The organism is Pseudomonas sp. PAMC 26793, assembly GCF_000313235.1.
Classification (GTDB): Bacteria; Pseudomonadota; Gammaproteobacteria; order Pseudomonadales; family Pseudomonadaceae; genus Aquipseudomonas; species Aquipseudomonas yamanorum.
The window spans coordinates 57,672-262,823 of record NZ_AMXG01000026.1 but is presented as its reverse complement, the minus strand read 5'-3'; the positions used below and the strand labels follow the sequence as shown (position 1 = coordinate 262,823).

Here is a 205,152-nt window from a genome sequence, read left to right as displayed (position 1 = left end):
GCTTAGGCTCGGTGTGCCCTCACTCCGGCTTTGGACCGTGGGCCGCCGCGATGGGCCATCCTTGGCCCAGCGCGGCTAACCTGGCGTCCTGCCAGGTTACCCACGCTCCAAAGCCTGCGTTCGGCCAGCGTGGTTTAACGGGGCGCCTAAGATCAAGATCAAAAGCAGATCAAGAGCACAGCGGCCTCCCGGCCGGCTTGAGTGTTGAAGAGCAAAATCAAAAGCTAAAGCGGGCACGGTCAAAAATGTGGGAGCGGGCTTGCTCGCGAAGGTCGTTAACGATGACGTGGGCATTCTGGATGAACGCGGCGCTCTCAGGTTTTTCGCGAGCAAGCCCGCTCCCACAGGAAAGCAGCTCTGTTTTCGCTGTGGTCTTTGCTTTTGCGTTTAACACTCAAGCCGGCCGGGAGGCCGCTGTGCTCTTGCTTTTGATTTTGATCTGCGGGCCCCGTCAACCACGATGGCCGCAAGTAGGCACGGTGGAGCGGGTAAATCGGCAAGGATGCCGATTTAGCCGCGCCGGGCCAAGGATGGCCCGTCGCGGCGGCCCGCGGAACCGGGCCGGAGTGCGGGCATGCCGAGCCTAAGCGAGGCACCGAGTGGTGGGGCAAAGACCTTTTGGTTACTTTTGGGGCGTTTGCCAAAAGTGACTCGCTGTAAGAGCGAAACCATAAGTGGCCGTTACCTAAATAACGGATATGTACTCCGTAAAAACCCTCAGAGCACCAAGCTCAAATCCACCCGCCCATCACACACCGGCGGACACCAGTAATACCCCCCAGTCAACGGCTTACTAATGCGATACAACCCATCAACAATCCCATCCTCAAGCCCACTCATCCGCCGCAGTTGCGCTTCAAACGCATCAAACGAATGCCCAAACGCCAGGAACATCAACCCCGCCTGACCATTCTCGGCCCATGGCATCGACCGACGCACCACAAACGCCTCCGGGGTAAAACTCTCCTGGGCCGTACGCTTGGTGTGCGCCGACTCCGGCGCGTCCTCCAGCTCCTCGTTATCACCATGGCGCCGACCAATAATGTGATCCCGCTCCAGAGCCGGCAACGCCGCAAACCCATCCAGATCATGCTGCCACTGCTGGATCGCCGCAAAGCTCGCACCACCCTGCGCCACCGCCGCATCCACCGCCGCATCATCATGCGGATTCTCAGTGCCATCCTCATAGTCGGTCAGGTCAAACCCGGTCTTGTAGCGAAACCCCTCGGTCATCTGCACCAGACCAAACCCCGGCGCCAGGGCCTTCTCGAACGCCCGGCTGCGCAACAGCAGCTCACCACGATCCACACCGTGCAACCAGACCCACAGCGCCTGCTGGGTCGACGGATTCTCCGCCCCCGGCCCGCTCACATGAGGGAACGCCCGCAACCCGTCAATCCGGGCACCAAGGGCATTGACCAGCGGCTCACCAAAACCGACCACCGCATTGGCGTCCACCAACTGCACCAGCGCATCCAGTGCGCCAGGCACGGCATCCAGGGACTCAATGGCAAAAAACAGATGGCGTGCCTGCAACGGCACCGGTGCGGCAAGAATGCCCGGCTGGTACTGACTCATGTGAACTCCTTCAAGAAAGCCGCGCAGTTTACCCGGCGAGCGCCCGATTGTGCTCAAGGTTTTCCAGGGTTCGCGGGTTAATGCGTCTAGCCCTTGCCACACGGGCCGTTGATGGGTGAATCTCTAGTCACGTTTTGCAACCATTCCAGGGGTAGCGACATGACCACCGACAACCTGCTCGCCCAGCTGTTTCCCACTGCCGCCGAGATTCCCGAGCAATTCCGGCTCGCGGCGCCCATTGAACAACGCGATTACCTGGTCGGCGGCCAGTTGCATGTGTGGAACGGCCCCTTGGCCGAAGTGCGCAGCCCGGTGCAGTTGCGCGGCGCCGACGGTGACACGCCGGTGATCATCGGCAGTACCCCGCTGCTGGACGCCGACACCGCCTTGACCGCCCTCGACGCCGCCGTAGCCGCTTACGACCGTGGCCAGGGCGCGTGGCCGACCATGCGCGTGGTGGACCGCATCCAGCATGTCGAAGCGTTTTTGCGGCGCATGCGTGAACAGCGCGAGGCGGTGGTCAAGCTGCTGATGTGGGAGATTGGCAAGAACCTCAAGGACTCGCAGAAAGAGTTCGACCGCACCTGCGACTACATCACCGACACCATCAATGCCCTCAAGGAACTCGACCGCCGCTCCAGCCGCTTCGAGCTGGAACAGGACACCCTCGGGCAAATCCGCCGCGTACCGCTGGGCGTGGCCCTGTGCATGGGCCCCTACAACTACCCGCTGAACGAGACCTTCACCACGCTGATCCCGGCGCTGATCATGGGCAACACCGTGGTGTTCAAGCCCGCCAAGCTCGGCGTGCTGCTGATTCGCCCGTTGCTGGAGGCGTTCCGCGACAGCTTCCCGGCCGGCGTGATCAACGTGATCTACGGCAGCGGCCGCGAGACCGTCAGCGCGCTGATGGCCAGCGGCAAGATCGATATCTTTGCGTTTATCGGCACCAACAAGGCCGCCAGCGATTTGAAGAAGCTGCACCCAAAACCCCACCGCCTACGCGCGGCGCTGGGCCTGGATGCGAAGAACCCCGGGATCGTGCTGCCGCAGGTCGACCTGGACAATGCGGTCAACGAAGCCGTCACCGGTTCGCTCTCGTTCAACGGCCAGCGTTGCACCGCGTTGAAGATCCTGTTTGTGCATGAAGACGTGGTCGACAGCTTTATCGAGAAATTCAACCACAAACTGGCGACCCTCAAGCCTGGCATGCCGTGGGAAGACGGCGTGTCGCTGACACCGCTGCCCGAGCAGGGCAAGGTCGATTACCTCGGCGGCCTGGTGACCGACGCACTGGCCCATGGCGCCAAGGTGGTGAACGAAAATGGCGGCACCCGCCGTGGTTCGTTTTTCTACCCGGCGGTGCTGTACCCGGTGAGCCCGCAGATGCGTGTGTACCACGAGGAGCAGTTTGGCCCGGTGGTGCCGATCGTGCCTTACCGCGACCTGGAGACGGTGATCGACTACGTGCTGGAATCGGACTTCGGCCAGCAACTGAGTATCTTCGGCACCAGCCCGAGGGAAGTCGGGCGCTTGGTGGACGCGTTCGCCAACCAGGTGGGACGGATCAATATCAATGCCCAGTGCCAGCGCGGGCCGGACAGTTTTCCGTTCAACGGGCGCAAGAACTCGGCCGAGGGCACGCTGTCGGTGCATGATGCGCTGCGGGTGTTTTCGATCCGTACCCTGGTGGCGACCAAGTTCCAGGCGAGCAACAAGGAACTGGTCAGCGATATCCTGCAGGAGCGCACGTCGAGCTTTCTGACCACTGATTATATTTTCTGAGCCCGACACCGATCTAAAAATGTGGGAGCGGGCTTGCTCGCGAAAGCGGTGGTTCAGTCGCCGGATGTATTGACTGGCACGCCGTCTTCGCGAGCAAGCCCGCTCCCACATTGGAACTGAGTGAAGCCTGAACAACGAGGTTACCCTGATACCAATGAATCTCCCCCTCTTCGCCCGCCGCTTGCTGCGTCCGTTGCTGGACCCGTATCGGCGCTACCGTCACGCCAAATTGATCCACGCGGTACGGGTTTCCATTGGGTTGCTGGCCACGATCCTGCTGACCACCGGCATCAACCTGCCCCACGGTGAGTGGGCCTCGGTGACGATGTTGATCGTGATCGGCGGTTTGCAGCATCACGGCAATATCGGCAAGAAAGCCGTCGAGCGCGCCTACGGCACGTTGATCGGCGCCAGCGTCGGTTTGTTGCTGGTGCTGCAACAGGCGTATCTGGGGCAGCCGTTGTTGACCTACTTGCTGATGTCGGTGGTGTGCGGGTTCTTTTCCTATCACGCCATCGGCAAGGGCGGATACATCGCGTTGCTGTCGGCCATTACCGTATTTATCGTCGCGGGCCATGGCGATAATCCGATATCGGACGGGCTGTGGCGCACGGTCGACATCCTGATCGGTATCGTCCTGGCCCTGGCGTTTTCCTTCGCCCTCCCGCTGTATGCGGTGTATTCCTGGCGCTACAACCTGGCTAGTGCCTTGCGCGATTGCGCGGCGATTTATAGCCGGATCATCAGCGGCCAGTCGGTCACTGACGATGAGCACCTGAAACTGCTCAACCGCTTGAATGCGGCAATGCTGCAACTGCGCTCATTGATGCCATCGGTGTCCAAGGAAGTGCGGATTTCCATGACCGAGCTGGACACCCTGCAGCGGCATTTGCGGATGTGCATCAGCACCCTGGAGATCCTCGGCAACACTCGTCCCGATCCACGGGACGAGGAAGCGTTGGCGCGTATGCAAGTGGCGTTGAAGGCCGAGCATCGTCAGATCCGGGTGCAGTTGATCGGGATGGCGCGGGCGTTGCAATCCGGGGCTACCGACCGGCTGGAACGGCCGAGCAACACGCCGACCCACGAGCAGACATTTGAAGTGCCGGTGGTCAACGCCCTGGACGGTTACCGGTTATTGACCCTGCAATTGGCGGCGAACATTGATGGCATGCGCCAGCGCCTGGCCAAGAGCGCCAGCCACTGGAAAATCTGATCAGCCCCGGTGCAGCGCCTGTACCAGCAGTTGCTGCAACGCCTGTAACCGGGGCTCGGGGTTGTCCTCGGCAAAGCGCAACACATTCGCCACTTCGGGCAGCGGCATCTGCTGCTCGAAAGGGCGATGCAGTTCCACGCGTTTGTCGAGGTGGTCACTGCTGAGCAGGCCGATGCCCAAGCCGGCGGCGATGGCCGATACCACACCCTCCACCGACCCACACTCCACCACCACCTGCCAGCGAATGCCCAAGGCGCTCAGGCGTTCCTGGGCCAGTTGCCGGTAAAAACAGCCGGGGCCGAAGGTGATCAACCGCACGCATTCGTCAGGCGCTGGCTGCCAGCCGGGCCGGGCGCACCAGTGCACCTGTTCGGTCCACAGCACCTGGTCCCGCGCTTCGATACGCGAAATGAAATCCTGGTGCAGCGCCAGGTCCAGCTCGCGGTCCACCAGGGCCTGGCGAAGCACGTGGCTCTGTTCCACCACGATCCGTACATCCAACTGGCGGTGTTGCCGGGAAAACTGGCCGAGCAAGTTCGACAACTCGGCCATCGGCACCTGTTCGGTGGCGCCCAGGCGGATGGAGCCTTGCAACTGCACCGGATTGAAATGCGCCAACGCCGCGTCGTGGGCCTCGATGATGCGCCGGGCGTGGACCAGCAGCTGCGCGCCGTCATCGCTGGCCACCAGGCGCTGGCCTTCGCGCTGGATCAATGGCCGTTCAAGTTGTTTCTCCAGGCGCTTGATCTTCCAGCTGACCGCCGACTGGCTGAGGTTCAGGCGCTCGGCCGCACGGGTAACACTGCCGGTTTCGACCACGGTTTGCAGGGCACGCAGCACATCGATGGGCAGTCGCTGATTCATGATCAACACCTATGACAAAAACAGGATAGGTAGAGAGTAAGTTGTCATTGGTGTCATGACCAGCCGAGCTTTAGGGTAAAGCCTTCATTCACTGCGAGGATCTGTCATGACTGCCCTGCTTAACGAAACCGCACTGATCAACGGTTGGCGCATTGCCACTGGCCGCCATGGTGAGGGGCTACCGGTGTTGTTGCTGCACGGCACGCCCGCCCATTCCATCATCTGGCGCAAAGTGGTGCCGCGCCTGACTGCCGCCGGCATGCAGGTCCACTTGTTCGACCTGTTGGGTTTTGGCGCTTCGGAGCGTCCACTCCAGGGGGATACGTCGGTGGCCGCACAAAGCCGCTTGATCGGCGATTTGCTGGACCACTGGGGGCTTGAGCGGGTGCACCTGGTGGGCCATGACATCGGCGGCGTCAACGCGCTGCTGTTTGCCCTTGACCATCCGCAGCGGGTGCACTCACTGACGGTCGCCGACGCCCCCAGCTATGACTCGTGGCCATCGCCCACCTGGCGCGGGATTCATCAGCGATTTGCCGAACATGCGCGCATGACGCCGGATGAACACCGGGCGTTGATGATCCGACAGCTGGCCATGGCCGTGTTCGACAAGAGCGTGATGCAGGGCGCGCTGCTGGAGGAATACCTGGCGCCGATCAGTGGCGTGATCGGCCAGCCGGCGTTCTACCAGCATCAGGTGGCGCATTACGACGCGCGGTATACCGCCGATTTTGCGGAGCGCCTGCCGGGCATGGATTTGCCGGTGCAGATTTTGTGGGGCGCTGAAGATGAATGGCAGCCGCTGGCGTATGCACATCGCCTGCAAAACGACATTCGTGGGGCAGTGCTGCAGGTGGTGGAAAACGCCGGGCATTTTCTGATGGAGGATGCGCCGGAAAGGGTGAGTGAGTACCTTTTGGACTTTATTGCCCGGGTTCACAGTCAACGCTGACAGCCATTTGTCGGGTTTACACAAGCCACTAGACTTCACACTTTCTCTTACATATTTTTCACGTTTTATTCACATCCGGAGACGTAGGGTAAAGCCTCATCCGTTACAAACGTTGTAGTTAAAAACCCGCCGCCCCAGCGGGTTTTTTTTGCCCGGGATTTGAGTGTTCACACGGTTTCTTGAGAGAGGCGTCGAAGCAAACCGGCTCATTGCGAGCCGGTCTTGACGGGTCAGCGAGCAACCTTGTTGACAGGCGACGCCGCTTGCTCACGTATCGCGCGCTGGGTATCGAGCACCCGCGCCAGGGCCGTTTCGGCTTCAGGGCTTTGCTGCGGCACACGAATCGCTGCCGACACCAGGGTAATCAGCTTGGCCATGACCTCGGCATCCGTGGCCGGGCGTCCCAGGCTCATGGAGTTCATCAGCAAGCGCAGCTCGGTACCGGCCATCACCCCGGAGATTGCCTTGAGGGCAAATTGCAAACGCACCCCCAGTTCGTTGCGCGGCAGGTCCGGCAATGCCAGGGCGAACGCTTCAAAAAAGCGTTGGAACACCGGCTGGTAATGCACCTTGAGGTATTCCTGGATAAACGGCGAGGTGTCGCTGTACACCCGCCCCAGGAAACGGATGAATGAACGCCCTTCCCCACTGGCCGGATCGCTGCGCTCCAGGCCCATGGCCGGGGCAAACAGCACGCCAAGCAGGGTGTCGCAATCCAGCGGGCCATCGGATTCGGCCTCGCACCTGGCCAGCAACTCCAGGCGCTGCTCGTTGAGCGGCTCCAGACGTTGCATCAGCAGGGTTTTCATCAGGGAATCCTTGTCCCCGAAGTGGTAATTCACCGCAGCGAGATTGACCTGGGCCCTCTCGGTAATCTGCCGCAACAAAACAGCGTCATAGCCGTATTTGATGAAAAGAGCCTCTGTCGCATCCAGCAATCGAGTCTTGGTAACGTTTGGAGCGCTGAGTTTCTTCGCGACCATAGGGGGTGGGGTTCCACTGCGGAAATATTGTTTTAAAAATTAATTTGATTTTTTATACCGGGGCCGCAGCCTGAAAGCAAGTAGTGACACTGCGCCATACTATTCAAACCCAACAGAGCCGGGCTTGTTGAGGGTAGCTGATGGACTTTTCAGACGCCTGAAATGCCCTGTAGAAGAATCGTTTCAAGGGGTAAAACCGCTCTATATCCATGGCTGGCGGAACGGCTGGAACGCGGTTAGTATTCAAACAATATTTTAAAAACAAGAAATAAAACCAGTCCGTGACGTGTACCAGGCAGCTCCTGAACTTGTTACAAGGATTTTCGGGGGAAGCACGGCGCTGTCGAGGCTGCAGGCGTAGTCATGATGACAGATATCCCCGCGCACTCAGGCTTCATTTCCCTGCAAGGCATCGGCAAAAGCTATCAGCTGGCCGGCCAGCACCTGTCGATTCTCAATGATGTATGCCTGGCCATCGAAACCGGTGACAGCTGCGGCATCCTCGGCGCATCCGGCTCCGGCAAAAGTACTCTGCTCAATATCCTCGGCCTGCTTGATCTGCCTGACTGCGGCCAGTACCGCTTTGCCGGCCATGACATTTTCAGCGCCAGCCCCGATCAACTGGCGGCGATCCGCAATCAGCAGATCGGTTTCGTCTTTCAAAGCTTCAACCTGCTGCCGCGCCTCAGTGCCCTGGACAATGTTGCCCTGCCCCTCAGCTATCGCGGCGTGTCGCGCCATGACTCGGTGGAACAGGCAATGCGCATGCTCGACCAGGTGGGCCTGGCCGAACGCGCCCACCACCGCCCGGCCGACCTTTCCGGCGGCCAGCGCCAACGGGTGGCCATCGCCCGCGCATTGGTGGGCAACCCGTCGGTGATCCTCGCCGACGAACCCACCGGCAACCTCGACAGCACCACCGCCCAGGAGATCATGGACCTGTTGCTGGCGCTCAATCGCGAGCAGCAGGTGACGCTGATCATCGTCACCCATGACCCGCACATTGCCGAACGCCTGAACCGCAAGATCCTGGTGCGCAATGGCGTGGTGCAAGAGGCCGAGCGCCTATGAGCCTGCGGGTCGAACAAAGCCTGAGCCAATTGCTGCATGAGGCATTTGTCAGCCTGCGCACCCTGGGCAAGCGCTCGATCCTGGCCTTGCTGGGCATCGTCATCGGCAGTTCGTCGGTGGTGGCGCTGATCAATATCGGGCACAACGCCGCCGAAGACGCGGCGATGATTTTCAAGGACATGGGCACCGACACCCTGGTGGCGCAATTTCCGCCCAAGGGCGCCAGCATTGCCCCTATGCCGGCCAGCCTGGACCTGGAGGCGGTGCGCCGCAGCGTGTCCGGCATCGCCCATATTGGCGCGATTTCGATGTTCAGCGGTCCGGTGGTGTTCCATGGCCGCACCTTCAATGGCAGCTTTGTCGGCAGTACGCCAGACCTCAAGGACGCCATGCGCCTGTCGGTGCGCGAGGGGCGTTTCCTGTCGACCTTCGACGCGGGAGAAACCTACGCGGTCGTCGGCGAACAGGTCGTCCAGGCCCTGAGTGCTCCCGGCGACCCGCTGCAACTGGGGGACCGGGTGCGCATCAATGACTACCTGTACCTGGTGGTGGGCATTCTTCAAAACCAGCCCCGGGCCATGCTGATCCCTGTACAGGCCAACGAATCGCTTTTCGTCCCCGCCCCGGGCATGCGTCGGATCTACTTCAGCCCACAAATCGGCAATGTGGTGATCCGCGCCACTCCCGGCCAGGACATGGAGCGTGTAGCCCGGGATGCAGCCGTGGCGTTGCGAACCCAGCTCACCGACCACGATGTCGACATCCAGGTGCCCCAGCAAATGATCGACGGCATGACCCGCCAAAGCCGTACCTTCGCTTATCTGCTGCTGGCCCTGGGCGCGATTTCCCTGGTGGGCGGCGGCGTGGGGGTGATGAACGTGATGCTGATGAACGTCTCAGAGCGGCGTCGGGAAATCGGGATCCGCATGGCACTCGGTGCGCGCCGGCGGGACATTCGCAACCTGTTCCTGCTGGAAGCCGTCACCCTGACCGCCGTCGGCGCGTTATGCGGCGCGGTCGTGGGCATGACCGCCGCCTATCTGTATGCCTGGCTGTCCGGCTGGCAGTTTTCCCTGGCGGTTGCCGCGCTGCCGCTCGGCGTCGGTAGCACCTTGCTGGTGGGGCTGTTTTTCGGGATCTATCCGGCCGTGTCGGCCTCGCGGCTGCAGCCGGTGGAGGCCCTGCGCGATGAATAAACGGCTGCTGTTGTTGACCGCCCTGGTGAGCCTGCACAGCGTGGCCGCCGACGTGGTGATTCGCCCGTCGGCGCCCAGCACCACCCGCAGCGGCTATGACCGCGGCGTGTCGTTGAATGCCCAGTCCACCACCCTGACCCTGGGCGACGCGGTCTACCTGGGCCTGCGCAACAACCCGGCGATTCGCAGCGCGTACCTGCAACGGGTCGCGCAGAAATTCGACCTGCGGGTGGCCGAAGACACGTTCAACCCCAAGCTGACCCTGAACAGCTACTACCGCGCCACCAAGGGCACCGACGACAGCGCCCGCAACGCCAACCTGGCGCCCAATGCCACCTTGCTCGGTGAGTACGGCACGCGCCTGAGCATGAACTGGACCCAGCAACTGAACAACGCCGATCGCGCCGGGCGCTACCGCAGCGACGGCCTCGACCTGTCAGTGATCCAGCCCCTGATGCGCGGTGCCGGCTGGGACGCCACCACCGCCCCGCTGCGCCTGTCACGCCTGTCGGAGCAGGCCAACCGCCTGAACCTCAAGGCCAACGTGGCGCAGACCATCAGCAACATCATCGCCACCTACCGCGAATTGCTGCGGGCCCAGGAGCAGTTGACTATCGTGCAGGACGCCCTCAAGCGCTCCGGTACCTTGCTGGAAGTGAACAAGGCACTGATCAGTGCCGGGCGCATGGCCGAGTTCGAGATTGTGCAGACCGAAGCCGATATCGCCACCCAGCAACTGGGGGTGGAAGAAGCCCAGAACCAACTGGACACCAGCCGCCTGGCCCTGCTGCGCCTGCTGGCCCTTGACCTGTCGACGCCGATCCGCGCCACCGAGGCCCTGGAAGCCAAGCGCATGGACATCGACAAGCGCCAGGCCTTCATCCTGGCGCAGAACCAGCAGCCGGAATACCTCGCCACCCTGCTCGGCAGCCAGCAGGCCGACCTCAACCTGGTGATCGCCAAGGACTCCGGCCGCTGGCAAGTGGACCTGGTGGCCGGCGCCAACCAGATTCGGGCCGCCACCGACAACGACAACGGCTCTTCGAATAACCGACGCTGGGACAGCTACGCCGGCGTGCAGGTGCAGATTCCCATCGGCGACATCAGCACCCGCCAGGCCGAGGTGCACGCGCGGGTTGATGTGGAAAACCAGGAGATCATCATCGCCGACGCCCGCCAGCAACTGGAGCGCGACGTCAACGATGTGGTGCGCGACCTGGGCACCCGCTGGCGCCAGTATGAGATCTCTCTGCGAGCGGTGGACCTGTCCAAGCGCAAGATCGAAATCGAACGGGAAAAACTCAGCGCCGGGCGCTCCACGAACTTCCAGGTATTGAGCTTCGAAACCGACCTGCGCAACGCCGAGAACTCACGGCTCAATGCGCTGATTGCCTATTTGAACGCCCAGACTCAGCTCGACTTGACCCTGGGCATGACGCTGGAAAGCTGGGAAATCGCCCTCAATGACTACTAATAAAAAGCGCCTGCTGGGTGCCGTGTTGATTGTGCTGGTGGCCGGTGTCGGCATCACGCTGCTCAGCCGCCAGAGCCCGGCCGCTAATCAACCCGGCAACGCCGAACAATGGCTGGCGGTGAAGGTCGACCCGTTGGTGCATCAGATCGGCCTGGTGGGCAAGATCGAGCCTGACACCACCATCACCCTCACTGCGCCGTTCGACGGCAACGTGCAGGCCAACCTGGTGGAGCAAGGCCAGCGGGTGGAAGCCGGCCAGGTGTTGCTGCGCATGGACCCGGCCACCCTTGAAGTGCAATTGCGTGACGCCCTCTCCGCGCAGCTCAAGGCCCGGCGCACCGTGCAGGAAATGCAGGACTGGGACAGCGGCCAGCAAGTCGGCCGCGCCCGCCGCAGCCTGCGCACCGCCGAAATGACCGCCAGCAACACCCAGCGCAAACTCACCGAAAGCGAAAACCTGTTCAAGCGCGGCATCATTCCGCGTAACGAACTCGACGACCTCAAGCAACAGGCCACCCAGCAACAGCTGGACCTGGTGGCTGCCCGCAGCGAACTGCAACAGGCGATTGAACAAGGCAAAGGCGAATACCGACAGATCGCCGATATGGAACTGACCAACGCCACGGTGAAATACGACGCCCTGCATACCCTGCTCGACGGCAGGGAGGTCAAGGCACCGTTCTCCGGCATCGTGGTGCCGGCGCCGGGCAGTAACTCATCGGCCCAGGGCGGCGGGAACAATAACGCGCCGGTGCAGGCCGGGAGCAAGGTCAGCCAGGGCCAGGTGCTGTTTGGACTGGCGAATATCGAGAAGCTGAAAATCGTCGCCAAGGTCTCGGAGCTGGACATCAACCAGTTGCACCAAGGGCAGGCGGTGGAGGTGATGGGCGACGGGTTTGACGGGGAACGGTTGACGGGCTCGGTCAGTGTGGTCAGTGGCTTGGCGATTGCCAGCGACAGCCAGGGCAGCGCGCAGTTTCCGGTGACCCTGTCGATCCCCAAGCTGACCCCGCAGCAGCTGCAACGGGTAAGGTTGGGGATGAGTGCGCGGTTGACCATCGTGACCTACAACAATGACCAGGCGATTGTCGTACCGGCCCAGGCGATCCGTCGCGGGGACGGTGTGATGACGGTGGAATATCGGGCCGCGATGGACAAGCCGGTGGAGCGGGTGACCGTGACAACCGGGCAGTCGACGGCGCAGGGGGTGGAGGTGTTTGGGTTGAAGCCAGGGTTTGTGAAGGTCGGTCCCTGAACCCGACCTGTAGGAGCTGGCTTGCCTGCGATAGCAATCTCTCAGTTGATAAAGATGCAACTGACCCACTGCTATCGCAGGCAAGCCACACATTAGACTTAGAGGTGTGCCAACCTTGCGGCCAGCGCCTTGGCCTGAATCGCCACATCCGTCACCGCGGTACTTTCCCACCACATCCCGCGCAACGGTGGGCCCATGGCAAATAGTCGCTGGCTGACTTGGCCGTTGGCATCCAGCACCGCCCCCGACACATCCGCCGCAATCCCCAACGCCAGCGGCCCGGGCTGAATCAACCCACGCTTGAGCAACTGCCGAGGCAACGGCCGGGCCACGCGCCGCCAGTCATATTCAATCCCGCTGGAGTTGATCAGCGCAGCCCCCGACACCTGAACGATGGTCTGTTCGCCACGAGGACGCAGGCGAATCGTGACATCACCCTGCGAAGGCACCAGCCCCTTGTACGAAGCTGCGCGGATCCGCAACCGCCCTTCCCCCTGCAACCGCGCCACCAACTCGGCACTCAAGGGCGGCGAGCGGTGGTGATGGCTTTCCCACCAGGGCCGAATATGCCGCACGAACTGGCGTTTCTCGGCCTCGCTGGCCTGGCTCCACAAACGTCCGATATGGGCGCGCACGGTGTCCAGTGGCGCTTGCCAGTCGATCCCCTGCTCGAGCGCGATCTTGCAGTGGCGGCGTACTTCCCGCAGCAATTGCCGGGGACTGCGCAGGCTATGGTCTTCCCCCAGAAAGTCGACCCAGGCCGGCGGCTGCCGGCGCACGTGGGGCAGCAGGCCGTGGCGCGAAAAAATCTCAATGGGCCCGCGATGACCGGCCTGTTCCAGGGACACCACGGCGTCCACCATGGTCAGCCCGGAACCGATGATCAGCACCGTGGCTTGCGGGTCCAGTTGGGTCATGGCCTGCACATCCCACGGGTCGACTGCTGCGGCATTCAAGCCGCTGGATTCGGTCTGTGGCGTGCGCGCTGCGGGGAACATGCCGGTGGCCAATACGGCAAAGGCACCGCGCAGTTGCTGGCCGTCGCTCAAGGTCAACAGCGTGGCGTGTTCGTCCACCTCAAGGTCTACCACTTCGGCGCGGACATGCTCGACGGTCGACGCCGACAGCGCCTTGGCCTCCGCCAGCCGTTGTTGCGCGTACAAGCCAAAAATCCCACGGGGCGGGAACAGTTCACTGATGGGCACGTGTTGTTGATCCGACTCGGGCCAACCGCCATCGGCGATATAGGCGGTCAGCCACTGGGTCAGGTCATCGGCATTGTCCGGGTCGACGCTCATGCGTGCGGCGTTGCCGTTCAAGGTGTGGCCAAGCTCTACCGCACTGTAGGCCTCGCCACGCCCCAGCTCCTGGCGCGGTTCGATCACCAGGATCTGCCGCTTGCCCGGCAGGCGCAGCAACTGCACCGCCAGCATCGTCCCGCTCAGGCCGCCGCCGACAATCAGCACATCAGCGTTGCGAATGGCGCTCGTTGCCTGTCCGCGTTCGGTTTCACTCATGAAATTGCGCCCTTACTGTCTGCCTGAATGGTTGTGGTAAAAATCGCCCCGTGCAGTATCCAGCACATCGACATGGGACGCCTAGTTCAGCTCGACTGTGGGAAGCCCAGGCTTTGGCCGCTCTTGAGCCATTGCTCAAGCACCGCCGCCAGGCCACCTTGCCAATGGGTGCTCTCCTCGCTCCACAATTCGGTCTTGGCGCAAGGCTGCCACCAGCGGCAGAGCCGTTGGGAGGTGTCTACGGGGTCGATTCGTTGCACGACCGCCAACGGCTGGAACCCAGGGACATACGCATGGGTAGGCCGGATGCGCCACACCTGTTGCTGCAAGGCCGCGGGCTCGAGGTCATCCGCCAGGGTCAGGATCTGGCCACCGATCACCTGGGCGGCCAGGGCCAGCAGTAACAGACCGGGCTCGAAGGCACCGCTGAGGGCCAGCCGTGACTGTTCGGTAAAGCCCTGCTGACGCAAGCCATCAGCCAGGCGTTCGACATCCCGCAACGCATCAATCCAGCGCCAGGCGTACCACTGGCCGTCACGCTTGTGGCGCAGGGCGCTGTGCAACGGGGTCACTTGTGCCCAATGGCGCAATTGCGCCAACGCCTCGGGCAGCACCGTGACCCGTTCGGCGGGCCATTCCACATCCAGCGGAAGTTCGAGTTCATGCACGCTCATAGGGTAATGCTCCTATTGGTGAAACAAGCATGCGGTGGTCCGCTGGCCGGATTTATGTGGGCGGCGGTGGGACGGCTCGACTCGCTCGCGAAAGCGGTGCGTCAGGCAACATCAATGCTGAATATCAGTCCGCATTCGCGAGCAAGCCCGCTCCCACATTTGTTTTATGTACACCCGACAAATCGCGATAGCTGGCGCCCGGATGGTTGCCCGGCAGGCGCGCGCCTTCCCCGAACAATTTCTCCCGCAAGGTGCCCTGGGCATACTCAGTCTTGTACACGCCACGCTTCTGCAGCTCCGGCACCAGCAGCTCGACCGCGTCGATAAAGGTCTCGTGGGTCAGTGCATAGGCCAGGTTGAAGCCGTCCACATCGGTCTCTTCAACCCATTCCTGCAACAGATCGGCCACGGTTTCCGGGCCGCCGACGAACAACGGGCCGAAACCACCAATGCCGACCCAGTCTGCCAGTTCATTCGGGGTCCAGACCTTGTTCGGGTCGGCGGTGGAGAACGCTTCCACCGCCGATTGAATGGCGTTGGTGTGCACATGCTTGAGGGGTTCATCGGGCTTGAACTGGCTGAAATCGATACCGGTCCAGCCAGAGATCAGCGCCATCGCGCCTTCGTAGCTGACGTAGGATTTGTATTCGTCGAACTTGGCCTTGGCCTTGGCGTCGGTCTCGCCAACGATCACCGTCTGCAGGTTGAAGATCAGGATTTTCTTCGGATCACGGCCTGCCTCCGCCGCACGCCGGCGGATGTCAGCGACGGTTTTCTTCAGCAACACTTTCGACGGCACGGCGACGAACACGCACTCGGCCTGCTCGGCGGCGAACTGTTTGCCCCGGCTGGAGGCTCCCGCCTGATACAGCACCGGGGTGCGTTGTGGCGAAGGCTCGCAGAGGTGAATGCCGGGCACCTGGAAGTGTTTGCCGACGTGGCGGATCTCGTGGATTTTGCTCGGGTCACTGAAGATCCGCCGCTCGCGGTCGCGCAACACGGCGCCCTCCTCCCAGCTGCCTTCCCAGAGTTTGTAGCAAACCTCCAGGTATTCCTCGGCGTAGTCGTAGCGTGCGTCGTGTTCGGTCTGGGCTTTCTGACCGAGGTTCTTGGCGCCGCTTTCCAGGTACGAGGTGACAATGTTCCAGCCGACGCGGCCCTTGGTCAGGTGATCGAGGGTGGAAAGGCGCCGGGCGAACGGGTATGGGTGTTCGAAGGACAGCGACGCCGTCAGGCCAAAGCCCAGGTGTTCGGTGACCAGCGCCATGGGGGCGATCAGCGACAGTGGGTCGTTGACCGGCACTTGGGTGGCCTGGCGAATCGCCGCGTCACCGTTGCCGTTGTAGACGTCGTAGATGCCCAGCACGTCGGCAATGAACAAGCCGTCGAACTTGCCGCGTTCGAGGATTTTCGCCAGGTCGGTCCAGTACTCCAGGTCCTTGTACTGCCACGAGCGGTCACGCGGGTGGGCCCACAGGCCCGGCGACTGGTGGCCGACACAGTTCATGTCGAAGGCATTCAAGCGGATTTCACGAGGCATTAAACAGTACTCCGGGGGGCGACACCGTTGAGGTGGTAGTTGCCGACAATCTGGTATTTCCAGCGCAAGGGATCATCAAGGGTGGGGGGCAGTGCGGTGCGCTGGCCGGTGAGTTCGAATTCAGCGTTGCTGGCAGCGATAAGGGCTTCGGCAGCCGCGATCTGGGCTTCGGTGAGGGCAACCGGGCTCGGGTGGGTTTCGGCACGCTCAAACAAAGCGGCCGCGACCTCCACGCGAATCTGCAAATCGCCGAAGCGGCTGATCACGTAGGGGTCATCACTTTTCTCGACAAAGCGCCGGGTACTTTCCAGCAGTTGGCGCGCCTGATTCAGTGCGGTCATGGATGAAGCTCCTCAGTTCCAGGCGTGGCGTGCGGGCTTGACGCCGTTGAGCACAAAGTTGCCGATCAAGTGGTATTTCCAGCGGGCCGGGTCATGCAAGGTGTGGGTGCGCGCGTTGCGCCAGAAACGGTCGAGGTTGTGCTTGCCGGACACCGAACGGGTGCCGGCCAGTTCGAAGAGTTTGCTGCTGGCCAGCAACGCGGTTTCGGCTGACAGCACCTTGGCCTGGGCAACCACCAGCGAAGCGTTGGCCACGGTGTCTTCGTTGGGGTTGGCCAGGGCCTGGTCGACGGCAACGCCGGCCTTGGCGAGGATCGCTTCGGTGCCGTGGACCCGCCATTCCAGGTCGCCGATGGTGGCGATGGTGAACGGGTCTTGCCAGCCGTGATCCTGCTGGCTGTCGATCCAGGGCCGGGCCTGGCGTGCATGGATTTTTGCTTGTTCCAGGGCACCGAGGGCGATACCGGTGTCGACGGCCGCCTGGATAATTTGCGAAATCGGCCCATTGGCGGTGGGTTGGTCGAAGGCCTGGTGAGCGGGAATCACCGCACTCAGCGGCACCTTCACACCGTCGAGGGTCACGCCGCCACTGGCGGTGGTGCGCTGGCCGAAGCCGTCCCAACTGTCGACCACTTGCAGCCCCGGCGCATCTCGCTCGACAAAGGCGATGAAGGCCTGGTCTTTTTCATTCACGCCCACCGTGGGCACGATATGGGCGAACAAGGCGCCGGTGCAGTAGAACTTCTCACCGTTGATGTACGCACTGTCGCCGTCAAAGCGCACTTGCGTATCAAAGGTGCCGGCGTTTTTGCTCTTGGCTTCGGAAAAGGCGTTGCCGAAACGGTAGCCCTGCAAGACCTTGGCGAAGTAGTGCTGCTTTTGTTCCTCGCTGGCGGTTTGCAGGAGGATGTCGACAACGCCCAAGTGGTTCTGCGGAATTTGCCCCAGGGACGGATCGGCGGCGGAGATCAGCTTGATCACCTCGGCCACCGTCACATAGGAAACCCCGGCGCCGCCGTAAGCCTTGGGAATGGTGATGCCCCACAGGCCGCTGGCGGAGAATTCGTCCAGCTCGGCCACCGGCAGGCGTCGCTCGCGGTCACGCACACCGGCCTCGACGGCGAAACGCTTGGCCAACTCGGTGGCGACGGCGATGGCTTCGGCGTCCGAACGGATGAGGTGGGCAGGTTGTAGGGGTTGGGCTGACATGGGCCGACTCCAGGCTCCAGAGAGATACTGGGGCAATTGCAGGAGTCGTGCCTGAATCTAATGCTCAATAAAATCAGGGGGTTGCTTGTAAAACGGGGAAGTCGTCAGCGGTTCAAACCAGCAAAGTGTCCAACCACTGTTGCGCTGCCAACAGTTAGATCACCACGTTGCGCACAAACCGCACCGCCACGTCGCCGTCATTGCGATAGGCGTGAAGCTGGCGGCTGGCGAACATCAGAAACTCACCGGTGGCGACGTGTTTTTCCTCGTCACCCAGCACCAGCGTCAGCGTGCCTTCGAACACAAACAACTGCACGCTCCAGCCCTCGGGGTCCGGCTCGGGCATGTAGCGATCACCGGGCTCCAGGCGCATCTCCCATAGTTCCACCTCGCGGCGAGCAGTGGCTTTGGCCAGCAGCACGGCTTTACTGCCGGGGATCTCGCCGGCCCAGGCCAGTTCGTTGATGCGGCTGTGATCGCCAGCATCCGGGGCCTGGATCAGGTCGCTGAAGGCCACGTCCAGGGCTTCGGCCACCCGGTCGAGGGTCGACAGGCTGACGTTCTTCTCCCCCGCCTCGATCGCCACCAGCATGCGCCGGCTGACGCCGGACTTTTCGGACAACGCCGTCTGGCTCAACTCTGCTGCATGGCGCAGGCGTCGAACGTTCTGGCTGACGTGTTGCAGGACCGAGGCCCGTTGCGGATTTTCTTTGTGCACTATATTGCTCACAGGGTGGGGTTGCGCAGTATACTGCCCAGCTTGCGGCGCATTGTGCGGTCCGCGCCCTTCCTGTGCAAGACCGAGCCGTCATGACCACCTCCCCGTTGTTTTCCCGTTTCAGCAAAGCCGAATGTGTATTGGTAGTGATCACCATGTTTTGGGGCGGCACCTTTTTGCTGGTGCAGCACGCCATGGCCGTGAGCGGCCCGATGTTTTTTGTCGGCCTGCGGTTTGCGGCGGCGGCTGTGATCGTCGGGGCGTTTTCATTGCGCAGCCTGCGAGGCCTGACGCTGTTTGAGTTGAAGGCCGGGTGCTTTATTGGTGTGGCGATCATGTTTGGCTACGGTTTGCAGACCATTGGCTTGCAGACAATCCTGAGCAGCCAGTCGGCATTTATTACTGCGCTGTATGTGCCGTTTGTGCCGCTGCTGCAATGGCTGGTGCTGGGACGGCGACCGGGGTTGATGCCGAGCATCGGCATCATGCTGGCGTTTACCGGGTTGATGCTGTTGACCGGCCCGGCGGGCGCGTCGCTGAATTTCAGTCCCGGTGAAATCGCCACGTTGATCGGTGCGGTGGCGATTGCTGCCGAGATCATCCTGATCAGCGCCTTTGCCGGGCAGGTGGATGTGCGCCGGGTGACGGTGGTGCAACTGGCCACGGCCTCAGTGCTGTCGTTCCTGATGGTGGTGCCGATGGGCGAGGCGCTGCCGGAGTTTTCCTGGTTGCTGCTGTTCAGCGCGGTGGGCCTGGGGCTGACCAGCGCGGTGATCCAGGTGGCGATGAACTGGGCGCAGAAAAGCGTCTCGCCGACTCGCGCCACGCTGATTTATGCCGGGGAGCCGGTGTGGGCCGGCGTGGTCGGGCGGATTGCCGGGGAGCGCTTCCCGCCGATTGCCATGGTGGGCGCGGCGTTGATTGTGGCGGCGGTGATTGTCAGCGAAATGAAAACCCGGGGGCAAAAGGCACTTGAGGCACAGGATGAGTTGGAACAGGAAACTCAAGGCTAGGGTTTGCGGCTGACCCACTGAAACAATGCCAAACAGCCTTTTTCAGCCTACCTTGTAGGATCCTGCCACATCTTGCCGTTTGGTGATCAAGATTCCGGCACGTATGATGCATCCCAAACTCCCGCAGATTAGAAGCCTATGTCCCTGATAGTTCTACTGCTTCTGCCCTTTATCGGCAGCTGTCTCGCGGCCTTGCTGCCGCACAACGCACGTAATACAGAGTCCCTGCTGGCCGGCCTCGTCGCCCTGGTGGGGACGGTTCAAGTCGCCCTGCTCTACCCCCAGATCGCCCACGGTGGCGTGATCCGTGAAGAATTCATGTGGTTGCCCAGCCTCGGGCTGAACTTCGTATTGCGCATGGACGGTTTTGCCTGGTTGTTCTCGATGCTGGTGCTGGGCATCGGGACCCTGGTGTCGCTGTACGCCCGTTATTACATGTCGCCGGAAGACCCGGTGCCGCGCTTCTTCGCGTTTTTCCTGGCCTTTATGGGCGCCATGCTTGGCCTGGTGATTTCCGGCAACCTGATCCAGATCGTGTTCTTCTGGGAACTCACCAGCCTGTTCTCGTTCCTGCTGATCGGCTACTGGCACCACCGCGCCGATGCCCGGCGTGGCGCCTATATGGCGCTGATGGTCACCGGCGCAGGCGGCTTGTGCCTACTGGCGGGGGTGATGTTGCTCGGGCATATCGTCGGCAGCTACGACCTGGACCAGGTCCTGGCTGCCGGTGATCAGATCCGTGCCCATTCGCTGTACCCGATCATGCTCGCCCTGGTGCTGATCGGCGCCCTGAGCAAAAGCGCGCAGTTCCCCTTCCACTTCTGGCTGCCCCACGCCATGGCTGCACCGACGCCGGTGTCGGCCTACCTGCACTCGGCAACGATGGTGAAGGCCGGCGTGTTCCTGCTGGCCCGCCTGTGGCCGTCGCTGTCCGGCAGCGAAGAATGGTTCTGGATTGTCGGCGGTGCCGGCGCCATTACCCTGCTGCTCGGCGCTTATTGCGCCATGTTCCAGAACGATCTCAAGGGCCTTTTGGCCTACTCCACCATCAGCCACCTCGGGCTGATCACCTTGCTGCTGGGCCTCAACAGCCCGCTGGCCGCCGTCGCCGCGGTGTTCCATATCCTCAACCACGCCACCTTCAAGGCGTCGCTGTTCATGGCGGCGGGGATCATCGACCACGAAAGCGGCACCCGTGACATCCGCAAGCTCAGCGGCCTGTTCAAGCTGATTCCGTTTACCGCCACCCTGGCGATGGTCGCCAGTGCGTCCATGGCCGGCGTGCCGCTGCTCAACGGCTTCCTGTCCAAGGAAATGTTCTTCGCCGAGACGGTGTTCATCTCCGCCACCGCCTGGGTGGAAATTGCCCTGCCGGTCATCGCGACCATCGCCGGTACCTTCAGCGTGGCCTATGCCCTGCGGTTTACGGTGGATGTGTTCTTCGGCCCCAAGGCCACCAACCTGCCCCACACTCCGCACGAGCCACCACGCTGGATGCGCGCGCCGGTGGAGTTGCTGGTGTTTACCTGCCTGCTGGTGGGGATTTTCCCGGCCCAGGTGGTGGGATCGATCCTCGCGGCAGCCGCCCTGCCGGTGGTCGGCGGCGAGTTGCCGGAATACAGCCTCGCCATCTGGCACGGCTGGAACGCACCGATGATCATGAGCCTGGTGGCCATGTCCGGCGGCGTGGTGCTCTACCTGCTGCTGCGCAAACAACTCAAGCTGGGGCGCTTCAAATACCCGCCGATCATCAGCTACTTCAATGGCAAGCGCGGCTTCGAGCGCTGCCTGGTGGTGATGATGCGCGGGGTGCGCAAGATCGAAAAACGCATCAGCACCAAACGCCTGCAAACCCAGCTGTTCCTGCTGGTGCTGGCGGCGGTGATCGCCGGGTTGATCCCGATGCTCTACAGCGGCATCAGTTGGGGCGACCGGCCGAAGATCCCGGGTTCCATCGTGTTCGTCACCCTCTGGTTGCTGGCGATCGCCTGTGCCCTGGGCGCCGCCTGGCAAGCCAAGTATCACCGGCTGGCGGCCCTGACCATGGTCAGCGTGTGCGGGATGGTCACCTGCGTGACCTTCGTCTGGTTCTCGGCGCCAGACCTGGCGCTGACCCAACTGGTGGTGGAAGTGGTCACCACGGTGCTGATCCTGCTGGGCCTGCGCTGGCTGCCACGGCGGATCGAAGAAGTCTCACCACTGCCGAGTTCGTTGCGCAAGGCACGCATCCGCCGCCTGCGGGACTTCCTCCTGTCTACCGTGGTCGGTGGCGGCATGGCGCTGCTCTCCTACGCGATGCTGACCCGCCAGACCCCCAACGATATCTCGTCGTTCTACCTCAGCCGCGCCCTGCCTGAAGGCGGTGGCAGCAATGTGGTGAACGTGATGCTGGTGGATTTCCGGGGCTTCGACACCCTGGGCGAAATCACCGTGCTCGGCGCCGTGGCGCTGACTGTCTACGCCCTGTTGCGTCGCTTCCGGCCTTCGAAAGAAAGCATGGAATTGCCCGCGCAACAGCGCCAACTGGCACCCGACGTGGCCACCGACCTGATCAACCCGCGCCAGGCCAGCGACACCGCCCTGGGCTTCATGATGGTGCCGGCCGTGCTGGTGCGGCTGCTGCTGCCGATTGCCCTGATTGTCTCGTTCTACCTGTTCATGCGTGGCCACAACCAACCGGGCGGCGGATTTGTCGCCGGGCTGGTGATGTCCGTCGCGTTCATCCTGCAATACATGGTCGCCGGTACCCAGTGGGTCGAAGCGCAGATGAGCCTGCGGCCGATGCGCTGGATGGGCTTTGGCTTGTTGTCGGCGACCCTCACCGGGCTTGGCGCACTGCTCGCCGGTTATCCGTTCCTCACCACCCATACCTGGCACTTCAGCCTGCCCCTGCTGGGGGATATCCACGTCGCCAGCGCACTGTTCTTCGACGTCGGCGTGTACGCCATGGTGGTCGGCTCGACCTTGCTGATGCTCACCGCCCTGGGCCACCAATCGGTGCGTGCCCATAAACCCAGCAACCAGGCGAAAGCCGTTGCCAGCCAAGGAGGAGCCGCCTGATGGAAGAAGTCATCGCAATTGCCATTGGGGTCCTGGCGGCCTCCGGCGTCTGGCTGATCCTGCGACCACGGACGTTCCAGGTGGTGATGGGCCTGTGTCTGCTGTCCTACGGGGTCAACCTGTTCATCTTCAGCATGGGCAGCCTGTTTATCGGCAAGGAGCCGATCATCAAGGACGGCGTGCCGCAAGACTTGCTCAACTACACCGACCCGCTGCCCCAGGCCCTGGTGCTGACGGCGATCGTGATCAGCTTCGCCATGACTGCGCTGTTCCTGGTGGTGCTGCTGGCGTCCCGGGGCCTGACCGGCACTGACCATGTAGACGGCCGGGAGCCCAAGGAATGACCTGGATGAATCAACTGATCATCGCGCCGATCCTGCTGCCGTTGCTGACCGCCGCGCTGATGCTGATGCTCGGCGAGAAGCACCGTCCGCTCAAGGCGCGGATCAATCTGTTCTCCAGCATGGTCGGCCTCGGCATCGCCGTGCTGTTGCTGTACTGGACCCAAAAAGGCGGCCCCGGCTCCATCGGCGTGTACCTGCCGGGCAACTGGCAAGTGCCATTCGGCATCGTGCTGGTGGTGGACCAACTGTCGGCCATGATGCTGGTGCTCACCGGGATCATCGGCGTCAGCGCCCTGCTGTTCGCCATGGCCCGTTGGGACCGGGCCGGCACCAGTTTCCATGCGTTGTTCCAGATTCAGTTGATGGGCCTGTATGGCGCCTTCCTGACCGCCGACCTGTTCAACCTGTTCGTGTTTTTCGAGGTGCTGCTGGCGGCCTCCTACGGCCTGATGCTTCACGGCTCCGGCCGGGCGCGGGTGTCGGCGGGGCTACATTACATCTCCATCAACCTGCTGGCCTCGACCTTGTTCCTGATTGGCGCGGCGCTGATCTATGGCGTCACCGGCACCCTGAACTTTGCCGACCTGGCACTGAAAATCCCCCTGGTGCCGGAGGCCGATCGCGGCCTGCTGCACGCCGGTGCGGGCATCCTCGCCGTCGCCTTCCTGGCCAAGGCCGGCATGTGGCCGCTGAACTTCTGGCTGGCGCCCGCCTACTCCTCGGCCAGTGCGCCGGTGGCGGCGATGTTTGCGATCATGACCAAGGTCGGCGTGTACACCGTACTGCGCCTGTGGAACCTGCTGTTCTCCGGCCAGGCAGGGGCTTCGGCGCTGTTTGGCGGCGACTGGCTGATCTACGGCGGCATGGCGACCATCGTCTGCGCGGCACTGGCGATGATTGCCGCGCAACGCCTGGAACGCATGGCCAGCCTGAGCATTCTGGTGTCCGCCGGGATCCTGCTGTCGGCAGTGGGTTTTGCCCAGCCAAGCCTGACCGCCGGGGCGCTGTTTTACCTGGTCAGTTCCACCCTGGCGCTGAGCGCGCTGTTCCTGCTGGCCGAATTGATCGAGCGTTCGCGCTCCGCCAACGACATGCCCCTGGACGACGAAATCGAAGCCCTGCCCAAGGCCATGGAATCCCTGCATCCACCGCCCGGCACCAACCTCGACGATGAACAGAAAGCCGTCGTCGGCCAAGTGATTCCCTGGACCGTAGCGTTCCTCGGCCTGAGCTTTATCGCCTGTGCCCTGCTGATCATCGGCATGCCGCCGCTGTCCGGGTTTATCGGCAAACTCAGCTTGCTCAGCGCGTTGATCAACCCGATGGGCCTGGGTCATGCCATCGACCAACCCGTGCGTCCGGCGGCGTGGGGCCTGGTGGCACTGTTGATCTTCTCCGGCCTGGCCTCGCTGATCGCCTTCGCCCGCCTCGGCATCCAGCGCTTCTGGACCCCGGAAGAGCGTCCGTCGCCACTGCTGCGCCGCTTCGAGTGCGTGCCGATTTTCTTCCTGCTGGGCCTGAGTATCGCCCTGGCGTTCAAGGCCGAGCCGCTGATGCGCTACACCCAGGCCGCTGCCGAAAGCCTGAACAACCCGGAACATTATGTGATGGCGGTCATGGCGACGCGCCCGGTGCCGAGCCCTGAAGCCAAGGCCGCCGCCCTGGAGGTGCAGCCATGAAGCGCCTGTTCCCTGCCCCGTGGCTATCGTTGGCGCTGTGGTTGTTGTGGCTGGTGTTGAACCTGTCCGTCAGCCCCGGCAACCTGCTGCTGGGGGCGATCCTCGGCTTTGCGGCACCATGGATGATGGCGCCGTTGCGCCCGCTGCCGATCCGCATCCGCCGCCCAGGGGTGATCATCCGCCTGTTTTTCCTGGTGGGGCGTGACGTGATCATCTCCAACCTCGCCGTGGCCTGGGGCATCCTGACCTGCGGCTCGCGCCCACCACGTTCGCGCTTTATTAAAATCCCTCTGGACCTGCGGGATGCCAACGGCCTGGCCGTGCTGGCGATGATCACCAGCGTGACGCCGGGCACCGTGTGGTCGGAACTGGCCCTGGACCGCAGCATCCTGCTGATCCACGTGTTCGACCTGGATGACGAAGCGCAGTTTATCGAGCACTTCAAACACGCCTACGAACGGCCCCTGATGGAGATCTTCGAATGAGCGCCCTGCTCTCCAATGCGATCCTGTTCAGCCTGTTCCTGTTTTCCCTGGCCATGGTGCTGACGTTGATTCGCCTGTTCAAAGGCCCATCGGCCCAGGACCGGGTCCTGGCGCTGGATTACCTGTACATCCTGGCCATGCTGATGATGCTGGTGCTGGGCATTCGGTATGCCAGTGACACCTATTTTGAAGCGGCGCTGTTGATTGCGCTGTTTGGGTTTGTGGGGTCGTTTGCCCTGGCGAAATTCCTGCTGCGTGGGGAGGTGATCGAATGATCAATGTGGGTGTGTTGCCGCTGTGGGTTGAAGTGATCGTCGCGGTTTTATTGGTGCTTAGCAGCCTGTTTGCGCTGATTGGGGCGATTGGGTTGTTGCGGATGAAGGACTTCTTCCAGCGCATGCACCCACCCGCACTGGCCTCGACGCTGGGGGCGTGGTGTGTGGCGTTGGCCTCGATCATCTACTTTTCGGTGCTCAAGTCCGGGCCGGTGTTGCACGGTTGGTTGATCCCGATTCTGCTATCGATCACGGTGCCGGTGACCACGTTGTTGCTGGCACGCACCGCGTTGTTCCGCAAGCGCATGGCCGGGGATGATGTGCCGGCTGAAGTCAGTAGCCGTCGCACTGACAGCGGCAGTTGATCCCCGCAGGCGCCTCAGTAACGCAGGTGCTCTCCGGTGTCAGCTTCTTTGACGGCGATTCTGCCCGAAGGAATGCAGGCGCTGGAGAATGCCGCGCGGTTTCTTGAGCAGGCAATGGCCATTAAAGATTAATTAATCCAAAAATAGCTTGGCGCGCTTTCCTGGGCCTGATACGGTTTAGTGGATTATTTAATCCACTAAACTCAGGCGCTCTTCCATGACTACTCCCATCCCTCGTTTCAGCAACAAGGTCGCCCTGGTCACCGGCGGTTCCCGCGGTATTGGCGAAGCCGTCGTGCGTCGTCTGGCCGCCGAAGGCGCAGCGGTTGCGTTCACCTATGCGTCGTCCTCAGACAAGGCGCTGGCACTGGTCAGCCAGATCGAAAGCGATGGCGGCAAAGCGCTGACGATCCAGGCCGACAGCGCTGATGTCGTCGCGATCGAGCGGGCGGTTTCCACCACCGTTGAACGGTTTGGCGCGTTGAATATTCTGGTCAACAACGCTGGCATCCTGCAGCTGGGCAGCGTCGACGCGTTCAGCCTGGAAGACTTTGACAGGATGTTTGCGGTCAACGTCCGCGCCACGTTCGCCGCCGCCAAGGCGTGTTCGCCGGTGATGCAGGCCGGTGACCGGATCATCAGCGTTGGCAGCGTAGTCGCCCAGCGTTCGGGCTTCCCGGGCTCCAGCGTCTACAGCATGACGAAGTCGGCGATCGCCGGTATGATCCGCGGCCTGGCCATTGATTTCGCCCCGCGCGGCATCACCGTCAACAACGTGCAGCCAGGCCCGACCAGCACCGATATGAATCCGGCGGACGCCCCCCACGCGGGCATGATCAAAAGCTTGATCCCCTTGGGCCGTGTAGGCACCGCCGACGAAGTTGCCGGTATGGTGGCTTACCTCGCGTCCGAAGAAGCCGCTTTTGTCACCGGCGCCAGCCTGACCATCGACGGTGGTTACCTGGCCTGACCCATCACCCGCAACCGAGGTACCCCATGGCAAGACCCAGAGCATTCGACCGCGACCAGGTGCTGCGCGAGGCCATCAGAGTTTTCTGCGACAAGGGTTTTGCCGCGGCCTCAACGGAAGAATTGATGCAGGCCATGGGGCTGAGTCGCCAGAGCATGTACAACACCTTTGGCGACAAACGTCAGTTGTACCTGCTGGCGATGGCCGAGTATCAGCGCACCGGCGTCGACGACTTGATCGAACGCCTGAACCAGGGCCCGACACCGCTGCAGGCACTGCAGGACACCCTGCAATCCTTCGCCACCCGCGCCCTGCGGGAAGGAACGGCGGGTTGCATGGGGGTCAATGCCATCTGCGAGTTCGGCGTGGGTGATGAAGAAATCAATCAACTCACCGCCCACAGCGCCGACCGCTTGCGCAATGCGTTCGAACAGACGCTGGAGCGTGCGCAGGAACAAGGCGAATTGGCCGTCGGCACCGATCTATCCGGCGCGTGTGATTTTCTGATGGCCACCCTCAGCGGTATGAAAGTCGCCAGCAAGGGCGGCGCAACGGTTGAGCAACTGGAGCGCATTGCGGGGTTTGCACTGCGGGCGCTCAGCGCAAAAGCGTGATCAGCCCACTAGAGTATCGGCGCGCCAAATCGATCCAATCGTGGCATCCAATGGTCCAGAATCTGCGCTGACGCCAGGATATGGTGCGCATGACCGATCAACAGCCGACGCGGCACGAACCCGATATAGCGGGAGTCATCGCTGTTGTCGCGATTGTCGCCCAACATGAAGTAATTGTCGGCCGGCACCACCACCGGACCGAAATCGCGTAACGCCCGTACCGTCGGCATGAACTGAATCGTGCGCTGGCTGTTGTTCGCACGCTCGGTCAGCTTGATCCCCGGGACCGTGTGGCCCGGAGCGATGGGCTCGCTGATGTCCTGCCCATTACTGTAGGTGGCCGGCGTACCGTTGACCCACAGCACTTCGTCGCGCATTTCCAGGGTATCGCCGGGGATGCCGACGATGCGTTTGATCAAACGAATGCCGTCCTTGGGTGATGAGAACGTGACGACATCGCCGCGCTGGGGGTTATCCAGCTTGGCCAGGGAAATATCGGTGAGGGGCAATTTGAGGTCATACGCCACCCGATTGACCAGCACCACATCACCTTCAAGCAACGTCGGGCGCATGGAGCCGGATGGAATGGGGTTCCAATCGGCCAGGGACGTACGGAAAACGCCGAAGCACAGCCAGAAAATGATCGCGTAACGGTAGCGGATTAACCAACGGCGCATAGATCCTCACAATACGAAAAGGGCCACCGGTCTGCGCCGGGCACCCCACGGTGATTTTTGGCAATGCTCGCTTATTGCACCGGAAGATTAAATTAACATTAGCGTTGCCGGCCCAAGACAGTCGGTATTTTCAAGCGCACAGAAAAAGGAGTTTCACGCCCCATGGATATCAAATGTTCGGTGTTTATCGCAGCCAGCGTCGACGGTTTTATTGCCCGGCCAGACGGTGATATCGAGTGGCTTCATCGGCCTGAGTACGAAGGGGCCGAATTGAACGGCGTGACCTATGAACACTTCATCGCCACCGTAGACGCGCTGGTGATGGGCCGCAAGACCCTGGAAAAAGTGTTGTCCTTTCCGGAGTGGCCCTATGAGGGTTTGCCGGTCATAGCACTCTCTCATCAATCGGTTGAGCTACCTGCGGAGTTGAAGGGCAAGGTTGAGGTGGTGAGCCAGGATGTCACCCGCCTCGTGGCAGCGTTGGCCGAGCGCGGGATGAAACACCTTTATATCGACGGAGGCCAGACTATTCAGCAGTTTCTTGAGGCGGGTTTGATCGACGAGATGATCATCACGCGTATTCCGGTTGTGCTGGGTCAGGGGATCCCCTTGTTCAGCCAGTTGGGTGGCGAGCATGGGCTTCGGCATATCGGCACGTATGCGTCGGATAATGGGTTTGTTCAAAGCCGGTATGAGGTCAGTGGCAAGCGCTGATGCTCGCGGGCCAACACCCGGAAATTTCTGAAAGCTTTTTCGGGTTGTCGCTCAGAAGATGGCTCCCTGCTCTTCGGTGGTCGCTGCAAATTCAGCGACCGGGTTTCGCAGCCCGGTTAAACTCTAGACGCACAGCGTCCATCACAAGATAGCGGGCGCTTTTTTATGCCTGATGTTATGGCGGCTGTGCGCGGGATACCTTCGGGTATGCCGGGTGACTAGAGTCCCGGTCTGCGAACCTGCGTACAGGTGCCACCCGATTGTCGTTTCGCAGCGTTAGATTTCAACTAGACCTGCCCCGCCACAAAAGAAAAATCCTATATATTGCTCACACACTTCAAAGAGAATCCTCCGATATTTCCTATTTGCCTTTTTTTGTATTCTGAAAATCAATAGATCAGGATGCTTCTTTATGGCTAACCACGGTTACATGACGATCAACGGAAAAACCCAGGGTCTTATTTCCGCAGGCTGTTCGACACAAGACTCTATCGGTAACAAATGCCAGGAAGGGCATCGCGACGAAATAATGGTGATGTCCTATAACCACAACATGCTCAATGAAGGGAATGTCAGAGCTGCCACTCACGGGCCAGTGGTCATTACAAAAAACGTCGATAAAGCTTCACCTCTGTTGGCGATGGCACTTTCCAGAAGAGAAGAGCTTAACTGCATCATCCATTTCTACCGTATTTCTCAGTTTGGCCAACACCAGAAGTACTACACCGTCGACCTACGGGGTTGCATCATCGCGGACCTTTCCCTTGATGTGCCCCACGCAGTACTGATGCACGATATAGATGCACAAGAGCATCTCTCCATCCGATATCGGGAAATCATCTGGACTCACCACCTGGCCGGTACCAGTGGCTACAGTTCATGGCCCGAGACCGATCTATGAAACTGGATAAAGAACCATCAACCCCAACGTTTCATGATCTGTGGGAAGTCAATCAAGCCGCAGCGAAGCTGACGAATCACGATTGATTATTTTAGCTTTCTTGATTTTTTCGGTATTGGGCGTTCTATTTGCCTACAGTCTCAAAGTGATCCTTTCCAGCAAAAATATTGGTTATACCAAGCTCCTGCTAGGCCTTGGGGTGAACATGCTTTTTATCAGCGTGCACATGGACATCGTTAAATTTGATAATTTCTTGTACTTCGGGCATCACCCGGAAATCATTAATAATTACGAGTCAATTGGTTGGCTCGCATTTATCTGTCTTTTCCTGCATGCGTTAGCACTTCCCGTCAAACGTGACTTGAAGTGGTGGTGGCAGCGCTTACCCAGAGGTTCCCAAAGATGATCACCTGGACGTTTGATTGCCCCCACGCTCTACGTAGGAATGCATACCGTGAGGCCCCGCATCAACTCGTGCAGAACCTCAACCTCGCACAGACGGCGGGACGCAGAGCGTCCGGGGCGACATTCCCACGCGGAGCGTGGGAACAATAGATCAACAGCACAGCGGCCTACCGCCCGGCTTGAGTGTGGTGAAGCAACAGCAAAATCAGAAGCGGGCACGGTTTAAATGTGGGAGCGGGCTTGCTCGCGAAGGTCGTTAACGATGACGTGGGCGTCCTGATTCAACGCGGCGCACTCATGTTCTTCGCGAGCAAGCCCGCTCCCACATTAAGCAGCTCTGCGTTTGATCTTGAGATGGCTTGCTCGCCCCTTGATGTGTCAACCATGTCCCCGCACAGGTGCCCCGTCCAAGACATGCTGTAAGAATCGCCACCCGAATGACGGATAGATAGGCCAAAAAAACGCCCCGAACCAGTCGGGGCGTTTTTCATTCAGCATTCACTCATCAAGCCTGATCAGCCAACCGCCACGTCGTCCCGCCCTTCCCGTCTTCCAACACCACACCCATCGCGGTCAGTTGGTCACGGATCCGGTCAGACTCCGCCCAGTCCTTGTTGGCCCGGGCAGTCAAACGTGCCTGGATCAGCGCATCAACTTCAGCGGCATCCACACGCCCTTCAGCGCCCGCCTGCAGGAAGTCATCGGCTTCCATCTGCAATACGCCCAGCACGCTCGCCAGCTCTTTCAAACGTGCGGCAAGCCCAGCCGCTGCGTCGAGATCGCTCTCGCGCAGGCGGTTGATCTCGCGCACCATTTCAAACAGCACCGCGCAGGCTTCAGGCGTACCGAAGTCGTCGTTCATCACTTCGGTAAACCGTGCCACGAACGCTTCGCCGCCGGCAGGCGCCACAGAGGGGAGGCCTTTCAACGCGTGGTAGAAACGCTCCAGGGCGCCCTTGGCGTCCTTGAGGTTGTCTTCCGAGTAGTTGATCGCGCTGCGGTAGTGGCTCGACACCAACAGGTAGCGCACCACTTCCGGGTGGTACTTCTCCAGCACGTCGCGGATGGTGAAGAAGTTGTTCAAGGACTTGGACATCTTCTCGCCATTGATGCGAATCATGCCGCAGTGCATCCACGCGTTGGCGTAGGTCTTGCCGGTGGCCGCTTCGCTTTGGGCGATTTCGTTTTCGTGGTGCGGGAACTCAAGGTCGCTGCCGCCACCATGAATATCGAAGGTCTCGCCCAGGCAGCAGGTGGACATCACCGAGCATTCGATGTGCCAGCCCGGACGCCCGGCGCCCCATGGCGACTCCCAGCTCGGCTCGCCGGGCTTGGTGCCTTTCCACAGCACGAAGTCCAGCGGGTCTTGCTTGGCTTCGTCGACTTCGATCCGCGCACCGATGCGCAGGTCTTCGATTTTCTTGCGCGACAGCTTGCCGTAGCCCATGAACTTGGCGACGCGGTAGTACACGTCGCCATTGCCCGGGGCGTAGGCGTAACCCTTGTCGATCAGGGTCTGGATCATCGCGTGCATGCCCGGGATATGGTCCGTGGCGCGCGGCTCCATGTCCGGCTTAAGGATGTTGAGGCGCGCCTCGTCCTCGTGCATCGCCGCAATCATGCGCTCGGTCAGCGCGTCGAACGACTCGCCGTTTTCGTTGGCGCGGTTGATGATCTTGTCGTCGATGTCGGTGATGTTGCGCACATACGTCAGGTCATAACCGCTGAAACGCAACCAGCGGGTCACCAGGTCGAAGGCAACCATGCTGCGGCCGTGGCCGATGTGGCAGTAGTCGTACACGGTCATGCCGCACACGTACATGCGCACCTTGTTGCCATCCAGCGGCTTGAAGACTTCTTTGGTCTTGCTGAGTGTGTTGTAGATCGTTAGCACGACAGTTCCTTAAAACAGAATCACTGGCCCCACGAATCACGCAAGGTCACGGTACGGTTGAATACCGGAGCACCGGGTTTCGAGTCCTTGATATCCGCGCAGAAGTAACCTTCGCGCTCGAACTGGAAACGGTCTTCCGGCTGTGCGTCGCCAAGCGATGGCTCGGCACGACAACCTGTGAGCACTTGCAGCGAGTCAGGGTTGATGTTGTCCAGGAAACTGGCGCTGTCTTCGGCCTTCTCGGGGTTAGGCGAGCGGAACAGGCGATCGTACAGGCGCACTTCGCATTCGATGCTGGCCGCGGCCGGTACCCAGTGCACCACACCTTTGACCTTGCGGCCTTCCGGGTTCTTGCCCAGGGTTTCCGGGTCGTAGGAGCAACGCAGTTCGACGATGTTGCCATCGGCGTCCTTGATCGCTTCGTCGGCACGGATCACGTAGCTGCCGCGCAGGCGCACTTCGCCATTCGGCTCCAGGCGCTTGTAGCCTTTTGGCGGCTCTTCCATGAAGTCATCGCGGTCGATGTAGATTTCACGGGCGAACGGCAGCTTGCGCACGCCGAGTTCTTCTTTCTGCGGATGACGCGGCAGTTCGAGGTTTTCGACCTGGTCTTCCGGGTAGTTGGTGATCACGACTTTCAACGGACGCAGCACGCACATGGCGCGCGGGGCGTTCGCGTCGAGGTCCTGACGGATGCTGAACTCGAGCATGCCGTAGTCGACCACACCGTCGGAGCGGTTGGTGCCGACCATCTCGCAGAAATTGCGGATCGACGCCGGGGTGTAGCCACGACGGCGGAAGCCCGACAACGTCGACATGCGCGGGTCGTCCCAGCCGAACACGTGCTTTTCATCAACCAGTTGCTTGAGCTTGCGCTTGCTGGTGATGGTGTAGTTCAGGTTCAGGCGGCTGAACTCGTACTGACGCGGGTGCGCCGGTACCGGCAGGCTGTCGAGGAACCATTCGTACAGAGGACGGTGGCTTTCGAACTCCAGGGTGCAGATGGAGTGGGTGATGCCTTCGATGGCGTCCGACTGACCGTGGGTGAAGTCGTAGTTCGGGTAGATGCACCACTTGTCACCGGTCTGGTGGTGATGGGCGTGACGGATGCGGTACATGATCGGGTCGCGCAGGTTCATATTCGGCGAGGCCATGTCGATCTTGGCACGCAGTACACGGGCGCCGTCCGGGAACTCGCCGGCGCGCATGCGGTTGAACCAGTCCAGGTTCTCTTCCACCGAACGGTCGCGGAACGGGCTGTTCTTGCCCGGCTCGGTCAGGGTGCCACGGTATTCCTTGGCTTGCTCCGGGGTCAGGTCGTCAACGTAGGCCTTGCCGGCCTTGATCAGCTCGACGGCCCAGTCGAACAACTGGTCGAAATACTTGGAGGCATAGCGCACTTCACCGGACCATTCGAAGCCCAGCCACTTGATGTCGCTTTCGATGGCGTCGATGTATTCCTGGTCTTCCTTGGCCGGGTTGGTGTCGTCGAAACGCAGGTGCGTGACGCCACCGAACTCCTGGGCCAGGCCGAAGTTCACACAGATCGACTTGGCGTGGCCGATGTGCAGGTAACCGTTGGGCTCAGGCGGGAAGCGGGTGACGATCTGCGTGTGCTTGCCCGAATCCAGGTCCGCCTGGATGATCGGGCGCAGGAAATTGACCGGGACGGCAGGTCCGGCCTTGGAATTCGAGGTAGGGTCGACAGTGGGCTTGCTCATAGGATCCTTGAACAGACGAAGTACTTGGCCGGGTGAGGCCGACAAACAAAGGGCTTATCATAGCCGATGCCGTCAAGGCCCTGACAGAGCGTGGCCAAAAACTGCTGCATTTATTGCATGGGCGGTAAAAAACCACCTCGAAATTCCCGCAGGTCACGCTAAACTGCGCGCCTTGGCTGCCGTTTTTGCCAAGCAGGTAAGGCGCAAAACGCCCAAACCCACGAATTCCTTGAAAGAGTAGTGAACATGACTCAAGTCAAACTGACCACCAACCACGGTGACATCGTCATCGAGCTGAACGCCGAGAAAGCGCCGATCACCGTCGCCAACTTCATCGAGTACGTTAAAGCCGGCCACTACGAAAACACTGTTTTTCACCGTGTCATCGGCAACTTCATGGTCCAGGGCGGCGGTTTCGAGCCTGGCATGAAAGAAAAGAAAGACAAGCGTCCAAGCATCCAGAACGAAGCGGACAACGGCCTTTCCAACGACAAGTACACCGTCGCCATGGCCCGTACCATGGAGCCGCATTCGGCCTCCGCGCAGTTCTTCATCAACGTCGCCGACAACACCTTCCTGAACCACAGCGGCAAGAACGTGCAGGGCTGGGGCTACGCGGTATTCGGTAAAGTCACCGCAGGCACCGACGTTGTCGACAAGATCAAGGGTGTGCAAACCACCGGCAAGGCAGGTCACCAGGACGTTCCGGTAGAAGACGTTATCGTCGAGAAAGCCGAGATCGTTGAGTGATATTGCTGATTTCAGATTTGCATCTGGAAGAGGAGCGCCCGGACATAACCCGGGCGTTTCTGGATTTACTGAACGGCCGCGCCCGTTCCGCCCAGGCGTTGTACATTCTGGGGGACTTCTTCGAAGCCTGGATTGGCGACGACGGGATGACGCCCTTCCAGCGTTCGATTTGCAAGGCTCTGCGCGAGCTGAGCGACAGCGGCACCCAGATTTTCATCATGCACGGCAACCGGGATTTCCTGATCGGCAAGGCGTTCTGCAAAGCCGCAGGCGCAACCTTGCTCAAGGACCCGAGTGTGGTGCAGCTCGCAGGCGAGCCCGTGCTGTTGATGCACGGCGACAGCCTGTGTACCCGCGACCTTGGCTATATGAAGCTGCGGCGCATCCTGCGCAACCCCATCACCCTGTTCATCCTGCGCCACCTGCCCTTGGGCGCGCGGCACAAGCTGGCGCGCAAGCTGCGCAGCGAAAGCAGCGCCCAGGTGCGGATGAAGGCCAACGATATTGTCGATGTGACACCTGAGGAAGTGCCGAGGGTGATGCAGCAGTTCGGCGTGCGTACCTTGGTGCATGGCCACACCCACCGCCCGGCGATTCACAAATTGCAGATTGGCGAGCAAGCGGCCAAGCGCATTGTGCTGGGGGATTGGGACAAGCAAGGGTGGGCGTTGCAGGTGGATGAGCAAGGGTTTCAACTGGCGGCGTTTGACTTCGTCAACCCGCAGTTGGCACTGCCCGGCGCTTGACCCAGATCGTTCCCACGTTCTGTGTGGGAATGCATCCTGTGACGCTCTGCGTCACGACTTTCAAAAGCGGACGCAGAGCGTCCAAAGCGGCGTTCCCACGCAGAGCGTGGGAACGATCATCAAAGCGGCGTTCCCACGCGGAGCGTGGGAACGATCAGGGATTGAGGCTTAGTGGCCAGAAGCCTCCGGCCCGGCCTTCGCCGCAAACGGCGGTTTCGCCAGCCATACAATCACGATCAACGCCATGAACATCCACCCCAGCAACGTGAAGTAATCCACGGTGGACATCATGTACGCCTGGCTCGTCAGTATCTGATCAAGCTGCGCATACGCCTTTTGCCCTGCCCCGCCGAGCGCCTGCAAGGCATCCCGGGTGGCCGAGTCGTAGGTGGTCATGTTTTCGCTCATGTAGGCATGGTGCTGGTCCGCCCGGCGAATCCAGATCCAGGTGGTCAACGAGGCCGCAAAGCTGCCGCCCAGGGTCCGCAGGAAGGTCGCCAGGCCCGCGCCGTCGGCGATTTGCGCCGGTGGCAGGTCGGACATCAGGATGCTCAAGGTCGGCATGAAGAACAGCGCCACGCCGATACCCATGAACAACTGCACCAGGGCGATGTGGGTGAAGTCCACTTCATTGGTAAACCCGGCGCGCATGAAGCAACTCAAGCCAATCGCCAGGAACGCCAGCCCGGCCAGCAAACGCAGGTCGAACTTGTGCGCGTACTTGCCCACGAACGGCGACATCAACACCGGCAGAATCCCGATCGGCGCCACCGCCAGGCCCGCCCAGGTGGCGGTATAGCCCATCTGGGTTTGCAGCCATTGCGGCAGGATCAGGTTGATGCCGAAGAACCCGGCATACCCCAACACCAACACAATCGTGCCGATGCGGAAGTTGCGGTAGGCGAACAGCCGCAGGTTGACCACCGGGTGCTCGTCGGTCATTTCCCAGATCACGAACACCGCCAGGGCGATGGCCGAGATTACCGCGCCGATGATGATGAAGTTCGACTCAAACCAGTCCAGGTCGTTGCCCTTGTCGAGGATGATCTGCAAGGCGCCGACGCCGACGATCAGGCTGAGCAAGCCGACGTAGTCCATCGGTTGGTAGCTGGTGACCACCGGGCGTTTCTTCAGTTGCGAGCGCACCACCATCACCGCAAAGATGCCGATGGGGACGTTGATAAAGAAGATCCACGGCCAGCTGTAGCTGTCGGTAATCCAGCCGCCGAGGATCGGCCCGGCAATCGGCGCCACCACCGTGACCATCGCCAGCAACGCCAGGGCCATGCCGCGCCTGGCGGGGGGATAGACCGCGATGAGCAGCGTCTGGGTCATCGGGTACAGCGGGCCGGCAACCAGGCCTTGCAGCACCCGAAAGCCGATCAGCTCAGGCATCGAGGTGGAAATACCGCAGAGAAACGAGGCCAGCACAAACAGGATGGTGGCCCACAGAAACAGCTTCACCTCGCCGAAGCGACGGCTCAGCCAGCCGGTGAGCGGCAGCGCGATGGCGTTGCTCACGGCAAACGAGGTGATGACCCAGGTGCCCTGCTCCGAACTCACGCCGAGGTTGCCGGAAATCGTCGGCAACGCCACGTTGGCGATGGTGGTGTCGAGCACCTGCATAAAGGTCGCCAGGGACAAGCCGATGGTGGCCATCAGCAAGCTGGGCGGCGTGAACGAGGCGTTATTGCTCATTAGCGTTGCGCAGCCTTTGGAGCGGCGACGCTGTTGTCATGAATCAACTGGGTGATCATGGCGTCAGCTTCTGCCAGTTGGCGATCGTAGACGTTGGTGGTGAACGAAGCCTTTTGCGGCGCCTGCTGGGCCAGTACCGGGCCGCTCTGGTCGTGCAGGTCGACATTGACCACGGTGGACAAGCCCACCCGCAGTGGGTGCTTGGCCAACTCATCGGCGTTCACATGGATACGCACCGGTACCCGTTGCACGATCTTGATCCAGTTACCGGTGGCGTTCTGCGCCGGCAGCAAGGCAAACGCACTGCCGGTGCCTGCGCCGAGGCTGTCCACGGTGCCGCTGAACTTCACGTCGCTGCCGTAGATATCGGATTCGATATCCACCGGCTGGCCGATACGCATATTGCGCAGCTGGGTTTCCTTGAAGTTGGCATCGATCCACAGCTGATCCAGCGGGATCACGGCCATCAACGCGGTGCCCGGCTGGACCCGCTGGCCCAGTTGCACGGTACGTTTGGCCACATAACCGGTCACTGGTGCAATCAGGGTGCTGCGGGCGTTGGCCAGGTAAGCCTGGCGCAACTGTGCGGCGGCAGCCTGCACGTCCGGGTGGGACGAAATCACGGTGTCATCCACCAGGGCGCTGCTGGTCTTGAACTGTTGCTGCACGTTGGCCAAAGCGTTTTGCGCCGAGGTCAGGTCGTCACGGGCGTGGGACAGTTCTTCCTGGGAAATCGCCCCGCCAGCGGCGAGGTTCTTGCGTCGGTTGTAGTTGTCCTGGGCCTTTTGCACGTTGGCTTGTTGCGCCAGCACCTGGGCCTTCATGCCATCGACGTTGCTGTACAAGCCACGCACCTGGCGCACGGTGCGGGCCAGGTTGGCCTGGGCACTTTGCAGGCCGACGGCCGCGTCGTTGGGGTCGAAGTTGATCAGCACCTGGCCTTCATGGACCAGGTCACCGTCGTCGGCACCGATGCTCACCACAGTGCCGGTGACCAGCGGGGTAATTTCCACCACGTTGCCGTTGACGTAGGCGTCGTCGGTGCTTTCGCTGAAGCGGCCATACAGTTCGTACCAACCCCACACGCCCAGGACGCCGAGGATAACGATCAGCGCCAGCACAAACAGCATGACTTTGCGTTTGCGCGGGTTGCTGGTGTTGGGTTGTTCAGCCTTGTTTGTTTCGGGAGCGTTGTTGCTGGTTTCGGCAGTGGCCATGACAAGTACCTTGAATTATTCAGTGCGCGTGGCTGGGGTGGTCGAGGCCACGTTATCGGCGTGGAAACCGCCGCCCAGGGCCTGCATCAGTTGAATCGAAAGATCGATTTGCTCGGCATTCAGGGTGGCCAACTGACGTTGGGCCTGGAGTAATTGCTGTTCGATGCTGAGCACGTCCAGGTAATTACCGATGCCTGAGCTGTAACGCTGGACGCCGGTGTCGTAGGACTGCTGCGCAATGTCAGCAGCATGTTGCTGGGCCTGGATCTGCCGGCCGGTCTCGCGCAATTGCGAGAGGGTGTTGCCGATATCGCCCAAGGCTTGCACCAGGGTTTTGTTGTACTGGGCCACGGCCAGGTCGTAGTCGGCGTCGCGGGCATCGAGGTCGGCGCGCAAGCGCCCACCGTCGAAGATCGGCAGTGAAATGGTCGGTGCAATGCTGAAGAAACGGCTGGCCGAACCAAACATCGCATCCCCCAGCAACGACTCGGCCCCGGCGCTCGCGCTCAGGTTGAGGTTGGGATAGAAACGGGTCTTGCTGGCCGCGATGTTCTTGCTCGCCGCCTCCACTCGCCAGCGTGCGGCGATCAGGTCTGGACGACGGCCCACCAGCTCGGCTGGCAATACCGAAGGCACGGCAACCGCGCTGGGCTTGAGCACGTTGGGGCGTGCCAGTTCGCTGCCACGGTCCGGGCCTTTGCCGAGCAACACGGCGAGGGCGATCTTGGCGCTCTGCAGTTGTTTTTCCGCATCGATCAGTTGCGACTGGGAGCTGGCTTCCAGGCTCTCGGTTTGCTGGTACTGGTACTGGCTGTCGATCCCGGAGTTCAGGCGACGCTTGCCCAGGTCGAGCATTTGCCGGGTGCGCTTGAGGTCATCGTTAGCCAGGTCGCGCACGATATGGGCCTGGCCCAGGTCGCTGTAGGCCTTGGCGACGTTGGCCGCCAGGGTCAGCCGTGCGGCCTGTTGGTCGACTTCGGCGGCACGGGCCTGGCCCAGTGCGGCTTCCCAGGCGGCACGCTGACCACCCCACAGGTCGAAGTTGTAATTGAAGCTGGCGCCGATGTTGCGCACGGTGGCGTAAGTGCCGCCGATCCCTTGTGGGTCCTGGTCCTTGGCCAAGCGTGAGCGGCTGACCCCGGCGCTGGCATCCAGGGTTGGCATGCGGTCGGCGTCAGCGGCATAGGCTGCGGCTTCGGCCTGGTGGGCGCGGGCGCTGGCCACCTGCATGTCGGGGCTGTTCTGCAGGGCTTCCTGGATCAGGCCGTCGAGCTGTGGGTCGCCAAGGCCCTTCCACCAGTCGGCGGTGGGCCAGGCAGCGGTGGACAGGGTCACGCCGCTGAGGGATTTGCCGGTTTGCAGGTTATTGGCTTCGAGGCGTTTGCCTTCTGTGTCCAAGCCGCTGAAATTGGCACAACCGGCCATAGTCATGGCCACCAGCACAAGGCTGAGGCCGGCACGCAAGGAGCGATTGTTCATGCACTACCTACCCGCTGAATGGTGATGGGATCACCCGCAGCTATCAGAATTTTCTTCAGGATTTTTTCCAGGGTTTGCAATTCACCCGGCTCCAGCGCGCCTGCCAACTGGTTCAAGGCCTGGGCACCAATGTGCGGCAGCATGTCGGCCACGCGCTGGCCTTCCGCGGTCAGCACCAACTGCACCTGGCGCCGGTCCTGCTCGGAACGCTTGCGCGCCAGCAGGTCCTTTTGTTCCAGGCGGTCGAGCATGCGGGTCATGGAGCCGCTGTCCAACGACAGGTTGCGGCACAGCTCGGCCGGTGTGTCGACGCCGTACTGGGCCATGATGATCAACACCTTGAACTGCGCGGCGGTGATGCCGTGAGGTTCCATATGGGTGTCGATGATCTTGTCTTTAAGCAGCGCAGCCCGGCCCAGCAGCAAGCCGAGGTGGCAGTTATGAAAGTTTTCGGGGGTGAAGTGCTTCATCGAGACCAACCTATTAACTGCCTAAGCAGTGAATGTATGTCACGATGTTACTGCCTAGGCAGCGAATGTCAAACGAATAGTTAGGTTGCTTGCTAATTAGCCGATAAAGGGTGGGAGCCGGGCTCCCACCCTGAACCTGTACGGATCAGAAATCGCGCTTGTAGAAAATATCCAGGGAGCTGGCCACACCGCTGGCCACTTCCAGATACACCTTCTTGCTCAGCAGGTAGCGCAAGGCAATGGTGTTGGCCGGTTCGAAAACCCCGACGCCATAACGCAGGCTGAGCTTCTCCGAAATCTTGCCGCTGGCTACCACAGCGGTATTGGTGCCGCTGCCCTGAGTGTCCAGTTCAAAGTCCTGGATGCCCAGGTTCTTGGCGATGTCCGAGGTGACACCGGCACTGCCCATCAACCCGAGACCCAACGCCGCTTCAGCCAGCATGTTGTTGTCCTCACCGTTGGTGGTGCGTGATCGTCCCAACACCAGGTACGACAAGGCATCCTCCTGGGCCATCGCCGGCTCCGAGAAGATTTGCGTCGTCGGCTGCTCGGCACTGCCGCTCAGACGAATACCGGCGGTGACGGTCCGGGACGGCTCGGTGGTGATTCGCACCGCTTCGATATCCAGGAACGGCTGGTCAAGCGGCCCGGCGAACAGCAATCGCGCGCGGCGCACCGTGAGGCGCTGGCCGTAGGCGCGGTAGCGGCCATCGTTGAGCCACAGTTCGCCACGGGTGTCCATGTTGTCGCCGATGTGCACGTGGCCTTGCAGGTTGGCGGTGAGGCCAAACCCAGCGAAGCTCAGCTTGTCCTTGCCGACCTCCACGTCGATGTCCATCGCCATGGCCATGGGCGGCTTGCCCTCTTCGGTCTGGCTGCCGACGATCACGGTGTCATCCGAGACCTTGACCGTCGACGGCGGCAGTTCGCGCACAGTGATCTCGCCCCTGGGAATCTGCACCTTGCCGGAGATCGCCAGCTTGTCGTTCTTCATGCTGATTTTCAGGTCGGGTTCCACTTCCAGGGCCGCGTACGGCTCCACAGTGACCGGCAGTTGCGTGCCTTGCAGGGCGATATCCACCGCCAGGGCCTGGCCCCAATCGATCTGGCCCTTGATAGTGCCCTGCCCGGCCTTGCCGCTGCGCCATCCGCCGTTAAGTTGCACGCTTTCGCCGGCAATCACCGCCTGGATATTCAGGCCTTCGAAACTGGTGGGCAGTTCCGGGCCAGAGATTTCGCCGCCGACCAGGTTGACGCTGCCGTTGACCTGAGGCGCCAGCAGGCTGCCGGCGATTCGCCCGTTACCGTTGAGCTTGCCGTTGAGTTTCTCGACCATGGGTACAAAGGGTCGGGCCACCGCGAGGTCGAGGCCGGTCAGGGTGAAGTTACCGCTGATCGGCTTGTTCTTCGCCAGTGGATTGAGCTGCGCCTGCAACAGCAACTCGCCGAGCTTGCCGCCACGGAAATTGAGCTGGGTGTCGATGCGCGTGGGGTTGAGGGTGGTTTCCAGCTTCAGCGTGTCGTAGGGGAAATCCAGCCACTGATCCTTGTCCTTGACCCGCAGGGTGCCGCCGCTGGCGTCCACCGAGACCACGCCTTTGGGGCCGCTGGCCGGCAAATCGAGTTGCACGTCGGCATTGAGCTTTCCCTGCCAGGCGAAATCCTTGGGCAACCACTGGGCCAGGCTGTCGATGGGGAACTGCTTGAGGTGGTAACGCAGCTTGGGCTCTGGCATCAGGCGCTGGTCTTCACCGCACAGGCTCGCCGGGCCGGAGACCCAGCAATGGGCAGCAAAGGTCAGCTTGCCGTCGGCCAGGCGCTCGATTTTCGCCGGGGCTTGCAGCTTCCAGTCCTGGCCACCGGCTTGCACATCGCCGCTGGCCAGGCGCCCGCGCCAGTTGCCTTTATCGAGGTTGCCGTCCAGGGCCAGGGCCAGCTTGAGCAACGGGCCGGCCAGGTCGAGCTGGACTTTCTGGCTCTTGATATCGCCCTGGGCGCTGGCAGTGAAGGTGCCGAGCTGGGTTTCACCGGCCTGGATGCCACTGCCCTTCAGGTCGATTTTGGCGCGTTGGGCGTTATCCAGGTTCGCGTCCAGGGTCAGGTTTTGCAGGCGGTTATCTTCAAACGCCAGTTGCTGGCCAACCAGGTTGAGCTTGCCTTGCGGCGCTTTCAGGGTGCCGGCGACGTCGAGGCGACCATTCATCTGCCCGCGCAGTTGCGGCCAGAGCTGGGCGAGGCGTGTCAGCTTGATGTCGATCTGCCCGGCGAGGCGCTGTTGCAGGCTGCCGCTGCCGTAGATGCGGTTGTCACCGAGGCGGATGTCCAGGGCGCCGAGGGTCCACTGCTCGCCTGCGCCTTCGGCCTTGGCCTGGAGCACGGCGGGTTGGCCGCGCAAGCGGCCCTTGAGGTCGAGGTCGGCATTGAGCTTGAGTTGCTCGTTCTTCAATTCACCCTTGCTGCGCAGCGGGCCCGCGAGGGTGCCGGGCAGTTCCGCGACCCAGTACGCCGGGTTGATGGCCGACAGGTCCAGCGCGGTATCCCAGGCGATGCCATCGGCAAATTGCAGGTTCAGGTGGCCTTCGGCCTTGCCCTGGCCGGCGGCGAGTTTCAACTCGGGGAGGAACACTTGCTTGAGGTCGCCGCTGAACGGGCTGGCCAGGCTGAACTTGCCCGCCGGGCCGTCGAGATCGGCCTTGAAGTTGCCCAGGTAGTTGCCGTCCTTGTAGGAGACTTCACCATTGAAGGTCCGCAAGGCGACTTGGGGTTCGTCGATCACCGGATACAGGCGATGCCAGGGGAAATCCAGCCAGTCGATTTTCGCGTCGGCGCTGAAGCCTTGCTGCCAGTCCAGGTTGGCACTGAGCTTGAGGCTTTGTTTATCGCCCGCATTCAAATCCAGCCCGGCGATCTGCGCGCCCTTGGCGTCGACCTTGCCTTGCAGCAGCAGGTCCACCGGGCCTTTTTCCGCCGGCAGAACGGCTTTGCCGAGCAGTTGGTAACCGTTGCTCAGGTCGCCCTTGGCGGTCAGGTCCAGCTGATTGAGTTGCAGGGTATCGGGCAAATCGGCACTGGGTTTGAAGCCGTCGGCGGTGATGCGCAGCTGCGCCGGCAGGTTTTCCACCAGGGGCTGCAACTCGCCGCTGAGCTTGGCCGGGAGGTAGCCGATGCTGTGGGCGTCGAGCTTGAGGGTTTTGAGCAAGTCGCCATCGACCTTGAGCGCCAGGGTCCAGGGCGCGCCGCCCGGCGCGTAAGGCAGGCTCAGGTTACCGCTGGCGGCCAACGGCCAGTTGCCGGTGGGTTGCAGCAGGCCGGACAGGTCAAGGACCAAACCGTCCCGTTGCAGGTGCACCGAATCGATCTGCATCCCGGCGGCAGTCCAGTGCGCCGCCAGTTGCAGGCCCTGGAGCTCTTCGCTGCCATTGAACAGCAGGCTGCCGACGCGGATGTCGCCCAACTGAAGGGCGACCGGCAGTTTCAAGTTCGGCAGGGAAATCGGGCCGCTGCTGTCTTCGGTGCCGGGCGGAAATTGCAGGCTCACCTGCTCCACATCCAGCTGGTTGATGCACAAGGTCATGCGCATCAAACAGGCCGGCGACCAGTCGAACTTCGGCGCCTGCAGCTCCACGCGGCTGCTATCTTGCTGCCATAACAGATGGTCGGCACTCCACTGCCCGCCCAGGCGACCCTGGAAGTTCTCCAGGGTCAAACCCGGCACCTGGCCCAGCACCCAACGGCTGCCGGATTGGGTGCCCAGCACCGTGCACAGTGCCAGCACTATCAGCGCGAGGACCGCCAGAACGGCCAGCCCCGCTATTTTCAAACCACGCATCACAGCTCAGGCCCCATGGAAAAGTGCAAACGAATGCCGCCCGGATCTTCGAGGGCATGGGCCAGGTCGAGGCGGATCGGGCCGACCGGCGACACCCAGCGCACGCCCACACCTACACCGGTTTTCAGGCTCGGCATTTCCAGGGTGTTGAACGAGTTGCCTTGGTCGATAAAGGTCGCGATCCGCCATTTTTCGGCGATGGAATATTGATACTCGGCGCTCAGGGCCACCATATAGCGGCCACCGATGCGGTCACCAAGGTCGTTTTCCGGGGACAGCGTCTGGTACTCGTAACCCCGTACGCTCTGGTCGCCACCGGCAAAAAACCGCAACGACGGCGGCACCGATTTGTAGCCGTTGGTGGCACTGCCGCCAAACTGCGCCCGTGCCAGGAAACGGTGGTTGTCCCACAGGGTGGTCAAGCCCTTGATCGTCGCCGTGCCGTACAGCAGGTTGGTGTCGGAACCCAGGCCTTCCTTGGCGACCTTCGCGTCGAACAGCAGGCGATAGCCATTGTGCGGGTCGATGCGGTTGTCGCTGCGCAGGTAGGAATAACTGATGCCCGGCATCAGTAGCGTACTCAGGCCCGAGTCGTTGCCCAGGCGATACTCTTCGCGCTGCCATTTGAGCGAGATCACCCGCGTCCAGCCGCTGGGTAACTTGCTGTGCCACTCGGGGCCGAGGGTCAGCAATTTACTCAGGGTGTCAGTGTTGGCGATTTCTTCATTCTGGTAGCCACCGGCGAAACGCAGTTTGTCGGTGAGTGGCGGGTCCATGGGGATGTCGTACCACAGCCCGACGTTCTGCCGAGGCGCGGAAAGCTCGGCTTCCCAGCCATAACTGTGGCCCTGGGGGTTGACCCAGTGGCGCGTCCAGTTGGCCTTGCCCCGCGGGCCGACATCGGTCGAGTAACCGAGGCCCAGGCCCATGGTGCGGGGCTTGCGGGTTTCGAGTTGCACGGCCACCGGAATCACGTCATTGGTCGAGGCGGCCGGGGCGGCGTCCACCCGTACGCCTTCGAAAAAGCCGCTGGATTGCAGATTCTGGTTGAGTTCGGCGATCAGTTCGGAGTCGTAAGGCGCGCCGCTCTTGAACGGCACCATGCGTTGCAGCAGGTCTTCATCAAACGGCGTGTCGCCGGCAAAGCTGACCTTGCCCAAGGTGTAGCGTGGGCCACTGTCGTAAATGAGTTCGATATCGGCGACGCCCGCCTTGGGGTCGACCGAGAGTTTCTGGCTGGTAAAGCGCCCGCTGAAAAAGCCGTAGCGTGACGCCTGGTTCTGGATGACGCGCTTGGCGTCTTCGTAGTTGCCATGGTTGAGCACGGCGCCGGATTTGAGTTGGTCGCTGGCGGGCACGCGAAAGGCTTTGAGGTCGGCGGCCTGGCCATCGACCCGAATCGTCACATTGCGCAAATGCACCGGTTCGCCGGGGTCGATGGTGAGGATCAGGCGCGGGTTCTTGCCGCCCTTCACATCGCTGGCAATCTGCGGCTGGTAGTAGCCCAGCGCCTGGGCGGCCTTGCGGGCCTGCTCCTCGGCGCCACGGCTGAACCGCAGCAAGGCTTCTTCGTCACGATCGCCGACCCCGCCGATATAGCCTTCGATGTTGGCTTTCAACGCGTCGTTTGAAGGTTTGATGCGCACATCCAATTCGCTTTGCGCCAAGGCGCCGCAGCTCGTGAACAGCAGAATCAAGCCGCTGGTAAATCTTCCTGGAAACTTCATAGGCGGGGATGCTACACGAGCTTGGGAGCGTCTTAGAACCCTGATTTGTCTGAACAATTCTGTCTTAAAGCGTTGCAGCTTGTAACACCTGCGGATTTGCGTGAAAGAACACGTGCTCCAGAACAGGTCCTACAGCCACCTCGCCAATCTCTTCATACCCCTGGCGCTTATAGAACTCCAGATAGCGAGAATTCCCCGTGTCCAACACTACGCCGGAGGAATGCGGGTCTTCGGCGCACCAGTTATGCACCGCTTCCAGCAGTTGCTCACCGTAGTGCTTGCCCTGGAATTGCGGGTGAATCCCCAGCAGTGGCAGCACATGCACCGAATCCGAGGGCAGGCATGCCAGCACCGCCTGATGGTATTCCAGGTACCGCCGGGTGCCGCGCACACCGGTGCTCAACCACATCCGTAACTGCCAGGCCCAGCTTTCAGTGATGCCCAGGCGGCGAGTCGGTGGCGCGATCAGGGCGATGCCGATCAGTCGGTCGTTGACCAGCAGGCCAATGGCCGGCAATTTCTGGAAAAAGTGCTGCTTGACCAGTTCACGCACCGTGGCGCGCACCCGCTGTTCGTAACCGGGACGTTCGGCTTCGAAGATGTAGGCGAACGTGGGCTCATGGCGATAGGCCTGGTACAACAGGGAACGGGCTTCGCGGGAATAGCCGCTGTCGAGCATGTGGATCTGGGTGATGGCAGTCGAGGTGTCAGGCATAACAGTGAATCTCCCCTGGTCGCTGACTCAAAAGGTCGCGCTCTTGTTATTACGAACGTCTGCGGCACTGATTCGTTCAGTGTAGCCACCGGGGGCCGCTTCGCAGCCCAACGCAGCCTCGAGCCTCGGCAGCTGCTACAAGGCTGGCTCCCGTCCGACTTGTCGGCTAGCATCGCCCTTTTGCCAGACTGGACTGCCGACCATGAAAATCGTGTCTTTCAATATCAACGGGCTGCGCGCCCGTCCTCATCAGCTGGCGGCACTGATCGAGAAACACCAGCCGGACGTGATCGGCCTGCAGGAAACCAAGGTCCACGACGACCAGTTCCCGCTGGATGAGATCAAGGCCCTGGGCTATCACGTGTATTACCACGGGCAGAAAGGCCACTACGGTGTTGCCCTGCTCTCGCGCCAGGAACCGCTGGCGCTGCATAAAGGTTTTGCCAGTGACGAAGAAGACGCCCAGCGCCGCTTCATCTGGGGCACCTTCGCCGACGCCAACGGCAACCCGATTACCATCATGAACGGCTATTTCCCACAGGGCGAAAGCCGCGACCACCCCACCAAGTTCCCGGCCAAGCAGCGCTTCTACGAGGACCTGCAAACCTTGCTGGAGTCACAGTTCAGCAATGACCAGGCGGTGGTTGTGATGGGCGATGTGAATATCTCCCCGGAAGATTGCGACATCGGCATCGGCGCCGACAACGCCAAGCGCTGGCTGAAAACCGGCAAGTGCAGCTTCCTGCCGGAAGAACGCGAGTGGATGGCGCGCCTGAAGAACTGGGGCCTGGTGGACAGCTTCCGCCACCTCAACCCGGACGTGGCGGACCGCTTCAGCTGGTTCGATTATCGCAGCCGTGGTTTTGAAGACGAGCCAAAGCGCGGGCTGCGGATCGACGTGATCATGGCCTCCCAAGGGCTGCTGCCCCGGGTGAAGGATGCCGGGGTGGACTACGACCTGCGCGGCATGGAAAAACCCTCCGATCATGCGCCGATCTGGCTGGAATTGAGCTGATTCAGCACAGAGGGTCGGGAAACAGGCCCTCGTCACATTTATGCAACCTGCCTGACTTAATCTCGCGGCACTCCCTTTGGCTTGAGAAGGTGCCGGCATGATGCTGCGCGTTCTATCCCTGCTGGCCCTGCTCAGCGCATTTCCCTTCGCCGCTTTTTCCACCCCACTGCCCTTCCCCGAACATGGCCCGGCCTTGCGCATCCAGGGTTCCAACACCATCGGCGCGGCGCTTGGTCCGGCGCTGGTCAAGGGGCTGATGGAGCAACAAGGGCTGCAAGCCGTGCACAGTGAGCCATCTGACCAGGCCAACGAGCAGCACATCGTTGGCAAGACTCGCCAGGGCCTGCGAGTGACGGTGGAAGTAGCCGCCCATGGCTCCAGTACCGGATTTGCCGCGCTGAAAAAAGCCAGTGCCGACCTCGCCGCCTCGTCCCGGCCCATCAAGGACAGTGAACTGGTGGACCTGGAATCCCTCGGCGACCTGAAGAGCCCGGATGCCGAACAAGTCATCGCCATTGATGGCCTGGCGATCATCCTCAACCCGCGCAACCCGTTGGGTACGTTGAATACCGAGCAACTGGCGCAGATTTTCAGCGGCGAGGTTTCGACCTGGGAGCAAATTGGCGGCATCGGCGGCCAGATTCACCTGTACGCGCGGGATGATCAGTCCGGCACCTACGATACTTTCAAGGAGCTGGTGCTCAGCCGTCGCGGCAAAGCACTGGATGGCAGCGCCAAGCGGTTCGAGTCCAGCGAGGAATTGTCGGATGCCGTCAGCCGTGACCCGCAGGGTATCGGTTTTATTGGTTTGCCTTACGTGCGCCAAGCCAAGGCAGTTGCCATCGTCGATGGCGACTCGCAACCCATGCTGCCGTTGAACAGCCTGATTGCCACCGAGGATTACCCGCTGTCACGCCGGCTGTTCTTCTATTTACCGCCGGTTGAGCACAATCCGTGGGCCAGGGCGCTGGTGGACTTTGCGCAAAGCAGCAAGGGCCAGGCGATCGTGGCCGCCAATGGCTTTATCGCGCAGCAGGTGCAAGCCATGGCAGTGGAGCCGCGGGCACCGATGCCCGAGGATTACCAGGCGATCGCCCGGCAGGCGCAGCGGCTGACCGTGAATTTCCGGTTTGAGGAAGGCAGCGCCAGCCTCGACAACAAGGCGCGCCAGGACTTGATGCGGGTGGTGGCTTATATAAAGAGCCACGGCAAGCTGGACAAGCAGGTGACGCTGGTGGGGTTTGGGGATGCCAAGAGTGATGCTCAGCGGGCGGCGCTGTTGTCGAAGTTGCGGGCGATGGCGGTACGGCGGGAACTGGTTAAAAGCGGCGTGGTGCTGAGGGACATTCAGGGGTTCGGTGCCGAGATGCCCGTGGCGGCAAATACGGCGGATGAGGGAAGGATCAAGAATCGGCGGGTGGAGGTTTGGGTGTATTGAGGACGCGGAGCGTCCGGGGCAGCATTCCCACGCAGAGCGTGGGAACGATCAACTGGCCTCATCGCGGGCAAGCCCGGCTCCCACAGCTGACTGCATTCCCCTGTGGGGGCTGGCTTGCCTGCGATGAAGACACCTCGGTGTTACTGGCCGCTGCGCATCATTTCCCGCGGTACATACTTGCCGATCTCGAACTTGCCGATCGCCGCGCGGTGCACTTCGTCGGGGCCGTCGGCCAGGCGCAGGGTGCGCTGCATGGCGTACATGTAGGCCAGCGGGAAGTCATTGGAGACACCGGCGCCACCGTGGATCTGGATGGCGCGGTCGATCACCTTCAACGCCACGTTCGGCGCCACCACCTTGATCTGAGCGATTTCGCTTTTCGCGACTTTGTTGCCCACGGTGTCCATCATGTAGGCGGCTTTCAATGTCAGCAGGCGCGCCATGTCGATTTCCATCCGCGAGTCGGCGATCTTGTCGATATTGCCCCCCAGACGAGCCAGCGGTTTGCCGAAGGCGGTACGGCTGACGGAACGCTTGCACATCAATTCCAGCGCGCGCTCGGCCATGCCGATGGAGCGCATGCAGTGGTGGATACGGCCCGGGCCAAGGCGACCTTGGGCAATTTCAAAACCCCGGCCTTCGCCCAGCAGGACGTTTTCGTAAGGCACCCGGACGTTTTCAAACAGCACTTCGGCGTGGCCATGGGGCGCGTCGTCGTAGCCGAACACCGGCAGCGGACGTACGATTTTCACACCCGGCGCATCCACCGGCACCAGGATCATTGAGTGCTGCTGATGACGCGGCGCATCCGGGTTGCTCAGGCCCATGAAGATCAGGATTTTGCAGCGCGGGTCGCAGGCGCCGGAGGTCCACCATTTTTTACCGTTGATCACCCACTCGTCGCCGTCGCGAACCGCACGGGCCGCCATGTTGGTGGCATCGGAGGACGCCACGTCCGGCTCGGTCATGGCAAATGCCGAGCGGATCTCGCCACGCAGCAACGGCTCCAGCCAGCGCCGTTTTTGCTCTTCGTTGGCGTAGCGCACCAGCACTTCCATGTTGCCGGTATCCGGTGCCGAGCAGTTGAACGGCTCCGGCCCCAACAAGGAGCGGCCCATGATTTCTGCCAAGGGTGCGTATTCCAGGTTGGTCAGCCCAGCGCCCAGTTCGGATTCCGGCAGGAACAGGTTCCACAGGCCTTCGGCTTTAGCCTTGGCTTTCAACTCCTCCATGATCGCAGTGGGCTGCCAGCGATCACCTTCGGCAACCTGGCGTTCAAACACAGGCTCGGCCGGGTAGACGTAAGCGTCCATGAACGCGGTAACGCGTTCACGCAGTTCCTGAACCTTGGGCGAATAGGCGAAATCCATGGGCAGCACCTTCTCAATGGAGGTTGTTGAGGTCATGAATCGATGCTAGAACAGCGTTGATAATTTACCTAGCCTATTCTCGGCGTGTATTAACATTCATCACCGATATATGATCGGCGTATGGACACCTAACAATAAGAGCGCAGCGAAATGAATCTGAGCAAGGTCGACCTCAACCTCTTCATCGTCTTTGACGCGATCTACACCGAAGCCAACCTGACCCGCGCCGGGCAGATTGTCGGGATCACCCAGCCGGCGGTGTCGAACGCTCTGGCCCGCCTGCGGGAGACGTTCAACGACCCGTTGTTCGTGCGCACCGCCCAAGGCATGGTGCCCACGCCCATGGCCCAGAACATCATCGGCCCGGTGCGTAATGCCCTGTCGTTGCTGCGGGTATCGGTGCAGGAAAGCCGGATCTTCAACCCGCAACAGGCCGCCAAGACCTACCGCATCAGCATGACCGACCTCACCGAAGCGGTGATTTTGCCCGCACTGTTCCAGCGCCTGCGCCGCCTGGCGCCGACGGTGGTGATCGAGAGTTTCCTGTCCAAGCGCCGGGAAACCACCAAGGAACTGGCGGCCGGTCGCCTGGACTTTGCGGTGGATGCGCCGCTCAACACCGACCCGCAAGTGCGCCACGTCAAGCTGATGGAAGACCGCTATGTATGCGCCATGCGCAAGGGCCATCCGATGGCGGGCAAGGACAAGCTCACTCTGGATGACTACCTCTCGCTGACCCACATTCATATCTCCAGCCGGCGCAACGGCCTGGGCCACGTCGACCTGGCGCTGGGCAAGATGGGCCTGCAGCGCAAGATCGCCCTGCGCTCCCAGCACTACCTGATGGCCTCGCAAGTGTTGCAGCAGACCGACATGGTGATGACCGTGCCTGAACGCTTTGCCCGGCGCCATGAACTGCACTGGTTCAACCTGCCGGTAAATGATGTGCCCATGGTGGAAACCCATCTGTACTGGCATGAAAGCACCGACCAGGACCCGGCCAACCGCTGGATGCGCGAGCAAATGATCGAGCTGTGCCAGCAGGTGACAGCCCATGAGAAGAAGCTGGATAAGCAGCAGGCTTGAGCTGCTGCTTGACGTTAACGTCAAGCACCCATTAGCTTAACGCTCAAGACACTCCTTGAGCGCCACCATGAGCACGACCTACAGCATCTCCGACCTCGCCCGCGAGCTCGACATCACCACCCGCGCCATTCGCTTCTATGAAGAACAAGGCCTGCTGTCCCCGGAACGCCGGGGCCAGGAGCGCATTTACTCACCCCGGGACAAGGTCAGCCTGAAGTTGATCCTGCGGGGCAAGCGCATCGGTTTTTCCCTGGCCGAGTGCCGGGAGCTGATTGAACTCTACGACCCCACCAGCGGCAACCAGAAACAGTTGCACAGCATGCTGGCGAAAATCGCCGAGCGTCGCGAGCAACTGGAGCAACAGTTACTGGACATCGAACAGATGAAGCTGGAGTTGGACACCGCCGAAGAGCGGTGCACCCAGGCGCTGGAACAGACCATTCAGGGCCAGGTTGGCCATTCATAAAAGGTAGCTGCCATGTCCCTTCCCTCTCATGTGCGCCTGGTGGAAGTCGGTCCGCGCGACGGCCTGCAGAATGAAGCGCAACCCATCAGCGTCGCCGACAAGGTGCAATTGGTGGACGCCCTGAGCGCCGCCGGCCTGGGTTACATCGAAGTCGGCAGTTTTGTCTCGCCCAAGTGGGTGCCGCAGATGGCCGGGTCGGCCGAGGTGTTTGCGCAGATCCAGCGCAAGCCGGGCGTGACCTATGGTGCACTGGCGCCGAACCTGCGGGGTTTTGAAGATGCGCTGGCGGCGGGCGTGAAGGAAGTCGCGGTGTTTGCGGCGGCGTCCGAGGCGTTTTCCCAGCGCAACATCAACTGCTCCATCAGCGAAAGCCTGGAGCGCTTCGTGCCGATCATGGACGCGGCGAGGCAGCATGGTGTGAGCGTGCGGGGTTATGTGTCGTGTGTGTTGGGTTGCCCCTATGAAGGTCAGGTCGCCCCGGAACAAGTCGCGGTAGTCGCTCGCGAGCTGTTTGCCATGGGCTGCTATGAGGTGTCCTTGGGCGACACCATTGGCACCGGCACCGCAGGCGCCACGCGGCGGATGTTCGAGGTGGTCGGCGCGCAGGTGCCACGGGACAAGCTGGCCGGGCACTTCCATGACACCTATGGGCAGGCCATTGCCAATATCTACGCCAGCCTTGAGGAAGGTATCCAGGTGTTTGACAGCTCTATTGCGGGCCTCGGCGGCTGCCCTTATGCCAAGGGTGCCAGCGGTAACGTCGCCACGGAAGATGTGCTGTACCTGCTCAATGGCCTGGGCATCGAGACGGGTATCGACATGGACAAGCTGATTCTGGCGGGTCAGCAGATTTGTACGGTACTCGGCCGCCCCACGGGCTCGCGTGTGGCGAAGGCTCGCAGCGTCGGTTGAGTAGCGCGCCTGTGACGATGTGTTACCTCGTGGCTACACATCGGGTAACACGGGAACATATTTTGTCGCATTTCCTGAAAGAAATTTCCCACTAAAAAACCAAGCCATTGATTTTAAAGAACTTTAAAAAGTTGGCACGGCTTCTGCTATCTCTATTGCATAACAAGAATAAAAAGCACCAAACCTAATAAAAATAAGACGTAACGACTCTGACATAACAAAAACAACACGGCAGAGACGCAGCTAACAGATTTTTTTGGAGAAGATGTGCTTCGCAGGGTACGGCAGATGCCGAAACCCGCAACCGGATAGAGAAGAACAAAAAACTACCTCAAGGTAGCTACCCACTGGTTGGATCGCTTGCGAAGAAGCAGATCAGCGCTCAAAAAAATACGTTTGCTCTTGACCCCGAATGGGGGTCGCCAAAAACAGCGGTAAAGGGCCACGGTTGCCAAAAACAACAACAGACCGCCCCTCAATAATAAAAAAGAGCACGCAACGACAAATTAAAGGGGACCTTCGGGTCCCCTTTGTGCTTTCTCGGGGAAGGTGATTTGCGTGTATATACGTTTTTTGGATGATGGCTTCGATTGGTTCCGCTGTTACAACGGCCTGAGGGCCGGCTTGAGTGTGGTGAAGCAAATCAAAAGCTAAAGCGGGCACGGTTCAAATGTGGGAGCGGGCTTGCTCGCGAAGGTCGTTAACGATGACGTTGGCGTCCTGAATGAACGCGGCGCCCTCACGTTTTTCGCGAGCAAGCTCGCTCCTACAGAAAAGCGGCTTATGATCTTGATCTGACTGCCCCATTCAGCCCGACGCCGAACACAGGTGGCCCGGCCCCCTCACCCCCTCTTCAACTCCTCAATCATAATTTCCCGCATCCGAAACTTCTGAATCTTCCCCGTCACCGTCATCGGAAACTCATCCACAAATTTGAAATGCTTGGGCATCTTGAAGTGCGCAATCCGCCCCTTGCACCACGTCTGCAGCTCAAGCTCATCAGCCACATGCCCCGGATGAAACTTGATCCACGCCACAATCGCCTCACCATAGCGCTCATCCGGAATCCCGATCACCTGCACATCCGCCACCGCCGGATGAGTGAAGAAAAACTCCTCCAACTCCCGCGGGTACACGTTCTCGCCACCGCGAATGATCATGTCCTTGTTACGCCCGGCGATGCTCACATACCCATGTTCATCCATGGTCGCCAGGTCGCCGGTGTGCATCCAGCCCGCCTCGTCGATAGCCTCACGAGTGCTGTCAGGGTTGTTCCAGTAACCCAGCATCACACTGTAGCCACGGGTACACAGCTCACCAATCTGGCCCCGGGCAACCGTGTTGCCGGCCTCGTCGATGATCTTGCTTTCCAACTGTGGCTGCGTCCGGCCAACCGTCGTCACGCGCCGCTCGAGGTCGTCATCCGGCCCGGTCTGCAACGACACCGGGCTGGTTTCAGTCATGCCATAGGCAATCTGCACCTCACTCATGTGCATCTCGCTGATGACCCGGCGCATCACCTCGATCGGGCAGGTGGCGCCGGCCATGATCCCGGTGCGCAGGTGCGAGAGGTCGAATTCAGCGCGGCGTGGGTGATCAAGCATGGCGATAAACATGGTGGGCACGCCGTAGAGCCCGGTGGCCTGTTCTTCGGCGACGGCGGCCAGGGTCAGCAGCGGGTCGAAGCCGTCGTTCGGGTAGATCATTGTGGTGCCATGGGTGATGCAGCCCAGGTTGCCCATCACCATGCCAAAGCAGTGATATAGCGGCACCGGGATCACCAGGCGGTCTTGCGCGGTCAGGCCCAGGCTTTCGCCGACCATGTAGCCGTTATTGAGGATGTTGTGGTGACTGAGGGTGGCGCCTTTGGGAAAGCCGGTGGTGCCGGAGGTGTACTGGATGTTGACGGGTTGATCGAAGTGCAGGCTGGCCTGGCGGGTTTGCAACTGCTCGGGCGGAATGCCCGCGCCGAGGGCAGCCAATCGCGACCAGGGCGTGAACCCCGGGGGTGGGCTGGGATCGAGACTGATGATACCTCGCAGGTCGGGCTTCAACTCCTGCAGCATGCCGTGGTAATCGGAGGCCTTGAACGACCCCGCGCACACCAGCCACTGGCAGCCGGACTGCTTGAGTACGTACTCCAGCTCACTGCTGCGATACGCCGGGTTGATATTGACCAGAATCACGCCGAGCTTGGCGCTGGCGATCTGGCTGATGCACCACTCGGCGCAATTCGGGGCCCAGATGCCCAGGCGGTCGCCGGTTTGCATCCCCATGGCCAGGAACGCACGTGCATGCAAATCAACCGTATCTGCCAGTTGCCGCCAGGTGTAGCGACGCGGTTGATGGCGCACGACCAGCGCTTCGCCGTCGGGGTAGCGCGAAACCGTTTGATCAAAGGCCTGGCCGATAGTCATGGCCAGCAAGGCCTTGTCCTGAGAGCCACGGCTGTAGCTCTGATTCGATTGATCCATAACGACCCCTGTTGTCTTTTTTGTAGGTTGACGTAAACGTAAACTACGATTGACAGCCCTGCAACGCAAGTTTACGTTAACGTAAAGGTGATCGCCCTTCCCCGGCGCATTGGCCACACAAAAACAACGTTAGAAGGTGCCCGTCCATGAGTTACCCCTCCCTGAACTTCGCCCTCGGTGAAACCATCGACATGCTGCGCGACCAGGTGCAGTCCTTCGTGGCCAAGGAGCTGGCGCCACGGGCTGCGCAGATCGACATCGACAACCTGTTCCCCGCCGACATGTGGCGCAAATTCGGCGACATGGGCCTGCTGGGCATCACCGTGCCGGAAGAATACGGCGGCGCCGGCCTGGGCTACCTGGCCCACGTGGTGGCCATGGAAGAGATCAGCCGGGGTTCGGCTTCGGTGGCGTTGTCCTACGGCGCGCACTCCAACCTCTGCGTCAACCAGATCAACCGCAACGGCACCCACGAGCAAAAACTCAAGTACCTGCCCAAGCTGATCAGCGGCGAACACATCGGCGCCCTGGCCATGAGCGAGCCGAATGCCGGTTCCGACGTGGTCTCCATGAAGCTGCGCGCCGACAAACGCGGCGACGTGTATGTGCTCAACGGCAGCAAGACCTGGATCACCAACGGCCCCGACGCCAACACCTACGTGATCTACGCCAAGACCGACCTCGAAAAAGGTGCCCACGGCATCACCGCGTTTATCGTCGAGCGCGACTCGAAAGGTTTCAGCCGCAGCAAGAAGTTCGACAAGCTGGGCATGCGCGGCTCCAACACCTGCGAGCTGTTTTTCGATGACGTCGAAGTGCCGGAAGAAAACATCCTCGGCGCGCTGAATGGCGGCGTGAAGGTTCTGATGAGCGGCCTCGATTACGAACGCGTGGTGCTCTCCGGCGGCCCGACCGGAATCATGCAGGCCTGCATGGACCTGATCGTGCCTTACATCCACGACCGCAAGCAGTTCGGCCAGAGCATCGGCGAATTCCAGCTGATCCAAGGCAAGGTCGCCGACATGTACACCCAACTCAACGCCAGCCGCGCCTACCTGTACGCGGTGGCCCAGGCCTGCGAGCGCGGCGAGACCACGCGCAAGGACGCCGCCGGGGTGATCCTGTACAGCGCCGAACGTGCTACCCAGATGGCTCTCGACGCGATCCAGATTCTCGGTGGCAATGGCTATATCAATGAATTCCCGGCGGGCCGTCTGCTGCGTGACGCCAAGCTGTATGAAATCGGTGCCGGCACCAGTGAGATCCGGCGCATGTTGATCGGTCGCGAACTGTTTAACGAAACCCGCTGAACGGAGCGCGCACCATGGCTACCCTGCACACCCAGCTCAACCCGCGCTCGGCGGAATTCGCCGCCAACAGCGCGGCGATGCTCAAACAGGTCGACGCCCTGCATACCCTGCTCGCCCAAGTGCAGCAAGGCGGCGGCGCCAAGGCTCAGGAGCGGCATACATCGCGAGGCAAACTGTTGCCCCGCGAGCGGATCAATCGTCTGCTCGACCCGGGCTCGCCGTTCCTTGAGCTAAGCCAACTGGCGGCTTATCAGGTGTATGGCGAAGACGTACCCGCTGCCGGCGTGATTGCCGGGATTGGTCGGGTGGAAGGCGTCGAGTGCATGATCGTCGCCAACGACGCCACGGTGAAAGGCGGTTCGTACTACCCGCTGACGGTTAAAAAACACCTGCGCGCCCAGACCATCGCCGAGCAGAACCGCCTCCCGTGCATCTACCTGGTGGACTCCGGCGGCGCCAACCTGCCGCGCCAGGATGAAGTGTTCCCGGACCGCGAGCACTTCGGGCGGATCTTCTTCAACCAGGCGAACATGAGTGCCCAGGGCATCCCGCAGATCGCCGTGGTGATGGGCTCCTGCACCGCCGGTGGCGCCTATGTGCCGGCGATGGCGGACGAAGCAATCATGGTTCGCCAGCAAGCCACCATCTTCCTCGCCGGCCCGCCGCTGGTGAAGGCGGCGACGGGTGAAGTGGTCAGCGCCGAAGACCTGGGCGGTGCCGATGTGCACTGCAAGATTTCCGGGGTGGCCGACCACTATGCCGACAGCGACGAACATGCGCTGGCCCTGGCCCGGCGTAGCGTGGCCAACCTCAACTGGCGCAAGCTGGGGCACTTGCAACAACGCACGCCGCTGGCGCCGCTTTATAGCAGCGAAGAGCTGTACGGCGTGATCCCGGCCGATGCCAAGCAACCGTTCGACGTGCGCGAAGTAATCGCGCGATTGGTGGACGGCTCGGTGTTCGATGAATTCAAGGCACTGTTCGGCACCACCCTGGTGTGCGGCTTTGCGCACCTGCACGGCTATCCGATTGCGATCCTGGCCAACAACGGCATCCTCTTCGCCGAGGCTGCGCAAAAAGGCGCGCACTTTATCGAGCTGGCCTGTCAACGCGAGATTCCGCTGCTGTTCCTGCAAAACATCACCGGCTTTATGGTCGGCCAGAAATACGAAGCCGGCGGCATTGCCAAGCACGGCGCCAAACTGGTCACGGCGGTGGCCTGCGCCAAGGTGCCGAAGTTCACCGTGATCATCGGCGGCAGCTTTGGTGCCGGTAACTACGGCATGTGTGGCCGCGCCTATGACCCGCGCTTCTTGTGGATGTGGCCCAACGCACGCATCGGCGTGATGGGCGCCGAACAGGCCGCAGGTGTGCTGGTGCAGGTCAAACGCGAGCAGGCCGAACGTGCCGGCCAGGCTTTCAGTGACGATGAGGAAACGGCGATCAAGCAGCCGATCCTCGACCAGTACGAAACCCAGGGCCACCCCTACTACTCCAGCGCACGACTGTGGGACGACGGCGTCATCGATCCGTTGCAGACCCGCGACGTGCTGGCCCTGGCCTTGTCCGCTTCGCTGAACGCCCCCATCGAGCCGAGCCGCTTCGGCGTGTTCCGCATGTAAATGGAGCTGCACCCCATGACCGATTTCAACACCCTCGAACTGATCACCGACCCCCGTGGTTTTGCCACCCTGTGGCTCAGTCGTGAAGCCAAGAACAACGCGTTCAACGCCGAAATGATCCGCGAATTGATCATTGCCCTGGACCAGGTGCAAGGCGACCCGGCCCTGCGTTTCCTGGTACTGCGCGGGCGCGGCAAACACTTCAGCGCCGGTGCCGACCTGGCCTGGATGCAGCAGTCGGCCGAGCTGGATTACCACACCAACCTGGACGATGCCCGTGAACTGGCGGAGCTGATGTACAACCTCGCCAAGCTGAAGATCCCGACGCTGGCGGTGGTTCAGGGCGCGGCCTACGGCGGGGCCCTCGGGTTGATCAGTTGCTGCGACATGGCAATTGGTGCCGATGATGCGCAGTTCTGCCTCTCGGAAGTACGCATTGGCCTGGCGCCGGCGGTGATCAGCCCGTTCGTGGTGCAGGCGATCGGTGAGCGGGCTGCCCGCCGCTATGCCCTCACGGCGGAGCGCTTTGGCGGTCAGCGGGCGCGGGAAATCGGGCTGCTGGCGGAAAGTTATCCCGCTGATGATTTGGACGTACACGTCGAATTGTGGATTACCAATCTGCTGCTCAACAGCCCGGCGGCCATGCGCGCCAGCAAGGACCTGCTACGGGAAGTCGGCCATGGCGCCCTGACGCCGGCGTTGCGTCGCTATTGCGAAAACTCCATCGCCCGGATCCGCGTCAGCGCCGAAGGCCAGGAAGGCCTGCGCGCCTTTCTGCAAAAACGCGCGCCCAACTGGCAGCCTCAGGAGCCGCGTTCATGAAGACGCTTACCACTGTATTGGTGGCCAATCGCGGTGAAATCGCTTGCCGTGTCATGCGCACCGCCAAGGCCATGGGCTTGACCACCGTGGCCGTGCACAGCGCCACGGACCGCGACGCGCGACATGCCCGCGAGGCGGATATTCGTGTGGACCTGGGCGGCAGCAAGGCCGCCGACAGTTACCTGCAAATTGACAAATTGATCGCCGCGGCCCAAGCCAGTGGCGCCCAGGCGATTCACCCGGGTTATGGGTTTCTGTCGGAGAACGCAGGGTTTGCCCGTGCCATTGAAGCGGCCGGGCTGATCTTCCTCGGCCCGCCCGCCTCGGCCATTGATGCCATGGGCAGCAAATCTGCGGCCAAGGCGTTGATGGAGACCGCCGGCGTGCCGCTGGTACCCGGTTACCACGGCGACGCCCAGGACCTGGAGACCTTTCGCCAGGCGGCCGAGCGTATCGGTTACCCGGTGTTGCTCAAGGCCACGGCAGGCGGTGGCGGCAAGGGTATGAAAGTGGTCGAGGATGTCAGCCAGTTGGCCGAAGCGTTGGCCTCGGCACAGCGTGAAGCACTTTCATCCTTTGGCAACGCGCAGATGCTGGTGGAGAAGTATCTGCTCAAGCCGCGCCACGTGGAAATTCAGGTGTTCGCCGACCAGCACGGTCATTGCCTGTACCTGAATGAGCGCGATTGCTCGATCCAGCGCCGCCACCAAAAAGTCGTCGAAGAAGCCCCCGCGCCTGGCCTGAGTGCCGAGCAACGCAAGGCTATGGGCGAAGCAGCGGTGCGTGCCGCACAGGCCATCGGTTACGTGGGCGCGGGCACCGTGGAGTTTCTGCTGGACGCACGGGGCGAGTTTTTCTTCATGGAAATGAATACCCGGCTGCAGGTGGAACACCCGGTGACCGAAGCCATCACCGGCCTGGACCTGGTGGCCTGGCAGATCCGCGTGGCCCAGGGCGAGCCGCTGCCAATGACCCAGAAGCAAGTGCCGCTGCTGGGGCATGCGATTGAAGTGCGCCTGTACGCCGAAGACCCGGCCAATGATTTCCTGCCGGCCACCGGGCACCTGGCGCTGTACCGCGAATCCACGCCAGGGCCGGGGCGCCGGGTGGACAGCGGCGTCGAACAAGGCGACAACGTCTCACCGTTCTACGACCCGATGCTGGGCAAGCTGATTGCCTGGGGCGAGGACCGCGAGCAGGCACGCCTGCGGCTGCTGGGCATGCTCGATGAGTTTGCCGTAGGCGGGCTGAAGACCAACCTGGGCTTCTTGCGACGCATCATCGGCCATCCGGCGTTTGCCGCTGCCGAGCTGGATACCGGGTTTATCCCGCGTTATCAGGATGAGCTGCTACCTGTGCCAGGGGAGTTGAGCGATGAGTTCTGGCAGGCCGCCGGCCAGGCGTTCATGCAGACCCAACCGAACAGTGATTCCAGTTCGCCTTGGGCAGACACGCGCGGCTTTCGCGCCGGCTTGCCGGCCGAGGTTTCCCTGCATTTGAGCTGCAACGGCCAGGATCGCCTGGTAACGCTGCAAGCCGGCATCAACCCGCCACAGGTGCGTGGCGAACAATTGCTGATCGACCAGCAAGGCGTACGCCGCTCCCATCTGGCGGTACGCGAGGGTGGCACTGTGTTTTTGCGCTGGGATGGGGAGGTGCACAGCATCAGCCTGTTCGACCCGATTGCCGCCGTCGACGCCAGCCAGTCCCATCAGGGCGGCCTGACCGCGCCGATGAACGGCAGCATCGTGCGGGTGCTGGTGGAGGTTGGGCAAACGGTTGAAGCCGGTACGCAACTGGTGGTGCTGGAAGCCATGAAGATGGAACACAGCATCCGTGCGCCCCATGCCGGGGTGGTCAAGGCACTATACTGCCAGGAAGGGGAAATGGTCGGTGAAGGCAGCGCATTGGTGGAGCTGGAAGCCGCGAGCTAAAACCTCGTGACCGCCTGCACCACCACGCCGATGATCCGGCATTCTTCGCTGAAGAGCATTTTCGGGTAGGTCGGGTTGAGCGGAACCAGGTAAAGCTGGCCGCTTTGCTTCACCAGCTTGCGCAAGGTCGCCTGGGGATTAAATGCCCATTGGGCCACCACCAGTTTGCCGGGCTCGGGCCTGATGCCCGGGTCCACCAGAACCATCATGCCCTCGGTGATGCTCAAGCCGCTGGGGGCGGCCATGGCATCGCCAGTCACCCGCATCCAGAATGCCTTGCCACGGGCGTGGTAGTCGCTCACCTGGAAACGGCTAGCGCTGTATGACCGAGGTTCTTCCTGCAATAGGTACCCTCCCTTCCCTTCGCTCACCGGGTAACGGTAATTCGGGTTGTAGTGCGGCGCCGGCTCCAGCTCCTGCGCAACTGGCGCAACCGCTTTTTCGCGGACCACCAGCGCCACCTCGAGGTCATCCAGGCCCAGCTCCTGCATCACCCGGTTCATGTCGGCCAGGCTCGGCACCCGACGCTTGTTCAGCCAATGGCCGACCCCGCCCTGGGACATGCCCAGGCGCGACGCCAGTTGATCCTGAGTGACCTTGCGGTCTTTCATGCTGGCCTTGACCAACGCTATCCACTTATCCATGGGGCCTGACAATACGTTGTGTACTCCCAACGACAATAAACAGTTTGTAGTAATCAATAAAACGCCATAAATACGATTAGTACTAATATCGGTTGCAGGCTTTCGACATCCACCCAGAGCACCGACCTTTATGACGACAACCCCATATTCCCTGCCCGAAATCTGCGATGAAGACGAGCTGCTGTTCATGCGCAGCAGTGGCGCCGCCCAACGCGCGCTGGACTATTACCTGAAAGAGGAGGGTACGCCGCCTTCCGTTGACGACACCTTGTTCGAGGCCAAGCCCGGCATCAGCGACGAGGAAGCCCTGGTCCACGCTTCCGACCTGCTGCGCAGCGCAGCGGCCACCGCGTACGAATCGGCGAACAGCGCCCACGGCAATAGCCGGGACCTGGCATTTTCAGTGGTCTATTTGATTGATATGGCGAAGGTGATGGTGGAGCGGTCGCTGCGGTTTTCGGCAAAGGACACCGAACACCCGGCCAGGATGTAGCAGACACAAAGGAAAAATATTTCTATCAGGCGGATAAAAACACTTGACTTGCAAATGATAATGATTATTATTGGACCCAGCTGATCGCGAGATCAGTCGATAGACCAAGATACCTTAGGTCGGACTCTTGGAATATCTCCTCATCAGGCTAATCACGGTTTTTGACCCGGCTCTTTGGCCGGGTCTTTTTTTTGCCAGTTTTTCCTGGCATGGCTTCAGGCTAATGAAGACTGTGTGTTACTTGATGGCGCGCATGGTAGCAAAAGACTATCGCCCAATGAAAGTCGATCGAGCGCTCTAGGCCGGTTCTTTCAAAAATAGCACTTGAGAATCAATCTCATAGATTCTAAGCTGCTGCGGCGTCAAGGAGGACGCCCCCACTTTCCCCTGCAAAAATTGCATCCAGGCTTTACCCCGCTCCGGTGTAAAATGCCCGCCACAACACTCATATTCAGGCAACCAGACTATGACCGTGGCCTTGACCTCTATCAAGATCAGCACCGACTTCGACAGCGGCAATATCCAGGTACTCGATGCCAGTGATGCCCACCAGTTGCTGCTGGCCATCAAACCCGATACGCGCAGCCAGCATTTCCAGTGGTTCCACTTCAAGGCCGAAGGCATGCATGTGGGGCACACCCACACTTTCCGCCTGAGCAACGCGGGCCATTCTTCCTACAAACACGCCTGGAGCGGCTACAACGCCGTGGCGTCCTACGACCATATCAACTGGTTCCGAGTGCCCACCCGCTTTGATGGAGAGACGCTGCACATCACCCTCGAAACCCGCGAAAAACAAGCCTGGTTCGCCTACTTCGAACCCTACAGCCGCGAACGCCACGACCGGCTGATCGACCAGGCGCTGAACCGCGCTGGCACGCAATTGCTGGCCACCGGCAAAAGTGCCGAAGGCCGGGATATCCAATTGCTGCGCCGTGGCAAAGGCGAGGCCAATAAGCGCAAGGTCTGGATCATCGCCCAGCAGCATCCCGGCGAGCATATGGCCGAATGGTTTATGGAAGGCATCATCGAGCGCCTGCAGCAGGACGGTGACACCGAGCTGAAAAAGCTCCTGGCCGCCGCCGACCTGTACCTGGTGCCGAACATGAACCCCGATGGCGCCTTCCATGGCCATCTGCGCACCAACGCCATGGGCCAGGACCTCAACCGCGCCTGGCAGAACGCTAGCCAGGAGATCAGTCCCGAAGTGCTGTTCGTCCAGCAGCAAATGGAAAAATACGGCGTTGACCTGTTCCTGGATATCCACGGCGACGAGGAAATCCCCTACGTGTTCACCGCCGGTTGTGAAGGCAACCCCGGCTACACGCCGCGCATCGAGCAGTTGGAGAAACACTTCCGCAGCCACTTGAGCGGCCTCACCCGGGACTTCCAGACCGAGCACGGCTACACCCGCGACCTGCCGGGCGAAGCCAACATGACCTTGGCGTGCAACAGCGTCGGCGAGAAGTTCGATTGCCTGTCCCTGACCCTGGAAATGCCCTTCAAGGACAACGACGACGCGCCCAACCCGCACACTGGCTGGTCGGGTAAACGCTCGATGCAGTTGGGTAAGGATGTGTTGAGCAGCGTGGCGGATATCGTCGACGTACTGCGTTAGGCATCCACCCTCCCCGGCGACGGCTGCACCCCGGCAGCCGTCGCCGGGCAAGGTTTCAGTCCTTGGTCCCGGTCATGCTTTGCAGCACGCCGTCACGCCGGATCAAACCGTGAAACAGCGCCGCCGCCAGGTGCAACAGCACCGTCAGAAACAGCAAATACGCCAGATAACCGTGAGCCTTGCGCAACACCGCAAACAGTGGCGCATTCGCCCCCACCAGCGCCGGCAATTGCACCGAACTGCTGAGCATCACCGGATCACCGGCCGCCGAAATCATTGCCCAACCCAACAGCGGCAATACCAGCATCAATGCATACAGCACCACGTGGGAGGCCTTGGCCGCCAACGCTTGCCACAGGGGCAAGTCCGCCGGAAGCGGTGGCTGACGGGTTGAAAACCGTACCACCAAGCGCGCGATCACCAGTGCCAGGATCGCAATCCCCAACGGCTTGTGCAGGTGGATCAGCCACTCATGGCGTTCCGATACCGAGGCCACCATGCCCGCGCCGATAAACAGCATGGCGATGATCATCAACGCCATCAGCCAGTGCAGCAGGCGCGCCAGCGGGGCGAAAAAACGGGGTTGGGCATTCATGGCTTCGACTCCTGAGGGGCGCTGTGCAACTGGCTGACTTCGCCGGTGCGACGCAAGTAAGAACTGGCGTACGCCGCCGAACGGGCGGCCAGCAGTGGGTCATTCGAGGCTTCGATACCGCTCGGCAGGATCAGTGGATCAAAGTTGATGTCGCGGCAATCACCGTCCATTTGCGGCTGGCTGCTTTCCAGCACCAGGGTCCCGGCATTCAGCACCTTGTGCTCGCCGGCCCAGGTCTTGCTGGCGTCATCCACCGGGTCTCCCGGGTTGGCCAGGGTCAGGTTCAACTGCCAACGCAGCGGCCCGGCCACCAGGCGCTGGGCCAGGTCTTTTTCGAGGAAATCGCTGCCGGCGGGCGTCGTGGCCCCCGCAGTATCCTGGCTTTGGGGCACGACGCCCCAACGCACGGCCTGGCGTTGGCCGCTGGCGTTTACCAGGTAAAACGCGTTGATGCCGTTATAGGTCTCGGTGGCGTAGCTGGCAGACGGCTTGGCAGTCTTGACCCAGGCCAGGAACGGCGCGGTCTCGGGGTGCGAAGCGAAGAACGCCGGCATACCCGCCGGGTTCGGCTTGCCGGTGGCCGGGTCAGGTGCGCCGGCCTTGAGCATCTCAAAGAAGGCCTCGGGCGTGCCCACCGGGAACACCGGCATGCTGTTCATCCCGGTGCGCCATTGCTGGCCGTTGGCCAAGCTGAATTGCAAGGCAAAGCTGCGGATCGGCACGCTGCTGTCCGGCGCATACGGGTTGCCGCTGGGCAGCGCAAAACGCCCGATGATCGGTGTACGCGCCTCGCTGAATACCTGGGCACTGGAGTACTGGCGCGCCTCGGCGCTGCTCTCGAAATAACCGGCCACGCACACGCCCTTGGCATGGTTGCGACGGTAGCCAGGGTGCAAACCATTGTTGGTTTCCAGGGCGTTGACCAAGGTTTTGGGGCGCAACCGCTGCGGGTCGAGGCTACCGTTGACGTAGGCAAACGCCCCGGCCACAACCGCAACCACCACGCCGATGCTGGCCAACCGAATTATCAGGCTTGCGGTGCTCAGCGGCGGACGGGGCGGTGATGAGTGATCTACCATGAAATAACTCCAGGGCCAGGGGCCTTGAGTGGGTGAAACATAAGGTCGGAACACTTGGGACGAACGCCAGCGCACTCTATTCCCTGGCCTGCTGTTTATTTTTATTGGCCTGGAATAACCTTCAACGCCGGACGTCTTCCTAGTCCCAGCGTAGTGACTAGCCAGAACCCCATGCACGAACTCGACGAACAGTTACGTGAACTCATACCCAGGTTGCGGCGTTTTGCCGTGTCCCTGACGCGTAACACCAGCAGCGCCGACGACCTGGTGCAGGCAAGCCTTGAGCGCGCGATCATCAGTTGGGCCGACAAACGCCTCGAAGGCGACTTGCGCGCCTGGCTGTTCTCGATCCTCTACCGGCAGTTCCTCGACGCCCATCGACGTTCCCGGCGGTACACGCGCATGTTGGAATTCTTCAGCGGCCGCGATGACTCGCAGCCGTCGGTCGAGCGCACCGTCATCGCGCAATCGACCCTGCAAGCCTTCGACCAATTGAACACCGAACAGCGCGCCCTGCTGCTATGGGTCTCGGTGGAAGGCTTGAGCTACAAAGAAGTCGCCGACATCCTTGAGGTGCCCGTGGGCACCGTGATGTCTCGTCTGTCACGTGCGCGCCAGGCCCTGCGCCAGCTCAGCGACGGCGAAATCACCAGCCCTGCCCTGCGGATACTCAAATGATCAGCCTGCCTCCCAGCGAACGCGATTTGCATGCCTACGTCGATCACCAATTGCTGGACGCCGACCGCCGCCAGCTTGAAACCTGGCTGGCGGCCCACCCGGACGTCGCCGCCCAGGTGCACGCCTGGCAACAGGACGCACAGCACCTGCGGGCGTCCTTGAGCGGCATGCTGCAACAGCCGGCCAACCCCGAACTGGACCCGGCCCTGATTCGCCAGCGGGTCAAACGCCAGTCACGCCGCCATCTCGCGACGGCCGCCATGCTGTTGATTGCCGTCAGTGTCGGCGGCCTCGGCGGCTGGCAGGCCCGCCAGGCAACCCTGGCCGACAACCTCTTGCCCATGACCGATGCGATGCAGGCCTACCGCCTGTTCGCCCAGGACGGCATCCTGCCCGCCGACTACCACGTGCAAAGCGGCGGCGACATGCAAGGCTGGCTCGACCGTTATTTCAACCAGGCCTACCGCCTGCCTGACCTGAGTCAGGCCGGGTTCAAGGCGGTCAGCGGGCGCCTGCTCAGCACCGAACAGGGTGCAGCGGCCATGGTGCTGTATGAAGACCCCCAAGGGCGGCGCATCAGCTTCTATATCCGTCCACCAGGTCCGGAAAACAAATTCCTGCCCCGTGGCAGCCGCAGTGCCGACGGGCTGCAGGCCGAATACTGGTCAGGCGCAGGCTACAACTATGCGATGGTCAGCCCGCAAGACCCGTCGACCACGCAGATGCTCAAGCAGACGATGCGGTTCTAGAAGGCCACATCCAGCACCACGTTATCGACGTAGGTGCCGGCCGGCGGTGTGGTCTGGTTGGTATAGATCGCGGCGTTGTAGTTGAACACCTGGCTACCGGTACCCAGACCATTTCCGGGATTCACCTCAGCCGTGGAACTGGCGCGCCGGGCGGTACTCACGCTGCCCCAACGGGTGGTGGTGGCGCTTTTGAAAATGTCGTAACTCAGGAAATTGCTGCCAGAAACCATCCGCCGCTGCCCACCCACACTCACCGGGTTCTGGCCATCGCTGATGCCCACGGTGTAGGCGCTGCCCTTGGTGCACGCAATGGTGGCCTGCCCGCTCACGCTGGAAAAACCACTGACCACCGGCGCACTGCCGAAGGCGATGTTGGGCGCAGAGATTGTGCAGTCGTTGGCCACGGTCATGCTGACGGTCAGGGAAGCCGTGCCACTGCCGATATCTCGTACCACACAGAGGCTGCCAACCCCTAGGGCCGAGCAATAGTTCCAGCTCCAGGCGATGCTCAATGTCTCGGTATAAAGGCCAGCCGCCACATTGCTGCCGATGATCGAACTCAGATAAAGCGGCACGGTTTTCGTGCCCGGCCCGGATACCAGCCCCAGGCTTTGGGCGATGCCGGTGGCACCGAAATCAAATTGGGTACCGCGAGTGATCGGGTAGCTGGTGCTGTTATTGCCGTAGATCGTATAGCTGATGATATCCCCGGTGGGGCCGACCATGCCGCTGGTGGCCGACGTGATGGTTGCATAGAAGTGATCATTGGCGGCCAGCAAAGAGATCAGCGTGGCCCCACAGCTCAAGCCGGCATTGGTAGTGGAACTGGTCTGGGGGGCGGTACGCACCGTCATCGAACTGATCGAGCCAAAGCCGGCCGGCGAGGTGGTTCCCGGCACCGAACACGCGGCCATCACCTGTGTCGAAAAGCCCAGCCCCGCCAGCACCAGCAGCCCCACTATGCATTCCTTGCCCCGCACACCCACACTCCTTATCTCATTGGCACACCAGCGGCCCGATCAGCGGCACCTGTGCTTCGTTGATATCCAGATCAAACGTTGCCTGGCAGGTACGGCCCTCACCCACAGTGACTTGCAAGGTGTTGTGGGCCGCCAGGTTCTCCAGGTACACCAGGCCATCCCAGCCCACCACCGCCCGCGCCCCGCTTTGCTCGTGGCGCACCTGGCTGCCCAGGGGCAGCTCCTGATGCAGGGCATCCACCAGGGTGATACTGGCCGCGATCACCCGGCGCACCGGGAATTCCAGCAAGTAGCCGCTGCCGCGACGCACCGCCACCCGCTGCTCGACATTCGGGGTCTGCACGGTGACCGGCAGGTTCAGCGGGTCGATTTCATACTTGCCGCGGTAATAAGCGCTGCTCCATGGCACCAGCAGATGCCCGTTGCGATCGGTTTCACCCACCAACTGGTTTTCATAAAGCACCGGCACCCCGGCATAACCGTCGGTGCTCACCACCACAAAGGCATCATTCACCCGGTTGGCCGTGAATACTTGCTTGTCCATCCACACCAGCGAGCCGCTGGCATCCGCCCAGCGGGTCTCGGCGTCGCTGCTGCCATAGACACCCGCCTGCAATTGCACCGACTGCATGCGCCAGGTCAGGTCGGCCTGGCGATAAGCCGGCCCGTCGCCGCTGGCATACCCAAGGTTGTAGCCCACACCGCCCTCGGACGGCACCGCCCGGCTGTAGTTGACCCGCTGGCGACTCTCGCCCGCCTGGCTGCGCTCGTTGCTCAGGGCCAGGCTGCCGTAGACGTCGAACGGAATCACCAACTGCGCCTGCATGGCCCAGTTGCTGTCACCGACCTCACGGTTGGCCGACAGGTAGAAACTGGTGTTGCGCCACAACTGCTTGCTCCACGTCAGGTTCAACAGCCGGGTGCGGGAGTCATCGGCCGCCTGCACATCGAAATAGCCGGCACCGATGCTGCCGAAGTCGTTGAGGTTCAGGCTCAGGGTCACCTGCTCGCTGCGTTTGCTGAGGCTCGCATAAGGCGTGTCGACCAGGGTCAGGTCGGCGTACTGGTCGCGGCGCTCTACCCGTTGGTAAGACAGGCTGTAGCGCTGGTTGCTGTATTGATAACCGACGCTCAGTTGCTGGCCGGTCTCGCCGTCAAACTGGCTTTGGCTGAGGGCCGTGTTGAGCACTCCGAAGTTGCCCAGCCGCACGTTGCCGCCGAGCCCGCCCAGGGTCAGGTCGCCTGCGGCTTCGGCATGGCTTTCCAGGGTGACGTAGTCCGATACCCCGTAACGAAACGTGCCGCTGGCCACTCCGGCGCCGTAGCCAAAATCCCGAAGGGTGTAGTCACGGCGCAAATGACCGGCCGCTACCGAAAAGTCCGACAGGCCTTTTTGCAATAACGTACTGGTGACGTAGAACGGCACCGTGGTTGAAACCTGCCGACCCAACGCATCGGTGGTGACTACCACGGCTTCGCCGGCACCGTTGATAAACGGCACGTTGGTCAGGGTATAAGGGCCCGGCTGCAGGTCGGCACTGCTGGACTTGTAGCCGTTGATAAACAGGTCCACCGACGACGGCACCGCCGCCTCCCCGGCAAACTGCGGCAAGGGGTAAGTCACCAGGTCCGGGCGTACGCCGAAGTCTCGCGACACCTGCACCCCGCCCAGGCGCACAGAGCTGCTCCACGGCAACGCGCCGCTGATCACGTCGCCCGCCTCGTAGGTCAGCAGGCGTTCATCGTCGGAAAAGCGCCAGGTGGTGTCATAGCGCCGGTAGCCATTGTCCAGGGTGCTGCCGTTGGTCTGGCCGCCAAAGGTGGTGCGGTACTGGCCGGTATTGGACAACGTGCCCCACGTGTCGAACAGCCGCACTTCGTTGAAGATACCCAGGTAAGTGCCGGCATCATCGGTGTCATTCAAGTAGGCATCGTAGTTGAGCAACGCACCAAAACTGGTGAGCGCCTGGGTGCGCGGGTAGTTATCGCGGTTGCCGATGAACTGCGCCGGCAACCATGCCGGCGGTACCGTCAGCATCAGGCGCTGGCCCTGGCTGTCGTAATCGGTGTGCAAGCCAGGCACGTGGTCCAGAGCGACCTCGGTGGTGATGTCAGCCGGCAGTTTCATACCAACGTCCCGCAAGGTCGCCGCCGGCACAAACAGGCCGCCGGCACGCTGATCCACGGCGACCACCCGGCCGGTGTCCATCTGGTTGACCACCAATTCAAGGAACAACTGTGCATCGGCCACAGCCTCCATGTTGCTGGGGGGCGGCGGCAACGGAGCGGCCACGCCAAGCGGCGCAAGCGCCAGGCCAGACAGGCCGCCCACCACCCACACCGATTGCCATCGACTACGAGCCCGCTCAAGGCTCACCAAGGCATTGTGTCCATCAATGGACATCTCCATCCGTTAAGACCCAGGGCTACTCCATGCCCTATTCCATTGCGTTACCGTCCCGGGGCAAGGTTCTCCAGTTGCGTTGCCCCGTTGACTCGCACCTGTAGCGGCTGATCGCCAGCTACCCCTTCCGGCACCGGCCAGCGCATGGTTGCGCCCGGCAGTACATAGCCGAGCAGGCCGTCCACCAGCGGCCGGGTCTGCCCGCCCTGCTTGAACGCGACATCCGTGAGCCGCGCGTGCACCGCGCCCTGGTTGCGCATCTCCACATAGGTGCGCCCGCCCACCGTGACTTTCTTCCAGCTCAGGTCAGGCTTGCCCGCGCCCTTTGGGTCGCGCTGGCGGGTCGCATCTTCCTTGCTCCACAGCCCCGCGCCATAAGCAAACAAGGGCACCGAATAACGCATTTGAAAGCGGATGGCAGCGGCCGTCTTGCCATCGGCGGCGGGAGTGTCAGGGGTAGCGGCAGGAATTTCATCGATGATGATTCGATACGCCAGCTCCTGGCCCGGCGGTACTTCTCGGGTGCGGGTCAGGCGCACCAGTTGCTTCTGCCCCGGTTCGATCTTCGCCACCGGCGGGCTGCCGATCACGTCGCGCTGGTTCTGGTACTGCTCGTCAAACCCACCCTGACTCCAGGCAAATACCCGAATCTGCAAATTGGCAGTCTCTGTACCACGGTTCTCCAACCACAAGGCGCTGGCCTGTTGATCGGCTTCCAGCACCGGGTCAATGGGCCAGATCAGCACAGAACTGGCGGCCTGGACCTGTCCGGCGCCCAACGCCGCCAAGCCCATAAAACCCGCAACCCAATACCACCGGGACGCTGCAAACATAGATTCCACTCCTCATGCCAATCGCCTTACCAGGACAGCTGCACCTGCAGCACGTCGCTGTACGTCCCCCCAGGCTGATTACCCGGTAACACCACCCGGCCGTAAATCGGCAGAGTGATAGTGTTTGCGTTGCTGTAGGCCACGCTGACGCTTTGGCTGATCCCCAGGCTCTGGCTCAGCGCTGCGTCCTGAAACAGTTGATACGCCACTTGGGCACTGCCGCTATTGAGCTGCATGTGCCGCCCACTGACGTTGTGCAAACCGCCATCCACGGTCATGTTCAAGCTGACTCCCGGCGTGCATTGCAGTGTCACCCCGCTGCTCAGCGCCACCGACACCGTGCTGGTGGACAACGACGAGTAGCTGCCAAACGCCAGGCTGCCGTAGTTCGTGCCGCCGCCCACCACCAGGCAGCCTGCGGCAATCGTCGCGCTGACCTGGAGGGTCTGGCTGGTCACCGCCAGCAACGACAACGGCATCCCCCACCCCGTGATGACCGCCAGCGTCGCCCAGCAGGCCCGCTTCACGGCACTAGAACGTCAGTTGCACCGACACCGTGTCGGTGTAGGTACCCGCCGGCAGCCCTGCCTTGCCCACGGCCTGGCCGTAGATGTTCACGGTTTGTGCAACACCCGTGCTCGCGCCCACGTTGATGGTGCCGTTGATCGCCAGGAGCGTTGAATGCCCGGAGTCGGTGTAAAAGTCATACGGCACATAATTGGCCACGCCGTCATACAGCGCCCGGGTGCCGCCGGTGGACTGGCCGTCATGGGAGCCCGCGCCCACGGTGATCACCGGCGAGGTGCCCGACGAACACTGGATCGACAGTGCGCCCCCGCCGCCGCCCAGCACTTGGCCGGACTGGGTGGTGAACTGGCTGTTGGTGGTGCCGAAATTGATCGTACCGAAGTTCAAACCGGTGGTACCGCCCACGCCGTTGACCAGGCAGCTGTTGGTCAGGATCAGCGTGGAGCTGATCTGCCCGGTGACGGTGGTGGCCGCCTGGGCACCCGACACCCACACCAGTGCGACTAATGGAAAAACTGCTTTCGATACACGTGCATGCATGATGTCCATCCTCATGGTTTACCAATCCAGAGTCACCGTCAGGGTGTCTGTGTAGATGCCGGCCGGTAGGGCCCTGGTATTCGCCACCACCGAGCCGAATACCGGGATCGGTACCTGTGCGCCCTTGGTCACGACGAAATTGCGTTGCTGGCCGATGCTGTAGGTGCTCCGGCCCGCCGGGTCGGCCGACAGCCGATACGGTATGGTTTGCCGGCCATTGCTCAAGCGCCGGGTGACGCCGTCGCCATGGGCGCCGCCGTCGATGGTCACGGTGAAACTGCTCACCACCGACGGGTTGCAGGACACCGCCAGTGCCGCCTTGTCGCCATCGCTGATGCCAGCCCCCAGGCCTTTGTCCCAGGTGGGTCCGTGACTGCCGAAATCCAGCAAGGCCGAGCCGCCATCCGGGCTCACCGGCGCGCTGTCGGTGCCCTTGCTCACCTGGCAACTGGCGGTGATCACCAGCCGTGCATGAATCTGCCCGGCCACCGCCGCCTGGGCGTCCTCGGCCAGGAGCAACAGGCCGCCCAGCGCGATGCAGGCCAGGGCTCGGCTTACCATGTCACCGTCACTTTGAGCAGGTCGGTATAACGCCCCACCGCCGGGACTTCCTTGAGCGGCTCGATGCGTGCGTAAAGTGGCAAGTCCACCGTGCCGGAATCCGGCACGCGGCCGCTCACCGGCACGTCCACGGCCAAGGGGATGCGGCGCGCGGCGTCGGCATAAATTCGGTAGGGAATGGGTTTGATCGAAGGGGCGGCGGCGCCCAGGTAACGCACTTCGCCGACGCCGCCATGCAGGCCGCCGTCGACGCGCATCTGATACGGCGTGTCCGGGTTGCACTCCAGGCGTGGCTGGCGCTGGCTGATCAAGGCTGCACTCAACGGGCCAGCCGGGTCATCCAGGCGGGCGCCGCTGCCAAAATCCAGCACGCCGAGCTGCTCGATGCCGGCCTCACGCGTGGTGCCGACCAACTGGCAACCGCGCTGCACGTCGATACGCACCTCAACCTGGAGCTGTGCACCATAAACCGTGTTGCAGAGCATCGCGCCCATGATTGCCAAGACTGCCTGTCCCTTCACTGCCCCAAATCCTTATACAGGGGTGACTGCTGTGTATGAGGTTAGTCACTTGAGGGGAATCCGCCAGTCAAGACGTTGTTTTGGATCCATTCAGCCATGCCGTTTCCAGATAGCTGGCGGTGTGCTTCTCTATTGGTCAAACCGCAACCGGCGCTCTAAAGTGAGCGACCACCGAAATACAGAGTGACTGACATTGGCTGCTTTACCGCCCCTGCTCAAACGCTTGCTGGGTAAACCTGCGGCGACCGACACCGACCCCGGCATCGCGGCTTTTTTTCAAGGCAAGGCCCGGCAACAGGGCTATACCCTCAGCCCCAGCCAGTTGCAGGTCATCGAGACCATGGCCCGACAAACCGCCCACCTGCTGGCCGGGCGTCCCACCCGCAGCCTGTACCTGCACGGCGCCGTGGGCCGGGGCAAAAGCTGGTTGCTGGACGGTTTTTTCCAGGCACTGCCGATTGCCGAGAAACAGCGCGTGCACTTCCACGACTTTTTCGCCCGTCTGCACCAGGGGATGTTTACCCACCGCCAGCAGCGTGATGCCCTGGGCGTGACCCTGGACGAGCTGCTCGATGGCTGCCGCGTGCTGTGCTTCGACGAGTTTCACGTACACGATATCGGCGATGCGATGCTGATCAGCCGCCTGTTCAAGGCCCTGTTCCGGCGCGGGGTTTGGGTGCTGGTAACCTCCAATTACCCGCCTGCTGGGTTGCTGCCGAACCCCTTGTACCACCAGCGTTTCAAGCCGGTGATCGAGCTGATCAGCGCGCGCATGGACGTCATGGAAGTCAGCGCGCCCCAGGATTACCGGGGCCTGGCCCAGGCCCATGGCGATCAGCGTTTCAGCGCTGGGCAGTTTGTCTGGCCGGGCACTTGCGCGCAACGCGAGGCCTTGGGATTGCCCTCAGCGGATCACGCCCCCATCAGCCTGACCGTCGGAGCCCGGCAGTTGACTGCCCGCTGGCATCAGGGTCGCAACATCGCCTTCACCTTCAGCGACCTGTGCGAAAAACCGACCGCCGTCATGGACTATCTGCAATTGTGCCGCGACTACGACCGCTGGATCATCGACGGCCTGCCGCATCTGGCGGACTGCCCGATCGCCACCCAGCAACGGTTCATCAACCTGGTGGACGTGCTCTACGACCAGGACAAACACCTGGTGCTGATCGGTGAGCAGCCGCTGGAACAATCCCTCAGCGGCCAGGCCATCGACTTGGCCCGCACCGCCAGCCGCCTCGGGCAGTTGCAGAAGATCGGGCCACAACCCGCTATCATGAGCGCCATTCACGCCCCTATTACCGAGTGACGCGCTGTTCATGGATACCCTTGCCCAACTCAAGGCCGGCCAATTGGCCGGTATCAAACGCCTGGACCTGCGCTGCGGGCTGACGGAGTTCCCACGGGAAATCTTCGACCTGGCCGACTCCCTGGAAATCCTCAACCTCACCGGCAATGCCCTCAGCAGCCTGCCGGACGACCTGCACCGCCTGCCCCATTTGCGCGTGTTGTTCTGTTCGGAAAACGCTTTTACCGAACTGCCGGAATGCCTGGGCCAGTGTGCGCAGTTGAGTATGATCGGCTTCAAGTCGAACCAGATCAGCAGCGTCCCGGCGGCATCGCTGCCGCCCCTGCTGCGCTGGCTGATCCTCACCGATAACCGCATCAGCCAGTTGCCGAGCGAGCTGGGTGAACGGCCCTTGCTGCAAAAGCTGATGCTGGCCGGCAACCACCTGGAGCAGTTACCGCAAAGCCTGGCCCAGTGCAAAAACCTCGAACTGATCCGCATCGCCTCCAACCGCCTGACCCGGCTGCCGGACTGGCTGCTGACCTTGCCGAGCCTGACTTGGCTGGCCTACGCCGGCAACCCGGTAGAGATGGCCGTGGAAGAGGCCCGCCATGACGCGACGCCAAACATTCCCTGGCCCGAGCTGGAGTTGGGCGAAGTGCTGGGGGAAGGCGCTTCCGGGATCATCCGCAAAGCGTCCTGGACTCCGGCAAACGCGCCGGCCAAGGCGGTGGCGGTGAAACTCTATAAAGGCAGCATTACCAGTGACGGCTCGCCCCTGCACGAAATGCACGCCTGCATCGCCGCCGGGTTGCACGCCAACCTGATCAAGGTCGAAGGCCGAGTGGTCGAGCATCCCCAAGGCCAGGCGGCGCTGGTGATGCAATTGATCGAACCGAGCTACCGCAACCTCGCGGCCCTGCCGAGCCTGGCGTCGTGCACCCGGGATATCTACGAGCCCACCACCCGTTTCAGGGCGGACGTGGCACTGCGCATGGCCCGGGGCATCGCTTCGGTGGCGGCGCACCTGCACGAGCAAGGCATCACCCACGGCGATCTGTACGGCCATAACATTCTGTGGAATGAAGCCGGTGAGTGTTTGCTGGGGGACTTTGGTGCCGCGTCGTTTCACGCCACGGTCGACAGCCAGGAAACCCGCGCGTTGCAGCGTATAGAAGTGCGCGCGTTCGGCGTGTTGCTGGGGGAGCTGCTGGAAAGGATTGATACGGGGTTGAGCGAGGAAAAGCGCGTGGCGCTGGAAGCCTTGCGGGATAACTGCTGCCAGCCGGAGGTGCTGGCCCGGCCTGGGTTCGAGGCAATCACAACCCTGTTGCAGTCTTCCACACTCCGCTAAACCCAATGTGGGAGCGGGCTTGCTCGCGAATGCGGTGTGTCAGTCAATACATACTTGGCTGGTACACCGTATTCGCGAGCAAGCCCGCTCCCACATTTGGACCGAGTTCACATCAAATTAGAATTAACCCGCCAACCCGACGAACATATCCTGCACGTCATCATGGTTGTCCAAGCCTTCCAGGAAGGCTTCGACTTCAGCCATCTGCTCATCACTCAAACCGCTCACCGGGTTCTTCGCGATGTAGCCCAGCTTGGCCGACAACACGGTGAAACCCTGCTCCGGCAAGGCTTTCTGCACGGCGTCCAGGTCTGTGGTCTCGGTGATGAACAGGGTGGTGCCCTCTTCTTCGCCTTCTTCGAAATCCTGGGCACCGGCTTCAATCGCGGCCATTTCCGGATCGGCGTCCGGGCTGTCCGGCGACGCTTCGATCAGGCCCACATGGTTGAAGTCCCAGGCCACAGAGCCCGAAGCACCCAGTTGCCCCTTGCGAAACGCCACACGGATTTCCGCCACGGTGCGGTTGATGTTGTCGGTCACGCATTCAACGATCAGCGGCACCTGGTGCGGGGCAAAACCTTCGTAGGTCACGCGGTGGTATTGCACGGTCTCACCGAGCAGACCGGCGCCTTTCTTGATCGCGCGTTCCAGGGTTTCCTTGGGCATCGAGGCCTTTTTGGCCTGCTCCACCACCAGGCGCAAATGTGCGTTGGTGGCAGTGTCGGCACCGTTGCGGGCGGCAATGGTGATTTCTTTCACCAGCTTGCCGAAGATCTTGCCCTTGGCATTGGATGCCGCTTCTTTATGTTTGACTTTCCACTGTGCGCCCATGACTCACTCTCTTCTGTCCATCGCGCCGAGACGTCTACTGGCCGGCGCTTTGGGGGCAGAGTTTATAGCGCTGAAACACTCTAATCCACCAAAAAACCGGCCATGCCCCTCAGGTACGCAAGGGATTGATAGCGCGCTCACGGTCGGGCACAAAGTCCCCCACCTGTGCCAATACCGCCGGCCTGGCATTCCAGTAGGGCATCAACACCAGCGAGGAAAACAGCGCGGCGCCGGCAAACACGATAAACACCGTGACGGTATCGAAGTAGCCCGGCAACAAGCCGCCGAGTACTGCCCCCACCGAACCGCAGCCGTTGACGAACCCCGCCGCCGTCGCGCCGGCCTTGGCGGTGCCGAAGTCGATGGCGGCGGTGCTGCTGATCATCGAGTCCGGCCCGTACAGGGTCAGGCCCATCACAAACAGCAACGCCATCACCAACACCACGCTGCCGGTGTGCAAGGCGCCCATGAACAACGCCAGGGCCACCGTCAGCGCCAACAGGCTGAGTACACAGGCCGGCATGCGCCGGGCGCCGAACAGTTTGTCGGACGCCATGCCGATCATGATCGGCCCCAGCAACCCCGCCAGCTCGAAGGCCGTGGGCACAATCGCTGCGCCGACCTTGCCCACCGACGGCATCTGCTCATACACAATCACCGGCCCCCACAACAGGATGGCGTAGCGTGCCGGCTTCAACAGGAAGTACGCCAGTCCCAGGGTCAACACCGTGCGGTTGCGCAAGATGGCCCGCAACGGCTCCAGCACACTCGCGTTCTTTTCGGCGACAGTCTGCTCCGGCTCGGGCTCCACCGCCGGCAACCCCACATCCTGTGGCGTGTTGCGCTGGAAAATGAAGAACAGCACCGCGACCACGGCGACGACGGCCGCACTGGAGATAAACGCCGCATGCCAGGTGCCGATCAGCGTATACGCCCACCAGCCGGCAAACGGTGACGCCACCAGGCCGCCAAAGGCGTAGCACGAACTCCATAACCCCAGCACCCGCCCACGCTGCTGCGCCGGGAAGAAACTGCCAAGGTTCTTGCACAGCCCCGACCAGCCGGTGGACTGGGCCAGGCCCTGGATCAACATGCAGGTGACAAAGATCGGCAAGGTGGCAAACGTGCCCATCACCAGGGCGGCGGCGGCGGAAATCAGCAACCCGCCGAGTACCACCACACGGGGCCCGAAACGGTCGGCAAGCATGCCCCAGGTGAACTGGCCAACGGCGTAGGCCGCCAGGTAGATGCCATCCAGGTTGGCCATCATCATCTTGTCCAACGGGAAACTCGGGTCGTCGACGATCCCCAGTTTGGCCACCGAAAAAGCTTTGCGGGTGAAATAGAAGGCCGCGTACGCCAGCCAGGTGATGGCGAAAATCTGCACGCGCCAACGCTTGATGTTACTCAAGGGAGTATTCATGGTGGTTCTGACCTCGGGTGTGAGTGTGCCGGCAGAATGAAAAGCAAACGCCTGTATTTTTATTGTTGAGCACTGCAGTACCGGCGCTTGGAAGGGCGCGGTATTGGTCAGATGAGTCTCGCTGGTAAGCACGCAGAAGACCCATGGCCGCCGAGGGTGTAGGACTCGACCTACGGCGACTGGGGCTATCAAAGCAATGGCTGACTAATAGGTAAAATCGATTTATCGTATTTCAAATATAAGCTGAGCTTGTAAGAGGATTCGCGATGTCGGTGTCCCACGCCCAACTCAAAGCCTTCCATGCAGTGGCCGTCCACGGCAGCTTCACCCACGCCGCCGAACGCTTGTTCCTCAGCCAGCCGGCCATTTCCGACCAGGTGCGCAAACTCGAAGAACGCTTCGGCGTGCTGCTGTTTCATCGCAACAAACGCTCGGTGCGGTTGACCGACCTTGGCGAGCGCCTGCTGAGTATCACCCAGCGCTTGTTTGCGGTCGCGGCGGAGGCCGAAGAACTGTTGCAGGATTCCCGGGCCTTGCAAACCGGCACCCTGACACTCGCGGTCGATGCGCCCGTGCATGTGCTGCCGCAGATCGCGCGCTTTTGCCAGCTGTACCCGGGCATCAGCGTGAAGATCGAAACCGGCAACACCGATGAATCGCTGTTTCGCCTCTACAACTACCAGGCCGACCTGGCGCTGCTGGGCCGTGACGTGGACGACGAGCGGCTGCTGTCATTGCCATTGCCGGATGATCAATTGCTCGCGTTTGTCGCCCGCAACCATCCCTGGGCGGGCCGTGAGTCGATCTGCCTGGCGGACCTGGACGATACGCCGCTGGTGTTGCGGGAAATCGGCTCGGTGACCCGCCAGACCCTGGAGCAGGAAATGCATCAGGCCGGGCTGCGGATTCGCCCGGCGATCCAGGTGGAAGGCCGCGAAGCCGCGCGGGAGGCGGTGGTAGTGGGGATTGGCGTGGGGGTGGTGTCTGCCGCGGAGTTTGGCGCAGATTCGCGGGTGTATGCGATGCCGATCCGCGACTGTACCCAGCGGATGAAGGAAACACTGGTGTGCTTGAAGGAGCAGAGTTCGCGGCGGGTGGTGGCGACTTTTCTGGAGATTGTGCGGGAAAGTTTGCGGTGAATTTGAGAGCCCCTTCGCGAGCAAGCCCGCTCCCACAGTTGACCGAGTTCTACCGATGGAATGTGGTCGAATGTGGGAGCGGGCTTGCTCGCGAACGGGCCAACTAGACCTTAAGCCAACACCCTCTAAGGCGCCAACTCGAAAAACGCCTGAATCAACCGCAACTCCCGCCGCCGCTCCATGCACCCGATCACATGCCGGTTCACCAGCCCGTCGCCCTGGATCGGAATCGCATGCACCCGCGGATCCCGGCTGACTTCCATCGACGACACCACCCCAACCCCCAACTCCGCCGCCACTGCTTCCGTCACCGCCTCACGGCTGTCCAGCTCCAGCAACACCTTGGGCTGCACCCCGGCCTGGGCGCAGGCATCGTCAAAGGTGCGCCGGGTGATCGAGCTGGGCTCACGCAGCACCATGATTACCTGATCCAACTGCTCCAACCGAATCCCCTCAGGCTCCGCCAACCACGGATGACCGGCAGGCACCAACGCGCAAATCCGCGACTCGATCAACGGCTGCAAGTGCAGGCCCCTGCGCGGCTCCACCTCCGTCAACACCGCCACGTCGGCACGCTCCGACAGCAGCGCCGCGAGGGTTTCCTGAGCGTTGCCCAAGCGCAAATTGACCGTAATCCCCGGATACCGCTGCCGCAGGCTGGCCAGCATCGGCATGACCATGTGCGGCCCGTCCGCCGCCACTTCCAGGCGCCCGGTAAGCAGTTGCCGGTTGGCCTCCAGCAGGGTCTGCGCCTCCTCCACCAGGCCGAAGATCGCCCGGGTGATCGCCGCGAGCTTGGTGCCCTCCTCGGTCAACTCCACCCGCCGCGCGGTACGCCGCAGCAACGCGATCTGGTAGTGCTCCTCCAGCGCCTTGATATGCCCGGTCACCGCCGGCTGGCTGATAAACAGCCGCTCGGCCGCCCGGGTAAAACTGCCCTCGCGGGCTACGGCATCAAACGCACGCAGTTGAAACAGGTTCATAGCTATCGGCCTCACTGATAGCTCGCATAACAACAAACAATTTGATTGATGACAAGCCAAACTGCAATTTAGGCGCCGTAACTTCATCCCATTGTTTTGCGAGGACACACGAATGAGCACTGCCGCGCCGATCTTGCTGACCCCCGGGCCCTTGACCACCTCGGCCCGCACCCGCGAGGCCATGATGGTCGACTGGGGTTCGTGGGATGACCGCTTCAACCAACTGACCGCCAGCCTCTGCGAGCAACTGCTGGTGATCGTCAACGGCACCGCCAGCCACCATTGCGTGCCGTTGCAAGGCAGCGGCACCTTTGCCGTGGAAGCGGCCATCGGCACCCTGGTGCCACGGGACGGCAAGGTGCTGGTGCTGATCAACGGCGCTTACGGCAAGCGCCTGGCGAAGATCTGCGAAGTGCTCGGCCGCTCGTTCAGCACCTTTGAAACCGCCGAAGACGAACCCACCACCGCCGCCGACGTCGACCGCCTGCTGCACGCCGACAAGGGCATCACCCACGTTGCACTGATCCATTGCGAAACCAGCACCGGGATTCTCAACCCGCTGCCCGAGATCGCCCAGGTCATCGCACGCCACGGCAAGCGCCTGATCATCGACGCCATGAGTTCCTTCGGCGCGCTGCCGATCGACGCCCGTGAAGTGCCGTTCGACGCGCTGATCGCCGCCTCCGGCAAGTGCCTGGAAGGCGTACCGGGGATGGGTTTTGTGTTCGCTGAAAAGCAGGCGCTGGCCGCTGCCCAAGGCAACAGCCATTCCCTGGCGATGGATCTGTTTGACCAGCACAGCTACATGGCCAAGACCGGCCAGTGGCGCTTCACCCCGCCAACCCACGTGGTGGCTGCGCTGCACGAAGCGCTGCTGCAATACAACGAAGAAGGCGGCCTGCCCGCCCGGCATCAGCGCTACGCCAACAACTGCCAGGCGCTGCTGGACGGCATGGCCGAACTGGGCCTGCGCAGTTTCCTGCCTGCGGCGATCCAGGCGCCGATCATCGTCACCTTCCATGCGCCAAAAGACCCACGCTACCAGTTCAAGGCGTTCTACGAGCGGGTCAAGGCCAAGGGTTTCATCCTCTATCCCGGCAAATTGACCCAGGTGGAAACCTTCCGCGTGGGCTGCATCGGCCATGTAAACCAGGCCGAGATGCAAGCCGCCGTCGCGGCGGTGGCCGAGGTGCTGCAAGAAATGAACGTGCTCGACATCTGACTGCCCACTACTCACAGGATCTGAACCATGAACTACGCAAACCCAACCCAGCTTCAAGCCGCGATCCTCGACTGGGCCGGCACTGTGGTCGATTTCGGCTCGTTCGCCCCCACGCAGATTTTTGTCGAAGCCTTCGCTGAATTCGACGTGCAGGTCTCCATCGAAGAAGCCCGTGGCCCGATGGGCATGGGCAAGTGGGACCACATCCGCACCCTGTGTGACCAGCCGCAAGTGGCCGAGCGCTATCGCAAGGCTTTTGGCCGCACACCGACTGACGATGACGTGACCGCCATCTACCAGCGTTTCATGCCGCTGCAGATCGAGAAAATCGCCGAGCACTCGGCGTTGATCCCCGGCGCCCTGGACACCATCGCCAACCTGCGCAAGCAGGGGATCAAGATCGGCTCGTGCTCCGGCTACCCCAAGCAGGTGATGGACAAAGTGGTCGAACTGGCCGCCACCAACGGCTACATCGCCGACCACGTGGTCGCCACCGACGAAGTACCCAACGGCCGCCCATGGCCGGCTCAGGCCTTGGCCAACGTGATCGCCCTCGGGATTGATGATGTCGCGGCCTGCGTGAAGATCGACGACACCGTGCCGGGCATCCTCGAAGGCCGTCGCGCCGGAATGTGGACCGTGGCGCTGACCTGCTCAGGCAACGCCCTGGGCCTGACCTACGCGCAGTTCCGCGCCCTGGACGCCGGCACACTCGCCAGCGAACGCACGCGCATCGAGGCCATGTTCGAAGGCTCGCGCCCGCACTACATGATCGACACCATCATCGACCTGCCTGCGGTGATCGCCGACATCAACCAGCGTCTGGCACGGGGTGAAATGCCACAGGGCTACTGATCGAGATCAAAAGATCGCCTATACACCCTTCTCTCACGGGCAAACCTCGTAAAACAGGCTTACATTGAAAGGACTCCGTCGCGAAAGAACGGAGGTTTGCCCTGATGAGTGAGGAAGAAAGCGATGCCCTGGAAGAATTCCGATACGCGTTACAGCACCATGTCGATTGCGTTGCACTGGCTGATGGTGGTGCTGCTGGCGGTGGTTTACGCCTGCATTGAATTACGCGGGCAGTTTCCCAAAGGCAGCGGCGGCCGTACGTTGATTGTGGAAATGCACTTCATGTTCGGCCTGACCGTATTTGTACTGGTGTGGCTACGGTTGTTCGCCCGCAGCCTGGGCGTGGCGCCGAAGATCGTGCCGGCCCCGCCGCAATGGCAATCCTTCCTGGCCACCCTGATGCACATGGCGCTGTATGCCTTGATGATCGGCATGCCCATCGCCGGCTGGCTGATCGTCAGCGCGGAGGGGCATTCGGTGATGTTCTACGGCATTGAGTTGCCGCCGCTGATTGCCGAAAACAAGGCGTTGGCCAAGGAGATTGAAAGCTGGCATGTGCTGTTCGGCAAGGTCGGTTACTGGCTGATCGGCCTGCATGCATTGGCGGGGTTGGGCCATCACTATGTGCTGCGGGACAATACTGCATTACGGATGATGCCCGGCAAGAGAGGGAACCTTCAGTAACTTTGGAATCCCCGGCGGCCTTGCAGGCCACCGGTGTGGACAAAGATCAGACGGGTGCCGGGGGAAAATCTCCCGGCTTCAATCTGCTGCTTCAACGCCAATAACGCCTTGCCGGTGTACAGCGGCTCCAGGGGTAGGCCACAGGCTTGCTCGGTGGCGTCGATAAAGGCCAGCAACTCCGGATCAACCTTGGCAAAGCCGCCCCGGCTGGCCTCCAGCAATTCATAACCCTCTTGCACAAGCGCCCGTACCTGCTGCGCCACGCCGTGGTCGTCGGGCACTGCCAGCGCGCCATATACCGGATGCGCGCCCGCCTCGGCCAATACCAATCCCGCCAGCGTGGTGCCGGTCCCCGCGGCCAGCCACCAACCGTGATAGTCCGCCCAGCCCAGGCCGCTTAACTGCGCCTGCGCCTGACTGACCAGCACCCCGCAGCCCAAGGCACCGGCCAAGCCACCACCGCCCTCAGGTACCAGGTGCAGGTGCGGATACTGCTCGCGCCAAGGCAGCCAGAAGTCCGGCTCGTTACGCGCGCGATAGCCGCCATACCCCAGCCAATGCAGTTGCATGCCAAAGGCGTTGAGATCGAGCACCGTGGGAGTGTCTTGCGGATGACCACGCAGCAAGCCAACGGTAGGAAAGCCGAAGCGTTTCCCGGCCGCCGCCAGAGCATGCAGATGATTGGAGTAAGCCCCGCCCAGGCTGATGATCCCGCTGGCACCCGCCGCCCGGCCTTGCGCCAGGTGTTCGGTGAGCTTGAACCACTTGTTGCCGCTGATCAGCGGGTCGATGCGATCCAGGCGCAGCACGGCGACGTCCACCGGCCCCATCCAGTCCAGCTTCAGGGGCTCAAGGGGCGCGTGGGGAAGCCAGTCGAAAGGACCCATAAAGGCAGGTCTGCACAAGAAAAGGGGCGGTAGTCTACCACCGCCCCTTTTGAGTGTTTACAGCTCGGCCGCCAGGCGCGAACCCTGGTTGATGGCACGCTTGGCATCCAGCTCGGCCGCTACGTCCGCACCGCCGATCAAGTGCACGTTCTGCCCGGCTGCGACCAGGCCGTCCTGCAGTTCCCGCAGCGGGTCCTGGCCGGCACAGATGACGATATTGTCCACCGCCAGCACCTGCGGCTCACCCTCGGCGCCAATGCGGATATGCAGGCCGTCGTCGTCGATCTTCAGGTACTCGACGCTGTTGAGCATCTGCACCTGCTTGTTCTTCAAACCGGTGCGATGGATCCAGCCGGTGGTCTTGCCCAGGCCGTCGCCGACCTTGGACGTCTTGCGCTGCAGCAGGAACACTTCACGCGCCGGCGCATGGCGCTCGGGCTTGATCCCGGCCACACCGCCGCAGGCTTCAAGGTGGGTATCGATGCCCCACTCTTTCCAGAACGCCTCGCGGTCCAGGCTGGTGGACACGCCCTGGTGCACGAGGAATTCCGACACGTCAAAACCGATACCGCCGGCACCGATCACCGCCACGCGATGGCCCACTGGCTTGCGCTCCAGGATCACGTCCAGGTAGCTCAGCACCTTGGCATTTTCCACGCCCGGGATGGCCGGTGTGCGCGGCGCGATGCCGGTGGCGAGGATGATCTCGTCGTAACCGCCCGCAACAAGCTGCTCAACGTCGACCCGAGTGTTCAGGCACAGCTCGACGTGGGTGGTCTGCAACTTGCGCTTGAAGTAGCGCAGGGTTTCAAAGAACTCTTCCTTGCCCGGCACGCGCTTGGCGATGTTGAACTGGCCGCCGATCTCGCTGGCCGAATCAAACAGGGTCACCTGATGCCCGCGCTCGGCGGCAACGGTGGCGGCCGCCAGGCCCGCAGGACCAGCACCGACCACGGCGATTTTCTTGATCTGCTTGACCGGCAGGTAGTTGAGTTCGGTTTCGTAGCAGGCGCGCGGGTTGACCAGGCAGGTGGTCAGCTTGCCGCCGAAGGTGTGGTCCAGGCACGCCTGGTTGCAGCCGATGCAGGTGTTGATCTCATCGGCGCGGCCTTCGGCGGCCTTGTTGACGAAGTCCGGGTCGGCGAGGAATGGGCGGGCCATCGAGACCATGTCGGCGTCGCCTTCGGCCAGGATCTGCTCAGCGACTTCCGGGGTGTTGATCCGGTTGGTGGTGATCAACGGAATCTGCACCGCACCGCGCAACTTGGCGGTGACCTTGCTGAACGCACCGCGTGGCACTTTGGTAGCGATGGTCGGGATCCGCGCTTCGTGCCAGCCGATGCCGGTGTTGATGATCGTTGCACCGGCCTGCTCGATGGCCTTGGCCAACTGCACGATTTCTTCCCAGGTGCTGCCGCCTTCCACCAGGTCGAGCATCGACAGGCGGAAGATGATAATGAAATTCGGGCCTACGGCTTCGCGCACCCGGCGCACGATTTCCACCGGCAGGCGCATGCGATTTTCATAGCTGCCACCCCAGCGGTCGGTGCGATGGTTGGTGTGAGCGGCGAGGAACTGGTTAATGAAGTAGCCTTCGGAGCCCATGATCTCCACGCCGTCGTACTCGGCGACCTGGGCCAGCAGCGAGCAGGTGACGAAATCGCTGATCTGCTTTTCGATGCCTTCTTCGTCCAGCTCTTTGGGCTTGAACGGGTTGATCGGCGCCTGGATTGCGCTTGGCGCCACCTGTTTCGGGCTATAGGCATAACGCCCGGCGTGGAGGATCTGCATGCAGATCTTGCCGCCGGCCTCGTGCACGGCTTTCGTGACGATCTTGTGCTTTTGCGCCTCTTCGTCGGTGGTCAGCTTGGCTGCACCGCCATACACCCCGCCTTCATCGTTCGGGCCAATGCCGCCGGTGACCATCAGGCCCACGCCGCCACGGGCGCGCTCGGCAAAATAGGCCGCCATGCGCTCGAAGCCGCCGGGTTTCTCTTCAAGGCCGGTGTGCATCGAGCCCATCAGGGTGCGGTTACGCAGGGTGGTAAAACCCAGGTCCAACGGGGCCAGCAGGTGCGGGTAAGCAGCAGCGGTCATGGTACAGCTCCACAACGGATCATCACGGGACGTGGAGCGCTCGAACGGCACTCCATCGGTTTATGTCCCACAGACTAAGAGGCTGCCGGTTGCCGCTCAATGACTGTAACTGACAAGTTATTGATCCAAATGCGCAGCGCCCCTTGGCAACTGCGTACATGAGCCCTACCCTAGGTACCGAACCCTGCACCCGGTCCGTTGTCTTTTTCCCATGCGTAAACTTCTTGGCTTCACCCTCATCATGGCCTTGGTCGCCGCCGTTTCCGCCTATCTGGTCTGGACCCAGGAGCGTCCCGTGGGCCATTACCTGTCCGACCTGCGGATCAGCCTGGCCGTCGACCAGGGCGTGCCCGCCGACCGCGGTAACCTGCTGGGCATCCAGCCGGAACTGTTCCCCGCCGATTACCAGAGCCTGGAACGCCTGCACCTGAAGCTGGCGGCCTATCTGCAAAAGGCCCGCGACCAGGGCTTGATCAACGACAAGACCATCGTGGTGCTGCCGGAACATATCGGCACCTGGCTGATGGTCAGCGGCGAAAAGAACGAGCTGTATCAGGCCACCAACCTCAAGGACGCGATGAACTGGCTGTCGGCGAGCAACCCCTTGTTGTTCCTGCGGGCACTGATCAGCGCCAAGGGTGATGACCGCATCGACGACGCCTACCTGCGCATGAAGGCTCCGGCCATGGCCCGCGACTATCAAGTACTGTTCGGCGGCCTGGCCAAGGAATTCGGCGTGACCCTGGTGGCCGGCTCCATTGCCCTGCCTAACCCGAGCGTCAGCCAGGGCCAGCTGCAGATCGGCCATGGCGCGCTGTACAACACCAGCGTGGTATTCGACCGTGATGGCTTGGCGGTGGGCCAGCCGCAACGCCAGCTGTATCCGATTTTCGATGAGCGCGGTTTTATCGAACCCGGCGACGAAAACACCGTCAGCGTGGTCGACACCCCGGCCGGGCGCCTGGGCATCCTGATCGGCAGCGACAGCTGGTACCCGGACAATTACCGCAAGCTCAACGAGCAAGGCGCCCAGTTGGTGGCCGTCCCGGCCTTCGTGATTGGCCGCGAGACCTGGGACAAGCCGTGGCGCGGCTTCAAAAGCGTGTCGACGCCGCCGGAGATCAGCCTCAAGCCCGAAGAACTCAGCGAAGGCGAAGCCTGGCACCGCCTGACCCTGATCAGCCAACAACCCATCAGCCAGGCCACCGCCGGCATGAGCGTGTTCCTGCGCGGGCAGTTCTTTGACATGAGCAGCGCCGGGCAAAGCTTCCTCAGCAGCAACGGCCAAGTGTTCGCCGACGGCAATGCCCGTGGCGCGCGCCTGCTGAACGTGTGGCTGTAGCACGATGAAACCGGTGCGGCTTGGGGATTTGTCGGTGGGCTTCGTCCACACCTTGGCCGATGCGATCCACAGCCATGGCCTGGACCCGCAACCGTTGCTGCTGCAATACGGCCTTGACCCGGCCCGCCTGGCCGAGGCCGGCGCACGCTTGTCGATCCCGCGCTATATGCGCCTGGGCCACGCCGCCATCCAGCTGACCGGCGACGCCAGTCTGGGGCTGCGCATGGGCCAGCTCAGCCGCTTGAGCCAGGCTGGCCTCGCCGGTGTCACCGCCGCCCAGGCCCCCACCGTGCGCGAAGCCGCCCGCACCCTGACACGCTTCGAAGCCTTGTACGGCTCCAACTATCGCGGCCAGTCGAGCTTTCACGAGGATACGGATGGGGCCTGGCTACGCTTCTATTCCATCAGCCCGTACAACGCCTATAACCGCTTTGTGGTGGACTCGATCATCGCCGGGTGGCTGCATCAGTTGTCGAGCCTGAGCCTGCAACCGGTGCAGGCGCAGCGCATCGAAATCGAATTCGAAGCACCGGACTACAGCGAGCGCTACAGCGTGCTGGGGGACTGCCCGATCCAGTTTGGCGCCGAGCATAATCAACTGCGCTTGAGCCAGCAAACCTTAGCCATGCGCAACCCGGAACATTGCCCGAGTACCTGGCAATTACTGGTGCAATTGTGTGAACGGGAACTGGAGCAGTTGACGCGCACCCGCAGCCTGCGCGAGCGCATTACCCGGTTGCTCGGGCCGATGCTCAATGGTGGTCGGGAACCCGACCTGGAAGAAGTGGCGTCACGCTTGAAACTGCCGACCTGGACCTTGCGGCGCAAGCTGGCGGAAGAAGGGACTCAGTTCCGGGCGATTCTCAATGACACTCGCCGCGACCTGGCCATGACCTACATTCGCGATACCGAACTGGCGTTCGGTGAAATTGCCTATTTGCTCGGCTTTGCTTCAGCGGAAGCCTTTCAACGCGCCTTCAAGCGCTGGAACAGCCAGACCCCAGGGGAATTTCGCCGCAGTCAGCGGCATTCCGCCTGACGTCTGTCTTACAGCTCGGTGGCATCATCGGCCGGATCCAGCGGATCCAGTTCAAAAGCCTGGTACTCCAACAGTTCTTCCTGGTATTCGTCCATGGTTGACTCCTTGTTTTATGAAAAGGGGTTGCTTAATGACCTGCACAACCAGCCTAAAGTGCCGCCATGACGAAAAAATGTCCGTGGCATGACGTTCCTGCACTTCAAGATAAAACGTAGCAGTGTTGCGCTGATTTAGCCGAATGAATTTTAGATGCAACTGCAATCATTGCAATTGCAATCACAAGCAGAATTCCATTAGGGTATGGGCACCCGTTGCCAAGCGACCCTGCTCATGACTGCCAGCACCGAACGCTCTGCCCTGATCTGTATCGACGCCTTGAATGCAATGCAGCAGCCCCGCTGCTCGCCCCTGTATAGCGTGATGACCATGGCCAATACCCTGGAGTCCAGCCGGCAGGCGTGGGTGATCCGCGGCCAGTCGCGCTCGCGCCGGGTGATGAGCTGGCCCACCTGGTTTGCGCGCAACACCGGGGAAAAGCCCATGTTGTACCTGCACACGGCCGCGTCATCGGCGCAGTTGCGCGCATTGTCCAGCGAGACCCGCCAGCGGGGCATCTTGTGCAACGACAATGAAACCCGGCCCTCCCCGTCACTGCCCTTGTGGTTGGCCAGCAACCCCCACTGCACGCCTTATGACCCGGCCTCCGGCGAGGAAGCGCGGGCGATTGTGCTGGCGGCTTTGCAGGCGCTGTATGTCGACGGCGAGCCGGGGTTTTATTACCTGGCACTGCACGATCAACACGACGGGCCAGGGCTGAGCCCGCAGGACCGTGACCATGCGCTCAGGGGCATGTACCGGGTCCAGCGGTCATATACGAGCGAATTGAGGGTGCGGTTGCTGGGCGCGGGTCGAGCGTTTGAAGAAGTCGTGCACGCCGCGCAGTTACTCGAAACGGATTGGAACGTCGAGGCGCAACTGTGGAGTTGCCCCAGCTACACACGGCTGGCCCGCGAGGCGGAGGCGGCGCAACGCTGGAACCGCCTGCACCCGCTGGCACCGAAGCGCAGTTGTCATCTAAGGGATTGCCTGGCTGGGGATGGCGCGCCGGTGGTCGCGGTTACCGGCTATCCGCAGCCCATCGTTGACCCGTTGGCGGGGCATGTCGACGCGCGGTTTGTAGCCTTGGGCGCGGGCTCGGTGGAAACGTCACCACCCAGTCGATATTGGATCGCGGTGCTGGCATTGAAGGCGCTGGCGGATGACGGCCGTATCGACGCAGAACAGGTGGAAACCGCCCTGCGTCGGTATCACCTGAAATGACGATCTGTCATCCATCACAGATCAAATGTGGGAGCGGGCTTGCTCGCGAAGGCGGTGTGTCTGCTGATATTTCTTTTGCTGACACACCGCTTTCGCGAGCAAGCCCGCTCCCACACTGGATCTTCGTCGCCTGGCGTCTTTGCTTCAGGTCTTACGCCGCCCACGGGTCTGCACGCCCGCCTCCATCGCCAGCCCCGCCGTGCGTTCCAGCGCCTCGGCAAAGCCCCGGCGTTGCTCGCTGTCGAGCTGCGACAGAAACAACTCATCCACGCTGCTTTCGTAGATTTTCCACATTTTTTTGCGCAACACCCGGCCCGCGTCGGTGATTGAGACAAAGGCAGCACGCCCGTCACCGTCGGAGCGCGAACGCACCACCAGGCCGTCCTTTTCCAGACGGTCCACCAGGCGCGTCAAGTTGTAGCGCTCGATGGCCAGCACATCGGCCAGTTCGTGCATGCGCCGGGTGCCCTCGGGGCCACTTTCCAGGCCCCACAAAGCGTCGTACCAGGCATACGGTGGCAGACCGGCATCGGCCAGGCGCCGTTCGATTTCACGGATAACCGTCCTGTGGGCCCGAACAAAACGAAACCAGACATCAGGCTCTTTCGACGACATGCAACACCAATCCGGGGAATTTCAAGAAGGTTGCAATAGTAGCTCATCCCGCGCTAGATTCAGTCATGTAGTTGCAATTGCAACTACATTCGCAAAGCTCCCACAAGGAGCCCACACGCTGAAACCCGTCCACCCTGGAGCCTGACATGACCCCGAACACTGCAGTACGCCTCGACGACGATCCACAGGAAACCCGCGAATGGCTGGAGTCCATCGAATCGGTGCTGACCACCGAAGGCCGCCCGCGTGCGCATTACCTGATCGACCAGTTGCTGGATTTCGATGTGGCGCGGCATGGCGACTTCTACGGGCGGGTGACCACGCCTTACGTCAACACCATCCCGGTGGACCGTCAGTTGCCCTACCCCGGCAACCTGGCCACCGAGCGCCGACTGAATGCGTTTATCCGCTGGAACGCGATGGCCATGGTGCTGCGCGCCGGCAAACATTCCGGCGTGGGTGGGCATATCGCGACCTACGCGTCGGCTGCCGTGCTGTATGACGTAGGCTTTGACCACTTCTTCCGTGGCCGAACCGACAGTTTCGATGGCGACCTGGTGTACATCCAGGGCCACTCGGCACCGGGCATTTACGGGCGGGCGTACCTCGAAGGCCGAATCAGCGAAGCACAACTGGACAACTTCCGCCGGGAGGCCGGTGGCGACGGTTTATCGTCCTATCCACACCCTCGCCTCATGCCGGACTTCTGGCAATTTCCTACGGTGTCCATGGGACTCGGACCGATTACCGCCGCCTACCAGGCGCGCTTCATGCGCTACCTGGAGTTCCGCGACCTCAAGCAACACCAGGGCCGCAAGGTGTGGGCGTTCCTCGGTGATGGCGAGATGGATCAACCGGAATCCCTGGCGGCCATCTCACTTGCAGGGCGCGAGAAACTCGACAACCTGATCTTCGTGGTCAACTGCAACCTGCAACGCCTGGATGGCCCGGTGCGCGGCAATGCCAAGGTGATCCAGGAATTCGAAAGCCTGTACCGCGCCGCCGGCTGGAACGTGATCAAGGTGATTTGGGGTGGCGGTTGGGATGCGCTGCTGGAAAAGGACAAAAGCGGCTTGCTGCGCCAGCGCATGATGGAATGTGTGGACGGCGACTATCAGAACTACAAATCGCAAAACGGCGCCTACGTGCGGGAACACTTCTTCGGCAAATACCCCGAGTTGCTGGCGCTGGTGGCGGACATGTCCGACGACGATATCTGGAAACTCTCACGGGGCGGCCATGACCCGGACAAGGTCTACAACGCCTATGCCGCTGCCGTCCGCCACAGCGGCCAGCCGACGGTGATCCTGGCGAAAACCGTCAAGGGCTTCGGCATGGGCGAGGCCGGCGAAGGCCAGAACATCAACCACCAGTTGAAAAAGATGGGTGCTGAAGCCGTCAAAGCCTTCCGCGATCGCTTCGGACTGGAAGTGGCCGACGATCAACTGGCCGAAATCCCGTATCTCAAACCGGCCGCCGACAGCGAAGAAGCACGGTACTTCGCGGCTCGCCGCCAGTCGCTGGGAGGTTACGTACCGGCTCGCCACAGCGCGGTCGAGTCGTTGAAGATCCCCGAACTGGAAGCCTTTGCCACCCAACTCAAGGACACTGGCGAGCGCGCGATTTCCACCACCATGGCCTTCGTGCGCATCCTCGGCACGCTGCTCAAGGACCCGAACCTGGGCAAGTTGATCGTGCCCATTGTGCCGGACGAGTCCCGCACTTTCGGCATGGAAAGCCTGTTCCGCCAGATCGGCATTCACTCTGCGGTCGGCCAGCTCTACACCCCACAGGATGCCGGCCAGCTGTCCTACTACAAGGAAAGCAAGGACGGACAGATCATGCAGGAAGGCCTGAATGAATCCGGCGCCATTTCCTCGTGGATCGCCGCGAGTACGTCCTACGCCAACCACGGGTTGATGACCGTGCCGTTCTATATCTTCTATTCGATGTTCGGTTTCCAGCGAGTCGGCGACCTGGCCTGGGCCGCAGGCGATGCGCGGGCGCGGGGCTTCCTGCTGGGGGCGACCGCCGGACGCACCACACTGATGGGCGAAGGCCTGCAGCATGACGATGGCCACAGCCATGTGCTGTCCTCGGTGATCCCGTGCTGCATTTCCTATGACCCGACCTTTGCCTTCGAACTGGCAGTGATCATTCGCGAAGGCATGCGCCGGATGTACGTCGAGCAAGAGGACATTTACTACTACATTACCCTGCTCAACGAAAACTACCCGCACCCGGCGATGCCCGACGGTGTCGAGGATGGGATTCTCAAGGGCATGTATCGGTTGAAGGCGGCTGAAGACACCGCGCAACCCCGGGTACAGCTGATGGGCAGCGGTTCGATCCTGCGGGAAGTCATCGCCGCTGCTGATCTGCTGCGGGATGACTTCGCCGTGGCCAGCGACGTGTGGAGCGTCACCAGCCTCACCGAGCTGCGCCGGGAAGGCCATGCCGTGGAGCGCTGGAACCTGCTGCACCCGGAAAGCCAACCGCGTGCCAGCTATGTCGAGCAATGCCTTGAGGACCAGGCCGGGCCCGTGGTGGTTGCCACCGACTACATGAAAATCTTTGCCGACCAGATCCGCCCGTTCGTGCCGGGCCGGCGCTTTGTAGCGCTGGGCACTGATGGCTTCGGGCAATCGGATACCCGCGAAACCTTGCGCGAGTTCTTTGAGGTGGACCGTTACTTCATTGCACTGGCGGCCTTGAAGGCGCTGGCGGATGACGGCCTGATCAGCCGCGCCAAGGTGGCGGAGGCGATCAGCCGCTACGGGATCAACGTCGACAAGGCCAACCCCGTAGCGGTGTAGTTACTGCGCAGGCGTCGGCAGGGGCGGAATCGCTTCGGTCGGCGCCGGCAGCGTCGGGGTGGTTGCCTCTGGCGCTGTTGCCGGGGTTTCCTTGGGAGCAATCGGCGCAGGTTCTGCCGGCGGTACAACCGGCTCCGATGCCGCAGGCACCACCGCCGGCGTCACCGGGGCTGCCGGTGTGGCTGGCGCTTCTTTGGGCACTTCTTTCGGGGTTTCCTTAGGCGCCTCAACCTTATCGGCCGCCGGAGCTGCCTTCGGTTCCGGAATGCCGAGGTCCGCCTTGGGCTTCTCTGGAATATGCGCAGCCTTTTTCACTTCCTGGGGCAGGAAAACATCCACCAGCGCGAAATAACGCTCATAGAACTTTGGCGCAGACACCGTCTCGCTGGCCACCTTGACCATCGAATCATCGGTGGAGCCAATCGGCATCGACACCGAACCCAACACCCCCACACCGAGGCTCGCGGAGTTATTGACCTTCTTCAGCGCGTAGCGGTCCTGCAAGGCGTTGGCGAACATGGTCGAGTGATGATTGCCACTGCCATCGTCGGCACATACCACGTTGAAGCTGATCTGCAGGTGAGTTTCGCCGGTCTGCTGGAAGCTCTTGTTACCCGCCACCAGCTTTGGATCGCTGCTGGTAATGATGTAACCCTGGCTCAACAGCGCACGCCGCGCCGCTTCACAGGCCGCAGTGTCACTGACCGGGTAATCACGGGAAAACGTACCGGAGTCGTCGAAATTCTCATGTTCATAAATAGCGGTCTTGGGTGACGAGCAGCCCGCAGCGCCCGCCAGCACCAGCGCCAACCCGAGGCTACGCAAGTGAAATGATGTCGACATCGAAAATCCTGAAGAAAACAGTCAGGGCGGTATTGTGCAACAGAACGTGGCCTTGGCGCGCGAATTCCTGTCGGTAAAACGTCACAGCCTTACGGGACGGTGTCTGCGGGAAAAAGGCGCTCGCCCATATGGTCGATAAACACGCGCAATTTGGCCGAGGCATGGCGACTTGATGGCCAGAGCATCCAGAAGCTGCCGCTGTGGTCCAGGTAATAGTCCAGTACCCGTTGCAACCGGCCCTGCTCCACCGATTCGCGGACCATGAAGTCCGGCAGGCAGGCGATCCCCAGGCCTGCATGGGCCACATGCATCAGAGATTCGATGGTGGTGGAGACCAGCGGCGCTCGCAGGACCGGCTCCGGCAGGCCCGGTTCCGGGCGCAGTGGCCAGGCTTCCAGCTTGCCGGTGGCGCAGAACTTGTGGCGCAGGCAGGCGTGGTCGTTCAAGTCCCGGGGCTGGCGCGGCGTGCCATGCAAGCGCAGGTATTCCGGGGAGGCCACCAGCACCAGGCGGTAATACCCGAGATGGCGTGCCATCAAGCGTGAATCCTCGGGTTTGCCGGTGCGGATCACCGCGTCGAAGCCTTCCTCGATCACGTCCACCATGCGGTCGGAGAAGTCCACGTCCAGCTCGATCTCGGGATAGGCCCGCATGAAATCCGTCAGCACTGGCATCAACAGGCCGCGCACTTGGGGCAGGCTCACACGCAGCTTGCCTTTGGGTGTGGCGGATGCCTGACTCAGTTCCTGTTCTGCGGCCTCGACTTCCGCCAGGATCCGTCGGGAGCGTTCGAGAAACAGCGCGCCCTCGCTGGTCAACGTGATGCTGCGGGTGCTGCGATGGAACAGCCGCACACCCAGGCGCTCTTCGATGCGCGCGATGCTTTTGCCAATCGCCGAGGACGACACCCCCAGCAGGCGCCCGGCCTCGGTAAAACTGCGGGTTTCCGCCACCTGCACAAACACTGAAATACTGCCGAGGCTGTCCATCCTCTCGCTCCTGAGCGATTGCGGACGTTGGCGTCCGATAAGTTCGGAACCTTAGCCTGTTTTTCTCCAGCGTGCAGCACCCTACTCTGGCTCCCTGCCCTTTCGTTTGCGACCCGGAGCCAATAAACATGAGTGACAGCGCCTTACCCTCCTCGCCCCTTGCGGCGAGCCCCGAACGCCTGCCCCTGGGCGGTCTGCTGGCATTGGCTACCGCCGGCTTCATCACCATCCTCACCGAAGCCATGCCAGCGGGCCTGCTCCCGCAAATGGGCGCTGGCCTTGGGGTGTCCGATGCCTTGGTCGGCCAGTTGGTGACCCTTTACGCCCTTGGTTCGCTGCTGGCCGCGATTCCCCTGACCATCGCCACCCGGGGCTGGCGCAGGCGGCCGTTGCTGATGATTGCCATCGGCGGGTTTGCCTTGGTCAACAGTGTGACGGCGTTTTCCAGCGATTACCTGCTGACCCTGGTGGCGAGGTTCTTCGCCGGGGTGTTCGCGGGATTGCTTTGGGCGCTGCTCGCCGGTTACGCCAGCCGAATGGTCGCACCGCACTTGCAAGGCCGGGCGATTGCCGTGGCCATGCTCGGCGCGCCATTGGCGCTGTCGCTCGGCGTGCCAGCCGGGACATTCCTGGGCACCACGGTAGGCTGGCGCCTGAGCTTTGCGATCATGACCGGCCTGACGGTTGTGCTGCTTGCCTGGGTGCGCTGGCAGGTTGCGGACTTTGCCGGGCAACGAGCGGAAAAACGCCTGGGACTGCGTCAGGTGCTGGCATTGCCGGGGATTCGTCCGGTGCTGTTTGTGACCTTCACCTACGTGCTGGCCCATAACATTCTCTACACCTATATCGCGCCGTTCCTGGAACCCGCCGGGATGGCAGCGGACATTGATCAGGTGCTGCTGGTATTTGGCCTGGCAGCACTGCTGGGCATCTGGATGGTCGGCGCGCTGATTGATCAACGGCTGCGGGCCTTATTGGTGATCAGTTGCGGGATGTTCGCACTCTCAGCATTGGCGCTGGCGTTCTGGATGACCTCGCCGGCCGTGATCTACACCACGGTGGCGTTATGGGGGCTGGCGTTTGGCGGCCTCCCGGCATTGCTGCAAACGGCGCTGGCCAAGTCAGCCGGGGATTCAGCCGATGCCGCGCAGTCGATGCTGGTGACGGTATGGAACCTGGGCATCGCCGGTGGTGGGCTGCTCGGCGGCATGTTGCTGCAAGGTTGGGGAGTGACATCGTTTCCAGGGGCAGTCGCCGCGTTGGTCGTGCTGGCCCTGATGGCAACGTTGCGTTTAGCCGATGTTTAAACGAAACGTGACGTAATGTTTCTTAACTCTTATGATCGCACCGGGTGCGCTGCTGCATACGGCACAGCGCAGGTTAAAGGATAAGCATTGGTCGGGCCGCCAATGGAGACTTGTCGTGCCTGATAAACACCCTGCTATTCCTCGCCCCCAGGTTTTGGTCGAAGGCGCCCTGTCTGCATTGGAGCGGTTTTCACGCATCGAGGCCGTCAGCGGCATCGTGTTGTTGCTGGCGGCGATTGTCGCGCTGATCTGGGCCAACAGCCCGGTCGCCGATTCCTACGAACACTTCTGGAACACCCCACTCACCATCGGGCTGGGAGACTTCACCGTCTCGCGCTCGTTGCACTTCCTGGTGAACGACGGGTTGATGACCATCTTCTTCCTGGTGGTGGGCGCCGAGATTCGCCAGGAGATCCGGGACGGCGCACTCGCCAACCTGAAACTGGCTACCCTGCCCTTGGGCGCTGCGCTGGGTGGCGTGCTAATGCCGGCGCTGATCTACACCCTGCTCAATCATGGCACCGAAGCGGCCAGCGGCTGGGCCGTGCCCACCGCCACCGACATCGCGTTTGCCGTAGGCGTGCTGGCGCTGTTGGGTAAATCGATTCCGGCCGGCGTGCGCATCTTGCTGCTGGCGCTGGCGATCATTGATGACATCGTCGCCATCCTGATCATCGCGATCTTCTACACCGCAAGCCTTGACTACATGGGCCTGGTGATCGCGGCCTGTGGGTTGGCGCTGGTGCTGATTTTCCAGCGGATGGGCATCGGCAAGGCCGTTGTGTACCTGTTGCCAGGGGCGATTGTCTGGTTTGGCCTGCTCAAGACCGGCGTCCATCCGACGCTCGCGGGCGTAATGCTTGGCCTGATAACGCCCGTCACTTCCAGACCCACTCGGGAACGCCCTCTGGACACCATCGGGCGCACATTTAACGAACTGATGGACCGGCTTTCGCATCCGGCTGAAAGTGCCCATCAGGTCGCCAAACCATTGAAGCAATTGAGACAGGCCCAACGGGAAATGTTACCGCCGGTGCAACGCATTCAGGCCGGTCTACACCCCTGGGTGGCCTTCGGCGTCATGCCTCTGTTTGCCCTGGCCAACGCGGGGGTGAGCCTGCAAGGGTTCAACCTGGACGACCCACTGCCCCACGGTGTGTTCATGGGGGTCATCCTGGCGTTGGTACTCGGCAAGCCGCTGGGGGTGATGCTGGCGAGTGTCGTGCTGGTCAAACTGAACATCTGCACGCTGCCGGAGGGCGTGACCTGGAACGGCGTCGCCCTGGTGGGCCTGCTGGCGGGGATTGGTTTCACCATGTCGATTTTCATCTCGTCGCTGGCCTTCTCCGATCCGACGCTGCTGTCGGCTGCCAAGCTGAGTGTGCTGAGCGCTTCGACCCTGGCGGCTGTGATTGGCCTGAGTTGGGGCAAGCTCAAGTTTGCGCGTTGAATCAAGACTGGTTGAGTCCGCTGATTAGAGGATAAAAAAAGACCCCGGTCTCTTCAGGCCGGGGTCTTTTTATTCAGGCAGTAACGCGATCAGAACTTCTTGATCTCAGCCTTGGTTTCCAGCTGCTTGCGATAGGCAGCGAAGTCTTGCTGACCGATACGCGAAGCGAGGAAGCGGCGGTACTGAGCTTTCTCGTCATCGGTCGGGGCAGCGGCTTCGTTGACCGCGTTCAAGCGCACGATCACCAGGCTACCGTCTGGCAGGGTCACACTGGTGAAGGTCGGCTTGTCCTTGGCCGCAGGCTTTGGCATGCGGAACAGGGCTTGCAGCACGGCAGGCTCGACGCCTTCCTGGCCACGGGTGGCCCCTTCGGTGACTTTCCAGGCCTGGCCATCCACCGGCTGGCTCAGCGGTGTCTTGCCATCACGCAGGTTGGCAATCAGCTCGTCCGCGTGAGTCTTCGCCGCAGCGCTTGCGCGCTCCTTGGTCAACTGGGCACGGATGGCAGTGGCAACGCTTTCCAGCGGCAGCTGGGTAGGCTTCAAGTGCTCTTTGGCACGCAGCACCACGATGGTTTCCGGATCCAGCTCGATGGCGGTGCTGTTGGCACCTTCATCCAGTACTTCAGGGCTGAATGCAGCGGTCACCACGGCACGGTTGGCAGCAATGCCTTCGCCACCCTCACGGCCAAACGGCGCGGAGGTGTGCACGGTCAACTTCAGGTCCGACGCCGGCTGGGCCAGGTCGGAAGCTTCGAATGCAGCGTCTTCCAGTTGCTTGGTCGCGTCGACGAAACGCTGTTCAACCTGCTGGGTCTTGAGCTCGCGGGTCAGCTTGTCTTTCAGGCTGGCGAACGATGGCACTTCTGGTGCTTCAACGCCCAACAACTTGATCAGGTGCCAGCCGAAGCTCGAACGCACCGGTGCCGAGACCTGGTCCTTGTTCAACGCGTACAGCGCTGTTTCAAAGGCAGGGTCGTAGACGCCTGGGCCGGCGAAACCGAGGTCACCGCCATTGCTCGCAGAACCTGGATCCTGGGAGAACTCCTTGGCCAGGGCTTCGAATTTCTCGCCTTTGGCCAGGCGTGCCTGGATCTCTTCGATCTTGGCCTTGGCCTGCTCGTCAGTGGTCTTGTCGTTGACTTCAATCAGGATGTGCGCCGCGCGACGCTGTTCAGCGAGGTTGGCGGTTTCTTTCTGATAGAGGGCTTGCAGCTCATCGTCCTTGACCGCGACCTGGTCGAAGAAGGAGGCCTTCTTCAGCTCCAGATAGTCGATGACCACCTGGTCCGGGGTCATGAACTCTTTGGCGTGCTGGTCGTAGTAAGCCTTGACCTCGTCGTCGGTGATCTTCACCGCCGCAGGGTTGGCCTTGACGCTGACGGTGGCGAAATCGCGGGTCTGTTTTTCCAGACGGGCGAAAGCGAGCACCTCGGCATCCGTCACAAAACCGCTGCCGGCAATACCAGCACGCACCTGGCCGATCAGCATTTCCTGGCTCAGCATCTGACGGAATTGCATACGGCTGTAGCCCAACTGACGGATCACCTGGTCGAAACGCTCAGCGTTGAACTGGCCATCCACCTGGAATTCCGGCGTCTGCAGGATCACTTGATCCAGCGCAGCTTCGGAGAAAGCGAATTTCGAATCGGCAGCGCCTTGCAGCAGCAGCTTGCGATCGATCAGGCTTTTAAGAGCGGCGTCGCGCAGCAGCTTTTCGTCCAGCAAAGAAGCATCGAAGTCCTTGCCCAGCTGTTGCATCAGCTGACGACGTTGCATGTCGACGGCCTGGCCCAGTTCGCTTTGGGTGATTTCTTCACCGTTGACCTTGGCCACGTCCTGCTTGTTGTTGGTCGAAGCCTGAAAGATGGCCTCGATACCGGTGAACGCCATCAATGCGACGATGATCCCGATAATAGTTTTGGCAATCCAGCCTTGTGAATTGTCCCTGATATTCTGCAGCATGCGTCCCCCAGAAACGGTTGAACTTCAAAATTAGGCAACCGTGGAGCGTGGGTAGAGTCCGGATAGAAGAAAGGCGCATCCGAGGATGCGCCTTCTCGTAACTGGCGGAGCGGACGGGGGTTTGAACCCACACCCCCGGCGTGGCGACCCGATGGATACGTGGGTCAGCTGCCGCTCCGCTGCCAGGTCAGACCTTCGTCAGACCCGGATGGGTAAGGCTTGAGCGAAGCTTAGTTAACGGCTTCTTTCAGGGCTTTACCGGCTTTGAAACCTGGTTTTTTTGCAGCGGCGATTTGCAGAGCCTTGCCAGTCTGTGGGTTACGGCCAGTGCGAGCTGGACGATCGGTCACAGAGAAAGTACCGAAACCAACCAGTACCACAGAGTCGCCGGCCTTGAGAGCGCCAGTGACGGATTCGATTACTGCGTCCAGCGCACGGCCAGCAGCGGCTTTCGGGATATCAGCAGATGCAGCGATAGCATCAATCAGTTCCGACTTGTTCACTCTAAGTCCCCTTTTATCTATTGAGTATGATTCTAAGTTTTTTGGTGAAAGCAAAAACCAGTGCTGAATGGCCTACAGACACTTAAGAGCCGCTTTATAACAAGGGCTCTAAAAAGCTGTCAAGGAAGCCCCCAGGCTTAAACGTATTAATGCGTGCTAATTCTTTCCTTAGAGTCAGACTCGCGTTTTTCATCCTTTGCAACTATCTCCGGAGCCACATCCGGCAAGGGCTCCGGCGCGTATTGCAGCGCAATTTGCAGGACCTCGTCAATCCATTTAACCGGTTTAATCTGCAGATCCTGCTTGATATTGTCAGGAATCTCCTTCAAGTCGCGAACATTCTCTTCAGGAATGATCACGGTCTTGATACCACCACGGTGTGCAGCCAGCAATTTCTCTTTGAGGCCACCAATGGCCAGTACCTGACCACGCAGGGTGATTTCCCCGGTCATGGCGACATCGGCGCGCACCGGAATGCCGGTCAGGGCTGATACCAGTGCCGTGCACATGCCTACGCCTGCGCTAGGGCCGTCTTTCGGGGTCGCCCCTTCCGGCATGTGGATGTGGGTGTCGTGCTTCTCGTGGAAGTCCAGGGGAATCCCCAGGCTCTTGGCGCGGCTGCGCACCACGGTCTGCGCGGCAGTGATGGATTCGACCATCACGTCACCCAGGGAACCGGTCTTGATCAGTTGCCCTTTGCCCGGGATAACGGCGGCCTCGATGGTCAGCAATTCGCCGCCCACTTGAGTCCACGCCAGGCCAGTGACCTGACCCACCTGGTCCTGCTGCTCAGCCAGGCCGTAGCGGAATTTACGCACGCCCAGGAAGTGTTCCAGCAGCTCAGCGGTGACCTTCACCGAGAAGCGTTTTTCCAGGGCATGTTCCTTCACCGCCTTGCGGCAGATCTTCGCCAGTTGACGCTCAAGGCCCCGTACACCGGCCTCGCGGGTGTAGAAGCGAATGATGTCGCGGATCGCGTCGGCATCAAATTCGATCTCGCCTTTTTTCAGGCCGTTGGCCGCAATCTGCTTGGGCGAGAGGTATTTGACTGCGATGTTGATCTTCTCGTCTTCGGTGTAACCCGGCAGACGAATCACCTCCATCCGGTCCAGCAAGGCTGGCGGAATATTCATCGAGTTGGAGGTGCACAGGAACATTACGTCGGACAGGTCGTAGTCGACTTCCAGGTAATGGTCGTTGAAATTGTGGTTCTGCTCAGGGTCGAGCACTTCCAGCAAAGCCGATGCCGGATCGCCACGCATGTCGCTGCCCATTTTGTCGATTTCATCGAGCAGGAACAGCGGGTTGCGCACACCCACCTTTGTCATCTTTTGAATCAATCTTCCTGGCATCGAACCGATATAAGTCCGGCGATGACCACGGATTTCCGCTTCATCACGCACGCCACCCAAGGCCATGCGTACGAATTTACGGTTTGTTGCGTGAGCAATCGACTCGGCCAGCGAGGTTTTACCCACGCCAGGAGGACCGACCAGGCACAACACCGGGCCGCGAATCTTCTTCACGCGCTTTTGCACGGCGAGGTATTCGAGGATGCGTTCTTTGACTTCTTCGAGACCGTAGTGATCGGCGTCCAGAATATCTTCGGCGCGAGCCAGGTCCAGGCGCACCTTGGTCTGGGCCTTCCACGGCACCTGCACCAGCCAGTCGATGTAAGAGCGAACCACGGTGGCTTCGGCCGACATCGGCGACATCTGCTTGAGCTTGTTCAGCTCGGCGGTGGCCTTGGTCAAGGCGTCTTTTGGCAGGCCGGCGGCATCGATGCGCTTTTTCAGCTCTTCGATTTCGTTATGGCCTTCCTCGCTGTCGCCGAGCTCTTTCTGAATGGCCTTCATCTGCTCATTCAGGTAGTACTCGCGCTGGCTGCGCTCCATTTGCTTTTTGACACGCCCGCGAATGCGCTTCTCAACCTGCAGCAGGTCAATTTCGGCATCCAGCAGCGCCAGGACGTGCTCGACCCGGGCCGACAAATCGATGATTTCGAGAATGTCCTGCTTCTGCTCAATTTTCAGCGCCATGTGCGCGGCCATGGTGTCGACCAGGCGGCTTGGCTCATCAATGCTGTTGAGGGAAGAGAGGACTTCTGCGGGGACTTTCTTGCCCAACTGCACGTATTGCTCGAACTGGGACAGCAGGCTGCGCACGAACACTTCAGATTCGCGCTCAGGGGCGTCGACTTCGTCGATCAGCGCCACTTCGGCGCGCAGGTGGCCGTCCACTTCCATGAAGCGCTCGACCGCACCGCGCTGCTCACCTTCCACCAGCACCTTGACGGTACCATCAGGCAGCTTGAGCAGTTGCAGGACAGTTGCAACAGTGCCGACGCGATACAGGGCGTCTTCGCCCGGATCATCGTCAGCAGGATTTCTCTGGGCCAGCAGCAGGATCTGCTTGTCGCCCGTCATCGCGGCCTCGAGGGCTTCGATAGACTTCTCGCGCCCCACGAACAGCGGGATAACCATGTGCGGATAGACGACGACATCACGCAACGGCAGGAGAGGCAATTCGATGGTTGTCTTCATGATTTCGCCTCTATGACAGATGAAAGTAAGCTTGAAACCAAGATGGGGGCTGCCTGCAAAAAAAACAAGCGTAATGGCATCAGTTAAACGCAGTAAAAACAAAGGGGCCCGTCAAGGCCCCTTCATTTTGTACAGCTCGGCGGCGCAACGCTTACGCGTCTGGCGCAGCCTTGGCAGCCGGCTCACTGTTTTCGTAGATATACAGTGGCTTGGACTTGCCTTCTATAACGCTTTCGTCGATCACCACTTTACTCACCTCGGACTGCGAGGGGATTTCGTACATGGTGTCGAGCAGTACGCCTTCGAGGATCGAGCGCAAACCACGGGCGCCGGTCTTGCGCTCCAGTGCCCGCTTGGCCACCGATTTGAGCGCGTCAGCACGGAACTCGAGGTCCACACCTTCCATCTCGAACAGCTTGGCGTATTGCTTGGTCAGGGCGTTTTTCGGCTCGGTGAGGATCTGCATCAACGCAGCCTCATCCAACTCGTCCAACGTCGCCAGCACTGGCAGACGGCCAACGAATTCCGGGATCAGACCGAACTTGACCAAATCGTCAGGCTCGACTTCACGCAGGGATTCACCGACTTTCTTGCCTTCTTCCTTGCTGCGTACTTCTGCACTGAAGCCAATGCCACCGCGGGTGGAACGGTTTTGAATAACCTTTTCCAGACCGGAGAACGCACCGCCACAGATGAACAGGATGTTGCGCGTATCAACCTGAAGGAATTCCTGCTGTGGATGCTTGCGGCCGCCCTGTGGCGGTACGGAAGCAACAGTACCTTCGATCAGCTTCAACAGCGCTTGCTGCACACCTTCACCGGAAACGTCCCGAGTGATCGACGGGTTGTCGGACTTACGCGAAATCTTGTCGATTTCATCGATGTAGACAATGCCCATCTGGGCCTTTTCCACGTCGTAGTCGCATTTCTGCAGCAACTTCTGAATGATGTTCTCGACGTCTTCACCCACGTAACCGGCCTCGGTAAGAGTGGTTGCGTCGGCGATGGTGAAGGGAACGTTCAGCAGGCGAGCCAGGGTTTCTGCAAGCAGGGTTTTACCCGAGCCTGTAGGACCGATTAGCAAGATGTTGCTTTTGCCGAGCTCGACATCGTCACTTTTCTTGTCACGCTGGTTCAGACGCTTGTAGTGGTTGTACACCGCTACGGCCAGAACCTTCTTTGCACGCTCTTGACCAATCACATACTGATCAAGGATGCCGCTGATTTCTTTAGGCGAAGGCAATTTATGCGCGCTGCTTTCGGCCTGGGCTTCCTGCACCTCCTCACGGATGATGTCATTGCACAGGTCGACGCACTCGTCGCAGATAAAGACCGAGGGGCCGGCAATCAACTTGCGTACTTCATGCTGGCTTTTGCCACAGAAGGAGCAATAGAGCAGCTTGCCGTTGTCCTCGCCGTTGCGGGTGTCAGTCATTCGTTCGATCCAAATCCGATAGGCTTGCAACACAAGATGAAGGCTATTGAGGGCTTTTTCAAGTCCACTGGTGGTCGGACCTGCCGACCAGCCCTATTTTGAGGTGCTTATATTAAGCGGGGCGCTTTTCGATCACTGCATCGATCAACCCGTATTCACGCGCGGCTTCGGCGCTCATGAAATTGTCACGGTTGGTGTCGCGCTCGATCTCTTCCAGGGTATGCCCGCTATGTTTGGCCATCAGCGTGTTGAGACGCTCACGAATAAAGAGGATTTCCTTGGCATGGATTTCGATGTCCGATGCCTGGCCCTGGAAACCGCCCAGTGGCTGGTGAATCATCACGCGCGAGTTCGGCAGGCAGTAACGCTTGCCCTCAGCACCAGCGGTCAGCAGGAAAGCACCCATGCTGCACGCCTGACCGATACAGGTGGTCGATACGTTCGGCTTGATGAACTGCATGGTGTCGTAGATCGACATGCCAGCTGTTACCGAACCGCCCGGGGAGTTGATGTAGAGATGGATGTCCTTGTCCGGGTTTTCCGCTTCAAGGAACAGCAGCTGCGCACAGATCAGGTTGGCCATGTAGTCCTCTACCGGACCAACCAGAAAGATCACTCGCTCCTTGAGCAGGCGCGAGTAGATGTCATAGGCGCGTTCGCCACGAGCAGATTGCTCGACAACCATCGGGACCAGGCCGCCAGCGGCCTGGATATCAGAGTTCTGCTGAATATACGAATTACGGAACATGCTCTGCAGTTACTCCCAAATAGTCATGTCTTGAATACGCATAAGCCAGCGCGAGGCTGGCTTATGGGTGTATTTTCAAACGAGTTGAGCGATCAGTCGGCTTGTGCTGCTTCAGCCGGCTTGACTGCTTCTTCGTAAGAGACCGCTTTATCGGTCACCTTAGCCTTCTGCAGAACAGTATCCACAACTTGCTCTTCCAGCACAACCGAACGCACTTCGTTCAGTTGCTGGTCGTTCTTGTAGTACCAAGACACAACAGCCTCAGGCTCCTGGTAGGCCGAAGCCATTTCCTGGATCATTTCGCGAACGCGGGCTTCGTCTGGCTTGAGGTCGAATTGCTTGACCACTTCAGCCACGATCAGACCCAGTACAACGCGGCGCTTGGCTTGTTCTTCGAACAGCTCGGCAGGCAGTTGGTCAGGCTTGATGTTGCCACCGAACTGCTGAACAGCCTGCACACGCAGACGATCAACTTCGTTGGACAGCAGGGCCTTCGGCACTTCGATCGGGTTGGCGGCCAGCAGACCATCCATCACCTGGTTCTTGACCTTGGATTTGATGGCCTGACGCAGCTCACGCTCCATGTTCTTGCGAACTTCGGTGCGGAAACCTTCGATGCCGGTTTCCTTGATACCGAACTGGTTGAAGAATTCTTCGTTCAGTTCTGGCAGCTTAGGCTCGGAAACGGTGTTGACGGTCACGGTGAACTCGGCGGCTTTGCCAGCCAAGTCCAGGTTCTGATAGTCAGCCGGGAAAGTCAGGTTCAGAACGCGCTCTTCGCCGGCTTTGGCGCCAACCAGGCCGTCTTCGAAACCAGGGATCATGCGGTTGGAACCCAGTACCAACTGGGTGCCCTTGGCGGAGCCGCCAGCGAATGCTTCGCCGTCAACCTTGCCAACGAAATCGATGTTCAGCTGGTCTTCGTTCTGGGCAGCACGATCGGCCAATTCAAAACGGGTGTTCTGCTTGCGCAGGATTTCCAGCATGTTGTCCAGATCGGAGTCAGCAACATCAGCGCTCAGGCGCTCGATGGCGATCGAATCGAAACCGGCAACTTCGAACTCAGGGAACACTTCGAAGATTGCAACGTATTCCAGATCCTTGCCGGCTTCCAGGGACTTAGGCTCGATGGAAGGCGAGCCAGCCGGGTTCAGCTTTTGCTCGACTACGGCTTCGTAGAAGGAAGCCTGGATCACGTCACCTACAGCTTCCTGACGGGCATCAGCACCGAAGCGGCGCTTGATTTCGCTCATTGGCACTTTGCCTGGACGGAAACCAGCGATCTTGGCCTTTTGGGCAGTCTGCTGCAGACGCTTGTTGACCTGGGTCTCGATGCGCTCAGCCGGCACGGTGATGCTCATGCGGCGCTCAAGAGCAGAAGTATTTTCAACAGAAACTTGCATGGATATTCCTCGTTGCACAGACGTTAGCTGGCCGTTTCCGACCCCAGAATCAAGGGCATGCATTCTAGTGGGTCAAACTCAAGAAGTCACCCTACTGAAAACGGGTAAAAAAACAGCAGGCAATTTATAGGTACGAATGCACGAGTGCAGCTCGCCCCGGTAGCAAATACATCCCATCACGCCAGGGCTCTGCGCCAACCCTTCTATATATAGAAGCAGCTGCCAATCATCTCCCTGACAACCGGCCCTGCGGACAAGGCCAGCGAGCAGTGCGGCATCATCGCGAAACATAAATACGACGAAACGCCCTACCCCTGCAGCCCAGCACCTGCGACTGCGTTGAAACTCAAACCGCTGAAACAAAAAAGGCGCCAGACTATTAATCTGGCGCCTTTCGAAATATGGGGTGGACGAAGGGGATCGAACCCTCGACAACGGGAGTCACAATCCCGTGCTCTACCAACTGAGCTACGCCCACCATATTGCGTGACCAAAAAGCCCGTCAAAATGGCTATTTGTTGAACCTCGCGACGACCATCCGGCCTTCACAAAGCTTTATTTGGTGCGGATGAAGAGACTCGAACTCTTACGCCTCGCGGCGCTGGAACCTAAATCCAGTGTGTCTACCAATTCCACCACATCCGCATGAAGCTCTTAAAGCAAAGGCGCCAGACTGTTAATCTGGCGCCCTTTAAATATGGGGTGGACGAAGGGGATCGAACCCTCGACAACGGGAGTCACAATCCCGTGCTCTACCAACTGAGCTACGCCCACCATATTGCGCTACTTGTGCCAAAGCTGCCTAATGGCGCACCCGGCAGGACTCGAACCTGCGACCATCCGCTTAGAAGGCGGATGCTCTATCCAGCTGAGCTACGGGCGCCTTATTAATCTGTACTCTTGGAGGATTACAAACTAACCAGTGCTAGGCTGTGCCCGACAAGTGCGACGAATAGTATAGATGCACCCGAAACCCGTCAAATCCTTTTTATAAAAAATTCATTTTATTTAAGGGGTTAGGGGAATTTGCAGACCAAGCGCCTTTGCCCTCGCGCCACGGCATGCGAGAATGCGCGCACTTTTCTTCCCCCTCTCGATGGTTAATCACGCGTAATGACTGCACAACTTATCGACGGCAAATCAATCGCCGCCAGCCTGCGCCAGCAGATCGCCAAACGAGTCGCCGAGCGCAGCCAACAAGGCCTGCGCACGCCGGGCCTCGCGGTGATCCTGGTCGGCAGCGATCCTGCCTCTCAGGTTTATGTCTCGCACAAGCGTAAAGACTGTGAAGAGGTCGGCTTTATTTCAAAAGCCTACGACTTGGATTCCGACACCACCCAGCAGGCCCTCACCGACCTGATCGACAGCCTCAATGACGATCCGGCCATCGACGGCATCCTGCTGCAACTGCCATTGCCCGAGCACCTCGACGCGTCGAAACTGCTCGAACGCATCCGCCCGGACAAAGACGTCGACGGCTTCCACCCTTATAACGTCGGCCGCCTGGCCCAGCGTATCCCGCTGCTGCGCCCGTGCACCCCGAAGGGCATCATGACCCTGCTGGAAAGCACTGGCGTCGATCTGTATGGCCTGGACGCCGTCGTCGTCGGCGCCTCGAACATCGTCGGTCGCCCGATGGCCATGGAACTGCTGCTGGCCGGCTGCACCGTGACCGTCACCCACCGCTTCACCAAGGACCTGGCGGGCCACGTTGGCCGTGCCGACCTGGTGGTGGTCGCCGCCGGCAAGCCGGGCCTGGTCAAGGGTGAGTGGATCAAGGAAGGCGCCATCGTCATCGACGTAGGCATCAACCGCCAGGACGACGGCAAGCTGGTGGGCGACGTGGTGTACGAAACCGCCCTGCCCCGCGCTGGCTGGATAACCCCGGTCCCGGGTGGCGTTGGCCCGATGACCCGTGCCTGCCTGCTGGAAAATACCCTGTATGCAGCCGAAACTCTGCACGACTAATAACCAGCCGCTCTGAAAAAGCCCTGCCTTATCGCAGGGCTTTTTATTGGCCGGATAAAAAGTACTTTTTTCTTTGTTTTTAAGGGCTTTCATCTGTTTTCAGAAGAACATTCGACAGTTTCTGATCCATACTCCTAAAATGTAACGGCATTTATCAGAAAGTCCGTGCAGAACGGTATATCCCTACTTTTTTAGCGAGTTCATCCGCGTGAAAATTCATCTTTCCATCATCAGCCTATTTTTTGCATTTACAGGCACCTTCGCGAACGCCAGCGAAACCACCATGGCCCCCCGCGACATGTCCACCCTGCACATCGCTTCCGGCAGTGCGATGGTGGTAGACCTGCAGACCAACAAAGTCATCTATGCCAGCAACCCGGATGTCATCGTGCCGATCGCCTCAGTGAGCAAACTGATGACCGGTCTGATCGTGCTGGAAGCCAAGCAAAACATGGACGAGTACATCGACATCAACATCAAGGACACGCCAGAGATGAAAGGCGTGTTCTCCCGGGTCAAGATCGGCAGCGAGATGCCGCGCAAAGAGATGTTGCTGATTGCCCTGATGTCCTCGGAAAACCGCGCCGCCGCCAGCCTGGCCCACCACTACCCGGGCGGCTACCCGGCCTTTATCGCGGCGATGAACGCCAAGGCCAAGGCGCTGGGCATGACCAGCACCCACTATGTAGAGCCCACCGGCTTGTCGATCCACAACGTGTCCACCGCCCGTGACTTGAGCAAACTGCTGGCCGCTGCACGCAAGTACCCGATGCTCAGCCAGTTGAGTACCACCAAGGAAAAGACCGTCTCGTTCCGCAAACCCAACTACACCCTGGGTTTCTCCAACACTGACCACCTGATCAACCGCGCCAACTGGGACATCAAGCTGACCAAGACCGGCTTCACCAACCAGGCCGGCCACTGCCTGGTGCTGGTGACCAGCATGGGCAATCGCCCGGTGTCGCTGGTGATCCTCGACGCCTTTGGCAAATTCACCCACTTTGCTGATGCTGGACGCATCCGCAGCTGGGTCGAAACCGGGAAGAGCGGCTCGGTGCCAGACGTCGCCTTGCGCTACAAGGCTGACAAAAACCTGAAGAACCGCCCACGGGCGAATGTTCAGGTCACCGAATCCCGCTGATTCGTAAACAGACACATAAAAAACGGCGCCCTTGAGCGCCGTTTTTTTATTTGGCCTGACTGGCCAATGTCTTGACTGCCTGGGCCGCCGCCTGTTCCTGGCCCGCCTGGGCCGTGGCGCTGGCAGCCTGCTGCCAACGCTGGGCGTCGACCTTGACAGGCAACTGGGTGGGCCGCTGAACCAGCACCGCCCACTTGCCCGCGTCTTTCCACGCTGACTCAAACGTACTGAAATCCATCGGCATGCGCCGCGCCAACCCCGAACGCAGCAGCACCATGCTCTTCTGCTTGTTGTACCCCACCACCACGACATACCGCGGCCCGGCCCAGAAGGTCGAGCCCTGGGTGATGCGCGCCATCACCGGGTACCCGGCCGCGACCTGTGCCAGCAGCGCCGGCAGCTGATCTTCCAGCGGGTACACCAACATCCCGTATTCACGGGCCAGCACCTGCATGTTGCGCTCAAGGTCCGCTTCAGCACCCGGCAAATGCAGTGGTTTATCCAATAGCCCCGGTGTAATCACAATGCCTTGTTGGGACAGCATGCTGGCCAGAGCGGCCGGGCCACCGAGGTAAGTCTCGCCGCGAAACGCCGGCACGCCCTTGAGCTCGACACTCTCCGGCAGGCCCGGGATGCTCGTGGGTTTTGGATGCGAGGTGCAGGCCGCCAGCCCCATGAAACAGGCTGCGACCCACCAGGAGGTTTTAATGTTCGAGGGAAACCGCAACTTCTTCACTCACTTGATCAACTGCCGACGTGGGCCCTGATCATAGGACGCTCCGGGGCGCGGGTATAGCCTTGTGCCGCAGTAAAAGGCCCGCCATAGAGCAAACAAGTTGGACGCACACGACCATTGGTCAATAGCAGGCAACCTGCGCATAGCTAGACTGTCCATTGAGAAGACAGTGTGTGCCCGGTACCGGGCGAAAGGAGGCACTTATGAGCCTGACAACAACGATTCTGCTTTTGATCTGTGGCTGGTTGGCCGTCGCCGCCGCCATGCTTTGGGGCGTGATGCGCGTGACCCGCCGGCACCATCACCCACAGGTAAAACCCGCAGCACCCGGCAAGCTGCACAAACCCGCCGGGCACCACGCCTGACGCCTTAGCCAGGCATGCAACTGAAGTCATCGGTCTGCGCCAATTCCTTGCCGTGGCTATCCTTCAACTCGGCACGCACCGTCGTACCCAGGCTGGATTCCACCAGGGTGTAATGCTCGCCGGCCTTGAAGTTGCCGTAGGTCACATGCCCGCGACAATCCTGCTGGTTATCATCCCCCGCCTCTTCTTCAAACAAGGTGACATCCAGGCGATGCGCGCCGGGTTTCACTTCGAAGTAGCGGCCATCATTAATGTTTTTACCGTCTACCCGCTCGGCCATCAGGTCGTTGGGTGCCTCCTCTTGCAGGCCGATCCAGGCTTCGCTCGGGTCCGCCTTAGGCATCGGGCCGGCACACGCCGACAACAGCAGGACCGCACTCAAGGCCGGGATCAACAACAAGGGTTTAAGAGACATGGCAGAACTCCAAATGGATAAAGAGTGAACAGGCGAAACAGCTCCCGTTCGATCGGTATCCAGCTTGGTACCGTCACCATTGTTGAACAAATGAATACATATGAAAGGATCTTCAGCCGTTAACTAAATCTTCCTTCACCTGGCTGAAAGGTGCGTGTTAGGTGGGTCGGGCAAGACTGCCGGGGTTTGCAATCCCACTCCTTTGGAGGTTACGGCATGCTCGGGCTGGTAAAGACCGCACTGCTCAAGCCCTACACGTTTATCGTGCTGGCAATATTCATCTGCATCATTGGGCCCATGGCGGCCTTGCGTACCCCCACTGACGTATTTCCCGATATTGGCATCCCCGTCGTCGCGGTGGTGTGGCAGTACAACGGCCTGTCTCCGGACGCCATGGCCGGTCGCGTGATCTACACCTACGAACGCTCCCTGAGTACCACCGTCAACGACATCGAACACATTGAATCGCAGTCGTTACCCGGCATGGGCATCGTGAAGATTTTCTTCCAGCCCGGCGTGGATATCCGCACCGCCAACGCCCAGGTAACCGCGGTGTCACAAACCGTGCTCAAGCAGATGCCACCGGGCATCACCCCACCACTGATCCTCAACTACAGCGCCTCCACGGTGCCGATCCTGCAGATGGCGTTCTCCAGCCCCAGCCTGTCGGAAGCGAAAATCCGCGACCTGGTGCAGAACAATATCCGCCTGCCCCTGAGTGCCCTGCCCGGCCTGGCCATGCCCACGCCAATGGGCGGCAAGCAACGCCAGATCACCCTCGACCTCGACCCACAGGCGCTGGCCGCCAAAGGCCTCTCGGCACAGGACGTGGGCAACGCCCTGGCCCTGCAAAACCAGATCATCCCGGTGGGTACCGCCAAACTCGGCCCCAACGAATACACGATCCTGCTCAACAACAGCCCCAAGGCGATTGATGAGCTCAACGACCTGCCGATCAAGACCGTCGACGGCGCGATCATCACCATCGGCCAGGTGGCCCACGTGCGTGACGGCTCGCCGCCGCAGACCAACATCGTGCGCGTCGACGGCCACCGTGCGGTGCTGATGCCGGCCCTGAAAAACGGCAGCATCTCCACCCTGTCGATCATCGACGGCATCCGCCAGATGCTGCCGCGCATCAATGAAACGTTGCCGCCTTCACTGAAGACCTCACTGCTGGGCGACGCCTCGGTGTTCGTCAAACAGTCAGTAGGCAGCGTCGCCCAGGAAGGCATCATCGCGGCCTTGCTGACCAGTGCGATGATCCTGCTGTTCCTCGGCAGCTGGCGCTCGACCCTCATCATCGCCGCGTCGATTCCCTTGGCGGTGCTCTCGGCCATCGCACTGCTGGCCGCCACCGGGCAAACCCTCAACGTCATGACCCTCGGCGGGCTGGCGTTGGCGGTGGGGATCCTGGTGGATGACGCCACGGTGACCATCGAGAACATCAACTGGCACCTGGAGCAAGGCAAGGCGGTGAAGGACGCGATCCTCGACGGCGCCAAGCAAATCGTCGGCCCGGCGTTCGTGTCCCTGCTGTGTATCTGCATCGTGTTCGTGCCGATGTTCATGCTCCAAGGCATCGCCGGTTATCTGTTCCGTCCGATGGCGTTGGCGGTGATTTTCGCCATGGCCAGCTCGTTCATTCTGTCGCGAACGTTGGTGCCGACCCTGGCGATGTTCCTGCTCAAGCCTCACGTGCCGGAGCAAGGCCAGGGCCATCACCCGGAAGACGAATTCATCAACCATCACGAGGGCGACCAGCACAAACCCCAGCGCAACGCCGTGCTGCAATCGGTGCTGAATTTCCAGCAGGGTTTCGAGCGTCACTTCTCCAACGTGCGGGACGTTTACCACAGCCTGCTGACCCTTGCCCTGGGTGCACGCAAGCGATTCATCGTGGGTTTTCTGGCGTGCATCCTCGCCTCGTTCCTGCTGCTGCCAAGCCTGGGCCAGGACTTCTTCCCGGCCACCGACGCCGGGGCCATGGCCCTGCACGTGCGCTTGCCGTTGGGCACGCGGATCGAAGAAAGCGCCGCCGCGTTTGACCGGATCGAAGCGCGGATTCGCGAGATCGTTCCGGCCGATGAACTCGACACCATCGTCGACAACATTGGCATCCCGCTGAGTGGCATCGACATGGCCTACAGCAGCAGCGGCACCATCGGCCCGCAAGACGGTGACATCCAGGTCACCCTGAAAAAAGACCACGCGCCGACCGCCGACTACGTGAAAAAACTGCGTGAAGCCCTGCCCGAAAGTTTCCCCGGCAGCCAGTTCGCCTTCCTGCCGGCGGACATCAGCAGCCAGATCCTCAACTTCGGTTCACCGGCCCCGCTGGATGTGAAAATCTCCGGGCGCAGCGATGAAGAAAACCGCGCCTACGCCGTGGAACTGGAGCGTCGCCTGAAACACGTACCGGGCATTGCCGACCTGCGTATCCAGCAGTCCACCGGCTACCCGTCTCTGCAAGTCAACGTGGATCGGATGCGCGCCAACGGCCTGGGCATCACCGAGCGTGACGTGACCAACAGCATGGTTGCGTCCCTGGCCGGCAGTTCGCAAACCGCACCGACGTTCTGGCTGAACCCGGCCAACGGCGTGTCGTATTCAATCGTGGCGGCAACCCCGCAGTACCGCCTCGACAGCCTGCCCTCCCTGGAAGCGCTGCCGGTGACCGGTGCCGATGGCCAGTCGCAAATCCTCGGCGGCGTAGCGACCATCTCTCGCGTGCAAAGCCCGGCGGTGGTGACCCACTACAACATCGAACCGACCCTGGACCTGTACGCCAACGTGCAAGGCCGCGACCTCGGCGGCGTCGCCAGCGATGTGCAAAAGGTGCTGAATGACATGGCCCCGATGCGTCCCAAAGGCGCGACCATCAGCCTGCACGGGCAGATCGATGCGCTGCATGAAGCGTTCAACGGCTTGAGCTTCGGCCTGCTCGGCGCGGTGGTGCTGATCTACCTGCTGATCGTGGTCAACTTCCAGTCCTGGACCGACCCGTTCGTGATCATCACCGCGCTGCCGGCGGCCCTGGCGGGCATCGTGTGGATGCTGTTCCTCAGCGGCACCTCGTTGTCGGTGCCTGCACTCACGGGGGCCATCCTCTGTATGGGCGTGGCCACCGCCAACTCGATCCTGGTGGTGAGCTTCTGCCGAGAACGCCTGGCGGAACATGGCGACGCCCTCAAGGCCGCACTGGAAGCCGGCTACACCCGTTTCCGCCCGGTCTGCATGACCGCCCTGGCGATGATCATCGGCATGTTGCCGCTGGCCTTGTCCGAAGAACAAAACGCGCCGCTGGGGCGTGCCGTGATCGGCGGCCTGATCCTCGCCACCACTGCCACTTTGCTGTTTGTACCCGTGGTCTTCAGTTTGGTCCACGGTCGTCACCCTACTCGCGCTGCTGCTGGAGAAACCCCACATGTCGTCTGATCACAAACCCTCGCGCAAGCGTCTGATGCTCATGGGTATCGGCGGCCTGACACTGGCTGCCCTGTTGGTCGCCAACGGCCTGCACGCCCGTACGATGCATGAAAAATCCGTCACCGCCTGGACCGAAACCGCCGCCGTGCCGCAGGTGCTGGTGTTCCAGCCGAAGCAGAACGCGGCCGGCGACACCCTGCGCCTGCCCGCGCACCTGGAAGCCTGGAGCAAGGCACCGATTCATGCGCGGGTCAGCGGCTACCTGAAAGACTGGAAAGTCGACATCGGCAGCCAGGTCAAGGCCGGGCAAATCCTGGCCGAGATCGACAGCCCCGACCTCGACCAGCAGGTAGCACAAACCCACGCGCGCATGGTGCAGGAACAGGCCAACGCACGGCTGGCGGAAACCACCGCCACCCGCTGGAAAAACCTGCTGGACAGCCATTCGGTATCGCGCCAGGAGGCCGATGAAAAAACCTCCAACGCACTGGCTGCCAAGGCTAACGCCCAGGCCGCCGAGGCAGACTATGCGCGGCTCTCGGCGCTGGAAGACTACAAGACCATTCGCGCGCCATTCGCCGGTGTGATCACCGCGCGCAACACCGACATCGGCCAGTTGATCAAGGCCGACAGCGACAGCGATCCCGAGCTGTTCGACATCGCCGACACCCACCAACTGCGCCTCTACGTGCCGGTGCCGCAGAACTATGCGGCGGTGATTCATCCCGGGTTGACCGCCCAACTGACGGTACCCGAGCATCCTGGCGAACACTTCAGCGCGAAGCTGATGGGCGACTCCACCGCCATCGACCGCCGCTCCGGCACGCTGCTCGCGCAGTTCGTGGCCGACAATCCGGACGGCAAGCTGCTGCCCGGCGACTATGCCGAGGCCACCCTGGCGATTCCGGCGGACACCCATGGCGTGAGCATCCCGGCCAGCGCCCTGATCTTCCGCGCCCAAGGCACCCAGGTCGCGGTTCTAGACGCCAAGAACCATGTGCACCTGCAAGACATCCACATCGGCCTCGACCTCGGCGAACGCCTGGTGATCGATCAAGGCCTGAAACCCGCCGATCGCGTAGTCGACAACCCACCCGACGCCCTGCGCGAAGGCGACGCCGTGCAACTGGCCGATGCCGGAGGTGTCCATGCGCCCAAGGCTTAAACCCCTCGCGGCCTTGGTGTTGCTGGCGCTGCACGGTTGCTCGCTGGCGCCCACCTACAAGGCACCGACCCTTGACCTGCCGGCCAAATACCGCGAACAGACCAGCGATGGCCCGTGGCACAGCGCACAACCCTCCGACCAACTGGCGCCGAAGTGGTGGCAGCTGTATCAGGACCAGCGCCTGAACGACCTGCAGGAACAACTGCTCAAGGCCAACCCGGACCTGGCAGCGGCGCTGGCGCATTTCGATGCGTCCCAGGCGTATGCCAGCCAACTGCATGCCGGGTTGTTCCCACAAATCACCGCCAGCGCACAGCCGTTGCGCCAGCGGCAATCGGACAGTCGGCCACTGCGGGGCGATACCCAACCTTCGGTGTACAACAGCAACACGGCGGGGTTTGCGCTGAGCTTTGATCTGGATCTGTGGGGCAAAATCCGCAACCAGGTGGCGGCTGGCGATGCGCAGGCCCAAGCCTCCGGGGATGATTTGGCGGTGGCACGCCTGAGCCTGCAGCATCAGTTGGCGACGCTGTACGTGCAGCTCAACGGGCTGGATGCCCAGAGCCGGATTCTCAGCAGTTCGCTGGATGATTTTAGCCAGGCACTGAAACTGACCCGCAGCCGGTATGAAGGCCAGATCGCTTCGGAGCTGGACCTGACCCGGGCGCAGAATCAGCTGGCTGAAGCCGAGGCGCAGCTTGACGATGTACGCGGTCAACGCAATCTCACCGAGCATGCGATTGGGGAATTGGTGGGTGTGTCGGCCAGTGAGTTCCAGCTGCCGCCGAGCCAGCAATTGATCGCCTTGCCGGGAATTCCACAGCAGTTGCCGAGCCAGTTGCTGCAACGTCGGCCGGATATTGCGGCGGCGGAACGGCGGGTGTTCGCGGCCAACGCGAATATCGGCGTGGCCAAGGCCGCGTGGTACCCGGATTTCAGTTTGACCGGCTTGATTGGCGGGCAGACCCAAGGTGTAGGCAACTTGTTCTCGGCAGCCAATCGGTACTGGGCGCTGGGGCCGCTGGTGAATCTGCCGATCTTTGATGGCGGGCGGTTGAGCGCCAATGAGCGCCAGGCCAAGGCGGAGTTTGAAGAGGCTTCGGCGCACTATCGCAGCCAGGTGTTAAGAGCCGTACGTGAGGTGGAAGACAACCTTGGCCAACTGCGTGATTTGCAGCAGGAAGCAATGGATGAACAAGCCGCCGCAAATGCCGCCGAGCATACGCAGGCGCTGGCGATGAACAGTTACCAGGCGGGGGCAGTGAGTTACCTGGATGTGGTGACGGCGCAGACCGCAGCGTTGCAGGCGCAGCGAACGTTGCAAGCGGTGCATACGCGGCAGTTGCAGGCAAGTGTAGGGTTGGTGACGGCGCTGGGCGGAGGCTGGAAGCCCGACGCCTGATACCTGTCTCAAGAACAACAGTGATCAACTGTGGGAGCGGGCTTGCTCGCGAAGGCGGTGGGTCAGCCAACAAGTCTGGTGCTGACACACCGCCTTCGCGAGCAAGCCCGCTCCCACATTTTATCGCAGTGACTGGACGTACTCAGGCAGCCAGTTTGCCGCTGGCAATCGCCACCGAAGCCGCCACCATCGCCCGCAACAACACCGCACAGCCCGCCGCCAGATCATCCGGCGCGGCATTCTCGATTTCGTTATGGCTGATGCCGCCTTCGCACGGCACAAAGATCATCCCCGCCGGCCCCAGCTCCGCGACGAAAATCGCGTCATGCCCTGCCCCGCTCACAATGTCCATGTTCGACAGTCCCAGGCCGTTGGCCGCGTCACGCACGGCATCCACGCAGCCCTTGTCGAAATACAGCGGCGGGAAGTCAGCAGTGGGGGTCATCTCGAACGTCAGGCCGTGCTTGGCGCAGGTCTCGTCGATCACCTTGCGCACCAGGGCAATCATTGAGTCCAGTCGCGCCGGTTCCAGATGACGGAAGTCCAGGGTCATGCGCACTTCGCCAGGAATGACGTTGCGCGAACCCGGATACGCTTGCAGGCAACCGACGGTGCCACAGGCGTGAGGCTGATGACCCAACGCCGCCGCGTTAACTGCAGCCACCACGGCCGCGGCACCGACCAGGGCATCCTTGCGCAGGTGCATCGGGGTCGGCCCGGCATGCGCCTCGACACCCCGCAGTTTCAGGTCGAACCATTTCTGGCCAAGGGCACCCAGCACCACGCCGATGGTTTTCTTCTCATCCTCAAGAATCGGGCCTTGCTCGATATGCGCTTCGAAATATGCGCCGACCTTGTGCCCGCTCACTGGCCGCGTACCGGCATAACCAATGGCATTCAGCGCGTCGCCCACGGTCACGCCGTCCGCATCCGTCTTCGCCAGCGTATCGGCCAGGGTGAATTTTTCGGCAAACACCCCGGAGCCCATCATGCAGGGCGGAAAGCGTGAGCCTTCTTCGTTGGTCCATACCACCACTTCCAGCGGTGCTTCGGTTTCCACTCTCAGGTCATTGAGGGTGCGCAACACCTCAACGCCTGCCAGCACACCAAAACAGCCATCAAACTTGCCACCGGTGGGCTGGGTGTCGATATGGCTGCCGGTCATCACCGGCGGCAACTGGGGATTGCGCCCTGGCCGGCGGGCGAAGATATTGCCGACGCCATCGATGGTCACGGTACAGCCCGCTTCCTCGCACCACTTCACAAACAGGTCGCGGGCCTGGCGATCGAGGTCGGTCAGGGCCAGGCGGCAGACGCCGCCCTTGGGCGTGGCGCCGAGCTTGGCAAGTTCCATCAGGGACAGCCACAGACGATCGCGGTTGATGTGCTGATGGGTGGATTGCAGAACGTCTACGGCAGCGTTCATGGGGATCTCCTCAGGCAGTAGTTCTTATGAATTTGACCAGACTCTCACTGGCAGACTGCGATCAAAAATGTGGGAGCGGGCTTGCTCGCGAATACGGTGTGCCAGTCGCCCGATGTGTTAGCTGAATCACCGCCTTCGCGAGCAAGCCCGCTCCCACATTGGATTGCATTCCACATCGATTAAAGCGGTGTTTTTACGGCGACGACGCGGGCGCCGCGCTTCATGCACAGGGCGTAATACAGCAACCCGCCGAGCGCCGAACCGGTGAACCAGCCATAGCTGTAGAACCAGCTGAAGGCATCGCTGCCCAGGGACAACAGCGTCAGCACCACCGGCACGCCGAAGGCGAGGAAGCCATGCCAGTTCCACGCCGGGTACACGTCATCGCGGTACAAGCCGGCAAGGTCCAGTTGCTGTTTCTTGATGATGAAATAGTCCACCACCATGATCCCGGCAATCGGCCCCAGCAGGCTTGAGTAACCCAGCAGCCAGTTGGAGTAGACGGTTTCCAGGCTCACGTCGGAGATGATCAGCCCAAGCTTTTTCAGCAGTTCGTGGGCCATCAGCGCCAGGCCCACCAGGCCGGTGAGGACCACCGCCGTGGTGCGGTTGATCAGCTTGGGCGCGATGTTCTGGAAGTCGTTGGTGGGCGAGACGATGTTCGCCGCGGTGTTGGTGGACAAGGTGGCGATGATGATCAGCGCCATGGCCACGGCCACCCATATCGGGCTCTGGATATGGCCGATCAGGGTGACCGGGTCGGAGACGCTGACACCCACCAGTTTCACCGAGGCGGCAGTCATGATTACGCCGAGGGCGGCGAACAGGAACATGGTCAGCGGCAGGCCAAAAATCTGCCCGAGGATCTGGTCTTTCTGGCTCTTGGCGTAGCGGCTGAAGTCGGGAATGTTCAATGACAAGGTGGCCCAGAAACCTACCATCGCCGTCAGGCCCGCCATGAAGTAGCCGGTGAGGCTCGCGCCTTCGGGACGCTTGGGTGGGATCGCCATCAGCTCGGTCAGCGAGACATTCGGCAGCGCCCACACCAGCAGCCCGATTCCCACCGCCACCAGCAGCGGTGCCGACAGGGTTTCCAGCCATTTGATCGACTCGGCGCCACGCAATACCACCCACAGGTTCAGGGTCCAGAAGATCATGAAACCGATCACTTCACCGGTGCCGCCAAGGGATTTCCAGCCCTCAAACACTGAGCCGAGAAACAGGTGAATCGCCAGGCCGCCAAACATCGTCTGGATGCCGAACCAGCCACACGCCACCAGGGCGCGAATCAGGCACGGCACGTTGGAACCGAGCACGCCGAAGGACGAGCGCAGCAACACCGGAAACGGGATGCCGTACTTGGTACCGGGGAAGGCGTTGAGGGTCAGCGGGATCAACACCACGATATTGGCCAGCAGGATCGCCATCAGCGCCTCGCCCACCGACAACCCGAAGTACGCGGTGAGCACGCCGCCCAGGGTGTAGGTCGGCACACACACCGACATGCCGATCCACAGCGCGGTGATGTGCCACTTGTTCCAGGTGCGTTCGCGCACCTTGGTTGGTGCCATGTCGTGGTTGTAGCGGGGGCTGTCGAGGACGTCGGGGCCGGCGTCGAGTTCGTACAGGCCGTTGCGTTCAATGACTTGCGATCTGTTCTGTTGCATGGCCGCTCCACGGTTTTTTCGAATTATTTTTGCTCACCCCGTGACGTGCACGGGATGGCCGGAGTACCGCGTTGACAACATGACATCCGGGACCCGGCCAACCGCCACCGCACTCAATAACCGTGCCGTAAACCGTTGCCCTTCCCGCACCGCTTATATAACTCGCTGATGTTTATCAGCTTTATTGTCTCGACCGAAGAGGCCCCTCGTTACTTTCAGCGTTACTCAGGCCAAATAACGCAGAAGTTGTCCGAACCCTCAGGACTCAATCTGGTGCAACACAATTATTTTTATTTACCGGCCCCGTCAAGAGGCATGTCTCAAGCGTCTGATTTGCAATAGGAAATGTTGCTCATATTGGGAACCTGTCAAGTGCGTCAAAATGGTGAGAGGCCGCTACATTTTGGTGACTTTTATTTTTTATCCTTACAATTCAATAACTTAATATCGATACAAGCTTATAAAAAATATTCTTGCTCATTCGAAAAACTCGGGCTAGTTTCTATTCCTGTCACCGCTGACAGGAATTAATTCTCCAGCGGCGCGATGCATGACAACACTTAGAACTGGCACAAGCCGGTCAAGCCTGTGAGGAACTCGACATGTCGCTGTTGATCCGTGGCGCTACCGTTATTACCCATGATGAAAGTTACCGAGCCGATGTTTTATGCGCAGACGGTCTAATTCGCGCCATTGGCACTGATCTGGATATTCCCGCCGGCACCGAGATACTCGATGGCAGCGGTCAATACCTGATGCCCGGCGGCATCGATCCGCATACCCATATGCAATTGCCCTTCATGGGCACCGTGGCCAGTGAAGACTTTTTCAGTGGCACGGCCGCCGGGTTGGCGGGCGGCACCACGTCGATCATCGACTTCGTGATTCCCAACCCGCAGCAATCCCTGTTGGAAGCCTTCCACCAGTGGCGCGGCTGGGCCGAGAAGTCGGCGTCCGACTATGGCTTTCACGTCGCGATTACCTGGTGGAGCGAGCAGGTCCGCGAGGAAATGGCCGAGCTGGTAAGCCAACACGGCATCAACAGCTTCAAGCACTTCATGGCGTACAAGAACGCAATCATGGCCGCCGACGACACCTTGGTGGCGAGCTTCGAACGCTGCCTGGAACTGGGTGCGGTGCCGACGGTGCATGCCGAAAACGGCGAGCTGGTGTATCACCTGCAACGCAAGCTGATGGCCCAGGGCATTACCGGGCCTGAAGCGCATCCGCTGTCGCGGCCTTCGCAGGTGGAAGGCGAAGCCGCCAGCCGGGCGATCCGGATTGCCGAAACCATCGGCACGCCGCTGTACCTGGTGCACGTTTCCACCCAGGAAGCGCTGGATGAAATCACCTACGCCCGCAGCAAGGGCCAGCCGGTGTACGGCGAAGTCTTGGCCGGGCATCTGCTGCTGGACGACAGCGTGTATCAACACCCCGACTGGCAGACTGCCGCCGGCTACGTGATGAGCCCGCCCTTCCGTCCACGCGGGCATCAGGAGGCGCTGTGGCATGGCCTGCAATCGGGCAACCTGCACACCACCGCCACCGACCATTGCTGCTTCTGCGCCGAGCAAAAAGCCGCCGGGCGGGATGACTTCAGCAAGATCCCCAATGGCACTGCTGGTATCGAAGACCGCATGGCGCTGTTGTGGGATGAGGGCGTGAACACCGGGCGCTTGTCGATGCAGGAGTTTGTTGCACTGACGTCTACCAACACCGCGAAGATCTTCAACCTGTACCCGCGCAAGGGTGCAATCCGCGTGGGGGCCGATGCTGATCTGGTGCTGTGGGACCCGCAAGGCACACGGACCATTTCTGCAAAGACTCACCACCAGAAAGTCGACTTCAACATCTTCGAAGGCAAGACCGTGCGCGGCGTGCCGAGCCACACCGTCAGCCAGGGCAAGCTGGTCTGGGCGGATGGGGATTTGCGCGCCGAGCGAGGTGCGGGACGGTATATCGAACGGCCGACGTATCCGCCGGTGTTTGAGCAGTTGAGCAAGCGGGCGGAGCGTTCCAGGCCGGTTGCTGTGAAACGCTGAGGCCGCCATTCGCGAGCAAGTCGAGTCGTCGCACCGCCGCTCCCACATTCGACTGCATTTATCCTGTTGGAATGGGGGCGAATGTGGGAGCGGGCTTGCTCGCGAAGAGGCCGGTACAGGCAAAAAAAAACCACTGCCCACCAGAGGCAGCACCTCAAAAACCGTGAGGCCAATACCGTGATCCAGACCCTGAACCATCTTCCCCACCCCCATGAAGATGCGGCAGCCCTCGCCGCGCATTTCACCGACCTGGCGCCGCCGCTCAACGCCCGGCAAGCCCGACTGGAAGCGTCGCGCTGCCTCTACTGCTACGACGCGCCGTGCGTTAACGCGTGCCCCAGCGAGATCGATATCCCCTCGTTCATCCGCAATATCCACACGGAAAACGTCCAGGGCGCCGCGCAGAAGATTCTCTCGGCGAATATCCTCGGCGGCAGTTGCGCCCGGGTCTGCCCGACAGAAATTCTTTGCCAGCAAGCCTGCGTGCGCAACAACGCCGAGGAATGTGCCCCGGTGCTTATCGGCCTGTTGCAGCGTTACGCGGTGGACAACGCGCACTTCAGCGAACACCCGTTCCAGCGCGCCGCGCCCACCGGCAAACGCATCGCGGTGGTCGGCGCCGGGCCTGCGGGCTTGTCCTGCGCCCATCGCAGCGCCCTGCACGGTCATGACGTGGTGATTTTCGAAGCCCGGGAAAAAGCCGGCGGCCTGAATGAATACGGGATCGCCAAGTACAAACTGGTGGATGACTTCGCGCAGAAGGAACTGGATTTCCTCCTGCAAATTGGCGGCATCGAGATCCGTCACGGCCAGCGTCTGGGCGACAACCTGACCTTGAGCGAGTTGCACCAGCAATTCGATGCGGTGTTCCTCGGCCTCGGCCTGGCCGCCAGCAAACAGCTCGGCCTGCCTCACGAGGATGCCCCCGGCCTGCTCGCCGCCACCGACTATATCCGTGAACTGCGCCAGGCCGATGACCTCAGCCAACTACCCCTGGCCGACCGCTGCATTGTCCTCGGCGCTGGCAACACGGCCATCGACATGGCCGTGCAAATGGCCCGCCTCGGCGCCCGTGACGTCAACCTGGTGTACCGCCGGGGCCTGAGTGAAATGGGCGCCACCGGCCACGAGCAGGACATCGCCAAGGCCAACCAGGTACGCCTGCTGACCTGGGCCCAACCGGAGGAAGTGTTGCTCGATGATCAGGGCCATGTGCGCGGTATGCGTTTCGCCCGCACGCGCATGGTCGATGGCCGCCTGCAAGCCACCGGCGAAACCTTCGAACTGGCCGCCGACGCGATCTTCAAGGCCATCGGCCAAGGGTTCGACGACGCCGCGCTGCACGACCCGCTGGCCCACCAGCTGCAACGCCAGGGCGATCGCATCTTCGTCAACGAACAGCTGCGCACCAGCATCCCCGGTGTGTATGCCGGTGGCGATTGCGTCAGCCTCGGCCAGGACCTCACCGTCCAGGCCGTGCAACACGGCAAGCTGGCCGCGCAAGCCATGCACGCTCAACTCATGCTGAATGTGGAGGCTGCGTAATGGCCGATCTCTCGATTGTGTTCGCCGGCATCAAAGCCCCCAATCCCTTCTGGCTGGCCTCCGCGCCGCCTACCGACAAGGCCTACAACGTGGTCCGCGCCTTTGAAGCCGGCTGGGGCGGCGTCGTCTGGAAAACCCTCGGCGAAGACCCGGCCGCGGTCAACGTCTCATCGCGCTACTCGGCGCACTTTGGTGCCAACCGTGAAGTGCTCGGCATCAACAATATCGAGCTGATTACCGACCGTTCCCTGGAGATCAACCTGCGAGAAATCACCCAGGTGAAAAAAGACTGGCCCGACCGCGCACTGATCGTGTCGCTGATGGTGCCGTGTGTAGAAGCGTCGTGGAAAAACATCCTGCCGCTGGTGGAAGCCACCGGCTGCGACGGCATCGAGCTGAACTTCGGCTGCCCCCACGGCATGCCGGAACGCGGCATGGGCGCGGCGGTGGGCCAGGTGCCGGAGTACGTGGAACAGGTGACGCGCTGGTGCAAGACCTATTGTTCGCTGCCGGTGATCGTCAAGCTCACGCCAAACATCACCGACATTCGCGTGGCGGCGCGGGCGGCCTATCGCGGTGGCGCGGATGCGGTGTCGCTGATCAACACCATCAACTCCATCACCAGTGTCGACCTGGAGCGCATGGTCGCCCTGCCGATGGTAGGTACCCAAAGCACTCACGGTGGTTACTGCGGCTCGGCGGTAAAGCCAATTGCGTTGAACATGGTGGCGGAGATTGCCCGGGACCCTCAGACACAAGGCTTGCCGATCTGCGGGATTGGCGGGATTGGCAACTGGCGCGATGCGGCGGAATTCGTGGCGCTGGGCTGCGGCGCGGTGCAGGTGTGCACGGCGGCGATGCTGCATGGGTTTCGGATTGTCGAAGAGATGAAGGACGGGCTGTCGCGGTGGATGGACAGCCAGGGCTACAGCAGCCTGCAGGCGTTTTCCGGGCGGGCGGTGGGCAATACGACGGATTGGAAGTACCTGGATATCAATTACCAGGTGATCGCCAAGATTGATCAGCAGGCGTGTATTGGCTGTGGGCGTTGCCATATTGCCTGCGAAGATACATCGCACCAGGCGATTGCCAGCTTGAAGCAGGCGGACGGGACGCATAAGTACGAGGTGATTGATGACGAGTGCGTGGGGTGCAACCTGTGCCAGATCACCTGCCCGGTGGCGGACTGTATCGAGATGGTGCCGGTGGAGACCAGGAAGCCGTTTTTGAACTGGACGCAGGATCCGCGCAATCCCTACCGGGAAGCGGTGTAGCTAGATGATCGTGAATGATCGTTCCCACGCTCCGCGTGGGAATGCATCCGTTGACGCTCCGCGTCACGACCTTAAGAGCGAACGCAAAGCGTCCAGAGCGGCATTCCCACGCGGGGCGTGGGAACGATCTACGGCTCCAACCCAATCCCCCGCAAGATCACACTCGTCACCGTCTGCACCGCCCGTTCAAACTGCATGTCCGACAACGGCTGGTGGTCATTCAGGATCTTCACCTGGTGATCAAAGTCGGCATAGTGCTGGGTCGATGCCCAGATCATATACAGCAGGCTCGACGGCTCCACCGGCAAGATCCGCTTGTCTTCCACCCACTGGCGAATCTTCGCTTCCTTCATCTTGGCCCAGTCATACAGGCTCACATCCAGCGCCTCCCCCAGGGTCGGCGCGCCATGGATGATTTCATTCGCCCAGACTTTCGAACCATAGGGCCGGCTGCGGGAATGTTGCATCTTGGCGCGGATGTAGCTGCTGAGCACCACCCGCGGGTCGTCGAACATCTCGAAGCACAAGGCGTCCTGTTTCCACACTTCCAGCAGGTCGAACAACACCGCGCTGTACAGTTCGCTCTTGGTGCTGAAGTAGTAATGCAGGTTGGAGCGCGGCAGTTGCACCTCTTCGGCGATGTCGGCCATGGCGGTGCTGCCATAGCCCTTCTCGGCGAAAACCTTTTCCGCCGCCAGCAGAATCTTTTCGACGTTGACCCGACGAATACCGATCTTGTGATTGCCCATAAGGGCTCCCTGACAACAACATGTCTTCAAGACTACCATCCGCTCTAGGTCGCGGCGACACGCCACTGTGAAACTTCGTACAAGCACCTTCCCCGTGGAAAGCGGATTGGTTAGCATCGCCATCCCCTCGAAGGATCATCTCCATGACTATTCGACTGCGAGACGCGTGCGACGACCCGGTGCTTGGCGCACTGTGGGAACGCTCGGTGCGCGCCACCCATGACTTTCTCAGCGAAGACGACATCCAGCGCCTGCTGCCCCTGGTGCGCGACTGCTACCTGCCCCTGGTGCGCGACTGCTACCTGCCCATGCCCGCCCTTGAGGTATGGGTGTACGAAGACGCCCAAGGCATTGCCGGCTTCGTCGGCACCGGCGGCAACACTGTCGAGATGCTGTTTATCGACCCGAGCCGGCGAGGCCAGGGCATCGGCCGCCAGTTGCTGGACTTCGTGCGCGCCCGCCACGACACCCTGCGGGTCGACGTGAACGAGCAGAATCCACAGGCCGTGGGTTTCTATCTGCACTATGGTTTTATCCAGACTGGCCGCTCGCCGGTCGATGGCGAAGGCAAGCCCTTTCCCTTGTTGCACATGGCACTGCCGAACGACTGACTCTCACCTGAAGGTATTGAACAATGTTGATCAAGAAAACCCTCACCACCGTCGCCCTGCTGGCTTCCCTGCTGGGCGCCTCGGCCGCGTTTGCCCACGCCCACCTGAAAAGCTCGGAGCCTGCCGCCGACAGCAGCGTCGCCGCCCCCAAGGACCTGCGCCTGACGTTCAGCGAAGGCGTTGAAGCGACCTTCACCAAGGTGTCCCTGAGCAAGGACGGTACCGAAGTCGCGATCAAAGGCCTGGAAACCCCGGACGCCGACAAGAAAGTATTGGTGGTGACACCGGCCGCACCGTTGGCCGCCGGCACCTACAAAGTGGTGTGGAACGCGGTCTCGGTGGATACCCACAAGAGCAACGGTGAATACAGCTTCAAGGTCGGCCAATAATCCATGGCCACCCTGCTGGTGCTGTGCCGCTTCCTGCATTTCATCGTGGTGCTGTTAATGTTCGGGGCCTGTGTGTTCAGGCCCTGGCTGCTGGGCGCGGGACCGCAACCGGTGCTGGACCGCCAACTGGCGCGCATCACCCAAGGGTTGGCGTGGCTGGCATTGGTGTCGGGGGTGGCGTGGTTGCTGTTGATCAGCGCGAGCATGGCCGGAGTCGGGCTGGGCGCGCTGGAGCTGTCGACGGTGCAGTTGGTGCTGGGTAAAACCTTCTTCGGCCAGGTCTGGACCTGGCACCTGGTGCTGAACGTGCTGCTGGTGCTCGGTTTGATGACGCCGTGGAAGGCCGTGCGCCTGCCGCTCTGTGCATTGCTGCTGGCGACGCTGGCACCGGTAGGCCATGGCGCCATGCTCAATGGCGTGGCGGGGCAACTGCTGATCCTCAATCAGGTGGTGCACCTGGTGTGTGTCGGTGCCTGGCTGGGTGGCTTGCTCCTGCTGGTGCTGATCCTCAGGCAATCGCCCCACTATCCACTGGAACCGATCCTCAAGCGTTTCAGCGGCATCGGTTATGGGCTGGTGACGGGATTGCTGGTGACCGGCCTGATCAACGTGCGGGTGCTCACCGGGCAGTTCTGGCCGACCCCCTTGTTCACTGGGTTCGCCCTGATCCTGCTGATCAAGATGCTGCTGGTGTTCGGCATGCTCGCACTGGCGCTGTTGAACCGCCTGCGGATTCACAACTGTGAGCAGCGACTGCCTGCGTTGAAGGCCAGCGTGATGATTGAATGGTTACTAGGTGTTTCAGCGGTAGCCGCCGTTTCGCTGCTTGGTACCTTGCCGCCCATGGTTGCAGCAGGATAACCCTCCTCCACTGGCTTCCTTCACACAGGGGGTCATCGTATAACTTTCGATTGACAACCCCGTAAAACCTCGCAAATATCGCCACCAATGTTGTACGACAACGTATAACAAAAAATAAAAACAACAAAAAGACAACGGAGCGTCACTGTGAGCCAACACGTCCGCCATTTCTCCTGCACCACCCGTTTCGCCGCCATCGGTTTGAGCAGCCTGACCCTCACCCTCCCCGTCACCGCCTCGGCAGAAGGCTTCATCGATGACGCCACCGCCACGCTCAACCTGCGCAACGCCTACTTCAACCGCAACTTCACCAACCCCGCCTACCCCCAGGGCAAGGCCGAGGAGTGGACGCAAAACTTCATTCTCGACGCCAGGTCCGGCTTCACCCAAGGCACCGTCGGTTTCGGCCTGGACGTGCTGGGCCTGTACTCGCAGAAACTCGACGGCGGCAAAGGCACCGCCGGCACCCAGTTGCTGCCGATCGGCAGCGATGGCCGCCCCGCGGACAATTTCGGCCGCCTGGGCGTGGCGCTGAAAACCCGGTTGTCGAAGACTGAATTGAAAGTCGGCGAATGGATGCCGGTGCTGCCGATCCTGCGTTCGGATGACGGTCGCTCACTGCCGCAAACCTTCCGAGGCGGCCAGGTCACCTCCAGCGAAATCACTGGCCTGACCCTGTACGGCGGCCAGTTCCGCGGCAATAGCCCGCGCAACGACGCGAGCATGGATGACCTGTTCCTCAACGGCAAAGCTGCGTTCACCTCGGACCGCTTCAACTTCGGCGGCGGCGAATACACCTTCAACGACAAGCGCACCCAAGTGGGCGTGTGGTACGCCGAGCTGAGCGACATCTATCAGCAACAGTATTTCAACTTCACCCACAGCCAACCCGTGGGCGACTGGACCCTGGGCGCCAACCTCGGGTACTTCACCGGCAAGGAGGACGGAAAGGCCCTGGCCGGCGACCTCGACAACAAAACCGCGTTCGCCCTGCTCTCGGCCAAATACAAAGGCAACAGCTTCTATATCGGCCTGCAGAAACTCACCGGCGACAGCGCCTGGATGCGGGTCAACGGCACCAGCGGCGGCACCCTGGCCAACGACAGCTACAACGCCAGCTACGACAACGCCAAGGAAAAGTCCTGGCAGGTGCGGCACGACTTCAACTTCGTGGTACTGGGCATTCCCGGGCTGACCATGATGAACCGCTACATCAGCGGCGATAACGTGCACATCGGGGCGATCACCAACGGCAAGGAATGGGGCCGCGAGTCGGAACTGGCCTACACCGTGCAGAGCGGCGCGCTGAAGGACCTGAATGTGCGGTGGCGCAACGCGACAATGCGCCGGGATTTCAGTACCAACGAGTTTGATGAGAACCGGATATTCATCAGTTACCCGCTGTCGTTGTTATAGCGGTTTACAAACAACCGGAAAGGCTTTTGTGGCGGGGGAGATTGCTGTGGCGAGGGAGATTTCTGTGGCGAGGGAGCTTGCTCCCGCTGGGCTGCGCAGCGGCCCCAAAATCTTGGGAGCGCTTCGCACTCCAGCGGGAGCAAGCTCCCTCGCCACAGCAAGCTCCCTCTCCACAGGGAGCTCCCTCACCACAGGACAGCGATGACCCTCTATCAACTTCGACCAATAGCGCGTTGACAAGTGTAGGAAAGCCTAACGATACTTCGGACTAGTCATACGACAACCTACAACAATAACGGGACCACCATGACCACCACCACAGCCCCTACCCCGTTCAACCGTTTGCTGCTCACCGGCGCCGCCGGTGGCCTGGGTAAAGTCTTGCGCGAACGCCTGCGCCCTTACGCCAAGGTACTGCGGCTGTCGGACATCGCCGACATGGCCCCGGCCGCTGACGACGGCGAAGAAGTGCTGCCTTGCGATCTTTCCGACAAACAGGCCGTGCACCACCTGGTGGAAGGCGTCGACGCGATCCTGCATTTCGGCGGCGTGTCGGTGGAGCGCTCGTTCGAGGAAGTACTGGGCGCGAACATCTGCGGGGTCTTCCACATCTATGAAGCCGCCCGCCGCCATGGGGTCAAGCGCGTCATCTTCGCCAGCTCCAACCACGTCATCGGTTTCTACAAGCAGGGCGAAGCCCTCGACGCCCACTCCCCGCGCCGTCCGGACAGTTACTACGGCCTGTCCAAATCCTACGGCGAGGACATGGCCAGTTTCTACTTCGACCGCTACGGCATCGAGACCGTCAGCATCCGCATCGGCTCCTCGTTCCCGGAACCGCAGAACCGCCGGATGATGCACACCTGGCTGAGCTTCGACGACCTCACCCAACTGCTCGAACGCGCGCTGTACACACCCAACGTCGGCCACACCGTGGTCTACGGCATGTCGGATAACCTCGACGTCTGGTGGGACAACCGCTTTGCCGCCCACCTGGGCTTCACCCCGCAGGACACCTCCGAGGTGTTCCGCAAACAGGTGGAAGCCCAGCCGCTGCCCGCCATCGACGACCCGGCGCGGGTGTACCAGGGCGGTGCGTTTTGTGCCGCCGGCCCGTTCGGTGACTGACCACAGACCAACCCAAGGGAATGAGTGGCCATGCAAGCAGAACTGATTGTCGACGCCCGCAACGCCGTAGGTGAATGCCCGGTGTGGGTGCCCGAGGAAAACGCCCTGTACTGGGTGGACATTCCCAACGCCGAGCTGCAGCGCTGGAGTGCCACCAGCGGCCAGGTGCAAGCCTGGAAAACCCCGCAGATGCTCGCCTGCATCGCCCGCATCACGACGGGCAACTGGATCGCGGGCATGGAAACCGGGTTTTTCCAGCTGACGCCCCACGATGACGGCAGGCTCGACACCGCGCCGTTGGCAAGCGTCGAGCACGCCCGACCGGACATGCGCCTGAACGATGGCCGCTGTGATCGCCAGGGCCGGTTCTGGGCTGGCAGCATGGTGCTGAACATGGGCGCCAATGCCGCCGAAGGCGCCCTGTACCGCGTTGAGCACGGCCAGCCCGTACACACCGCACTCAACGGTTTCATCACCCCCAACGGCCTGGCCTTCAGCCCCGACGGGCGCACGATGTACCTCTCGGACTCGCACCCACTGGTGCAGCAAATCTGGGCCTTCGACTACGACATCGACAGCGGCACGCCGTCCAATCGTCGGCTGTTTGTGGACATGCACCAGTTCCTCGGCCGCCCCGACGGGGCCGCCGTCGACGCTGAAGGCTGCTACTGGATCTGTGCCAACGACGCCGGGCTGGTGCACCGTTTTACCCCCGACGGTCGCCTCGACCGTTCACTGGCCGTGCCGGTCAAAAAACCCACCATGTGCGCCTTCGGCGGCAGCCGCCTGGACACTTTGTTCGTCACCTCGATCCGCGACGACCACAGCCCGCACTCCCTGGCCGGAGGCGTCTTCGCCCTCAACCCTGGCGTACAGGGAATGGCCGAACCGCACTTCATCCTCTAGCTGCATCGCTGTGCCTTGAACAAAACAATAACAAGACTGGAGAGACACCCCATGGACTTCAAACGCACCTTGCTCGCCGCTGCACTCCCGTTCGTTTTCACCCTCGGCAGCACCGCCCACGCACTGGAAATCAAGTTCGCCGACATTCACCCCGCCGGCTACCCCACCGTCGTCGCCGAAGAACAGCTGGGTAAAACCCTGGTGGCCGAAAGCAACGGCGGCCTGACCTTCAAGATGTTCCCCGGCGGCGTGCTGGGCTCGGAAAAGGAAGTGGTCGAACAAGCCCAGGTCGGGGCGATCCAGATGGCCCGGGTCAGCCTCGGCATCGTCGGCCCGGTGGTGCCGGACGTAAACGTGTTCAACATGCCGTTCGTGTTCCGTGACCAGGTGCACATGCGCAAGGTCATCGACGGTGAGATTGGCGATGAAATCCTCGCCAAGATCACCAACTCCGAATTCAACCTGGTGGCCCTCGCCTGGATGGACGGCGGCACGCGCAACCTCTACACCAAGAAACCGGTGCGCAAGATCGAAGACCTCAAGGGCATGAAGATCCGCGTGCAGGGCAACCCGATCTTCATCGAAACCATCAACGCCATGGGCGGCAACGGCATTGCCATGGACACCGGCGAGATCTTCAGCGCCCTGCAGACCGGGGTGATCGACGGCGCGGAAAACAACCCGCCCACCCTGCTGGAACACAACCACTACCAGAACGCCAAGTTCTACAGCCTCACCGGCCACCTGATCCTGCCCGAGCCCATCGTGATGTCGAAAATCACCTGGAACAAGCTCACCCCCGAGCAACAGGTGCTGGTGAAAAACACCGCCAAGGCCGCGCAGATCCAGGAGCGCGAGCTGTGGGACGCCAAGTCCGCCAGCAGTGAAGCCAAGCTCAAGGCCGCCGGTGTGGAGTTCATCGACATCGACAAAAAACCGTTCTATGAGGCCACCGCTTCGATTCGCGACAAGTACGGCGCCCCTTACGCCGACCTGATCAAGCGCATCGAAGCCGTCGAGTAACCCGCCCTCCTCTCATAGAAAAGGCCCGGCGCGGTCGGCATCGACGCGCCCGGTCACGGTGAACGCCATGAAGAATTTACTGCTGCGCATCAACGACCGCATTTACATGAGCTGCATCTGGGTCGCCGGCCTTGCCGTTCTCGGCGTCGCGCTGATCATCCCCTGGGGCATCTTCGCCCGCTACGTCCTCGGCACCGGCTCCAGCTGGCCGGAGCCCACCGCCATCCTGCTGATGCTGGTGTTCACCTTTGTCGGCGCCGCCGCCAGTTACCGCGCCGGGGCGCATATGTCGGTGGCCATGGTCACTGACCGCCTGCCGCCTGGCCAGCGCCACATCGTCGGCATCGTCTCGCAATTACTGATGGGCACCATCTGCCTGTTCATGACGATCTGGGGCACCAAGTTGTGCCTGTCCACCTGGAACCAGTTCATGAGCGCCATGCCGACCTTGCGGGTGGGCATCACCTATATGCCGATCCCGATTGGCGGCTTGCTGACGCTGATTTTTGTGCTGGAAAAACTCCTGCTCGGTGACCAGAGCAACCGTCGGGTCGTGCGCTTCGACCTGGTTGAAGAAAGTGAAGGGGCTGCCTGAATGGACGCGTTGATTCTGTTGGGCAGCTTTATCGCCTTGATCCTGATTGGCATGCCGGTGGCCTACGCCCTGGGGCTTTCTGCGCTGATCGGCGCGTGGTGGATCGACATTCCGTTCCAGGCCCTGATGATTCAGGTGGCTGGCGGGGTGAACAAGTTTTCGCTGATGGCGATTCCGTTCTTCGTGCTGGCCGGGGCGATCATGGCCGAAGGCGGCATGTCCCGGCGCCTGGTGGCGTTTGCCGGGGTGCTGGTGGGGTTTGTGCGTGGCGGTTTGTCCCTGGTGAACATCATGGCCTCGACGTTTTTTGGCGCGATCTCGGGTTCGTCGGTGGCCGATACGGCGTCCGTCGGTTCGGTGCTGATTCCGGAAATGGAGCGCCGTGGTTATCCCCGTGAATTCGCCACCGCTGTCACCGTGAGCGGCTCGGTGCAAGCCTTGCTGACGCCCCCCAGCCACAACTCGGTGCTCTACTCCCTGGCGGCCGGCGGCACCGTGTCCATTGCCTCGCTGTTCATGGCTGGGGTGGTCCCGGGCCTGCTGATGAGCGCTTGCCTGATGGTGCTGTGCCTGATCTTCGCGAAAAAGCGCAACTACCCCAAAGGCGAAGTGATTCCCCTGAAACAGGCACTGAAAATCTGCGCCGACGCCCTGTGGGGCTTGATGGCCATGGTGATCATTCTTGGCGGGATTCTGTCGGGCATCTTCACCGCCACCGAGTCCGCAGCGATTGCGGTGCTGTGGGCGTTCTTCGTGACCATGTTCATCTACCGCGACTACAAATGGAGCGAGCTGCCCAAGCTGATGCACCGCACGGTGCGCACCATTTCCATCGTGATGATCCTGATCGCGTTCGCCGCCAGCTTCGGCTACATCATGACCCTGATGCAGATCCCGGCGAAGATCACCACGATGTTCCTGACCCTGTCGGACAACCGCTATGTGATCCTGATGTGCATCAACGCCATGCTGCTGTTGCTGGGCACGGTGATGGACATGGCGCCGCTGATTTTGATCCTGACGCCAATCCTGATGCCGGTGATTCTCGGTATCGGCGTCGACCCGGTGCAGTTCGGCATGATCATGCTGGTGAACCTCGGCATCGGCCTGATCACTCCGCCAGTGGGCGCAGTGCTGTTTGTGGGGGCGGCGGTGGGCAAGGTCAGCATCGAGAAGACCGTGAAGGCACTGCTGCCGTTTTATGGCGTACTGTTCCTGGTGCTGCTGGCCGTGACCTACATTCCGGCGTTGTCGTTGTGGTTGCCTGGGCTGGTGTTATGAACTGATCGCTCCCACGCTCTGCGTGGGAACGCCGCCATGGACGCTCTGCGTCCGCTCTTAAAACCGTGACGCAGAGCGTCACAGGATGAATTCCCACGCAGAGCGTGGGAACGATCAAGGGTGCGCTGATGCTTGAACTCGAAGACAACCTCACCCACCTGACGCTGGCGCCAGCGCTGGGTGGCAGCCTCGTCAACTGGACCGTACGCAGCAGCGGCCAACCCTTGCTGCGCCCTACTGATCAACACGCACTGGCCACCGGTTTGCCGGGCAAGCTGGGGTGTTTCCCACTGGCGCCCTGGTCGAACCGGGTGGCCGAAGGTGGCTTTGATAACCCGTCTGGGTGGTTGGGACTTGAACCCAACAGCCCGCTGGACCCGCTGCCGATTCATGGCAGCGCCTGGCAGCAGGCGTGGCACGTGGTCAGCCAGACGGCAGACGAAGTGGTGTTGCAACTGGACAGCAGCACACCCTTTGCGTATCGCGCCGAGCAGCGGGTTCAGTTGAAGGACGGCAAGTTGAGCATCACCTTGCGCGTCACGCACCTGGCAGAAAACGCAGCGTGGCATGGCCTGGGATTGCATCCGTATCTGCCCCGCAGGCCTGGCACACAATTGCAGGCCAAGGCTGGGCAGGTGTGGATGAGTGATGCGGCGAAATTGCCGACGGGCCTGGCTGCCGTGCCCGCCGAGTGGGATTTTCAACGGCTCAAGTCGTTGCCCGAGGCGGTGGTGGATAACGGTTTTGGCCAATGGGACGGGCGCTGCGTCATCCAGCAGCCAGAGTTGGGTTACATCCTGGAATGCCAGGCCACCGGCAGCGACTACTACCTGCTGTACTGCCCGCCGGGGCTGGATTTTTTCTGTTTCGAGCCGGTGAGCCATCCAGTGAATGCCCATCACCTGCCGGGTAGGCCGGGGTTGAAGCTGTTGGAACAAGGCCAGTCGGCAGAACTGAGTTTCAGCTTGCAATACAAAACCCTCTAACAACACAAAACCAATGTGGGAGCGGGCTTGCTCGCGAATGCGGTGGATCAGTCAACACATCTGCGACTGACACTCCGCATTCGCGAGCAAGCCCGCTCCCACATTTTTGATCTCGATTGTGTCTTAGGGCGGGGTGTTTTTGAGGCGCCCCGCCGTGTCGATACTCACCACCACCGACAACCCCGGCCGCAGCCGTTCACTCTGCTCCTGCCCCGGGTCGACGGTGATCCGCACCGGCACCCGCTGGGCGATCTTGACGAAGTTGCCAGTGGCGTTGTCCGCCTGCAACAGGCTGAACTCCGAGCCGGTCGCCGGGGAAATACGCTGCACCGTGCCGTGAAACTTGCGATGGTCCAGGGCATCCACGGTGAAAGTCACCGGCTGGCCGACCTGCACGTTTTCCATCTGGGTTTCCTTCATGTTGGCGATCACCCACAACTGGTTGGGCACCAGCGCCATCAACTGCGCGCCGCTGTTGACGTAGGCACCGAGGCGCACGCCAATCTGCCCCAGTTGCCCGTCACGCGGGGCGATGATTCGGGTGTTCGACAGGTCGATACGCGCCAGCTCCACCGCCGCATCGGCATTGGCCACCGCCGCCTCCAGCGAACCGCGATTGACGATCACTGTCTGCAAATCCTGCCGGGCGATTTCCAGGCTGGCCTGGGCCTGGGCCACGGCTGCGATGGTTTGCGCATTGGCGGCGCGGGTCACGTCCAGCTCGCGCTTGGACACCGAACCGTCGCTGATCAACTCTTCGTTGCGGCGCAAGTCAGCGGTGCTCTTGCGCGCCTGGGCCTGACTGTCGGCCAAGGCGGCCTGACGCAGCTTGATGGTCGCCTCGGCACTGTTGCGTTGCTGCACCACATTGGCCAGCGACGCCTGCTGCACCGCCAGTTGCGCCAGGGCCTGATCCAACCGCTGCTTGTAGATGCGGTCATCGAGGCGCACCAGCAAATCCCCGGCCTTGACGTACTGGAAGTCCGTCACCGGCACTTCATACACGTAGCCGCTAAGCTGCGGCCCGATGATCGTCACCTGGCCACGCACCAGGGCGTTCTCGGTGGTTTCCACGGCGCTGCTGAAGGGCGGCAACTGCCAGGCGTAGAGCACGATCAGCACGCCGATAATCGCAATCGCGGCAAAGCCCATGGAAGAGATGATGCGCACCCGCAAGGAGCGTGGTTCGGTGGCCGGCATGCTCGGTGGCGCGGTGCCTTCCGGCGTGGAAGCGATGGCGTTGGTGGTGGTCGTCGTCGGTTCGGTCATGAAGAAAGTGCGCCGCTGGGTTGAACGGGAGGCGCTGCACTGGCGGCAGCTTTAGTGGTACTCATCAGCCAGAGGCTGCGGATAAAAATCCAGATCATAGTGAGTATGGCGATGATCGCGATCAGCATGAACACATCGTTATAGGCCATCACATTCGCCTCGCGAGTGGCTGCGGTGGCCAGGCTGCGAATGCCCATCAGGTTACGCAACTCGGGGTCGGCAATCACCCCGCCATAAGCCGAACCGCCACTGGCCACCCGCGCCGCCACACGCGGATCGAGCAAGGTCAGGTGTTCGACGATCATGCTGGAATGGAATTTTTCCCGCACGATCTGGAACGTGCCCAGCAATGCCGCGCCGATCAGGCCGCCGAGGTTCTGGCAGATCCCGAACAGCACCGAGAAACTCACCAGGTTCCTGGGGTTGGTCAGCACGTTTTTCGTGCCCAATACCATGGTCGGCCCGAGGAAGAACGTGCCGCCAAAGCCTAGCAGGAACTGGCTGATGTACATGTTTTGCGGGCGCGTGAGGTTGCTGGAGAAGCTGTCCATCACCGACCCTGTGGCCATGAAAGCCAGGGAGATGATCAACGGCATCAACAGGTGCGCCGGGTTGATGGTCAACGCGCTGACGGCCAGGCCGGCAATCGCCCCCGCCAGCATCACCCAGTACAGCGTGCGCATTTGCTCGTTGCTCATGTTCAGCATCTGCATGAACCCCACGGCGCCAGTGGACTGTTCCGAAAGCACCATGCGAATCAGCACCACCGCCAACGCCAGGCGAATCATCGCCCCGCTGCCCAGCCAGCGGGTCATCAGCAACGGGTTGGAGCGATTATGTTCGATGGCCAGGCCGGCCATGATCAGCACCAGCGAGCAGGCAGAGGCGATACCGATCCACGGCGCTTCCAGCCACCAGTCGATACGGCCCAGGGAAAGCACCGCGCAGAGCAAGGCAACGCCGGTGGCGAGGATGGCGAAGGTGAGGAAGTCGAGTTTTTCGAAGGTCTTGAAGCGGTCGCCCGGGGGCAACTTGAGCAGGAATACGCAGCCCAGGCAGGTCAGGGCCATGCCCAGTTCGAACAGGTACAGGCCGCGCCATTCGGCGATTTGCAGCAGGTCTTCGGAGAACAGCCGAGCCAGGGGCAGTGCCAGTTGCGCGGTGCCCAGGCCGAGGACCAGGGCCTTCATCCGCCATTTCGCAGGGAAGGCCTGGATCATGTAGTACAGGCCCAGGGAACTGAGGGCGGCGCCGACCATGCCGTGGGCCGCCCGTACGGCGATGGCCGAGCTGAGGTCGTTGACGAACAGATGGCCGAAGGTGACCAGGGCGTAGAGCACCAGGAACACTTCGGTGAAAGTGCGCAGGCCAAATTGCTGGCGGAACTTGACCAGCAGCAGGTTCATGGAGACGTTGGTCATGACGTAGGCGGCGGGGAGCCAGGCCATCTCGGCCGTCGTGGCACCCAGGGCGCCCTGGAGGTACACCAGGTTGGCGATCACCAGCGAGTTGCCGAGGCCACCGGTGATTGCCACGAGTACGCCGACGAGGGCGTAGGCCCAGCGTTTGCGGGTGGAATGCAGCGGCGTCGACGGCGAGCCCGGCAGGCTCGGGCGCTCGTGGGGCTGCCAGGTGTGGGGGGTGTATTTGTCCATTCGGTGGCCTTGATGAACCGACGTGCAAGGTCGGCAAAACGCTTACTCAGGGACTAGTAAACCTGAGCAACGTTCATCTTGCCATGTCGGGATGGCAAAACGGCGCTGAATGATGCGCCGTTAGAACATAGGCCTAAGGTTTCAGGAAGTACCACAGGCCTGCACACACTACCAATTGAAGGCCCAAATAACCTGGCCATGTGGCCCAGCGTTTGAGGCTACGCGGGATGGAGTTATATTCTTCCTCTGTTATTTCGCCGTCTCTTATGTATCTCCTCGGCATCGTCAACAGGTTTGAAATCAAGACCATCCGCATCATTTTGTCGTAGGGCATTTTTCCAGGCCAATAGCGCTTATTCTGCTGAACGGCTTCGTTTTTAATGAAGTAACGTTCCAACTCATCGAGCTTCATGTAATTCGCATAAGTCATCAGGCTCGCGACGGCGACAGACTCAAGAACCAACGTGGAGGTAATAAGTTTATACATCGCTATATCCATGGATCATCACCTACATACAGAGCCTCGCCCCACTCAGCACCATACCCGCCCAAGACAGTTCCGCCCGCGTATCCACCTGCCGCCCCACCAATCACCGAGCAAATGAGTTTTTCTTTCCCCTTTGTAGCAAAACCCAACACAACGTTGCAGGCGACACTCGCGGCACGTGCCCCGACCGCACCAAAAGACGCCGCTCCTGAGACGCCCCCAATCAACTTCCCGGCCTCAACAAACTGCGCCTTGCGACACTCATCCTCCCTTCCCGAAGTGCACGCCTCTTTCACCTGCAAACCCGCGGCACTCACATCCAACATCAATCCGATATACGTTCCCTTGCGCAAATGCCGGGAAATAGCGGTAATCCGTTCGATGCGCTGCGCGTACCCCTTGATTTCCCTCTTGTGCAAAAAGCTCTTGGTGGATATGCCTAGAATCCGTCTCAACGAACCGTGACTGCGCAATCCCGTGCCAAACCTTGCCGCCCCGTGAAGTTGAACGTTAAGTTTTTTCAGCAGTACTCCACGCTGTTTGAAAAACCCCTCTCTGTCCACGATGCCCTTCTTCAAACGGCCATACGCCTGCTCGATTTCATCCAGGGTCCGTGTGACCTCATTCAAGTGCGTACTCCAGGCAGAGGTTGCGCTGCCAATTCCCAAGGAGCTGTAGCCCAGCACGCTCTGCAACAAATCATAGTCATTGACCACCACCTCTCCCGCCTCCGGATCGCGGTCCAGCACCCGACTGATGGCTTCGGCCTGGCTCATTAGCCAGGCCTCGTCGGCGGTGCTTTCATTGAGGGTGTTACCGGGCACAATAACCATATACCCCGGCCTCACAAACGGACCGGGTAGATGGGCATTGAGGGCATCGAATTTGCTCTGCGCAATCGGCGAAGCGCCGTTTAGAACCCTTCGTTTCAAGCTGTCGTAGTCAATCAGCCGTTGGTTGATGTAAGCCGTCGCCATTCCCTGATTCCTGCTCCAAAAGAAGAGCTCGAAATATAAAATCGGGAATGACTTAACCGGCAGAAAATCAGGTGATGGAAATTGATTTTCAGAAAAGGGCTACAAGCGAGTTAATCAGCACCTACAGCAATCACTTCAAACCCACCCCAACCAACTCCAATACGTAGCCGCAAACACCAACATCAACCCATACCCAATCAGCGTCACCAAAATCCCGACCTTGGCAAACTGCCGCGCGGTAAACGTGCCGGTCCCCAAACACACCATATTCTGTGGCGCATTGATGGGCAGGATAAACCCGTAGCTCATCACAAACCCCAGGAGCATCGTCATCCCCAGCCGACTGAACTCCCCGGGCAATGTCTGCAACACCGCAATCAAAATCGGTAACAACGCCGAGGTCAACGCCGTGGCACTGGCAAACCCCAAATGAATCACGATCAAAAACGCCCCCAGAATCGCAAACACCCCCAGCGGCCCCACCTGATCCAACCCGGTATGCGCCACCACCTGCGACCCCAACCACTGCCCCGCCTGGGTCGTCAGCAACGCCGTACCCAGGCTGATACCCACCCCGAACACAATCACCGTGCCCCACGGAATCCGCGACTGCACATCCTTCCAGGTCATCACCCCAATCCCCGGCATCAGCAAAAATACCAACCCGGCATACGTCGTCGAAGTCGTGTCAAAGCTGTGCAGTCGTCCCTCGGTGGCCCACGCCAGCAACAGCAATACCGACACCGTCAGCAAGCGCTTCTGCGGCCCCGTCATCGGCCCGATATCCACCAGCGATTGCGCCACTGCCTCCTTGCCCCCGGGAATGCTGTCACTCTCCGGCGGCAGCAACTTCAACACCAAAAACAACAACACCGCCGACATGATCACCGCCCACGGTGCCCCGGCGATCAACCAGTCGATCCACGACACCCGCTGCCCCAGCATCTTGTCCATAAAGCCAACCGTCAGCAGGTTCTGCGCCGCCGCCGTCTGAATGCCAACGTTCCAGATGCTCGTGCCCTGGGCCACGACGATCATGATTCCAACTGCGATATTCGAACGCTTATCCACCCCAAACGCCGCAATCACTCCCATCATGATGGGCACCACACACGCGCTGCGAGCCGTCGCGCTGGGCACCACCAGGCTCAGGAGGATGGTCACGGCAATTGCCCCGACGAGAATCCCCCGGGTGCTGGTACCCACGCGGGTCAGGGTGACCAACGCAATGCGCCGGTCCAGTCCGGTATGGGTCATGGCTGCCGCGATAAACAGTGCACCCGCCACCAACGCCAATGCCGGGTTGGAAAACCCCGTCAACGCCATGCTGATGGCCGGGCTGGAACCGATCAGGTGCGTCGGGTCTTGCAGCGACGGCGCAGTGCCGAGCAAAAAAGCCATCAATGAGGTGATCATGATCGCGCTGGCCTCATAAGAGACCGCTTCGGTGATCCACACCACCACCGCAAACGCGAGGATCGCCAGCATCCGGTGCCCGGCCACCGGCAAGTCGGCCGGCAACGGCAACAGCAGCACGCTGACCATCACCAGCACGCCGACCACCAGGCCCAAGGGCAACTTGAATGAAGCAACAGTTGTTGCGGGGGCACTCATGGGGTTCTCCGTCGGCCTTTAAATCAGGCCGACAGCATGAGGCAAAGCGTCACGCCCGGTGTTGACGGGTATCAAGTGGCTAGGCCAATAACTGGGTCAACACCGCCCGCAACTTGCCGGGCTTGACCGGTTTGTTGAGCAATGGCGCGTCCAGCCGCTGCAAGGCACGGCGGCATTGGTCGGTGCGGTCGGCGGTGATAATCACTGCCGGGATCCTGCGGCCAAAATGCTCGCGCAACTGGTGCACAACCTCACTGCCCACCACGCCATGGTCCAGGTGATAGTCGGCGAGAATCAGCTCCGGTGCCCTGCCCTGCAACGCAAGCAGTGCGCCGGCCTGATCGGTCGCAGTGACCACCTCGCAACCCCACTGCCCAAGCAGCGCGCTCATGCTGTCGAGGATGCTGACTTCGTTATCCAGCACCAGCAGGCGGCACCCCGGCAGCGGGTTGCCGGTGCTCGGTTGCGCGGCCACCACGCCGATGGGCAGCGGCATGTCCTCGCTGATGGGGACTTCGATGCTGAACATCGAACCGCGCCCCGGCCACGAACGCACCGCCACCGGATAACCGAGGACCTCGGCGATACGCTCGACAATCGCCAACCCCAGTCCCACTCCCTTGCGGTCGGCGGCGCGACCCACGTCCAGTTGATTGAACTCCAGGAAGATGGCGTCCAGACGGTCCGCCGCAATTCCGCGCCCGGTGTCCCACACCTCCAGGCGCAACCGCTCACCCCGGCGGCGGGCGCCCAGCAGGATGGTGCCCGCGCTGGTGTAACGGCAGGCGTTGCTGAGGAAGTTGCGCAGAATCCGCGTCACCAGCCGCAGGTCGGTGTTGATTGCGTAACGACCTGTATGCGCCCGCAGGTTCAGCCCGGACGCCGCGGCCACCGACTGGAACTCCGAGACCAAGGGTGCGAACAGTTCGTCGAGACGGTACAGGGCTATGTCCGGCTTGACCGCCGCTTGATCGAGCCGGGAAATGTCCAGCAGGTCGGTGAGCAAATCCTCGGCGCCCTCCAAGGCCTGGTGGGTGCGCTCCACCAACACGTGTTCGACGCTGGGCAAGTGGCGCTCGCGCAGGGTTGAAATCAGCAACCGCGCGGCGTTGAGGGGTTGCAGCAGGTCATGACTGGCGGCGGCAAGGTATTTGTCCTTGCTGCGGTTGGCGGCCTGGGCGGCATCCCGGGCATCGCGCAGGTCCTGTTCGATCTTCTCGCGCTGGGCGATTTGCTGTTGCAGGTTGCGGTTGGCTTCCAGCAACTCGTCAGTACGCGCCGCGACCCGCTGCTCCAATTCGTCGTTGAGGCGGATGTAGCGTTTGCGCTCGGCTTCCAGCTCGTCGAGGCGCGCGGTCAGTTCGGGGTAATGGCTCTTGCGCGCCGAGTGGTTGCCCAGCCCCAGCAGCCCGGCGAGTGCCCGTTGCTGATCGTCAGAGAGCTTCGCCATAGACGACCTCGACATCACGCTGGCTGGATTCACGCGGGTTGGTGAGGATGCACGGGTCGTGCATGGCGTGCTGCGACAGAAAGGGAATATCCGCCACTCGAATCCCATGCAGGCCGAGGGTTTCGTGGAAGCCGATCGCATGCTTCAAAGCGATCAAATGGTCCACCAGCCGGCCGCAGATTTGCCGGTGGTTGAGGCCCCGGCAATCAATGCCGAAGGTCTCGGCAATCACCTTGAAACGCTCCGGCGCCGCGCTGTAGTTGAACGCCACCACATGTTCCACCAGCACCGCGTTGCACAGGCCATGGGGCAGGTCGAGAAAGCCGCCAAGGCTGTGGGACATGGCATGCACCGCGCCGAGGATCGCGTTGGAAAACGCCAGCCCGGCCTGCATGCTGCCCAGCATGATTTTCTCCCGCAGGGCGATGTCGCCGGGGTTGGCGATCATCTGCACCAGGTTGCCATTGATCAGACGCATGGCCTCCAGCGCGTGGGGATCGGTCAACGGGCCGTGGCCGGTGGACACGAAGGCCTCGATGGCATGCACCAACGCATCGATGCCGGTACAGGCCGAGAGAAACGGGTCCATGCTCGCCGTGGTTTCCGGGTCGATCAGTGAGACATCGGGCACCACCGCCTTGCTGACGATGGAGAACTTCATGCGCTCCTGCTGGTTGGAAATGATCACGAACTGTGAGACATCCGCCGAGGAGCCAGCCGTGGTCGGGATCAGGATCAGCGGCGGGCTCGGCACGCGGATGGTGTCGACGCCTTCGAAGTCGAGGATGCTGCAGCCATGGGCGACCACGATGCCGATGGCCTTGCCGCAGTCCATCGGGCTGCCGCCGCCGACGGCGACGATCACGTCGCAATGGTTTTCACGGTAGACCTCGGCGCCGAGCATCACCTCTTCAACCCGAGGGTTGGGCGAAACGGCGGTGTACAGGCAGTAGTCGATGCCGATGGCTTGCAGGCTGGCCTCGACATCGGCCACCCAGCCCACAGCAACCACGCCGGGATCGCTGACCACCAGCACCTTGCGCGCGCCAAAGGTCTTGGCGTAGTTGCCTACGTTGTGCCGGCAGCCGGCGCCAAAGATGATTTCAGGGGAAACGAATTTACGCAGGAGACTCAGGTTCGGGCTCATTGGTAAGCCTGTTTTTATTATTCTGGAAGATGCGCTCCACACTAACCCATCCGGCACTGAATGCAATCAGACCAATGGGTAGCCCTGGAACCGCGACGCACGGCACGATCTACTACTTTGGTACTGATTCCCCTCTCTATCGTCGCATTCCCAAGGGATCGAGACTGGCATGTAATGGGCCCATGCGCGTATGGATTGGACCTGCTTGAATACGCAAAAATAATAAGGTGAACGTCCATGTACAAAATTCTGATTGCCGACGACCACCCACTGTTTCGCGAAGCGATCCACAGCGTCATCAGCGACGGGTTCCCGGGCAGCGAAGTGATGGAAACCGGCGACCTGGACAGCGCCCTGGCCCTGAGCCAGGAGCACGACGACCTGGATCTGATCCTGCTGGACCTGAACATGCCGGGCATGCACGGCCTCAATGGCCTGATCAACCTGCGCAACGAGTCGCCGACGATTCCGGTGGTGATCGTGTCTGCCGAGCAGGACAAGCAGGTCGTGCTGCAAGCCATCACCTATGGCGCGGTGGGGTTTATCACCAAGTCCTCGCCCAGGCTGCAGATGACCGAGGCGATCCAACAGATTCTCAACGGCAATGTGTATTTACCGCCGGACATTATTCGCAGCCAGAAAATCGGCGGACAACGGCGCATGAATGAGTGCCTGGGGCTTGCGCCGGAGCTGCTGCAAGCCCTGACCCGCAAGCAATTGCTGGTGCTGGAGCGGATGACCAAGGGCGACTCGAACAAGCAAATTGCCTATAGCCTGGAGATTGCCGAGACCACGGTGAAGGCCCATGTCTCGGCGATCCTGCGCAAATTGAATGTGCACAATCGGGTGCAGGCGATTCTCAGTGCCGGGGACATCGACTTCGGCGCCTACCTGCGGCGCTGATACCGCAATACCCGCAGGAGCGGGAGGTAGCCCGCATTTCAAGGCACCTGAATGAGGGCCCGAAACAGCATGCCCGCCGCCACCAGCACACACAGGGTGGCAAAACCCACCTGCAAGGTGCGCGCCTTGATCACCGAGCACAGGCGCCGCCCCGCCAGCATGCCGACAATGCTCGAACCGATAAACACCCAGCCCATCGGCTCGATACTGACCCCGGCATGAAACGCACCGACCACGCCGATCAACGAGATCAGGCTGATCACCATCAGCGAGGTGGCGACGATGCCGCGCATCTGTACATCGGTCAGTTGCTTGAACGCCGGCACGATCAGAAAGCCACCGCCCACCCCGAGCAAGCCCGAGACCGCACCGGTCACTGCCCCCAGGGCCGCCAGGGTGGCGGTGCATTTGGCGGTCCAGGAAAAGCGTCCGGTCTGTTGATCGAGCATGCAGTTCTTCTGGCCCCACGACGCGGTGCCGTGGTCGCTCGGCCCGGTCTCAAGCTTCTCCCGTTGCAGCATGCGCCAAGCCACCAGCACCATCAGCGCGCTGAACAGGCCCATCAGGACGTTCTCCGACATCTGGTGGGCGAAGAATACCCCCAGCGGCGAAAACAGCGCGCCAAGCAGCGCAATCAGCAGCGCCGCGCGGTAACGCACCAGGCCATGGCGCAAGCCATCGATAGCCCCCACGGCGGCGGCGGCACCCACCGCGAACAACGACACGGGTGCGGCCTGGGTCATGGTCAAACCCAATCCCAATACCAACGCCGGGACGCCCAGAATGCCGCCCCCGGCGCCGGTCAGGCCCATGACCAACCCCATCAACACGCCCAGAAAACTTGCCAGCAGCATAGGGTTGCCTCAATCCACCTTGGCCAGACGGGTCAGCCACTCGCGGCCCTTGAGCATGCCGTTCCAGTAGAACCACGGCAGGAAGCTCGCCTTGAGGAACCACGCCGAACGCCGCGCCACGGTCGGGTCGAGGGGAAAGGTCGGCAGCAGCTTGCCGCCATAGCCGAACTCGGCCAGTACCACCTTGCCCTTCTCCACGGTCAGCGGGCAGGAGCCATAGCCGTCGTACTTGAGGGGCAATGGCGCCTGTTTGCGCAGGGCCAGCAGGTTTTCCGCCACCACCACGATCTGCTTGCGCACGGCCGCTGCGGTCTTGGCGTTGGTGGTGGAGCACACATCGCCCAGGCCGAAGATGTGCGGGTAGCGCAGGTGTTGCAGGCTCTGGGGATTGACTTCGCACCAGCCGGCGGCGTCGGCCAAAGAGCTTTGGCGGATGAAGTCCGGGGAGACCTGCGGCGGGACGACGTGCAGCAGGTCGAAGGTTTTCTCTTCGACGCGCACATTGCCTTCGGCGTCCTTGATCTCGAACCAGGCCTTGCGCGCGGGGCCGTCGACCTTGATCAGGTTGGAGTTGAACGCCAGTTGCGCGGCGTACTTTTCAACGTACTTCATCAGTGGCGGGACGAAGGTCGCCACGCCAAACAAGGCGGCACCGGCCAGGTTGAATTCGACCTTGATGTTTTTCAGGTCACCCTGCTTGAGCCAGTGATCGCACGACAGGTACATGGCCTTTTGCGGGGCGCCGGCGCATTTGATCGGCATGGCCGGCTGGGTAAAGATCGCCTTGCCATGCTTGAGTTGCTGCACCAGCTGCCAGGTGTAGGCGGCGTGCTCGTAGCTGTAGTTGGACGTAACGCCATGCTGGCCAAGGGTCTCTGGCAAGCCTTCGATTTTTTCCCAGGCCAGGCGCAGGCCCGGGCATACGATCAGGTTTTTCCAGGTAACGCGCTGGCCGCTGTCGAGCACCAGGGTTTGCTCGTCAGGCAGTAATTCGCTGACGGCCGCCTGGATCCAGGTGACGCCGTTGGGCAGCACGTCGGCCATGGGGCGTACGGTCTTCTTGATGTCATAGGCGCCGCCGCCCACCAGGGTCCAGGCCGGTTGGTAGTAGTGGTGGTCGCGGGGTTCGATCAGGATGATATTCAGGTGCGGGTCGCGCTTGAGCAGGCTGGCCAGCAGGCCGATGCCTGCCGAGCCGCCACCGATGACAACGATATCGCCACTGATGGTAGGTCCCCAGTGTTGGTCGTTCATGGTCTATGGCCTTTCTTTTAAAAGTGCACACAAGGGTCGTTGCCGTACGGCGTCACGCCCAGCTTTTTATCACGGCGCCGCAATACAGCCCGGACAGCGTCTTCATCACTTGAATCACTTCATGGCTGGCCAGCCCGTAGAAAATGTATTTGCCTTCCCGACGGGTGGCCACCAGCCCTTCGTCCCGCAGGATGCCCAGCTGTTGCGACAGGGTTGGCTGGCGCACGCCGGTCATGGTTTCCAGCTCGCCGACGTTGCGTTCACCCTGGGTCAACTGGCAGAGAATCAACAGCCGGTCTTCATTGGCCAGGGCCTTGAGCAAGGCGCAGGCCTTGGACGCGGAAGCACGCAATTGCGCGACTTCGCCTTCACTCAGGTTCGATTCCATTTGCGTGGGGCTCTCTCTGTCACTTAAGCTCAAAACATTATGTGTAAACGTAAAGTGATTGTAACTACTTATTTGGGACAACCGTCATGCCAGCGTTGATTCAATCCTTTCTGGACGAGGCGTCGTCGACCTACACCTACGTCGTCTATGAAACGGACGGTGGCCCGTGCGCCATCGTTGATTCGGTGCTCAATTACGACCCGGCCTCCGGACGCACCGGCACTGGCCAGGCGGACAAGGTGGTCGCGTTTGTGCGCGAGCATGGCTTGCAGGTGCAGTGGTTGCTGGAAACCCATGCCCATGCGGATCACTTGTCGGCGGCGCCGTATTTGCGTCGGCAGCTGGGGGGCAAGATCGCGATTGGCGAGTCCATCAGCAAGGTACAGGGGGTGTTCAAGAACCTGTTCAACCTGGAGCCGGAGTTTCGGGTGGACGGGTCGCAGTTCGACCACCTGTTTGCGCCGGATGAGGTATTTCACATCGGCAACCTGAAGGCCCAGGCGCTGCACGTGCCGGGGCATACACCGGCGGACATGGCGTACCTGATCGATGACCAGTTGATTCTGGTGGGTGACACGCTGTTCATGCCGGATGTGGGCACGGCGCGCTGCGATTTTCCCGGTGGCGATGCGCGCCAGCTGTATGCGTCGATGCGCACGTTGTTGGCGTTCCCGCCGCAGACCCGGTTGTACGTGTGCCATGACTACCCGCCTGAGGGACGCGCCGCCAAGTGCCTGACCACAGTGGCTGAGCAACGGGCGGGGAATATTCATGTGCATGACGGGGTGGATGAGGCGGCGTTTGTCGAAATGCGCACCACTCGGGATGCCGGGTTGGGCATGCCGACGCTGTTGCTGCCGGCGATCCAGGTGAATGTGCGGGCCGGGGTGATGCCGCCGGCGGAGGACAATGGCGTGGTGTATCTGAAGATCCCGTTGAACCAGCTCTGACGGCGACCTAGTCGAAATGAGACGCCTTGGAGTGCGCCAGGCCTGACCAGAACGCGTCGATATCCTTGAATCCCCACTCTTCAGCAGTCTCGCGGCCGACAATCTTGTCGTGCTGTTCGGCCAGGTTCACCACGGCCTGAATGATCGGCAGCCGCGAGCGCGCCGAAAAGAACACTTTGACGACCGGCGCCAGCAAGGACTTGGGGTTTTGATCGATCACCACCCCGATCCGCCCACTTTCCAGGCGAACCAATGCGCCTACCGGGTAAATCCCCACGCACCGGACAAACGCCTGGAAGACTCGCCCATCAAAATGGCCTTTCCATTCCGCCATTTTCTGAATCGCCTCAGCCGGCCCCCAAGCCTGCTTGTAGGAGCGCTGCGACGTTATCGCATCGTAGACATCACACACCGCCCCCATCTGCGCGAACAGGCTGATCTGGCCCTGGACCAGCCCATGAGGATAGCCGTTGCCGTCACATTTTTCGTGGTGATGCAAACACACATCCAACACCAACGCGCTGATGTGCTCGCTGTTGCGTAACAGGTTCGCGCCATCGACGGGATGGTTGCGAACGATACTGAACTCAGCGTCGGTCAACGCTGAGGGCTTGTTCAAGATCGATTCGGGAATCACCATTTTTCCGACATCGTGGAACAGTCCGGCCATCCCCGCCTCCTGCACAAGGGCCGGCGACAAATCCAACTGGCGCGCCAATGAGATCATTAACCCGCACACGGCAACCGAGTGCATGTAGGTGTATTCATCGGCTTTTTTCAAGCGTGCCAGGCTGACCAACGCCTGGGGATGACGCAGCACCGAGAGGGAAATATCCTCCACCAGCCGGGTGACCTGGGCAGGGTCAATCGCCAGACCCATACGCAAATCGCTGAACATCTCGATGATCGCGCGCTTGGCAAAGGCGCAAACCTTTACCGCGCGAGCCACTTCACTTTTCATGTCCACCTGCGGCTCAACCGCGGGGCGTCGTAACTTCGCTGGCGTTTGCGTCGTCGACAGCGTTGGCGCCGGGTCGGCAGGTTTCACATCGCAACCCTTGTCGAGGTCTATCCACACCGCCTCGACCGACGAGGCCTGCAGCCGCTGCAAGTCGTCCGTGCTTAGCAGCAGAAAGTTACTCTTCCAAAAGTCATGGTCGATCCAGGAGCCTTCAAGCTTGTGGATGTACATGCCCAGGGTCGCTTGCCGCGCAGCAATACATTTCAACACACGCCCTCCCCCCTTGCGGACTCATGCGGTGATCAGTTAACGGCAAACTTTGAAACGATCTGCTTGAGGTCCACCGCCAATTTGGAAAGCTCGTGACTGGCAATGGAAGTCTGGCCTGCGGCCGACGAACTCTGGATGGACAAGTCACGAATGCTGATCAGGTTCTGGTCCACGGAGCGCGCCACGTGTGCCTGTTCCTCCGACGCCGTCGCAATCAGCAGGTTTTTTTCATTGATATCGGAGATGGCCTCGGTGATCTGGGTAATGGCCAGGCCTGCTTCATGGGCGATTTTCAAGGAGTCCACCGCTTCGCTGCGGTTCAGCGCCATGGACGACACCGCCTCGCTGGAGCAGGTCTGGATTTTCGCAATCATCTGCTCGATTTCCTGCGTGGACGTTTGCGTGCGATGGGCCAGTGCTCTCACTTCGTCAGCCACTACCGCAAAGCCGCGCCCTTGCTCACCGGCCCTTGCCGCTTCGATGGCCGCGTTCAGTGCGAGCAGATTGGTTTGCTCGGCAATGGAGCGGATGACCTCCACTACCTTCGCAATATCCTGCGCCTGCCTGGCCAAGCCTTCGACCTCCAGCCCGGTCTGCTGCACCGTGGCGCTCAACTTTTCAATCGAGGCAATGGTTTGAGTGACACGCTCCTGGCCGACTTTCGCGGAGCGTTGGGAATCCTGAGTGGACTGAGAGGCTGAAACAGCGTTCCGGGCGACCTCCTCAACGGCGGCAGTCATCTCATTGACCGCCGTCGCCGCCTGATCAGTCTCCATACTCTGGCGTTCAATACCCGCTGTAGACTCACGGGTGATCGAGCTCATTTCTTCCGCCGCCGAGGCCAACTGCCCGGAGGCTTCGGAAATATGCTGCAAGGTAGTTTTCAGGTTCACTTGCATGGCAGCGGTGGATTGCTGCAGCGCCGTCAGTTCATCCTTGCCATTAACGGCAATCGCCACGCGCAGGTCGCCCTTGGCGATCATGGCGGTCGACACGAGAAGCTCACGGACCGGTGTAAGGATGCTGCGGGTAAACAGGCTGGCCACTACGATCGTCAACAGCACTGAAATGATCATCAACCCCCAGGTAAACAGGCGAGTCGCCTTGTACTCGTTGTCGGCGGTTTTCACAACGTCCTGGGCCCCACGCTCGTTTAACGTAATCAGTTCATTGACCGAGTCCTGCACCTTGACGGCTAACGGACCTTGGACATCACGCAGATAATTTCCGAGCTGCTCGGTCGACGCCGTGGCAGAGAGCGCCAGAAACTCGTCGACCTTCTGGTTGTAACTTCGAATACCGCTGAGCACCTGGTCATACAGGATCCGCTCCTCAGGGCTGGACACCAGGGGTGCATAGCGCTCGGCAATCTGGTTCAGTTCTGATCGAACGCTTTGGACTTTATCCCGTGAGCTTTGATCATGCCGGGCGCTGTCTACGGAAAAACGCCGCAACTCCAGGCGCAGCTTATACAGGGCGGAATCGATCCTCCCACCCATCCGGATGCTCGGAAGCCAATTGGCTTCAATCTCGACCGTGGAAGAATAGACCGTATCGACTTTTACCAGCGTCATCCCCCCTTGTATGAGCAGCAGAATGCAAACTACTGCAAAACAAAGAGTGGTACGAAGATTTAATCCCAAGGATCTCATCGACATAGGGATTCACCTTTTTTAGAAAATTAGTTAGGAGGCTTAAGGCTACTAATGTGTTTAGTCGGCTGTGAAAAATATGTGATCGCCATTTATTATTGGCCAGCAAAATAAAATCCGAAGTTTTACGTTAGTTGGCTAACAAACCAAACTCACCCGCCCGAACACCGCGGGATACCTGGAATCAATCGGCCTGGGCCTTTTCATTCATCAGCGAATACATCGCATCACAGGACCGATCACAATTCCTCCCCACGGTTTCCAGATGGCGCATTAACGAAGCTCTGATCTCAGGCGACAAGTCAGTTACTTTTCCGATCAACGCAGCCATATCCTCCAGTGCAGCGACTATGGAGAGCTGAGTTAGATTAAAGTCGTAGAGCGCGCGGCACATTAATTGCTGACTGTCCATGACGTGTCCCGCTATTTAAAAAGAAAGCTTAGCAGGTACTTTGGAGCCCCCCGATAAAACACCAATTTATATTGTCAGGCTTCAATCTTAAAAGACGGCGCGGGCAGCCGCCGTAGACCTCGCGTCAGACCATCAAGCCACCCGGCGGGAGCGGCAGCGCCGTCTTGTAGCGCACTTGCTTGAGCGCGAAGCTCGACCGGATATTCGCCACACCCGGCACCTTGGTCAAAAAATCCATCATGAAGCGCTCCAAAGACTGGATGGTCGGCACCAGCACCCGAATCAAATAGTCGGGATCGCCAGCCATCAGGTAGCACTCCATCACTTCGGGACGATCCGAAATCGCCCCTTCAAATTGCTGCAACGCCAGCTCGTTCTGCTTTTCCAGGCTGACGTGGATGAACACGTTGACGTGCAACCCCAGCAGGTCGGCGTCCAGCAGTGTCACCTGGTCGCGAATCAGCCCTAGTTCCTCCATCGCCTTCACTCGGTTGAAACACGGCGTGGGCGACAGGTTGACCGAGCGGGCCAGGTCGGCGTTGGTGATGCGGGCGTTCTCCTGAAGGGCGTTCAGAATGCCGATATCGATACGGTCCAGTTTGCGCATGAGACAAAACCACCTGTTTATTATGTTTATGCAGTTTTTTTATCCCCAAATGATCTGCAACGCAACGAAACAGAGATAAATATTCTCCTGCCGCGAGCCTATGATTGTTGTAGGACAAGATTTCTTCTACCCGAAGACGGACTGTCAGCTACCGCGCCCACTACAAGAAATTCACAAGATAGAGCGTAGAAAGCCATGACTCAGCAGTATGAACCACTGCGCCTGCACGTCCCTGAACCCTCAGGCCGCCCAGGCTGCAAGACCGACTTTACCTACCTGCGCCTGACTGACGCAGGCACGGTGCGCAAACCCCCAATTGACGTAGAACCCGCCGACACCGCCGACCTGGCCAAGGGCCTGATTCGCGTGCTCGACGATCAGGGCCAGGCCCTCGGCCCGTGGGCCGAAGGCGTGCCGGTGGAGATTCTGCGCAAGGGCATGCGTGCCATGCTCAAGACGCGGATCTTCGACAACCGCATGGTGGTCGCCCAGCGTCAGAAAAAAATGTCGTTCTACATGCAAAGCCTCGGCGAAGAAGCCATCGGCAGCGCCCAAGCCCTGGCCTTGAACATCGACGACATGTGCTTCCCGACCTACCGCCAGCAAAGCATCCTGATGGCCCGCGAAGTGCCGCTGGTGGACCTGATCTGCCAACTGTTGTCCAACGAGCGCGACCCGCTCAAGGGCCGCCAGTTGCCGATCATGTACTCGGTAAAAGACTTCGGCTTCTTCACGATTTCCGGCAACCTCGCCACCCAATTCGTACAGGGCGTGGGCTGGGGCATGGCCTCGGCGATCAAGGGCGATACCAAGATTGCCTCGGCCTGGATCGGCGACGGCGCCACCGCTGAATCCGACTTCCACACCGCCCTCACCTTCGCCCACGTGTACCGGGCGCCCGTCATCCTTAACGTAGTGAACAACCAGTGGGCGATCTCCACCTTCCAGGCCATCGCCGGCGGTGAAGCCACGACCTTTGCCGGACGCGGCGTAGGTTGCGGCATCGCCTCCCTGCGGGTGGACGGCAACGACTTTGTCGCGGTGTACGCCGCCTCCGCCTGGGCCGCCGAACGTGCCCGCCGCAACCTGGGGCCAACCCTGATCGAGTGGGTGACCTACCGTGCCGGCCCGCACTCCACTTCCGATGACCCGTCCAAATACCGTCCCGCCGACGACTGGAGCCACTTCCCGCTGGGCGACCCGATTGCCCGCCTCAAGCAGCACCTGATGCGCATCAACCAGTGGTCCGAAGAGGAACATGCGGCGGTCAGTGCGGAGCTTGAAGCCGAAGTGATCAAGGCCCAGAAAGAAGCCGAACAGTACGGCACCCTGGCCGGTGGCCAGATTCCAAGCGCCGCGACCATGTTCGAAGACGTTTATAAAGAGATGCCGGAGCACTTGAAGCGCCAGCGTCAAGAGTTGGGGATCTGACATGAACGATCACAACAACAATATCCAGCTGGAAACCGCCATGACCACCACGACCATGACCATGATCCAGGCCTTGCGCTCGGCCATGGATGTGATGCTTGAGCGAGACGACAATGTGGTGGTGTTCGGCCAGGACGTCGGTTACTTCGGCGGCGTGTTCCGTTGCACCGAAGGCTTGCAGAACAAGTACGGTACCTCGCGGGTGTTCGACGCGCCGATCTCCGAAAGCGGAATCGTCGGCGTGGCGGTCGGCATGGGCGCCTATGGTCTGCGGCCGGTGGCCGAGATTCAGTTCGCCGACTACGTGTACCCCGCCACCGACCAGATCATTTCCGAAGCGGCCCGCCTGCGTTATCGCTCGGCCGGCCAGTTCACTGCACCGCTGACCATGCGCATGCCGTGCGGCGGCGGCATCTACGGCGGCCAGACCCACAGCCAGAGTATTGAAGCGGTGTTCACCCAGGTCTGCGGCCTGCGCACGGTGATGCCGTCCAACCCGTACGACGCCAAGGGCCTGCTGATCGCTTCCATCGAAAACGATGACCCGGTGATCTTCCTCGAACCCAAGCGCCTGTATAACGGCCCGTTCGACGGCCACCACGACCGCCCGGTAACCCCGTGGTCGAAGCACCCGCAAGCGCAAGTGCCGGACGGTTACTACACCGTGCCGCTGGACGTGGCCGCCATTGCCCGCCCGGGCAAGGATGTGACTATCCTCACCTACGGCACCACCGTATATGTGTCGCAAGTTGCCGCTGAAGAAACCGGCATCGATGCCGAAGTCATCGACCTGCGCAGCCTCTGGCCGCTGGACCTGGAAACCATCGTCAACTCCGTGAAAAAAACCCGTCGCTGCGTGATCGTTCACGAAGCCACCCGTACCTGCGGGTTCGGCGCCGAGCTGGTGGCGCTGGTGCAGGAGCATTGCTTCCACTACCTGGAAGCGCCGATCGAGCGCGTCACCGGTTGGGACACCCCCTACCCGCACGCGCAAGAGTGGGCGTATTTCCCTGGCCCGACCCGAGTGGGCGCGGCTTTGCATCGGGTTATGGAGGTCTGAATGGGCACGCACGTTATCAAGATGCCGGACATCGGCGAAGGCATCGCAGAAGTTGAATTGTCGGCGTGGCACGTCAAGGTCGGCGACCTGGTAGTAGAAGACCAGGTGCTGGCGGACGTGATGACCGACAAGGCCATGGTGGACATTCCTTCGCCGGTGCACGGCAAGGTGATTTCCCTCGGCGGCGAGCCGGGGGAAGTCATGGCGGTGGGCAGTATTTTGATCAGTATCGAGGTGGAAGGCGCGGGCAATACCAAGGAGTCGGCGCTGTCGGCGGTGGTTGAAAAGGTCGCGCCAACATCTGCTCCGGCACCGAAAGTCGAAGCCAGGGCCGCACCCGTGGTTGAAACCAAACCTGCCGCCAACCCTGCGGTGGCGGTTGCGCAAGCGCCCGTGGCCCGCGAGGCCGATGACCGCCCGCTGGCCTCCCCGGCCGTGCGCAAACATGCGCTGGATGCTGGCATCCAGCTACGACTGGTCCAGGGCTCCGGCCCGGCCGGCCGGATTCTGCATGAAGATCTGGACGCTTACTTGCTCCAGGGTCCGGCGAAAAATTCCGGTGCCTCCAACCCGTACGCCGAACGCAACGACGAGCAGCAAATTCCGGTGATCGGCATGCGCCGCAAGATCGCCCAGCGCATGCAGGACGCCACCCGGCGTGCCGCGCATTTCAGCTACGTCGAAGAAATCGACGTCACCGCCCTCGACGAGTTGCGCGTGCACCTCAACGAGAAACACGGCGCCACCCGGGGCAAGCTGACGCTGTTGCCGTTTCTGGTGCGGGCGATGGTCGTCGCATTGCGCGACTACCCGCAGATCAACGCGCGTTATGACGACGAAGCCCAGGTCATCACCCGCCTCGGCGCGGTGCATGTGGGCGTCGCCACCCAGAGCGATGTCGGCCTGATGGTGCCGGTGGTACGTCACGCCGAAGCCCGCGACCTGTGGGGCACGGCGCAAGAGATCAATCGGTTGGCGAATGCGGCGCGCAATGGCAAGGCCAGTCGCGATGAGCTGTCGGGTTCGAGCATTACCCTGACCAGCCTGGGCGCATTGGGCGGGATCGTCAGCACGCCGGTGCTGAACCTGCCGGAAGTGGCCATCGTCGGGGTCAACCGCATTGTCGAGCGGCCGATGGTGATCAAGGGCCAGATCGTAATCCGCAAGATGATGAACCTCTCCAGCTCCTTCGATCACCGGGTGGTCGATGGCATGGACGCGGCGCAATTCATCCAGGCCATTCGTGGCCTGCTCGAACAACCCGCCAGCCTGTTCCTGGAGTAACCCATGTCTCAAACATTGCACACCACGCTACTGATTATCGGCGGCGGGCCTGGCGGTTACGTGGCAGCGATTCGCGCCGGCCAACTGGGCATCCCGACCATTCTGGTGGAAGGCCAGGCGTTGGGCGGCACCTGCCTGAATATCGGCTGTATTCCGTCGAAGGCGCTGATCCATGTCGCCGAACAGTTCCAGCAAACCGTGCACCACAGCCAGGGCTCACCGCTGGGCATCGACGTCGATGTGCCGACCCTGGACATCGGCAAAAGCGTGGAATGGAAAGACGGCATCGTTGACCGCCTGACCACCGGCGTTGCCGCGCTGCTGAAAAAACACAAGGTCCAAGTCATTCATGGCTGGGCCAAGGTTATCGATGGCAAGACCGTCGACGTCGGCGACCAGCGCATCCAGTGCGAACACCTGCTGCTGGCCACCGGCTCGAAAAGTGTCAACTTGCCGATGCTGCCGATTGGCGGGCCGATCATCTCCTCCACCGAAGCCCTGGCGCCGAAACGCATCCCTAAACGCTTGATCGTGGTGGGTGGCGGCTACATTGGCCTGGAGCTGGGGATTGCCTATCGCAAGCTTGGTGCCGAGGTCAGTGTGGTTGAGGCTCAGGACCGGATCCTGCCGGCCTACGACGCCGAACTGACCCAACCGGTGGCCGAATCCCTTAAGCAACTGGGGGTGAAGGTGTTCCTGAAACACAGCGTCACCGGTTTTGAGAACAATACCCTCCAAGTGCGCGACCCCAGCGGCGAGACGCTGTCGCTGGAAACCGACCAGGTGTTGGTTGCCGTTGGTCGCAAACCCAATACCCAGGGCTGGAACCTTGAAGCCTTGAACCTGGACATGAACGGCTCGGCGATCAAGATCGACAGCCGTTGCCAGACCAGCATGCGCAACGTGTGGGCCATCGGCGACCTCAGCGGTGAACCGATGCTCGCTCACCGCGCCATGGCCCAGGGCGAAATGGTGGCCGAACTGATCAGCGGTAAATCCCGCGAATTCAACCCGGCCGCAATCCCGGCGGTGTGCTTCACCGACCCGGAACTGGTGGTGGTCGGCAAGACCCCGGACGAGGCCAAGGCCGCCGGGCTGGACTGCATCGTGTCGAGCTTCCCGTTCGCCGCCAATGGCCGGGCCATGACCCTGGAGTCAAAAACCGGCTTCGTGCGGGTAGTGGCGCGCCGCGACAATCACCTGATCGTGGGCTGGCAGGCGGTGGGCGTGGGCGTCTCGGAATTGTCCACGGCCTTCGGCCTGAGCCTGGAAATGGGATCACGCCTGGAAGACGTGGCGGGCACCATCCACGCCCACCCGACCCTCGGCGAAGCGGTACAGGAAGCGGCGCTGCGGGCCCTGGGGCATGCATTGCATCTATAAAAGGGCGAAGTTCAAATGTGGGAGCGGGCTTGCTCGCGAAAGCGGTGAATCAGCACCGAATGCATCGAATGACACGCCGCATTCGCGAGCAAGCCCGCTCCCACACAAGCCAAGAATGAAGTATTGTTGCGCCCATCCAGAAATAAACCATAAGCCTGCCTTCGACCAGGCGGTTGACAAAAGATAGAGGGTGTCATGGGTAACGAAAGCATCAATTGGGACAAGCTGGGTTTTGACTACATCAAGACCGACAAGCGTTTCCTCCAGACCTGGAAAGACGGCGAGTGGCAAAAAGGCACCCTGACCGACGACAACGTGCTGCACATCAGCGAGGGCTCCACCGCCCTGCACTACGGCCAGCAATGCTTTGAAGGCCTCAAGGCCTACCGCTGCAAGGACGGTTCGATCAACCTGTTCCGTCCGGACCAGAACGCCGCGCGCATGCAGCGCAGCTGTGGTCGCCTGCTGATGCCACAAGTGCCGACCGACGCCTTTATCGAAGCCTGCAAGGAAGTGGTCCGCGCCAACGAGCGGTTCATCCCGCCGTACGGCACCGGCGGCGCGCTGTACCTGCGCCCGTTCGTGATCGGCACCGGTGACAACATCGGCGTGCGTACCGCGCCGGAGTTCATCTTCTCGATCTTCTGCATCCCGGTGGGCGCCTACTTCAAGGGCGGCCTGACCCCGCACAACTTCCTGATCTCCGGTTACGACCGTGCAGCGCCCAACGGCACCGGCGCAGCCAAGGTCGGTGGCAACTACGCCGCCAGCCTGATGCCCGGTTCCCTGGCGAAAAAAGCCAACTTCGCCGACTGCATCTACCTCGACCCGGCCACCCACTCGAAAATCGAAGAAGTCGGCTCGGCCAACTTCTTCGGGATCACCCACGACAACAAGTTCGTCACCCCGAACTCGCCGTCGGTGTTGCCAGGCATCACCCGCCTGTCGCTGATCGAACTGGCCAAATCCCGCCTGGGCCTGGAAGTGGTTGAAGGCGACGTGCTGATCGACAAGCTGTCGGACTTCAAGGAAGCCGGCGCCTGCGGTACCGCCGCCGTGATCACCCCGATCGGCGGCATCGAGTACAAAGACAAGCTGCACGTGTTCTACAGCGAAAAAGAAGTCGGCCCGGTCACCCAGAAGCTCTACAAAGAGCTGACTGGCGTGCAGTCCGGCGACGTTGAAGCGCCTGAGGGTTGGATCGTCAAGGTCTAAGCAACACTGCAAAACCAAACTGTGGGAGCGGGCTTGCTCGCGAATACGGAGTGTCAGTCGACAGATTTATTGACTGATCCACCGCATTCGCGAGCAAGCCCGCTCCCACATTTGATTTCAGCGTGTGGAAAACCGAAGTTCAGACTTTATCCATCGGGATGTTTTCCAGGATCTTCTTGCCCATGCTGATCCGCGGCTCAGCGCCATAACCCAACGCCTCATAAAACCCCATCACCGCATCATTGCCGCTGGTGATCTGCAAGTTGATCTTCATGCAGCCCAACGCCGTCAGCGCCTGCTCCGCATGCCGCACCAGCGAAGCGCCCAGGCCCTGGCGGCGATAATCATTATGCACCGCCACCGAATACAGCCAGCCACGATGTCCGTCGTAGCCGGCGAGAATGGTGCCGATCACCACCTTTTTGTCGGTGGCCACGAAGAACAACCCATCGTTGACCGCCAGCTTCTTGTCGATCGCCAAGCCCGGCAGGTTGTGCGCCGCGTCATAACCAAATACCGCCTGCCATAGCGCTACCACCTGCGCCCGATGCGCACGGTCCCGATAGGCGCCGATGGGATGACGGGATGACAACCCCTTCTCCATCACCAGCGTGCGCTCATTGCCATGGTAGACATCGCGCACCGTGTGGAACCCCAGCTTGGTGTAGAACGGCTCGGCCGTGAGCGAAGATGGCACATGCAGCGTGGTCACTCCCGCTTCCCGGGCGCGCAACTCGAGTTCAATCATCAGCAGGCGCCCGATGCCCTGCCCTTGCAGCGCCGGATTGACGAACACCGAACGCACCACATTGCCATCGAGGGCCGCTGTCGCGACGATGACTTTATCTTGCGTCGCCACCAGCACCGTTCGGCGAGCGAGCAACCCCAGCACCGCCTCGGGGGTAAAGTTGCTCGCCACCCGCGCAATCACATCAGCCGGATAATCCCGGGCATTGCTGTCATGCAGGGCCGCCAGAATGACCTGGCTGATGCCCTCGGCATCGGTGGGTTGGGCGAGACGAACTTCAGTGGGCATGGTTTCTCCATCCAGACAAAAATACCTCAGGCAACACAATACCAATGTGGGAGCGGGCTTGCTCGCGAAGGCGGTGTATCAGCCACCGAATTTATTAACTGACCCACCGCTTTCGCGAGCAAGCCCGCTCCCTCATTTTGATCTCCACTCACCTCCACAGCCGATTCGGCTGCACCACCCCACTTTTCAGCTTTCCCGGCTGGGCCGCCCCCTCACTTCAGCCGGGATTCTTCCTTCACACCGCACAAAATAGCCTCACTGCCCAACCCATGGACCCGTGCACCCATGCAAACCACCAACACCGTCCTGATGATCCGCCCGGCGCACTTCGCCTTTAACCCGGACACCGCGATCAACAACCGCTTCCAGCGCGCGCCCCTCGACCCGTTGGCCGCACAGCACAAAGCGCTGGAAGAGTTCGACGGCTACGTCGACACCCTGCGCCACCACGGCGTGGAAGTGCTGGTGGTACAAGACACCCCGGCGCCCCACACCCCGGATTCGATCTTCCCCAACAACTGGTGGAGCAGCCACGCCGACGGCAGCCTGGTGCTGTACCCGATGGAAGGCCGGAACCGACGACTGGAGCGCGACAAGGGCGTGCTGCAAGTACTGGAGCAGCGCTTCGCAATCACAAACACCATCGACTTCAGCCACCTCGAACAACAGAACATGTTCCTCGAAGGCACCGGCAGCATGGTCCTCGACCGCCAGCACCGCATCAGCTACGCCTGCCATTCCGGGCGTACCCATCAGGACGCCCTGCGCCAGTTCGCCGAACGCCTGGACTACCAACTCTGCGTATTCCACGCCGTCGACCGCCACCACGCGCCGATCTATCACAGCAACGTGATGATGAGCGTCGGCCGCGACCTTTCCGTGGTGTGCCTGCAAGCCCTGCCCGATGACCGCGAGCGCCAGGCCCTGGAACGCTCCCTGCGGGACACCGGCAAAGACATCGTCGCCCTGGACTTCGACCAGCTGGAAGCCTTCGCCGGCAACATGCTGGAAGTCCACGACCGCGACGGCCAGCCGCTGCTGGTGATGTCGGCCAGCGCCTGGGGCTCGCTCAAGCCCGCCCAGCGCCAGCATGTGGAACGCCACACCCGGCCGGTGGTGGTGAACATCGACAACATCGAACGCATCGGCGGCGGCAGTGCCCGCTGCATGTTGGCCGAAGTGCATCTGCCAACCCGCCCCTCATTTCAATAAGGAGTCTTCCCATGACCCGCTATATCGACGTCAACGACTTGAGCTACCTGGTTTCGCAAAAAGGCCTGCAAACCTGCATCACCGAGATGGCCGAGTACATCCGCGCCGACTACCTGCGCTGGCAGGACTTTGAAAAATGCGCGCGCCTGGCCAACCACTCCCCCGAGGGCGTGATCGAGCTGATGCCGGTGTCCGACGCCTCGCTGTACGCCTTCAAATACGTGAACGGCCACCCGAAAAACACCCAGAGTGGCATGCTTACGGTGATGGCCTTCGGCGCCCTGGGCGATGTGGACACCGGCAAACCGGTACTGCTGGCGGAAATGACCCTGACCACCGCGATCCGCACCGCCGCCACCTCGGCCCTGGTAGCGCGCTACCTGGCCCGGGACAACAGCCGCAGCATGGCGTTGATCGGCAACGGCTCCCAGAGCGAATTCCAGGCCCTGGCCTTCCACGCCGTGCTGGGTATCAATGAGATCCGCTTGTTCGACATCGACGCCAAGGCCACCGCCAAGCTGGCCGCCAACCTCAAAGCCTTCCCGGCGATCAAGGTGGTCCTGGCGGGCAGCGTCGCCGAAGCCGTAAAAGGTGCCGACATCGTCACCACCGTCACCGCCGACAAAGCCTACGCCACCATCCTCACCGACGAGATGATCGAACCCGGCATGCACCTTAATGCCGTCGGCGGCGACTGCCCGGGCAAGACCGAGCTGGACCGACGAATCGTCGAACGTGCCCGTGTGATCGTCGAGTACGAACCCCAGAGCCGCATCGAAGGCGAAATCCAGCACATGCCGGACGATTCGCCGGTCACCGAACTGTGGCAAGTGATCAACGGCCAGGCCCCGGGCCGTGAAAATGCGCGCCAGGTCACCCTGTTCGACTCGGTGGGTTTTGCCATCGAGGACTACTCCGCCCTGCGTTACGTGCTGGACGTGGCCAAGGCGCTGGACGTGGGCAGCGAACTGGAACTGGTACCGGACCTGGCCGACCCCAAAGACCTGTTTGCCCGCCTGGCACAAGCACCGGCCGCACAGCAGAAAAAGCGTGCCTGAGACCGCTCTGGCCTGCTGCTTTGCGTGAGCGGCAGGCCGGAAAAACCTCACCGACAAGCCGATTTAGCGGGTACGACAGCCGTTTCCGCTGTAGCTCGCGTTTTAACAGCACATTCCGCGCGCCGCGGCGGGGGTAAACGACACAAAAAACGCACCATCTTGAAGCATTCTCTCTGACAACAAACAGCCCAATGTGGCGAGGGAGCTTGCTCCCGCTGGAGTGCGTAGCACTCCCAGGATTTTGAGGCCGCTACGCAACCCAGCGGGATCAACCTCCCTCACCACAAAAGCCTCTACACCTTAGCGTCCCGTTTTCTACTGCCCTGACATCAATTACAAAATATAGGGAATACACATGACTCCGCTCCGATCGTTTTTCGCTGCGCTGCTCCTGCCATTGGCCGCCACCGCTGCCCAGGCTCAGGAATGGAAAGAAATCCGCTTTGGGGTCTTCCCCGAATACCCACCGTTTGAATCCGTCGCCGCCGACGGCAGCCTGCAAGGTTTCGACATCGACCTGGGCAACGCCATCTGCGCCAAGCTTGAAGTCAAATGCGTGTGGGTCCACAACGAATTCGACGGCATGATCCCGGCCCTGCGCGCCCGCAAGTTCGACGCCATCATGTCCTCCATGGCCGTGACGCCGGCCCGCCAGAAAGTCATCGACTTCAGCGACCGCCTGTTCCTCAGCCCGACCTCGGTGATCACCCGCAAAAGCGCCGACTTCGGCGACACCCCCGAATCCCTGAAAGGCAAACAGGTCGGCGTGCTGCAAGGCTCGCTGCAGGAAGCCTACGCCCGTGCACACCTGGCCAAGCTGGGCGCGCAAATCAAGGCGTACCAGTCCCAGGAGCAGAACTACGCCGACCTGCAAAACGGTCGCCTCGACGCTACCCTGACCGACAAGCTCGAAGCCCAGCTCAACTTCCTGTCCAAGCCTGAAGGCGCCGACTTCAAGACCGGCCCGGCCTTCAAGGACCCGACCCTGCCGCTCGACATCGCCATGGGCCTGCGCAAGAACGACAAGGACCTGGTGGAGCTGATCAACAAAGGCATCGCCGCTGTCCAGGCCGATGGCACCTACGCACAGATCCAGAAGAAATACTTCGGCGATCAGGACATCTACAACGAGTAACGCCTCCTGTGGGAGCGAGCTTGTGTGGGAGCGGGCTTGCTCGCGAAAGCGGTGGGTCAGTCACACACGTATTGACTGAAACTCTGTCTTCGCGAGCAAGCCCGCTCCCACACAAGCTCGCTCCCACAGTAAAACTCTGCGCTCCATCGAGATACTTCCCGTGAATGAACTCCTCAACTTGCAAGGCTTCGGCCCACTGCTGGCTCAGGGTGCCTGGATGACGGTCAAGCTGGCGTTCCTGGCGCTGCTGCTGAGCCTGTCCCTGGGACTGATCGCCGCCGCCGCCAAGCTCTCCAGCGTCAAACTGCTGCGGGTCCCGGCCACGCTCTACACCACGCTGATCCGCAGCGTGCCGGACCTGGTACTGATCCTGCTGATTTTCTACAGCCTGCAACTGTGGCTCAACGACCTGAGTGAAATGCTCGGCTGGGCTTACTTCGAAATCGACCCGTTCACCGCCGGTGTCATCACCCTCGGGTTTATCTACGGTGCGTATTTCACCGAGAACTTTCGCGGGGCAATTCTCAGCGTGCCCGTCGGCCAGCTGGAAGCCGCCACCGCCTACGGCCTGAGCCGCTGGCAGCGCTTTCGCCTGGTGCTTTTCCCGCAACTGATGCGCTTTGCCCTGCCGGGCCTGGGCAATAACTGGCTGGTGCTGCTCAAGTCCACGGCGCTGGTGTCGATCATCGGCCTGTCGGACCTGGTGAAGGCCGCGCAAAACGCCGGCAAGACCACCAATGACCCGCTGTATTTCCTGATCCTCGCGGGCCTGGTGTACCTGGTGATCACCACCCTCTCCAACCGCATCTTCAAACGCCTGGAACGGCGCTACAACGTCGGCATCAAGGGGATGGCGCGATGATCGAACTGATCCAGCAATACGGCCTGGCCTACCTGTTCACCGATGGCAACGGCTTTTCCGGCGTGGCCATGACCCTGTGGCTGTTCATTATCTCGGTGGTGCTGGGCTTCTTCCTGTCGATCCCGCTGGCGATCGCGCGGGTGTCGGACCACTTCTGGGTTCGCTGGCCGGTGGAGGTCTACACCTACCTGTTTCGCGGCACGCCGCTGTATATCCAGTTGCTGATTTGCTACACCGGCCTCTACGGCCTGGAGGTGGTGCAGGACAACGCCCTGCTCAACCAGTTTTTCCGCAATGCGCTGAACTGCACGCTGCTGGCCTTTGTGCTGAACACGTGCGCCTACACCGTGGAAATCTTTGCCGGGGCGATCCGCAACATCCCCCACGGCGAAATCGAGGCCGCCAAGGCCTACGGCCTGCACGGCTGGCGCCTGAAGCTGTTTGTGGTGGTGCCCGCCGCGCTGCGCCGTGCACTGCCGGCCTACAGCAACGAAATGATCCTGATGCTGCACGCCACCTCCCTGGCGTTCACCGCCACCATCGCCGACATCCTCAAGGTTGCCCGCGACGCCAACGCCGAGACGTTCCTGACGTTCCAGGCCTTTGGCATCGCGGCCCTGTTGTACATGCTGCTGTCCTTTGCACTGGTGGGCCTGTTTCGACTGGCCGAACGTCGCTGGATGCGTTTTCTTGTTCCTACCCGAGGCTAACCCATGAATCAGTCCGCGCAGGCCCTGGCCGCTTATCCCACCGATGTACGCCCCGCTACCCAGCAGGTCGCCGTGGCCGAAAATGCCAACGTCAAACTCCAGGTCGAAGGCCTGTACAAACGCTATGGCGAGCACGAGGTGCTCAAGGGCGTCTCGCTGAACGCGCGCAATGGCGACGTGATCAGCCTGATCGGCGCCAGCGGCTCCGGCAAAAGCACGATGCTGCGCTGCATCAACTTCCTCGAACAGCCGGACGCGGGGGTCATCACCCTCGATGGCATCAGTATCGAAATGCAGCCAGGCCGCGCCGGCACCCGCGCGCCGCACCAGGCGCAATTGCAGAACCTGCGCACCCGCCTAGCCATGGTGTTCCAACACTTCAACCTGTGGAGCCACATGACCGTGCTGGAAAACATCACCATGGCCCCGCGCCGGGTGCTGGGGGTCAGCGCCGCCGAGGCGGAAAAACGCGCCCGCCTGTACCTCGACAAGGTCGGCCTGCCGGGCCGGGTGGCGGATCAATACCCGGCCTTCCTCTCCGGTGGTCAGCAACAGCGCGTGGCCATCGCCCGGGCCCTGGCGATGGAACCGGAGATCATTCTGTTCGACGAACCCACCTCGGCTCTCGACCCTGAACTTGTAGGAGAAGTCCTTAAAGTCATACAGACGTTGGCGGAGGAAGGTCGTACCATGCTCATGGTCACCCACGAAATGGGCTTTGCCCGCCAGGTGTCCAGCCAAGTGCTGTTCCTGCACCAGGGCCGCGTAGAGGAGCAAGGCGGAGCCGAAATCCTCGACCAGCCGAACAGCGAACGCTTGCAGCAATTTCTTTCCAACCGATTGAAGTGAACACCACACACCATGGATACCAAGGCCACCGGACCGAACGCCTCACCTGTGCTGGACCGCATCGATGAAGCCATCATCGACGTGTTACGGCACCAGGGACGCATCACCTACGAAAAACTCTCGTCGCTGGTGCACCTGACGCCCAGGCCGTGCCTGGAGCGGGTGCGCAAGCTGGAGCGACGCGGGGTCATCCGGGGTTATGGGGCGATCATCGACGTGCAGATGGTTTCGCCGGGGCTGTCACTGCTGGTACTGGTGGCCCTCTCCAACCAGAGCGGGCGCTCGGCGCAGAAGGCGTTCGAGGCCTGCGTCAAAGCCTGCCCGCAAGTGTTCGAGTGCCAGTTGATCAGCGGGCCGTTCGACTACAGCCTGCGCATGCGCTGCCGGGACATGGAGCACTATCGGGTGTTGACGGAAACCTGGTTGAACAATGATGAATTGCACATCGATAAGTTGGTGGCGCATCCGGAATTGGCGGTCGTAAAAAACACCGCGACCGAACTGGCCTGAACTCGTCCCTACAGGCAATAGAGATCAAAATGTGGGAGCGGGCTTGCTCGCGAATGCGGTGTATCAGTCGCTGGATGTGCTGCTGACACACCGCATTCGCGAGCAAGCCCGCTCCCACATTTAACCGTGCCCGCTTGAAATCCGCTTGCCTGGACGCGCCCCAATCATCTTCGCCTGCCCATCCCGCTGCTTGCCCGTACGCGCCTCGCTGATCAACCCTGGAATCAACTTGCCTTCCGGCAAATTTTTCCAGAACCGACTCGGCAAATGCCCTTCCATCACCTTGGGATTCAACCGCGCCGGGTTAAAGATATGGCTGTAGTACGTCAGCCACATCGCACTGTGGGGATCCTCGACATTCTGCGCCAACGCCTGCCATTCCACTGGGCATTGCCGCCGATGAATCAACTGCTCCCCGTCGTAATAAACCCCGTCCAGGGGCGTCGCGATCATCCAGCGATGACGCCCCATGCGCCCGACAAAATGCTGGCTGGCCACCTTCAAGATATCGTGGGCCGGCTCATGCCACGCCACGTACTCCGGTAACTCCGGCCCAGCCTCTGCGGGCAATGCGATAAACCGCACAAACGCATGCAGGTGATGAGCCTCGCGCTGCACCTGCTTGATCCGCCGCTGCAACTCACTGCCCAGCTTGTCTCCCGACATCATCGCCGTACGGTCCCCATGGCTGACGCGCCATAACACCTCATACAACAGGCTCCAGCGCTGTTCACCGTGATAACACGCGGCAGACTCCAGCAGCTCCAGCAGCGCCTTGGGAATCCGCGCCTGGAACGGCCCGCACTCGGCCGGGTACTGCTCGTCCGTGGCAAACAGGTCCGCCACCTCGGCCACGCCCCAACTCACGTGGCTGGGGTCAATCTGATGGCTGAGCAGCCAGCGCGCCTGCTCGCGCCAGGTGCTGAACAGGTTGTCGCATTCCAGGCTGATCATCCCCACAGCCCCATTTGTTGCGGCTGCGGACGGTCGCGCAGTTGTTCGCGCAGCAGCACGCTGGTGCTTTCCGCCTGTTGCGGATGGTAGTCACTGGTGATGAAAAACGGCTTGGCCTTGGCCAGCACACAACGCATGCGCGCCAAATCCTCGAAGCGGATCTTGCGCTGGCGACGCAGGTCCACCAGCCGCTGAGTGGTGCGCAGGCCAATCCCGGGAATGCGCGCGATCAGGGTCGGCTCGGCGCGGTTCAGGTCCAGCGGGAACACCTCGCGGTGCTCCAGGGCCCAGGCCAGTTTCGGGTCGATGTCCAGGGCCAGGTCCCCCGGCCCTTCAAACAGCTCATTGGCGCTGAACCCGTAGCTGCGCAACAGGAAATCCGCCTGGTACAAGCGGTGCTCGCGCATCAACGGCGGCGCGGCCAGGGGCACGCTTTTCGGGCTGTTGGGAATCGGGCTGAATGCCGAGTAATACACCCGGCGCAGTTTGAAATTGCCGTACAAGGCCTCGGCGCTGTGGAGGATGGTGCTGTCGTCGGTGTCATCGGCGCCGACGATCATCTGCGTGCTCTGCCCGGCCGGCGCGAAACGCGGCGCGCGGGGTTCGTTGAGTACGGTCTGTTCACCTGTATAGATGGTCTGCATGGCCTGCTTGATCGAGACGATCTGCTTCTCGGGCGCCAGGGTTTGCAGGCTCTTGTCCGTCGGCAACTCGATATTCACGCTGAGGCGATCGGCATACCGCCCCGCCTCGGCAATCAGCGCCGGGTCGGCTTCGGGAATGGTCTTGAGGTGGATATAGCCGCGAAAGTCATGCTCTTCGCGCAAGAGTTTGGCGACCCGCACCAACTGCTCCATGGTGTAGTCGGCCGAACGGATGATGCCGGAGCTGAGAAACAGCCCGCTGACGCAATTGCGCCGGTAAAAGTCGAGGGTCAGGGTCACCACCTCCTCCGGGCTGAAGCGTGCACGGGGCACGTCGCTGGAACGGCGGTTGACGCAGTATTGGCAGTCGTAGAGGCAGAAGTTGGTCAGCAATACCTTGAGCAAGGACACGCAGCGACCGTCGGGCGTATAGCTGTGGCAGATGCCCATGCCATCGGTGGAACCCAGCCCCGCCTTGCCTTCCGAGCTGCGCTTGGGCGCGCCGCTGCTGGCGCAGGAGGCGTCGTACTTGGCGGCGTCGGCAAGGATGCTGAGTTTTTCGATCAACTGCATGGGGCTTCTACCGATACTGGTTTTTTGTACAGTATCAGCAGCAGCCCCCGCGGTTCAAGTGCAGCCTGTCAGCTGGCGGTGGCCAGCAACCGGTCCTGCACCGAACGGTTCTTGCCGCGACTGCGGTCGTGTTCGTACAGCGACGCGGCAATCTCGTCGGCGCGGATCGGCAGGATCGACAGCAAGGTGTCGCTCAAACCATGGCTGGCCTGGCTGAAACCCTGCATATAGATGCCGGCCTTGCAGCGCTCGTCGGTAACAATGCGGTAGTCGCGGCTGACTTCAAAGTCGCCCATATAGTCCGCCAGCGGTGCGAGCAACTGGCGGTGCATCTGGCGCTCGTACCCGGTGGCCAGCACCACGGCGTCGTAGTGATTCAGGCTGGTTTCGCCATTGGCGTTGTTGCGCAACGCCAGTTCGACACCCAGCGGCCCGGCCGTGGCTTTTTCCACGGTGGTCAGGGTGCGGAACGCGTGACGGGCGATGCCGGAGACTTTCTGGCGGTAGAAGATCCCGTAGATACGCTCGATCAGGTCCAGATCCACCACCGAGTAGTTGGTGTTGTGGTACTCGTTGACTAGGCGTTCGCGCTCGCTGCCGTTCTGCTGGAACACCAGGTCGGTGAACTCCGGCGAGAACACTTCGTTGACGAACGGGCTGTCATCCGCAGGCTTGAGGGCCGAGCCGCGCAGGATCATGTCCACCTGCACCGACGGGAAACTGTCGTTCAGATCAATGAAGGCCTCGGCCGCGCTCTGGCCGCCACCGATGATCGCAATGCGCATCGGCTTGCCGTCGACACACGGTTGCTGGGCCATGCGCGCCAGGTACTGGGAGTGATGGAACACCCGCCCGTCATCCTTGAGCGCCTTGAACGACGCCGGAATACGCGGCGTACCACCGGCGCTGACCACCACCGACCGGGTAGTGCGCACATGCTGTTCACCCTGGGCATCCCGGGAAATTACCCGCAGCGCCTCCACCTGCTGCTGATGCAGGATCGGCTCGATGGCCAGCACTTCCTCGCCGTAACGGCTTTGCGCCTGGAACTGCCCGGAGACCCAGCGCAGGTAGTCGTTGTACTCCATGCGGCACGGATAGAAGGTGCCCAGGTTGATGAAGTCCACCAGGCGGCCGTGGGCTTTGAGGTAATTGACGAAAGAATACGGGCTGGTGGGATTGCGCAGAGTCACCAGGTCCTTGAGGAAGGAAATCTGCAATTCACTCTGGGCCACGAGGGTATTGCCGTGCCAGCGGTAGTCGGCCTGCTTGTCGAGGAACAGCACGTCCAGTTTGCCCTGGGCTTTCTCGCGTTCCTGCAGGGCGATGGCCAACGCCAGGTTCGAAGGGCCGAAACCGATACCGATCAAGTCGTGAACGGCGGGCGATGCAATTGCCTGTGTCATTCCAGTGTCCTCTGGATAAGCCCCGTGGCGGTGTGGGGCGGGAAAGCCTCAGAGACCTGAAGGCTAAACAACAGGTCATGTGTTGATAGGAGACGAGGACAATGAAAAAAAATTTAGCTACCGCTGGAATCAGTGCGCATCCCACTCACGCATGCGCACCCGGCAATGCTTCATGGCATTGACGATGTGTTTTTCCACCAGCGCGCGGGAAATATTCAGGCGCTCGGCGATTTGCACATGGGACAGCCCCTCCAGCTTGCGCAGCAGGAAGCTGTCGCGGCACAGCACCGGTAGCTCGGCCAGGGCACGCTCGAGCATGTACAGGCGCTGACCGTGATCGTGGCTGTTATGAGGTGACGTCGCACAGTAACGCTCTTCGCTGTCGAGCACTTCCAGTGGCTCATCCTGGCGCAAGGCGTTGCGCCGGTGACCGTCGATCACCAGATTAAGCGCCGTGCGATACAAAAACGCCCGCGGCTGCTCAATCGGAGTCGTACTGGCACGCGCCAGTACCCGTACATAAGCGTCATGCACCACATCTTCGGCCACCTGACGGTTGCCTAGCTTGGCGTTAAGGAAACACACCAGCTCGCGATAGTAGTTTTCCAACATGACTCCCAACCGCCTGGAGGGCGGTTTGTCGTTACGCCATATCGAACGCATCGCTGATACGATGGCGGCACGATGATGGCAAGTGCGAAGGTGCGTAATTTATAGTAGTTCTCATATAGATTTAAAGCGCCCCATGGATTTGTCGGAAAGTTTTTCTTGCTGCTATACCTGTAACCCTATGTGTCTTCACTTAAATTCCCACGCCGCTGCACCGTTTAATGGACAGTTTCCCGTGCCTGCCGCCTAAGAGGCAGTTTTGCGCTGCGGCCCTGTTTTGACCGCATCCTGAACCACGGGCCGATTTCCATTGGCCGGAATACTGCATGAAACGTCCCCGACAGACCCGCCGTGCTCTGCTTGTATCGCTTTGCCTGATTCCCGTTGTCGGCTTCACTGCCTGGCAATTCGTTCCGCCAGGCCGGGACAACCTCGCCACCGTTGAAGTCAGTCGGGCCGACATAGAAAGTAGTGTGACAGCCTTGGGCACCCTGCAACCACGACGCTACGTGGATGTCGGGGCGCAAGCGTCCGGGCAGATACAAAAGATCCACGTCGAAGTCGGCAGCGAGGTCAAGGAAGGCCAACTGCTGGTGGAAATCGACCCATCCACACAAAAAGCCAAACTTGACGCCGGGCGCTTCTCCATAGAGAACCTCAAGGCCCAGTTGCAAGAACAACAAGCCCAGCACGACTTGGCACAGCAGAAATACCGCCGCCAACAGACACTTGCCAACGGGGGGGCGACCCGCGAAGAGGACGTGCAGACCGCCCGTGCCGAGGTGCGCGCCACCCAGGCGCGTATCGCGATGTTTCAGGCGCAGATCCGCCAGGCCCAGGCGAGCTTGCGCAGTGACGAAGCAGAACTGGGCTACACACGCATTTATGCGCCGATGTCCGGCACGGTGGTCGCAGTGGATGCCCGAGAGGGCCAAACCCTCAATGCCCAGCAACAAACGCCGCTGATATTACGAATCGCCAAGCTATCGCCCATGACGGTCTGGGCCGAGGTCTCCGAGGCCGACATCGGTCACGTCAAACCTGGCATGAACGCTTACTTCACCACCCTGAGCGGCGGCACGCGGCGCTGGAAAAGCTCGGTACGCCAGATACTGCCGGTGCCCCCCAAACCACTGGACCAAAGCAGCAAAGGCGGCGCAAACCCATCAGGCAAAGGCAAGGGCGGCGTGGTGGTGCTGTACACGGTTCTACTGGACGTCGACAACGCTGACCACGCCTTGATGGCAGAGATGACCACCCAAGTGTTCTTTGTCGCCAACGAGGCGCGCAACGTGCTGACCGCTCCCATCGCCGCTCTGCAGGACGGCCAGCAAGCCGATCGGCCACAAGTGCGCGTAGTCGCCAGCGACGGCACGATCCAGACGCGCGAGGTGCGCACCGGCATCAGTGACCGGCTGCGGGTGCAGATTCTCGACGGCTTGAATGACGGCGACCATCTGCTGATCGGCCCTGCTGACGGCGCCGGGGGTTGAATGCGCACGCCTCTGATCGATCTGCGCGACATTCGTAAATCCTATGGTGGTGACGACAGCCCGCTGGTCGAGGTACTCCGGGGGATCGACATGTCGATCCACACCGGGGAGTTCGTCGCCATCGTAGGCGCTTCCGGCTCCGGAAAGTCGACCCTGATGAATATCCTCGGGTGCCTTGATCGGCCCACATCAGGCGACTACCTGTTCGCCGGGGAAAATGTCGCCCAGCTGGACAGCGATGAACTGGCCTGGCTGCGCCGCGAGGCATTTGGGTTCGTGTTTCAGGGCTACCACCTGATCCCCTCGGGCTCTGCCCAGGAAAACGTCGAGATGCCCGCGATCTATGCCGGTACCCCGGTGGCCGAGCGGCATGCCCGCGCCTATGCGCTGCTCGAACGCCTGGGGCTCGGCGAGCGGACTGGCAACCGCCCACACCAACTCTCCGGCGGCCAGCAACAACGGGTTTCGATTGCAAGGGCGCTGATGAATGGCGGCCATATCATTCTCGCCGATGAACCGACGGGGGCCCTCGACAGCCACAGCGGCGCCGAGGTCATGACACTGCTCGATGAACTGGCGAGTCAGGGCCACGTCGTCATCCTGATTACCCACGACCGCGAAGTCGCCGCGCGCGCCAAGCGCATCATCGAGATCCGCGACGGCCTGATCATCAGCGACAGCGCCGCCGATAATCCCGGCGTGCAGCACTCAGCCAACCCAGGCGCCCTTCAGGCCATTGACCTGCGCCGACGCCTGAGCGACGGCAGCGAGGCCAGCGGCGCCTGGAAAGGCGAATTGCTGGACGCGGTCAAAGCCGCGTGGCGGGTGATGTGGATCAACCGCTTCCGCACCGCCCTGACCCTGCTCGGCATCATCATCGGTGTTGCCTCCGTGGTGGTCATGCTGGCGGTGGGTGAAGGCAGCAAGCGTCAGGTCATGGCACAAATGGGCGCGTTCGGCTCGAACATCATTTACCTGGGTGGTTACGCCGCCACCCCGCGCACACCCGAAGGGCAAGTGACCCTGGACGACGTTGCCGCCCTGGCCACCCTGCCCCAGGTCAAGATGATAATGCCCATCAACGGCCGCGAGACCATGGTGCGTTACGGCAATGTCGACCATGTGATGTACACCGGTGGCAACGGGGTGGATTTTTCGGCGATTTTCAACTGGCCAGTGGTCCAGGGCAGTTTTTTCACCCAGGCCGATGTCGACGCCGGGACCGCGGTGGCAGTGATCGGCAAGAAAGTCCGCGAAAAAGTCCTCAAGGATGTCGCCAACCCCATAGGTCAATACATCTTGATCGAGAACGTGCCATTTCAGGTGGTCGGTGTGCTCGCTGGCAAGGGCGCAAGCTCCGGCGAACAAGACAGCGATGAACGTATTGTGGTGCCCTACTCGGCAGCCAGCTTTCGGTTGTTCGCCACCCACACGCCTGAGTACGTGGTCATCGCCGCCGCCGACGCACGCAATGTCAAACAGACAGAACGAGCCATCGAGCAACTGATGCTGCGCCTGCACGGTGGCAAGCGTGACTTTGAACTGACCAACAATGCCGCGATGATCCAGGCCGAGGCCAGGACCCAGAATACCCTGTCGTTGATGCTAGGCTCGATTGCCGCGATTTCCTTGCTGGTGGGCGGTATCGGGGTGATGAACATCATGCTGATGACGGTACGCGAACGCACGCGTGAAATCGGCATTCGCATGGCCACCGGCGCTCGCCAGCGAGACATCCTGCGCCAGTTCCTGACCGAAGCCGTGATGCTCTCGGTCGTCGGCGGGATAGCCGGCATCGGCCTCGCCTTGCTGGTGGGCGGCATTCTGATTCTCAGCGAGGTAGCGGTGGCCTTCACCGGGCTGGCGGTACTCGGCGCTTTTGCCTGTGCGCTGGTGACCGGCGTTGTCTTCGGCTACATGCCGGCCCGCAAGGCTGCCCGGCTCGACCCAGTAACGGCACTGACCAGTGAATGACCAAACGATGAAAACGCCCCTGCACCTGTTTTCCCTTTGCCTGTTGCTCAGTGCTTGTTCGGCCACAGTGCCGCCAGCGCAGAACGGGGTGCAAGCCCCTGACAACTGGCATTCGCCGAACACCCAAGGCACGGCCCTGCAGAGCGCCCAATGGTGGACCACTTTTGGTAGCCCGGAACTGGACCGCATTATCGCACAGGCACGCAGCACCAGCTTCGACCTGGCAGCCGCCGTCGCACGTGTTCGCCAAGCCCAGGCTGGCGCGGCCATCGCCGGCGGCCCGCTGCTGCCAGAACTGAAGGGCACGCTGAATGCCAGCCGCGAAAAACTCCTGGGAGGCAAAGGCTACAGCCAACTCGATGCCACGGATGACAACAAGGCCGTGGACTATTTCGATGCGACCTTAAGTGCCAGCTACGAAGTCGACTTCTGGGGCGGCCGTCGCGCCGCCTTCGACAGCGCTGTGCTGGGCGTGCGCGCCAGCGAATTCGACCGGGCCACCGTGGAGCTGACCCTGCTCGGCAGCGTCGCCGATACGTATGCCCAAACCTTGTCGCTGCGCGAACGCAGCCGAATCGCGGCGCTTAACCTGGCCAATGCACAAGCCGTCCTGAAGCTGGTGCAGACTCGACATGACGCCGGGAGCGCCACCACCCTTGAGTTGGCGCAACAGAAAAGCCTGGTAGCCGCCCAACAACGCCAACTGCCACTGGTACAGCAACAAGCTGAGGGGGCCTTGATCACCCTGGCCGCCCTGCTCGGCCAACCGGTGCAAAACCTGACGCTGGAAAGCAAAGACCTCAATCAACTGAACTGGCCGAGCATCGGTGCCGGCCTGCCCAGTGAACTACTCAGTCGCCGCCCGGACATTGCCCGGGCCGAAGCCCAGCTCGCCGCCGCTCAGGCTGATGTCAGCGTCGCCCGGGCAGCCATGCTGCCCACCGTGACCTTAAGCGCGAACCTCGGCTCGGGCGCCAGCACCGCCTCAGACATCCTGCGCAGCCCTTTCTATAACCTGACAGCCGGGCTGGTGGCGCCAATCTTCAACAACGGACGCCTGAGCGCTGAGCGCGACAAGGCCAGCGCCCGCCAGGAAGAGCTGCTTTACAACTATCGCGGGGCGATCATCAACGGCTTCGCCGATGTCGAACGCGCACTGACCGACATTCGCGGTGTCGACCAGCAGCGACAATGGCAACAGGAAGAACTGAACCAGGCGCAGATCGCCTTCGATATTGCCCAGAACCGCTACCAGGCGGGCGCGGAGGACTTGCTGACCGTGCTTGAGACCCAGCGCACGCTTTACGCAGCCCAGGACCTCAATGTGCAACTGCGTTTATCCCGCGTGCAAGCCAGCATCGGGTTGTACAAAGCCTTGGGGGGTGGGTGGACGGTACCGACGGAGCTGAGCAGCAACCGTTAGTCCCCGAGGATCATCGGGCGGGATCCGCGCGCCCACCCTGTGCAGATCAGAGCAACCGCTGCGTGAGCTTCAGGTGCCGGGCGTACCAGGGTCGTTTCGGAACACGCTTGAACAGGTTCCCCAGGTTTTTTTCATCACCAAAGGTAATGCGCAGCGCGAGCTTCATGGTCTCTGGGTCCATTTCCATCGACTTGCCGGCCTGCAGGCCCGGTGTCGTACTGCAACCATGGGTCACCGGCCCCAGCCACGGATCCCCCACGTCGACCCAACGTCCCTGGGCAAACCACGGCACGCCATTGACTTCCATCCGCGTAACTTCCCCGGGATGAAAGCGCTCGTGGGCGCGGAACCAGTCTTCCACACGATCATCAATCCAGCCGTGGAAATGCCAGAACACCGGGCTGACATGGGATGAAAACGGGTCGCCGAGAAAATCATTCTCAGGCCGGAACCAGCGCGCGGAAAAGTCCGCCGGATCACGTGCCATCGGTACCGGCGCACCATTGGAAGGATCACGGGGTACCGACGCCCAGCGCATGTGTAACCAGTCGTGCAAGCCCAGTTCAATTTCCGAACCAAACTGCCCAAGGCTCAATGTCGAAAGATAACGAGGGTCCCGATACTGCGACTCCCAGACCTGGAAGTTACTGTGATAGGTCTCGGCGGCTTTGATGTCGCTGACCCACTGGGTGTATTCATCATCACCCTCGGCCATCCAGGTCGGCGGCAAGGCAAAGCCATCATGGTTGTCGAAATACCGCGCAAAGCCCTGGCGATCACGCTCCAGCTCGGGCTGAGGCATGGGAAAACTCGGCCACGACGGGAGATCCTGCATTGATCTCGCGGTAGTGAGCATGTGCCGATGCATGAAAAAAAAGTCGACGCCTGATCCGTTGCGATCCTTGCGTGGACCACGGGCGTCACGCTCCTGGTCGCGTGGACCAGGTTGCCAGCCGATACCTCGAAGGGCACCGCGCTTTTCTTCGGACAAGGTATGCCACTTGTCCCGCGAGGCATGCCACAACTGATGGAATAGCCGATGCTCCGGAGCAATCAGCCATGCCAGCAACGTCGGATTCAAGCCAATACGCTCGCGAGCTTCGGGGAATGTGCGCTTGATGGCGATAAAACGGTTCTCGCTCTCCGCAAGCATCAGTGGACGATGCAGGTCTATTATCACGCCGCTGAGGGTGCCGCTGCCGGCATTGCCGAAATCGGCCCAGACTTCGTCCAGGGTCACAATGAACTCATAGTCCGGCACGCCCCCGGCGCTGTCGCGATTGACCAGGCGCCAGCGAACCTGCGCCGGGTTTGCCGGCACCAGGTCGCCAACCACCCGATAGCGCGGCTGAGCGTCGGCCCGCAAGCCCTGTGCAGTGTCGAGAAAACCGCGCAAGCCACGACCACGATGCGCGACATCGAGAAACAGCTGTAAACCGTCAAGGGGCAAGCCGGCCAGGCCCGCATCGCGCCCTTCGAATCGAACGTCCCAGACACCCCTCAGGTTGTTGGCAAGCTGCTGCCCCGCCAGCGTCGCCAGGTCGACGGTGGCCTCACCTGGCGTGATCGGCTCGTCCACGCGCGTAAGCTCACGATGCCCGTAATAAGCGGCAGGAACGGCGGCACCGGTCAGCGCCAGGCCCGCGAGGAACCATCGTCGAGAAATCGTCATTGCCCTACCTGTTAACCATCAAGCGTGTCAGCCATGAAGCCGGCTTTATCCAAGCTAGAACGTTTGTTGCACGGCAAAATTTAGCGCCACCACGACCGCGTGTGGGGGAGCCTAAATTTCCATCGCCCCGACTCGTTCTTCCCAGATAGCAAAGGCCCCGGTGCCTGCACTTCGAAGGCGAACCTGACTGAGATGGCAATGAAAAAACCTCGTTCGAAAAAGGCTCTCTACCTAGGCCTGCCCCTGGCATTGGCCGTGACCGCCGCTGCCGGCTTTTTCGTCTGGGACTACGGGTTCAGGAACAACCCCGGGTACCCTGTCAAAGTCATGAAGCAAGCCGATGAGCTGCAAGACCGGATCATTTCGTTCGATAGCCACATCACTTTACCGGTGACATTCGGCACCGCAGGAAATGAAGCCGATAAAGACGGCAGCGATCAGTTCGACCTGATCAAGGCCGCACGCGGACGCCTGTCGGGAGCCGCCTTGACGATCTTTGGCTGGCCGGAAATCTGGAACGGCCCCAACGCGCCGCACAAGCCCACCGCCGGCTTCGTCGACGGCGCGCGCAACGAACAGGAAGTACGCTACAAAATCATCAGCGCCATGGTGCGCGACTTCCCCGAACGGGTCGGCATTGCCTACACACCCGACGATTTCCGCCGCCTGCATGGCGAGGGCAAGTTTGCGATCTTCATCAGCATGCTCAACGCTTACCCACTGGGCAACGACCTGAACCAGCTGGACCTGTGGACCGCCCGGGGCATGCGCATGTTCGGCTTCAGCTATATCGGCAACAACGAATGGGCCGATTCCTCGCGACCACTGCCATTTTTCAACGACTCACCGGACGCCCTGGACGGCCTCTCCGAGATCGGAAAACAGGCAGTCAAGCGCCTCAACGACCTGGGTGTGATCATCGACGTGTCGCAAATGTCCACCAAGGCACTGGTTCAGGTAAGCCAACTGAGCCGGGCACCGATGGTTGCCTCGCACTCGGCACCACGGGGCATCGTCGACATCCCGCGCAACCTCAGCGACAAGGAACTGCAACTGATCAAGAACAGTGGTGGCGTGGTCCAGGTAGTTGCCTTTCCGGCCTACCTCAAGCCGCTGAGCCAGGGCACCCAGGACAAGCTCAATACCCTTCGCGCCAAGTTCGACCTGCCGCCCCTGCCCAACCTCGCCATGGCCTTGATGCCCGGTGACCCGGTGATTGCCGTGTGGCCCGAGCAGCGCTTTGGCGCATACGCAAAAGGCTTGTACTCGACCCTGGATGACGAGCCGCTGGCAACCCTCAAGGACTTCGCTGACGCCATCGACTACACCGTGAAGAAAATCGGCATCGACCACGTCGGCATCAGCTCGGACTTCAACGACGGTGGCGGCCTCAAAGGTTTCAAGGACGTCAGCGAGATCCGCAATGTCACCGCCGAACTGATCCAGCGCGGTTACTCCGAGGCCGATATCGCCAAGCTCTGGGGCGGCAACTTCCTGCGGGTATGGGGCCAGGTACAAGCCCTGGCGGCCAAACCCGGGCAAGCATCCAACCCAGCGACCCAACCATGAATTCGCAACCAGGAAAACCCGCCGTGGACGATCGAAGAAGTTTCCTCAAGAAAGCCGGCCTGCTGGCCGCCGGACTGCAATTGCAGGGCTGCGTCTCGGCAACTGCCAGAACGGACGGGGCCGCCGCCATAACCGGTAGCACTCGCCCGGCAACCCCGGGCGACTGGCAGCAGGTGCGGGGTGAGTTCAACATCGATACCGATTGGACTCACCTCGCCGGTTTCCTGATCACTTCGCACCCTCGTATGGTGCGCGATGATATCGCCGCCCACCGGGACCGCATCGACCGCAACCCCGCCGAAGAGATGGACTACCTCAACATCTGGCGCCACGAAGATGACTCCCGGGCCTGGGCGGCGCGCTATCTGGGAGTCCAGACACCTCAGATCGCGTTGACCGGCAGCACCACCGAGGGCATCGGCCTGATCTACAACGGCCTGGTGATCCACCCTGGCCAGGAGGTGCTGACCAGCGAGCACGAACACTACGCCACCAAGGGCGCCCTGAGTTTTCGCGCCGAACGGGACGGCACTCGAATCAAGACCATCCGCTTGTTCAAGGACCCGCACACCGTCACTGCCGACGAAGTGCTGGACACGCTCTCGCGCAATATCAGCGCCAAGACCCGAGTGCTGGCCATGACCTGGGTGCACTCGGGCAGCGGGATAAAAATGCCCATTGCCGAGATCGGCAAACTGGTGGATGAGCGCAACCGCTCGCGTGGCGAAAAAGACCGGATTATCTTCTGCGTCGACGGTGTCCATGGCTTTGGCGTGGAGAACATCAACTTTGCCGACCTTAATTGCGACTACTTCATGGCCGGCACCCACAAGTGGATATTCGGCCCTCGCGGCACCGGTATCATCTGCTCGCGCAACCCGCAGGTGCAGGACCTGATCCCGACCTTTGAAAGCTTCTCGGCCAGCGAAGACTTCGGCACCACCATGACACCCGGCGGATACCATGCCTTCGAGCATCAGTGGGCGTTGCGCAAGGCGTTCGAATTCCACCTGCAATTGGGCAAGGATCGGGTCGCCACGCGCATTCATCAGCTCAACAGCGAGTTCAAGGAGCATCTGCAGCACGTTCGCGGGGTGCAACTGGTGACACCGGCAAGCACCGAGCTGTCAGCCGGATTCACCTTTTTCAGGGTCAAGGACGTGGCACCGGAAACCGTCGCGCACTACCTCAAGGCCAACAAAGTGATCGCCGACGCCACGGATCGCGATGTCGGCCCATTGGTGCGCACAGCGCCAGGCCTGCTCAATGACAGCGCACAGTTGCAACGTGTCGCACGACTGCTGGCCGAGGCGCCGTTCAATCGAAGGACGGCATAGGTCCAGAGCCCGGCCTACGGCGCAGCAGCTCGCGCATCAACCCGCCTGCTGCGCTAAATTTTACCTTGGCACTCTCGTTTCAATAGCACTTGTCGCTATCGGAAAGAGCCCATGCCCACACTTCGCGTCTACTTGCCCGCCGCCATTTTGAGCTGCCTGTTGCCACTGGCTGCGCAGGCTGCCAGCCCACCGGCACCCGGGAGTACTTTCAAGGACTGCAAAGACTGCCCGGAAATGGTCGTGCTGCCAGCCGGCAGCTTCACCATGGGCACTCCGGAAGGCGAGGTCGGCCGGGAGCCGGACGAAGGCCCACTGCACACGGTAACCTTCGCCAGGCCCTTGGCCATGGGCAGGTTCCAGATTCTGGCCAGCGAGTGGGAAACCTATGTGCGCCAGTCCGGCAACCGCACTCCCGATGGCGACGCCAACGACGGCTCCGATTGCAAGGCCGGCAAGCCCGGCTACCCACAAGGCGCGCGGCAACCTGCAGTGTGCATGGGCTGGGATGACGTGCAGCAGTATGTTGCCTGGCTGTCGAAAAAGACCGGCAAGCACTACCGCCTGCAATCGGAAGCAGAGCGCGAGTACGGCGCCCGCGCCGGCAGTACCGGCCCGTTCCCGTTTCCCTTCGACGCCGAAGGCCACTACAGCATTGCCAAGCACGCCAACACCTACGGCCCGGCCGATGGCTTCACCTACACCTCGCCCGCCGGCAGTTTCCCGGCCAATGCCTTCGGCCTGTACGACATGCACGGCAACGTCTGGGAATGGACCCAGGACTGCTTCAACGACAGCTACAACGGAGCGCCCGCCGACGGCAGCGCATGGATGACCGGTGACTGCGAAGTCCACCAGATTCGCGGCAACGACTGGAGCAGTGCTCCAGTGTTCTCACGCTCCGGCAACCGCAACCACACCATCCCCAACGACCGCCAGAACTGGCTGGGCTTCCGGGTCGTCCGGGAGCTGTAACCACTCCAGGTCGTCGACGTACAGGCGGCGACCTTCCCTCCCCCCAGCTCATCGATCGCCCGCCGCTAAATTCGGGCCCTTTCCCTTCGTTCCATAAAGGTTCGCCCCCCACGGGCCACTGCAAAACCCCCGACGCCGAGGAATGTTTCACATGACTGCCAAACCCCGCAGCGCCATCCGCGAAGTGCTCAGCCTGCTCAGGCCCTACTGGGTCACACTGAGCATCTCCATTGCCCTGGGCATCCTGGGTGGCTTGTGCGTTACCGCGCTGTTGGCCACGATCAATACCACCTTGCATACCGAAGGCGGGTTGAACTCCAGCATGGTCCTGGCCTTCGCCGGTTTCTGCGTACTGGGTCTGGTCAGCTCGATCATCTCCGACATTGGCACCAACTACGTTGGCCAACACGTGATCGCCCGGCTGCGCAAAGACCTGGGGGCCAAAGTCTTGTGCGCCCCGGTCGAGCAGATCGAGCGTTACCGTGCACATCGGCTGATCCCGGTACTGACCCACGACGTCAATACCATCAGCGACTTTGCCTTCGACTTCGCCCCGCTGGCGATTTCGTTCACGGTGACCCTCGGCTGCCTGGGCTACCTGGCCATGCTGTCCTGGGAGATGTTCCTGCTGACCACTGTGGCAATTATCCTCGGCAGCGCCGTGCAGTACCTCGCCCGGCAACTCGGTATCAAGGGCTTTTTTGCCGCCCGGGAATCTGAAGACGAACTGCAAAAGCATTACAACGCCCTGAGTGCAGGTGCCAAGGAACTGCGCATCCATCGCCCCCGTCGCTCGCGCATGTTCAGCCACCGCATCGAAGGCACCGCCAACAAAATCCGTGACACGCACATCCGCTCGATCAATATCTTCGTGATCGCCAAGACCCTTGGTTCGATGCTGTTTTTTGTGGTCATCGGACTGGCACTGGCCCTGCAATCCTTCTGGCCCAGCGTCGACCAGAAGGTCATGAGCGGCTTTGTGCTGGTGCTGCTCTACATGAAGGGGCCGCTGGAACACCTGATCGGCACACTGCCCATCATCAGTCGGGCACAGATCGCGTTCCGGCGGATTGCCGAGCTCTCGGAACAGTTTTCATCGCCGGAACCACACCTGCTGATCAATGACCAGCCGCAGGCCAGGCAGAGCGTCCAGAGCCTGGAACTGCGCAACGTCAGTTACGCATTCCCGGCGGTGGAAGGCTTCGAACCGTTCAAGCTGGGCCCGCTGAACCTGAGCATCGAGCAAGGGGAAATCCTGTTCATCGTCGGCGAGAACGGATGCGGCAAGACCACCATGATCAAGTTGCTGCTGGGCCTGTACACCCCGCAGGAAGGCCAGATCGTGCTCAACGGCAAGGCCGTGGATGCACACAGCCGCGACGACTATCGCCAACTGTTCACGACGATCTTCTCCGACTACTACCTGTTTGACGAACTGGTTCAGGGCCAGCACGGGCAACAACTGCCCGCCGATATCGATCAGTACCTGGAGCGCCTGGAAATCGCTCATAAGGTCAGCGTCCGCGACGGCGCGTTCACCACCACAGACCTGTCCACTGGCCAGCGCAAGCGTCTGGCCTTGCTCAACGCCTGGCTCGAAGAGCGCCCGGTGCTGGTGTTCGATGAATGGGCTGCAGACCAGGATCCGACCTTCCGACGGATTTTCTATACCGAGCTTTTGCCGGACCTCAAGCGCCTGGGCAAAACCATCATCGTCATCAGCCATGACGACCGTTACTTCGATGTCGCCGACCAACTGGTGCGCCTGGAACTGGGCAAGGTGATTCAGGCCAGCAGCCTGGCCTGACCCAAACGCCAACACTCGACCCTGACTCAACGCCCGAGACACGCAATGACTGCCATTCACGATATTCAAGACGACGAACTGCTGGCCCTGCTGCTGGGCGATGAGTCCACCGACACCGCACGCATCCGCCCTCGCAATACAACAGAGCCGGCACCACTGTCCTACGCGCAACAACGTTTGTGGATCGAACAACAATACGATCCCCAGAGTAGCGCCTATAACCTGCCACGGGCATTCCTGCTCAAGGGCCAACTGCATGTCCAGACCCTGGAAAGCGCCCTGTCGCAAGTGATGGAGCGCCACGCAGTGTTGCGTAGTCGTTTCATCGAAATCAATGGCCAAGCGTTCCAGCAAGTGGATCCCGAGGCACAGCTATGCCTCGACCATCAGGACCTGCGAGCCTGCTCGGCGGCCGAACGCCAGGCCTTGCTGGAGCAGCAGATTCAGGCCGAGACCACGCTGCCCTTCGATCTCAGCCAGGCACCCTTGCTCCGGGCGCGCCTGCTGCAACTGGGGGATCAGGAACATGCGCTGCTGATTACCCTGCACCATATCGTTTCCGATGCGTGGTCCAACGCGATCCTGGTGCAGGACCTGAGCGAGGCTTACCGTATCGGCACCGGCACCAGCGATCTGACAGCCTTACCCCCACTGGCGGTGCAATACGCTGATTACGCCCAATGGCAGCGCGACGGCCAAACCGGCGGGTTGGACCTGGAAAGCGGCATCGCCTACTGGAAAACCTACCTGGGGGATGACTTCCCCGTCCTGGAATTACCCACCGACCAACCCCGCCTGAAGACCACGGGGCAACCTGCCGCCTACGCCCATATCGACCTGCACCAAACGCTTAAACAAGGGATCGACGCACTGTGTTCCCGGGAAGGCATTACGCCGTTCGTACTATTATTAGCCGCCTGGCAGATCTTGCTCAGCCGTTACAGTGGCCAGACAGATTTCTGTGTCGGTGTACCCAACGCCACCCGCCATCTGGAAGAAACCCAGGGGCTTGTTGGCTGTTTCGTCAGCACCCAGGTTTACCGGGTGCGCCTGGAGTCGCGCATGAGCGCACAGGAGTTGCTGCGCCGCTTGCGCAAGGAATCCCAGGCGGCCTTGCAGCATGCCGATATTCCGTTTGAAGTGCTGCTGGACCATCTGTCCTTCGAACGCAGCGCCGAGCATGCGCCGATTTTCCAGACACTGTTCAACTGGCGGGTCGAGGACTACACCGCCGAGGCGTTACAACTGGGTGACCTGGCGTTGGAGTTTATCGACAGCGACCTGCCACTGGCCAAGTTTGACTTGTCGATCGACGCCGGCAGCCGCCGCGACGGTTATTACGCCAGCCTCGAGTACAACGCCGAGCTATTCGACGCTGCCACTATCGAGCGCATGGCGCTGCATTGGCAAAACCTGATCCTGGCCATCTGTCAGCAGCCAGAACAGGCCATTGGCGATCTCGCCCTGCTGGATAGCGCTCAGCGCAAGCAGATGCTGGTGGACTGGAACCCGCCCCACCTGACTCTCGACGCCCCCTCTGTGCAGGTGCGCATAGAAGCGCAAGCCGCCCTGACACCGGATGCCGTGGCATTGCTGCTCGGTAGCAAGCGCCTGAGCTTTGCCCAACTGAACCAACAGGCCAATCGCCTGGCCCATCGGTTGATCGCCGAAGGCGTGGGCCCGGACGTGCGAGTCGGCGTGGCCTTCGAGCGCTCAATGGAAATGGTCATTGGCCTGCTGGGGATTCTCAAGGCGGGCGGTGCCTATGTCCCCCTGGACCCGGAGTATCCTGCAGACCGACTGAGCTACATGATGCAGGACAGCGGTATCAGCCTGCTGTTGACCCAGCCGGCCCTGCACGAACGTTTGAGTATCCCGGCCCCCATCAACGTGCTGGACCTAAGGCTGGATGACCCTGCCCTCGCCGCCTTCAGCAATGACAATCCACCCGCCCGCGTGGCGCCGCTGAACCTGGCGTACGTCATCTATACATCGGGTTCCACCGGCCAGCCCAAGGGCGTGGACATCAGCCACGAGGCGCTGGCCGGCCACACGGACGTCGCCATCGGCTACTTCCAGTTGACCTCGCAAGACCGTGTGCTGCTTTTCTCATCGTTGAACTTCGACGGGTTCATTGAACAACTGTTTCCCGCGCTGTGTGTCGGTGCCGGGGTGATCATTCGCGGCAACGAGGTCTGGGACAGCGAAAGTTTCTACCGCGAAGTGATCGACAACGGCATGACTGTGGCCGATCTGAGTACCGCCTACTGGTTCCTGATCGCCCAGGAATTTGCCCGCAAGGGCCCCCGTGACTATGGGCGCCTGCGCCAGGTCAGCGCCACCGGCGAGGCCATGCCCCCAGAAGGCGTGAAACTGTGGGCCCAGGCCGGGCTGCAGCAGGTGCGCCTGCTCAACACCTACGGGCCGACCGAAACCACCGTCACCGCAAGCTTCCTGGACTGTGCCGAGTACGTCGCAGGGACGCGGGCGTTGCCGGCGCTGATGCCTATTGGCAAACCGCTGGGCGGGCGCTGCATGTACGTGCTGGACGGCAACCTTGAGCCCGTGCCGGCCGGAGTCGTCGGTGAGTTGTACATCGGTGGTCCGTTGCTGGCTCGTGCCTACCACGATCGCCCGGCACTGACCGCCGAACGGTTTGTGGTGGATGCCTTGGGCGATCAACCGGGGGCTCGCCTGTATCGCACCGGGGACCTGGTGCACTACCGTGCAGACGGCGTTATCGAGTACATCGGCCGCGCCGACCATCAGGTCAAGATTCGCGGTTTCCGTATCGAACTGGGTGAGATCGAAGCGCGTTTGCTGCAGTGCGCCGAGGTGCGCGAAGTGCTGGTGGTGACACTCAACGGTGCCCATGGCAAGCAGTTGGCGGCGTACCTGGTACCCACCGATCCAACGCTCGCCGGCGCCGATCTCGACACCCAGAAAGCACGCCTGGGCGAGGTTCGCGCCCAACTCAAGGCCAGCCTGCCGGACTACATGCAACCGACCTTCTGGGTACTGCTACCCCGGTTGCCCCTGACCCCCAACGGCAAACTCGACCGCAAGGCCCTGCCTGCGCCAGACCCCGCCCAGGCACACAGCGACTACGTGGCCCCGGCGACGCCACTGCAAAGCCAACTTGCGGGCATCTGGCAGGAAGTGCTGAAAGTCGAGCGCGTCGGCCTGCATGACAACTTCTTCGAGCTGGGCGGTCACTCGCTGCTGGCTACTCAGGTGGTGGTGCGGGTGCGCGAGCAGTTGGGGGTCGAGTTACCCGTTCGCGAGCTGTTCAGCGCGGACCACTTGCTGGACCTCGCCGAAAAGGTACTAGCCCTGAAGTCGGCCGCCAACCCACTGCAGGACGAACTCGCCCGGACCCTGGCGCTGCTCAAGAGCCTGTCCAGCGACGATATTGAAGACCTGATTGCTCAATAAGGAATTTTCGCGTGCAAGAGTTACTAGCGTCCGTCGGTTCGCTTTCGTCCAAAGAACGCAAAGCGCTGGCGACATTGCTCAAGCGCCAGGGCATCAACCTGTACAACGTCGCGCCGATCTTCAAGCGCAATGGCGAAGAACCGGCGGTGTTGTCCTATGCGCAACAGCGCCTGTGGTTTTTCTGGCAACTGGATCCTCACAACACCGCCTTCAATATTCCGGCGGCCTTGCAACTGGAGGGCGTGCTGGACGTTGAGGCACTGCGATGCAGTTTCGAGGCATTGATTGCCCGTCACGAAAGCCTGCGTACCACCTTCCGACAGGATCAGGCCCAAGCCGTGCAAGTGATCCATCCTGCCGCAAGGTTCACCTTGAGCGTGCAAAACGCCACCGCGTTACCCGCTGCCGGGCACGCGGAGCATATCCAGGCTTTTGTCGAGCGCCTGGCGAGCCAACCCTTCGACCTGGAACAAGGGCCCCTGTTGCGGGTCAGCCTGCTGAAGCTTGCCGACGACGACCACGTGCTGGTGGTCGCCATGCACCACATCGTCTCGGACGGTTGGTCGGTGCCAATCATGATCGAAGAACTGATCGCCCTCTATCAGGCCCATGTGAATGGAACCGAGGCCAACCTGCCGGCTCTCTCGGTTCAATACGCCGATTACGCCGCATGGCAGCGCCAATGGATGGAGGCCGGCGAACAAGAACGTCAACTCGGCTACTGGAAAGACCAACTGGGCACCGAGCAACCGGTACTGCAATTACCCGCAGACCGCCCGCGCTCGGCGGTGCAAAGCCAGGCAGGTGCCGACTGCGAAATCCTCGTCGAACCTGCATTGGCCAGGCAGCTCAAACAACTGGCAGCGCAACACAATTGCACGCTGTTCATGGTGCTGCTCGCCTCGTTTCAAGCGCTGCTGCACCGCTACAGTGGCCAGGCGCAGATTCGCGTCGGGGTACCGGTGGCCAACCGTACCCGCGCTGAAGCAGAACGCCTGATCGGCTTCTTCGTCAACACCCAAGTGCTTCAGGCAGAGATGAACAGCCAGACGCGCTTCAGTGATTTACTGGCGCACGTCAAGGACGCGGCCCTTGGCGCCCAGGCTCATCAGGACCTGCCATTCGAGCAACTGGTGGAAGCCCTGCAACCGGAACGCAGCCTGAGCCACAGCCCGCTGTTCCAGGTGATGCTCAACCACCAATACGAAGACGCCGGCGTTGCTCCGGCGATTGCGGGCCTGAAGGTCAAGAACCTGAGCTGGGAACGCCGCACTGCCCAATATGAATTGACCCTCAACACCATCGAAAACGAGCAGGGCCTGAGCGCCACCCTGAGTTACGCCACCGACCTGTTTGATCGGGCAACCGTCGAACGGATCACCGGCCACTGGCTGAACGTGCTGCAGGCTGTGTGCCGTGACCCCGCCCGCCCCATCGGTGAATTGCCGTTGCTCAGCGCCGCAGAGAAGCAGGTGCTGCTGCAGGACTTCAACCGCAGCCACTACCACGGCGGCCACCTTGAATGCGTTCATCAAACCTTCGAAGCCCAGGCCGCCCGTACCCCGGACGCCGTGGCACTGCTGTTTGGCGAGCACACCCTGAGTTTTGGCGAACTCAATCGCCGGGCCAATCGCCTGGCGCACAAACTGGTGGAGCTGGGGGTCAAGCCCGAGGTATTGGTGGGCATTGCCCTTGAGCGTTCGCTGGATATGGTCATCGGCTTGCTGGCGATTCTCAAGGCCGGTGGCGCCTACGTGCCGATGGATCCGGAATACCCTCGCGAACGCCTGGCCTTCATGATCGAAGACAGCGCGATAACCTTGCTGCTTACCCAAAGCCGGCTGCTTGAAGTGCTGCCGATTCCGCCAGGCGTCAACTGTGTGATGCTCGACCAGGACAGCGGCTGGCTACAAGCCTTGAGTGACCGCAACCTGCCATGCCGGGGCCGACCCGATAACCTGGCGTACATGATCTACACCTCCGGTTCAACCGGGCGTCCCAAAGCAGTGTGTGTCGCCCACGGCCCGCTGACCATGCACTGCCAGGCGATTGGTCAGTTGTATGAGATGACGGCCGAAGACTGCGAGCTGCACTTCATGTCGTTCGCCTTCGACGGTGCCCACGAGCGCTGGTTGACCACCCTGACCCACGGCGGCCGCCTGCTGATCCGCGACAACAGCCTGTGGTCGGTGGAGCAGACCTATGCCGCCCTGCACCAGCACCACGTCAGCGTCGTCGCGTTCCCGCCGGTTTACCTGCAACAGCTGGCGGAGTACGCCGAACAGTTCCCGGTACCGCCTCCGGTGCGCATCTATTGTTTTGGTGGCGACGCAGTGCCCAACGCCAGTTTCGAACTGGTCAAGCGCGTGTTGCAACCGCAGTTCATCATCAACGGCTATGGACCTACCGAAACCGTAGTCACGCCGTTGATCTGGAAGGCCAGCCGCGATGAAAGCTGCCAGGCCGCCTACGCGCCCATCGGCAAGATCGTCGGCGCACGCACAGCCTACGTGCTGGATGCCGATCTGAACCCGGTGCCCCTGGGCAGTGCCGGCGAGCTTTACCTGGGGGGCGAAGGCCTGGCCCGGGGTTACTACCAGCGCCCGGACACCACCGCCGAGCGTTTCGTCGCCGACCCGTTCAGCCGCGGCGGCCGCCTGTACCGCTCCGGCGACCTGGTACGCCTGCGTCCGGACGGTGTCACCGAGTACTTGGGCCGGGTTGACCACCAGGTGAAGATCCGCGGCTACCGTATCGAGCTCGGTGAGATCGAAGCACGCCTGCAAGACCACCCCGCCGTCGGCGAAGCCGTGGTAGTGGCGATGGACGGGCCCACCGGCAAGCAACTGGTAGGCTATATCCTGCCACTGGATGTGAAACTCAGCGTGGCGCCCACCAAGGATCAGGAGTTGCTGCGGGCCGATATCAAGGACCGTCTCAAGACCAGCTTGCCGGACTACATGCTGCCCAAGCACTTGGTGCTGCTGTCACGATTGCCGCTGACGCCCAACGGAAAGCTCGATCGCAAAGCCCTGCCTGCGCCAGACTTCAGTGTGACGCAACACGCCTATGTGGCACCGCAGACAGACACCCAGCAGCGCCTGGCGCAAATCTGGGAAGAGGTGCTCAAGGTCAAGCAAGTGGGTCTCACTGACAACTTCTTCGAGCTGGGCGGTGACTCGATCATCTCCATCCAGGTGGTCAGCCGTGCCCGCCAGGCCGGGATCCGCCTGACACCCAAGGATGTATTCCAACACCAGACCATTCACGGCCTGTCCAGCGTTGCACAGTCCGTTGATACCCGGACTCTGGAGCAAGGCCCAGTCACCGGGGCTTCGCCCCTGACTCCGATCCAACAGGTTTTCTTTGCCGAACCGGTGCCCGAGCGCCAGCACTGGAACCAGTCGATCCTGCTCAAGCCTGCATTGCCGGTGGACGTGACCGCGTTGACCACGGCCCTGGCCCATCTGGTGGACCATCACGATGCGCTGCGCCTGGGTTTCGAATGCAACGACGGCACATGGCAGGCCACTCACCGCCCCCACCGCGAAACACCCCTGCTCTGGCAGCGCGAAGCTGAGAATGCCGACGCCCTGCTCGCGCAATGCGATGAAGCCCAACGCAGCCTGGACCTGCAGCACGGTCCGCTGCTGCGGGCGCTTCTGGTGAACCTCGCTGACGGCAGCCAGCGCTTGTTATTGGTGGTCCATCATCTGGTGGTCGATGGCGTGTCCTGGCGGATCCTGCTGGAAGATCTGCAAACCCTTTACGCCGCCATGCAGCAAGGCCAGGCTCCGAACATGCCGGGCAAGACCAGCGCCTTCAAGGCCTGGGCAGAACACTTGCAAGGTTATGCCCGTGGCACCGCCCTGCATCAGCAGATGCAGTACTGGCAAACGTTGCTGCAGGACGCCTCGGACGAGTTGCCAGGCGCCCGGCGTGATGCCGACATGGCCGGCAGCAACGGGCATTTCGTCAGCACACGACTCGACCCGCAGCTGACCCGTCAATTGCTGCAAGAAGCGCCGGCCGCCTATCGAACCCAGGTCAACGACCTGCTGCTGACCGCACTTGCGCGAGTAATCTGTCACTGGACCGGACATCCTTCGGCGCTGATCCAGCTCGAAGGCCACGGCCGCGAGGACCTGTTCGAAGGCCTTGACCTGACCCGCACCGTCGGCTGGTTTACCAGCGTTTTCCCGGTCAAGCTCACGCCGGCTCAGCGTTTGTCCGACTCCATCAAAACCATCAAGGAACAACTGCGCCACCTGCCCGACAAAGGCCTGGGCTATGGCGCACTGCGTTACCTTGGCGACGACAGCACTCAGCAGAAGCTGCGTGCCCTGGCCAGCCCGCGAATCACCTTCAACTACCTCGGGCAGTTTGACCAGAGCTTTGACGAACACGCCCTGTTCAGCCCGGCTGCCGAAGACAGCGGCGACAACCAGGACCCCAGCGCCCCTCTGGATAACTGGTTGAGCATCAACGGCCAGGTGTACGGCGGTGAATTGCAACTGAACTGGACGTTCAGCCGGGAGATGTTCGAGGAAGCCCAGATCCAGCAACTGGCTGACCACTATCGTGAGGAATTGCACAGCCTGGTTCGCCATTGCCTGGAGCCGCAGAACGGCGCCGTCACACCTTCAGACTTCCCGTTGGCGTCCTTGTCCCAGGTCCAACTGGACGCCTTGGCCCTGGACGCCCGACAGCTCGACGACGTCTACCCTCTGTCCCCGATGCAGCAGGGCATGCTGTTCCATTCGGTGTACGAGGGCCAGGACGACACTTATGTCAATCAGTTGGCCGTGGACATCCAAGGATTGGACGCTGAAAGGTTCATTCACGCCTGGCAAACAGTGGTCGAGCGCCACGATATCCTGCGCAGCGGGTTTCTCTGGAAAGATGGCTTGGCGCAACCGTTGCAGGTGGTTCACAAACACGCGAGTCTGCCGGTGAGCCAACTGGACTGGCGTAACCGCGCTATATCCCAGAGCGCATTGCAAGCCCTGGCCCGTGCTGATCGCGAACAAGGCTTCGACCTGCAGCAGGCGCCGCTGCTGCGCCTGACCCTGGTGCACCTGGAAGACAACACCTGCCACTTGATCTACACCAGTCACCACATCCTGATGGATGGCTGGAGCAACTCGCAATTGATCGGCGAGGTTCTGCAAAGCTATGCCCGGCAACCGCTGGAGCCGCTGAACGGACGCTTCAAGGATTATATCGGCTGGCTGCAACGTCAGGATCACGCTGCCAGCCAGGCTTTCTGGACGCACCAGTTGCGTGACCTGAACGAACCGACCCGAGTGGCCGCTGCCTTTGGCCGCAAGCACCAGGATGTGACCCGGTCGCGGACTCACGCCGCGCACCTGCACCGCCTCGATGCCACCAGGACGCAGGCCCTGGAGCTGTTCGCCCGGGAACAGAAGGTGACACTCAACAGCATTATTCAAGCGGCATGGCTGGTTCTGCTGGCCCGCTACAGCGGCCAGGACACAGTAGCGTTTGGCGCAACGGTAGCGGGTCGCCCAACAGACCTGCCCGGTGTGGAAAACCTGCTGGGGCTTTTCATCAATACCTTGCCGATCGTCGCCAGCCCGCAACCGAACCAGAGCGTGGCTGCATGGCTGGCCGAGGTCCAGGCACACAACCTGAACCTGCGCGAGCACGAACATACGCCGCTGCACGAAATCCAGCGCTGGTCGCCGCTCGGCGCACAGGCCTTGTTCGACACTCTCCTGGTATTCGAAAACTTCCCCGTGGCCGAAGCCTTGCAGCAAGCCGCGCCAGAGGCGCTGGTGTTTGGCGAGGTCAGGGACTTCGAACAGACCAGTTATCCGTTGACCCTTGCAGTCTCCCTGGGTGAGCGGCTGTCGCTGAGTTTCGAATACAGCTGCGCCGATTTCGATCCGCAGACCATCACCCACATTGCCGAGCATCTGGACACGCTGTTACTGCGCATGCTCGCCGACCCGAACCAACCACTGGGGCAACTGCACGCCCTGCCCCATGAGCAGCATCAGACTCTGATCGGCCAGGCCCAGGGTGGCACCGTCGATTATTCGATGGCGACCTGCGCCCATCAATTGATTGAAGCCCAGGCCGAGAAAACTCCCGGGGCGATAGCCATCGTCCTTGACGACCAGCACCTCACCTACGGCGCCCTCAACGCTCGCGCCAACCAGCTTGCCGGCAAACTGCGTGCACTGGGGGCCGGCCCCGACCGGCTGGTGGGCCTCGCGGTTGAGCGATCGCTGGACATGGCCGTAGGCTTGCTGGCGATTCTCAAGTCCGGGGCCGGTTACGTACCGCTGGACCCGACTTACCCGCCAGACAGGCTGAGCTATATGCTCGCCGACAGCGGCCTGCAACTGCTGCTGATCGAAGACCCGTTGCTACAACGCATGAGCATTCCGGCGACGGTGCGTACGTCAAACCTGACCGATGATCTGGACACCTACAGTGCCGAGAATCTGGTGCACAGCGTCGCGCCGCAGAACCTTGCCTACCTCATCTACACCTCTGGCTCCACCGGCCAGCCCAAAGGGGTCGCGATTAGCCACGGAGCACTGGCCGAATTCTGTGCCATTGCCGGCGACTACTCACAACTGAGCGCCGAGGACCGCGTGCTGCAGTTCGCGACCTTCAGTTTTGACGGGTTCATCGAGCAGTTTTATCCACCGCTGTGCCGAGGCGCCCGCGTTGTCCTGCGAGGCAACAGCGTATGGGACACAGCCACCTTCTACGAACAGATCCTGCGGCATGGCATCAGCGTCGCCGACCTGCCTTCAGCCTACTGGCACCTGTTCGCGCTGGACTGTGCGGCAGCCGGACCACGCAACTATGGCCAACTGCGACAAATTCACGTCGGTGGCGAAGCCATGTCGGTGGAAGGTTTACGACACTGGCAAGCTGCCGGCCTTGGCGCTGTACGGCTGCTCAACACCTATGGCCCCACCGAAGCAACGGTGGTGTCGAGCACGCTGGAGTGTTCCAACCTGGACCTGGACAGCCTGTCCGAGCATGGCATTCCCATCGGTCGCGCCCTACCCGGCCGCAGGATGTACGGGATGGACAAGGACTTATGCGCCGCCGCCATCGGCACGGTCGGCGAACTGTACATTGGCGGCGCCACCGGGCAGGCGCGAGCTTACCATCAGCGTGCGGCCCTGACCGCCGAGCGCTTCGTGCCTGACCCGTTCAGCAGTGCGGGCGAACGCCTCTACCGTACCGGCGACCTGGTGCGCCATCGCGCCGACGGTAACATCGAGTATGTGGGACGCAGTGATCATCAGGTCAAGATTCGAGGATTCCGTGTCGAACCGGGCGAAATCGAGACGTGCCTGCAACGCTGCGAGGGGGTTCGCGAAGCGGTGGTCATCGCCGTCGATGCTGCGACCGGTAAACAACTGGTGGGCTACGTGGTGCCAACCGAGTCCGCAAGCGCTGCCGGCGATGGCGCCTTGCACGAGGTCCTGCGTGCGCACCTCAAGGCACACTTGCCGGCGTACATGACGCCGGGCCAGTTGGTGATCCTCGCCAGGCTGCCCCTGACCCCCAACGGAAAACTTGATCGCAAAGCCTTGCCGCCCGCACAAACCGCTGTCTCGTCTGCGCCACTGGCAACCCCACAGACCGCCTTGCAACAGCAAATGGCGTTGATCTGGCAGACCGTGCTCAAGATCGACCAGGTTGGCTTGCACGACAACTTCTTCGAACTGGGCGGCCACTCGCTGCTGGTACTGCAAGCGGTAAGCCTGATCAACCAGACCTGCGGCAGCCGTCTGAGCCTGCACGATTTCATGAGCCACCCTACCCTTGACGCGCTGTGCCAGAACCTGCAAAAACCGTCCAGGCAACTGGCGGTGCGCCTCAATCAGCATCAGGGCCCACAGCCACCGCTGTTCTGTTTCCATCCGATCTTCGGCATGGTTCATAGCTACCAGCCACTGGCGGCGGCACTGGGTGAACAGACGGCGGTATACGGCATTCTCTGCGAGGCCTTTGTCGATGGCGCCTGGAGCAACACCACCTGGGCACACCTGATCGAGTTGTATGTACGCAACGTTCGCGAAGTGCAACCCCATGGACCCTATGCCCTCGCCGGTTGGTCGCTGGGGGGCAATCTTGCCATGGAGGTCGCCCATCGCCTGGAAGCCGAAGGTGAGAAGGTCGACTTCCTGGGCTTGATTGATGCGCCACCGCCGGCGACCGTGCGTCCGTTCTGGCAGGCGGTTGAAGCGCTGGAAACACCGCCCCTGGAGCGCAACGCCCTGGAGCTGTTCAAACGTTTGTCGCCGCAGCACGCGGACTCGGCTGAGCGCTGGCATCAACAGTTGCCGGCCGGAGAACGTGAAGCGTTGTTCATGGAATGGGCCAAGCGGCAATTACAGGACGATCCCGAACAGTTAGCGAGCCTGCTGTTGGGCGAGCGCGAACTGAGGCTGGGGGAGCACGTCGGCGTGAAACTGGGAGAACTCGCGCAGGACTTCGAGTACCGCCCGCTGAAGGCTGCACTGCATTGCTGGTGGGCTGGCCGGGATAAATCGCCACAGCTGGTCGGCCTCCTGGAGGCACAGCTCAAGGAGTCCTTCGGCGAACAATGCCTGGCGCTGTCGATGACCCTGGACAGCGATCACGAAGGCATTGTCGGTGCACCGTCGCTGCTCCAGTCCCTGAGCCAGTCGCTGCTCGACACGCGCTGACCTACAGCACACGGGCGGCATTGATTAAGCTGCCGCCCGTGTGTTCCCCCACTCTGACAGAGACTTTCCAGCCCACAAAAAAAGCCCCCGCACGGGTCGGTGCGGGGGCTTTTTGGTGGGTGCTTAGAACTGGTACTTGAGACCCACCATCACATTGCGTGGATCACCGCTGAAGTAGCTGTTATAGAGGCCATAACCGCTGTAGTACTGGCGATCGAATACGTTGTTGAGGTTGACCGATGCGCTCAGGTGTTTATCGATATCGTAGCGTGCCAGCAGGCCCACCACGGCGTAGCTGCCTTCCTTGGCTTCGGCTGGCAAGTCTTCATTGACGAAGTACGTCCGGCCCTGCCATGTGACGTTACCGCCCACGGTCAGGTCCTTGAGCTGCCCCTCGAGCTTGTAGCTGGTGGCCAGTTTGAACTGACGTTCCGGGCGCTCGGGACTGATGCGCTTGTGCTGCTCATCACGAGGCTGAGCGTAGGTATAACCGGCGAGCACTTGCCAACCTGGCAACACTTCACCGGAAGCCTGCAGTTCAAAGCCCTTGGTGGTATTGGTCACGCCTTCGTAAGCGTCCCTGCCGTCTTCGGTGCTGCCGACGTATTGGGCGAAGTTGTCCTGCTTGGTCTTGAACACCGCGATACTGGTATTGAGCGCACCGCCGTAGAACTCGGATTTCAGACCCGCCTCGTAGTTCTTGCCCGCCATCGGCTCGAGGACTTTACCGCTCACGTCGATGTTGCTTTGCGGTTCAAAGATGTCGGTGTAGCTGACATAGACCGAGTGCTGTTCGGTCAGGTCGTAGACAACGCCGGCGTAGGGGATGACCTTGCCGGTTTTCTTCGCGTCGTCACGGTCCGGGTTATCCGGGCTGGAGTTGGAACCCAACTCGCCTTCGCGTTTGTAATTGACGACGCGAGTGCCGAGGATCACCGAGAGTTCATCGGTAGGCTTGAACCGGGCGGCAGCGAAACCACCCACCTCCTTGATGTGGTAGTCCTGGGTGCTCCAGCTGGAGTAAGACGTCGGCCGCGCCGGGTTATTGCCCCAGGTGTCGAAGTCCACGTAGATCCGGTCGGCGTTTTCCGAAAAATACTCGGAACGACGGTTGCTGACGTTCAGCCCCAGCATGAGGTCGTGAGAACGTCCGAACAGAGAGAACGGCCCGGTGGCGTACGCGTCCACGGAGTCAGTATTGATGGTGTAGGTCTTGTGGCTGCGGAACACCTGAGCCTGTCGAGTCTGCTGGTCAGGAAACGGCCCCCAGCCCACAAGGTTGCCCTGCATCTGTTCGGTGTCACCCTTCCAGTGGCTGGCTTCAACCCGCAGCATCCAATCATTGTCGAAACGCTGCTCGACACCCCCAAAGTACTTGGTGCTTTCACTGTCACCGTAGGCCCATTTGGCCGCCGGGTTCTTGGAACGGGAAAAATCGGTGCGGCTGCCATCGGAATAGAACAGCGGTAGTTGGCCAAAGCTCGACCCGTTGGAGTTGATCTTCTGATAGTCGATCCCGCCGTAGACCATGGTGTTGTCGTTGAGGTCGGCCTCGCCAATGGCGTAGAACACGTTTTTCTTCGACGAGTAATAGTCGATGAACGAATTGGCATCGTCGTAGGCAGCCACCACCCGGCCGCGCAAGGCACCGTTTTCCGAAAGCGGGCCAGAAAGATCCATCTCGGTACGGTAGCGATCCCAGGTTCCACCGCTGCCGGAGACATATCCCTGGAAGTCCTTGGTCGGACGTTTACGCACCAGGTTGACGACACCCGCCGGGCTGCCGACTCCACTCATCAGACCGGTCGCGCCGCGGACCACTTCCACGCGGTCGTAGATGGCCATGTCGCGCACACCCAGGCCATTGGTGTTGGTGGTGAAGTCAGAGGTCGGAACGCCGTCGTACTGGAAGTTGTTCAGGCCAAAGCCACGGGAGTAGAAGTTGTAACGCTCGGTGTCATCATGCATGACCGCCACACCGGGGGTTTGCTGCAACACATCAGAAATAGTGCCCAGCCCCTGATCCGTCATTTGTTGACGGGTGATCACCGTGACCGACTGCGGCGTTTCACGTAACGTCAACGGCAATTTGGTCGCGGTGCTGGTGGCGCCGGTGGTATATGAGCCCGAGTTCTCGGTGGTTTCACTCATGGCCACAGCGCCGATTTTCGTTGCGCCCAGCTGCAACGCACCGGTCTCGCCCGCACCGCTGAGCAGCACGGTATTGTCTTCAATCGTGTAGGAAATCCCGGTGCCGCTGAGTAGCTTCTGCAATGCCGATGACACATCCAGATCGCCGTGCAGCGCCGTGGCACGTTTGCCCTGAACCAGATCAGGGGAGTAGAGAATCTGCCGACCTGATTGCTGCCCCAGCTCGCGCAAGGCGCCTTCAAGCGATTGCGCCGGAATGTTCAGCTCGGCGGCAGCCAGCGAACCGGACATGCCCAGGGACAGGCTCAGCACCGCGGCGGTGAAGGGTTGCGGACGCCCCTTTAATAAGTCCAAAGCCCGCTGCAGCGAGGTTTTGTTGTGTCGTTCAACAGACATCGATATGCCCTTTCAGAGTAGAGAACTCAGCAGAAGTTAGCGCGAATGAGAATGCTACTTGTTTGATATCAGTCATAAGACGTGCCACCGCGACGAAACCGGAAGGTTTTTGCTGAAAAAATTCATTTAAGTTTTAGAGCGCTGAAAAGCTGCCTGGCCGTCTCCTTGACGGCCAGGCAGGACACGTCAGGCAGTGGCGGAAGGTCGCGACCTGGCGAGCAGCGCCTCGCGTTGTTGTGGCGACAGGCTGTTGAGTTTCACCCGTACCTGAGCGGTGCGTTCCAGTACACCGGGAGCAGCTTCGTTGCGTGTCAGGGCAATCGCCAATTCGGAAACACTCGGATGGTCAAACACCACGCCGGGATGAACGTCCAGCTGCAATTGCTTGCGCAGCGCCGACACCAGTTTGATCACCAGCAACGAGTGCCCGCCGAGGGAGAAGAAATTCTGCTCGATACTGAGCCGCTCGACCCCCAACAACTGCGCCATGCCTTCCGCCAACAAGGTCTGCAACGCGGTACTTGGCGCCACATAGACCTGCGCCGCCAGCAGCGACTCGGGTGCCGGCAGGCCATGACGGTCCAGCTTGCCATTGGCCAAACGGGGCAGATGCTCCAGGGCAAAGAAGTGCGCCGGTACCATGGCGCCCGGAAGGCTCGCATTGAGCTGCTCACGCAGCACGTCGAGCCAACCTTCGGCAGGCGTCCCTTGCGCCTGGACATACGCCACCAGTTGCACATTGGCCTCATCACCTTCGCACGCACGCCAGGCAGTAACCACCGCCTGGGCGACAACCGGCTGCGCCAGCAGCGCTTGCTCGACTTCCGCCAACTCGATACGGAAACCACGCACCTTAACCTGATGATCACGACGACCTACCAGTTGCACACCGCCTTGAGGCAAATAGCGTCCGAGGTCGCCACTGCGGTAAAGGCGCTCACCGGGACGGTACGGGTGCTGGATAAAGGCTTCGCTGCCCTGCCCATTCAAATAGCCACGCGCCACTTGCTGACCGCCGATATACAACTCGCCCAACGCCCCCTGCGGCACTTCACGCAACTGCTCGTCGAACAGGTAGACCTCGCACCCGTCGAACACCTGTCGCAATGGCACCCCGTGGCTCAGGTCGCTGTTTCTGTCGAGGGGCTGATAGAGCACGCCCACGGTGGTTTCGGTGGGACCGTAGTGGTTGAACAGACGACACGTCGGCGCAACCTGGAAGATCAGCTCCACCAGACTCGGCGCAATGGCCTCGCCCCCCAGTATCAGGGTCGTCGGCAAATAACGACTGTGTTCGTCGAACAGCGCACTGAGGTGCGACGGCACGATTTTCAGGCAGTCGATCTGATGGCCCTGCATAAACCCGGCAAAGTGCCCGACCTCTTGCAGGTCTTCATCGCGGGCGATGTGCAGCGGGGCTCCGTGCAGCAAGGCGGCAAACAGCGTGGTGTGCCCCAGGTCGGCGGCCACCGTGGAGGTCATGGCGAATGACGTGCAATCAGCCAGCCCCAGCGCAGCGGTGGAAGCCAGCACGTAGTTGAGCAATTGCCGATGTTCGACCACCACGCCTTTGGGTGTACCGGTGCTGCCAGAGGTAAACAGCACATAGGCGGCCTGGTTCGCCGAGACCGGGGCCCAGTCAAAGACCACATCGCGGTCAATCTCGGGCAGTTGATCCACCAGCAGCACTGCCGCCGAATGCCCCTGCCCACGAGCCCGGTCAGTGACCGTCAACACCGCGCCGGCCTGCTCAATGATCAACGCCTGACGGGCTGCCGGCCATTGCGGATCAATCGGCACCCACGCCGCACCGGCGCGCCAGACAGCGAGCAACGCTACCACCAGGTCCAGCGATCGGGGCAACGCCAGGGCCACGACCTGTGTCGGCTGCACCCCGCTGATGCGCAAGTGGCGAGCCAGCTGTTCGACACGATCGGCCAGCGCCCGATGCGTCAGTTGCACACCGGCGAAGCTCAAGGCCAGCGCTTGCGGCGTGCACTCTGCCCACTGGGCAATCAACTGCGGCAGGCTCGGACCCTCCAGGTTCAATGGCAGGCCGATGCACCGTTGCTGGCGCGCGCGCTCTCGTGCACCGATCACCGGCAGATCGGCGAGCGCGGTATCGGGAGCCGCCGCCAGGCCGTGCAACAAGGTTTGATACTGTTCCAGCAAGCCGTCTATCGATGCCTCGTCATAGTGCAGCGGATCAAACCGCAGTTGGATGGCGCGTACCTGCTCTTGCGCCTCCATCAGGCGCAGCTCCAGCTCAAACGGCGCCACCGCGTCGTCCACGGCCCTGACCGCCCAGTTACCGTAGGGTGGCGATTCAGCCTCGCAAGCAACGCCGAACAACTGGTGCTGCGTGCTCGACGGTGCCTGCACCGACCAGTGTTCCTGCCAGGTCAGGTGCGCTTGCGCCTGGGCTTCAAGTTCCGGCAGCCAATGCCCGAGGCTGTGTTGCAGGGGTACGTCGATGACCAAGGGCAGGGTTTTCTCGAACACGCCCACGCACTCGGCGAAAAACTCGTAGTCCTGCCGGCAATCGTGACGCCAGCCCACCTGCATCTTTGTCTGCCCGCCAATACGTGCCAACAGAACCCACCAGGCCGCTTGCATGACCCGGGCAACCGGTTGCCCCAGCGCTTGAGCATAGCCGGTGAGAGCCCGTTGCAACGCGGGTTCAAGGGCAGCCCGTAACGTTTGCCCATCCTGCAAGCGAGCCACACCGTTGTGTCGATAGGCCAGGGCCGGCGCGTTCGCCGAGCCCATTTGTCGCCAATAGTCGCGACCGCTCGCCGCGTCTTCGTCCTGCTCCATCTCCCCACGCCAATCAACGTACTGCGCGTACTGCCCGGCCTCCGGATCCAGCGCACACGATTGATCGGCCACATAAGCCTGATGCAACGCGGCGCAAAGCACCCGCAACCCGTTGCGGTCGCTGAGTAAGGCCGAAATGCGCAACGCCAGGCCATGGTGCTGTTCGCCCAACCGGCAGGCATGCAGCACCGCAAGCGTCCGCGCGTCTTCGGCAAAACCGAGTTGTTGCTCGGCGCGCATCTGCGCTTCGAAGGCCTCCCAGCCTTGGGCGGCGGGCTCGATCCGTAAAGGCCAGCCCGAACGTGGCTCCAGGGTCTGGCGCACGCCTCGATAGGTCGGCACCCGCAGTAAACGGGTCGCCAGAATGGGTTGGTCGACCAGCACTTGATCGGCGGCGCGCTGCAACCGCGCCAGGTCCAACGCCCCGCGGACCTCGATCAACAGCAGCAGCGCATGATGTTTATCGCCCACCGCGTCATTCAAGCACGCTTGCTGTTCCGGGCTCAGGGCCTGGCCGTAAGAGGTACTCATTGTCCGGCCTCCACTTCCAGTGCCCGAAGCAACGGTTGCTCCCGGGATGCTTGCAGCGCTGAACGATCGAACATGTCGCCCATCGCCACGACGATCTTGCGTGGGCCTTCGAACGGGTCACGGGCATGCGCTGCAAGCATATTGTCCATCAACACCACATCGCCTTTTTGCCAGTCGAAGCGCACCGCACATTCCTCGTAAAGCTCACCGATCAACGCCATGACCTCATCTTCAATTGGAGTGCCATCGCCGTAATAGACATGCCGGGGCATGTTGTCGATGCCGAACAGGCCGATCAGGTCGTCGCGCACATCCGCGTCCAGGCAATAGATATGGTGCAACTGCACCTGATTGAAGAATGAGCGCGCCCCTGTCAGCGGGTGGGTGATGACCGCCGGGCAACGCGTGCGCGTCTGCAACTCATCGTTGTCCAGCCACACCCATTCGATACCGGCTGCCAGGCAGCGGGCCTCAACCTCCTGGCGGTCGTCAGTCTTGAAGAAATGCCGCCACGACACGTCGAGCTTGTCGGTGAAAGTGCGCACATACAGCAGGCCTTTTTCTTCGAACTTTTGCAGCAGTTCGGCCGGCAACCGGCGGCACATCTCCCGGCAATCGACAATCGGCGTGGCACCGCCCACCGGCGACGGCAGCTCGCAATAAAACATTTGCTTGCGCGGCCAACGGTCCTGATGCGAGCTCTCGTTGTGGAACAGGATCATTTTCTTTTCCGGGTACGGCGTGGAGCGGTAAGTGTTCTTGCCCCCGTCCTTTTTCGGCAGGTCGCCATAGTTGCCGTAAAGCCCCGGCTGCAAGGCTTCGGCAAACTGCTCGAATTCCTCGATGCCGTTCAATGCAAAACCACGGAACAGAATGCTCGCATGGCTGGCCAGCTTTTCCTCGACCAGGGCCCGGTTGGCTCTCACCCATTCGATAACGTCCAGGCCACTGTCCGCAGGCTGTGCCAGCAGCGGGAAAACCTGGCCTTCGCGTAACGCGCGAAATTGCACCTGAGGCCCGTTGGCCGGCGCCGTTGGTGGCCCCTTCTTGAGGAACTTATTGAGCTTGTCGAACTTCTTGCTCGCGACCTTTTCCGTGGCAGGCGCTGGTGGTGCAACAGACATGACGAATTCTCCGGACAGTGTGTGTCGGTCCTGCACCGCCTGCTCAAGAATGCCGATCCAGCTGCGCATCATCATTTCGATGCGTTCGCGCCGGAACAGGGCGACGGCGTACGACCAATTACAAACAAGGCTATTTCCAAGCTCTTCAACGAACAGGCCCATCTCGAATTTCGAGTGGCGCTCTTTTAGTTCCAGTGGTTCCAGCACCAGGTCGTCGACCCGCAAGGTCGCACTGGGCGTGTTGTTCATCACGAACAACACCTGAATCAGCGGATTGATACCTTTGATACGTTCCAAGGCGCAGGCGTCGATGATCAGGTCGAGCGGCAGTTCCTGATGCTCGAACGCGGCCAGCGCGTTGCGGTTAAGCGTCTGTACGTATTCGCTGAAAGGCTGCTGCGGTGTCAGGCGCGAGCGCATCGGCAAGACGTTGACGAAGAAGCCGATCAACCCTTCCAGGGCCTGTTGCTGACGACCCGCCACGTCCGTGCCAATCACCAGGTCGGTGGTGTCACAGGTGCGGTGCAACATCAGTTGGAACGCAGCCAGCATCAACAGGTACGGGGTGCACCCCAACTGCTGGGCCAGCGCCTTGATCGGTTCGTAGAGCGGCGCTTCGAGGCGCAGTTCCACGCTGTCACCGTCATGGCTCGCCTGGGCAGGCCGTGGGTAATCCAGGGGCAACGGCAGGTGTGAAGGTGCACCGCGCAGGGTTTCCCGCCAGTAGTCGGTGTCTGCCGCAAGCCATCCATCACTCAGCAGGCGCTGCTGCCAGAAGGCATAGTCGAGGTATTGCACGGGCAAAGGCGGCAACGGTTCCGGGCTGCCGCCGTACAGCGCAATCAACTCCTGCACCAGCACCGCCATCGACCAACCATCGGAGATGATGTGGTGCATCGCGAACAGAATCAGGTGCTCCTGTGGGCCATGCCGCAACAAGTGCACCCGCAGCAACGGCACCTGTTCCAGGTCGATACGTTCGGCGCCGCAGTCAAGCAGCCATTGCTGCTGTGCCTGGGCACGTGCCTGGGAATCCAGGCTGCTGATGTCGAGCACGCGAATCGGCAAATCGACGTGTTCGGCCACCCGCACCAGCGGGTTACCGTCGTCGTCTTCGTGATAACTGGTACGCAGAATCTCGTGGCGTTCGATCAACTGCGCAAAGCTGCGCTGCAAGCGTTGCAGGTCCAGTTCGCCGCGTACGGTCAGCGCTGCGGGCAAGTTATAGGCCGCGCTGTCTGCGGAAATACGCTCAACCAACCACAACCGCTGCTGCGCCAGGGAAAGCGGCAACACCCCCACGCGCGGCACCGTCACCAGGGGCGGTAATACCCGTTGGGGTTGGGCCAGGGCGCGACGCTGCTCCAGGCGTTCAGCCAGGGCCGCCAGTTGCGCACATTCAAACAGATCGCGCAGACGCAGGGTGTCGAGCCCTTCGGCGTGTGCACAGGACACTACCCGCGTGGCCAACAGCGAGTGCCCGCCCAGCTCGAAGAAGTGATCCCCCAGGCCCACTTGCTCAACCTGCAAGACCTGCTCCCAGATACCCGCCAACTGCCGTTGCAGGGTCGTGACCGGAGCCTGGTACGCATCGCGCCCCTGATTCAGGTCCGGCACTGGCAGGGCCTTGCGGTCCAGCTTGCCATTGGGGCTCAACGGCATATGTGACAACAGCGTCAGGTGTGTGGGCACCATGTAATCAGGCAGCAAAGCCTTGAGATGCTGACGCAGCCCATCGCGCCAGGCGCTCTGGATCTCGGCCTCGGCATGCACCAGCGCTGATTCGCGAGGCACCAGCCACGCCGCGACCTGCAAACCACCGGCGCCTTCCAGGGTCATCACCAACGCCTCGCGCACGCCAGGGTATTCCTGCACCCGCGCTTCGATTTCGCCGAGTTCGATACGGAACCCGCGAATCTTCACCTGATGGTCGGCGCGACCGACGTACTCGATCACCCCGTCCGCGCGATAGCGCGCCAGGTCGCCGGTACGGTACAGACGGCCAGGCCCGAACGGGCTCGGTACGAACTTTTCAGCACTCAAGGACGGGCGGTTGAAATAGCCACGCGCCAGCAACTCTCCGCCGATCAACAACTCACCAACCACGCCCACCGGCACCGGATTGAGGGCGTCATCCACCAGGTAAATCGAGCGTCCGTCGAGCACCTTGCCAATGGGCATCACCAGGGGCAAGGCCGCAGCACCGGAAACATAGTCCGCGCAGTCCAGTGCCGTGGCGGTGACGGTTGCCTCGGTAGGACCGTAGGTGTTGTACAGCGCCAAATGCCCCAGGCCAGCTTCTCGCCAGGCCAGCAAGCCTTCCGGCGGCATCGCTTCTCCGCCGGCGTGTACCTGGCGCAAACGCCCGTAGCTGCGAGGCCCCTGAGTGGCGAAATCGCGGGCCAGCATGTGCCAATAGGCCGTGGTCACGTCGACCACACTGATGCCATGGTGAATGACCTGCTGGTAGAACGTCTCGCTGTCCCACAGCTCACCACCACGCAGCACCACACACGCGCCTTCGCACAATGCCGGGTAAAGCTGTTCGACAAACCCGTCAAAGTTGAAGGTCCCGAACTGCAAGACACAGTCGTCGGCGGTCAACTGGAACACCGCTTTCATGACCTCGGTGTGCCGCGCCACTGAAGCATGGTTGATCCCCACGCCTTTGGGCCGGCCGGTGGAGCCCGAGGTGAACATGACGTAAGCGAGGTTATCCGGATGAGCCAGGTTCGGCAGGTCCAGCGTGGGATATTCCGCCAGCCATTGCTCGCAGGTGTCCACGCACAACACCTCGACACCGGCCGGAATGGGCAAGTGTTCCCGCAGCGCAGTCTGGGTCAGTAACAACTGCAAGCCACTGTCCTCGATCATCCAGCCCAGGCGCTGGGCGGGATATTCCGGGTCCAGGGGCACATAGCCGCCGCCGGCTTTCAAAATCGCCAGCAGGCCGATGATCATGTCCAGCGAACGGCCCACGGCAACCCCGACCAGAACGTCCGGGCCAACACCCAGTTCACGGAGTTTGTGCGCCAAGCGGTTGGCACGCTGGTTCAGCGCCGTATACGACAGTCGCTGGTCATCCAGGACCAGCGCCGGCGCATCACCGCGCGCCGCCACCTGAGACTCAAACGCCTGATGCACGCACAGTGCGGCAGCCGTCGTGTGGGCGGGGTTCCAATCGTGAATCATTGCCTGATACTCGCCGGCCAGTAGCGTCGGCACTGCCCCAAGGGGCTGCCGGGCATCACTGACAAACTGCTCCAGCACATGGCGCAGGTGGCCGAGCAAACCGTGGATACTCGGTTCGGCAAAGCGCTCGCGCTGATAGCCCAGGCTCAGTGACAGCCGATCACCGCTGTAGACGGTCAGCGCCAACGGGTAGTTGGTGTGTTCGTGGTTTTGCGCGCCACTGAAGCGCAGGCCGCCAGTGGCACCTTGCTGCAAACTCTGGGCAACCGGGAAGTTCTCGAACACCACTATGCTGTCGAACAGGGCTTCACCGGCAGAACCTGCCCAACGCTGGATATCGTACAGCGGGGGGTGTTCATGTTCGCGCAAGCCCAGGTTGAGCGCCTGGACCTGCTGAATCCACTCACCCACCGATTGCTCCACGGAGGGCTCGGCAATCAGCGGCAAGGTGTTGATGAACAGCCCGACTTGCCGCTCGATGCCTGGCAATTCGGCCGGACGCCCCGATACCGTGGTGCCCAAGGTCACACAGCGCTGGCCGGTGTAACGCTGCAGCAGCAACAGCCAGGCGGCCTGCACCAGGGTATTGACGGTGACCTTCTGCTCACGGGCAAACTCGACCAAGCGCAACGAAGACGGGGCGTCCAGCAGCAGGTCGAGTTCAGCGTAGCCCTGTCCGGGGCATTCCTGGCGCGCCATGGCCGAGGCCAGCAGCGTCGGCCCGTCCAACCGGCCCAACCGCTCCATCCAGAAGGACTGACTGGCCTCGGCGTCCTGGCGTTGCAACCAATCGATGTACTGGCGATAACGTACGGGAGGCGCGAGTGAGTGCTCGCCGGCGTACCGCGCGAGCATTTCAGCCAAGAGCTGGGCGTTGCTCCAGCCGTCCATCAGGATATGGTGGTTGGTGTAAACCAGGTGATACCGCTGCTCATCCAGGCGAATCAAGGTCAAGCGCATCAACGGCGCCTGGCTCAGATCAAAGCCTAGCAGGCGATCCTGTGCGGCGAACGCCTGAGTGTCCTGCCCGGCGGCGTCGCGCCAGTCGAGGACCTCCAGCGGCAACCTGACCGTACGATGCACCACCTGCAGCGGCTGCTGGCTGCCGTTTTGCCAGATAAAACCGGTGCGCAGGATGTCATGGGCATCCAGGGTCGCCTGCCATGCCGCGCGAAAACGCTCTACGTCCAGGCCATCGACATCCACGGCCAACTGATTGACATAGGTGTCGTCCCCCTGCTCGTAGAGGGTATGGAACAACATGCCCTGCTGCATGGGCGATAACGGGTAGATATCGTCGATGGCCGCCCCGGCCAGCGGCAGCCCGTCGAGTTGCTGCTGGGTCAGGTTCGCCAGCGGGAAATCAGACGGCGTCACCTG

The 205,152-nt window shown here is 61.3% G+C and carries 161 protein-coding genes and 4 tRNA genes (1 of these 165 cut by a window edge); 88 read left to right on the top strand and 77 right to left on the bottom strand.

Annotated features, from left to right (window positions below):
- Positions 1 to 717: 717 nt before the first annotated feature.
- On the bottom strand, positions 718 to 1,578 hold the full coding sequence (locus D109_RS0111485; protein WP_017477014.1) for a Dyp-type peroxidase: 861 nt from the start codon (positions 1,576 to 1,578) through the stop codon (positions 718 to 720).
- 159 nt (positions 1,579 to 1,737) lie between these two features.
- Between D109_RS0111485 and D109_RS0111480 the strand changes: the two genes are divergently transcribed.
- Both D109_RS0111480 and D109_RS0111475 read left to right on the top strand, forming a co-directional pair.
- Positions 1,738 to 3,363 (top strand): NADP-dependent glyceraldehyde-3-phosphate dehydrogenase, encoded by a 1,626-nt coding sequence (locus D109_RS0111480; RefSeq protein ID WP_017477013.1) that lies wholly within the window; start codon positions 1,738 to 1,740, stop codon positions 3,361 to 3,363.
- 154 nt (positions 3,364 to 3,517) lie between these two features.
- Complete coding sequence (locus tag D109_RS0111475; RefSeq protein WP_017477012.1) at positions 3,518 to 4,579, top strand: FUSC family protein; 1,062 nt, start codon at positions 3,518 to 3,520, stop codon at positions 4,577 to 4,579.
- Here the strand turns inward: D109_RS0111475 and D109_RS0111470 are convergent, their stop codons facing one another.
- Positions 4,580 to 5,443 carry a LysR family transcriptional regulator gene (locus D109_RS0111470; RefSeq protein WP_017477011.1) on the bottom strand — a complete coding sequence of 288 codons (864 nt, stop codon included), beginning with the start codon at positions 5,441 to 5,443 and terminating at the stop codon, positions 4,580 to 4,582.
- Positions 5,444 to 5,549: 106 nt separating this feature from the next.
- On the opposite strand from D109_RS0111470, the gene D109_RS0111465 reads away from it, so the two are divergent.
- A complete protein-coding gene (locus tag D109_RS0111465; protein ID WP_017477010.1) occupies positions 5,550 to 6,395 on the top strand; it encodes an alpha/beta fold hydrolase in 846 nt (281 codons plus the stop codon).
- A gap of 230 nt (positions 6,396 to 6,625) precedes the next feature.
- Here the strand turns inward: D109_RS0111465 and D109_RS0111460 are convergent, their stop codons facing one another.
- The gene (locus D109_RS0111460; protein WP_003211721.1) at positions 6,626 to 7,378 is read right to left on the bottom strand and encodes a TetR/AcrR family transcriptional regulator; all 753 of its coding nucleotides are present in this window, start codon (positions 7,376 to 7,378) and stop codon (positions 6,626 to 6,628) included.
- Positions 7,379 to 7,741: 363 nt separating this feature from the next.
- On the opposite strand from D109_RS0111460, the gene D109_RS0111455 reads away from it, so the two are divergent.
- Genes D109_RS0111455 through D109_RS0111440 form a run of 4 tightly spaced genes read left to right on the top strand, consistent with a single transcriptional unit; the run spans position 7,742 to position 12,374 of the window.
- A complete protein-coding gene (locus tag D109_RS0111455; RefSeq protein WP_017477009.1) occupies positions 7,742 to 8,449 on the top strand; it encodes an ABC transporter ATP-binding protein in 708 nt (235 codons plus the stop codon).
- A complete protein-coding gene (locus D109_RS0111450) occupies positions 8,446 to 9,645 on the top strand; it encodes an ABC transporter permease (protein ID WP_017477008.1) in 1,200 nt (399 codons plus the stop codon). The genes D109_RS0111455 and D109_RS0111450 overlap by 4 nt, the downstream gene beginning before the upstream one ends.
- The gene (locus tag D109_RS0111445) at positions 9,638 to 11,119 is read left to right on the top strand and encodes a TolC family protein (protein ID WP_017477007.1); all 1,482 of its coding nucleotides are present in this window, start codon (positions 9,638 to 9,640) and stop codon (positions 11,117 to 11,119) included. Before D109_RS0111450 ends, D109_RS0111445 begins: the two co-directional genes overlap by 8 nt.
- On the top strand, positions 11,109 to 12,374 hold the full coding sequence (locus D109_RS0111440) for an efflux RND transporter periplasmic adaptor subunit (protein ID WP_017477006.1): 1,266 nt from the start codon (positions 11,109 to 11,111) through the stop codon (positions 12,372 to 12,374). Before D109_RS0111445 ends, D109_RS0111440 begins: the two co-directional genes overlap by 11 nt.
- Before the next feature lie 98 nt (positions 12,375 to 12,472).
- Here the strand turns inward: D109_RS0111440 and D109_RS0111435 are convergent, their stop codons facing one another.
- The 6 genes from D109_RS0111435 to D109_RS0111410 all read right to left on the bottom strand — a co-directional run bounded on the left by D109_RS0111435 (position 12,473) and on the right by D109_RS0111410 (position 18,373).
- Positions 12,473 to 13,891, bottom strand: coding sequence for an FAD/NAD(P)-binding protein (locus D109_RS0111435; RefSeq protein ID WP_017477005.1), 1,419 nt, complete (start codon positions 13,889 to 13,891; stop codon positions 12,473 to 12,475).
- An 86-nt stretch (positions 13,892 to 13,977) separates the two neighbouring features.
- Positions 13,978 to 14,565, bottom strand: a complete 588-nt coding sequence (locus tag D109_RS0111430) for an AMP-binding protein (protein ID WP_017477004.1) — start codon at positions 14,563 to 14,565, stop codon at positions 13,978 to 13,980.
- Between the two features lie 124 nt (positions 14,566 to 14,689).
- Positions 14,690 to 16,105 (bottom strand): LLM class flavin-dependent oxidoreductase, encoded by a 1,416-nt coding sequence (locus D109_RS0111425; protein ID WP_017477003.1) that lies wholly within the window; start codon positions 16,103 to 16,105, stop codon positions 14,690 to 14,692.
- Positions 16,105 to 16,446 carry an acyl-CoA dehydrogenase gene (locus D109_RS0111420; protein ID WP_017477002.1) on the bottom strand — a complete coding sequence of 114 codons (342 nt, stop codon included), beginning with the start codon at positions 16,444 to 16,446 and terminating at the stop codon, positions 16,105 to 16,107. Before D109_RS0111420 ends, D109_RS0111425 begins: the two co-directional genes overlap by 1 nt.
- Before the next feature lie 12 nt (positions 16,447 to 16,458).
- On the bottom strand, positions 16,459 to 17,655 hold the full coding sequence (locus D109_RS0111415; RefSeq protein WP_017477001.1) for an SfnB family sulfur acquisition oxidoreductase: 1,197 nt from the start codon (positions 17,653 to 17,655) through the stop codon (positions 16,459 to 16,461).
- Positions 17,656 to 17,809: 154 nt separating this feature from the next.
- Entirely contained in the window at positions 17,810 to 18,373 is a 564-nt protein-coding gene (locus tag D109_RS0111410) for a helix-turn-helix domain-containing protein (protein ID WP_017477000.1), read from the bottom strand.
- A 92-nt stretch (positions 18,374 to 18,465) separates the two neighbouring features.
- Here D109_RS0111410 and D109_RS0111405 point away from each other — a divergent pair, with 92 nt between their 5' ends.
- The 9 genes from D109_RS0111405 (at position 18,466) to D109_RS0111365 (ending at position 27,178) form a co-directional block, all read left to right on the top strand.
- Positions 18,466 to 19,386 (top strand): DMT family transporter, encoded by a 921-nt coding sequence (locus D109_RS0111405; protein ID WP_017476999.1) that lies wholly within the window; start codon positions 18,466 to 18,468, stop codon positions 19,384 to 19,386.
- 138 nt (positions 19,387 to 19,524) lie between these two features.
- Positions 19,525 to 22,446 (top strand): monovalent cation/H+ antiporter subunit A, encoded by a 2,922-nt coding sequence (locus tag D109_RS0111400; RefSeq protein WP_017476998.1) that lies wholly within the window; start codon positions 19,525 to 19,527, stop codon positions 22,444 to 22,446.
- Positions 22,446 to 22,790 carry a Na+/H+ antiporter subunit C gene (locus D109_RS0111395; protein WP_003192163.1) on the top strand — a complete coding sequence of 115 codons (345 nt, stop codon included), beginning with the start codon at positions 22,446 to 22,448 and terminating at the stop codon, positions 22,788 to 22,790. The genes D109_RS0111400 and D109_RS0111395 overlap by 1 nt, the downstream gene beginning before the upstream one ends.
- Positions 22,787 to 24,469, top strand: coding sequence for a monovalent cation/H+ antiporter subunit D (locus D109_RS0111390; protein WP_026077897.1), 1,683 nt, complete (start codon positions 22,787 to 22,789; stop codon positions 24,467 to 24,469). Before D109_RS0111395 ends, D109_RS0111390 begins: the two co-directional genes overlap by 4 nt.
- Entirely contained in the window at positions 24,466 to 24,954 is a 489-nt protein-coding gene (locus tag D109_RS0111385) for a Na+/H+ antiporter subunit E (protein ID WP_017476996.1), read from the top strand. Before D109_RS0111390 ends, D109_RS0111385 begins: the two co-directional genes overlap by 4 nt.
- On the top strand, positions 24,951 to 25,229 hold the full coding sequence (locus D109_RS0111380) for a K+/H+ antiporter subunit F (protein ID WP_005789171.1): 279 nt from the start codon (positions 24,951 to 24,953) through the stop codon (positions 25,227 to 25,229). Before D109_RS0111385 ends, D109_RS0111380 begins: the two co-directional genes overlap by 4 nt.
- On the top strand, positions 25,226 to 25,594 hold the full coding sequence (locus D109_RS0111375; RefSeq protein ID WP_017476995.1) for a Na+/H+ antiporter subunit G: 369 nt from the start codon (positions 25,226 to 25,228) through the stop codon (positions 25,592 to 25,594). The genes D109_RS0111380 and D109_RS0111375 overlap by 4 nt, the downstream gene beginning before the upstream one ends.
- A 217-nt stretch (positions 25,595 to 25,811) precedes the next feature.
- The gene (locus tag D109_RS0111370) at positions 25,812 to 26,564 is read left to right on the top strand and encodes a 3-oxoacyl-ACP reductase family protein (protein ID WP_017476994.1); all 753 of its coding nucleotides are present in this window, start codon (positions 25,812 to 25,814) and stop codon (positions 26,562 to 26,564) included.
- Positions 26,565 to 26,590: 26 nt separating this feature from the next.
- Complete coding sequence (locus D109_RS0111365; RefSeq protein WP_026077895.1) at positions 26,591 to 27,178, top strand: TetR/AcrR family transcriptional regulator; 588 nt, start codon at positions 26,591 to 26,593, stop codon at positions 27,176 to 27,178.
- An 8-nt stretch (positions 27,179 to 27,186) separates the two neighbouring features.
- Here D109_RS0111365 and lepB read toward each other — a convergent pair whose 3' ends face one another.
- On the bottom strand, positions 27,187 to 27,855 hold the full coding sequence (lepB, locus tag D109_RS0111360; RefSeq protein ID WP_017476992.1) for a signal peptidase I: 669 nt from the start codon (positions 27,853 to 27,855) through the stop codon (positions 27,187 to 27,189).
- Positions 27,856 to 28,017: 162 nt separating this feature from the next.
- On the opposite strand from lepB, the gene D109_RS0111355 reads away from it, so the two are divergent.
- The 3 genes from D109_RS0111355 to D109_RS0111345 all read left to right on the top strand — a co-directional run bounded on the left by D109_RS0111355 (position 28,018) and on the right by D109_RS0111345 (position 29,876).
- A complete protein-coding gene (locus D109_RS0111355; protein ID WP_017476991.1) occupies positions 28,018 to 28,569 on the top strand; it encodes a dihydrofolate reductase family protein in 552 nt (183 codons plus the stop codon).
- Positions 28,570 to 28,981: 412 nt separating this feature from the next.
- Positions 28,982 to 29,470, top strand: coding sequence for an Hcp family type VI secretion system effector (locus D109_RS0111350; protein ID WP_017476990.1), 489 nt, complete (start codon positions 28,982 to 28,984; stop codon positions 29,468 to 29,470).
- Positions 29,471 to 29,510: 40 nt separating this feature from the next.
- Positions 29,511 to 29,876 carry a hypothetical protein gene (locus D109_RS0111345; protein ID WP_256219489.1) on the top strand — a complete coding sequence of 122 codons (366 nt, stop codon included), beginning with the start codon at positions 29,511 to 29,513 and terminating at the stop codon, positions 29,874 to 29,876.
- A 504-nt stretch (positions 29,877 to 30,380) separates the two neighbouring features.
- Here D109_RS0111345 and cysS read toward each other — a convergent pair.
- The gene (gene cysS, locus D109_RS0111335; protein ID WP_008432427.1) at positions 30,381 to 31,769 is read right to left on the bottom strand and encodes a cysteine--tRNA ligase; all 1,389 of its coding nucleotides are present in this window, start codon (positions 31,767 to 31,769) and stop codon (positions 30,381 to 30,383) included.
- Positions 31,770 to 31,789: 20 nt separating this feature from the next.
- Positions 31,790 to 33,490, bottom strand: a complete 1,701-nt coding sequence (locus D109_RS0111330; RefSeq protein WP_017476988.1) for a glutamine--tRNA ligase/YqeY domain fusion protein — start codon at positions 33,488 to 33,490, stop codon at positions 31,790 to 31,792.
- Positions 33,491 to 33,736: 246 nt separating this feature from the next.
- On the opposite strand from D109_RS0111330, the gene D109_RS0111325 reads away from it, so the two are divergent.
- Both D109_RS0111325 and lpxH read left to right on the top strand, forming a co-directional pair.
- The gene (locus tag D109_RS0111325; protein ID WP_017476987.1) at positions 33,737 to 34,240 is read left to right on the top strand and encodes a peptidylprolyl isomerase; all 504 of its coding nucleotides are present in this window, start codon (positions 33,737 to 33,739) and stop codon (positions 34,238 to 34,240) included.
- Positions 34,237 to 34,986 (top strand): UDP-2,3-diacylglucosamine diphosphatase, encoded by a 750-nt coding sequence (lpxH, locus tag D109_RS0111320; RefSeq protein ID WP_026077894.1) that lies wholly within the window; start codon positions 34,237 to 34,239, stop codon positions 34,984 to 34,986. Before D109_RS0111325 ends, lpxH begins: the two co-directional genes overlap by 4 nt.
- Positions 34,987 to 35,154: 168 nt before the next feature.
- Here the strand turns inward: lpxH and D109_RS0111315 are convergent, their stop codons facing one another.
- The 7 genes from D109_RS0111315 to D109_RS0111285 form a co-directional block, all read right to left on the bottom strand.
- Entirely contained in the window at positions 35,155 to 36,684 is a 1,530-nt protein-coding gene (locus D109_RS0111315) for a DHA2 family efflux MFS transporter permease subunit (protein WP_017476985.1), read from the bottom strand.
- Positions 36,684 to 37,901, bottom strand: a complete 1,218-nt coding sequence (locus tag D109_RS0111310; RefSeq protein ID WP_017476984.1) for an efflux RND transporter periplasmic adaptor subunit — start codon at positions 37,899 to 37,901, stop codon at positions 36,684 to 36,686. Before D109_RS0111310 ends, D109_RS0111315 begins: the two co-directional genes overlap by 1 nt.
- A 15-nt stretch (positions 37,902 to 37,916) precedes the next feature.
- Entirely contained in the window at positions 37,917 to 39,380 is a 1,464-nt protein-coding gene (locus D109_RS0111305; RefSeq protein ID WP_017476983.1) for an efflux transporter outer membrane subunit, read from the bottom strand.
- Positions 39,377 to 39,850: a MarR family winged helix-turn-helix transcriptional regulator gene (locus D109_RS0111300; RefSeq protein WP_003211792.1), complete on the bottom strand. Its 474-nt coding sequence runs from the start codon at positions 39,848 to 39,850 to the stop codon at positions 39,377 to 39,379. The genes D109_RS0111305 and D109_RS0111300 overlap by 4 nt, the downstream gene beginning before the upstream one ends.
- A 145-nt stretch (positions 39,851 to 39,995) precedes the next feature.
- Complete coding sequence (locus D109_RS0111295; protein WP_017476982.1) at positions 39,996 to 43,679, bottom strand: translocation/assembly module TamB domain-containing protein; 3,684 nt, start codon at positions 43,677 to 43,679, stop codon at positions 39,996 to 39,998.
- The gene (locus tag D109_RS0111290; RefSeq protein WP_026077893.1) at positions 43,679 to 45,406 is read right to left on the bottom strand and encodes an autotransporter assembly complex family protein; all 1,728 of its coding nucleotides are present in this window, start codon (positions 45,404 to 45,406) and stop codon (positions 43,679 to 43,681) included. The genes D109_RS0111295 and D109_RS0111290 overlap by 1 nt, the downstream gene beginning before the upstream one ends.
- 64 nt (positions 45,407 to 45,470) lie before the next feature.
- Positions 45,471 to 46,121: an N-acetyltransferase gene (locus tag D109_RS0111285; RefSeq protein WP_017476980.1), complete on the bottom strand. Its 651-nt coding sequence runs from the start codon at positions 46,119 to 46,121 to the stop codon at positions 45,471 to 45,473.
- A 202-nt stretch (positions 46,122 to 46,323) separates the two neighbouring features.
- Between D109_RS0111285 and xthA the strand changes: the two genes are divergently transcribed.
- Both xthA and D109_RS0111275 read left to right on the top strand, forming a co-directional pair.
- Positions 46,324 to 47,136 (top strand): exodeoxyribonuclease III, encoded by an 813-nt coding sequence (gene xthA / locus D109_RS0111280; RefSeq protein WP_010166961.1) that lies wholly within the window; start codon positions 46,324 to 46,326, stop codon positions 47,134 to 47,136.
- Positions 47,137 to 47,233: 97 nt separating this feature from the next.
- On the top strand, positions 47,234 to 48,574 hold the full coding sequence (locus D109_RS0111275; protein WP_017476979.1) for a substrate-binding domain-containing protein: 1,341 nt from the start codon (positions 47,234 to 47,236) through the stop codon (positions 48,572 to 48,574).
- Between the two features lie 140 nt (positions 48,575 to 48,714).
- On the opposite strand, the gene D109_RS0111270 is transcribed toward D109_RS0111275, so the two are convergent.
- Positions 48,715 to 49,944, bottom strand: coding sequence for an acyl-CoA dehydrogenase (locus D109_RS0111270; RefSeq protein WP_017476978.1), 1,230 nt, complete (start codon positions 49,942 to 49,944; stop codon positions 48,715 to 48,717).
- A 150-nt stretch (positions 49,945 to 50,094) separates the two neighbouring features.
- Between D109_RS0111270 and D109_RS0111265 the strand changes: the two genes are divergently transcribed.
- The 3 genes from D109_RS0111265 to D109_RS0111255 all read left to right on the top strand — a co-directional run bounded on the left by D109_RS0111265 (position 50,095) and on the right by D109_RS0111255 (position 52,408).
- On the top strand, positions 50,095 to 51,030 hold the full coding sequence (locus D109_RS0111265) for a LysR family transcriptional regulator (protein WP_017476977.1): 936 nt from the start codon (positions 50,095 to 50,097) through the stop codon (positions 51,028 to 51,030).
- A gap of 67 nt (positions 51,031 to 51,097) precedes the next feature.
- Entirely contained in the window at positions 51,098 to 51,496 is a 399-nt protein-coding gene (locus tag D109_RS0111260) for a MerR family DNA-binding transcriptional regulator (protein WP_003211806.1), read from the top strand.
- 12 nt (positions 51,497 to 51,508) lie between these two features.
- Entirely contained in the window at positions 51,509 to 52,408 is a 900-nt protein-coding gene (locus D109_RS0111255; RefSeq protein WP_017476976.1) for a hydroxymethylglutaryl-CoA lyase, read from the top strand.
- A gap of 842 nt (positions 52,409 to 53,250) precedes the next feature.
- Here the strand turns inward: D109_RS0111255 and D109_RS0111240 are convergent.
- Positions 53,251 to 54,882 (bottom strand): AMP-binding protein, encoded by a 1,632-nt coding sequence (locus tag D109_RS0111240; RefSeq protein WP_017476973.1) that lies wholly within the window; start codon positions 54,880 to 54,882, stop codon positions 53,251 to 53,253.
- 146 nt (positions 54,883 to 55,028) lie between these two features.
- Between D109_RS0111240 and D109_RS0111235 the strand changes: the two genes are divergently transcribed.
- From D109_RS0111235 to D109_RS0111220, 4 genes are read left to right on the top strand one after another with little or no spacing between them, the layout of a single operon-like run.
- Entirely contained in the window at positions 55,029 to 56,192 is a 1,164-nt protein-coding gene (locus D109_RS0111235; RefSeq protein WP_017476972.1) for an isovaleryl-CoA dehydrogenase, read from the top strand.
- 14 nt (positions 56,193 to 56,206) lie between these two features.
- The gene (locus D109_RS0111230) at positions 56,207 to 57,814 is read left to right on the top strand and encodes a carboxyl transferase domain-containing protein (protein ID WP_017476971.1); all 1,608 of its coding nucleotides are present in this window, start codon (positions 56,207 to 56,209) and stop codon (positions 57,812 to 57,814) included.
- A 15-nt stretch (positions 57,815 to 57,829) separates the two neighbouring features.
- Positions 57,830 to 58,636: a gamma-carboxygeranoyl-CoA hydratase gene (locus tag D109_RS0111225; protein WP_017476970.1), complete on the top strand. Its 807-nt coding sequence runs from the start codon at positions 57,830 to 57,832 to the stop codon at positions 58,634 to 58,636.
- Positions 58,633 to 60,570: an acetyl/propionyl/methylcrotonyl-CoA carboxylase subunit alpha gene (locus D109_RS0111220; protein WP_017476969.1), complete on the top strand. Its 1,938-nt coding sequence runs from the start codon at positions 58,633 to 58,635 to the stop codon at positions 60,568 to 60,570. Before D109_RS0111225 ends, D109_RS0111220 begins: the two co-directional genes overlap by 4 nt.
- Here the strand turns inward: D109_RS0111220 and D109_RS0111215 are convergent.
- The gene (locus tag D109_RS0111215; protein ID WP_026077892.1) at positions 60,567 to 61,214 is read right to left on the bottom strand and encodes a LexA family transcriptional regulator; all 648 of its coding nucleotides are present in this window, start codon (positions 61,212 to 61,214) and stop codon (positions 60,567 to 60,569) included. The two genes, D109_RS0111220 and D109_RS0111215, sit on opposite strands and share 4 nt — an antisense overlap.
- Before the next feature lie 130 nt (positions 61,215 to 61,344).
- On the opposite strand from D109_RS0111215, the gene D109_RS0111210 reads away from it, so the two are divergent.
- Together D109_RS0111210 and D109_RS0111205 are read left to right on the top strand one after the other, a co-directional pair.
- A complete protein-coding gene (locus D109_RS0111210) occupies positions 61,345 to 61,707 on the top strand; it encodes a DUF6124 family protein (RefSeq protein ID WP_017476967.1) in 363 nt (120 codons plus the stop codon).
- Between the two features lie 466 nt (positions 61,708 to 62,173).
- A complete protein-coding gene (locus tag D109_RS0111205; RefSeq protein ID WP_017476966.1) occupies positions 62,174 to 63,325 on the top strand; it encodes a M14-type cytosolic carboxypeptidase in 1,152 nt (383 codons plus the stop codon).
- 55 nt (positions 63,326 to 63,380) lie between these two features.
- Here D109_RS0111205 and D109_RS0111200 read toward each other — a convergent pair whose 3' ends face one another.
- Together D109_RS0111200 and D109_RS0111195 are read right to left on the bottom strand one after the other, a co-directional pair.
- Positions 63,381 to 63,920 (bottom strand): cytochrome b, encoded by a 540-nt coding sequence (locus tag D109_RS0111200; RefSeq protein ID WP_017476965.1) that lies wholly within the window; start codon positions 63,918 to 63,920, stop codon positions 63,381 to 63,383.
- Positions 63,917 to 64,999: a catalase family peroxidase gene (locus D109_RS0111195; RefSeq protein ID WP_017476964.1), complete on the bottom strand. Its 1,083-nt coding sequence runs from the start codon at positions 64,997 to 64,999 to the stop codon at positions 63,917 to 63,919. Before D109_RS0111195 ends, D109_RS0111200 begins: the two co-directional genes overlap by 4 nt.
- Positions 65,000 to 65,170: 171 nt before the next feature.
- Here D109_RS0111195 and D109_RS0111190 point away from each other — a divergent pair, with 171 nt between their 5' ends.
- Both D109_RS0111190 and D109_RS0111185 read left to right on the top strand, forming a co-directional pair.
- Positions 65,171 to 65,677 (top strand): RNA polymerase sigma factor, encoded by a 507-nt coding sequence (locus D109_RS0111190; RefSeq protein ID WP_017476963.1) that lies wholly within the window; start codon positions 65,171 to 65,173, stop codon positions 65,675 to 65,677.
- Positions 65,674 to 66,426 (top strand): anti-sigma factor, encoded by a 753-nt coding sequence (locus D109_RS0111185; protein WP_017476962.1) that lies wholly within the window; start codon positions 65,674 to 65,676, stop codon positions 66,424 to 66,426. Before D109_RS0111190 ends, D109_RS0111185 begins: the two co-directional genes overlap by 4 nt.
- Here D109_RS0111185 and D109_RS0111180 read toward each other — a convergent pair.
- Genes D109_RS0111180 through D109_RS0111150 form a run of 7 tightly spaced genes read right to left on the bottom strand, consistent with a single transcriptional unit; the run spans position 66,423 to position 72,757 of the window.
- Positions 66,423 to 67,385 carry a spore coat U domain-containing protein gene (locus tag D109_RS0111180; protein ID WP_017476961.1) on the bottom strand — a complete coding sequence of 321 codons (963 nt, stop codon included), beginning with the start codon at positions 67,383 to 67,385 and terminating at the stop codon, positions 66,423 to 66,425. The genes D109_RS0111185 and D109_RS0111180 overlap by 4 nt on opposite strands.
- A 37-nt stretch (positions 67,386 to 67,422) precedes the next feature.
- Positions 67,423 to 69,816, bottom strand: a complete 2,394-nt coding sequence (locus D109_RS0111175; protein ID WP_017476960.1) for a fimbria/pilus outer membrane usher protein — start codon at positions 69,814 to 69,816, stop codon at positions 67,423 to 67,425.
- 41 nt (positions 69,817 to 69,857) lie between these two features.
- On the bottom strand, positions 69,858 to 70,643 hold the full coding sequence (locus D109_RS0111170) for a molecular chaperone (RefSeq protein ID WP_017476959.1): 786 nt from the start codon (positions 70,641 to 70,643) through the stop codon (positions 69,858 to 69,860).
- Positions 70,644 to 70,669: 26 nt separating this feature from the next.
- Positions 70,670 to 71,122 carry a spore coat U domain-containing protein gene (locus D109_RS0111165; RefSeq protein ID WP_017476958.1) on the bottom strand — a complete coding sequence of 151 codons (453 nt, stop codon included), beginning with the start codon at positions 71,120 to 71,122 and terminating at the stop codon, positions 70,670 to 70,672.
- Positions 71,123 to 71,174: 52 nt separating this feature from the next.
- Positions 71,175 to 71,711: a spore coat protein U domain-containing protein gene (locus D109_RS0111160; protein ID WP_026077890.1), complete on the bottom strand. Its 537-nt coding sequence runs from the start codon at positions 71,709 to 71,711 to the stop codon at positions 71,175 to 71,177.
- A gap of 18 nt (positions 71,712 to 71,729) precedes the next feature.
- Positions 71,730 to 72,272, bottom strand: a complete 543-nt coding sequence (locus D109_RS0111155) for a spore coat protein U domain-containing protein (RefSeq protein WP_017476956.1) — start codon at positions 72,270 to 72,272, stop codon at positions 71,730 to 71,732.
- Positions 72,266 to 72,757 (bottom strand): spore coat U domain-containing protein, encoded by a 492-nt coding sequence (locus D109_RS0111150; RefSeq protein ID WP_050555064.1) that lies wholly within the window; start codon positions 72,755 to 72,757, stop codon positions 72,266 to 72,268. Before D109_RS0111150 ends, D109_RS0111155 begins: the two co-directional genes overlap by 7 nt.
- A 229-nt stretch (positions 72,758 to 72,986) precedes the next feature.
- On the opposite strand from D109_RS0111150, the gene zapE reads away from it, so the two are divergent.
- Positions 72,987 to 74,102 carry a cell division protein ZapE gene (zapE, locus tag D109_RS0111145; RefSeq protein ID WP_017476954.1) on the top strand — a complete coding sequence of 372 codons (1,116 nt, stop codon included), beginning with the start codon at positions 72,987 to 72,989 and terminating at the stop codon, positions 74,100 to 74,102.
- A 10-nt stretch (positions 74,103 to 74,112) separates the two neighbouring features.
- Positions 74,113 to 75,435: a leucine-rich repeat-containing protein kinase family protein gene (locus tag D109_RS0111140; RefSeq protein WP_017476953.1), complete on the top strand. Its 1,323-nt coding sequence runs from the start codon at positions 74,113 to 74,115 to the stop codon at positions 75,433 to 75,435.
- A 123-nt stretch (positions 75,436 to 75,558) separates the two neighbouring features.
- Here the strand turns inward: D109_RS0111140 and D109_RS0111135 are convergent, their stop codons facing one another.
- Together D109_RS0111135 and D109_RS0111130 are read right to left on the bottom strand one after the other, a co-directional pair.
- Positions 75,559 to 76,266: a YebC/PmpR family DNA-binding transcriptional regulator gene (locus D109_RS0111135; protein WP_008431478.1), complete on the bottom strand. Its 708-nt coding sequence runs from the start codon at positions 76,264 to 76,266 to the stop codon at positions 75,559 to 75,561.
- A 109-nt stretch (positions 76,267 to 76,375) separates the two neighbouring features.
- The gene (locus tag D109_RS0111130; protein ID WP_026077889.1) at positions 76,376 to 77,689 is read right to left on the bottom strand and encodes an MFS transporter; all 1,314 of its coding nucleotides are present in this window, start codon (positions 77,687 to 77,689) and stop codon (positions 76,376 to 76,378) included.
- Between the two features lie 266 nt (positions 77,690 to 77,955).
- Between D109_RS0111130 and D109_RS0111125 the strand changes: the two genes are divergently transcribed.
- Entirely contained in the window at positions 77,956 to 78,828 is an 873-nt protein-coding gene (locus D109_RS0111125; protein WP_003212428.1) for a LysR substrate-binding domain-containing protein, read from the top strand.
- A 125-nt stretch (positions 78,829 to 78,953) separates the two neighbouring features.
- On the opposite strand, the gene D109_RS0111120 is transcribed toward D109_RS0111125, so the two are convergent.
- Entirely contained in the window at positions 78,954 to 79,811 is an 858-nt protein-coding gene (locus D109_RS0111120; protein WP_017476951.1) for a LysR substrate-binding domain-containing protein, read from the bottom strand.
- A 112-nt stretch (positions 79,812 to 79,923) separates the two neighbouring features.
- On the opposite strand from D109_RS0111120, the gene D109_RS0111115 reads away from it, so the two are divergent.
- From D109_RS0111115 to D109_RS0111105, 3 genes are all read left to right on the top strand, one after another.
- Entirely contained in the window at positions 79,924 to 81,033 is a 1,110-nt protein-coding gene (locus tag D109_RS0111115) for a 2-aminoethylphosphonate--pyruvate transaminase (RefSeq protein ID WP_017476950.1), read from the top strand.
- A gap of 27 nt (positions 81,034 to 81,060) precedes the next feature.
- Positions 81,061 to 81,888, top strand: a complete 828-nt coding sequence (phnX, locus tag D109_RS0111110) for a phosphonoacetaldehyde hydrolase (protein WP_017476949.1) — start codon at positions 81,061 to 81,063, stop codon at positions 81,886 to 81,888.
- Between the two features lie 123 nt (positions 81,889 to 82,011).
- Positions 82,012 to 82,572 (top strand): cytochrome b, encoded by a 561-nt coding sequence (locus D109_RS0111105; protein WP_017476948.1) that lies wholly within the window; start codon positions 82,012 to 82,014, stop codon positions 82,570 to 82,572.
- Here the strand turns inward: D109_RS0111105 and D109_RS0111100 are convergent.
- Both D109_RS0111100 and D109_RS0111095 read right to left on the bottom strand, forming a co-directional pair.
- On the bottom strand, positions 82,566 to 83,459 hold the full coding sequence (locus D109_RS0111100) for a 1-aminocyclopropane-1-carboxylate deaminase/D-cysteine desulfhydrase (RefSeq protein WP_026077888.1): 894 nt from the start codon (positions 83,457 to 83,459) through the stop codon (positions 82,566 to 82,568). The two genes, D109_RS0111105 and D109_RS0111100, sit on opposite strands and share 7 nt — an antisense overlap.
- A gap of 57 nt (positions 83,460 to 83,516) precedes the next feature.
- Complete coding sequence (locus D109_RS0111095; protein WP_017476946.1) at positions 83,517 to 85,556, bottom strand: NADPH-dependent 2,4-dienoyl-CoA reductase; 2,040 nt, start codon at positions 85,554 to 85,556, stop codon at positions 83,517 to 83,519.
- A 211-nt stretch (positions 85,557 to 85,767) separates the two neighbouring features.
- On the opposite strand from D109_RS0111095, the gene D109_RS0111090 reads away from it, so the two are divergent.
- The 3 genes from D109_RS0111090 (at position 85,768) to D109_RS0111075 (ending at position 89,257) form a co-directional block, all read left to right on the top strand.
- Complete coding sequence (locus D109_RS0111090; RefSeq protein ID WP_026077887.1) at positions 85,768 to 86,898, top strand: carbon-nitrogen hydrolase family protein; 1,131 nt, start codon at positions 85,768 to 85,770, stop codon at positions 86,896 to 86,898.
- A gap of 4 nt (positions 86,899 to 86,902) precedes the next feature.
- On the top strand, positions 86,903 to 87,937 hold the full coding sequence (locus tag D109_RS0111085; RefSeq protein ID WP_017476944.1) for an AraC family transcriptional regulator: 1,035 nt from the start codon (positions 86,903 to 86,905) through the stop codon (positions 87,935 to 87,937).
- Between the two features lie 300 nt (positions 87,938 to 88,237).
- Positions 88,238 to 89,257: a hypothetical protein gene (locus tag D109_RS0111075; RefSeq protein WP_017476942.1), complete on the top strand. Its 1,020-nt coding sequence runs from the start codon at positions 88,238 to 88,240 to the stop codon at positions 89,255 to 89,257.
- Between the two features lie 144 nt (positions 89,258 to 89,401).
- Here D109_RS0111075 and D109_RS0111070 read toward each other — a convergent pair whose 3' ends face one another.
- Positions 89,402 to 89,872 (bottom strand): MarR family winged helix-turn-helix transcriptional regulator, encoded by a 471-nt coding sequence (locus tag D109_RS0111070; protein WP_017476941.1) that lies wholly within the window; start codon positions 89,870 to 89,872, stop codon positions 89,402 to 89,404.
- 146 nt (positions 89,873 to 90,018) lie between these two features.
- Here D109_RS0111070 and aceE point away from each other — a divergent pair, with 146 nt between their 5' ends.
- Positions 90,019 to 92,688 carry a pyruvate dehydrogenase (acetyl-transferring), homodimeric type gene (gene aceE, locus D109_RS0111065; RefSeq protein ID WP_017476940.1) on the top strand — a complete coding sequence of 890 codons (2,670 nt, stop codon included), beginning with the start codon at positions 90,019 to 90,021 and terminating at the stop codon, positions 92,686 to 92,688.
- Here aceE and D109_RS0111060 read toward each other — a convergent pair whose 3' ends face one another.
- Both D109_RS0111060 and D109_RS0111055 read right to left on the bottom strand, forming a co-directional pair.
- Positions 92,689 to 93,531 (bottom strand): DUF2242 domain-containing protein, encoded by an 843-nt coding sequence (locus D109_RS0111060; protein ID WP_017476939.1) that lies wholly within the window; start codon positions 93,529 to 93,531, stop codon positions 92,689 to 92,691.
- Between the two features lie 89 nt (positions 93,532 to 93,620).
- Positions 93,621 to 94,520 carry a LysR family transcriptional regulator gene (locus D109_RS0111055; RefSeq protein WP_017476938.1) on the bottom strand — a complete coding sequence of 300 codons (900 nt, stop codon included), beginning with the start codon at positions 94,518 to 94,520 and terminating at the stop codon, positions 93,621 to 93,623.
- 128 nt (positions 94,521 to 94,648) lie between these two features.
- Between D109_RS0111055 and D109_RS0111050 the strand changes: the two genes are divergently transcribed.
- Both D109_RS0111050 and nhaA read left to right on the top strand, forming a co-directional pair.
- Entirely contained in the window at positions 94,649 to 95,827 is a 1,179-nt protein-coding gene (locus D109_RS0111050; RefSeq protein ID WP_017476937.1) for an MFS transporter, read from the top strand.
- A 115-nt stretch (positions 95,828 to 95,942) separates the two neighbouring features.
- Complete coding sequence (gene nhaA / locus D109_RS0111045; protein ID WP_017476936.1) at positions 95,943 to 97,277, top strand: Na+/H+ antiporter NhaA; 1,335 nt, start codon at positions 95,943 to 95,945, stop codon at positions 97,275 to 97,277.
- A gap of 89 nt (positions 97,278 to 97,366) precedes the next feature.
- Here nhaA and D109_RS0111040 read toward each other — a convergent pair whose 3' ends face one another.
- The 10 genes from D109_RS0111040 to D109_RS0110995 all read right to left on the bottom strand — a co-directional run bounded on the left by D109_RS0111040 (position 97,367) and on the right by D109_RS0110995 (position 106,756).
- Positions 97,367 to 99,241 carry a SurA N-terminal domain-containing protein gene (locus D109_RS0111040; RefSeq protein ID WP_017476935.1) on the bottom strand — a complete coding sequence of 625 codons (1,875 nt, stop codon included), beginning with the start codon at positions 99,239 to 99,241 and terminating at the stop codon, positions 97,367 to 97,369.
- 230 nt (positions 99,242 to 99,471) lie between these two features.
- Complete coding sequence (locus tag D109_RS0111035; RefSeq protein ID WP_003174819.1) at positions 99,472 to 99,744, bottom strand: HU family DNA-binding protein; 273 nt, start codon at positions 99,742 to 99,744, stop codon at positions 99,472 to 99,474.
- A 146-nt stretch (positions 99,745 to 99,890) separates the two neighbouring features.
- Complete coding sequence (lon, locus tag D109_RS0111030) at positions 99,891 to 102,287, bottom strand: endopeptidase La (protein ID WP_017476934.1); 2,397 nt, start codon at positions 102,285 to 102,287, stop codon at positions 99,891 to 99,893.
- A gap of 151 nt (positions 102,288 to 102,438) precedes the next feature.
- Positions 102,439 to 103,722 carry an ATP-dependent Clp protease ATP-binding subunit ClpX gene (gene clpX / locus D109_RS0111025; protein WP_003207856.1) on the bottom strand — a complete coding sequence of 428 codons (1,284 nt, stop codon included), beginning with the start codon at positions 103,720 to 103,722 and terminating at the stop codon, positions 102,439 to 102,441.
- Between the two features lie 112 nt (positions 103,723 to 103,834).
- Positions 103,835 to 104,470 (bottom strand): ATP-dependent Clp endopeptidase proteolytic subunit ClpP, encoded by a 636-nt coding sequence (clpP, locus tag D109_RS0111020; protein ID WP_003174822.1) that lies wholly within the window; start codon positions 104,468 to 104,470, stop codon positions 103,835 to 103,837.
- 92 nt (positions 104,471 to 104,562) lie between these two features.
- On the bottom strand, positions 104,563 to 105,873 hold the full coding sequence (gene tig, locus D109_RS0111015) for a trigger factor (protein WP_026077885.1): 1,311 nt from the start codon (positions 105,871 to 105,873) through the stop codon (positions 104,563 to 104,565).
- 402 nt (positions 105,874 to 106,275) lie between these two features.
- Positions 106,276 to 106,351: transfer RNA gene (locus tag D109_RS0111010), tRNA-His, on the bottom strand.
- An 82-nt stretch (positions 106,352 to 106,433) separates the two neighbouring features.
- Positions 106,434 to 106,518: transfer RNA gene (locus D109_RS0111005), tRNA-Leu, on the bottom strand.
- Between the two features lie 53 nt (positions 106,519 to 106,571).
- A tRNA-His gene (locus D109_RS0111000) sits at positions 106,572 to 106,647 on the bottom strand.
- Between the two features lie 32 nt (positions 106,648 to 106,679).
- Positions 106,680 to 106,756: transfer RNA gene (locus tag D109_RS0110995), tRNA-Arg, on the bottom strand.
- A 230-nt stretch (positions 106,757 to 106,986) separates the two neighbouring features.
- Between D109_RS0110995 and folD the strand changes: the two genes are divergently transcribed.
- Together folD and pbpG are read left to right on the top strand one after the other, a co-directional pair.
- Positions 106,987 to 107,841, top strand: coding sequence for a bifunctional methylenetetrahydrofolate dehydrogenase/methenyltetrahydrofolate cyclohydrolase FolD (gene folD, locus D109_RS0110990; RefSeq protein WP_017476932.1), 855 nt, complete (start codon positions 106,987 to 106,989; stop codon positions 107,839 to 107,841).
- 208 nt (positions 107,842 to 108,049) lie between these two features.
- On the top strand, positions 108,050 to 108,982 hold the full coding sequence (pbpG, locus tag D109_RS0110985) for a D-alanyl-D-alanine endopeptidase (RefSeq protein ID WP_017476931.1): 933 nt from the start codon (positions 108,050 to 108,052) through the stop codon (positions 108,980 to 108,982).
- Between the two features lie 46 nt (positions 108,983 to 109,028).
- Here the strand turns inward: pbpG and D109_RS0110980 are convergent, their stop codons facing one another.
- The gene (locus D109_RS0110980) at positions 109,029 to 109,658 is read right to left on the bottom strand and encodes a peptidase C39 family protein (RefSeq protein WP_017476930.1); all 630 of its coding nucleotides are present in this window, start codon (positions 109,656 to 109,658) and stop codon (positions 109,029 to 109,031) included.
- A gap of 263 nt (positions 109,659 to 109,921) precedes the next feature.
- Between D109_RS0110980 and D109_RS1000000134565 the strand changes: the two genes are divergently transcribed.
- The gene (locus D109_RS1000000134565) at positions 109,922 to 110,083 is read left to right on the top strand and encodes a hypothetical protein (protein ID WP_010166825.1); all 162 of its coding nucleotides are present in this window, start codon (positions 109,922 to 109,924) and stop codon (positions 110,081 to 110,083) included.
- A gap of 4 nt (positions 110,084 to 110,087) precedes the next feature.
- On the opposite strand, the gene D109_RS0110970 is transcribed toward D109_RS1000000134565, so the two are convergent.
- Complete coding sequence (locus tag D109_RS0110970) at positions 110,088 to 110,498, bottom strand: hypothetical protein (RefSeq protein ID WP_017476929.1); 411 nt, start codon at positions 110,496 to 110,498, stop codon at positions 110,088 to 110,090.
- A 216-nt stretch (positions 110,499 to 110,714) separates the two neighbouring features.
- Between D109_RS0110970 and D109_RS0110965 the strand changes: the two genes are divergently transcribed.
- Genes D109_RS0110965 through D109_RS0110955 form a run of 3 tightly spaced genes read left to right on the top strand, consistent with a single transcriptional unit; the run spans position 110,715 to position 116,494 of the window.
- Positions 110,715 to 113,936, top strand: a complete 3,222-nt coding sequence (locus D109_RS0110965) for an efflux RND transporter permease subunit (RefSeq protein ID WP_017476928.1) — start codon at positions 110,715 to 110,717, stop codon at positions 113,934 to 113,936.
- Positions 113,926 to 115,092, top strand: coding sequence for an efflux RND transporter periplasmic adaptor subunit (locus D109_RS0110960; RefSeq protein WP_017476927.1), 1,167 nt, complete (start codon positions 113,926 to 113,928; stop codon positions 115,090 to 115,092). The genes D109_RS0110965 and D109_RS0110960 overlap by 11 nt, the downstream gene beginning before the upstream one ends.
- Entirely contained in the window at positions 115,076 to 116,494 is a 1,419-nt protein-coding gene (locus D109_RS0110955; protein WP_017476926.1) for an efflux transporter outer membrane subunit, read from the top strand. The genes D109_RS0110960 and D109_RS0110955 overlap by 17 nt, the downstream gene beginning before the upstream one ends.
- 142 nt (positions 116,495 to 116,636) lie before the next feature.
- Here the strand turns inward: D109_RS0110955 and D109_RS0110950 are convergent, their stop codons facing one another.
- Positions 116,637 to 117,920, bottom strand: a complete 1,284-nt coding sequence (locus D109_RS0110950; protein WP_017476925.1) for a Zn-dependent hydrolase — start codon at positions 117,918 to 117,920, stop codon at positions 116,637 to 116,639.
- A 179-nt stretch (positions 117,921 to 118,099) separates the two neighbouring features.
- Complete coding sequence (locus D109_RS0110945; RefSeq protein WP_017476924.1) at positions 118,100 to 119,587, bottom strand: NCS1 family nucleobase:cation symporter-1; 1,488 nt, start codon at positions 119,585 to 119,587, stop codon at positions 118,100 to 118,102.
- 602 nt (positions 119,588 to 120,189) lie between these two features.
- Here D109_RS0110945 and hydA point away from each other — a divergent pair.
- The 3 genes from hydA to preA all read left to right on the top strand — a co-directional run bounded on the left by hydA (position 120,190) and on the right by preA (position 124,448).
- Positions 120,190 to 121,629, top strand: a complete 1,440-nt coding sequence (hydA, locus tag D109_RS0110940) for a dihydropyrimidinase (protein ID WP_017476923.1) — start codon at positions 120,190 to 120,192, stop codon at positions 121,627 to 121,629.
- Positions 121,630 to 121,806: 177 nt separating this feature from the next.
- A complete protein-coding gene (locus tag D109_RS0110935; RefSeq protein ID WP_017476922.1) occupies positions 121,807 to 123,174 on the top strand; it encodes an NAD(P)-dependent oxidoreductase in 1,368 nt (455 codons plus the stop codon).
- Positions 123,174 to 124,448: an NAD-dependent dihydropyrimidine dehydrogenase subunit PreA gene (gene preA / locus D109_RS0110930; RefSeq protein ID WP_017476921.1), complete on the top strand. Its 1,275-nt coding sequence runs from the start codon at positions 123,174 to 123,176 to the stop codon at positions 124,446 to 124,448. The genes D109_RS0110935 and preA overlap by 1 nt, the downstream gene beginning before the upstream one ends.
- Positions 124,449 to 124,576: 128 nt before the next feature.
- Here preA and D109_RS0110925 read toward each other — a convergent pair whose 3' ends face one another.
- Positions 124,577 to 125,197 carry a TetR/AcrR family transcriptional regulator gene (locus D109_RS0110925; protein WP_003207828.1) on the bottom strand — a complete coding sequence of 207 codons (621 nt, stop codon included), beginning with the start codon at positions 125,195 to 125,197 and terminating at the stop codon, positions 124,577 to 124,579.
- A gap of 143 nt (positions 125,198 to 125,340) precedes the next feature.
- On the opposite strand from D109_RS0110925, the gene D109_RS0110920 reads away from it, so the two are divergent.
- The 10 genes from D109_RS0110920 (at position 125,341) to D109_RS0110875 (ending at position 134,393) form a co-directional block, all read left to right on the top strand.
- Positions 125,341 to 125,808, top strand: coding sequence for a GNAT family N-acetyltransferase (locus tag D109_RS0110920; protein ID WP_017476920.1), 468 nt, complete (start codon positions 125,341 to 125,343; stop codon positions 125,806 to 125,808).
- 23 nt (positions 125,809 to 125,831) lie between these two features.
- Positions 125,832 to 126,197: a copper homeostasis periplasmic binding protein CopC gene (gene copC / locus D109_RS0110915; RefSeq protein ID WP_003207825.1), complete on the top strand. Its 366-nt coding sequence runs from the start codon at positions 125,832 to 125,834 to the stop codon at positions 126,195 to 126,197.
- Between the two features lie 3 nt (positions 126,198 to 126,200).
- Positions 126,201 to 127,058: a copper homeostasis membrane protein CopD gene (copD, locus tag D109_RS0110910; RefSeq protein ID WP_017476919.1), complete on the top strand. Its 858-nt coding sequence runs from the start codon at positions 126,201 to 126,203 to the stop codon at positions 127,056 to 127,058.
- Positions 127,059 to 127,205: 147 nt separating this feature from the next.
- Positions 127,206 to 128,474, top strand: a complete 1,269-nt coding sequence (locus D109_RS0110905; protein ID WP_017476918.1) for an OprD family porin — start codon at positions 127,206 to 127,208, stop codon at positions 128,472 to 128,474.
- A 306-nt stretch (positions 128,475 to 128,780) separates the two neighbouring features.
- A complete protein-coding gene (locus tag D109_RS0110900) occupies positions 128,781 to 129,602 on the top strand; it encodes an NAD(P)-dependent oxidoreductase (protein ID WP_017476917.1) in 822 nt (273 codons plus the stop codon).
- Positions 129,603 to 129,632: 30 nt separating this feature from the next.
- On the top strand, positions 129,633 to 130,508 hold the full coding sequence (locus tag D109_RS0110895; RefSeq protein WP_017476916.1) for an SMP-30/gluconolactonase/LRE family protein: 876 nt from the start codon (positions 129,633 to 129,635) through the stop codon (positions 130,506 to 130,508).
- A 51-nt stretch (positions 130,509 to 130,559) separates the two neighbouring features.
- Positions 130,560 to 131,531: a TRAP transporter substrate-binding protein gene (locus D109_RS0110890; RefSeq protein ID WP_017476915.1), complete on the top strand. Its 972-nt coding sequence runs from the start codon at positions 130,560 to 130,562 to the stop codon at positions 131,529 to 131,531.
- 67 nt (positions 131,532 to 131,598) lie between these two features.
- On the top strand, positions 131,599 to 132,126 hold the full coding sequence (locus tag D109_RS0110885) for a TRAP transporter small permease (RefSeq protein WP_017476914.1): 528 nt from the start codon (positions 131,599 to 131,601) through the stop codon (positions 132,124 to 132,126).
- Positions 132,127 to 133,407, top strand: coding sequence for a TRAP transporter large permease (locus D109_RS0110880; RefSeq protein ID WP_017476913.1), 1,281 nt, complete (start codon positions 132,127 to 132,129; stop codon positions 133,405 to 133,407).
- Positions 133,408 to 133,535: 128 nt separating this feature from the next.
- Positions 133,536 to 134,393, top strand: a complete 858-nt coding sequence (locus D109_RS0110875) for an aldose 1-epimerase (protein ID WP_032868471.1) — start codon at positions 133,536 to 133,538, stop codon at positions 134,391 to 134,393.
- 123 nt (positions 134,394 to 134,516) lie between these two features.
- Here the strand turns inward: D109_RS0110875 and D109_RS0110870 are convergent, their stop codons facing one another.
- The 7 genes from D109_RS0110870 to ercA all read right to left on the bottom strand — a co-directional run bounded on the left by D109_RS0110870 (position 134,517) and on the right by ercA (position 142,992).
- Positions 134,517 to 135,662, bottom strand: coding sequence for an HlyD family secretion protein (locus tag D109_RS0110870; protein WP_017476911.1), 1,146 nt, complete (start codon positions 135,660 to 135,662; stop codon positions 134,517 to 134,519).
- Positions 135,659 to 137,317, bottom strand: a complete 1,659-nt coding sequence (locus D109_RS0110865) for an MFS transporter (RefSeq protein ID WP_017476910.1) — start codon at positions 137,315 to 137,317, stop codon at positions 135,659 to 135,661. The genes D109_RS0110870 and D109_RS0110865 overlap by 4 nt, the downstream gene beginning before the upstream one ends.
- Before the next feature lie 133 nt (positions 137,318 to 137,450).
- Positions 137,451 to 137,804, bottom strand: coding sequence for a hypothetical protein (locus D109_RS0110860; protein ID WP_017476909.1), 354 nt, complete (start codon positions 137,802 to 137,804; stop codon positions 137,451 to 137,453).
- A gap of 2 nt (positions 137,805 to 137,806) precedes the next feature.
- Positions 137,807 to 138,781 (bottom strand): hypothetical protein, encoded by a 975-nt coding sequence (locus D109_RS0110855; protein WP_017476908.1) that lies wholly within the window; start codon positions 138,779 to 138,781, stop codon positions 137,807 to 137,809.
- Between the two features lie 135 nt (positions 138,782 to 138,916).
- Positions 138,917 to 140,395, bottom strand: a complete 1,479-nt coding sequence (locus D109_RS0110850; protein ID WP_017476907.1) for a DASS family sodium-coupled anion symporter — start codon at positions 140,393 to 140,395, stop codon at positions 138,917 to 138,919.
- Positions 140,396 to 140,474: 79 nt separating this feature from the next.
- Entirely contained in the window at positions 140,475 to 141,845 is a 1,371-nt protein-coding gene (locus D109_RS0110845; RefSeq protein ID WP_017476906.1) for a hybrid sensor histidine kinase/response regulator, read from the bottom strand.
- Positions 141,829 to 142,992: an alcohol dehydrogenase-like regulatory protein ErcA gene (ercA, locus tag D109_RS0110840; protein ID WP_003207798.1), complete on the bottom strand. Its 1,164-nt coding sequence runs from the start codon at positions 142,990 to 142,992 to the stop codon at positions 141,829 to 141,831. The genes D109_RS0110845 and ercA overlap by 17 nt, the downstream gene beginning before the upstream one ends.
- A gap of 237 nt (positions 142,993 to 143,229) precedes the next feature.
- Here ercA and D109_RS0110835 point away from each other — a divergent pair, with 237 nt between their 5' ends.
- Complete coding sequence (locus D109_RS0110835) at positions 143,230 to 143,895, top strand: response regulator transcription factor (RefSeq protein ID WP_017476905.1); 666 nt, start codon at positions 143,230 to 143,232, stop codon at positions 143,893 to 143,895.
- A gap of 38 nt (positions 143,896 to 143,933) precedes the next feature.
- On the opposite strand, the gene D109_RS0110830 is transcribed toward D109_RS0110835, so the two are convergent.
- Genes D109_RS0110830 through D109_RS0110820 form a run of 3 tightly spaced genes read right to left on the bottom strand, consistent with a single transcriptional unit; the run spans position 143,934 to position 146,391 of the window.
- A complete protein-coding gene (locus D109_RS0110830; protein WP_017476904.1) occupies positions 143,934 to 144,749 on the bottom strand; it encodes a sulfite exporter TauE/SafE family protein in 816 nt (271 codons plus the stop codon).
- A 9-nt stretch (positions 144,750 to 144,758) separates the two neighbouring features.
- A complete protein-coding gene (locus D109_RS0110825; RefSeq protein WP_017476903.1) occupies positions 144,759 to 146,003 on the bottom strand; it encodes an FAD/NAD(P)-binding oxidoreductase in 1,245 nt (414 codons plus the stop codon).
- A gap of 52 nt (positions 146,004 to 146,055) precedes the next feature.
- The gene (locus D109_RS0110820; RefSeq protein ID WP_010166774.1) at positions 146,056 to 146,391 is read right to left on the bottom strand and encodes a helix-turn-helix transcriptional regulator; all 336 of its coding nucleotides are present in this window, start codon (positions 146,389 to 146,391) and stop codon (positions 146,056 to 146,058) included.
- An 86-nt stretch (positions 146,392 to 146,477) separates the two neighbouring features.
- Between D109_RS0110820 and D109_RS0110815 the strand changes: the two genes are divergently transcribed.
- Positions 146,478 to 147,341, top strand: coding sequence for an MBL fold metallo-hydrolase (locus D109_RS0110815; RefSeq protein ID WP_017476902.1), 864 nt, complete (start codon positions 146,478 to 146,480; stop codon positions 147,339 to 147,341).
- 7 nt (positions 147,342 to 147,348) lie between these two features.
- Here the strand turns inward: D109_RS0110815 and D109_RS0110810 are convergent, their stop codons facing one another.
- The 4 genes from D109_RS0110810 to D109_RS0110795 form a co-directional block, all read right to left on the bottom strand.
- Positions 147,349 to 148,572 carry an HD-GYP domain-containing protein gene (locus tag D109_RS0110810; RefSeq protein WP_017476901.1) on the bottom strand — a complete coding sequence of 408 codons (1,224 nt, stop codon included), beginning with the start codon at positions 148,570 to 148,572 and terminating at the stop codon, positions 147,349 to 147,351.
- A gap of 32 nt (positions 148,573 to 148,604) precedes the next feature.
- Positions 148,605 to 150,230 (bottom strand): methyl-accepting chemotaxis protein, encoded by a 1,626-nt coding sequence (locus D109_RS0110805; RefSeq protein ID WP_032868446.1) that lies wholly within the window; start codon positions 150,228 to 150,230, stop codon positions 148,605 to 148,607.
- 178 nt (positions 150,231 to 150,408) lie between these two features.
- The gene (locus D109_RS0110800; protein WP_017476899.1) at positions 150,409 to 150,636 is read right to left on the bottom strand and encodes a hypothetical protein; all 228 of its coding nucleotides are present in this window, start codon (positions 150,634 to 150,636) and stop codon (positions 150,409 to 150,411) included.
- Positions 150,637 to 150,760: 124 nt separating this feature from the next.
- Positions 150,761 to 151,243: an Lrp/AsnC family transcriptional regulator gene (locus tag D109_RS0110795; RefSeq protein ID WP_017476898.1), complete on the bottom strand. Its 483-nt coding sequence runs from the start codon at positions 151,241 to 151,243 to the stop codon at positions 150,761 to 150,763.
- Positions 151,244 to 151,438: 195 nt separating this feature from the next.
- On the opposite strand from D109_RS0110795, the gene D109_RS0110790 reads away from it, so the two are divergent.
- The 5 genes from D109_RS0110790 (at position 151,439) to D109_RS0110770 (ending at position 157,616) form a co-directional block, all read left to right on the top strand.
- Positions 151,439 to 152,674 carry a 3-methyl-2-oxobutanoate dehydrogenase (2-methylpropanoyl-transferring) subunit alpha gene (locus D109_RS0110790; protein ID WP_017476897.1) on the top strand — a complete coding sequence of 412 codons (1,236 nt, stop codon included), beginning with the start codon at positions 151,439 to 151,441 and terminating at the stop codon, positions 152,672 to 152,674.
- Position 152,675: 1 nt separating this feature from the next.
- Entirely contained in the window at positions 152,676 to 153,734 is a 1,059-nt protein-coding gene (locus D109_RS0110785) for an alpha-ketoacid dehydrogenase subunit beta (protein ID WP_010166768.1), read from the top strand.
- Complete coding sequence (locus D109_RS0110780) at positions 153,735 to 155,018, top strand: dihydrolipoamide acetyltransferase family protein (RefSeq protein ID WP_017476896.1); 1,284 nt, start codon at positions 153,735 to 153,737, stop codon at positions 155,016 to 155,018.
- A 3-nt stretch (positions 155,019 to 155,021) separates the two neighbouring features.
- A complete protein-coding gene (gene lpdA / locus D109_RS0110775) occupies positions 155,022 to 156,401 on the top strand; it encodes a dihydrolipoyl dehydrogenase (protein WP_017476895.1) in 1,380 nt (459 codons plus the stop codon).
- A gap of 195 nt (positions 156,402 to 156,596) precedes the next feature.
- Positions 156,597 to 157,616, top strand: coding sequence for a branched-chain amino acid aminotransferase (locus D109_RS0110770; protein WP_003212864.1), 1,020 nt, complete (start codon positions 156,597 to 156,599; stop codon positions 157,614 to 157,616).
- A gap of 139 nt (positions 157,617 to 157,755) precedes the next feature.
- Here the strand turns inward: D109_RS0110770 and D109_RS1000000132755 are convergent, their stop codons facing one another.
- Positions 157,756 to 158,652 carry a GNAT family acetyltransferase gene (locus tag D109_RS1000000132755; protein WP_017476894.1) on the bottom strand — a complete coding sequence of 299 codons (897 nt, stop codon included), beginning with the start codon at positions 158,650 to 158,652 and terminating at the stop codon, positions 157,756 to 157,758.
- A 285-nt stretch (positions 158,653 to 158,937) separates the two neighbouring features.
- On the opposite strand from D109_RS1000000132755, the gene ctlX reads away from it, so the two are divergent.
- The 7 genes from ctlX (at position 158,938) to D109_RS0110725 (ending at position 164,988) form a co-directional block, all read left to right on the top strand.
- Positions 158,938 to 159,864 carry a citrulline utilization hydrolase CtlX gene (gene ctlX / locus D109_RS0110755; RefSeq protein WP_017476893.1) on the top strand — a complete coding sequence of 309 codons (927 nt, stop codon included), beginning with the start codon at positions 158,938 to 158,940 and terminating at the stop codon, positions 159,862 to 159,864.
- Positions 159,865 to 159,875: 11 nt separating this feature from the next.
- A complete protein-coding gene (locus D109_RS0110750) occupies positions 159,876 to 160,922 on the top strand; it encodes an ornithine cyclodeaminase (RefSeq protein ID WP_017476892.1) in 1,047 nt (348 codons plus the stop codon).
- A gap of 355 nt (positions 160,923 to 161,277) precedes the next feature.
- On the top strand, positions 161,278 to 162,057 hold the full coding sequence (locus D109_RS0110745) for an ABC transporter substrate-binding protein (RefSeq protein WP_017476891.1): 780 nt from the start codon (positions 161,278 to 161,280) through the stop codon (positions 162,055 to 162,057).
- A gap of 160 nt (positions 162,058 to 162,217) precedes the next feature.
- On the top strand, positions 162,218 to 162,919 hold the full coding sequence (locus tag D109_RS0110740) for an ABC transporter permease (protein WP_017476890.1): 702 nt from the start codon (positions 162,218 to 162,220) through the stop codon (positions 162,917 to 162,919).
- Complete coding sequence (locus D109_RS0110735) at positions 162,916 to 163,629, top strand: ABC transporter permease (protein ID WP_017476889.1); 714 nt, start codon at positions 162,916 to 162,918, stop codon at positions 163,627 to 163,629. Before D109_RS0110740 ends, D109_RS0110735 begins: the two co-directional genes overlap by 4 nt.
- Positions 163,630 to 163,632: 3 nt before the next feature.
- On the top strand, positions 163,633 to 164,478 hold the full coding sequence (locus tag D109_RS0110730; protein WP_017476888.1) for an ABC transporter ATP-binding protein: 846 nt from the start codon (positions 163,633 to 163,635) through the stop codon (positions 164,476 to 164,478).
- A gap of 12 nt (positions 164,479 to 164,490) precedes the next feature.
- Entirely contained in the window at positions 164,491 to 164,988 is a 498-nt protein-coding gene (locus D109_RS0110725; protein WP_003208571.1) for an Lrp/AsnC family transcriptional regulator, read from the top strand.
- 120 nt (positions 164,989 to 165,108) lie between these two features.
- Here the strand turns inward: D109_RS0110725 and D109_RS0110720 are convergent, their stop codons facing one another.
- The 4 genes from D109_RS0110720 to D109_RS0110705 all read right to left on the bottom strand — a co-directional run bounded on the left by D109_RS0110720 (position 165,109) and on the right by D109_RS0110705 (position 169,177).
- Positions 165,109 to 165,942, bottom strand: a complete 834-nt coding sequence (locus D109_RS0110720) for a TIGR03915 family putative DNA repair protein (protein ID WP_017476887.1) — start codon at positions 165,940 to 165,942, stop codon at positions 165,109 to 165,111.
- Positions 165,939 to 167,159, bottom strand: a complete 1,221-nt coding sequence (locus tag D109_RS0110715) for a putative DNA modification/repair radical SAM protein (RefSeq protein WP_017476886.1) — start codon at positions 167,157 to 167,159, stop codon at positions 165,939 to 165,941. The genes D109_RS0110720 and D109_RS0110715 overlap by 4 nt, the downstream gene beginning before the upstream one ends.
- A gap of 68 nt (positions 167,160 to 167,227) precedes the next feature.
- Positions 167,228 to 168,565: a lysine N(6)-hydroxylase/L-ornithine N(5)-oxygenase family protein gene (locus D109_RS0110710; RefSeq protein ID WP_017476885.1), complete on the bottom strand. Its 1,338-nt coding sequence runs from the start codon at positions 168,563 to 168,565 to the stop codon at positions 167,228 to 167,230.
- A gap of 129 nt (positions 168,566 to 168,694) precedes the next feature.
- Positions 168,695 to 169,177: a sigma-70 family RNA polymerase sigma factor gene (locus D109_RS0110705; RefSeq protein WP_017476884.1), complete on the bottom strand. Its 483-nt coding sequence runs from the start codon at positions 169,175 to 169,177 to the stop codon at positions 168,695 to 168,697.
- A 323-nt stretch (positions 169,178 to 169,500) separates the two neighbouring features.
- On the opposite strand from D109_RS0110705, the gene D109_RS0110700 reads away from it, so the two are divergent.
- From D109_RS0110700 to D109_RS0110690, 3 genes are read left to right on the top strand one after another with little or no spacing between them, the layout of a single operon-like run.
- Complete coding sequence (locus D109_RS0110700) at positions 169,501 to 170,667, top strand: efflux RND transporter periplasmic adaptor subunit (RefSeq protein WP_026077879.1); 1,167 nt, start codon at positions 169,501 to 169,503, stop codon at positions 170,665 to 170,667.
- Positions 170,668 to 172,641, top strand: a complete 1,974-nt coding sequence (locus tag D109_RS0110695; RefSeq protein ID WP_017476882.1) for a MacB family efflux pump subunit — start codon at positions 170,668 to 170,670, stop codon at positions 172,639 to 172,641.
- Positions 172,642 to 172,648: 7 nt separating this feature from the next.
- On the top strand, positions 172,649 to 174,064 hold the full coding sequence (locus D109_RS0110690; protein ID WP_017476881.1) for an efflux transporter outer membrane subunit: 1,416 nt from the start codon (positions 172,649 to 172,651) through the stop codon (positions 174,062 to 174,064).
- Between the two features lie 46 nt (positions 174,065 to 174,110).
- On the opposite strand, the gene D109_RS0110685 is transcribed toward D109_RS0110690, so the two are convergent.
- Positions 174,111 to 175,736, bottom strand: a complete 1,626-nt coding sequence (locus tag D109_RS0110685) for a hypothetical protein (protein WP_017476880.1) — start codon at positions 175,734 to 175,736, stop codon at positions 174,111 to 174,113.
- Positions 175,737 to 175,934: 198 nt separating this feature from the next.
- On the opposite strand from D109_RS0110685, the gene pvdM reads away from it, so the two are divergent.
- The 6 genes from pvdM (at position 175,935) to D109_RS0110655 (ending at position 193,561) form a co-directional block, all read left to right on the top strand.
- Positions 175,935 to 177,305, top strand: coding sequence for a pyoverdine-tailoring dipeptidase-like protein PvdM (pvdM, locus tag D109_RS0110680; RefSeq protein WP_017476879.1), 1,371 nt, complete (start codon positions 175,935 to 175,937; stop codon positions 177,303 to 177,305).
- A gap of 23 nt (positions 177,306 to 177,328) precedes the next feature.
- Positions 177,329 to 178,642: an aminotransferase class V-fold PLP-dependent enzyme gene (locus D109_RS0110675; RefSeq protein ID WP_017476878.1), complete on the top strand. Its 1,314-nt coding sequence runs from the start codon at positions 177,329 to 177,331 to the stop codon at positions 178,640 to 178,642.
- Between the two features lie 111 nt (positions 178,643 to 178,753).
- Positions 178,754 to 179,614, top strand: coding sequence for a formylglycine-generating enzyme family protein (locus tag D109_RS0110670; RefSeq protein WP_017476877.1), 861 nt, complete (start codon positions 178,754 to 178,756; stop codon positions 179,612 to 179,614).
- Between the two features lie 151 nt (positions 179,615 to 179,765).
- A complete protein-coding gene (locus D109_RS0110665) occupies positions 179,766 to 181,421 on the top strand; it encodes a cyclic peptide export ABC transporter (protein ID WP_017476876.1) in 1,656 nt (551 codons plus the stop codon).
- 45 nt (positions 181,422 to 181,466) lie between these two features.
- A complete protein-coding gene (locus D109_RS0110660; protein ID WP_017476875.1) occupies positions 181,467 to 184,856 on the top strand; it encodes a non-ribosomal peptide synthetase in 3,390 nt (1,129 codons plus the stop codon).
- A gap of 11 nt (positions 184,857 to 184,867) precedes the next feature.
- The gene (locus D109_RS0110655; RefSeq protein WP_017476874.1) at positions 184,868 to 193,561 is read left to right on the top strand and encodes a non-ribosomal peptide synthetase; all 8,694 of its coding nucleotides are present in this window, start codon (positions 184,868 to 184,870) and stop codon (positions 193,559 to 193,561) included.
- A 123-nt stretch (positions 193,562 to 193,684) separates the two neighbouring features.
- Here the strand turns inward: D109_RS0110655 and D109_RS0110650 are convergent, their stop codons facing one another.
- From D109_RS0110650 to D109_RS0110640, 3 genes are all read right to left on the bottom strand, one after another.
- Positions 193,685 to 196,108, bottom strand: a complete 2,424-nt coding sequence (locus D109_RS0110650; protein ID WP_017476873.1) for a TonB-dependent siderophore receptor — start codon at positions 196,106 to 196,108, stop codon at positions 193,685 to 193,687.
- A gap of 186 nt (positions 196,109 to 196,294) precedes the next feature.
- Positions 196,295 to 199,456 carry an amino acid adenylation domain-containing protein gene (locus D109_RS0110645; protein WP_017476872.1) on the bottom strand — a complete coding sequence of 1,054 codons (3,162 nt, stop codon included), beginning with the start codon at positions 199,454 to 199,456 and terminating at the stop codon, positions 196,295 to 196,297.
- Positions 199,453 to 205,152 carry the 3' portion of a non-ribosomal peptide synthetase gene (locus D109_RS0110640; protein WP_017476871.1) on the bottom strand. 4,602 nt of this gene lie beyond the right edge of the window, so only the last 5,700 of its 10,302 coding nucleotides appear in the window; the start codon falls outside the window, past its right edge; the stop codon is at positions 199,453 to 199,455. Before D109_RS0110640 ends, D109_RS0110645 begins: the two co-directional genes overlap by 4 nt.

What these genes read in the sequence shown, in the direction of transcription:
- D109_RS0111120 (WP_017476951.1), bottom strand. Translation starts at nt 79,811, where the DNA reads ATGAACCTGTTTCAACTGCGTGCGTTTGATGCCGTAGCCCGCGAGGGC.
- D109_RS0111275 (WP_017476979.1), top strand. Translation starts at nt 47,234, where the DNA reads ATGATGCTGCGCGTTCTATCCCTGCTGGCCCTGCTCAGCGCATTTCCC.
- D109_RS0111100 (WP_026077888.1), bottom strand. Translation starts at nt 83,459, where the DNA reads ATGGGTCCTTTCGACTGGCTTCCCCACGCGCCCCTTGAGCCCCTGAAG.
- D109_RS0110955 (WP_017476926.1), top strand. Translation starts at nt 115,076, where the DNA reads ATGCGCCCAAGGCTTAAACCCCTCGCGGCCTTGGTGTTGCTGGCGCTG.
- D109_RS0110865 (WP_017476910.1), bottom strand. Translation starts at nt 137,317, where the DNA reads ATGGACAAATACACCCCCCACACCTGGCAGCCCCACGAGCGCCCGAGC.
- D109_RS0111440 (WP_017477006.1), top strand. Translation starts at nt 11,109, where the DNA reads ATGACTACTAATAAAAAGCGCCTGCTGGGTGCCGTGTTGATTGTGCTG.
- D109_RS0111315 (WP_017476985.1), bottom strand. Translation starts at nt 36,684, where the DNA reads ATGAGCAATAACGCCTCGTTCACGCCGCCCAGCTTGCTGATGGCCACC.
- D109_RS0110785 (WP_010166768.1), top strand. Translation starts at nt 152,676, where the DNA reads ATGAACGATCACAACAACAATATCCAGCTGGAAACCGCCATGACCACC.
- D109_RS0111210 (WP_017476967.1), top strand. Translation starts at nt 61,345, where the DNA reads ATGACGACAACCCCATATTCCCTGCCCGAAATCTGCGATGAAGACGAG.
- D109_RS0111135 (WP_008431478.1), bottom strand. Translation starts at nt 76,266, where the DNA reads ATGGGCGCACAGTGGAAAGTCAAACATAAAGAAGCGGCATCCAATGCC.
- D109_RS0110750 (WP_017476892.1), top strand. Translation starts at nt 159,876, where the DNA reads ATGACCCGCTATATCGACGTCAACGACTTGAGCTACCTGGTTTCGCAA.
- D109_RS0111295 (WP_017476982.1), bottom strand. Translation starts at nt 43,679, where the DNA reads ATGCGTGGTTTGAAAATAGCGGGGCTGGCCGTTCTGGCGGTCCTCGCG.
- D109_RS0111165 (WP_017476958.1), bottom strand. Translation starts at nt 71,122, where the DNA reads ATGCCGTTGTCGTTGCTGGCGGTGACCAGCCAGACCCTCCAGGTCAGC.
- clpX (WP_003207856.1), bottom strand. Translation starts at nt 103,722, where the DNA reads ATGACTGACACCCGCAACGGCGAGGACAACGGCAAGCTGCTCTATTGC.
- D109_RS0110870 (WP_017476911.1), bottom strand. Translation starts at nt 135,662, where the DNA reads ATGACCGAACCGACGACGACCACCACCAACGCCATCGCTTCCACGCCG.
- D109_RS0111050 (WP_017476937.1), top strand. Translation starts at nt 94,649, where the DNA reads ATGAGTGACAGCGCCTTACCCTCCTCGCCCCTTGCGGCGAGCCCCGAA.
- D109_RS0110745 (WP_017476891.1), top strand. Translation starts at nt 161,278, where the DNA reads ATGACTCCGCTCCGATCGTTTTTCGCTGCGCTGCTCCTGCCATTGGCC.
- D109_RS0111445 (WP_017477007.1), top strand. Translation starts at nt 9,638, where the DNA reads ATGAATAAACGGCTGCTGTTGTTGACCGCCCTGGTGAGCCTGCACAGC.
- D109_RS0111365 (WP_026077895.1), top strand. Translation starts at nt 26,591, where the DNA reads ATGGCAAGACCCAGAGCATTCGACCGCGACCAGGTGCTGCGCGAGGCC.
- D109_RS0111370 (WP_017476994.1), top strand. Translation starts at nt 25,812, where the DNA reads ATGACTACTCCCATCCCTCGTTTCAGCAACAAGGTCGCCCTGGTCACC.
- D109_RS0111085 (WP_017476944.1), top strand. Translation starts at nt 86,903, where the DNA reads ATGAAACCGGTGCGGCTTGGGGATTTGTCGGTGGGCTTCGTCCACACC.
- D109_RS1000000132755 (WP_017476894.1), bottom strand. Translation starts at nt 158,652, where the DNA reads ATGCCCACTGAAGTTCGTCTCGCCCAACCCACCGATGCCGAGGGCATC.
- D109_RS0111305 (WP_017476983.1), bottom strand. Translation starts at nt 39,380, where the DNA reads ATGAACAATCGCTCCTTGCGTGCCGGCCTCAGCCTTGTGCTGGTGGCC.
- D109_RS0111095 (WP_017476946.1), bottom strand. Translation starts at nt 85,556, where the DNA reads ATGACCGCTGCTGCTTACCCGCACCTGCTGGCCCCGTTGGACCTGGGT.
- D109_RS0111480 (WP_017477013.1), top strand. Translation starts at nt 1,738, where the DNA reads ATGACCACCGACAACCTGCTCGCCCAGCTGTTTCCCACTGCCGCCGAG.
- D109_RS0111330 (WP_017476988.1), bottom strand. Translation starts at nt 33,490, where the DNA reads ATGAGCAAGCCCACTGTCGACCCTACCTCGAATTCCAAGGCCGGACCT.
- D109_RS0111060 (WP_017476939.1), bottom strand. Translation starts at nt 93,531, where the DNA reads ATGTCGACATCATTTCACTTGCGTAGCCTCGGGTTGGCGCTGGTGCTG.
- D109_RS0111385 (WP_017476996.1), top strand. Translation starts at nt 24,466, where the DNA reads ATGAAGCGCCTGTTCCCTGCCCCGTGGCTATCGTTGGCGCTGTGGTTG.
- D109_RS0111400 (WP_017476998.1), top strand. Translation starts at nt 19,525, where the DNA reads ATGTCCCTGATAGTTCTACTGCTTCTGCCCTTTATCGGCAGCTGTCTC.
- D109_RS0111270 (WP_017476978.1), bottom strand. Translation starts at nt 49,944, where the DNA reads ATGGATTTCGCCTATTCGCCCAAGGTTCAGGAACTGCGTGAACGCGTT.
- D109_RS0111225 (WP_017476970.1), top strand. Translation starts at nt 57,830, where the DNA reads ATGACCGATTTCAACACCCTCGAACTGATCACCGACCCCCGTGGTTTT.
- D109_RS1000000134565 (WP_010166825.1), top strand. Translation starts at nt 109,922, where the DNA reads ATGAGCCTGACAACAACGATTCTGCTTTTGATCTGTGGCTGGTTGGCC.
- D109_RS0111425 (WP_017477003.1), bottom strand. Translation starts at nt 16,105, where the DNA reads ATGCCTCGTGAAATCCGCTTGAATGCCTTCGACATGAACTGTGTCGGC.
- D109_RS0111070 (WP_017476941.1), bottom strand. Translation starts at nt 89,872, where the DNA reads ATGTCGTCGAAAGAGCCTGATGTCTGGTTTCGTTTTGTTCGGGCCCAC.
- D109_RS0111350 (WP_017476990.1), top strand. Translation starts at nt 28,982, where the DNA reads ATGGCTAACCACGGTTACATGACGATCAACGGAAAAACCCAGGGTCTT.
- D109_RS0111375 (WP_017476995.1), top strand. Translation starts at nt 25,226, where the DNA reads ATGATCAATGTGGGTGTGTTGCCGCTGTGGGTTGAAGTGATCGTCGCG.
- D109_RS0111465 (WP_017477010.1), top strand. Translation starts at nt 5,550, where the DNA reads ATGACTGCCCTGCTTAACGAAACCGCACTGATCAACGGTTGGCGCATT.
- D109_RS0111055 (WP_017476938.1), bottom strand. Translation starts at nt 94,520, where the DNA reads ATGGACAGCCTCGGCAGTATTTCAGTGTTTGTGCAGGTGGCGGAAACC.
- D109_RS0111405 (WP_017476999.1), top strand. Translation starts at nt 18,466, where the DNA reads ATGACCACCTCCCCGTTGTTTTCCCGTTTCAGCAAAGCCGAATGTGTA.
- D109_RS0110770 (WP_003212864.1), top strand. Translation starts at nt 156,597, where the DNA reads ATGGGTAACGAAAGCATCAATTGGGACAAGCTGGGTTTTGACTACATC.
- D109_RS0111220 (WP_017476969.1), top strand. Translation starts at nt 58,633, where the DNA reads ATGAAGACGCTTACCACTGTATTGGTGGCCAATCGCGGTGAAATCGCT.
- D109_RS0111160 (WP_026077890.1), bottom strand. Translation starts at nt 71,711, where the DNA reads ATGCATGCACGTGTATCGAAAGCAGTTTTTCCATTAGTCGCACTGGTG.
- D109_RS0111075 (WP_017476942.1), top strand. Translation starts at nt 88,238, where the DNA reads ATGGGCACCCGTTGCCAAGCGACCCTGCTCATGACTGCCAGCACCGAA.
- D109_RS0111435 (WP_017477005.1), bottom strand. Translation starts at nt 13,891, where the DNA reads ATGAGTGAAACCGAACGCGGACAGGCAACGAGCGCCATTCGCAACGCT.
- D109_RS0110925 (WP_003207828.1), bottom strand. Translation starts at nt 125,197, where the DNA reads ATGGGCAATCACAAGATCGGTATTCGTCGGGTCAACGTCGAAAAGATT.
- folD (WP_017476932.1), top strand. Translation starts at nt 106,987, where the DNA reads ATGACTGCACAACTTATCGACGGCAAATCAATCGCCGCCAGCCTGCGC.
- xthA (WP_010166961.1), top strand. Translation starts at nt 46,324, where the DNA reads ATGAAAATCGTGTCTTTCAATATCAACGGGCTGCGCGCCCGTCCTCAT.
- D109_RS0110885 (WP_017476914.1), top strand. Translation starts at nt 131,599, where the DNA reads ATGAAGAATTTACTGCTGCGCATCAACGACCGCATTTACATGAGCTGC.
- D109_RS0111150 (WP_050555064.1), bottom strand. Translation starts at nt 72,757, where the DNA reads ATGCTCTGCAACACGGTTTATGGTGCACAGCTCCAGGTTGAGGTGCGT.
- D109_RS0111140 (WP_017476953.1), top strand. Translation starts at nt 74,113, where the DNA reads ATGGATACCCTTGCCCAACTCAAGGCCGGCCAATTGGCCGGTATCAAA.
- copC (WP_003207825.1), top strand. Translation starts at nt 125,832, where the DNA reads ATGTTGATCAAGAAAACCCTCACCACCGTCGCCCTGCTGGCTTCCCTG.
- D109_RS0110715 (WP_017476886.1), bottom strand. Translation starts at nt 167,159, where the DNA reads ATGCAGTTGATCGAAAAACTCAGCATCCTTGCCGACGCCGCCAAGTAC.
- D109_RS0111155 (WP_017476956.1), bottom strand. Translation starts at nt 72,272, where the DNA reads ATGGTAAGCCGAGCCCTGGCCTGCATCGCGCTGGGCGGCCTGTTGCTC.
- D109_RS0110720 (WP_017476887.1), bottom strand. Translation starts at nt 165,942, where the DNA reads ATGATCAGCCTGGAATGCGACAACCTGTTCAGCACCTGGCGCGAGCAG.
- D109_RS0111105 (WP_017476948.1), top strand. Translation starts at nt 82,012, where the DNA reads ATGCCCTGGAAGAATTCCGATACGCGTTACAGCACCATGTCGATTGCG.
- D109_RS0110960 (WP_017476927.1), top strand. Translation starts at nt 113,926, where the DNA reads ATGTCGTCTGATCACAAACCCTCGCGCAAGCGTCTGATGCTCATGGGT.
- D109_RS0110665 (WP_017476876.1), top strand. Translation starts at nt 179,766, where the DNA reads ATGACTGCCAAACCCCGCAGCGCCATCCGCGAAGTGCTCAGCCTGCTC.
- D109_RS0111325 (WP_017476987.1), top strand. Translation starts at nt 33,737, where the DNA reads ATGACTCAAGTCAAACTGACCACCAACCACGGTGACATCGTCATCGAG.
- D109_RS0110660 (WP_017476875.1), top strand. Translation starts at nt 181,467, where the DNA reads ATGACTGCCATTCACGATATTCAAGACGACGAACTGCTGGCCCTGCTG.
- D109_RS0110875 (WP_032868471.1), top strand. Translation starts at nt 133,536, where the DNA reads ATGCTTGAACTCGAAGACAACCTCACCCACCTGACGCTGGCGCCAGCG.
- D109_RS0111240 (WP_017476973.1), bottom strand. Translation starts at nt 54,882, where the DNA reads ATGGATCAATCGAATCAGAGCTACAGCCGTGGCTCTCAGGACAAGGCC.
- D109_RS0111475 (WP_017477012.1), top strand. Translation starts at nt 3,518, where the DNA reads ATGAATCTCCCCCTCTTCGCCCGCCGCTTGCTGCGTCCGTTGCTGGAC.
- D109_RS0110835 (WP_017476905.1), top strand. Translation starts at nt 143,230, where the DNA reads ATGTACAAAATTCTGATTGCCGACGACCACCCACTGTTTCGCGAAGCG.
- D109_RS0111205 (WP_017476966.1), top strand. Translation starts at nt 62,174, where the DNA reads ATGACCGTGGCCTTGACCTCTATCAAGATCAGCACCGACTTCGACAGC.
- D109_RS0111380 (WP_005789171.1), top strand. Translation starts at nt 24,951, where the DNA reads ATGAGCGCCCTGCTCTCCAATGCGATCCTGTTCAGCCTGTTCCTGTTT.
- phnX (WP_017476949.1), top strand. Translation starts at nt 81,061, where the DNA reads ATGAACTACGCAAACCCAACCCAGCTTCAAGCCGCGATCCTCGACTGG.
- D109_RS0110900 (WP_017476917.1), top strand. Translation starts at nt 128,781, where the DNA reads ATGACCACCACCACAGCCCCTACCCCGTTCAACCGTTTGCTGCTCACC.
- D109_RS0110845 (WP_017476906.1), bottom strand. Translation starts at nt 141,845, where the DNA reads ATGGCGAAGCTCTCTGACGATCAGCAACGGGCACTCGCCGGGCTGCTG.
- pvdM (WP_017476879.1), top strand. Translation starts at nt 175,935, where the DNA reads ATGAAAAAACCTCGTTCGAAAAAGGCTCTCTACCTAGGCCTGCCCCTG.
- D109_RS0110850 (WP_017476907.1), bottom strand. Translation starts at nt 140,395, where the DNA reads ATGAGTGCCCCCGCAACAACTGTTGCTTCATTCAAGTTGCCCTTGGGC.
- D109_RS0111260 (WP_003211806.1), top strand. Translation starts at nt 51,098, where the DNA reads ATGAGCACGACCTACAGCATCTCCGACCTCGCCCGCGAGCTCGACATC.
- D109_RS0111255 (WP_017476976.1), top strand. Translation starts at nt 51,509, where the DNA reads ATGTCCCTTCCCTCTCATGTGCGCCTGGTGGAAGTCGGTCCGCGCGAC.
- D109_RS0111235 (WP_017476972.1), top strand. Translation starts at nt 55,029, where the DNA reads ATGAGTTACCCCTCCCTGAACTTCGCCCTCGGTGAAACCATCGACATG.
- D109_RS0110685 (WP_017476880.1), bottom strand. Translation starts at nt 175,736, where the DNA reads ATGACGATTTCTCGACGATGGTTCCTCGCGGGCCTGGCGCTGACCGGT.
- D109_RS0110895 (WP_017476916.1), top strand. Translation starts at nt 129,633, where the DNA reads ATGCAAGCAGAACTGATTGTCGACGCCCGCAACGCCGTAGGTGAATGC.
- D109_RS0111090 (WP_026077887.1), top strand. Translation starts at nt 85,768, where the DNA reads ATGCGTAAACTTCTTGGCTTCACCCTCATCATGGCCTTGGTCGCCGCC.
- D109_RS0110645 (WP_017476872.1), bottom strand. Translation starts at nt 199,456, where the DNA reads ATGAGTACCTCTTACGGCCAGGCCCTGAGCCCGGAACAGCAAGCGTGC.
- ctlX (WP_017476893.1), top strand. Translation starts at nt 158,938, where the DNA reads ATGCAAACCACCAACACCGTCCTGATGATCCGCCCGGCGCACTTCGCC.
- D109_RS0111390 (WP_026077897.1), top strand. Translation starts at nt 22,787, where the DNA reads ATGACCTGGATGAATCAACTGATCATCGCGCCGATCCTGCTGCCGTTG.
- D109_RS0110920 (WP_017476920.1), top strand. Translation starts at nt 125,341, where the DNA reads ATGACTATTCGACTGCGAGACGCGTGCGACGACCCGGTGCTTGGCGCA.
- lpdA (WP_017476895.1), top strand. Translation starts at nt 155,022, where the DNA reads ATGTCTCAAACATTGCACACCACGCTACTGATTATCGGCGGCGGGCCT.
- copD (WP_017476919.1), top strand. Translation starts at nt 126,201, where the DNA reads ATGGCCACCCTGCTGGTGCTGTGCCGCTTCCTGCATTTCATCGTGGTG.
- D109_RS0110950 (WP_017476925.1), bottom strand. Translation starts at nt 117,920, where the DNA reads ATGAACGCTGCCGTAGACGTTCTGCAATCCACCCATCAGCACATCAAC.
- D109_RS0111215 (WP_026077892.1), bottom strand. Translation starts at nt 61,214, where the DNA reads ATGGATAAGTGGATAGCGTTGGTCAAGGCCAGCATGAAAGACCGCAAG.
- D109_RS0110735 (WP_017476889.1), top strand. Translation starts at nt 162,916, where the DNA reads ATGATCGAACTGATCCAGCAATACGGCCTGGCCTACCTGTTCACCGAT.
- D109_RS0111310 (WP_017476984.1), bottom strand. Translation starts at nt 37,901, where the DNA reads ATGGCCACTGCCGAAACCAGCAACAACGCTCCCGAAACAAACAAGGCT.
- D109_RS0111290 (WP_026077893.1), bottom strand. Translation starts at nt 45,406, where the DNA reads ATGAAGTTTCCAGGAAGATTTACCAGCGGCTTGATTCTGCTGTTCACG.
- D109_RS0111115 (WP_017476950.1), top strand. Translation starts at nt 79,924, where the DNA reads ATGAGCACTGCCGCGCCGATCTTGCTGACCCCCGGGCCCTTGACCACC.
- D109_RS0110820 (WP_010166774.1), bottom strand. Translation starts at nt 146,391, where the DNA reads ATGGAATCGAACCTGAGTGAAGGCGAAGTCGCGCAATTGCGTGCTTCC.
- D109_RS0111200 (WP_017476965.1), bottom strand. Translation starts at nt 63,920, where the DNA reads ATGAATGCCCAACCCCGTTTTTTCGCCCCGCTGGCGCGCCTGCTGCAC.
- D109_RS0111455 (WP_017477009.1), top strand. Translation starts at nt 7,742, where the DNA reads ATGATGACAGATATCCCCGCGCACTCAGGCTTCATTTCCCTGCAAGGC.
- D109_RS0111460 (WP_003211721.1), bottom strand. Translation starts at nt 7,378, where the DNA reads ATGGTCGCGAAGAAACTCAGCGCTCCAAACGTTACCAAGACTCGATTG.
- D109_RS0111285 (WP_017476980.1), bottom strand. Translation starts at nt 46,121, where the DNA reads ATGCCTGACACCTCGACTGCCATCACCCAGATCCACATGCTCGACAGC.
- D109_RS0110710 (WP_017476885.1), bottom strand. Translation starts at nt 168,565, where the DNA reads ATGACACAGGCAATTGCATCGCCCGCCGTTCACGACTTGATCGGTATC.
- D109_RS0111450 (WP_017477008.1), top strand. Translation starts at nt 8,446, where the DNA reads ATGAGCCTGCGGGTCGAACAAAGCCTGAGCCAATTGCTGCATGAGGCA.
- D109_RS0110830 (WP_017476904.1), bottom strand. Translation starts at nt 144,749, where the DNA reads ATGCTGCTGGCAAGTTTTCTGGGCGTGTTGATGGGGTTGGTCATGGGC.
- D109_RS0110860 (WP_017476909.1), bottom strand. Translation starts at nt 137,804, where the DNA reads ATGTATAAACTTATTACCTCCACGTTGGTTCTTGAGTCTGTCGCCGTC.
- D109_RS0110890 (WP_017476915.1), top strand. Translation starts at nt 130,560, where the DNA reads ATGGACTTCAAACGCACCTTGCTCGCCGCTGCACTCCCGTTCGTTTTC.
- D109_RS0111190 (WP_017476963.1), top strand. Translation starts at nt 65,171, where the DNA reads ATGCACGAACTCGACGAACAGTTACGTGAACTCATACCCAGGTTGCGG.
- D109_RS0110880 (WP_017476913.1), top strand. Translation starts at nt 132,127, where the DNA reads ATGGACGCGTTGATTCTGTTGGGCAGCTTTATCGCCTTGATCCTGATT.
- D109_RS0110800 (WP_017476899.1), bottom strand. Translation starts at nt 150,636, where the DNA reads ATGGACAGTCAGCAATTAATGTGCCGCGCGCTCTACGACTTTAATCTA.
- D109_RS0111395 (WP_003192163.1), top strand. Translation starts at nt 22,446, where the DNA reads ATGGAAGAAGTCATCGCAATTGCCATTGGGGTCCTGGCGGCCTCCGGC.
- D109_RS0110690 (WP_017476881.1), top strand. Translation starts at nt 172,649, where the DNA reads ATGAAAACGCCCCTGCACCTGTTTTCCCTTTGCCTGTTGCTCAGTGCT.
- D109_RS0110790 (WP_017476897.1), top strand. Translation starts at nt 151,439, where the DNA reads ATGACTCAGCAGTATGAACCACTGCGCCTGCACGTCCCTGAACCCTCA.
- D109_RS0110795 (WP_017476898.1), bottom strand. Translation starts at nt 151,243, where the DNA reads ATGCGCAAACTGGACCGTATCGATATCGGCATTCTGAACGCCCTTCAG.
- D109_RS0110825 (WP_017476903.1), bottom strand. Translation starts at nt 146,003, where the DNA reads ATGAACGACCAACACTGGGGACCTACCATCAGTGGCGATATCGTTGTC.
- D109_RS0110970 (WP_017476929.1), bottom strand. Translation starts at nt 110,498, where the DNA reads ATGTCTCTTAAACCCTTGTTGTTGATCCCGGCCTTGAGTGCGGTCCTG.
- D109_RS0111130 (WP_026077889.1), bottom strand. Translation starts at nt 77,689, where the DNA reads ATGAATACTCCCTTGAGTAACATCAAGCGTTGGCGCGTGCAGATTTTC.
- D109_RS0111300 (WP_003211792.1), bottom strand. Translation starts at nt 39,850, where the DNA reads ATGAAGCACTTCACCCCCGAAAACTTTCATAACTGCCACCTCGGCTTG.
- D109_RS0110805 (WP_032868446.1), bottom strand. Translation starts at nt 150,230, where the DNA reads ATGTCGATGAGATCCTTGGGATTAAATCTTCGTACCACTCTTTGTTTT.
- D109_RS0110980 (WP_017476930.1), bottom strand. Translation starts at nt 109,658, where the DNA reads ATGGGGCTGGCGGCCTGCACCTCGCATCCAAAACCCACGAGCATCCCG.
- tig (WP_026077885.1), bottom strand. Translation starts at nt 105,873, where the DNA reads ATGCAAGTTTCTGTTGAAAATACTTCTGCTCTTGAGCGCCGCATGAGC.
- D109_RS0111195 (WP_017476964.1), bottom strand. Translation starts at nt 64,999, where the DNA reads ATGGTAGATCACTCATCACCGCCCCGTCCGCCGCTGAGCACCGCAAGC.
- D109_RS0110855 (WP_017476908.1), bottom strand. Translation starts at nt 138,781, where the DNA reads ATGGCGACGGCTTACATCAACCAACGGCTGATTGACTACGACAGCTTG.
- D109_RS0111185 (WP_017476962.1), top strand. Translation starts at nt 65,674, where the DNA reads ATGATCAGCCTGCCTCCCAGCGAACGCGATTTGCATGCCTACGTCGAT.
- lepB (WP_017476992.1), bottom strand. Translation starts at nt 27,855, where the DNA reads ATGCGCCGTTGGTTAATCCGCTACCGTTACGCGATCATTTTCTGGCTG.
- preA (WP_017476921.1), top strand. Translation starts at nt 123,174, where the DNA reads ATGGCCGATCTCTCGATTGTGTTCGCCGGCATCAAAGCCCCCAATCCC.
- clpP (WP_003174822.1), bottom strand. Translation starts at nt 104,470, where the DNA reads ATGTTCCGTAATTCGTATATTCAGCAGAACTCTGATATCCAGGCCGCT.
- D109_RS0110650 (WP_017476873.1), bottom strand. Translation starts at nt 196,108, where the DNA reads ATGTCTGTTGAACGACACAACAAAACCTCGCTGCAGCGGGCTTTGGAC.
- D109_RS0110815 (WP_017476902.1), top strand. Translation starts at nt 146,478, where the DNA reads ATGCCAGCGTTGATTCAATCCTTTCTGGACGAGGCGTCGTCGACCTAC.
- D109_RS0111485 (WP_017477014.1), bottom strand. Translation starts at nt 1,578, where the DNA reads ATGAGTCAGTACCAGCCGGGCATTCTTGCCGCACCGGTGCCGTTGCAG.
- D109_RS0111230 (WP_017476971.1), top strand. Translation starts at nt 56,207, where the DNA reads ATGGCTACCCTGCACACCCAGCTCAACCCGCGCTCGGCGGAATTCGCC.
- D109_RS0110705 (WP_017476884.1), bottom strand. Translation starts at nt 169,177, where the DNA reads ATGTTGGAAAACTACTATCGCGAGCTGGTGTGTTTCCTTAACGCCAAG.
- D109_RS0110700 (WP_026077879.1), top strand. Translation starts at nt 169,501, where the DNA reads ATGAAACGTCCCCGACAGACCCGCCGTGCTCTGCTTGTATCGCTTTGC.
- D109_RS0110725 (WP_003208571.1), top strand. Translation starts at nt 164,491, where the DNA reads ATGGATACCAAGGCCACCGGACCGAACGCCTCACCTGTGCTGGACCGC.
- D109_RS0111420 (WP_017477002.1), bottom strand. Translation starts at nt 16,446, where the DNA reads ATGACCGCACTGAATCAGGCGCGCCAACTGCTGGAAAGTACCCGGCGC.
- D109_RS0110670 (WP_017476877.1), top strand. Translation starts at nt 178,754, where the DNA reads ATGCCCACACTTCGCGTCTACTTGCCCGCCGCCATTTTGAGCTGCCTG.
- D109_RS0110965 (WP_017476928.1), top strand. Translation starts at nt 110,715, where the DNA reads ATGCTCGGGCTGGTAAAGACCGCACTGCTCAAGCCCTACACGTTTATC.
- D109_RS0110695 (WP_017476882.1), top strand. Translation starts at nt 170,668, where the DNA reads ATGCGCACGCCTCTGATCGATCTGCGCGACATTCGTAAATCCTATGGT.
- ercA (WP_003207798.1), bottom strand. Translation starts at nt 142,992, where the DNA reads ATGAGCCCGAACCTGAGTCTCCTGCGTAAATTCGTTTCCCCTGAAATC.
- hydA (WP_017476923.1), top strand. Translation starts at nt 120,190, where the DNA reads ATGTCGCTGTTGATCCGTGGCGCTACCGTTATTACCCATGATGAAAGT.
- D109_RS0111355 (WP_017476991.1), top strand. Translation starts at nt 28,018, where the DNA reads ATGGATATCAAATGTTCGGTGTTTATCGCAGCCAGCGTCGACGGTTTT.
- aceE (WP_017476940.1), top strand. Translation starts at nt 90,019, where the DNA reads ATGACCCCGAACACTGCAGTACGCCTCGACGACGATCCACAGGAAACC.
- D109_RS0111430 (WP_017477004.1), bottom strand. Translation starts at nt 14,565, where the DNA reads ATGAGCGTGCATGAACTCGAACTTCCGCTGGATGTGGAATGGCCCGCC.
- D109_RS0110730 (WP_017476888.1), top strand. Translation starts at nt 163,633, where the DNA reads ATGAATCAGTCCGCGCAGGCCCTGGCCGCTTATCCCACCGATGTACGC.
- D109_RS0111125 (WP_003212428.1), top strand. Translation starts at nt 77,956, where the DNA reads ATGTCGGTGTCCCACGCCCAACTCAAAGCCTTCCATGCAGTGGCCGTC.
- D109_RS0111470 (WP_017477011.1), bottom strand. Translation starts at nt 5,443, where the DNA reads ATGAATCAGCGACTGCCCATCGATGTGCTGCGTGCCCTGCAAACCGTG.
- D109_RS0111265 (WP_017476977.1), top strand. Translation starts at nt 50,095, where the DNA reads ATGAATCTGAGCAAGGTCGACCTCAACCTCTTCATCGTCTTTGACGCG.
- D109_RS0111170 (WP_017476959.1), bottom strand. Translation starts at nt 70,643, where the DNA reads ATGTTTGCAGCGTCCCGGTGGTATTGGGTTGCGGGTTTTATGGGCTTG.
- D109_RS0110780 (WP_017476896.1), top strand. Translation starts at nt 153,735, where the DNA reads ATGGGCACGCACGTTATCAAGATGCCGGACATCGGCGAAGGCATCGCA.
- lon (WP_017476934.1), bottom strand. Translation starts at nt 102,287, where the DNA reads ATGAAGACAACCATCGAATTGCCTCTCCTGCCGTTGCGTGATGTCGTC.
- D109_RS0111175 (WP_017476960.1), bottom strand. Translation starts at nt 69,816, where the DNA reads ATGGAGATGTCCATTGATGGACACAATGCCTTGGTGAGCCTTGAGCGG.
- D109_RS0111040 (WP_017476935.1), bottom strand. Translation starts at nt 99,241, where the DNA reads ATGCTGCAGAATATCAGGGACAATTCACAAGGCTGGATTGCCAAAACT.
- D109_RS0111415 (WP_017477001.1), bottom strand. Translation starts at nt 17,655, where the DNA reads ATGTCAGCCCAACCCCTACAACCTGCCCACCTCATCCGTTCGGACGCC.
- D109_RS0110945 (WP_017476924.1), bottom strand. Translation starts at nt 119,587, where the DNA reads ATGCAACAGAACAGATCGCAAGTCATTGAACGCAACGGCCTGTACGAA.